The organism is Streptomyces radicis (assembly GCF_003626575.1).
GTDB lineage: Bacteria > Actinomycetota > Actinomycetes > Streptomycetales > Streptomycetaceae > Streptomyces > Streptomyces radicis.
The window spans coordinates 1-225216 of the sequence record NZ_RBDY01000011.1 but is presented as its reverse complement, the minus strand read 5'-3'; the positions used below and the strand labels follow the sequence as shown (position 1 = coordinate 225216).

At 74.1% G+C, this 225216-nt stretch carries 128 protein-coding genes and 7 pseudogenes; 76 read left to right on the top strand and 59 right to left on the bottom strand.

What is annotated here, in order from left to right; all coding sequences use genetic code 11:
• Positions 1 to 127: 127 nt before the first annotated feature.
• Together D7318_RS33990 and D7318_RS17080 are read right to left on the bottom strand one after the other, a co-directional pair.
• Positions 128 to 256: pseudogene (locus D7318_RS33990) on the bottom strand (short-chain dehydrogenase); the annotation flags it as partial.
• Positions 257 to 344: 88 nt separating this feature from the next.
• Positions 345 to 746 carry an ArsR/SmtB family transcription factor gene (locus D7318_RS17080; RefSeq protein ID WP_120697959.1) on the bottom strand — a complete coding sequence of 134 codons (402 nt, stop codon included), beginning with the start codon at positions 744 to 746 and terminating at the stop codon, positions 345 to 347.
• 98 nt (positions 747 to 844) lie between these two features.
• On the opposite strand from D7318_RS17080, the gene D7318_RS17075 reads away from it, so the two are divergent.
• Positions 845 to 2812, top strand: coding sequence for a heavy metal translocating P-type ATPase (locus D7318_RS17075; RefSeq protein WP_120697958.1), 1968 nt, complete (start codon positions 845 to 847; stop codon positions 2810 to 2812).
• Between the two features lie 24 nt (positions 2813 to 2836).
• Here the strand turns inward: D7318_RS17075 and D7318_RS17070 are convergent, their stop codons facing one another.
• Positions 2837 to 3553: an NAD(P)-dependent oxidoreductase gene (locus tag D7318_RS17070; RefSeq protein WP_120697957.1), complete on the bottom strand. Its 717-nt coding sequence runs from the start codon at positions 3551 to 3553 to the stop codon at positions 2837 to 2839.
• An 82-nt stretch (positions 3554 to 3635) separates the two neighbouring features.
• On the opposite strand from D7318_RS17070, the gene D7318_RS17065 reads away from it, so the two are divergent.
• The 14 genes from D7318_RS17065 to D7318_RS17000 all read left to right on the top strand — a co-directional run bounded on the left by D7318_RS17065 (position 3636) and on the right by D7318_RS17000 (position 22374).
• Positions 3636 to 4322 carry a TetR/AcrR family transcriptional regulator gene (locus tag D7318_RS17065; RefSeq protein WP_183091439.1) on the top strand — a complete coding sequence of 229 codons (687 nt, stop codon included), beginning with the start codon at positions 3636 to 3638 and terminating at the stop codon, positions 4320 to 4322.
• Positions 4323 to 5146: 824 nt separating this feature from the next.
• Complete coding sequence (locus D7318_RS17060; protein WP_120697956.1) at positions 5147 to 7354, top strand: choice-of-anchor M domain-containing protein; 2208 nt, start codon at positions 5147 to 5149, stop codon at positions 7352 to 7354.
• A gap of 208 nt (positions 7355 to 7562) precedes the next feature.
• A complete protein-coding gene (locus D7318_RS17055) occupies positions 7563 to 9092 on the top strand; it encodes an anchored repeat ABC transporter, substrate-binding protein (protein ID WP_120697955.1) in 1530 nt (509 codons plus the stop codon).
• Positions 9093 to 9138: 46 nt separating this feature from the next.
• Positions 9139 to 10116: a choice-of-anchor M domain-containing protein gene (locus tag D7318_RS17050; RefSeq protein ID WP_120697954.1), complete on the top strand. Its 978-nt coding sequence runs from the start codon at positions 9139 to 9141 to the stop codon at positions 10114 to 10116.
• The gene (locus D7318_RS17045) at positions 10113 to 10856 is read left to right on the top strand and encodes an anchored repeat-type ABC transporter ATP-binding subunit (protein WP_120697953.1); all 744 of its coding nucleotides are present in this window, start codon (positions 10113 to 10115) and stop codon (positions 10854 to 10856) included. The genes D7318_RS17050 and D7318_RS17045 overlap by 4 nt, the downstream gene beginning before the upstream one ends.
• Positions 10856 to 11731, top strand: coding sequence for an anchored repeat-type ABC transporter permease subunit (locus D7318_RS17040; RefSeq protein ID WP_120697952.1), 876 nt, complete (start codon positions 10856 to 10858; stop codon positions 11729 to 11731). The genes D7318_RS17045 and D7318_RS17040 overlap by 1 nt, the downstream gene beginning before the upstream one ends.
• Before the next feature lie 80 nt (positions 11732 to 11811).
• Positions 11812 to 13140, top strand: a complete 1329-nt coding sequence (locus tag D7318_RS17035; RefSeq protein WP_120697951.1) for a LacI family DNA-binding transcriptional regulator — start codon at positions 11812 to 11814, stop codon at positions 13138 to 13140.
• Positions 13137 to 14738 carry an FAD-dependent oxidoreductase gene (locus D7318_RS17030; protein WP_183091441.1) on the top strand — a complete coding sequence of 534 codons (1602 nt, stop codon included), beginning with the start codon at positions 13137 to 13139 and terminating at the stop codon, positions 14736 to 14738. The genes D7318_RS17035 and D7318_RS17030 overlap by 4 nt, the downstream gene beginning before the upstream one ends.
• 112 nt (positions 14739 to 14850) lie before the next feature.
• The gene (locus D7318_RS17025; protein ID WP_120697950.1) at positions 14851 to 16824 is read left to right on the top strand and encodes an ABC transporter substrate-binding protein; all 1974 of its coding nucleotides are present in this window, start codon (positions 14851 to 14853) and stop codon (positions 16822 to 16824) included.
• A gap of 64 nt (positions 16825 to 16888) precedes the next feature.
• The gene (locus D7318_RS17020) at positions 16889 to 17881 is read left to right on the top strand and encodes an ABC transporter permease (protein ID WP_120697949.1); all 993 of its coding nucleotides are present in this window, start codon (positions 16889 to 16891) and stop codon (positions 17879 to 17881) included.
• Between the two features lie 10 nt (positions 17882 to 17891).
• Positions 17892 to 19043: an ABC transporter permease gene (locus tag D7318_RS17015; RefSeq protein ID WP_120697948.1), complete on the top strand. Its 1152-nt coding sequence runs from the start codon at positions 17892 to 17894 to the stop codon at positions 19041 to 19043.
• 16 nt (positions 19044 to 19059) lie between these two features.
• Positions 19060 to 20124, top strand: coding sequence for an ABC transporter ATP-binding protein (locus D7318_RS17010; protein ID WP_120697947.1), 1065 nt, complete (start codon positions 19060 to 19062; stop codon positions 20122 to 20124).
• Complete coding sequence (locus D7318_RS17005) at positions 20121 to 21185, top strand: ABC transporter ATP-binding protein (protein WP_220729666.1); 1065 nt, start codon at positions 20121 to 20123, stop codon at positions 21183 to 21185. The genes D7318_RS17010 and D7318_RS17005 overlap by 4 nt, the downstream gene beginning before the upstream one ends.
• Positions 21186 to 21306: 121 nt before the next feature.
• Complete coding sequence (locus D7318_RS17000; RefSeq protein WP_183091442.1) at positions 21307 to 22374, top strand: glycoside hydrolase family 5 protein; 1068 nt, start codon at positions 21307 to 21309, stop codon at positions 22372 to 22374.
• Positions 22375 to 22517: 143 nt separating this feature from the next.
• Here D7318_RS17000 and D7318_RS16995 read toward each other — a convergent pair whose 3' ends face one another.
• The 4 genes and pseudogenes from D7318_RS16995 to D7318_RS34965 all read right to left on the bottom strand — a co-directional run.
• On the bottom strand, positions 22518 to 23045 hold the full coding sequence (locus tag D7318_RS16995; RefSeq protein ID WP_120697945.1) for an NUDIX domain-containing protein: 528 nt from the start codon (positions 23043 to 23045) through the stop codon (positions 22518 to 22520).
• A gap of 206 nt (positions 23046 to 23251) precedes the next feature.
• Positions 23252 to 23971, bottom strand: coding sequence for a 5-formyltetrahydrofolate cyclo-ligase (locus D7318_RS16990; RefSeq protein ID WP_120697944.1), 720 nt, complete (start codon positions 23969 to 23971; stop codon positions 23252 to 23254).
• A gap of 55 nt (positions 23972 to 24026) precedes the next feature.
• The gene (locus D7318_RS16985; protein WP_147437736.1) at positions 24027 to 25022 is read right to left on the bottom strand and encodes a transcriptional regulator; all 996 of its coding nucleotides are present in this window, start codon (positions 25020 to 25022) and stop codon (positions 24027 to 24029) included.
• A 123-nt stretch (positions 25023 to 25145) separates the two neighbouring features.
• Positions 25146 to 25292: pseudogene (locus tag D7318_RS34965) on the bottom strand (transcriptional regulator); the annotation flags it as partial.
• A 751-nt stretch (positions 25293 to 26043) separates the two neighbouring features.
• Here D7318_RS34965 and D7318_RS16980 point away from each other — a divergent pair.
• Positions 26044 to 26235: a hypothetical protein gene (locus tag D7318_RS16980; RefSeq protein WP_120697942.1), complete on the top strand. Its 192-nt coding sequence runs from the start codon at positions 26044 to 26046 to the stop codon at positions 26233 to 26235.
• Positions 26236 to 26240: 5 nt separating this feature from the next.
• Positions 26241 to 26939: a hypothetical protein gene (locus tag D7318_RS16975; protein ID WP_230423806.1), complete on the top strand. Its 699-nt coding sequence runs from the start codon at positions 26241 to 26243 to the stop codon at positions 26937 to 26939.
• A 225-nt stretch (positions 26940 to 27164) separates the two neighbouring features.
• Here D7318_RS16975 and D7318_RS16970 read toward each other — a convergent pair whose 3' ends face one another.
• Genes D7318_RS16970 through D7318_RS16960 form a run of 3 tightly spaced genes read right to left on the bottom strand, consistent with a single transcriptional unit; the run spans position 27165 to position 28028 of the window.
• Positions 27165 to 27422 carry a hypothetical protein gene (locus D7318_RS16970; RefSeq protein ID WP_120697941.1) on the bottom strand — a complete coding sequence of 86 codons (258 nt, stop codon included), beginning with the start codon at positions 27420 to 27422 and terminating at the stop codon, positions 27165 to 27167.
• Complete coding sequence (locus tag D7318_RS16965; RefSeq protein ID WP_120697940.1) at positions 27419 to 27694, bottom strand: hypothetical protein; 276 nt, start codon at positions 27692 to 27694, stop codon at positions 27419 to 27421. Before D7318_RS16965 ends, D7318_RS16970 begins: the two co-directional genes overlap by 4 nt.
• A gap of 49 nt (positions 27695 to 27743) precedes the next feature.
• A complete protein-coding gene (locus D7318_RS16960; protein ID WP_120697939.1) occupies positions 27744 to 28028 on the bottom strand; it encodes a hypothetical protein in 285 nt (94 codons plus the stop codon).
• Between the two features lie 135 nt (positions 28029 to 28163).
• Here D7318_RS16960 and D7318_RS16955 point away from each other — a divergent pair, with 135 nt between their 5' ends.
• From D7318_RS16955 to D7318_RS16920, 9 genes are all read left to right on the top strand, one after another.
• Positions 28164 to 29501 carry an ATP-grasp domain-containing protein gene (locus D7318_RS16955; RefSeq protein ID WP_120697938.1) on the top strand — a complete coding sequence of 446 codons (1338 nt, stop codon included), beginning with the start codon at positions 28164 to 28166 and terminating at the stop codon, positions 29499 to 29501.
• Positions 29498 to 31006 carry a pyridoxal phosphate-dependent decarboxylase family protein gene (locus D7318_RS16950; RefSeq protein WP_230423805.1) on the top strand — a complete coding sequence of 503 codons (1509 nt, stop codon included), beginning with the start codon at positions 29498 to 29500 and terminating at the stop codon, positions 31004 to 31006. The genes D7318_RS16955 and D7318_RS16950 overlap by 4 nt, the downstream gene beginning before the upstream one ends.
• Positions 30990 to 32480: a 4-hydroxyphenylacetate 3-hydroxylase family protein gene (locus D7318_RS16945; protein WP_120697937.1), complete on the top strand. Its 1491-nt coding sequence runs from the start codon at positions 30990 to 30992 to the stop codon at positions 32478 to 32480. The genes D7318_RS16950 and D7318_RS16945 overlap by 17 nt, the downstream gene beginning before the upstream one ends.
• 75 nt (positions 32481 to 32555) lie before the next feature.
• Positions 32556 to 32627, top strand: coding sequence for a putative leader peptide (locus D7318_RS34960; RefSeq protein WP_408055499.1), 72 nt, complete (start codon positions 32556 to 32558; stop codon positions 32625 to 32627).
• A gap of 256 nt (positions 32628 to 32883) precedes the next feature.
• The gene (locus D7318_RS16940; protein ID WP_120697936.1) at positions 32884 to 34533 is read left to right on the top strand and encodes an ABC transporter substrate-binding protein; all 1650 of its coding nucleotides are present in this window, start codon (positions 32884 to 32886) and stop codon (positions 34531 to 34533) included.
• Positions 34530 to 35474, top strand: a complete 945-nt coding sequence (locus D7318_RS16935) for an ABC transporter permease (RefSeq protein WP_120697977.1) — start codon at positions 34530 to 34532, stop codon at positions 35472 to 35474. Before D7318_RS16940 ends, D7318_RS16935 begins: the two co-directional genes overlap by 4 nt.
• Before the next feature lie 13 nt (positions 35475 to 35487).
• Complete coding sequence (locus D7318_RS16930) at positions 35488 to 36405, top strand: ABC transporter permease (protein ID WP_120697976.1); 918 nt, start codon at positions 35488 to 35490, stop codon at positions 36403 to 36405.
• Positions 36402 to 38081: a dipeptide ABC transporter ATP-binding protein gene (locus D7318_RS16925; protein WP_120697935.1), complete on the top strand. Its 1680-nt coding sequence runs from the start codon at positions 36402 to 36404 to the stop codon at positions 38079 to 38081. The genes D7318_RS16930 and D7318_RS16925 overlap by 4 nt, the downstream gene beginning before the upstream one ends.
• The gene (locus D7318_RS16920) at positions 38078 to 38899 is read left to right on the top strand and encodes a DUF1684 domain-containing protein (RefSeq protein ID WP_120697934.1); all 822 of its coding nucleotides are present in this window, start codon (positions 38078 to 38080) and stop codon (positions 38897 to 38899) included. The genes D7318_RS16925 and D7318_RS16920 overlap by 4 nt, the downstream gene beginning before the upstream one ends.
• A gap of 64 nt (positions 38900 to 38963) precedes the next feature.
• On the opposite strand, the gene D7318_RS16915 is transcribed toward D7318_RS16920, so the two are convergent.
• Both D7318_RS16915 and D7318_RS34800 read right to left on the bottom strand, forming a co-directional pair.
• Positions 38964 to 39617: an OsmC family protein gene (locus D7318_RS16915; protein WP_120697933.1), complete on the bottom strand. Its 654-nt coding sequence runs from the start codon at positions 39615 to 39617 to the stop codon at positions 38964 to 38966.
• Between the two features lie 150 nt (positions 39618 to 39767).
• The gene (locus tag D7318_RS34800) at positions 39768 to 39875 is read right to left on the bottom strand and encodes a putative leader peptide (protein ID WP_329604581.1); all 108 of its coding nucleotides are present in this window, start codon (positions 39873 to 39875) and stop codon (positions 39768 to 39770) included.
• A 172-nt stretch (positions 39876 to 40047) separates the two neighbouring features.
• Between D7318_RS34800 and D7318_RS16910 the strand changes: the two genes are divergently transcribed.
• The 4 genes from D7318_RS16910 to D7318_RS16895 are packed head-to-tail and all read left to right on the top strand — an operon-like array spanning position 40048 to position 44181.
• Positions 40048 to 41835: an ABC transporter ATP-binding protein gene (locus D7318_RS16910; RefSeq protein ID WP_120697932.1), complete on the top strand. Its 1788-nt coding sequence runs from the start codon at positions 40048 to 40050 to the stop codon at positions 41833 to 41835.
• Between the two features lie 49 nt (positions 41836 to 41884).
• Positions 41885 to 42415 (top strand): MarR family winged helix-turn-helix transcriptional regulator, encoded by a 531-nt coding sequence (locus tag D7318_RS16905; RefSeq protein ID WP_120697931.1) that lies wholly within the window; start codon positions 41885 to 41887, stop codon positions 42413 to 42415.
• On the top strand, positions 42412 to 43269 hold the full coding sequence (locus D7318_RS16900; protein WP_120697930.1) for an SDR family oxidoreductase: 858 nt from the start codon (positions 42412 to 42414) through the stop codon (positions 43267 to 43269). The genes D7318_RS16905 and D7318_RS16900 overlap by 4 nt, the downstream gene beginning before the upstream one ends.
• A 30-nt stretch (positions 43270 to 43299) precedes the next feature.
• The gene (locus D7318_RS16895; protein ID WP_120697929.1) at positions 43300 to 44181 is read left to right on the top strand and encodes a dioxygenase family protein; all 882 of its coding nucleotides are present in this window, start codon (positions 43300 to 43302) and stop codon (positions 44179 to 44181) included.
• Positions 44182 to 44201: 20 nt separating this feature from the next.
• Here D7318_RS16895 and D7318_RS16890 read toward each other — a convergent pair whose 3' ends face one another.
• Positions 44202 to 45386 carry a cytochrome P450 gene (locus tag D7318_RS16890; RefSeq protein WP_120697928.1) on the bottom strand — a complete coding sequence of 395 codons (1185 nt, stop codon included), beginning with the start codon at positions 45384 to 45386 and terminating at the stop codon, positions 44202 to 44204.
• Positions 45387 to 45452: 66 nt separating this feature from the next.
• Here D7318_RS16890 and D7318_RS16885 point away from each other — a divergent pair, with 66 nt between their 5' ends.
• The 6 genes from D7318_RS16885 to D7318_RS16860 all read left to right on the top strand — a co-directional run bounded on the left by D7318_RS16885 (position 45453) and on the right by D7318_RS16860 (position 60532).
• The gene (locus D7318_RS16885; protein WP_120697927.1) at positions 45453 to 46199 is read left to right on the top strand and encodes a (2Fe-2S)-binding protein; all 747 of its coding nucleotides are present in this window, start codon (positions 45453 to 45455) and stop codon (positions 46197 to 46199) included.
• Positions 46200 to 46756: 557 nt separating this feature from the next.
• The gene (locus D7318_RS16880) at positions 46757 to 53671 is read left to right on the top strand and encodes a type I polyketide synthase (RefSeq protein ID WP_230423804.1); all 6915 of its coding nucleotides are present in this window, start codon (positions 46757 to 46759) and stop codon (positions 53669 to 53671) included.
• A gap of 2 nt (positions 53672 to 53673) precedes the next feature.
• Positions 53674 to 58137 carry a type I polyketide synthase gene (locus D7318_RS16875; protein WP_120697926.1) on the top strand — a complete coding sequence of 1488 codons (4464 nt, stop codon included), beginning with the start codon at positions 53674 to 53676 and terminating at the stop codon, positions 58135 to 58137.
• A 77-nt stretch (positions 58138 to 58214) separates the two neighbouring features.
• Positions 58215 to 58481, top strand: coding sequence for an acyl carrier protein (locus D7318_RS16870; protein WP_120697974.1), 267 nt, complete (start codon positions 58215 to 58217; stop codon positions 58479 to 58481).
• A 3-nt stretch (positions 58482 to 58484) separates the two neighbouring features.
• Positions 58485 to 59372, top strand: a complete 888-nt coding sequence (locus tag D7318_RS16865; protein ID WP_120697925.1) for an alpha/beta fold hydrolase — start codon at positions 58485 to 58487, stop codon at positions 59370 to 59372.
• Complete coding sequence (locus tag D7318_RS16860; RefSeq protein WP_120697924.1) at positions 59369 to 60532, top strand: glycosyltransferase; 1164 nt, start codon at positions 59369 to 59371, stop codon at positions 60530 to 60532. The genes D7318_RS16865 and D7318_RS16860 overlap by 4 nt, the downstream gene beginning before the upstream one ends.
• Before the next feature lie 16 nt (positions 60533 to 60548).
• Here D7318_RS16860 and D7318_RS16855 read toward each other — a convergent pair whose 3' ends face one another.
• The 9 genes and pseudogenes from D7318_RS16855 to D7318_RS16735 form a co-directional block, all read right to left on the bottom strand.
• Positions 60549 to 63779 carry a type I polyketide synthase gene (locus D7318_RS16855; protein WP_120697923.1) on the bottom strand — a complete coding sequence of 1077 codons (3231 nt, stop codon included), beginning with the start codon at positions 63777 to 63779 and terminating at the stop codon, positions 60549 to 60551.
• A 57-nt stretch (positions 63780 to 63836) separates the two neighbouring features.
• Positions 63837 to 64760, bottom strand: coding sequence for an SDR family NAD(P)-dependent oxidoreductase (locus D7318_RS16850; protein WP_120697922.1), 924 nt, complete (start codon positions 64758 to 64760; stop codon positions 63837 to 63839).
• A gap of 356 nt (positions 64761 to 65116) precedes the next feature.
• Positions 65117 to 68044, bottom strand: a pseudogene (locus tag D7318_RS32875) (type I polyketide synthase); the annotation flags it as partial.
• 61 nt (positions 68045 to 68105) lie between these two features.
• Positions 68106 to 74732 (bottom strand): SDR family NAD(P)-dependent oxidoreductase, encoded by a 6627-nt coding sequence (locus D7318_RS16840; protein WP_408055498.1) that lies wholly within the window; start codon positions 74730 to 74732, stop codon positions 68106 to 68108.
• A gap of 38 nt (positions 74733 to 74770) precedes the next feature.
• Positions 74771 to 101203 (bottom strand): type I polyketide synthase, encoded by a 26433-nt coding sequence (locus D7318_RS33985; RefSeq protein WP_230423802.1) that lies wholly within the window; start codon positions 101201 to 101203, stop codon positions 74771 to 74773.
• 76 nt (positions 101204 to 101279) lie between these two features.
• Complete coding sequence (locus D7318_RS16750; RefSeq protein ID WP_120697920.1) at positions 101280 to 110672, bottom strand: type I polyketide synthase; 9393 nt, start codon at positions 110670 to 110672, stop codon at positions 101280 to 101282.
• 26 nt (positions 110673 to 110698) lie between these two features.
• Positions 110699 to 121939: a type I polyketide synthase gene (locus D7318_RS34795; protein ID WP_120697919.1), complete on the bottom strand. Its 11241-nt coding sequence runs from the start codon at positions 121937 to 121939 to the stop codon at positions 110699 to 110701.
• Positions 121940 to 122010: 71 nt separating this feature from the next.
• Complete coding sequence (locus D7318_RS16740) at positions 122011 to 131817, bottom strand: type I polyketide synthase (protein WP_120697918.1); 9807 nt, start codon at positions 131815 to 131817, stop codon at positions 122011 to 122013.
• A 153-nt stretch (positions 131818 to 131970) separates the two neighbouring features.
• Positions 131971 to 132186, bottom strand: a complete 216-nt coding sequence (locus D7318_RS16735; RefSeq protein ID WP_120697917.1) for a DUF5988 family protein — start codon at positions 132184 to 132186, stop codon at positions 131971 to 131973.
• 290 nt (positions 132187 to 132476) lie between these two features.
• Between D7318_RS16735 and D7318_RS16730 the strand changes: the two genes are divergently transcribed.
• From D7318_RS16730 to D7318_RS16715, 4 genes are all read left to right on the top strand, one after another.
• Positions 132477 to 133310, top strand: coding sequence for an ABC transporter permease (locus tag D7318_RS16730; protein ID WP_120697916.1), 834 nt, complete (start codon positions 132477 to 132479; stop codon positions 133308 to 133310).
• A gap of 152 nt (positions 133311 to 133462) precedes the next feature.
• Positions 133463 to 135376, top strand: coding sequence for an IucA/IucC family protein (locus tag D7318_RS16725; protein ID WP_120697915.1), 1914 nt, complete (start codon positions 133463 to 133465; stop codon positions 135374 to 135376).
• The gene (locus tag D7318_RS16720) at positions 135373 to 137163 is read left to right on the top strand and encodes an IucA/IucC family protein (protein WP_120697914.1); all 1791 of its coding nucleotides are present in this window, start codon (positions 135373 to 135375) and stop codon (positions 137161 to 137163) included. Before D7318_RS16725 ends, D7318_RS16720 begins: the two co-directional genes overlap by 4 nt.
• Positions 137160 to 137759, top strand: a complete 600-nt coding sequence (locus D7318_RS16715; RefSeq protein WP_120697913.1) for a GNAT family N-acetyltransferase — start codon at positions 137160 to 137162, stop codon at positions 137757 to 137759. The genes D7318_RS16720 and D7318_RS16715 overlap by 4 nt, the downstream gene beginning before the upstream one ends.
• A gap of 373 nt (positions 137760 to 138132) precedes the next feature.
• Here the strand turns inward: D7318_RS16715 and D7318_RS16710 are convergent, their stop codons facing one another.
• The gene (locus tag D7318_RS16710; RefSeq protein ID WP_120697912.1) at positions 138133 to 138876 is read right to left on the bottom strand and encodes an SDR family oxidoreductase; all 744 of its coding nucleotides are present in this window, start codon (positions 138874 to 138876) and stop codon (positions 138133 to 138135) included.
• A gap of 94 nt (positions 138877 to 138970) precedes the next feature.
• On the opposite strand from D7318_RS16710, the gene D7318_RS16705 reads away from it, so the two are divergent.
• Positions 138971 to 139579 (top strand): TetR/AcrR family transcriptional regulator, encoded by a 609-nt coding sequence (locus D7318_RS16705; RefSeq protein ID WP_120697972.1) that lies wholly within the window; start codon positions 138971 to 138973, stop codon positions 139577 to 139579.
• A gap of 146 nt (positions 139580 to 139725) precedes the next feature.
• Here D7318_RS16705 and D7318_RS16700 read toward each other — a convergent pair whose 3' ends face one another.
• Positions 139726 to 140766: a LacI family DNA-binding transcriptional regulator gene (locus D7318_RS16700; RefSeq protein ID WP_183091443.1), complete on the bottom strand. Its 1041-nt coding sequence runs from the start codon at positions 140764 to 140766 to the stop codon at positions 139726 to 139728.
• 348 nt (positions 140767 to 141114) lie between these two features.
• Here D7318_RS16700 and speB point away from each other — a divergent pair, with 348 nt between their 5' ends.
• The 6 genes from speB (at position 141115) to D7318_RS16670 (ending at position 149508) form a co-directional block, all read left to right on the top strand.
• Positions 141115 to 142449, top strand: coding sequence for an agmatinase (gene speB, locus D7318_RS16695; RefSeq protein WP_120697910.1), 1335 nt, complete (start codon positions 141115 to 141117; stop codon positions 142447 to 142449).
• A gap of 38 nt (positions 142450 to 142487) precedes the next feature.
• Positions 142488 to 144086, top strand: coding sequence for an ABC transporter substrate-binding protein (locus D7318_RS16690; RefSeq protein WP_120697909.1), 1599 nt, complete (start codon positions 142488 to 142490; stop codon positions 144084 to 144086).
• A 64-nt stretch (positions 144087 to 144150) separates the two neighbouring features.
• On the top strand, positions 144151 to 145470 hold the full coding sequence (locus D7318_RS16685) for an MDR family MFS transporter (protein ID WP_120697908.1): 1320 nt from the start codon (positions 144151 to 144153) through the stop codon (positions 145468 to 145470).
• 104 nt (positions 145471 to 145574) lie between these two features.
• On the top strand, positions 145575 to 147608 hold the full coding sequence (locus D7318_RS16680; protein WP_220729662.1) for a dipeptide ABC transporter ATP-binding protein: 2034 nt from the start codon (positions 145575 to 145577) through the stop codon (positions 147606 to 147608).
• Positions 147605 to 148492 (top strand): ABC transporter permease, encoded by an 888-nt coding sequence (locus D7318_RS16675; RefSeq protein ID WP_220729660.1) that lies wholly within the window; start codon positions 147605 to 147607, stop codon positions 148490 to 148492. Before D7318_RS16680 ends, D7318_RS16675 begins: the two co-directional genes overlap by 4 nt.
• A gap of 17 nt (positions 148493 to 148509) precedes the next feature.
• The gene (locus D7318_RS16670; RefSeq protein WP_120697906.1) at positions 148510 to 149508 is read left to right on the top strand and encodes an ABC transporter permease; all 999 of its coding nucleotides are present in this window, start codon (positions 148510 to 148512) and stop codon (positions 149506 to 149508) included.
• Positions 149509 to 149545: 37 nt separating this feature from the next.
• Here D7318_RS16670 and D7318_RS16665 read toward each other — a convergent pair whose 3' ends face one another.
• From D7318_RS16665 to D7318_RS33965, 5 genes are all read right to left on the bottom strand, one after another.
• Positions 149546 to 151180, bottom strand: a complete 1635-nt coding sequence (locus tag D7318_RS16665) for a GxGYxYP domain-containing protein (RefSeq protein WP_120697905.1) — start codon at positions 151178 to 151180, stop codon at positions 149546 to 149548.
• A gap of 12 nt (positions 151181 to 151192) precedes the next feature.
• On the bottom strand, positions 151193 to 154756 hold the full coding sequence (locus D7318_RS16660; protein WP_183091444.1) for a glycoside hydrolase family 38 N-terminal domain-containing protein: 3564 nt from the start codon (positions 154754 to 154756) through the stop codon (positions 151193 to 151195).
• Between the two features lie 834 nt (positions 154757 to 155590).
• Positions 155591 to 157189 carry an FAD-dependent oxidoreductase gene (locus tag D7318_RS16655; RefSeq protein ID WP_183091445.1) on the bottom strand — a complete coding sequence of 533 codons (1599 nt, stop codon included), beginning with the start codon at positions 157187 to 157189 and terminating at the stop codon, positions 155591 to 155593.
• 34 nt (positions 157190 to 157223) lie between these two features.
• On the bottom strand, positions 157224 to 158879 hold the full coding sequence (locus D7318_RS16650; RefSeq protein ID WP_230423800.1) for an FAD-dependent oxidoreductase: 1656 nt from the start codon (positions 158877 to 158879) through the stop codon (positions 157224 to 157226).
• On the bottom strand, positions 158869 to 160503 hold the full coding sequence (locus D7318_RS33965) for an extracellular solute-binding protein (RefSeq protein ID WP_120745048.1): 1635 nt from the start codon (positions 160501 to 160503) through the stop codon (positions 158869 to 158871). The genes D7318_RS16650 and D7318_RS33965 overlap by 11 nt, the downstream gene beginning before the upstream one ends.
• A 292-nt stretch (positions 160504 to 160795) precedes the next feature.
• On the opposite strand from D7318_RS33965, the gene D7318_RS16640 reads away from it, so the two are divergent.
• The 3 genes from D7318_RS16640 to D7318_RS16630 are packed head-to-tail and all read left to right on the top strand — an operon-like array spanning position 160796 to position 164481.
• A complete protein-coding gene (locus tag D7318_RS16640; RefSeq protein WP_183091446.1) occupies positions 160796 to 162376 on the top strand; it encodes an FAD-dependent oxidoreductase in 1581 nt (526 codons plus the stop codon).
• A gap of 51 nt (positions 162377 to 162427) precedes the next feature.
• On the top strand, positions 162428 to 163498 hold the full coding sequence (locus D7318_RS16635; protein ID WP_120697899.1) for a LacI family DNA-binding transcriptional regulator: 1071 nt from the start codon (positions 162428 to 162430) through the stop codon (positions 163496 to 163498).
• Positions 163495 to 164481 carry an ABC transporter permease gene (locus D7318_RS16630; RefSeq protein ID WP_220729658.1) on the top strand — a complete coding sequence of 329 codons (987 nt, stop codon included), beginning with the start codon at positions 163495 to 163497 and terminating at the stop codon, positions 164479 to 164481. The genes D7318_RS16635 and D7318_RS16630 overlap by 4 nt, the downstream gene beginning before the upstream one ends.
• A 13-nt stretch (positions 164482 to 164494) precedes the next feature.
• Here the strand turns inward: D7318_RS16630 and D7318_RS16625 are convergent, their stop codons facing one another.
• The gene (locus D7318_RS16625; RefSeq protein ID WP_120697898.1) at positions 164495 to 164917 is read right to left on the bottom strand and encodes a helix-turn-helix domain-containing protein; all 423 of its coding nucleotides are present in this window, start codon (positions 164915 to 164917) and stop codon (positions 164495 to 164497) included.
• A 161-nt stretch (positions 164918 to 165078) separates the two neighbouring features.
• Here D7318_RS16625 and D7318_RS16620 point away from each other — a divergent pair, with 161 nt between their 5' ends.
• The 3 genes from D7318_RS16620 to D7318_RS16610 all read left to right on the top strand — a co-directional run bounded on the left by D7318_RS16620 (position 165079) and on the right by D7318_RS16610 (position 167693).
• Entirely contained in the window at positions 165079 to 165954 is an 876-nt protein-coding gene (locus D7318_RS16620; RefSeq protein ID WP_120697897.1) for a carbohydrate ABC transporter permease, read from the top strand.
• A gap of 110 nt (positions 165955 to 166064) precedes the next feature.
• Positions 166065 to 166505, top strand: coding sequence for a hypothetical protein (locus D7318_RS16615; RefSeq protein ID WP_120697896.1), 441 nt, complete (start codon positions 166065 to 166067; stop codon positions 166503 to 166505).
• A 9-nt stretch (positions 166506 to 166514) separates the two neighbouring features.
• Positions 166515 to 167693, top strand: a complete 1179-nt coding sequence (locus D7318_RS16610) for a sensor histidine kinase (protein WP_220729656.1) — start codon at positions 166515 to 166517, stop codon at positions 167691 to 167693.
• Positions 167694 to 167841: 148 nt separating this feature from the next.
• On the opposite strand, the pseudogene D7318_RS16605 reads toward D7318_RS16610, so the two are convergent.
• The 5 genes and pseudogenes from D7318_RS16605 to D7318_RS16585 all read right to left on the bottom strand — a co-directional run.
• A pseudogene (locus D7318_RS16605) lies at positions 167842 to 167934 on the bottom strand (IS5/IS1182 family transposase); the annotation flags it as partial.
• A gap of 209 nt (positions 167935 to 168143) precedes the next feature.
• Positions 168144 to 168557: a lasso peptide biosynthesis B2 protein gene (locus D7318_RS16600; protein WP_120697895.1), complete on the bottom strand. Its 414-nt coding sequence runs from the start codon at positions 168555 to 168557 to the stop codon at positions 168144 to 168146.
• Positions 168554 to 168814, bottom strand: a complete 261-nt coding sequence (locus D7318_RS16595) for a lasso peptide biosynthesis PqqD family chaperone (protein ID WP_120697894.1) — start codon at positions 168812 to 168814, stop codon at positions 168554 to 168556. The genes D7318_RS16600 and D7318_RS16595 overlap by 4 nt, the downstream gene beginning before the upstream one ends.
• The gene (locus tag D7318_RS16590) at positions 168792 to 170654 is read right to left on the bottom strand and encodes an asparagine synthase-related protein (RefSeq protein ID WP_230423808.1); all 1863 of its coding nucleotides are present in this window, start codon (positions 170652 to 170654) and stop codon (positions 168792 to 168794) included. Before D7318_RS16590 ends, D7318_RS16595 begins: the two co-directional genes overlap by 23 nt.
• Before the next feature lie 128 nt (positions 170655 to 170782).
• Positions 170783 to 170920 (bottom strand): lasso RiPP family leader peptide-containing protein, encoded by a 138-nt coding sequence (locus D7318_RS16585; RefSeq protein ID WP_183091447.1) that lies wholly within the window; start codon positions 170918 to 170920, stop codon positions 170783 to 170785.
• Between the two features lie 316 nt (positions 170921 to 171236).
• On the opposite strand from D7318_RS16585, the pseudogene D7318_RS16580 reads away from it, so the two are divergent.
• Positions 171237 to 171644, top strand: a pseudogene (locus D7318_RS16580) (transposase family protein); the annotation flags it as partial.
• Positions 171645 to 171660: 16 nt separating this feature from the next.
• On the opposite strand, the pseudogene D7318_RS16575 reads toward D7318_RS16580, so the two are convergent.
• Together D7318_RS16575 and D7318_RS16570 are read right to left on the bottom strand one after the other, a co-directional pair.
• Positions 171661 to 171771, bottom strand: a pseudogene (locus tag D7318_RS16575) (IS5/IS1182 family transposase); the annotation flags it as partial.
• Positions 171772 to 171792: 21 nt separating this feature from the next.
• On the bottom strand, positions 171793 to 172581 hold the full coding sequence (locus D7318_RS16570) for an SDR family NAD(P)-dependent oxidoreductase (protein WP_120697892.1): 789 nt from the start codon (positions 172579 to 172581) through the stop codon (positions 171793 to 171795).
• Positions 172582 to 172703: 122 nt separating this feature from the next.
• On the opposite strand from D7318_RS16570, the gene D7318_RS16565 reads away from it, so the two are divergent.
• Positions 172704 to 173342 carry a TetR/AcrR family transcriptional regulator gene (locus tag D7318_RS16565; RefSeq protein WP_120697891.1) on the top strand — a complete coding sequence of 213 codons (639 nt, stop codon included), beginning with the start codon at positions 172704 to 172706 and terminating at the stop codon, positions 173340 to 173342.
• A 530-nt stretch (positions 173343 to 173872) separates the two neighbouring features.
• Here D7318_RS16565 and D7318_RS16560 read toward each other — a convergent pair.
• Positions 173873 to 175981, bottom strand: coding sequence for a glycoside hydrolase family 3 N-terminal domain-containing protein (locus D7318_RS16560; RefSeq protein WP_120697890.1), 2109 nt, complete (start codon positions 175979 to 175981; stop codon positions 173873 to 173875).
• A 157-nt stretch (positions 175982 to 176138) separates the two neighbouring features.
• A complete protein-coding gene (locus D7318_RS16555; RefSeq protein WP_120697889.1) occupies positions 176139 to 177245 on the bottom strand; it encodes a LacI family DNA-binding transcriptional regulator in 1107 nt (368 codons plus the stop codon).
• A 159-nt stretch (positions 177246 to 177404) separates the two neighbouring features.
• Here D7318_RS16555 and D7318_RS16550 point away from each other — a divergent pair, with 159 nt between their 5' ends.
• The 4 genes from D7318_RS16550 to D7318_RS16525 all read left to right on the top strand — a co-directional run bounded on the left by D7318_RS16550 (position 177405) and on the right by D7318_RS16525 (position 182053).
• Positions 177405 to 177977, top strand: coding sequence for an HTTM domain-containing protein (locus tag D7318_RS16550; RefSeq protein WP_120697888.1), 573 nt, complete (start codon positions 177405 to 177407; stop codon positions 177975 to 177977).
• A 157-nt stretch (positions 177978 to 178134) separates the two neighbouring features.
• On the top strand, positions 178135 to 179073 hold the full coding sequence (locus D7318_RS16540; protein ID WP_230423799.1) for a serine hydrolase domain-containing protein: 939 nt from the start codon (positions 178135 to 178137) through the stop codon (positions 179071 to 179073).
• A gap of 757 nt (positions 179074 to 179830) precedes the next feature.
• Positions 179831 to 180472 (top strand): response regulator transcription factor, encoded by a 642-nt coding sequence (locus D7318_RS16530; RefSeq protein ID WP_120697886.1) that lies wholly within the window; start codon positions 179831 to 179833, stop codon positions 180470 to 180472.
• Positions 180473 to 180577: 105 nt separating this feature from the next.
• Entirely contained in the window at positions 180578 to 182053 is a 1476-nt protein-coding gene (locus tag D7318_RS16525; RefSeq protein ID WP_147437734.1) for a DUF6882 domain-containing protein, read from the top strand.
• 90 nt (positions 182054 to 182143) lie between these two features.
• On the opposite strand, the gene D7318_RS16520 is transcribed toward D7318_RS16525, so the two are convergent.
• On the bottom strand, positions 182144 to 183034 hold the full coding sequence (locus D7318_RS16520; protein WP_120697884.1) for an aminoglycoside phosphotransferase family protein: 891 nt from the start codon (positions 183032 to 183034) through the stop codon (positions 182144 to 182146).
• 146 nt (positions 183035 to 183180) lie between these two features.
• The gene (locus tag D7318_RS16515; RefSeq protein ID WP_220729654.1) at positions 183181 to 184011 is read right to left on the bottom strand and encodes a hypothetical protein; all 831 of its coding nucleotides are present in this window, start codon (positions 184009 to 184011) and stop codon (positions 183181 to 183183) included.
• Positions 184012 to 184148: 137 nt separating this feature from the next.
• Here D7318_RS16515 and D7318_RS16510 point away from each other — a divergent pair, with 137 nt between their 5' ends.
• Entirely contained in the window at positions 184149 to 185078 is a 930-nt protein-coding gene (locus tag D7318_RS16510; RefSeq protein WP_230423798.1) for a helix-turn-helix transcriptional regulator, read from the top strand.
• Here the strand turns inward: D7318_RS16510 and D7318_RS16505 are convergent.
• Positions 185053 to 185442 (bottom strand): class I SAM-dependent methyltransferase, encoded by a 390-nt coding sequence (locus tag D7318_RS16505; protein WP_120697883.1) that lies wholly within the window; start codon positions 185440 to 185442, stop codon positions 185053 to 185055. The two genes, D7318_RS16510 and D7318_RS16505, sit on opposite strands and share 26 nt — an antisense overlap.
• Positions 185443 to 185490: 48 nt before the next feature.
• Between D7318_RS16505 and D7318_RS16500 the strand changes: the two are divergent.
• Positions 185491 to 185861, top strand: a pseudogene (locus tag D7318_RS16500) (IS110 family transposase); the annotation flags it as partial.
• On the opposite strand, the gene D7318_RS16495 reads toward D7318_RS16500, so the two are convergent.
• Positions 185847 to 186422 carry a hypothetical protein gene (locus D7318_RS16495; RefSeq protein ID WP_120697882.1) on the bottom strand — a complete coding sequence of 192 codons (576 nt, stop codon included), beginning with the start codon at positions 186420 to 186422 and terminating at the stop codon, positions 185847 to 185849. The pseudogene D7318_RS16500 and the gene D7318_RS16495 overlap by 15 nt on opposite strands.
• Before the next feature lie 79 nt (positions 186423 to 186501).
• On the opposite strand from D7318_RS16495, the gene D7318_RS34955 reads away from it, so the two are divergent.
• On the top strand, positions 186502 to 186660 hold the full coding sequence (locus D7318_RS34955; RefSeq protein ID WP_408055497.1) for a hypothetical protein: 159 nt from the start codon (positions 186502 to 186504) through the stop codon (positions 186658 to 186660).
• Between the two features lie 192 nt (positions 186661 to 186852).
• Here the strand turns inward: D7318_RS34955 and D7318_RS16480 are convergent, their stop codons facing one another.
• The 3 genes from D7318_RS16480 to D7318_RS16470 form a co-directional block, all read right to left on the bottom strand.
• Entirely contained in the window at positions 186853 to 187242 is a 390-nt protein-coding gene (locus tag D7318_RS16480; protein WP_120697881.1) for a VOC family protein, read from the bottom strand.
• Between the two features lie 188 nt (positions 187243 to 187430).
• Positions 187431 to 188132, bottom strand: coding sequence for an SRPBCC family protein (locus tag D7318_RS16475; RefSeq protein WP_120697880.1), 702 nt, complete (start codon positions 188130 to 188132; stop codon positions 187431 to 187433).
• Positions 188133 to 188168: 36 nt separating this feature from the next.
• A complete protein-coding gene (locus D7318_RS16470) occupies positions 188169 to 188861 on the bottom strand; it encodes an ArsR/SmtB family transcription factor (RefSeq protein WP_120697879.1) in 693 nt (230 codons plus the stop codon).
• A 162-nt stretch (positions 188862 to 189023) separates the two neighbouring features.
• Here D7318_RS16470 and D7318_RS16465 point away from each other — a divergent pair, with 162 nt between their 5' ends.
• The 3 genes from D7318_RS16465 to D7318_RS16455 all read left to right on the top strand — a co-directional run bounded on the left by D7318_RS16465 (position 189024) and on the right by D7318_RS16455 (position 193099).
• A complete protein-coding gene (locus D7318_RS16465; protein WP_230423797.1) occupies positions 189024 to 190604 on the top strand; it encodes a peptidoglycan recognition protein family protein in 1581 nt (526 codons plus the stop codon).
• Positions 190605 to 190676: 72 nt separating this feature from the next.
• Positions 190677 to 192014: a family 43 glycosylhydrolase gene (locus tag D7318_RS16460; RefSeq protein ID WP_120697878.1), complete on the top strand. Its 1338-nt coding sequence runs from the start codon at positions 190677 to 190679 to the stop codon at positions 192012 to 192014.
• A 179-nt stretch (positions 192015 to 192193) separates the two neighbouring features.
• The gene (locus D7318_RS16455) at positions 192194 to 193099 is read left to right on the top strand and encodes an NAD-dependent epimerase/dehydratase family protein (RefSeq protein ID WP_230423796.1); all 906 of its coding nucleotides are present in this window, start codon (positions 192194 to 192196) and stop codon (positions 193097 to 193099) included.
• Positions 193100 to 193106: 7 nt separating this feature from the next.
• Here the strand turns inward: D7318_RS16455 and D7318_RS16450 are convergent, their stop codons facing one another.
• The 3 genes from D7318_RS16450 to D7318_RS16440 all read right to left on the bottom strand — a co-directional run bounded on the left by D7318_RS16450 (position 193107) and on the right by D7318_RS16440 (position 198220).
• Complete coding sequence (locus D7318_RS16450) at positions 193107 to 195977, bottom strand: helix-turn-helix transcriptional regulator (protein ID WP_183091448.1); 2871 nt, start codon at positions 195975 to 195977, stop codon at positions 193107 to 193109.
• A 141-nt stretch (positions 195978 to 196118) separates the two neighbouring features.
• Positions 196119 to 196607: a flavin reductase family protein gene (locus D7318_RS16445; protein WP_120697876.1), complete on the bottom strand. Its 489-nt coding sequence runs from the start codon at positions 196605 to 196607 to the stop codon at positions 196119 to 196121.
• A 17-nt stretch (positions 196608 to 196624) separates the two neighbouring features.
• On the bottom strand, positions 196625 to 198220 hold the full coding sequence (locus D7318_RS16440; RefSeq protein ID WP_120697875.1) for a tryptophan halogenase family protein: 1596 nt from the start codon (positions 198218 to 198220) through the stop codon (positions 196625 to 196627).
• Between the two features lie 295 nt (positions 198221 to 198515).
• Here D7318_RS16440 and D7318_RS16435 point away from each other — a divergent pair, with 295 nt between their 5' ends.
• Entirely contained in the window at positions 198516 to 199919 is a 1404-nt protein-coding gene (locus D7318_RS16435) for a flavin monoamine oxidase family protein (RefSeq protein ID WP_183091449.1), read from the top strand.
• Complete coding sequence (locus D7318_RS16430) at positions 199916 to 203251, top strand: ferritin-like domain-containing protein (RefSeq protein WP_120697873.1); 3336 nt, start codon at positions 199916 to 199918, stop codon at positions 203249 to 203251. Before D7318_RS16435 ends, D7318_RS16430 begins: the two co-directional genes overlap by 4 nt.
• Before the next feature lie 108 nt (positions 203252 to 203359).
• Here the strand turns inward: D7318_RS16430 and D7318_RS16425 are convergent, their stop codons facing one another.
• The gene (locus tag D7318_RS16425) at positions 203360 to 204118 is read right to left on the bottom strand and encodes a class I SAM-dependent methyltransferase (RefSeq protein WP_120697872.1); all 759 of its coding nucleotides are present in this window, start codon (positions 204116 to 204118) and stop codon (positions 203360 to 203362) included.
• A gap of 67 nt (positions 204119 to 204185) precedes the next feature.
• Positions 204186 to 205511 carry a cytochrome P450 gene (locus tag D7318_RS16420; protein ID WP_120697871.1) on the bottom strand — a complete coding sequence of 442 codons (1326 nt, stop codon included), beginning with the start codon at positions 205509 to 205511 and terminating at the stop codon, positions 204186 to 204188.
• 211 nt (positions 205512 to 205722) lie between these two features.
• On the opposite strand from D7318_RS16420, the gene D7318_RS16415 reads away from it, so the two are divergent.
• Positions 205723 to 206625 carry an NAD(P)-dependent oxidoreductase gene (locus tag D7318_RS16415; protein ID WP_120697870.1) on the top strand — a complete coding sequence of 301 codons (903 nt, stop codon included), beginning with the start codon at positions 205723 to 205725 and terminating at the stop codon, positions 206623 to 206625.
• A 164-nt stretch (positions 206626 to 206789) separates the two neighbouring features.
• Here D7318_RS16415 and D7318_RS16410 read toward each other — a convergent pair whose 3' ends face one another.
• Complete coding sequence (locus D7318_RS16410; protein ID WP_120697869.1) at positions 206790 to 208409, bottom strand: alkaline phosphatase D family protein; 1620 nt, start codon at positions 208407 to 208409, stop codon at positions 206790 to 206792.
• 133 nt (positions 208410 to 208542) lie between these two features.
• Positions 208543 to 209898 (bottom strand): TerD family protein, encoded by a 1356-nt coding sequence (locus D7318_RS16405; RefSeq protein WP_120697868.1) that lies wholly within the window; start codon positions 209896 to 209898, stop codon positions 208543 to 208545.
• A 151-nt stretch (positions 209899 to 210049) separates the two neighbouring features.
• Here D7318_RS16405 and nhaA point away from each other — a divergent pair, with 151 nt between their 5' ends.
• Both nhaA and D7318_RS16395 read left to right on the top strand, forming a co-directional pair.
• Entirely contained in the window at positions 210050 to 211936 is a 1887-nt protein-coding gene (gene nhaA / locus D7318_RS16400) for a Na+/H+ antiporter NhaA (protein WP_230423794.1), read from the top strand.
• A 54-nt stretch (positions 211937 to 211990) separates the two neighbouring features.
• Positions 211991 to 212842 carry an endo alpha-1,4 polygalactosaminidase gene (locus tag D7318_RS16395; RefSeq protein WP_230423792.1) on the top strand — a complete coding sequence of 284 codons (852 nt, stop codon included), beginning with the start codon at positions 211991 to 211993 and terminating at the stop codon, positions 212840 to 212842.
• 46 nt (positions 212843 to 212888) lie between these two features.
• Here the strand turns inward: D7318_RS16395 and D7318_RS16390 are convergent, their stop codons facing one another.
• Positions 212889 to 213617: a response regulator gene (locus tag D7318_RS16390; protein ID WP_120697866.1), complete on the bottom strand. Its 729-nt coding sequence runs from the start codon at positions 213615 to 213617 to the stop codon at positions 212889 to 212891.
• Positions 213614 to 215254 (bottom strand): sensor histidine kinase, encoded by a 1641-nt coding sequence (locus D7318_RS16385; protein ID WP_120697865.1) that lies wholly within the window; start codon positions 215252 to 215254, stop codon positions 213614 to 213616. Before D7318_RS16385 ends, D7318_RS16390 begins: the two co-directional genes overlap by 4 nt.
• 220 nt (positions 215255 to 215474) lie before the next feature.
• Between D7318_RS16385 and D7318_RS16380 the strand changes: the two genes are divergently transcribed.
• Positions 215475 to 216899 carry a cation:dicarboxylate symporter family transporter gene (locus D7318_RS16380; RefSeq protein WP_120697864.1) on the top strand — a complete coding sequence of 475 codons (1425 nt, stop codon included), beginning with the start codon at positions 215475 to 215477 and terminating at the stop codon, positions 216897 to 216899.
• Between the two features lie 83 nt (positions 216900 to 216982).
• On the opposite strand, the gene D7318_RS16375 is transcribed toward D7318_RS16380, so the two are convergent.
• Positions 216983 to 218452, bottom strand: a complete 1470-nt coding sequence (locus tag D7318_RS16375) for a beta-N-acetylhexosaminidase (protein ID WP_120697863.1) — start codon at positions 218450 to 218452, stop codon at positions 216983 to 216985.
• Positions 218453 to 218456: 4 nt separating this feature from the next.
• Positions 218457 to 219200, bottom strand: a complete 744-nt coding sequence (locus D7318_RS16370; RefSeq protein WP_120697862.1) for an MIP/aquaporin family protein — start codon at positions 219198 to 219200, stop codon at positions 218457 to 218459.
• 354 nt (positions 219201 to 219554) lie between these two features.
• On the opposite strand from D7318_RS16370, the gene D7318_RS32855 reads away from it, so the two are divergent.
• From D7318_RS32855 to D7318_RS16350, 5 genes are all read left to right on the top strand, one after another.
• Entirely contained in the window at positions 219555 to 219725 is a 171-nt protein-coding gene (locus D7318_RS32855; RefSeq protein WP_183091450.1) for a hypothetical protein, read from the top strand.
• 49 nt (positions 219726 to 219774) lie between these two features.
• Positions 219775 to 221994, top strand: coding sequence for an NADP-dependent isocitrate dehydrogenase (locus tag D7318_RS16365; protein WP_120697861.1), 2220 nt, complete (start codon positions 219775 to 219777; stop codon positions 221992 to 221994).
• Positions 221995 to 222450: 456 nt separating this feature from the next.
• Positions 222451 to 223188, top strand: coding sequence for an AfsR/SARP family transcriptional regulator (locus tag D7318_RS16360; protein WP_183091451.1), 738 nt, complete (start codon positions 222451 to 222453; stop codon positions 223186 to 223188).
• Positions 223189 to 223209: 21 nt separating this feature from the next.
• A complete protein-coding gene (locus tag D7318_RS16355) occupies positions 223210 to 223617 on the top strand; it encodes an ArsR/SmtB family transcription factor (protein ID WP_268987344.1) in 408 nt (135 codons plus the stop codon).
• Entirely contained in the window at positions 223614 to 224135 is a 522-nt protein-coding gene (locus D7318_RS16350) for an SRPBCC family protein (RefSeq protein ID WP_120697859.1), read from the top strand. The genes D7318_RS16355 and D7318_RS16350 overlap by 4 nt, the downstream gene beginning before the upstream one ends.
• A 6-nt stretch (positions 224136 to 224141) precedes the next feature.
• Here D7318_RS16350 and D7318_RS16345 read toward each other — a convergent pair whose 3' ends face one another.
• On the bottom strand, positions 224142 to 224567 hold the full coding sequence (locus D7318_RS16345; RefSeq protein WP_120697960.1) for a pyridoxamine 5'-phosphate oxidase family protein: 426 nt from the start codon (positions 224565 to 224567) through the stop codon (positions 224142 to 224144).
• A gap of 10 nt (positions 224568 to 224577) precedes the next feature.
• Positions 224578 to 225093, bottom strand: coding sequence for a nucleoside 2-deoxyribosyltransferase domain-containing protein (locus D7318_RS16340; RefSeq protein WP_183091452.1), 516 nt, complete (start codon positions 225091 to 225093; stop codon positions 224578 to 224580).
• Between the last annotated feature and the right edge of the window lie 123 nt (positions 225094 to 225216).

Genomic DNA, 225216 nt, shown 5'->3' with positions numbered 1-225216 from the left:
GCGGCCGCCCGGAACCAAGAACCGCCGTCCCGCACCCCGCTACGACGTTGGCAAAACCGTCAAACGACCTGAGACCCTCAAGGCCATCGGCAGACCTTGCCGATCTTGGTAGATAAAGAACAAGCTAGGTGACGGCGGCGGACTCGGTGGGGCTGTTGACCGCCCGCTTCATCGCGCCATGGGCGGGCAGCTCAGGGTTGCCCATCAGGCTGCCGACGCTGGAGTTGTTGACGATGGCCCCCGTTCCCACGGTGGCGGTCCCCGGCTCACCGTCCGACGAGGCGCTGTGGCTGCTCTCGGTCCTCGGGACGCAGCGCATGGATGTCCCCAGCTGAGCGCCCAGCTCAACGCGTGGGGCGCGCCTCGGCCCGAACGCTCACCCGCCCTGGGGCGGAGTCGGTCGTGCCGAGCCTCAGGTGCTCGACGTGGTGGACGGCCTGGTCGAGCAGCTCGGCGACGTGGTCGTCGTGGAGGGCGTAGACGACCGAACGGCCCTGGCGCGTCCCTGTGACCAGGCCGAGGTTGCGCAGCAGCCGCAACTGGTGGGAGCAGGCCGACTGTTCCATGCCGACCGCGGCGGCGAGCTCGGTCGCGGCGCAGGGGCCCTCGCGTAGGCGGGCCAGGATGAGCAGCCGCGACGGGGTGGAGAGCGCCTGGAGTGCGGTGGCCACCTGGGAGGCGTTCTCCGCGGTGAGGCGGGTGCGCGGCGCCGCGCCGTCGCGGGGTGTCTGTCCTCTGTGGCCCATGGCGCCATCCTACGGACAATGACACATGAATGGATGTTCAATGATTCCTGTATGGTGGTGCGGTCCGATCGTCCCCCTCGGGAAGGTCTCGCTCCGCCATGTCCTCCACCCTGACCGCGACGGCCACGCCGCCCGCCGCCCCGCCCGCGGCGCGCCGCGGAAGGACGCGCCTGCTCGCGCTGCCCGAGGCCCGCTGGGCGCTGGCCGCGCTCGCGCTCTTCCTGCTGGCGCTCCCGCTCCACCTGTTCGGCGCCCCGTGGTGGCTGTGGGGCCCGCTGTACGCCGCCGTCTATGTGACCGGCGGCTGGGAGCCGGGGTGGGCGGGCCTCATGGCGCTCAGGGAGAAGACCCTGGACGTGGACCTGCTGATGGTGGTGGCCGCGCTCGGCGCCGCCGCCATCGGCCAAGTGCTCGACGGGGCGCTGCTGATCGTCATCTTCGCGACCTCGGGCGCCCTCGAGGCGGTGGCGACCGCCCGCACCGCCGACTCCGTGCGGGGTCTGCTCGACCTGGCCCCCTCCACCGCGACACGGCTGCTGCCCGACGGCGGCGAGGAGACCGTCGCGGCCGAGGCCCTGGCCGTGGGTGACACGATCCTGGTGCGGCCCGGGGAGCGGATCGGCGCCGACGGGCGCGTCGTCGACGGGGCGAGCGACGTCGACCAGGCCACGATCACGGGCGAGCCCCTGCCGGTCGCCAAGGCGCCGGGGGACGAGGTCTTCGCGGGCACGGTCAACGGCACGGGCGCCCTGCGCGTCCACGTCGAACGCGACCCCGCGGACTCGGTGATCGCCCGCATCGTGCGGATGGTCGAGGAGGCGTCGGAGACCAAGGCGCCGACGCAGCTGTTCATCGAGAAGGTCGAGCAGCGGTACTCCCTCGGCATGGTCGTCGCGACCCTCGCCGTCTTCGCCGTCCCGCTGGCGTTCGGGGCGACGTTGCAGTCGGCGCTGCTGCGCGCGATGACGTTCATGATCGTCGCCTCGCCGTGCGCGGTGGTGCTCTCCACGATGCCGCCGCTGCTCTCGGCCATCGCCAACGCGGGACGCCACGGCGTGCTCGCCAAGTCCGCCGTCGTCATGGAACGCCTGGCGCAGGTCGACACCGTCGCGCTCGACAAGACCGGCACGCTCACCGAGGGCACCCCGCGCGTCACCGATGTGCGCCCGCTGACCGAAAGCGGCCTGGACGAAGGGAAGCTGCTGGCGTTGGCGGCCTCGGCCGAGCACCCGAGCGAGCACCCGCTGGCCCGCGCGGTGGTCGACGCCGCCCACGAGCGCGGCCTCGCCCTCGCCACCGCCGAGGACTTCGGCTCGGCGCCCGGCCGCGGCGTGCGCGCAACGGTCGAAGGACACCTGACCGAGGTCGGCTCCCCCGCCCATCTGCTGCCCGCGGAGGACACCCACGCGCACGCGGTGGCACGGGAGCTGGAGAACGCCGGGCGCACCGCGGTCGTCGTGCTGCGCGACGGGGCGACGGTCGGCGTGCTCGGCGTCGCCGACCGGCTGCGCCCCGACGCCGCGGCCACCGTCGCCGCGCTCACCCGACTCACCGGGCGCGCCCCGGCGTTGCTCACCGGCGACAACGAGCGCGCCGCGCGCCACCTGGCCGCAGAGGTCGGCATCACCGACGTCCGCGCGGGGCTCCTTCCCCAGGACAAGGTGGCCGCCGTCCGGGCGTGGGAGCGGGAGGGCCGCAAGGTCCTCGTCGTCGGCGACGGCGTCAACGACGCCCCCGCCCTCGCCGCCGCGCACTGCGGCGTCGCGATGGGCAAGGCGGGCTCCGACCTCGCCCTGGAGACCGCCGACGCCATCGTGGTCCGCGACGAGCTCGCCACCGTCCCCGCCGTCGTCGCCCTCTCCCGCACCGCCAGGCGCCTGGTGATCCAGAACCTCGTCATCGCGGGCACGTTCATCGCCGTCCTGGTCACCTGGGACCTCGCGGGCACCCTCCCCCTCCCCCTGGGCGTCGCGGGCCACGAGGGCTCGACGGTGATCGTCGGCCTCAACGGCCTCCGCCTGCTGCGCGAGTCCGCCTGGACGGGACGGCGACAACGCCCCGCCTGAACGCGCCTCCCGGCCCGCCCGACGTCAGCTCCCCTCGCGTCCCCCGTCGGCGTGGGCCAGCGCGCTGGGCGAGAGGCGCCCGACGATCGCGGGCGCCTCGTGGACGAGCGTGTCGTCGGTGAGCGCCTCGACCATGAACAGCGCGAAGTCCACGCGCCGCGTCAGGTTGCTCGCGAGGACCGGGTCGCCGACATGGCGGCTCCACACGGGCAGCCCCTGGCTCTCGCCCTCCTCCAGGTCGCTCCCCCGCACAACGGTCCACCGCCGGTCGCTGGCGAATATGCGCCGACACGCCTCCACCTGGTCGTCTATTTCGACCGCGCGCACGAGCCGACCCAGCCACGTGGCGACCCTGAGCACCGCCCTGAACCTCCGGGTGTAACGGTCCTGGCCGTCCCTGGTGATGTGCCAGCCGCACGAGAAGACCACGCGCGCGCCGGGGTCGGCGTGATCGAGCACCGCCTGCGCCGTGCCCGACGAGTACTGCCGCACGCCCCACGGCACCAACACGGTCAGCACGCCGTCGCATCCGGCGACGGCCCTTCTGATCACCTCCCGGTCGTTCGTGGGCCCGGGCACGACCGTGATCCGGTCCGCGAACGCGGCGAGCTTCGGAACGCTGCGCTCGCGGCACACGCCGACGACCTCGTAGCCCCGGTCGAGCGCGTGCCGGACCATGTACCGCCCGAGCTTCCCCGAGGCCCCGACGACGCAGACCCTCCCCATCCGTTCCGTGCCCATGCCCACTCCCCACCATCGGACTTACGTTGTAAGTAACGTTAGACTTACGCCGTAAGTCCGTCAAGGGCAGAAGGGAGCGTCCATGGGTGAACGGAGCACCGGACGGCGCACGGGAGCGAGGCGCGCGCCGCTCAGCCGGGAGCGGGTGGTCACCACCGCGATGGCGCTGGCCGACGAGAAGGGCGCGGGCGGGGTCACCATGCGCGCCATCGGCGCGCGGCTCGGCGTCGAGGCGATGTCGCTCTACAACCACGTGGGCGGCAGGGAGGACATCCTCGACGGGATGGTCGACGCGGTGTTCGGCGAGATCGATCTCCCGGCGCCGACCGCCGACTGGCGGGAGGCCATGCGCGACCGCGCCGCCTCGTCCCGCGCGGCGCTCCGCCGCCACCCGTGGGCCGTCGGCCTGATGGACTCCCGCAGCACGCCGGGGCCCGCGACCCTGCGCCACCACGACGCCGTGCTCGGCGCGCTGCGAGCGGGCGGCTTCTCCATCGTGATGGCCGCGCACGCCTTCTCGGTGATCGACAGCTACCTCTACGGGTTCGTGCTCCAGGAGCTGAGCCTGCCGTTCACGGACCGCGCCGAGCTCGACGAGATCGCGGACGACATCCTGCGCGACCTGCCATCCGACACGTTCCCCCATCTCACGGAGCTCATCACCGAGCACGCGCTCCGGCCCGGCTACGACTACGCCGACGAGTTCGAGTTCGGGCTCTCCCTGATCCTTGGCGCGCTGAGCCCTGCGGGCGGCCGCGACGACGGCTGAGGACGGCCCCCTCCCGCTCGCCGTCCGCCGAGTGTCCGGTGTTGTGGGGTGCACGCGTCGCGTCAATGGTGGGGTGGCTACGGCGGGGTGGCTACGGCGGGGTGGCTACGGCGGGGTGGCTACGGCGGGGTGGCTACGGCGGCGGCTACTGGCTGGACGTCCTCCCGTTCGCCGTCGGCCGGTTGGTCGGTTTTGTGGTGGGTGCGGGTCAGTGAGGGCACCTACGGGGGAGGGGGCGTCGGGTGACCGGCCGTCCCGGTAAACGGTAGGTCTCGTCGCTGGCCGGGACCGTTCGCCGAACGGGCGCGGCCGCGACCGTAGTTGGCGGCCGTTTTCCCGGTGGTCTGCTGAGGTGGCGCGCACCCTTCGGGCCTGCCCTGGCCGCCGCTCTCGTCGTTCACCGCGCGCACGTTGAGCTTATGTAGCGGGCCGGTGCTTATCCGCCGCTTACACGAGGTCGGGGTCTCTCCTGAAACAGGGCACGTTCTGTTCAACACAAAGTGTGCGCCGTTTCAAAAGAGCACCCGCCCCGGCATAAGCCGCAGATAAACACCGGCGTGCTACCTGAGCTCAACGGACGCCAGGCTTGAAAACGCTTCCGGCGGCCAGGGCAGGCCCGAAGGGTGCGCGCTACCCCAGCCACCCGCCCAGAAGTCGGCCACCCCCTTGATGAAAATGATTGTCGTTACGTAGGCTCTCCTCGGGGGAGACACCTCCCCGTTCACCCACTCCGCCGCGCCCCTGGGCCAGCACACGGGCGCGCGCGATCCACCCCTCAGCTCGCGGGCGCCGAACGCGCCCGGGAAAAGGAGCAGTTGACCGACATGACCGCATCCATACGCCCACGATGGCGTCCCACCGTCACGGGCCTGCTGGCGGTGACGTTGGCGGCCGGTGCCTTCGGCACCGCGCACGCGGCCGACCCGCTCGTGCTCGACCATGGTCACATCGACACGTTCAACGTCACGGTCGAGGACGGGGAGTTGGTCCTCGACCTGGCCGAGGACGTCACGGGGTCGCACATCAGACACGCCCCCGAGGACGTGCTGCTGCACGTCAAGGAGGACGCCTGGATCGACGGCATCCCCGAGCAGTACCCCGGATCCCCCACGGGCTATGTGCTGCCGCTCACCCAGGACCAGAACCTCATCTGGCCCGGCTGGAACACCGGCGGCGTCGCGGGCAGCGGCCACACCGACGTGGCGATCGAGATCACCGAGGTCAACGGCCCGGGCCCGGTCTACCTGTACACCCTCAGCGGCTTCGGCACGGTGACCTCGCTGCTCGAGGACGGGGGCCATGAACTCCCCGGCATCATCAGGGAGGAGACCCCCGCGCACACCCACGCGCAGTGGACGTTCAGCGAGCCGGGGCAGTACACCCTCACCGCCAGGGCCACCGCCACCGACCCCGACACGGGCCGGTCGCTCACCAGCGACGTCGCGACGTACGCGTTCTCCGTAGGGGACCAGGAGGAGCCGCCGCCCGGTCCGACGAGCCTGGCGATCGAAGGGCTGGCCGACCACTACCACACCGGTGACGCCGTCGAGTTGACGGCGGTGCCCGACGTCGAGACCGACCTTGACCACTACCACTGGTACACCAGGGACTCGCCCTCGGGCGAGTGGGAGGCCGCCGAGGGCGGCGAAGGGGACGCCTACACCGGCACCGCCGAGATCGACGGGCAGCAGATCAGGGCCGAGCTGCTCGACGCCGACCACGCGGTGGTCGCCGAGTCCGAGCCCGTGACCGTGCACATCGACGACCACGAGGGCGAGGATCCCGGCGCCACCACGCTGACCGTGGAGGGCGTGGCCGACCACTACCACCCCGGTGACACCGTCGAGTTGACGGCACGACAGGACCCGGAGACCGATCTCGACCACTACCACTGGTTCACCCGCGCGTCGGCCGAGGCCGGGTGGGCGCTGGCCGGTGACGCCGGAACGGGCGCGAGCTACGCGTTCGAGGCGGCCGATGAGGCCGATGGCCTCCAGGTGCAGGCGCGGCTCTACGACCACGACCACGAGGTCGTCGCCGAGTCCGAGCCGGTCACCATTCGTGTGACCACGCACGACGAGCCCGGCACCGACCCCGACGGCCCCTCGGAAGGGCCGTCCGACGTGCCCGCGGGTGACACCACGGGCGGGGCGAACGGCGGCCTGGCGAACGGCGGTTCCGCGGGCGGCGGGGATGACGCGCCCCAGTGCCTCCCGACCGAGGAGGAGCGCGAGGTCCCCGCGGCCCCGCGGGACGCGCTCGTGCTCGACCACGGCCACATCGACACGTTCAACGTCACGGTCGAGGACGGGGAGTTGGTCCTCGACCTCAGGGAGGACGTGACCGGCAGCCATGTGCGGCACGCCCCCGAGGACGTGATCCTGCACGTCAGGCCCGAGGCGTTCGCCGACGACATCCCCGCCGATTACCCGGGCAGCCCCTCCGGCTACCTGCTGCCGCTCACCCAGGACCCCGACCTGATCTGGCCCGGCTGGGACACGAGCGGCATGGCGGGCAGCGGCCACACCGATGTCTCCATCGACATCTCCGCGGTGGACGGGCCGGGGACGGTCCACATCTACTCCACCAACACGTTCGGCGGCGTCGTCCCGCTGCTCGAGGACGGTGGCCACGACCTCCCCGGCACCGTGCGGGAGGAGAGCCCGGCGCACACCCACGCGCAGTGGACGTTCACCGAGCCGGGGCAGTACACGCTGACCGTGCGGGCCACGGCGACCGACCCCGGCTCGGGTGGGTCGATCACGAGCGACGCGAAGACCTACATCTTCGCCGTCGGGGACGCGCCCGGCGGGCTCGCGCCGCAGGGCGGCACCGCGACCGAGACGGTGACGGTCGGCAGGACGACGGACGGCGAGGACTGTGTGCTGCCGGGCGACCGGCTCGCCGGTGGCAACCTCGCGTCAACCGGGACCGCGCTGCCCCCGCTGCTGCTGGGGATCGGCGCGGCCCTGGTCGCCACCGGGGGCGCCGCGGTCGCCCTGCACCGGCGGCGCCCGACGGCGCGCGCGTGAGCGACACCCAGGCGCCGACCGCGCCGACCGCCTGAGACGCCGTGGGAGGGGACCGACCACCCCCTCCCACGGCCCATCGGGCCCCTGCCGACAACCACCCCAACTCACCCTGCCGGGAAGGCCGATGACCGGGGACAGATCACGCGGGCGCCACAGGATCCGGCGCCACAGGGCCGGGAAGGGCCGCTGCCTCGCAGCCGCACTCGCCATGACCGCGAGCGCCTGCGGCGGGGTGGCCACCCCCGCGGACGACGGAAGAACGCGCGTCGTCACCACGACCGGGATCCTCGCCGACCTGGCCCGCCATGTCGGGGGCGACCTGGTGGACGTCGAGTCCCTGGTGCCCGAGGGCGGCGACCCGCACAGCTACGAGCCGTCGCTGCGCGACATCCGCGACATCGTGTACGCCGACGCGGCGTTCAGCAACTATCTGCTGCTCGAGGAGCAGAGCGTCATCCGCGCCGTCGACGCCAACCTCCCCGACGGCGTGCCGAACGTCTCGCTGGCCGAGCGCGCGGTCACGTACGCCGCCGAGATCATCCCGTTGGTGGAGAACGTCAACCTCGACACCATCTGGCTCGGCCTGCGCGTGCGCGGCACCGGCGAGGCGGCGGGCGCGACGCGTTCGTCCGAAGTGCGGCTGAAGGCCACCGGGTTGGCGGGTCCCGGGGACCTGATCGGCTATCTCACCGAGACGTTCGGGGACCCCACCGTCTTCTTCGACTCCTCCGACGGCTTCGACGCGGGCGGGGGGTACCAGGACGACACCGCGACGCTGCCCCCGGACGCGCACACGCACATGAGCTGGGCGTTCACCGAACCCGGCGTCTACCACCTGGAGTTGGCGGCCGAGCTGATCCCCACGCGGGAGAGCCGCCCGCTCGATCTCGGCACCACGCGGATCACGTTCGCCGTCGGGGTCGACCCCCACTCGGTGCCGGGGATGGCGGGCGCCACCGTGCTGGACGCCGGGCACGCCGATGTCACGGTGGACGTGGACCGCGCCGCCGACGAGCAGGGCGGAAGCATCCACCTGCTGGCCGACCCCCATGGCGGCGGCGGGCACCCGGAGAGCCACCCGGCCGCTGACACCGTGGTCGAGGTGCCCAACAAGGCGCTGACCGAGGTGCCGGGCGACCCGAAGTTCCGCTTCCTCGGCCGCGCGGGCGAGGACATCCACCAGCTGCCACAGGCGGTCCTCGGCCGCCATGTGCACGGGGAGATCGACCCGCACCTGTGGCAGAACGTCCGCAACGCGATGGCCTACGTCAAGATCATCCGTGACACGCTCACCGAGATCGACCCCGAGCACGCCGCCACCTACCGCGCCAACGCCGCCGCCTATCTGCGGGAGTTGGAGGAGCTCGACGCGTATGTGGCCGCCACGATCGCCGAGATACCGCCCTCGCGCCGCCAACTTGTCACCACCCACGACGCGTTCGGCTACCTCGGCGCGGCCTACGACGTCTCCATCGCGGGCTTTGTCACCCCCAACCCCGCCACCGAGCCGAGCCTCGCCGAACGCCGAAGGCTCTCCGAGACCATCGCCAACCTCTCGGTCCCCGCCGTCTTCCTCGAGCCCAACCTCCGCAGCCGCTCCAACACCCTCGTCCAGGTCGCCGAAGAGCACGACATCGAGGTCTGCACCCTCTACGGCGACGCGTTCGACGAAGAGGTCAGCAGCTATGTCGCGATGATGCGCGCCAACGCCGCATCGCTGCGCGACTGCCTGGCCTGAACTCCCTTCTCCCCCAACCCCTTCGACGAAGGATGGCCGCGACACCATGCACGCTCGACTCTCCCCGGCCGCCCCGGCCGCCCGCGCGACCACGGCCCTGCTCGCCGCAGCGCTGCTGACGGGGCTCGGCCCAGGGGCCCGGGCCGCCCATGCCCAGGAGGGTGACGGCGACCTGGGCCAGACCGTCGCGCCCGACGAGGCGAACGCCACCGGCGAGGCGGTGCTCGACGTCGGCCATGTGGACATAGGGCCCCGCTTCACCGACGGCGAGTGGCACCTCCACGGCCGCGACGACGCCCAGTCGCCCCCGGTGTGGCGCCCGTTGACCGACGTGGTCACCCGGGTCGTCGACGCCGCGGTCCAACAGGCGCCCGACGACCCGGACTTCGCCTTCCTCGACGCCGAGCCGGGGAGCGACCTCCATGTGATCCCGCAGACCCAGGCGCCCGAGGTCATCTGGCTCGGCTGGAACACCCAGGACCCCGAGGTGAGGGAACGCGTCAACCGCGGTGTGACCCTCACCATGCACGGCGTCGAAGGGCCGGGACACTTCGCCGTCTTCCTCCAGAACGGCGACCTCGGCGCCCCCGACGTGCTCTGGGACGGCGACGACCCCGGCCCCCAGGAGCTATGGGTCGACCTCAACACGCACACCCACGCCAACTGGGTCTTCACCGAACCCGGCGTCTACGTCGTGGACTTCGAGATATCCGCCGACCTGATCACCGGCGAGCGCGTCTCCGACCGCGCCCCGCTGCGCTTCGCCGTCGGCGAGGAGACCGACGCCCAGGAGGCGTTCGCCGCGGCGGACCCCGCCGACGAGCCCCCGGGGGAACGGGAGTCGGCGCCCCCCGACGCCAACGCTGCCGATACCGCCTCCGAGGGGGACGGCTCCGTGCTCCCCGCCACGCTCGCCGTCGTGGGCGGCGTGCTGCTCGCCCTGCTCGTGGCCGCCGCCGCGCTCACCCTGCGCGGCCGACGGGCGCGCCGCCTCGCCGAGCGCGAGGACGGGGCCGCGTCATGACCGCGCTGTCCGTCAAGAGCCTCACCGTCGCGCTCGGGGGCCGCCCGGTGCTGCGCGACGTCGATCTCACCGTCGAGGCGGGCGACTTCATGGGCCTGATCGGCCCCAACGGCGCGGGCAAGACCACCCTGCTGAGATCCGTGCTCGGCCTGGTCAAGCGCTCGTCCGGCACGGTCGAGGTCGAGGGCGCCCCGATCGCGCGGGCGCGGCAGCGCATCGGCTATGTGCCCCAACGCCACGAGTTCGCCTGGGACTTCCCCATCTCCGTCGAGGACGCCGTGCTGGCCGGGCGGGTGCGGCGCGTCGGCTGGATACGCCGCCCCGGCGTCGACGACCACCGCGCCGTCAACGAGGCCGTGGCCCGCGTCGGCATGACCGCGCTGCGCCGCCGCCCCGTCGGCCAGCTCTCCGGCGGGCAGCGCCAACGTGTCCTCGTGGCACGGGCGTTGGCGCTGCGGCCGAGTGTGCTGCTGCTCGACGAGCCGTTCACCGGGCTCGACGTGCCCACGCAGGAGCTGCTGACCGACCTCTTCGCCGAGCTCAGCCGGGAGGGCCGCGCGGTGCTGATGACCACGCACGACCTGGTCGCCGCCGTGCACACCTGCTCGACGATCTGCCTGGTCAACGGCACGGTCATCGCCACGGGGGCGCCGGAGGCGCTGCGCGACGCGGCGCTGTGGCGGACCGCGTTCGGCATCCGCGACGGCAGCCCGCTGCTCGCCGCGCTGGGGGTGAAGTGATGCTCACGCCACAGGAGTTCGTCGCCGACCTGGTCAACCCCGCGCTGTCCTTCCTGCCCAAGGCCCTGTTCGTCGCGCTGATGTCGTCGGCCGTCTGCGGCGTCATCGGCTGCTACGTGGTGCTGCGCGGCATGGCGTTCATCGGCGACGCCGTCGCCCACGCCGTCTTCCCCGGGCTGGCCATCGCGTTCGTCGTCCAGGGCAACCTCGTCCTCGGCGGCGCGATCGCCGGGGTGCTCACCGCCGTCGCCGTCGCCGTCTTCTCCCAGAACCGCAGGCTGCGCGAGGACAGCGTCATCGGCGTCTTCTTCGTCGGCGCCTTCGCCCTCGGCATCGTCGTCATCAGCCGCTCCCCCGGCTACTCGGGCTCCCTCCAGCAGTTCCTCTTCGGCTCCATCACCGGCATCCCCGACGAGGACATCCAGGTGGTCGGCGTCTCGACGGCGGCGCTGCTCGTCCTGGCGTTCCTGCTGCACAAGGAGTTCGTCGCCGTCACCCTGGACCGCGAGTCGGCCCGCGCGCTCGGCCTGCCCGTCTTCGCCCTCGACCTGGCGCTCTACGTCATGGTCTCCGTCGCCGTCGTGATCTCCGTGCAGACCATCGGCAACATCCTCGTCCTGGCGCTGCTCGTCACCCCCGCCGCCACCGCCAGGCTGCTCACGGACCGCCTCGCCGTCATGATGCTGATCGCCCCGCTGCTCGGCGGGCTCTCCGCCGTCACCGGGCTGTATCTGTCCTGGAGCCTCGACCTGCCGACCGGCGGCACCGTCGTCCTGGTCGCCACCGGCCTCTTCCTGCTGGCCTGGACCCTCGCCCCGCGCCACGGTCTGCTCAACCGCCGGTGGCGGCACCGTCGTTCGGCCCTGGCCGCATGACGCGGCGGTGCCGGTGACGGGAGACACAGCGGGGACCGCCTTCCACCGCTATCGAAAACGATTATCATCTAGACACCGCCATGGGGCCGTATCGGCTCCACGACACCACCCATGGCGGACTGGGCCGTGGCGCGACCGCTGGCATCGCGCCACGGCCCGCCCCGAGGCGGACGGAGCCGGTTCCCGGACCCCCGCGACCCCACCAGGGCGAAGCCCAACTGACGATTCTTGTCCGATCCGTTGACGCCCTCACGGGTCGCTCCTACAGTGCTGCAACGAATCAGCAACTCTCACTCATGTCCATCTCGTGCATTGCTGATACGAAACAGCAAGGGGTTATCTTGGCAGCCAAACGCCGCCTCGGGGCACCGACCCAGGCAGACGTCGCCCGGCGTGCGGGAGTGTCACAGGCAACGGTGTCCGCCGTCGTCAACGGGCGGGCCGCGAGCCATCGGATTCCGCCGGAGACCGAGCGCATGGTGCGCGACGCGGTCCGCGATCTGGGGTACGCCGCCAACCCCGCGGCGCGCAGCCTGAAGGGCAAGCGCAACCGGATCCTCGGGGTCCACACCTTCGAGGCCGTCTTCCCCATAGCGAGCCGCGACTTCTACCACGAGTTCCTGATCGGGGTCGAGGAGCAGGCCGTGGCGGAGGGGTACGATCTGCTGCTCTTCACCTCGACGGAACGCCCCGACGGGCAGCGGCAGTTGTACAGCGACGGCTCCAACCGCCTCAACGTCGCCGACGGCAGCGTCCTGCTCGGCGTGGCCCACGACCACTCGGACCTGGCCCGGCTCAGCCGGGAGGGCTACCCGTTCGTCCACATAGGCCGCCGCGAGGTGCCGGGGGCGGAGATCGCGTGGGTGAGCGCCGACTACGCCGCCGCCACGCGCGACGCGGTGGCGCGCCTCGTGGAGCTGGGCCACCGGCGCGTCGGCTACCTCGGCATCACCCACCGCGTGGAGGCGGTCGCCGACCGGGAGTCGGGCTACCGCGCGGCGTGCGCCGAGCTGGGCATCCCCGCGCTGCCGGTGATGATGAACGCCCACGAGCTGACCGTCGAGTGGTTCGACCACGCCCTCGCGCACGGGATGACCGCGTTCCTCGCCGAGGACGAGTCGTTCGCGGGCCGCCTCCAGGGGTTCGCCACCGAGCGCGGCCTCGCCATCCCCGAGCACCTGTCGGTCGTGGTGCTGCGCGACGCGGCGGGCGGCCCCAGGCCGGGGGTGCCCTGGAGCTGTGTGGGCATCCCCAGGCGCGAGATCGGGCGCGAGGCGGTGCGGCTGCTGGTGGAGACCCTGTCAGGGCCCCCCGCCCACCGCGACGACCAGGTGCTGCTGCCCTGTTCTCCCCCGGAGGCCACCACCGTGGCCGCCGTTCCCGCCGACGCCGACGGAGGCGCCCGATGAGCGAGATCACCGCGGACATCGCCGTCATCGGCGGAGGGCTCGGGGGCGTCGCCGCCGCGCTCGCCGCCGCCCGCAGGGGACTTCGGGTGGTGCTCACCGAGGAGAACGACTGGGTCGGCGGCCAGCTCACCAGCCAGGGCACGCCCCCCGACGAGCACCCGTGGATCGAGCAGTTCGGCTGCACCGCGAGCTACCGCGCGCTGCGCGAGGGGATCCGCGCGCACTACCGCCGCTGGTACCCGCTGACCCCCGCGGCGTCGGCCGACCGGAGGCTCAACCCGGGGAAGGGGCGCGTGAGCGCGCTGTGCGCCGAGCCGAGCGCCGCGCACGCCGTGCTGATGGCGATGCTCGCGCCGCACCGCGCCCTCGGACGCCTCGACCTGCGGCTGCCCTACCACCCCGTGGCGGCCACGACCGAGGGCGACCGCGTCACCGGGGTCACCCTGGCCCACCGGGACAGCGGCGAGCGCGTCACGGTGACCGCGCCCTATGTCCTGGACGCCACGGAGACCGGCGCGTTGCTGCCGTTGACCGGGACCGAGTACGTCACGGGGTTCGAGTCCCACGAGGACACCGGCGAGCCGAGCGCCCCCGATGAACGGCAGCCGCTCAACATGCAGGCGGTGTCGTGGTGTTTCGCCGTCGAGCACCTGGCGGGCGAGGACCACACGGTGGACAAGCCGGAGGACTACGCGTTCTGGCGGGACTACCGCCCCGACTACTGGCCCGACCGGATGTTCGGCCTGCTCGCGCCCAAGCCGCAGACCCTGGCCACCACCGCCAGGGTGCTGCTGCCCAACCCGGGGCCGGACGAGCCCGCGACGCGCGGCCTGGCGGGGGACCTCGACCTGTGGGCGTTCCGCAGGATCCTGTCACGCGACACCTTCGCGCCCGGCGCGCTCGCCAGCGATGTGATCATCGTCAACTGGCCGATGATCGACTATGTCGAGGGCCCGCTCTTCGAGGTGGACGACGAGGAGGCGGCCCGCCACCGGGACGGCGCGCGGCGGATGAGCCGGTCCTTCCTGTACTGGATGCAGACCGAGATGCCACGCCCCGACGGCGGAACGGGCTGGCCCGGGCTGCGGCCGCGCCCCGATGTGGTGGGCACCGCCGACGGGCTGTGTCAGGCCCCCTACATCAGGGAGTCGCGGCGCATCCTGGCCGAGCACACCGTCACGGAGCAGGAGGTCTCGCTCGCCGTGCGGGGCGAGCGCGGCGCCGTGCGCCACCCCGACTCGATCGGCATCGGCTCCTACCGCATCGACCTGCACCCCTCGACCGGGGGCGACAACTACATCGACGTCGCCGCCGCCCCGTTCCAGATCCCGCTGGGCGCGCTGCTGCCCCGGCGCACGCGGAACCTGCTGCCCGCGGCCAAGAACATCGGAACGACCCACATCACCAACGGGTGTTACCGGCTCCACCCCGTCGAGTGGAACGTCGGCGAGGCGGCCGCCCTGCTGGCCGCCCACTGCCTCGCCCATGGCGTCACCCCGCACCAGGTGCGCGCCGACGACCGCCGCCTCGAGGACTTCAGGCGGGAGCTGGCCGCCGAGGGCGTCGAGCTGTCCTGGCCCGAGGTGCGCGGCTGGTGAGCGAACAGGCGGCGTTACCCGGTGCCCGACGAAGAGACAGAACCCGCGGTGACCGCGGGACCCGAAGACCTCGAAGACCTCGAAGACGGTTGTGACGACAAGGGAGTCAACGATGACCAGGCGGATCGGACGGAGAGGCTTTCTCCTGGCCGGGGGTGTCACCGCGGCGGGAGCCCTGGGCGTGCTGGGGCTGCGCGGCTGTGACCTGTCCACCAGCCCGTCGGGCGGGGGCGGTGAGGGGGCCGTGACCGGGAACGGCCAGGCGCCCGAGCTCCAGGCCCTGGTGGACAGCGGCGAACTCCCGCCGCTGAGCGAGCGGTTGCCCGAGCGGCCCCTGGTCGTCCAGCCGGTGGACGGGCCCGGCACCTATGGCGAGACCTGGCGCAGCGCGCTGATCGGCGCGGGTGACTCGTTCCGGCTCAACCACGGGATCGGCTACGAGAACATGGTGACATGGGACGCGGAGTGGCGCGAGGTCGTCCCGTGCGTCGCCGAGTCGTTCGAGATGAGCGAGGACGCGGCGCGGGTGTCGTTCACGCTGCGCGCGGGGCTGCGCTGGTCGGACGGGACGCCGTTCACGGTCGACGACATCGAGTTCGCCTACCGCGACCTGGTCACCGACACGGAGATCGTGCCCGACACCCCGGGCCAGTACCTCGCGGGCGGGCAGGCCGCGACCCTGGAGCGGACCGGGGAGCACTCGTTCGACATCGTCTTCGCGGGTCCCCGCGCCCGCTACCTGGAGGAGATGGCGAGCGAGGCGGGCGACATGCTGACCCGGCTGCCGAAGCACTTCCTCGAACGGTTCCACCCGCGCCTGTCCCCTGACGCCGAGGGGGCCGCCCAGGCGCGGGGCTACACGGGCCCGGTCGAGCTGCTCCAGGACGCGGTCTACGGCGGCATGCTGTGGACGGACCCCGAGCTGCCGCGCCTGCACGCGTGGCTGCCGCAGGACGCCATCGGCGACGGCACGCGGATGCGCTTCACCCGCAACCCCTACTACTGGAAGGTGGACCCCGAGGGGAACCAGCTGCCGTATCTGAACGGCGTCGACTTCACCATGGCGCAGGACGCGGAGGTCGTGCTGCTGCGCGTGCTGGGCGGCGAGGTCGACCTGATGGACCGCCATGTGACCACGACGCAGAACAAGCCGGTGCTCGCCGAGGGCCGCGAGGACGGCGGCTACGGCTTCTACGACCTGGAGACCGACAAGGTCAACACCCTTTCGATCATGCTCAACCTCACGAGCCAGAACGAGGTCAAGCGGGAGATCTTCGGCAACAGGGACTTCAGGATCGGCCTGTCCTACGCGATCGACCGGCAGCGGATCATCAACGCCGTGCACGCCAGGCAGGGCGAGCCGTGGCAGGTGGCGCCGTCCCGCGCCTCCGACTTCTTCGACGAGGAGATGGCCACCCAGTACACGGAGTACGACGTGGCCGCGGCCGAGGAGCACCTGGACCGCGCGGGCTTCACGCGCCGCGGCGGCGACGGGCCGCGGCTTGGCCCCGACGGCGAGCCGATATCGTTCCGCGTCCTGGTCGGCGCGGGCGCCGCCAAGCCCGAGCTGCTCGACGCGCTGGAGATCCTGCTGCCGATGTGGCGCGAGGTCGGCGTCGAGGCCCGGATCCAGAGCGAGGACCTGACGCTGCGCACCCAGCTCATCCAGGCCAACGAGCACGACGCGCTGGTGTGGGACGGCGACGGCGGCCTCAACCCCATGGCGGGGCCCGGGATGTACATGCCGCAGTGGGGCGAGAACAACGCCTTCTGCCCCGAGTGGTTCACCTGGCTCGAGACCGGTGGCGACGAGGGCATGGAGCCGCCAGAGCCCGCCAAGGAGCAGTACCGGATCTACACGGAGGAGCTGACCTCCGAGACCGAGGCCGAGGGCAGGGCGGACGGGATGCGGCGGATCCTCGAGATCGCCAAGGAGCAGTTCTGGACCATCGGGGTCAGCACCGCGCTGCCCGGCTACGGGGTCGTGGGCAACGACCTGCGCAACATGCCGGAGCGCACCTTCTTCGCCGCCACCTACCCGTATCCGGGCGGCGTGCACCCCGAGCAGTTCTTCATCGAGCGCTGACCGCGCGCCGGGCTCATCGAGCCGATCGACACCATCAACCACCAGCCGACGGGACGGACTCGCGGTGCTGAGCTATGTGGCACGCCGGTGCCTCTACATGATTCCCACGCTCTTCGGGATATCGGTGGTCGCCTTCGCGATCATCCAACTCCCGCCGGGCGACTACCTGACGACGCTGGTGTCGCGCCTGGAGAACCAGGGCGAGTCGGTCGACCGGGCCCAACTCGAGTCGCTGCGCGAGCGCTACGGCCTGGGCGACCCGCTGGCCTCCCAGTACGTCACCTGGATGTCCTCCATCCTCTTCCACGGCGACTTCGGGCAGTCCTTCGAGTACAGCCGCCCCGTGGCCGACCTGGTCGCCGACCGGCTGCCGCTCACCGTGGTGCTCGCGGTGACCACGCTGCTGACGACATGGCTGCTGGCGTTCCCCATCGGCCTGTACTCGGCGGTCCGCCAGTACTCCCCCGGCGACTACCTCGCCACCATCGTGGGCTTCCTCGGCCTGGCCATCCCCAACTTCATGATCGCGCTGCTGCTGATGTACCTCGGCCAGACGGTGTTCGGGATGAGCGTCGGCGGGCTCTTCTCACCGGAGTTCGAGGACGCCGCGTGGAACCTCGGCAAGGTCATCGACCTGCTCGGCCACCTGTGGGTGCCGGTGCTCGTGCTGGCCACGGCGGGCACGGCGGGGCTGATCCGGGTGCTGCGGGCCAACCTGCTCGACGAGCTGCACCGCCCGTATGTGGTGGCGGCGCGCGCCAGGGGCATGCCCGAACGCAAGCTGCTCGTGCGCTATCCGCTGCGGGCCGCGCTCAACCCGTTCGTCTCCACCGTCGGCTATGTGCTGCCCGCGCTCGTCTCGGGCGAGGTCGTCGTCGCGCAGGTGCTGTCCCTGCCGACCACGGGGCCGCTGCTGCTCAACGCCCTGCGCAGCCAGGACATGTACCTGGCCAGCTCGGTGATTCTCATCGTCAGCGTGCTGACCGTCATCGGCACCCTGCTGTCGGACGTACTGCTGGCCTGGCTGGACCCGCGGGTCCGGCTGGACCAGGGATAGGAGGGGGGCCATGACCGGCCTCGCGGCGGCGCCCGGCGCCGCCGGAACGACACAGACGCCCGAAGGACCCCCCACGGAGAAGAAGGGCGGGGCGCCGCCCCGGGACTCCGCGTCCCAGTGGCGCCTGGTCTGGCGGAGGTTCCGCCGCCACCGGCTCGCCATGCTGGGCCTTGCCGTGACCGCCGCGCTCTACCTGGTGGCGATCTTCGCGGACTTCCTCGCGCCCTTCGGCACCGAGCACTTCGACGAGGACTACCCCTACGCCCCGCCCCAGACGATCCAGTTCGACGGCGGCCTCCACGTCGACGGCTACACCACGGCCGTCGACAACGAGACCTATGAGCAGACCTTCACCACCGACCCGTCCCAGCGGATCCCCGTGGGCTTCTTCGTGCGGGGCGAGGAGTACCGGCTGCTCGGCCTGATCCCCTGGGACCGGCACCTGTTCGGGCCCACCGAGCCCGGCGCGCCCATGTACCTGCTGGGCGCCGACCGCACGGGCCACGACCTGCTGTCCCAGCTCATCCACGGCACCCGGGTGTCGATGACGATCGGGCTCATCGGCGTCGTCGTGGCGTTCGTGCTCGGCGTCGTCCTCGGCGGGCTCTCCGGCTATCTCGCGGGCCGCGCCGACACCGTGATCCAGCGCGTGGTCGAGTTCTTCATGTCGCTGCCGAGCCTGCCGCTGTGGCTGGGACTCGCCGCCGCGCTGCCACCCGAATGGGGGCCGCTGCAACGGTACTTCGCGATCTCGGTGGTGCTCGCCCTGATCGGCTGGACCCATCTGGCGCGCGAGGTGCGAGGGCGCTTCCTCGCGCTGCGCGAGGAACAGTTCGTGACCGCGGCCCGCCTGGACGGATGCGGGCGGCGAAGAGTGATCCTCGGGCACATGCTGCCCTCGGTCAGCAGCCATCTCATCGCCCAACTCTCCCTGTCGGTACCGGCGATGATCCTGGCCGAGACCGCGCTGAGCTTCCTGGGCCTGGGGCTCCAGGCGCCCGTCGTCAGCTGGGGGGTGCTGCTCCAGGACGCGCAGAACGTCCGCGTGCTCGAGACCGCCCCCTGGCTCATGATCCCGGGGCTCGCCGTGGTCGTCGCGGTGCTCGCCCTCAACTTCGCGGGCGACGGCCTGCGCGACGCCGCCGACCCGTACCGAAGGTAACGAAGGGGACTGTGCCATGCCACCCGACCTCACGACCGCCCCGGCCGCGCCACGGCCCGCGGCGCCCGACCACGCCCCGCTGCTGGAGATCGAGGGCCTCAAGACCCATGTGGACACCCCCGAGGGGATCGTCCGCGCGGTGGACGGCGCCGGGTTCAGCGTTCCCCGCGGCAAGATCGTCTGCCTGGTGGGCGAGTCGGGCTGCGGCAAGAGCATGACCGCCAGGTCCGTGCTCGGCCTGGTCGAGCCGCCCTCCCGGATCGTCGAAGGCGCCATCCGCTGGCACCGCGACGGCGGAGAGAGCGTCGACCTGGCCGCGCTCGACCCCAGGGGCGAGGCGATGCGGGCCGTGCGCGGCCGGGAGATCGCCATGGTCTTCCAGGAGCCCATGGCCGCGCTCTCCGCCCTGCACACCATCGGCGACCAGGTGATCGAGGCCATCAGGCTCCATCTCCCGCTCAGCCGCGAGGAGGCCGAGGAGCGCGCGGTGCGGCTGCTCACCCGCGTCGGCATCCCGCGCGCCGCCGAGCGCCTGCGGTCCTACTCCTTCCAGCTCTCCGGCGGCATGTGCCAGCGCGTGATGATCGCCATCGCGCTGGCCTGCGACCCCGCCCTGCTCATCGCCGACGAGCCGACCACCGCGCTCGACGTCACCACCCAGGCCCGCATCCTCGACCTCCTGGGGGACCTCCAGGCCGACACCGGGATGTCCGTGCTGTTCATCACCCACGACCTGGGCGTGGTCGCCGAGATCGCCGACGAGGTGGTGGTGATGTACCTGGGCACCGTGGTCGAGCACGGCCCCGTGGACGACATCTTCCACCACCCCCAACACCCCTACACCCGCGCCCTGTTGGGCTCGGTGCCCCGCCTGGGCACGGGCCCGCGCCAGCGCCTCGACACCATCCGCGGCACGGTCCCGCACCCCTCGGAACGGCCCGAGGGCTGCCCGTTCCACCCCCGCTGCGACGTGGCGGTGGCGGGCGTGTGCGACCGGGGCGAGGGGCCCGTCGAGGTCGCGCTCGGCGCGAGCCGTGGCGTGCGCTGCGTGCACGCCGGCGCGGAAGGGAGCGCCTCGTGAACGACACCCCCGCCGCGCCCCTCCTCGACGTGCGCGGCCTCAAGGTCCACTTCCCCGTCAGGCGCGGCCCGTTCGGGCGCGTGACCGGGCACGTCCGCGCCGTCGACGGGGTCAGCCTCGCGCTGCGCCCCGGCGAGACGCTCGGCCTGGTCGGCGAGTCGGGCTGCGGCAAGACCACCCTGGGCCGGGCCCTCGCCCGCGCCGTCGAGCCGAGCGCGGGGCGCGTCCTCTACGACCCCGGTGACGGCGGCGACCCGTGGGACGTCGGGGCGCTGTCCCGGCGCGGGCTGCGCGCGTACCAGCGGCAGGTGCGCGTCGTCTTCCAGGACCCGTTCTCCTCCCTCAACCCCAGGATGACGCTGCTGCGCATCGTCGGGGACCCGCTCAAGGCCCACGGCCTGGCCAGCGGCTCGGAGCTCGAGGACCGGGTGGCGGACATGCTCACCCGCGTCGGCCTCTCGTCGCGGTACATGCGCCGCTACCCCCACGCGTTCTCCGGCGGCGAGCGGCAGCGGATCAGCATCGCCCGCGCGCTGATCCTGGGCCCGCGCCTGGTCATCGCGGACGAGCCGGTGTCCGCGCTCGACGTCTCGGTGCGCGCCCAGATCCTCAACCTGCTGCTCGAGCTGCGTGAACAGCTCAATCTGACCTACCTGTTCATCTCCCACGACCTGTCCGTCGTCGAGAGCGTGTGCGACCGGGTGGCGGTGATGTACCTCGGGAAGGTCGTGGAGACGGGCCCGACGAGCCCGCTCTACGCGCAGCCGCGCCACCCCTACACCGAGGCGCTGCTCTCCGCGGTGCCGAGGCCCGACCCGCGGCTGCGCGGCGCGGGCCGCCGCATCCGGCTGGCCGACGACCTGCCCGACCCGGCGAGGCCGCCCGCTGGCTGCTCGTTCCACACCCGCTGCCAGGCCGCCGTCGACGGCGTGTGCGACGTGCCGGGCCGCCCGCCCGAGCTCGCGCCCGCGGGCGAAGGGCGCCTGACCGCGTGCCACCGCGCGACCGACCTGACGCTCACCGGCGTTCCCGCGCTCGGCCCCGCCGTGGAAGGGGCCTGAGCCGAACGCGTTCCCCGTCCGCCCATCCCCCACAGCGTCCCTGTCCCCGAGACGAAGGAGGCCCCGCACCACCCGAGCTCCACCCCCCACACAAGAAACGGAGAGCCGCATGCTCACCTCCATGAGAACGTCCGCGAAGAGGTCCCTGAGAAAGGTCCTCACCACCGTGGCCGCGCTGGCCGCGGTGACCGCCGCCCTCGCGCTGCCGGGGCCCGCGTCGGCCGACGAGGCGCCCGCCTCGGCTCCCGAGGCGTCCGCCGCGGTGCCGTGGCTGGCCACCGAGGGGAACCGCGTCGTCGACTCGTCGGGCAACCCGGTCACCCTCAGGGGCGTCTCGATGATCGGCCCCCGGCACAACTACGAGTGCACCGAGTGCAACCCCCAGCCGATGGCCGACCACATCGCCCGCGCGACCGACCCGGCGCGCGGCTGGCACTCCAACGTCGTCCGGCTGCCCGTCACCGAGTGGGCGCCGAACGACAGCCTGTCCCTCGAGGACAACATCGCGCAGCATGTCGACCCGTATGTACAGCAGGCGGTCGACCTCGGCGTGTACATCATCGTCGACTTCCACCGGGTGCAGGACTACGGCACCGGCGGCGTTCCGCAGGATCTCGTCAGGGAGTTCTGGGAGTATGTCGCGCCGCGCTACGCCGACATCCCCAACGTCCTCTACGAGGTCTACAACGAGCCGATCAACCCCGACTCGTGGGCCCAGTGGAAGAGCTACATCCAGCCCGTCGTCGACCGGGTCCGCGCGCTGGCTCCCGACAACCTGATCCTCATGGGCAGCCCGCAGTGGTCCACCCGGTTGAACGGCGCGGTCAACGACCCCATCGCGGGCGGCAACATCGTGTACGTCTACCACCTCTACCCCAACCAGGGCGCGGCCACGGCGGCGATCCTGGACCCGAAGTTCGGCAACGCGGCCGAGCAGATCCCGGTGTTCCTCTCGGAGTTCGGCTGGAACCCGGCCGGTGAGTGGTCGGACCCGGTGACCGAGGGCACCACGTCGGGGTGGGGCGCCCCGCTGCGCGAATACCTTGACGCCCGTCCGCACATCAACTGGACGGCGTGGGCGTTCGACAACTACTGGAAGCCCCAGATGTACGACCACGACTGGAACCTGCTCGGTGGTGAGTACCAGGGCCAGTTCATCAAGCAGTGGCTCGCCGAGCTGAACGGCTGAGCTGCCTGACCCGCACGACCCGGGGGCCGTTCGTCACCGCGACGGTGACGAACGGCCCCTCCGGCGTGTCGTTCGCCCGAAGGGCGCGCCCCACGGCGTCGGATGAACGGCGGCGTGTGTCGTCGTGGCTGTCACGGTTGCGGTCAGGCAGCTGGTCCCTCAAGGGGATACCCGGACTCCAGATAGCGGGTCTCGCCCTTGGTGAGCGCTTCGAGCGCCTGGGCGACGCGCTCGCCGATGCGTGGGCGGACGGCGGTCACCGCGTCGTCGGGCGGGAAGAACGCGCATGCCGACAACTCGTGATCGCAGGGGTGGACTCCTGCGGCTTCGGCGGAGCTCAACGTTCCGCCGTCGAAGATCACCACGATCTGATCGTCCCAGGGCCCGTGGGGCGGGTCCCAGTCCATCAGCAGCACCCGGCGCAACTCCGGGTGGATTCCCAGCTCTTCGAAAAGCTCGCGACGTGCCGCGTCCCGGGGCGACTCGTTGGCCTCGACCATGCCTCCGGGAAGGTCCCAGCCTTCTTTGTACGTCGGGTTCACGAGCAGAACGCGCCCGCCCTCGTCCCGCAGGATCACGCCTGCGGCTACACGCTTGCGGGCCTGGCGGGCATTCCCTTCGGCAAGGTACGCCTGCCACTCCGCGGTGCCGGGCTGAGGCTGGCCGGTCATGGGGTGCTTCCTTCGTTGTGCGACGGCGTGATGCCTGCCAGCAGCAGACTTCTCTGCCGGTTGATGGTGGTGAGCGAGTCCGGAGTTTCGGCTACCGGTCGGCTGCCGGGGTGGGGTGCCCAGGTCCGTGACCTGAGGCGGCTCGGCGGGTCGGGTGCGGTCGCGGGTGGCGAAGAACGTGAAGGGCGCGGGTTTCCTCCTCGACTCTACGGCCTACGGCTTGCCAGAACGGGAATCGCCTCAATCGCCTCCGGTGTGAGTGATTCCCACATAATGCCTGGTGGACGGCGATAGGGCGAACATTCTATGACTCGATCCTGCGTGATGATCAGGTCTACTCGGAAATCGTGGCCAGCCTCCGGAAGCTCCTCATCCACGACCTGTAGTTCGTGCACCGTGGTCGCGATAAGGGTGCTCGATCCGATGAGGCCCGCTTCATGGAGAAGCGCTACTTCAATATCCGAGTAGCCCGCACCCTTACCGAGTCGCACCCCCCGGTAATTCACGGCTACGCTACCGCAGACCACGAGGTCCACGTGCGGCATCTCGTCGAGATCCACAGGGCGGGCGTATCGTGCTGCTGTGTGACGTTCTGCGGCTTCTCGGGGGGAGATGGCCAGCGTCTCGGGGTCAAGCAGGTAAAAGGGTTTCTGAGCCGCCAACTTCGAGGCGGCCATATAGACACGCTTTCCTTCTTCAAACGCCCTTGCCCTGACCGGCATCTGCGCTCTGTCGGGAACCGCTTTGATCACGTTTGCCGATTGCCAGGAAGGGTGGGCAGCAAGAAGTGCGGCAGCAGCGTCAGCGCCCACGAACGCCGGAATGCGACCTTCCGGATTGGCGTTTACTGCACGCTCTTTTTCGAGCAGCATCCAGATCCGTTCGCGGATGGCCTGCTTGGCCTCTTGAATTTGCTTTCCGTTCACCTGTTCCCTTCTCAGTCACGTGGTGCGATCCCCGCCGGACACCCCGCGTCCCCGCTCACCGGGGACTGATCGCGGCGGCCCTCATGTGCTCGTATGCCTCACGGAGGTGTCGGGCCTCGGGGAGCTTGCGGTGCTCGGCCGCTGCGACGACCTCAAGGGCGCGCCAGTGGTTCGAGGGGACGACGCGGCCTGACAGGACCGCTCTCTGCGCCACGTCGCACGCCTCGTCCAGGCGGTCGTTGATCAGGAGCGCGAGGGCCAGGTCGATGTTCGCCGAGGCGAGGCGGCGTGGCCACCTGCTGAGGTCGTCGGCCGGGCCCAGCCGGGCGACGGCCTCCCGCGCGTGCCGCTCCGCCGCCGCATCCCCCAGCCACGCCAACGTGGTGGCCGTCCAGGCGAGCGACTTCGTCGGGTCGTACTGGTAGTGGTGCTCGGGCGGCAGGTTCAACTCCAGTGACGCGGCCAGCCGTTGAACGCTGTCGATGGCCCGGTGCGTCGCCTGTGCCTCCCCGAGCCTGGCCCGCGCACGGCCCTCCTGCGCTGTCGCCTGGATGGCCACCGAGCTGCCCTCGGGAGCGACGCTCCGTGCCCGCGCCGCCAGCTCGGCGGCGCCCGCGTGGTCGCCAGCGGTGAGAACGCGCCACGCGTCGGTCTCGTAGCACCATGCCTCGATCTCGGCGTGGTCGGCGTGCCGGGCCGCCGCGAGGGCTGTGGCGAGCCTGGCCCGCGCCGCGCCCGGCTGCTCCAGATCGATGTGGAGCGTCGCGCCGAGCAGCGAGAACCAGCCCCCGACCACGATCAGCCGCCTGTGCTCGTCGAGCGTGGCACGGGCGTCGAGCAGGTGGCCGACATAGGCGGTGTGCGTGCGCACGCGTTCAAGCAACTCCCGTGGCGCGGTGACCGGGTAGGCCGTGGCGAGCTCGTCGAAGGCACGCTCCAGCCGCCGCAGGGTCTCACCGCCGACGTCACTCGCCTGCACCCGCCGCGCCAGCTCCAGGGCCTCCACCTCGTCATCGCCGCTCCCCGAGAACCCACCGAGCCACGGCTCCACGCCGGAACGGGAAGCCGCCCTGGGGAGGGTGCCCCTTTCCCAGTCGCGTGGGGGAACGCCGAGCATGTCGCCGGGGATTCCGAATGCGTCGCAGATTCGTTCGATGACTCCTTGTCCGCGCACGCCTCGGGTGCCCCGGATGATGTCGCCGACGCGTGAGCTGCTCATCTTGCCGATGGCAGCGGCGATATCCGCGTAGCTGGAGCCCGTCCGGCGATTCACGAGCCTCAGGATCTCGCCGAAGTTGCGGGTGGCGCACGCCCGTTGCATGGCTTCGCTGTGCAACAACGCGTCGGGAATGGTGAGTGAGTGGCCGGTTCGCCTGGCCGCGCGGTCGTCCATGGCTCCACCCGGGAGGTTCGACGGTGATCTGACCCAAGAGTAGTCGTGCGTACCCGAAGGGTGCCCCAAACGCCTCTCTGGGGTGCCCCGTTCACGGTGTTCCCGCCCGACTGCTCCGGCGAAGCTCGTAGGGCGTACGAATGCCGCACCCCCGCGACCGTGCGACCGGCCCGGGGGCATGGACCACCGACAAGGGCAGGCAGTCATGAACAAGGCTAACCGCGATCGTTGCTCCGCAGAGGGAGCGGCATGATCCGCCGTGACGTTTCGCGATATCCCCGGCCCGGCGACGTGGAAACGCTGGTCGCGGCACGGGACTTGCATGACCGGGAGTGTGACGGCTGCCGGGGTGGGGTGCCCTGTGCGATAGGGGAACGCCTGGCGTCGGCCGTGGACATGGCCACCGCCGACGAGCCCGCCAGTGCCGAATCCCGCACATGCAAGGTCCCGTGCCCGGAATGCGCGGGCGGGACTTCGGGGCCGATCACGGCCTACCGATAAGAGCCCCGGCGAGCGCGCCAACACCCCCGGGGCATGGCCAACAGAACGTGGGACTGCTGACATGCGAAACCCTACCGGCCGCGCCGCCGCGTGGCTCTCGTTACTGATCAGACCGTCCGGCCGACACCGCACCGGGACGCCCCCGCCCCATCGGCCGAACTCGCCGGACCCGCCGACCGTGGAACTGCCTCCGCGGTACGCCCATGTCGAGGAGCTGCGCGGCATGGAGCCAGCGGAGCGCGCCTACTGGCTCAGGGTGCTCGACGACTCCGCCGAGGCCCTGCGCAACGCCCGCCACATCCCGCCCCGTTCCGGCCGCGCGGCCCGCCGCGTACCCGGGGCTCTTCCCTCACACCACCGCAGGAAATAAAACCCATGTCGCACCGCACGAACCACGCCACCATGCAAGAAATCCGCCCCGGCGCGGCCGACCTGGCGTCGAGCGATTCGAGCCCGCCGCTGGGTGTGCTCCCCCGCCCTGATGTGGTGCCCTACATCGCGCAGTGGAGCGAGGAACGGGACCCGCAAACCACGGTGGTCGCCCGGCGCGGAGGCATCGGCTACGCGGACGAGATCGTCCATGACCGTGACGAGGACGGCGTGCTCTGGGCCAGGAGCACCCACCGCCCGGGGAAGGGCCGCCCGGAGTTCGGCAAGGTCCATGGCCTGCGGCAGCGCCGCGCGATGCGGCGACTGCTGTGCCAGGTCTGCGCCGGACCCGCCGACCTCAACGACAACGGCGTGCTCTGGCTCCTCGGCGAAGACCCACACAACCCCGCGTCCTGGCCCGAGGACCTGCTCACCTCCCACCCCCCGCTGTGCCTGCCGTGCGCCGCGACGTCCGTCCGCCTGTGCCCACACCTGAGCAGGCGGTATGTAGCCCTGCGCGTCCGCGAGTTCTACCTCGCCGGTGTATGGGGCACGCTGTACCGCCCCGGCTTCCCGCAGCCCGTCGTGGCCGACGCCGCAGGGATCGCCTACGACGACCGACGCCTGCGCTGGCTGCGCGGCCACCAGCTGATCATGCGCCTGGAAACCTTCACCCCCGTGGACCTCACGTCGGAGACCGGCTGAGACATGCGCCACGACCGCGCGGTCGAACGCCCGGCCGTGCGCCACTGCTGAGCGTCCGGCAGGTCTCGGCGTGGGCGTGGGGGTGCTCTGTTGGCTGGGGTTGCACTCGTGTGACGGGCGGCGGCCACTCGGCCGGGACCGGCCGCAAGGCCGCATGCCCGGCCGAGGGCGGCCGGGCCGCCCGGCGCGCCGGTAGGCGCGCCCTTGAGCCGGTAAAGATACCGCCTACAACAGGGTGAGGGGGAGGGCGTCGATCACGTCGTAGGTCAGGCTGTCGCGCTGGACGATGCGCTGGTCGGCGATCTGGACGGCCTCGCACGCGCCGTCCACGCGGGCGCCGGGCGAGAGCAGCACGACGTTGCACAGCATGATCGGGTCCTGGGTCGTCTGGTTCGTGTCGGCGGCGGCCGGGGTGGCGAGCGCGAGGAGCGCGGCGGCGGCCGAAAGCGCGGCGGCGGCGCCGAGGCGCGGGGCGCGGCTCATCCGACGGTGGCCGGGAGGGCGGCCGACACATAGTCGATCAGACTCGCGTCCCGCGTACCGGACTTGGTGACGCGCTGGGCGGCCACCTGGCGGGCCGCGCACGTCGAGCGCGCGCCCTCGGGGGCCGTGGCGGAGAGCGGGCCGGGGCCGCACAGCAGCGAGGGGCTGTGGACGTTGCGGTTGGTGTCGGCCGCGGCCTGGCCCGCGGTGGCCGTCAGGGCCGCCGCGGCGGCCAAGGCGGCCAGCAGCGTGGCGAGGGGTTTCCTCCGCATGGTCGGGGTCTCCTGTTCTTCGGGGATTCTTCCGGGATCGGGGTCAAGGTCAGCTGAGGGGGGTCACATCGAGGGGGAACACCACGTCGAGGAAGCCGACGAGGTCCGTGGTGGTGGCGTCGGCCTTGGTGATGTCCTGCTCGATGTGCTGCTCGGCGTGGCACACGCGGCCCGTGTCCAGGGACAGCGGGCCGCCGCCGCACGCGAGCGGCGGGTCGGCGATGTTGTCGTTGGTGTCGGCGTGGGCGGGGCCCGCGGCGAGGGCGACCAGGGCGGCCGTCAGCGCGGCCAGGGTGAGGAAACGGAGGCGGAGCGGGGGCGGGAGCGTGGGCATCGTGGCTTCCCTCGGGTCGGCGAAAGCGGCACACACCCAAACGACGGCCCGGTCGTCAAGTCACGTGCGGCTCGTGGGATTTGCCGGAACGGGTGGCCGTGACCTCCCGGGCCCGTGGGCGGTTAGTGGTCCGAGATGACCACCGCGCCAGGGGAGCCGATGTTGAGCGAGCAGGTGCCGACCCGCATCGAGGGGGTGGCGCACGACGAGGGGGCCAAGCTGCTGCGCGAACTCGTCGACGAGATCCACTGGTTCGACCGGTCGCCGTTCCTGAGCGCCTCGGCCGCCGCGCCCGACCTCCCGCCGGTGCTGCCCACGACGCCCGCGCTCTCCGGCGACCCGGTGGGCCGCAGGGGCGGGGCGCGCCGGGTCGGTGTCGCCTTCGCCCCCGAGCACGGAACGGCGGCGCGCGACTGGGCCGCGGGCCGCGGGTTGCCCCTGCTGGCCGCCGACGCCGCGGTGACCGCGCTGGCCGGGGACAAGATCCACGCGACGGGGATCTTCCGCGCGGCGGGCGTGCAAACGCCCGAGACGCTGGTGGTCCCGGCGAAGGGGCGGGCGCCCGCCGCGTCCTACTGGCCCGCGCACTGGCCCGCGGCCGTCGTGCAGCGCCGCGCCAACAACCTGACGGGGCGGGGCACATGGCCCGCGCGCGACCGCGACGAGCTGGCCCGCCGCCTGGCGCGCGTGCCCGACGAGGAGCTGCGGGTCTCGCGCCTGGTCGAGGGCCCCTCGCTCACCGTCAGCGCGTGCGTCGCCGGGGACCGGGTGGCGGTCTCCGCGGTGTCCCGACAGCTTGTCGGCGTACCGGAGTTGACGCCCCACTGGGGCGGGCACTGCGGCAACCAACTGCTGGGCGCGGACGATCTGCCGGGCGCGGCGTACGAGCGGGCGCGGGAGGCGGCCCGCGCGGTCGGCGAGGAGCTGCGCCTTCGGGGCTACCGCGGGGTGTTCGGCCTCGACCTGGTCGTCGATGGAGCGGACCGGGTGCTGGCCGTGGAGATCAACCCCCGCTTCCAGACGGTGGTTTCGCTGGTCCAACGCGCCGAGCGGGCCGCCGGGCTGCTGCCGAGCCTGGCGCTGCACGTGCTCGCGTGTCTGCTGCCCTCCGTGCCCGTGCGCACCGCGGCCGTCGCGATGCCGTCGCTGGCCCAGCTGGTGAGCTGCGCCAGGGACGGCGGCGGCCGGGAGGTGGTCGACTCCCTTCCCGCGCCCGGGCGTTACCGGCTGGCCGACGACGGGTCGGCGCGGGGGCCAGGGCCGGGCGGCGATGGCCTTACCGACCTCGCCCCTGGCGAGGCGCTCGTGTGGTGGCAGGGCCGCCCCGGCGGGCCTGTCGCGCCGGGCGACGAGCTGCTGCTGACGCAGCTCGCCGAGCCGGTGACCCCGCCCGCGGCCACCGCGCGGAGCCGGGCGCTGCTGCCGGGGGCGCGGGCGTGGATGGCGGCGCTTGCGGCGGCGGGCGCCCGATGACCCGGCAAGGACCCGACGGCGGACGGCCTTTGACGCTGCCCGCGGCGGACATGGAACGTGCCGGGCGCCGCGCCGTCGAGCGCGTGCTGGCGCGGCTGGCCGCGCCAGGTGAGGGGCCTGTCCATGTGGCGTGCACGCCCGAGGAGTTGGACAAGGAGTGGCGGGAGCCACCGCCCGAGGAGGGGGCCGATCTGGCGGACCTCGTCGACCGGTTGGCGGACTCGGCGCTCACCGCGGGCATGCGCTCCGACCACCCGCGCTGCTTCGCGTTCGTCCCCTCGGCGGGCACCTTTCCCGCCGTGCTCGCCGACGCGCTCGGCGCCGCTTTCCTGGCCGTCCCCGGCGCCTGGCTGGTCGGCTCGGGGGCGACGCAGCTCGAGCTCGTCACCGTGGAGTGGCTGTGCGCGCTGCTCGAACTCCCCGAGGGCAGTGGGGGTTTGTTCGTCTCCGGGGGCTCGGAGGCCAACCTGGTGGCGCTGACCGTGGCCCGCGACTCCCGGCTCGGCGGCGACCCGCGCGGCGCCCGCGCTTACTGCTCCGACCAGGCGCACCCCTCGGTCGCCCGCGCCCTGCACATCCTGGGGTTCTCGCGCGACCAGCTCGTCGTGCTGCCCGCCGACGCGTCGCTGCGGCTGCCCGTCGACGAGCTGGCCAGGCGGGTCGCGGCCGACCGGGCGGCGGGGCTGCGCCCCTTCGCCGTCGTCGCCACCGCGGGCACCACGTCCACGGGGGCGATCGACCCGCTGCCCGAGCTGGCCGCGGTGTGCCGCGCGGAGGGGCTGTGGCTGCACACGGACGGCGCGCTCGGCGCGGTGGCCCGGATCAGCGATCCCGGCCGGGCCCTGCTCGCCGGGCTCGAGGCGTCGGACTCGGTGACCGTGGACCCGCACAAGTGGCTGTTCCAGCCCTATGACATCGGCTGCCTGCTGCTACGCGAACCCGGGCTGCTGCGCGACAGCTTCGCGCTCACGCGGCACAGCCTCGACGTCGACGCGGGCTATCTGTCCGCCTCGACGCGCCCGGCGCCGGGGGACGCGACCGACCCGGTGAACCTGTCCGACCATGGCGTTCAACTCAGCCGTGGCCCAAGGGCGTTGAAGCTGTGGCTGTCGCTCAAGACTTTTGGCGTGCGGGCGTTCCGCGAGGCCGTCGCCGACGGCATGCGCCGGGCCGCCCACGCGGGTGAGCGGATCGCGGCCCACCCGGGTCTTGAGCTGACCAGCCCGCCGAGCCTGTGCGTGGTCACCTTCCGCCACCGGCCGCCCGGGCTTCCTCCAGGCCCCGAACTCGACGCCGTCCAGGGGCACATCAGCCGCACGGTCGTGGCGAGCGGGGACGCGATGATCCTGCCCACCCGGGTGCGCGGGGAGCAGGTGCTGCGCCTGTGCACCATCAACCCCCGCGCCACGGACGCCGATGTGGACGCCGCGCTCGACCTCGTCGCGGCGATCGGCGACCAACTCAGCTCGGGCACAAGGGACTCGGGCCATGGCCCCCTCGGCTGACCGGCCGCAGAACGGCGCCGAGTACCTGGCCACCCTGCGCGACGGCCGCCGGGTGTGGATCCGCGGGGAACGCGCCGCCGACGTCACCGCGCACCCGGCGTTCCGCGGCCACGCCCACACGGTGGCGGGCCTGTACGACGCGCTGCACGACCCGGCGCGCCGCGACGCGCTGACGGCGCCGACCGACACGGGCTCGCCGGGGCGCACCCACCCGTTCTTCCTGGTGCCGCGCTCGGTGGACGACCTGCGGGCGGCGCGGCGGGCCATCGTGGCGTGGCAGCGCCCGGTGTTCGGCTGGCTCGGGCGCTCGCCCGACTACAAGGCGGCGTTCCTGGCGACGCTGGGCGCCGATCCCGGGCGGTATGGCCCGTTCGCCGACAACGCCCGTGCGTGGTACGCCCGTTCGCAGGAGCGGGTGTTGTTCTTCGCGCACGCGCTGGTGAACCCGCCGGTGGACAAGCACCTGCCGGGCGGGACGCCGCCGCCCGTCGCGCCGCGCGTGGAGCGGGAGACCGACGCGGGGATCGTGGTGACCGGCGCCAAGGTGGTGGCGACGGGCGCGGCGTGCGCGCAGTATGTGTTCGTCGCGCACACGGGCCCGCCGCTGACCGACCCCGCGCTCGCGGTGGCGTTCGTGGCGCCGCTCGACGCCCCAGGGCTCACGGTGCTGTGCCGCCCCTCCCACGAGCTGGCCGCGCGCGCCGTCGGCACCCCGTTCGACCAGCCGCTCAGCAGCCGCCTCGACGAGAACGACGCCGTGCTGGTCTTCGACCGGGTCCTGATCCCGTGGGAGAACGTGCTGGTCCACCGCGACACCCGGCGGGCCAACGCGTTCCTGCACGAGTCGGGCTTCCTGCCGCGCTTCCTGCTGCACGGGGCGACGCGCCTCGGGGTGAAGCTGGACTTCCTGTGCGGGCTGCTGCTGCGCGCCACGCGCATGACCGGCGGCGACGCGCACGCCGCCGTCCGCGCCGCGGTGGGCGAGGCGCTGGCGTGGCGGCACGCGGTGTGGGCGCTCGGCGAGGCGATGGTGGCGGGCGCGCGGCCCGCGCCCGACGGCTCGTGGCTGCCCGACGCGGCGACCGCGCACGCCCACCGCGTGCTGGGCCCCGGCATCTACCGCAGGACGCGGGACCTGATCGAGGACGCCGTCGGCGGCGCGCTATGCCATCTGCCCTCCCACGCCTCGGACTTCGCCGCGCCCGAGCTGCGTCCGCTGCTCGACACCTATCTGCGGGGCTCGCACGGCACGGGCGCGGAGGAGCGCGCCAAGCTGATGAAGCTGCTGTGGGACGCGATCGGCTCGGAGTTCGCGGGGCGGCACGTCCTCTACGAGCGGCAGTACGCGGGCAGTTCGGTCGTGTGCCGCCTCGACGCCTGGGAGCATGCCCAAGACAGCGGCTTGGCCGACGAGTTGGGCGCGCTGGTGGACAACTGCCTGTCCGGGTACGACCTGAGAGGCTGGACGGCCTGACCGCCGCCGGGGGTGGGCCACGTGATGTGAGCCACGCCATTGACGCGCGCCCCCCGCTGGCTCATCCTCATCACCATGCAGCAGCGCCTCACGTCGCGTCGACACGTCGACCTCGGTCGTGTCACCACGGCCTCCTGTTCGGCCTGACGTAGGTCCGCACGCCCCGAGCACCGCTCGGGGGCCGCTGCCTCCCACCTCGCGTCCCCGACGCGCCGCTCCCCGCCGCCCCTGGGCGGCCGAGCCCTGACGCTCCCCCGGATCCGCCCCGTTCACGCCGCCGCGGCGTGCGCGCGGGCCCCTTCCCCGTACCGAGCCGCCCCCTGAACGGCGCCCGCTCACGCCTGCCCGCCCGCGCGGGCCCCCGTGCGCCGGGTGCCGCGCCCCTGAAAGGAACACCCCTGCCGTGCGCTCCTCACGCCTTCCCGGATCCAGAGCCCTGACCGCCCTCACGGCCGCGACGGCGGCCCTCGCCGTCGTCCTCAGCGGCTGCGGCTCCGGAGGCGACGACCCGTCAGGCGACGAAGGGGCCGAGGGCGAGCCGGTCACGGGCGGAACGCTGTCCTACGCGTTCACCGAAGCCCCCGACTGCGTCGACCCCAGGCAGCGCCCCCAGCTCAACTCCCGCACCGTCGGCCGCCAGCTGGCCGACGCGCTCACCGAACAGGACCCGGAGACCGGCGAGTTGCTGCCGTGGCTGGCCACGTCCTGGGAGGTGAACGACGAGGTCACCTCCTTCACGTTCGAGCTGCGCGACGACGTGACGTTCAGCGACGGTGAGCCGTTCAACGCCGAGGCGGTGAAGGCCAACTTCGACGCCATCGTCGAGCTCGGCGCCCTCGCCCCGCAGGCGGGCAGCTTCCTCGCCGGATACCAACAGACCGTCGTCGACGACGAGTCCACCGTCACCGTGGAATTCGACGAGCCCAACGCGCAGTTCCTCCAGGCGACCGCCACCCAGTCGCTCGTCCAGCTCTCCCCCGCCTCCCTCGACGCCGATCCCGCCGACCTGTGCCTGGGCGAGTTCGCGGGCTCGGGGCCCTTCACCCTCGAGTCGTTCACCCCGGAGAGCTCGGTCGAGCTGACCCGCCGCGACGACTACGCGTGGGCGTCGCCGCTCGCCGAGAACCAGGGCGCCGCCCATGTCGACTCGGTGACCCTGGAGCCCATCCCCGAGGGCAGCGTCAGGCAGGGCAGCCTCACCAGCGGCCAGGTGGACCTCATCGAGTCCGTACCGGCAAGCACCCAGGAGCAGTTGGCGGGGACCGAAGGGTTCACCGTGACCAGCACGGTGCTGCCCGCGATCGCCATCCCCTACATCCCGCTGGTGCACAGCGAAAGGCTCCAGGACGCCGACACCCGCCGCGCGCTCGGCCTCGCCATCGACCGGCAGGCCATCGTCGACGCGGTGTTCCACGGCGTCAGCGAGCCCGCCACCGGCGTCCTGTCCACCACCAACCCCGGCCATGTCGACCAGTCGGCCGACCTGCGGTACGACCCCGATGCGGCGGCCGAACTCCTCGAACGCGCGGGCTGGGACACCATCGGCGACGACGGGATCCGCCGCAACGCCGAGGGTGAGCGGCTGAGCCTGACCATCACGTACCAGAGCGGCAGCACCGAGTCCGAGCAGCAGCACCAGCTGGTGCAGCAGCAGTGGGCCGAGGTCGGCATCGAGCTGGTCCTCGACCCGGTCGCGACGTTCCCGGACGTCACCATGGACGAGTACCCGGGCGACATCGCCACCTGGAGCCAGACCCGCGCCGACGTGGATGTGATCCGGCTCGTCTACTCGTCGTTCCACCCCGAGATGAGCATGCTCTACAACCACCCCGACGAGGAGCTCGACGCGCTGCTCACCTCCCTCCAGACCACGGTGGACACCGAGGAGCGCCTGGCGATCGCGGAGCAGGCCCAGCGCAGGATCGTCGAGCAGGGCTACTCGGTGCCCGTGCTCGACCGGGTGTCGGCCTATGGCTACAGCGACGAACTCGGCGGCTTCCTCGCCGACATCGAGGGCAAGCCGCTGCTGAACGAGGTGTGGCTCGCGCCGTGACGCGCTATGTCCTGGTCCGGCTCGTCAACGGTCTCTTCGTGCTGTGGGCGGCGTTGACCGTCTCGTTCCTGGTGCTGCACCTGGTGCCTGGCGACCCCGTGTCGGTCATGCTGCGCGGCGGCGGGGGCGAGGGCGCCGCGATCGACGGCTCACTCGCCGACGAGCTGCGCGCCGACCTCGGCCTCGACCGGCCCGTCCACGAGCAGTACCTCGACTTCGTGTGGCAGGTGGCAAGGCTGGACTTCGGCACGTCGTTCAGCACGGGCGACGAGGTCGGCGCGGTGCTGGCGAGGGCGCTGCCCTCCACGCTCGAACTGGCGGGCGCCTCCCTGCTGTTGGCGCTGGTGCTCGGGGTGGCCGCCGCGGTGGCGGCCACCCTGTTGCCCAACGCCCCGCTGCGCTCGGCGGTGTTGTCCGCCACGGTCGTGGGCAACGCCCTGCCCAGCTTCTGGACGGGCATCATCCTGCTCCAGGTCTTCTCCTTCGGCCTCGGCTGGTTCCCCGCCTATGGCGACGGGGAGTTCGACCAGCTGGTGCTCCCGGCGTTCGCGCTCGCCCTGCCCGGCGTCGGGCTGCTGGCGCAGGTGCTCGGCAGGAGCCTGCGCACCGCGCTCGCCGAGCCGTATGTGCGCACCGCGCGGGCCAAGGGCGCGAGCAGGCTGCGGGCGGTGACCGTGCACGCGCTGCGCAACGCCGCCATCCCCGCGATGACGCTGTTCGGCCTGATGATCGGCGGCATCGTCGCGGGCGCCATCGTCACCGAGACCGTGTTCGCGCGGCAGGGCATCGGCAGGCTGACCGCCGACGCCATCGGCGCGCACGACTTCCCCGTGATCCGCGCGCTGGTCTTCCTCGCCGGGGCGCTCTATGTCCTCGTCAACCTCGCCGTTGACCTGATCTACCCCAAGGTCGATCCCCGCATCGTCCTGCGGTCCGCGTGAGGGGGACATGCCCATGACCGTCACCGACACCGACACCGACACCGACACTGCGGGGACAGCCGAAGCCACCGGGGCGCCGCAGGAGCGCGAGCACGCGGCGCGGGCCAGGATCGGCGCCGCGCTGCGCGGCACCGCCAGGCGGCCCTGGCTGCTGCTCGCCGCGCTCTACCTCGGGCTCGTCCTGGCCTGGACCGTGGCGCCCGGCGTGTTCGCCCACCAGGACCCGCTGCTCACCGACGCCTCGCGCGGCCTCCGACCCCCGGGTGCCGAGCACTGGTTCGGCACCGACAACCTCGGCCGCGACCTCTACTCCCGCGTCGTGCACGGCACCCGCACCTCGCTCGTCGCGGGCCTGCTCGCCGTCGCCCTCGCGCTGGTCGTCGGCTCGGTCCTCGGCGCGCTCGCCGGGTATCTGGGCGGCTGGATCGACCAGGTGCTGATGCGCGTGGTCGAGGTGCTGATCATCATCCCCGGGCTGCTGCTCTCGCTCGCCGTGGTCTCCATCCTCGGCTTCGGCACCACCAACGTCGCCATCGCCGTGGGCATCGCCGGGATCCCCGGGTTCGCCCGCGTCGTACGGGCCGAGGTGCTGCGCATCAAGGGCAGCGCCTATGTCCAGGCCGCCGTCACCAGCGGCCGCCGCACGCCCGCCATCCTGCTGCGGCACATCGTTCCCAACGCCTCGCCGCCCGTGCTCGTGCTCGCCGCGCTCGACATCGGCGGCGCCGTCCTGTCCATCGCGGCGCTCAGCTTCCTCGGCTACGGTGCCGCGCCCCCGGCGCCCGAGCTCGGCGCGATGGTCTCGCAGGGCCGCGACTACATGTCGACCGCCTGGTGGCTGACCACCTTCCCAGGCCTGACCATCGCCCTGGTCGTGCTGTCCACCAGCCGCATCGCCCGCGCGCTCGAACGCTCCGGAGTCTCCTCATGAGCGAAACGCCGCCCCTGCTCACCGTGCGCGACCTGCGGGTCTCCTACCGCACCCGGCGCAGCACGGTGGACGCGGTGCGCGGCGCCTCGCTCACCGTTCCGGCGGGCGAGACGGTCGCCCTGGTCGGCGAGTCGGGCTCGGGCAAGTCCACCGTGGGGCTCGCCGTCCTGGGCCTGCTCCCCGAGGGGGCCGAGCCCGTCACCGGGTCGATCGCGCTGGGCGGGCGCGAGCTCGTCGGCCTGCCCGACCGGGAGCTGCGCGGCGTTCGGGGCCGGGAGATCGGCTTCGTCCCGCAGGACCCCAAGGCGTCCCTCAACCCCGTGCAGCGCGTCGGCGCCCAGGTGGCCGAGGGCCTGCGCATCCACCGCCTGGTGGACAGCCGCGCGGAGGCCGCGCGCCGCGCCGAGGAGCTGCTCGCCGACGCCGGGCTGCCCGAACCCGCCCGCGTGGCCCAGCGTTTCCCGCACGAGCTGTCGGGCGGCATGTGCCAGCGGGTGCTGATCGCCATCGCCCTCGCCGGGCAGCCGAGGCTGCTGGTGGCCGACGAGCCCACGAGCGCCCTCGACGTCACGGTGCAGCGCCGCATCCTCGACCACCTGGCCGAGGTCACCCGCGACGCGGGCACCGGGCTGCTGCTCATCACCCACGACCTGGCGGTGGCGGCCGAACGCGCCGAGCGCATCGCCGTCATGTCGGCGGGCCGCGTCGTGGAGGAGGGGCCGAGCGCCCGCGTCATCGGCGCCCCCGCCCACGCCTACACGCGCGAACTGGTCGCCGCCGCGCCCTCCATGGCGGCACCCGCGGCGCCCGCCGCGGCGGTGCGCGCCGAGGGGCCCGAGACGCTCCTCGCGGTGGAGGACCTGCGGAAGGTCTTCCAGGTGCGGCTGCCCAACGGCGGGCGCGAGCGCGTCGCCGCCGTGGACGGGGTGAGCTTCACGCTGGAGCGCGGCGGCTCGCTCGGCATCGTCGGCGAGTCGGGCTCGGGCAAGTCCACCACGGCCCAGCTCCTGCTGCGCCTCGACCGCCCCGACTCGGGCCGCGTCGTCCTCGACGGGGTGGACCTCGCCACCGTGCGGCCCGCCCGACTCCGCAGGCTGCGCCGGGACATCCAGCCCGTCTTCCAGGACGCCTACGGCTCGCTCGACCCGACGTTCACGGTCGAGGAGGCGATCGCCGAGCCGCTGGCCGCGTTCGGCGTGGGGGGCCGCGCCGAACGCGTCGCCGAGCTGCTCGATCTCGTGCGGCTGCCGTCCACCACGCGCGGGCGCCGCCCCACCGAGCTGTCGGGCGGGCAGCGGCAGCGCGTGTGCATCGCGCGCGCCCTGGCGCTCACGCCCCGGCTGCTCGTCCTCGACGAGCCGGTGTCGGCGCTCGACGTCTCGGTGCAGGCGGGCATCCTGGCGCTGCTGGCCCGGCTGCGGGAAGAGCTGGGCCTGAGCTATGTGTTCATCTCCCATGACCTGGCGGTCGTGCGGCAGGTGTGCGACCGGGTGGTGGTGATGAGGCGCGGCAAGGTCGTGGAGAGCGGCCCGGTGGCGGAGGTCTTCGCCGAGCCTCGGCACCCCTACACCCGGGAGCTGCTCGCCGCGATCCCCGGCGGCCTGCGCGCCCCCGCGCCCGCCGTGACCGCCGGTACCGCCAACGCCGCCATCCCCCAGGAGAAGAGGCTGACATGACCGTTCAGGAAGTCGACAGGAAGCGGTTCGCCGAGGAGTGGGAGGTCTGGCACCGGGAGCGCGACACGGCCCTCGCCGACCCGCACGGGTTTCTCGCGATCACCAGCCTGCGCTGGCTGACGCCCGAGCCGACCCGCTTCGACGACGCCCCCGGCGCCTGGTCGAGCACCCCGGACGGGGTGGTCGTCGATCTCGCGGACGGTGAGTCGTTCACCGTCGAAGGGCGGGAGGTGCGCGGCCGTCACGCGTTCGCGCCGCTCGCCGAGCGCGGCGGAACGCTCGCCACCTGGGGAGACATCGTGCTGGAGATCGCCAGGCGCGGCGGGAACGACATCCTGCGCCCCCGCGACCCCGCCAACCCGTTGCGCACCCACTTCACCCGCACGCCCGCGTACGCCCCCGATCCGCGCTGGGTCGTGACGGGCCGCTATGTGCCGTTCGCCGAGCCGCGCCGGGTGACCGTGGGCGCGGTCGTCGAGGGCCTGGAGCACGTCTACGACGCGCCGGGGCAGGTCGAGTTCGCGCTCGAAGGGGCGACGCACCGGCTGACGGTGTTCAACGGTGGGCGCCCCGGGAGCCTGACGGCGCTGTTCACCGACGCGACATCGGGGCGCACCACGTACGCGGCCAACCGCTCCCTCGCGATCGCGCCGCCCGAAGGCGACGGCCTGGTCACCCTCGACTTCAACCGGGCCGTGAACCTCCCCTGCGCCTACACCGACCTCGCCACATGCCCGCTGCCCCCGGCCGAGAAGCGGCTGCCGGTGGCCGTGGAGGCGGGCGAACGGCTCCCGCTCGAGCGCGCCGCGGCGGCCTGACCCCTTCCGTCGGACTCGTCGGACTCGTCGGACGGGCGGCCCCGCGGCGCTCGACGCGTCCGCGTCACAGCTCCCTGGGGCTGCCCGTCAGCACGACCCGCCCCGAGATGTTCTGCGGGTTGGTGAGCAACTGGTAGATGGGGCAGTTCCGTTCGACCGCCTCGTGCAGCTCGCGGATGCGCTCGTCGCCCGCGGGGGAGGTGACATGCACGGTGTAGGTGATGTGGTGCGGGTGGATCGGGGTGTCCTCGAAGCCCGGCGACCCGGCCCTCGGGTCCTGGTCGGCCTCGACCTCGACCGCCAGGGAGTCCAACGGGATCCGCAGGTCGGCGGCCTGGATGAGGAAGATGTGGGTGAGGCAGCTCGACAGCACGCCCAGCTGGATCTCGGGCGAGGCGGGGCCGAGGTCGTAGCCCGCGAAGTCAAGGGGCGAGTCGCTGAGTATCTGGTGGTGCCTGATCCGGATGCGCCGCACGCCGCTGCGCTCCTCGGCCGTCGTGCGGGCGCGCAGCCGGTGCGGCTGGGTCAGGGGGTTGGCCCGCGCGGCCGCGCGCCTGGCGAGCAACGCCGCCCGCTTGACCTCGAGATACTTCCGCAGCCCCGGCCGCGGATCCTCCGCGGTGGCCAGCAACCCCCCTTCGGGCGCGGCGTTCTCGGGCGTCTCGTGGGCCTCGGGGGTGGCGGGCTTCTTGGCCGACCTCGCGGTGGTCGCGGTCATGCGGAGGGGTTCCTTCCGGTGCGGGGGATCCGTTCTCCCCGGCGTCCCCCGGGCGGGCGTGAGCGCGCGCGGGGGGACGGACCGCGGGAGAAAAGGGGGGTGGTGAAGACGGTGGTGAAGACGGGGGCACGCGCCGGGGCGCGGCGAGGGTCAGGCGCTACAGAGCGTGCTGGCGACCCGCGCCAGATCGATGTGCCGACGCCGCGTGCCGACCAGACCGACGAGCCGGGCGGGGGCGCGGTGCGTGGATGCCTTCATGTCCGCCCCTCCCCGGTCGGGTCTCTCCCGTCGCCCGACGCTAGCGGCGCGCCTTTTGCCACGTCAAGGGGCGTCCTGGCAGGTGATCACCCACTCCCTCCCGATGCGGGTGGCGGCGTCCGGGGCGCGAAACGGGCGCGCCCGAGCCGTTCGGACGGGGCAGGATGCTCGTATGGAGAAAGCGCTTTCGCCTTCCGCGCAGGGCAATCCCCTCGACCATCGCTACCAGGGCGAGCACCCGGTCCGCACCCTTGCCTACCTCCTCCGCCCCGACCGCCGCCGACTGGCCGCCGCCGTCGCGGTGTTCGCCGTCCGGCACAGCCCGCTCTGGCTGCTCCCCCTGATCACCGCCAACATCATCGACATCGTCGTCGAGCACCGCCCCATCGAGCAGCTCTGGTACAACGCCGCCGTCCTGCTGTGCATGTTCGCCGTCAACTACCCCTCGGCCGTGGCCTACGCGCGGCTCATGAGCACCAGCATCCGCCGCATGAGCACGGGGCTGCGGTCCGCGCTGTGCCGCCGCATGCAGCAGCTGTCCATCGGCTACCACTCCAAGGTCAGCGCGGGCGTGCTCCAGGCCAAGGTGGTGCGCGACGTCGACGCCATCGAGGAGAGCCTCAAGCAGACCAGCGAGATCGGGCTCGGCGCGGTGACCACGATGCTCGGCGGGCTGATCGTCATCGGGATCCGCGCGCCCGCGTTCCTGCCGATCTTCCTCGTCGTCGTCCCGGCCGCCGCCCTGCTGATCCGGGCCATGCGCGGCCGGGTGCGCAGCCGCAACGAGGTCTTCCGCCGCGAGGTCGAGCTGCTGTCGTCCCGGGTGACCGAGATGACCAGCCTCATCCACATCACGCGCGCCCACGGCCTCGAACACACCGCGATCGGCCGGGTGGACGGCGCGCTCGACCGGGTGCGCACGGCCGGGTTCCGGCTCGACCTGCTCAACGGGCGCGTCTCCTCGCTCGCCTGGAACGTCCTCAACTCCCTCGGCGTCGCCTGCCTGATCGCCGCCGCGCTGGTCGCGTACTACGGCTGGTTCGCGGTCTCGGCCGGGGACGTCGTCATGCTGAGCACGTTCTTCACGACCCTGACCGCCTCAACGACGGCCCTCATGAACCTGACGCCCGTCATCGCCAGGGGACTCGAGTCGGTCCGCTCCATCGGCGAGGTGCTCCAGGCGCCCGACCTGGAGAGCAACGACGGCAAGCGGGAGGTCGGCGCGGTGACCGGCGCGATCGACTTCCGCGGGGTCGGCTTCGCTTACGAGGGCGCGGACGAGCCGTCCGTCGACGGCCTCGACCTCGCGGTGCGCCCCGGCGAGACCGTCGCGCTCGTCGGTCCCTCGGGCGCGGGGAAGTCCACGGTGCTCAACCTGCTGATCGGCTTCATCCGCCCCACGACGGGCCGGATCCTGGTGGACGGCGTGGACGCGGCCGAGCTCGATCTGCGCAGCTACCGGCGTTTCCTCTCGGTCGTGCCGCAGGAGTCGATCCTGTTCGCCGGCACCGTCAGGGAGAACGTCACCTACGGCCTGCCCGACGCGGGCGACGACGACGCGCTGCGCGCCGCCCTGGAGGCCGCCAACGCCTGGGAGTTCGTGGCCAGGCTGCCGCACGGCCTCGACACCGTGGTCGGGCAGCGCGGCGCGATGCTCTCCGGCGGGCAGCGGCAACGCCTGGCCATCGCGCGGGCGCTCATCCGCGACCCGCGCGTCCTCATCCTCGACGAGGCGACCTCGGCGCTCGACGGCCGCTCGGAGGCGCTCGTGCAGGAGGCGCTCGGGCGGCTCATGCACGGCCGCACGGTGCTGGTCGTGGCGCACCGGCTGTCCACGATCCGCAACGCCGACCGCATCGTCGTGATGGACGGCGGCCGGGTCAGGGAGACGGGCACCCACGACGAGCTGGTGGCGCGCGGCGGGCTCTACAGCGCGTTGCAGCCGGGGCGGTCGGCGTGAGCGCGGGCGCGGTCGCCGTTTACTTGACACTTCAAGTTATGGTGGGGGCATGAGCGCGGACGGGCCCAGGTGGCTGGACGACGAGGAGCGCGAGACCTGGATGGCGCTGGTCGGCACCCTGGTGCGGCTCCCGGCGGCGCTCGACGCCCAGCTCCAACGGGACGCCGGGATCAGCCACTTCGCGTACCAGGTGCTCGCGGGGCTCTCGATGGTGCCGGGGCGCACGCTGCGCATGAGCGAGCTCGCCACGTTCACCGAGGGGTCGCTCTCGCGCCTCTCGCACGTCGTCGCGCGCCTCGAGCGGCGCGGCTGGGTCACCCGCCGCCCCGACCCGGCCGATGGGCGCTGCACCCTGGCGACCCTCACCGAGGCCGGGTGGGAGAAGGTCGTCGCCACCGCGCCTGGCCATGTGGCGGAGGTGCGGCGGCTGGTCTTCGACCCGCTCTCGGGGGAGCAGCAGCGGCTGCTGCGGGAGATCGGCCGCCGGATCAACGCCTCGATCGACGCCTCGGTCGACGCCGCCTCGATCGCCCCCGAAGGCGCGCCCGCGCCGCCCCTCACCCAAGGAGAACGTTCATGATCGTCGTCACCGGGGCCACCGGCCCCCTCGGCCGCCTCGTCATCGCCGAGCTGCGCGAGCGCGGCGTGGCCGCCGACCGGATCGTCGCCGCCGTGCGCTCGCCCGAGAAGGCCGCCGACCTGGCCGCGTCGGGCGTCGCCGTCCGCGAGGCCGACTACGACAGGCCCGCGACGCTCGCCGCCGCGTTCGAGGGCGCGGAGAAGGTGCTGCTGATATCGGGCAACGAGGTGGGGCGGCGCGTTCCGCAGCACCGGGCCGTCATCGACGCGGCCAAGGGCGCGGGGGCCGGGCTGCTGGCGTACACGAGCGTGCTGCGCGCCGACACCACGACCGTCGCGGTCGCGCCCGAGCACAAGGAGACCGAGGAGTACCTGGTGGCCTCGGGGCTGCCGTACAGCCTGCTGCGCAACGGCTGGTACACCGAGAACTACACCCAGGCGGTCGCCCAGGCGCTGGCCACCGGCACGCTGCTCGGCGCGGCGGGCGAGGGCCTTGTCGCCTCGGCGACCCGCGCCGACTACGCGGCGGCCGCCGCGGCCGTCCTCACGGGCGAGGGCCACGCGAACACCGTGTACGAGCTGTCGGGCGACACCGCGTGGACGATGGCCGAGTTCGCGGCCGCCCTCACCGAGGTGTCGGGCACCAAGGTCGAGTACCGCGACCTGCCCGCGGACGAGTACCGCGCGGCCCTGGTCGGCAACGGCCTGCCCGACGAGGTCGCGGCGTTCCTGGCCAGGCTCGAGACCGACATCGCCGACGGCGCCCTCGCCCACACCCCGGGCGACCTCGCGCGCCTCACGGGCCGCCCCACCACCCCGCTGCGCGACACCCTCGCCGCGCTGGCCAGGGCCTGACCGGCCCCCTCACCGACTTCGGAGACCGCTGTGCACGGGCTGTTCCACCCCGAGAGACCCGCCGCCGCCTACGACGCCTTCCTCCCCGACGCCCTGCCACGCGCCCGCGCCCAGCGGGACTGGACGCCCGCCGACGGGGCGCTGCCCGCGCTGTATCTCAGCCATGGCGCGCCCCCGTTGTTCGACGACGGGCCATGGATCCGCGAGCTGTTCGCCTGGGCGCAGGCGCTGCCACGCCCCCGGGCGATCCTGATCGTCTCGGCGCACTGGGAGAACGCCCCGCTCGCCCTGTCCGCGCCCGCCGCGCACACGCCGCTGGTGTACGACTTCGGCGGCTTCCACCCGCGCTACTACCGGATGCGGTACGACACCCCCGACGCCGGGCACCTGGCGCGGCGCGTCGCGGCGATGCTGCCGGAGGGCCGGGCGCCGCACCAGCACCGCGACCGTGGCCTCGACCACGGCGCGTGGGTGCCGTTGATGGCGATGTACCCGCTGGGCGACATCCCGGTGCTCCAGCTGTCCCTGCCCACGCACGACCCTGGGCGCCTGATGGACCTGGGGCGCAGGCTCGCGCCGCTGCGGGAGGAGGGGGTGCTCGTGGTGGGGTCGGGGTTCATGACGCATGGACTGCCGTTCACCACGCGGGAGATGATCACCGAGGGGGTCGTCCCCGGCTGGTCGTCGGACTTCGACGCGTGGGCCGCCGACGCGTTGGAGCGTGGCGATGTGGAGGAGCTGGCGGCGTACGCCCAGCGCGCGCCGGGCATGCCGTACGCCCACCCCACGCCGGACCACTTCCTGCCGATCTTTGTCACCCTGGGCAGCGCGGACGACGCCGAACGCCCCGCCCGCACGGTGATCGACGGCTACATGATGGGTCTTGCCAAGCGCTCGTTCGAGCTGGGCTGAGGCCGCCGCCCCGGGGGGGCTCAGGCGGTGACCGGGAGCGTGCGCAGGCCGCGGATCACGAACTCGGGGCGGCGCTCGGGCGGTCCGGCCGGGCGAAGCCCTGGCAGGCGCGTGGTCAGGGCGTGGAGGGCGGCGGCGATCTCCACGCGGGCCAGGGGCGCGCCGACGCAGTAGTGGATGCCCGCGCCGAAGCCGAGGTGGGGGTTGGGCGAGCGGCCGATGTCGAGCGCGTCGGGGTCGTCGAAGACGGCGGGGTCGCGGGCCGCCGCGCCGAGCAGGGCGGCGATCCGGTCGCCCGGCGCGAGGGCGACGCCCCCGACCGTCGTCGGCGCGGTGGCGGTGCGCTCGAAGAGCTGGAGGGGTGCGTCGTAGCGGATCAGCTCCTCGACCGCGGTCGGCAGCAGCGCGGGGTCGGCCACCAGCCGCTCCCACTGGTCGCGGTGGCGCAGCAGGGCGTTGACGCCGTTGCCGATGACGTTGACGGTGGCCTCGTGGCCCGCCATCAACAACAGGACGGCGGTGCCGACGAGTTCGTCGCCCGTGAGCCGGTCGCCGCCGTCGCGCACCGCGACCAGGTCGCTGATCAGGTCGTCGCGCGGGTCGCGCGCGCGGGCGTCGGCGAGGCCGCGCAGATGGGCCACGAACTCGGCGGCGGCCCGCTCGGCCGCCGCCTCGCCCTCGGGCGGCAGGCCGTACTCGTACATCTTGACGATGGCGTTGGACCACGGCGTGAGCCGGGCGCGGTCGGCCTCGGGGACGCCGAGCAGCTCGGCGATCACCTCGACGGGGAGCGGCGCGGCGAGGTGGGTGAGCAGGTCGGCCGAGCCGTCCCGGGCGATGGCCGCGGCGAGCCGGTCGACCATGGCCCCGGCGACCGAGGCGACCCACGGCTCGAGCCTGCGGATGTGCCCGCGGGCGAACGCCGCCGAGATCAGGCGGCGCAGGCGGGTGTGCCGGGGCGGCTCGGTCTCCAGGAGCGAGTTGCGGTGCAGCAGGTTGAACGCGGGGAACGCCTCAGCGGGCGCGCGGTCGGTCCAGAGGCGGCCCGCGGCGCGGTCGCGCAGCACCTGCGAGCACGCGGCGTGCGAGACGGCGACCGGCAGGCCGAGGCCCTCGTGCCGGTGCACGGGGGCGCGCTCGCGCAGCGCGGCGAACGCGGGGTAGGGGTCGGCGAGAAAGGCCGGGTCGCGGGGGTCGAACACCATGCGGCGACCGTACCGCGCGCCGCGAGCGCGCGGCCCTGGCCTGCGGGGGGCGTGCATGATGGGGCGATGTGCGCTGACGCGACCGCGGGTCCGCCCGCGCCGCCGGACGTCCTGGCCGCGCTCGGCCCCTTCTTCGCCGTGGAGCGCCACCCGGTGGGGGCCGTTCCGGCCACGCCTTGGCGGCCCCTCGCCGAACTGACCGAGGATCCCGGGGCGTTGAGTGCTCGGGTGGCTGAGGTGCGGGCCTCGCTCGCCGCGTCGCACGGCGCCGCCCCCGAACGCGTCGAGCCGCGCGTCGCCGCCTCCGTGGCCCATCTGGGGCTCGTGGCGCGGCTGGTCTCCCCGGCGTTGGCGCTCGCGGTGCTGCGCCGCGCCCCGTTCGCCGCGTCGCTCGGGGCGCTGTGGTGGCGGCCCGTGCTCGGCGGCCCCGTGCCGCTCTCGGTCGCCGTCGAGCACGGCGGGGCCGCCGCGGGGAGAGGGCCCGCCGAGCTGCTGCGCGCCTGTCTCGACCGGGGCCCGGTGGGCGAACTGACGGCCGCCTTCGGAACGTTGTCGCTCTCGCCGCGGATCCTGTGGGGCAATGTGGCCTCCGCCGTGCACGGCGCCGCCGCCCAGCTGGCCAGGGCCCGTCCCGGGGCGGCGGGCGAGGCCGGGGCCGCGCTCGGCGCGCTGCTGCCCGTGACCCCGCTGCGCGGCATGGCCGAGGTGGGTGCGGACGGGCGCTTCCTGCGGCGGAGTTGCTGCCTCATCTACCGTGCGGCGCCGGATCGCCGGGGCCCGGTGTGCGGGGACTGTGTGCTCGCGCGGTCCTGAGCGCCGAGGTCCTGGGCGCCGCGGTCCGGGCGGCGCTGCGCGTCCCGCTCAGCCGATCCGGTGATGTGATGCGCGCCACATCGGGGCGCGCCACGGTGCACGGGGCACGGCCCGAACGCGATCGGCCAAGCCCGCGAACCGGAGCGCCACCAAAAAACGTGAAGGCCGCGAGCGAAATTCGAACGAGATTCGGAATGACGCGTATGTATCACGACCATTACGGGCGCATGACCTCAGGTCCACTTCTCGGATTGCCGTCTCCCCCGAGCGGTTCACCCACACCCATGCCGGGCATCCATAGGGCGTGCGGAAGAAGTTCGGCGACCACCCATCGCCATGAATCACGAAGGTCGCACCCGTCACGACATGGGCATACACGGCCGTCACCCCTTGTGGGTCATATGGTCGGCCACAACTCAGCCCTCACCGCCCGATCACATGTGTGACGAGAATTTGAGCGCTTTGATAATTTGACCCGTCGCATTAGTGGCACGTACTTTCGCGCAGGTCCGCATCCCCCACGCTGTGACGCAGCGCAGACATTGACTCGGAGTGTCGTGACCCCCGTCTCGCAGAATCCCGACATTGTCATCGGCATCACGCCATTCGGCGTTCCCGACGCGCGCCTCGCGGCGGCCGTCTCCCGGGCCGGGGGGCTCGGCATCCTGGATCTCGGGCGGGGGGACGCGGCGGCGCGCGAGGCGCTGGCGCGGCTGCGGCGCTGGGCGCCGGGATCCTTCGGGGTGCGGGTGGGGGCGGAGTGCGCCATGGGGCGCGACGACGTGGCGGGGGTCTCCACCGTGGTGCTCGGCGCGGGCGTGCCATGGACCGACGCGCCCGCGTCGTGCCGCGTGCTGCGCGAGGTGACCGACCTCGACGAGGCGCACGAGGCGAGGGCCGCGGGGGCGCATGGGCTGATCGCCCGCGGGCACGAATGCGGCGGCCGGGTGGGCGCGTTGAGCACGTTCGTGCTGCTCCAGCGGCTGCTCGGCGACGAGGGCCCCGGGCTTCCCGTGTGGGCGTGCGGCGGCATCGGCGAGCACACCGCGGCGGCGGCCGTCGCGGGGGGCGCGGCCGGGGTGGTGCTCGACGCGCAGTTGGCGCTGCTGGAGGAGAGCGCGCTGCCCGAAGGCGCGGCCGCCCCGCTGCGGCGCATGGACGGCACCGAGACCGTGGTCGTCGGCGGCCACCGGGTGCTGCGGCGGCGCGGGCCCGACGCGCCATCGCTCGACGGCGCGGACGAGGACGCGGACGCGGACATCGTCGGGCGGCTCGGCGTGGACGATCCGCGGCGGCAGCTGCTTCCGGTGGGCCAGGACGGCTTTCTCGCCGCCGAGTTCGCCGAGCGCCACGGCACCGTGGCCGAGGCCGTGGGCGCGGTGCGCGCGGCGATCGCCGAGGCGTTCCACGACGACGCGGCGGGCGAGGCGCTGCGCCCAGGATCGCCCGCGGCCCTGGCGCTGGGCACCCGACTCCCCGTCGTCCAGGGACCGATGACCCGGGTGAGCGACCAACCCGGGTTCGCCGCCTCGGTCGCGGCGGCCGGTGGCCTTCCGGTGCTCGCGCTCGCGCTGGCCGACGGGGCGCGGACGGCGGCGCTGCTGGCGAGCACGCGCGCGGCGGTGGGCGACGCGCCATGGGGCGTGGGCCTGCTCGGGTTCGCCCAGGAGAGCGTGCGCGCCGCCCAGTTGGCGGCCGTGCTCGCCGAACGGCCCACGCACGCGGTCATCGCCGGGGGCCGCCCTTCGCAGGCGAAGGCCCTCGAGGAGGCGGGGATCGCGACGTTCCTGCACGTTCCCTCGCCCGGGCTGCTGCGGCAGTTCCTCGCCGCGGGGTCGCGGCGTTTCGTCTTCGAGGGCGCGGAGTGCGGCGGCCATGTGGGCCCGCGCGCCAGCTTTCCGCTGTGGCAGGCGCAGTTGAGTGTGCTGGAGGCGTTCCTCGCCGAAGAGGGCGCGGCGGCCGAAGGGCTCCAGGTGCTGTTCGCGGGCGGCGTCCACGACGCGCGCTCCGCGGCGATGGTGGCCGCGATGGCCGCCCCGCTGACCCGGCGCGGGGTGGCGGTGGGCGTGCTGATGGGCACCGCCTACCTCTTCACCGCTGAGGCGGTGGCGCACGGGGCGATCGGCCCCGAGTTCCAGCGGCGCGTGGTGGCGGCCCGGGCGACGGAGCTGCTCGTCACGGCGCCCGGGCATGCCACGCGGTGTGTCGAGAGCCCGTTCACCGCGGAGTTCAGGGCCGCCGAGGCGGAGCTGCGCGCGGGCGACGTGCCCGAGCGTGAGGCGTGGGAGCGGCTCGAACAGCTGAACCTCGGGCGGCTGCGCATCGCGAGCAAGGGCGTCGAGCGCGTCGGCGAAGACCTGGTCGCGGTGGACGACCAACGGCAGCGCGCGGCCGGGATGTTCATGGCCGGGGACGTCGCGGTGCTGCGCTCGGCCACCACCACGGTCGCCGAGCTGCACCACGCCGTGGGGCCCGCGGCGGCCGACTTCCTCGCCGGGCGCGCCGTCACGCTGCGCGGGCGCCCGCACGCCGCCGACCTGCCCGACCCCGCGCCGCTCGAGATCGCCATCGTGGGCATGGCGGGCATGTTCCCAGGCGCGCGCGACCTCGACGAGTTCTGGGCGAACGTGCTCGACGGCGTCGACGCGGTCTCCGAGGTCCCGGCCGAACGCTGGGACCCCGAGCTGTACTACGCGCCCGAGGGCGGCGAGGGGGCGACCACGGTCTCCAAGTGGGGAGGGTTCCTGCCGCGGATCCCGTTCGACCCGCTGGCCTACGGCATCCCCCCGGCCTCGCTCGCGGGCATCGAGCCCGTCCAGCTGCTGGCGTTGGAGGCCACCAGGCGGGCGCTCGCCGACGCGGGCTACGACCGGCGGCCCTTCCCCCGCGCCCGCACATCCGTCATCTTCGGCGCCGAGGCCGGGAGCGACCTGTCCACGGCCCTGACCCTGCGGACCGTCCTGCCCGGCTTCACCGGGCCGCTCCCCGACGCCCTGGGCGACCAACTGCCCACGCTCACCGAGGACTCGTTCCCCGGGATGCTGGCCAACGTCATCGCGGGCCGCATCGCCAACCGCCTCGACCTCGGGGGCGCCAACTACACCGTGGACGCCGCCTGCGCCTCGTCGCTCGCCGCCCTCGACGCCGCGTGCAAGGACCTGGCCACGGGCGCGGCCGACGTGGCGCTGTGCGGCGGCGCCGACCTGCACAACGGCATCCACGACTACGTCCTCTTCTCCTCCGTGCACGCCCTGTCCCCGACGGGCCGCTCCCGCACGTTCGACGCGGGCGCCGACGGGATCGCGCTGGGCGAGGGCGTCGCGTGCGTGGTCCTCAAGCGGCTCGCCGACGCGCGGCGCGACGGCGACCGCGTCTACGCCGTCGTCCAGGGCGTCGGGGCCGCGAGCGACGGGCGCCACCTCGGACTCACCGCGCCGCGCGCCGAGGGCCAGCGCGCCGCCCTCGAACGCGCCTACCACCAGGCCGGGATCGCGCCCGCCGAGGTGCAGCTGATCGAGGCGCACGGCACCGGCACCGTCGTCGGGGACCGCACCGAACTGACCGTGCTCACCGAGATGTTGACCGACGCGGGGGCCAGGCCCGGCGGGTGCGCGCTCGGCTCGGTCAAGTCCCAGATCGGGCACACCAAGTGCGCCGCGGGGCTCGCCGGGCTCATCAAGACCGCGCTCGCCCTGCACACCGGGATCCTGCCGCCCACCGGCAACCTGGTCAGCCCCAACCCCGCCTGGGACCAGGAGACCAGCCCCTTCGCCTTCCACACGGGGCCCCGCCCCTGGGCGACGCCCGCGGCGGAACGGGTCGCCGGGGTCAGCGCGTTCGGCTTCGGCGGCACCAACTTCCACGCCGTCCTCACCGCCCATCCGGCCGGGCCCCCGCCGACCACGAGCCGCGCCGTGTGGCCCGCCGAGCTCCTCACCTTCCGCACGGCGCGGGCGGCCGAGGAGCTGCTGCGCTCCTTGGAGAGCACGGGGTCGGCGCCAACTCCCCTGCGTGAGCTGGCCCGTTCGGCGGCCGTCGAGGCCGACGCCAGGCCGGGGCGGGTCGCCGTCGCGGTGGTCGCCGAGAGCCTGGACGACCTGCCGGGCCTGCTGCGCCGGGCGATCGCCGGGGAGAACGACCCGGCCGCGGGCGTGTTCGTGGCCGCGCGGGAAGGGGAGGGGGAAGGCGACCCGGCCGATGTGGCGTTCCTCTTCCCCGGGCAGGGCAGCCAACGCCCCGGGATGTTCGCCGAGTTGTTCACCGCCTTCCCCGAGCTGCACCGCTATCTCGAGCTGGGCGCCGCCCCCGTGGACGCCGTCTTCCCGCCCGCGTCGTTCGACGACGCGACCCGTGAACGGCGGCGGGCCGCGGTCACCGACACGCGCGTCGCCCAGCCCGCGCTCGGGCTCACCGCCCTGGCCGCCCACGACCTGCTCACCCGCGCCGGGGTGCGCCCCGCGATGGCGGGCGGCCACTCCTACGGCGAGCTCGCCGCGCTCTGCGCCGCCGGGGCCCTGACGCCCGACGCGCTCCTCGCGCTCAGCGCCGACCGGGCCGAGGCGATCCTGGCCTCCATCGGCGACGACCCCGGCACCATGGCCGCGGTGCCCGCCGACGCGGGGACCGTCGACGAGGTGCTGCGCCTGGGCGGGCTGGACGGGCGCGTCACCGCCGCCAACCACAACTCACCCACCCAGACGGTGATTTCCGGGGCCACCGACGCGATCGACGAGGCCGTGCGGCTGCTCACCGACGCGGGGCACCGGCCCAAGCGGCTCCCGGTGGCCTGCGCGTTCCACAGCCCGCTGCTCGCGGGGGCGGGCGAGCGCTTCGCCGCCGCGCTGGCCCACCACCCGCTGCGCGCACCGGAGTTCCCCGTCTGGGCCAACCGCACCGCCGCCCCCTACCCCGCGGGCCCCGATGCGATCCGCGCCGAGCTCGCCGCCCAACTCGGCGCCGAGGTCCGCTTCGTGGCGCAGATCGAGGCCATGTACGCCGCGGGCGCCCGGGTGTTCGTCGAGGCAGGACCTGGGGCGGCGCTCACCGGCCTCGTCGGGAAGATCCTCGGCGACCGCCCCCACCACGCCGTCGCGTGCGAGCCACGGCCCGGGGCCGGGCTGCGCGGCTTCCTCGACGCGCTCGCCCGCCTCGCCGTCGCGGGCGTGCCCGTGCGCACCGCCTGGCTCCACCACGGCAGGCCCGCCGCCCCCTCCCCCGCACGCCCCGCCGGTTGGACCGTCGACGGCCACCTCGTCCGCACCGCCGCGGGCGATCCGCTGCCCGGCGGCCTGCACCCGGCCCGACGAGTCCCGCTCACCCCCCTGGAGAACAACGCGATGCCCCAGCCGGACCCGGACGCCCTCCTGGTCGAATACCTCCGCACCACACGGGAGTTGGTCGCCGCTCAGCGGGATGTGCTCCTCACCTACCTGGGCGGCGCGCCCGCCCCGGCGGCGCCCGCCGCCCCGGCGCGGCTCCCCGAGCTGCCCGCGCTGCCCGGGCTCGCCGAGCCGCCCGCCGCCGTGGCCGACGCCGGGGTGCGCGCCGCGGCGCACGCCTCGATACCGGCCGCCGGTGGAACGGAAGGCGCCGGGCCCGTGGGCCCCGACGCGGACGCCGCGGCGGCGACCGCCCCCGATGTCACGGGCACCGTGCTGCGCGTCATCAGCGAACGCACCGGCTACCCCGTCGACATGCTCGACCCCGACCTGGACCTGGAGGCCGACCTCAGCATCGACTCCATCAAACGCACCGAGATCGCCGGGGAGTTGGTGACGGCGCTCGGCGGCTCCGCCGCCACGTCCGACGTCGCCGAGGCGGAGCTCGAGGAGCTGTCCAGGTCCCGCACCGTGGCGTCCATCGCCGACTGGCTCTCCGCCAAGCTGACCGGTCCCGGCGAGCCGACGTCCGCCGCACCCGGCGAGGCGCACATCCCCGCCCAGCGCACGAGCGGCCCTGGCGAGCCCGCCGCCGCCGTCGACGGGGCCGAGGGCCTGGCCGGGGTGGCGCCCCGGCGCCTGGTGCTGCGCGAAGTACCGCTCACGGCCGCCGAGTCGGGCCAGGCCGGTGGCTCAGGTGGCGCGATCGCCGGGAAGCGGTTCGCGCTGCTCGGCGGCGACGCGGTGGCCGACGCCCTGGCCGCGGGGCTCGAACGGCACGGGGCGCGGGTCACCCGGCATGGCGCCGCCCACGCCCTGGCCGACGCGGACGGGCCCGTCGACGGCGTGGTCCTGCTCGGCCCGCTCACCGACCGCGGCGAGGCGACGGCGCTGCCCGAGTCGTTCGGCACGCTCAAGGCCGCGCTGGCGCGCTCGCCGCGCTGGCTGCTGTGCGCGCGGCCCGCCGACGCCAGGGCCGGCGGGCTGCACGGCCTGTTCCGCACCGTGGCGCGGGAGTACCCGGGCACGCTGGCCCGGGTCGTGGCCCTCGATCCCGCCCAACCGGCCGCCGCGGCCGAGGCGTTGCTCGACGAGCTGACCGCGCCCGACCGTTCGCCCGTCGTGCTGCGCTCCGGCGCGGCGCGGACCGGCTTCGAGCTGGCCGAGGCGGGGCTCGGCGCCTCGGCGGGGCGGGGCGCGGGCCCCGCGGGGGAGGGGGCGGCGGAGGCCGCGGCCCTGGGCCTCGACCGTGAGTCGGTGGTGGTCCTGGCCGGTGGGGCCCGCGGCATCGCCGCGCACATCGCCACCGCGCTGGCCGCCGCGTGCGGCTGCCGCATCGAACTGCTCGGCAGGACACGGCCGTTCAACGGGCCCGAGGACGCCGACACCGCGGGCTCGGGCGACCGGGCGGCGCTGCGCGCGGCGCTCGCGGCGCGCGGCGGGCTCTCCCCCGCCGAGATCGACCGGCGTGCGGGGCTGATCCTCGCCCAGCGGGAGATCGAGGGAACGCTGGCCGAGCTGCGGCGACTCGGCAGCCCGGCCCACTACCAGGCCGTCGACATGCGCGACCACGAGTCGGTCACGCAGGCGGTCAAGGACATAAGGGCACGGTTCGACCGCGTCGACGGCGTGGTCTACGCCGCGGGGGTGATCGAGGACCGGCTGATCGCGGAGAAGGAAGAGGGCGCGTTCCGCCGGGTGTTCGGCACCAAGGTGGACGGCGCGCGGACGCTGCTCGACGCGGTCGGCGCGGGCTTCGAAGGGCCTTCGTTCGCGGTGCTCTTCGGCAGCATCTCGGCCGTGCTCGGCAACCGAGGCCAGTGCGACTACGCCGCGGCCAACGACGCGTTGGAGGGCGTCGGCGCGGAGTGGGCGGCGCGCACGGAACGGCGCGCGCTGACCGTGCACTGGGGCCCTTGGGCCCCGGCGGGCGCCCATCCCGGCATGGTCACCCCCGAGTTGGGGCGCGACTACGCCAGGCGCGGCATCGAGCTGATCGCCCCGCACGAGGGCGCTCAGGCGCTGCTGCGCGAGCTGGCCTGGGGCGATGTCCCGGCCGGTGGCTCCGTCGTCCTGACCGCGTCGGGCTGGTGACGATGGCACCGCCCACGAGCGTGCCGGTCGCCATCACCGGGATGGCGGTGCTGCTGCCGGGGGCGCGGAACCTGGCGGCGTACTGGGACAACCTGGTGGCCGGAGTGGACGCCATCTCCGAGGTGCCGAAGGGGCGTTGGGACGAGGAGTTCTTCCCCGACCCCGTCTACTGCCGCAGGGGCGGCTTCGTGGACGGGCTCGCGGAGATCGACGCCGCGCGGTTCGGGATCATGCCCGCCTCGGTGGCGGGGACCGAGCCCGACCAGCTGATCGCGCTCTCGGTGGCCGCCGACGCCATCGACGACGCCGGTGGCCAGGGGCGGCTGCCCGACCGCGACCGGGTCGGGGTGGTCCTGGGGCGCGGCGGCTATCTCACGCCCGCGCTCGCCCGCCTGGACCAGCGGCTGCGTTCGGCCCACCAGCTCACCCGCACGCTCGGCGAGGTGCTTCCCGAGCTGACGGGCGACCAACTGGCCCGGGTGCGCGAGGCGTTCGGCGAACGGCTCGGGCCCGAGCGGCCCGAGGCGGCGATCGGCCTGGTGCCCAACCTGGCCGCGTCCCGGCTGGCCAACCGCCTCGATCTGCGCGGCCCCGCCTACACGCTCGACGCCGCGTGCGCCTCGTCGCTCATCGCGGTGGAGCACGCCATCGCCCGCCTGGCCTCGGGCGAGTGCGACGCGATGCTGGCCGGGGGCGTGCACCACGCGCACGACGTCACGCTGTGGAGCGTGTTCGCGCGGCTCGGGGCGCTGTCGCCGAGCGGGCGCAGCCGCCCCTTCCACGCGGGCGCCGACGGCGTGCTGATCGGCGAGGGCACCGGCATCGTGGTGCTCAAGCGGCTGGCCGACGCCGAGCGCGACGGCGACCGCGTCTACGCCGTCATCCGCGGCACCGGGGTGGCGGGCGACGGCCGCGCCGGGAGCCTGGTCTCGCCCGACCCAGGCGGGCAGACGCGGGCGGTGGCCAGGGCGTGGCGGACCGCGGGGCTCGACCCGCGCGCGGACGACGCGTTGGGGCTGCTCGAGGCGCACGGCACCGGCACGCCCGCCGGTGACGCCGCCGAACTCGCCACGCTCACCGAGGTGTTCGGGCCACCCGAAGAGGGCGGCCCCGGGGCGCCCGTGATCGGCTCGGTCAAGTCGATGATCGGGCACGCCATGCCCGCGGCGGGCGCGGCCGGGCTCATCAAGGCGGCCCTGGCGCTGCACCACGGCACGCTGCCGCCCACGCTGCACTGCGACGAGCCGCGCGCCGCGCTCGAACGCACCAGGTTCCGCCCGGCGTCCCACGCGCTGCCGTGGGACGACAGGCCGCCCCGCGCCGCGGTCAACGCGTTCGGCTTCGGCGGCATCAACGCCCATGTGGTGCTCGAACGCGCCCCGTCGGCCCGCGCGTTCGCACCGCCGTTGACGGTGCGCGAGCCCGAGCTCGTGCTGCGGCTGACCGCCGCGGACCCGGGGGCGCTCGCCGAACGCCTCGCGGCCGACGACGCCACCCTGCGCGGGGCCGCGCCCGAGAGCGCGGCGGGCGGCTGCCGCCTCGGCATCGTCGACCCGACCGCCAAGCGCCTCGCGCTGGCCCGCAGGGCCGTGGCCAAGGGCGCGGCCTGGCGGGGCCGCAACGACGTCTGGTTCTCCCCCGCTCCCCTGCTGGCGGAGGGCGGCCACCGGGGCGGGGTCGCGTTCCTCTTCCCCGGCCTCGAGGCCGAGTTCGCCCCCGGCGCCCTCGACGACGTGGCCGCGCGCTTCTCCCTCCCCGCGCCCGGCGCGTCCGCCGTGGCGAACCCCGAAGACCTGGTCACCCACGGCAAGGGCGTGCTCGCCGTGGCGCGGCTGCTCGACGCGGCGCTGCGGCGCATGGGCGTCGCCCCCGACGGCGTGGCCGGGCACAGCGTCGGCGAGTGGGCGGCGATGCGCGCGGGCGGGATGTATCCGCCGGAGGAGGCCGACGCGATACTGGCGTCGTTCGGCCCCGGGTCGCTGCGCGTGCCCGGGGTGGTCTTCGCGACCGTGGGCGCGTCGGCCGAGCGCGTCACCGCCACGCTGGCCGAGCGGGGCGGCGACGACGTGGTGCTCTCGCACGAGAACTCCCCGCGCCAGTCGATGATCTGCGGGCCGAGGGCGGCCGTCGACGAGCTGGTGGCCCTCTTCCGCTCGCGGCGGGTGCTGTGCCAGGTGCTGCCGTTCCAGTCGGGCTTCCACACCCCGATGCTCGCCCCGTATCTCGGCCAACTCACCGAGGGCGCCGGGCGGTTGCCGCTGCGGACGCCCGAGGTGCCGGTGTGGTCCGGCACGACGGCGCGCCCGTTCCCCGCCGAACCCGAAGGCGTGCGCGCGCTGTTCGTGCGGCACCTGCTCGAACCGGTGAGGTTCGGGCCGCTGATCGAGGCCATGTACGCGGCGGGCTTCCGGGTGCTCGTGCAGGCGGGCGTGGGCCACCTCGGCTCGCTCGTGGACGACACGCTCCAGGGCCGCGACCACCTGACCGTCGCCGCCCACTCCCCGCACCACCCGGGCCTGGCCCAGCTACGCAGGGTCGCGACCGCGCTGTGGGCCGAGGGGGCCGCGCTCGACCCCGACACCCTGCGCCCCACCGCCGCGCCCGCGCGCCGGGGCCCCATGGTGGCCCTCGACCTGGGCGCGCCCCTGGTCTCGCTGGGCGAGCCCGCGCGCGAGGAGCTACGCGCCGGCGTGCGGGCCGCGTTGGGCGCCGGTGACACCCTTGTCGCGCCCGCCGGGGGCGCCACGAGCGGGCTCGACGCGCTCGCCGCCGCCCACCCCGTCGCGGCCGAGCTGCGCGCCGCGCTCGCGGAGACCGCCACCACGGCGGCGGCCGTCCTCACCGCGCGCGCCACGGGCCGTGCCGCCCCAAGGACGCCGCGGCCCAGGCGCGGCGAGGAGCCCCCGAGGCCCGCGCCCGACGCCACGGTCAGGCTGCGGGTGTCGACCGAGGCGATGCCCTACCTGCTCGACCACTGCTTCTTCCCCCAGCGCGCGGGCTGGCCCGACGCGGAGGACCTGCGGCCCGTCGTTCCGGCGACGACGATAGTGCGGCACCTGATGGACGCCGCGGAGTGGCGCGCGCCAGGCCGCCTGGCGGTCGCAGTGCACGACGTGCGCCTCGAGCAGTGGGTGGACGCGCTGCCGCCCGTCGACGTGGCGATCACCGGCACCGAACGCGGCCCCGACCACATCGCCCTCGCCTTCGGCCGCCACGCGCGCGCCACGGTCGAGGTGGCCGACGCGTTCCCGGCGCGCCCGCCCGCGCCCTGGCCGGTCGACGCCCCGGCCGAACGCCCCTGCGCGCACACGGCCGTCGAGCTGTACCGGGACCGTTGGATGTTCCACGGGCCCGCGTTCCGGGGCATGGCTGAGCTGACCGCCATCGGCGAGCGGCATGTGCGCGGCGTGCTGACGGTGCCGCCCGCGCCGGGCGCGCTGCTCGACAACGTCGGCCAGCTGCTCGGCTACTGGATCATGGTGAGCCTGGCCGAACGGGTCGTGGTGTTCCCCGTCTCCATGCGCGAGATCCGCTTCTTCGGGCCCCAGCCGCCCACGGGGGCGCGCGTCGGGTGCCACATCAGGGTCGTGTCGGTGAGCGACGCGGCCGTGGAGGCCGAGGCGCAGCTCACGGTGGACGGCGCGGTGTGGGCGGAGATCGGCGGGTGGCGCGACCACAGGTTCGCGGCGCCCGACGCGCGCCGCACGAGCGGCTACCCCGAGCGGCGCGCGCTGTCCGACGAACGGCCCGGCGGCTGGTCGCTGTTGATCGACCGCTGGCCCGACCTGGCGTCGCGTGACCTGGTGATACGGGCCCAGCTCGGCAGCGCGGAACGCCGCGCCTACGACGAACGCCCCCCGCGCGGCCGCCGCCAGTGGCTGCTCGGCCGGATCGCGGCCAAGGACGCGGTGCGCCGCTGGCTGTGGGAGCGCGGCGAGGGCCCCGTGTTCCCCGCCGAGATCCGCGTCCGCAACGACGCGAGCGGGCGGCCCTGGGCCGAGGGCGTGCACGGCCGCGAACTGCCGCCGCTCGACCTGTCGTTGGCACACCGCGGGCGGGTGGCGGTGGCGATCGTGGCGGACCGCGGTCGCGGGGTGGGGATCGACGTCGAGGAGGTCGTCGACCGGCCGGATGGCACGGTCGCCATCGCCCTGGGCCCGCGGGAACGCGACCTGCTCGCCGAGCGCTGCGCGGCCACGGGCGAGCCCATGGCGCTGTGGTTCACGCGCTTCTGGGCGGCCAAGGAGGCGGTGGCCAAGGCCAGGGGCACCGGACTGCGGGGCCGACCGAGGGACTTCGCGGTGGTGGCGGCCGGGCCCGCCACGCTGCGGGTCGCGGTGGGGGACCACGAGCACCGGGTCGCGCACGCCCCGCTGACCGAAGGAAGCAACACCTATGTCGTGGCCTGGACCACGCCCGACCCGGAACGCCTGACCATGAACGATGATGAGGAGAACGGCACGTGAATCCCGTACGACCGGCCCAGGAGGCCGCGCCCGCGGACGCGGCGCCCGCGGCAGCGGTGCTGGCGGAGATCGCCGAGATGATCGAGGCCGTCCTCGAGGACGCCGGGGCCGGTCTCGACCCGGACACGGTGGTCGGGATGGACAGCAGGTTCGCCGACGACCTCGAGCTGGAGAGCATCGACCTGGTGGCGCTCGCCGAGCGCCTGGAGGAGCGGTACGGCGACCGGGTCAACTTCGCGGAGTTCCTCGCGGATCTCGACCTCGACGAGATCATCGCGCTCACCGTGGGCCGCCTGGTCGACCATGTGGCGGGCCGCCTGGCCGCCGCGACCGTGGAGGGCTGAGCCATGGCGAGGGTCAGGGCGAACGGCGTCGACCTCAACGTGCGGCGCCTGCCGCCGCGCGCCGGCGCGGGCGGGCCTGGGCCCGCGCCCGTGGTGGTGTTCCTGCACGGCGCGTTCATCGACAGCCTGGCCAGCTTCTACTTCACCCTCGCCCCGGCGTTCGCCAAGGCGGGCTACGACGTGGTGCTCTACGACCAGCGGGGGCACGGCCGTTCGGAGCGGCCGCCGACGGGCTACCGGGTCGGGGACTTCACGGCCGACCTGGACGCGCTGCTCGACGCGCTCGACATCGACAGGCCCGTCCACCTCGTGGGCAACTCCTTCGGCGGCACCGTGGCGTTGGACTTCGCGGTGCGCCACCCCGAGCGCGCCGCCTCCGCGCTGGTGATCGAGTCGGGGCCGCCGACGCGGGCGTGGGCGGAGATCATGCGGGCGGCGCTCGCGCAGGCCACGTCGTCGGAGCTGTCGCCCGACCGGGCGCTCGTGTGGTTCGTCGAGCAGTACAGGACGATGTCGTCCACGCGGGAGATCGACCGGTACGACGCGCACCTCGCGCGGCTGGGCGCGTCGGCCGGGCGGCTGATGGGCGAGACGACGATAGTGCGCGACATACCGGACAGCGAGGTGCTGAGCGACGAGCGGATCAGGTCGCTGCGCTGCCCGGTGTTCCTGGTGAACGGCGGCGACGGGCTCGTCGCCGAGCAGGCCGCGCACGCGCGGGCGCTGCTGCCCGATGTGCGGGTGGCCGAGGTGCCGGGGCAGAAGCACTCGGTGCTGGTCGAGGCGCCCGACGAGGTGGGGCGCCTCGCGCTGGCCTGGGTCGACGCGCAGGTGTCGCGGGTGTCGGGGGCTCCGCTGGAGCCCGAGCAACGGGTGGGGGTCGCGCCATGAGCCGTTTCCTGTTCACCGTGCCGCCGCTGGCCGGGCACATCAACCCCGCCGCCGCGGTCGCCGCCGAGCTCGGCGGGCGTGGGCACGACGTCGCGTGGGCCGGGCGGCCCGCGCTGATCGACCGGCTGACCGGCGGTGCCTTTCCCGTGCACGCGTGCGCCGGTCCCGATGTGCCCGGTGAACGACCCCCCGGCATAAGGGGGTTGGAGGCGCTGAAGTTCCTGTGGGAGGCGGGCTTCGGGCCGCTTGCCGAGGCGATGGCGTCCGATGTGGAGGCGGCGGTGCGCGCGTTCCGCCCCGATGTGGTGGTGGCGGACCAGCAGACGGTGGCGGGCGCGCTGGTGGCCGAGCGGCTCGGGCTGCCCTACGCCACGTCGTGCACCACGACGGGCGAGCTGCTCGGCGCGGCGGGGCTGCCCAAGGTCGAGGAGTGGATCCTCGAGCTGCTGACGGGGCTGCGCGCGCGGTTCGGCGACCCGGCGGCGCGCCACGATCCGCGGTTCTCGCCGTGGTTGACGCTGGTCTACTCGACGCCCGAGCTGGTCGGCGCGCACCCGGCGCGGGAGAGCCCGCTGTACTTCGTGGGCCCGGCGTTCGGCGACCGACCGGGCGCCGAGGACTTCCCGTGGGAGTGGCTCGCGGGGGACGTTCCCACGGTGCTGGTGAGCCTGGGGACGGTCAACGGCGGCGCGGGGGCGCGTTTTCTGGCCGAGTGCGTCGCCGCGGTGCGGGCCAGGGCGGGCGCGGTGCGCGCGGTGGTGGCCGACCCCGCGGGCGTGCTGGACGGCGAGGCGCCGGGGCCCGATGTGCTGGTGCTGCGGTCCGTGCCGCAGACCCAACTGCTCGGGCGGGTGCGGGCGGTGGTGTGCCACGCGGGGCACAACACCGTGACCGAGGCCCTGTGGCACGGGCTGCCGCTCGTGGTGGCGCCCATCCGCGACGACCAGCCGGTGGTCGCGGGCCAGGTCACCGAGGCGGGCGCCGGGGTGCGGCTGCGCTTCGGGCGCGTGGACCGGGAGCGGATCGGCGCGGCGATCGACGCGGCGCTGGGCGACCCAGGGCTCGCGGCGGGGGCGCGGCGGGTGGCCGCGTCGTTCCGCGCCGCGGGCGGGGCGGGGGCGGCCGCCGACCGGCTTGAGAAGCTGGCCGCGGGCGCGTGAACGGGCCCGGCAGGGGCTACTCCGTGCGCAGCTCCTCCTCGATCAGGGCGAACATCGCGTCGTCCACGAGGGGCCCGGCTCCGTCGCCCGGTGTCCCGTCCCAGGCCACGGGGGATGTCTCCGTCGCCGGCGCCGTTGCCTCGAACTCGCCGAGCAGCGCCCGGAGTCGGGAGGCGACGGCCGCGCGGTCGCCCGGGGCTTCGGGGAGCGCGAGCAGGTCGTCGCGCAGCCGGTCGAGGTCGCGCAGGACGCCCGTCGCCGAGGGGCCCTCGTCCGCCGCGAACAGCTCCCCGTGCAGGTGGCCCGCCAGCTGTCCTGGCGTGGGGTGCTGGTAGATGACGGCGGTGGGCAGGGCGGCGCCGGTCGCGGCGTTGAGGCGGTCGCGCAGCTCGACGGACATGTGCGAGTCGAAGCCCGCGTCCTTGAACGTCGTGTCCGCGGCGACGCGCCCGGCGTCCGCGTGGCCGAGGACGGCGGCGGTGTGGCGGCTCACCAGGTCGAGGACCCGGCGGCGGCGCCGCTCGGGCGTGTGCCGCGCGAGGTCGTCGAGGGCGCGCGGAGCGGCGATCGGGTCGTTCGACGGGGCTTCCGGCGTTGGCCTTCGGGGCGTCTCCTTGGGCACCGCGTCGCCGGGCGGCAGCCAGTGGGCGCCGCGCCGGAACGCGTAGGGCGGCAGCTCCACGCGCCGCGCGCCGAGCCCTTCGAACGCCGCCCGCCACGCCACCTGGACCCCCCAGGCCCACGCCTGCCCCACGCCGGTGAGGAAGCGCCGCGGGCCGCCGTCGTCGCGGCGGAGGCTGCCGGTCGCGGTGGCCTCGACGCCGATGGCGTCGGCGGTCTCGACGACGCTCGAGCACAGCACGGGGTGCGGCCCCACCTCGACGAACGTGGTGTGTCCGCGCTCCACCAGGGCGCGCACGGCGTCGGAGAACCTGACGGTGCGGCGCAGGTTGGCGACCCAGTAGGCGGCGTCGAGCTCGGGCCCTTCGAGGGGCTCGCCCGTCACGGTGGAGTGGAGCGGCACGCGGCCGCGGCGCGGGGTGATGTCGCCGAGCGCCGCGGCGAGTTCGGGCCCGATGACGTCGACCTGGGCGGAGTGGGACGCGTAGTCGACGGGGACGCGGCGCACGCGCGTTCCCTCGGCCTCGAGCTGGGCCGTCAGGGCGTCGAGCGCCCCCGGGTCCCCGGCGACGACGGTCGACGACGGGCTGTTGACGGCGGCCACGGAGAGCCCGCCGCCCCACTCGCCGAGCCGCTTCTCCAGCTCGTCGGCGGGCATCGCCACCGACGCCATGCCGCCGAGGCCCGCGAGCCGCCCGGCGATGAGGCGGCTGCGCAGCGCCACCACCGCGGCGCCGTCGTCGAGGGAGAGCGCCCCCGCGACGACGGCGGCGGCGATCTCGCCCTGGGAGTGGCCCACCACGGCGGCGGGCGTGACGCCGTAGGACTCCCAGAGCCGCGCGAGCGCCACCATGACGGCCCACAGGGCGGGTTGGACGACGTCGACGCGGGCGAGGTCGCCGGACAGCTCGGTCCTGAGGTCCCAGTCGGTCCAACGGCCGAGCGCCCGGGCGCAGTCGTCGAGCGCGGCGGCGAAGACGGGGGCGCGCTCGGCGAGTTCGACGGCCATCCCGGTCCACTGGCCGCCCTGGCCCGGGAAGACGAACACCGGTCCGCGGTCCGCGCGGGCCACGCCCGCCACCAGGTCGGCGGCGGGCTCGTCGTGGGCGAGCGCGGCGAGGGCGTCGAGCAGCCGGTCCCGCCCCGCGCCGACGAGGACGGCGCGGTGGGGGAACGCGGTGCGGGTGGTGGCAAGCGAGAGGCCGATGTCCGCGGGGGTGGCGCCGGGGTGGTCCACGAGGTCGCGGTGGAGGCGTTCGGCCTGCGCGCGCAGCGCCGCGGCGTCGCGCCCCGAGAGCGTCCAGGGCAGAACGGCGTCGGCGGCGGTGTTCGGACGTTCGGCGCCTTCGTCGTCCTCCGCGGGCCCGGGCTCGGCCACCACCACATGGCAGTTGGTGCCGCCGAGGCCGAACGACGAGACGCCGGCGAGCAGTTGGCGTTCCGGGTCGGGCCAGGGGCCGGGGGCGGTGTGAACGCGCAGGCCGAGGGCGTCGAGCGGGATGTCGGGGTGGGGCGCGCGGTGGTGGAGGCTGGGCGGCAGCTCGCGGTGCCGGAGGCTCAGCACCGTCTTGAGCAGGCCGACGATGCCCGCGGCGCCCTCGAGGTGGCCGACGTTGGTCTTGGCCGAGCCGACCCGCAGGGGCGCGTCCGCGGGGTGGGCGGCGCCGACGACCGCGCCGAGGGCCGCCGCCTCGACCGGGTCGCCCGTGGGCGTTCCCGTGCCGTGCAGCTCGACGTACTGGACGTCGGCCGGGTCGGTGCCCGCGGCGCGGTGGGCGCGGCGCAGCACCTCCTCCTGGGTCGCGCGGCGGGGCGCGGCGAGCGAGTCGCCGCCGCCGTCGTTGTTGACGGCGCTGCCCAGGATCACGCCGTGCACCGGGTCGCCGTCGGCCCTGGCCTGGGCGAGCGGCTTGAGCACGAGCACGGCGCCGCCCTCGCCGCGGACATAGCCGTCGGCCTCGGCGTCGAACGTGTGGCAGCGGCCGGTCGGGGACAGCGCGCCCATGCGGGCCGATGTGGCGCTCGACCCCGGCGCCAGCAGGAGGTTGACGCCGCCGACGAGCGCGGTGGTGGCCTCGCCGCGGCGCAGGCTCTCGCACGCGAGGTGGACGGCGACGAGCGAGGAGGACTGCCCGGTGTCCACGGTCAGGCTCGGCCCGGTGAGGCGCAGGGCGTAGGAGACGCGGTTGGCGAGCATGGCGCGGCGGGTGCCCGCGAACGTGTGGTGGGTGAGGGCCGACTCCCCGCGCCGCGCGGTCAGTTCGGCGTAGTCGTCCCAGATGGCCGAGGCGAACACGGCGGTGTCGCTCTCGCGCAGGTCGGCGGGGACGATCCCGGCGTTCTCCAGTGCCTCCCAGGCCAGCTCGAGCATGAGCCGGTGCTGGGGGTCCGTCGCGGCGGCCTCCCGTGGGGAGATGCCGAAGAACTCGGGGTCGAAGGCGTCGACGCGGTCCAGGAGGGCGGCGTGTGTCAGGCCCTCCGCGTGCGGGCGGCGGGCCTCGGGGATCTCCCCGACGGCGTCGACGCCCTCGCGCAGCAGCCGCCAGAACTCCGCGGGGGTGGTGGCCCCCGGGAGGCGGCAGGCCATGCCGACGACCGCGATGGGGGCCTGCTCGTGGTGTGTCATGCGGCGCGCTCCTGGGTCGCTCGGTCGGTTCGCTCGGTCGGTTCGAGAGGGGGTGCGTCAACGGGTGGGCGGTCGCCGGGACGCCGCGAACTTCCGCATCTGCATGGCCGTGTACTGGCCCACGGTCCTGTCGTGCTCGGTCTCCGCGGGCAGCGCGGAGAACAACGCCCGTGACCTGGCGGCCAGTTGGGGGGCGATGGTGCGGTCGGTGATGATGTGCAGCTTCCCGGCCCTGACGCCCTCGACGAGCATGGTCCCGACGGCGTCGGGGGAAAGGCCCGCCAGGCGCAGGAACGACTCCTGCTGCGTCTGCTTCCCGGCCCGCTCCTCCGCCTGCGCGTCGCTGAGCGGGCCCGTGGACAGCGCGCCGCTCGCGGCCTGGCTGTGGGCGACCATGTCGGTGGCCACGGGCCCTGGGCTGAGGACGGAGAGGCCGATGGGAAGTCCCTCGTGCTCCAGCTGCTTGGCCAGCCCCTCGGACAGGCCGATCACGCCCGCCTTGGCGCCCTCGTACATGTAGCCCGTCTCGCCGCCCATGGGGGCGAGCCCGGCCTGGGCGGCGGTGTTGGCGATGTGGGCGGGCGTGCCGCGTTCGACCATGCGGGGCAGAAAGGTCTGGATGCCATGGATGACGCCGCCGAGGTTGACGCCGAAGAAGAGGTCCCACAACGGGTAACTCATCGCCGGGACCGGGTAGTTGCCGCCCACTCCGGCGTTGTTGCAGAGCAGTGTGACCGGGCCGAGCCGGTCCTCGGCCGCGTCGGCGGCGCGGGCGAAGGCGTCGCGGTCGGTGACGTCGAGGACGAAGGTCTCGACCTTGGTCGTCGAGGCCAGCTCGGCCGCGGCCGTGGCCAGCGCGGCCTCGTCGATGTCCGCGAGCGCGAGCCGCATGCCCTCCCTGGCGAGGGCGCGGGCGATGCCCAGGCCGATGCCCTGGGCGCCGCCGGTGACGAACGCGGTTCCTCCGGCGAAATCAAGCACGTTGGGGCCCCTTCTCGGTGTGTGTCGGTCGTTCGTCGTGGCGGTCAGGCATCCGGCGTCAACCCCGCGAGCCACGCGTCGACGGCGCGTGCGGTGCCGATCGCCGTGTGGCCCTCCATCAGCGTCGACGGGTCGCCCGGTACGTCAACGGCGGTGTGCGGGAGGGGCCACTGCGCCCCTGCGCCCCCGGGCTCGGCGGGCCGCACCAGCAGCGTGGGCGCCGCCACCTCGGCGGGGCCGAGGCCGAACGACAGATAGCGGGCGCGGGCCGTCACCCAGCTGTCACCCCTGGCCTCGCCCGCGCGTGGCTCGGGGCCAAGCCCCTCGGCGGCCCCCGGACCGGCGGGGTCGAGCAGCGCGAGCCCGGCTGGTGGCGTTCCCGCGTCCTCGAGGTGCCGGGCGAGGGCGGCGGCGACCGTGGCGCCTCCCGCGTGGCCGAGCAGCGCGAACGGCTCGTCCGCTACGGCCCGTTGGACGGCCAGGGCCAGGGCGGCCACGAGCGCGCCGGGGTCTTCGGGCAGCGGCTCGCCGGGGCGGAAGCCGGGCAGCGCCAGCGCGGAGACGGCGCGCCGGTCGGTGAACTCCGAGGCGAACGCGGCGAAGTGGTGGGCGCCGGGGCGCCAGGAGAGCGGCGGCAGGCAGATCAGGCGGGGGGCGTCGGGGCCTCGCACGAGATCGGTGAGCGCCGGGGGCTCGGGCAGCTCGTCGGGCGAGGAGTACGAGGGCCTGAGCGCGGCGACGGCCTGGAGGGCCGGGGCGACCTGGTCGAGCCTGCCCTCGCGGCGGGCCGTGGCGAACAGCGCGCCGAGCGAGTCGGACGCGGCGTCGTCGCCCGGCCCGGTGGCCTGGCCGCTCTGGAGCCAGTGGCGCCGCCGCTGGAACGCGTAGGTGGGCAGCTCGGCGCGGCGAACGGTGCGCCCGGCGTAGAACGACGACCAGTCGACGGCCGTGCCGGAGACCCACAGGCGGGCGGCCCCGGCGAGGAGTGCGGCGTCGACATCCCCGTCCTGGGTGCCGACCACGGTGACGGGCCTGCCCGTCGCCGCACCTCGGACGGCCCCCTGGATCGCCTGGGTCGCCGCGGGGTGGGAGCCCACCTCGACCAGGCGCGTATGGCCCTGGCCGAGCGCGTCGGTGACGGCGTCGGCGAGGCTCGCGCCGAGGATCAGCGGCACCTCGGAGGGGCGGGTGGCCAGGCCCTCGACGGCCTCGCCGCGCGCCACGGCCCCCGCGGCGTCGTCGAGGGAGAGGGCGCCCGCGACCACGGCGGCGGCGAACTCCCCCTCGCCATGGGCCACCACGGCGGCGGGCGCGACGCCGAGCGCCTCCCACACCGCGGCGAGCGCCAGGGACACCGCCCATCGCGACACCCGTGCGACGTCGGCCCGTTGGGCGGTGGCGTCGTCCTCCCCCGCGAGCACCCGGGACAGCGACCAGTCGGCGTGCGGCGCGAGCGCGGCCTCGCACGCGGCGATCCGCGCGGCGAACGCCGGTGTGGAGGCGAGGAGTTCGCGGCCCACGCGGTGCGCGCCCCCGCCGGGGAGGACGAACGCCACGCCACGGCCGCCGCCCTGGGCCCCGGTCACCAGGTGGGGCGCCGTGCCGCCGGTCGCCAACGCCTTGAGCCCGGCGGCGAGTTCGCCCGTCTCGGTGCCCCACACCACCGCGCGGTGGTCGAGCGCCGCGCGGGACGACAGCAGGGACCAGCCCACGTCGACGGGATCGGCCGCGGCGACGGACGGGGCGGCGGCCAGCCGTTCGGCCTGGGCGGCGAGCGCCTTCGCCGAGCGGGCGGACACCAGCCAGGGCACCGCGCGACGGCCCGGCAGGCCGCCCTCGCCCCCGACCTCGAGGGGCGGCGGCTCCGCGGCCTCGGCTGGCGCCTCCTCGAGGATGACATGCGCGTTGGTGCCGGAGATCCCGAACGACGAGACGGCAGCGCGCCGCGGCCTGTCGGGGGCGGCGGCCCACTCGCGCTGCTCGGTCAGCAGCTCCACGTCGCCCGCCGACCAGTCCACGTGCGGGGCGGGCGCGTCCACGTGCAGGGTCTTGGGCAGCACCCCGTGGCGCATGGCCATGAGCATCTTCATCACGCCCGCGATGCCGCCCGCGGCCTGGGTGTGGCCGAGGTTGGACTTCACCGAGCCGAGCCACAGCGGGCCGCGGTCGCCGCGGTCCTGGCCGTAGATGTCCACGAGCGCCTGGGCCTCGATCGGGTCGCCGAGCGGGGTGCCCGTGCCGTGCGCCTCGACGGCGTCCACGTCGGACGCGGCCAGGCCCGCGCCTGCCAGGGCCTGCCGGATCATCTGCCGCTGCGACGGCCCGTTGAGCGGGGTGAGGCCGTTGGACGCGCCGCCCTGGTTCACGGCGGAGCCGCGGACGACGCCGAGGACGCGGTGGCCGTTGCGGAGGGCGTCGGGCAGCCGCTCGACGACGAGCATCCCCGCGCCCTCGGCGAGGCCGAAGCCCTCGGCCGCCGCGGCGAACGACTTGCACCGGCCGTCGGGGGCCAGGACGCCCTGGCGGCCGAACTCGATCAGGGTCGTCGGCGACGCCATCACCTTCACGCCGCCCACCAGCGCGAGCGAGCACTCGCCGCCGCGCAGCGCCTGCATGGCGAGGTGGAGGGCCACGAGCGACGCCGAGCACGCCGTGTCCACCGTGACCGCGGGGCCTTCGAGGCCCAGGGTGTAGGCGACGCGGCCCGAGATCAGGCTGATCATGTTGCCGACGCCGACGTGGATCTCGTACCCCTCGGGAACGCCGCCTGGCGTCGTGAGGTACTCCGAAGGCGCGGTGCCCGCGAAGACGCCGGTCTGGCTGCCGCGCAGGGACGTCGGGTCGATGCCCGCGCGCTCGACGGCCTCCCACGCGATCTCGAGCAGGAGCCGCTGCTGCGGGTCCATGGCGGCGGCCTCGGGCGCGGGGATGCCGAAGAACTCCGCGTCGAAGTCGCCGACGGAGGTGAGGAATCCGCCGCCCGCGACATGGGTGGCGCCGCCGAGCCCGGTGAGGTCCCAGTCGCGGTCCTCGGGGAGCGGCGAGGTCATGTCAAGGCCCTCGGCGACCGTGTGCCACAGGTCCTCGGGCGTGGTGATGCCGCCCGGGTAGCGGCAGGCCATGCCGACGATCGCGATCGGCGGCCGCTCCTCGAGCTGCTTCACGCGGCGCCTGGCCTGGCGCAGGTCGGTGGTGGCCCGCCTGAGGTAGTCGCGGAGCTTCTGCTCCTGGTCGGTCGGGGCGTTGGTCGGGGCGTTGGTCGAGGGCTTGGTCGGGGGATTCATCGGGCGTCATCCATCCGGGCTCGGCGTGGTTCCGGGCGTGGGGGCGAAGGGGCGCGGCCGGTCACTGGGCGTCCAACTCCCCGTCGAGGAGGTCGAACAGCTCGTCGTCGGTCGCGTGGTCGAGGTCGTCGTCCGCCGCCTCGGCGGTCGCCGCGGTGCCGTCGAGGCCGGCGAGCAGGGCCCGAAGGCGGTCGGTCATGCGGTTGCGGGCGATGTCGTCGGCGGTGGCCGATGAGATGATCGCCTCGAGCCTGTCGAGCTCGCCCGCCAACGAGGGGGCCGCGGCCGCCTCCTCACCCTCGACGGTCACCTCGGCGCGGATGTGCTCGGCGAGGGCCGCGGGCGTGGGCAGGTCGAAGACGAGGGTGGCGGGCAGTCGGAGCCCGGTGGCGGCGTTGAGCCTGTTCCGCAGCTCCACGGCGATCAACGAGTCGAACCCCAGCTCCTTGAACGGCCGTTCGGCGTCGATGGCCTCGGGGTCCGCGTGGCCGAGCACGGCCGCGACATGGCCGCGCACCAGGTCGAGCACGAGCCGTTCCCGCTGCGCCCCGGCGAGCCCGGCGAGCCGCTGGGCCAGCGTGGGGCCTTCGGCGCCGCCGGTGGACTCGGCGACCGCGCGCGCGGGGGCGCGCACGAGGGCGCGCAGCAGCGCGGGCACCCCGCCGGACGCGGCCTGCGCGCGCATGGCCCTGAGGTCGATCGGGCTGGCGAGCAGCATGGCCTCGTCGAGGGGCAGCGCCCGGTCGAAGAGGGCGAGGCCCTGCTTGTTGGAGAGCGAGGGCAGGCCGCGCTGGGTGATCCGGGACTGGCCGCGGTCGCCCAGGTGCCCGGTCATGCCGCTCGCCTCGGCCCACAGGCCCCAGTTGAGCGACAGGGCGGGGAGCCCGGTGGCGCGGCGGTGGTGGGCGAGGGCGTCGAGGAAGACGTTGGTGGCCGCGTAGTTGGCCTGGCCCGGGCTGCCGAAGAGGCCGGAGAGGGACGAGTAGAGGGCGAAGAGGCCGAGGTCGAGGTCCTTGGTCAGCTCATGGAGGTTGACAGCCGCCTCCACCTTCGGCCCCCACACACGGGCCAGTTGCTCCGGTGTCAACGACGTGAGCACGCCATCCGCCAGCACACCGGCCGCGTGCACCACACCCGTCAACGGACGATCCGCAGGAACGGCGTCAAGCACCTCGGCAAGACGCCCCCGATCGGCCGCGTCACACGCCACCACATCCGCCGACGCACCCAACTCCCCCAGCTCACCCACCAGTTCGGCCACACCGGGGGCCCGATCACCCGAACGACTCGTCAGCAGCAGATGCCGCACCCCGTGCTCCACCACCAGATGACGGGCCAACAACGCACCCAACGTCCCCGTACCACCCGTGATCAACACCGTCCCCGCGGGGTCGAGCGCGGGAGGCATCCGGAACACCAGCTTGCCCACATGACGCGCCTGACTCATGAAACGGAACGCCTCCACCGCCCGCCGCACATCCCACACCCGCACCGGCAGAGCACCCAGGGCACCCCGCTCGTGGAGGTCGAGCACGGTGCGCAGGATCTCGCCGGTCCGGTCGAGGCCGCCCTCGTCGGGGGTGTAGGGGTGGTAGGTGACGCCGGGGTGGTCCCGGGCGACGCGCTCGGGGTCGCGGATGTCGGTCTTGCCCATCTCCAGGAACCGGCCGCCGCGCGGCAGGAGTTCGAGGGAGGCGTCCACGAACTCCCGCGCCAGCGAGTTCAACACGACGTCCACGCCACGACCCTCGGTCGTGGCCAGGAACTTCTCCCTGAAGTCGAGATCACGCGAGGAGGCGATGTGCGCGTCGTCCAGGCCCAGTTCACGCAGCGCGTCCCACTTCCCCGGACTGGCCGTCGCGAACACCTCCGCCCCCGCGTTCCGCGCCAACTGCACCGCCGCCATCCCCACACCACCCGCACCGGCATGCACCAGCACCGACTCCCCGGCCTTGAGGCCGCCGAGGTCGAAGAGGCCGAAGAACGCCGTCAGGAACACCACGGGCACCGAGGCGGCGCGTTCGAACGACCACCCCTCGGGAATCCGCGCGAGGACGCGTTCGTCCGAGATCACCAGGGGGCCGAGCCCTCCGGTGACAAAGCCCATCACCCGGTCGCCGACGGCGAGTTGGCCGACACCCTCGCCGACGTCGACGACCACGCCCGCGGCCTCGGTGCCCATCAGCGCGCGGTCGGGGTACATGCCGAGGCTGATGAGCACATCGCGGAAGTTGAGCCCGGCCGCCCTGACGGCGACCCGCACCTGGCCCTCGCCGAGCGGCGCGGCCGCCTCGGGCGCGGGCAGCAGCGCCAGGCCCTCCAACGAGCCCGAGCCCGTGGTGTCGAGGCGCCAGGCGCGCTCGCCCGGCGGCGGCGCCAGGGCCTCGCCATCGGCGGCCCGCAGCAGGCGCGGCACCAGCATCTCCCCGCCGCGCAGCACGATCTGCCACTCGTCGGTCTCGATGGCGGTGGCGATGGCCGCGCCCAGCAGGTCGGCGGTCGCGTCGCCGCCCTCGTCGGCGGGGTCCTCGGCGGGGTCGAGGTCCACCAGCAGGAAACGCCCCGGGTGTTCCAGGTACGCGGACCTGAGCAGGCCCCACGCGGGGGCGGCGGCCAGGTCCGCCACGTCCTCGTCGCCACCGGCGGCGACCGCGCCCCTGGTGACCACCACGAGCCGCGAGTCGGCGAGGCGTTCCTCGCCGAGCCAGCGCTGCACGACGCCGAGCAGCTCTGACGTCAGGTACTTGGCGGCCTCGGCGACGCCGTCGGTGGCGAACGGCACGGCGGGCGCGATGAGCGCGACCTCGGGGGTGGGCACGCCCCACTCCAGGACCGAGCAGACCTCCTCCACGTCGGCGTAGGTGTCGGCCGCGAGGCCCGCGCGCTCGATCGCGGGGGCGAGGCCGAACGGGTCGCCGCCCACCACGGCCCAAGTGGCGTGCCGCACCTCGTCGCGTTCGCAGGGGGCGGGCGTCCAGGTGAGCCGGAAGAGGCTGTCCTGCTCGGCCGCGCCCGCGGCGCTCAACTGCCGTGCGGTGACCGGGCGCATCACCAGCGACTCGACGCGGGCGACGGGCCCGCCGGTCGCGTCGGCCACGTCGACGGCCAGCGCGTCGTCGCCCGAAGCGGCGACGCGCACGCGGAGCCGCTGGGCCCCGGCGGCGTGCAGGGAGACGCCGGTCCACGCGAACGGCAGCTTGAGGGTGTCGGCGCTGCTGCCCGGGAGATAGCCGTTGACGTGCAGGGCCGCGTCGAGCAGCGCGGGGTGCACGCCGTAGGCGCCCGCGTCGGCGCGCGCGCCCTCGGGCAGGACGACCTCGGCGTACACGGCGTCGGCGCCGCGCCAGGCGGCCACGAGGCCCTGGAACGCCGGGCCGTAGCCATAGCCCGCCGCGGCGGCGGCCTCGTAGAAGCCGGACACGTCGACGGCCTCGGCGCCCGGCGGCGGCCAGGCCGTCAGGTCCGCGGCGGGGGCGGGGGCGGGCGCCGGGGTCCCGGCGGCGAGCACGCCCTCGGCGTGCTGGGTCCAGGGCCCGTCGGGCTCGCCGTCGGCCGGGCGGGAGTGGATCGACACATCGCGCTGCCCGTTGCCGTCGGGGGCGCCGACCACGACCTGGAGGTGCGCGGCGCCGTCGGCGGGCAGGACGAGCGGCGCCTGGATGGCCAGCTCGCGCAGGTGCGATGAGCCCGCGTGGTCGCCCGCGTGGATGGCGAGTTCGACGAAGCCGGTGCCGGGGAAGAGGACCGTTCCCGCGACGGCGTGGTCCGCGAGCCAGGGGTGGGTGCGGGGCGAGAGCCTGCCGGTCAGGACGAGCCCGCCGTCGGTCGCCAGGGTCGTCGCGGCGCCAAGCAGCGGATGCTCGACGGCGGCGAGGCCGAGCCCGGTGGCGTCCCCGGCCCTGGCGACGCCGTCGAGCCAGTAGCGCCGCCGCTGGAACGCGTAGCTGGGCAGGTCGGCGCGGACGACGGTGCGCCCGGCGAAGACCGCGGTCCAGTCGATGGGCGCGCCCCCGGTCCACAGCTCGGCGGCGTTGGCGATCAGCCGGGCGTTCTCGTCCTCCTGGCGGCGCAGCGTGCCGACCACCGTCGCCGTCCTGCCCTCGGCCTCGGCGATGTCCTGGACGCCCATGGTGAGCACGGGGTGCGCGCTGACCTCGACGAAGCGCGTGAGGGGCGTCGCCAGCGCGGTGGTGACGGCGTCCGTGAACCGCACGGGCTGCCTGAGGTTGGTGTACCAGTAGTCGGCGTCCATCGTGGAGGTGTCGAGCACGTCGCCGGTGACCGTGGAGATGAGCGGGACGCGGGAGGGCTGGGGCGAGACGTCGGCGAGCGCCTTGAGCAGCCGCTCGCGGATGTCCTCCACGTGCGGGGTGTGGGAGGCGTAGTCCACGGGGACCCTGCGCGCCCGCACCCCCGCGGCCTCGGCGGTGGCGGCGATCTCGTCAAGCGCCGCGGGCTCGCCCGCCACGACGGCGGCGAACGGCCCGTTGTACACCGCGACCCACGCCCGGTCATCGAACGGCGCGAGCCACTCGGCGAGTTGGTCGCCGCCCGCGGCCAGGGACAGCATCCCGCCGCGGCCCGCGAGCTCCTCGCGGATGGCGGCGGAGCGCAGCGCGACGACCCGTGCGCCGTCCTCGAGCGAGAGCGCGCCCGCGACCACGGCGGCGGCGATCTCGCCCTGGGAGTGGCCGATCACCGCGGTGGGGGTGAGCCCGAAGCCCTCCCACACGGCGGCCAGCGACACCATGACCGCCCACAGCACGGGCTGCACGATGTCCACGCGTTCGAGCCACGCGTCGTCGTCGCCCGCGAGGACGTCGGCGAGCGACCAGTCGGCGTACAGCGCGAGCGCGCGGCCGCACTCGGCCATCCGCGCGGCGAACACCGGTGAGGACGCCAGGAGTTCGCGGCCCATCCCGAGCCACTGCGAGCCCTGGCCGGGGAAGACGAACGCCACGCCCCGGCCGCCGCCCGACACCCCGGATACCAGGTTGGGCGCGGTGCCCCCGGTGGCCAACGCGTCGAGCGCGGCGGCGAGTTCGCCCGTCTCGGCGCCCCACACCACCGCGCGGTGGTCGAAGACCGCGCGCGACGACTGAAGGGACCAACCGACGTCGACGGCCTCCGCCTTGACGACGGAGGGGGACGCGGCGAGCCGTCCGGCCTGGGCCGCGAGCGCCTCGGCCGTCCTGGCCGACACCAGCCAGGGCACGACCGCGGACCCCGACAGGGCGCCGTCGCCTGGGACGACCCCCGAGGCGGGCTCGGCGGCCTCGGCGGGTGCCTGCTCCAGGATGACGTGGGCGTTGGTGCCCGAGATGCCGAACGACGACACGGCGGCGCGGCGCGGGCGGCCATCGGCCTCCCACGGGCGGGCCTCGGTCAGCAACTCCACGTTGCCTGCCGACCAGTTGACGTGCGGCGCGGGCTCGTCCACGTGCAGGGTCTTCGGCAGCACCCCGGCGCGCAGCGCCATGGCGGTCTTGATCAGGCTCGCGACACCCGCGCAGGCCCCTGAGTGGCCGATGTTGGACTTCACCGAGCCCAGCCACAGCGGGCGTTCGGGGTCGCGGCCCTGGCCGTAGGTGGCCAGCAGCGCCTGGGCCTCGATCGGGTCGCCGAGCGTCGTGCCGGTGCCGTGCGCCTCGACGGCGTCGATGTCGGCTGCGGTGAGGCGGGCGTTGGCGAGGGCCTGCTCGATGACGCGCCGCTGGGCCAGCTCGTTGGGGGCGCTCAGGCCGTTGCTCGCGCCGTCCTGGTTGGTGGCGGAGCCGCGGATGACCGCGTGGACGGGGTGGCCGTTGCGGCGGGCGTCGGAGAGGCGTTCGAGCAGCAGGACGCCTACGCCCTCGGCCCAGCTCGTGCCGTCGGCCGCGGCGGCGAACGACTTGCAGCGGCCGTCGGGCGCGAGGCCGCGCTGGCGGCTGAAGCCGATGAACCCGGCGGGGGTGGACAGCACGCTCACGCCCCCCGCGAGGGCGTAGTCGCACTCGCCCAGGCGCAGGGCCTGGACGCCGAGGTGGGTGGCCACGAGCGAGGACGAGCAGGCGGTGTCGATCGTGACGGCCGGGCCCTCGAGGCCGAGGACATAGGAGATGCGGCCCGAGACGACGGCGTTCATGGTGCCGGTGACGAGGAAGCCCTCGATCTCCTCGGGCACCGAGTCGAGGCGGCTGACATAGTCGGAGCCGACGGCCCCGGCGAACACGCCGGTGCGCGTGCCGCGCAGGGAGGTCGGCGCGATCCCGGCGCGTTCGACGGCCTCCCACGAGGCTTCGAGCAGCAGCCGCTGCTGCGGGTCCATGGCCAGCGCCTCGCGCGGCGAGATGCCGAAGAACTCGGGGTCGAAGTCGGCGGCGTCGTGCACGAACCCGCCCTCGACGACATAGGTCTTGCCGTGCGCGTCCGGGTCGGGGTCGTAGATGTCGGTGTCCCAGCCGCGGTCATCGGGGAACGGAGTGATGCCGTCGCGCCCCTCGTCGACCAGCCGCCACAGGTCATCGGGCGAGGAGACGTCGCCCGGCAGGCGGCAGGCCATGCCGACGATGGCGATCGGCTCCTGGTCCCTGGCCTCCATCTCGCGCAGGCGGCGGCGCACCTGGGTGAAGTCGGCGGTGACGCGGTTGAGGTATTCGCGGAGCTTGTTCTCGTTGTTCGACATCGGTACTCCTTCGCGGGTCTTCACAAGGGGGCGGGCCCCGGGGCGGGTCGGGCTTCGCGGGGTCAGGGCGCCCCAAGCTCGCGGTCGATCAGGTCGAACACCTCGTCGTCGGTGGCGGAGGCGAGCGCGTCGCCGTCGATGACGCCGTCGGCGGGCCCCTCTCCTTCGGCCGCAGGGGCCGCTCCGCTCCAGCGCCACAGCACGCTCTGGAGCCGTTGGGTCACGCGCGCGTGGGTGTCGCCGCCCGCGTCGGTGCCCAGGGCGGTGAGCGCCGCCTCCAGTCGTTCGATCTCGGCCAGGATCCCGGCGCCCTCGTCCGTCTCCCCCGCGTCATCGGGCGCCAGCTCGGCTAGGAGGTGCGTGGCCAGGGCGAGGGGGGTGGGGTAGGTGAACACGAGGGTGGCGGGCAGCGTGAGCCCGGTCTGCTCGTTGAGCCGGTTGCGCAGCTGGACCGACATCATCGAGTCGAAGCCGAGGTCCTTGAACGCCTTGTCCACGGGCGCCTCTTCGGCGGAGGCGTGGCCGAGGACCGCGGCGGCCTCGGCGCCGACAAGATCGGCGAGGAACCGCTCGCGCTCGCCGACGGGCACGGCGGCGAGGCGACGCGGGAGGTCGGGGCCGCCGAGGGCCGTGCCCGCGGCCGTGGCCCTGCGGGGGCCCACGGCGGCGGCGCGCCGGGGGGCGAGATCGCGCAACTCGGCCGGGAGCGTGCCCTGTTCGACGCGGCGGCGCAGGGTCGCCTGGTCGAGCGGGACGGCGAGCAGCACGGGCTCGTCGGCGTGGTCGAGCGCGGCGGCGAGGGCGGCATGGGCGACCCCGGGCCGCCGCCCGCCCGGCGCGTTCTCCCATGCGGCCGGGGTGAGAACGGTGCCGGGCGCCCCGCTCGCGCGCCGGGCGCGGATCAACGCCTCGAGCGCGGCGGAGGGCCCCGGCGCGCCGACGAGGAACGCGGCGGGCGGCGTTTCCCTCGTCAGCTCGTCCAGGTGCCGCACGACGGCGGGGTCGCCCGTGGTGTCGACGACGGCCGCGAGCGGCGCGTCGGCGGGCGCGGCGGCCAGCAGCCTGGCCAGCCACCCGGGGTCGGCCAGGTCGCCGATGGCGCGTTCGAGGCGGGCGCCGCGCTTCTCCAGGTCCGCCTCGAGGTCGGCGCCGGTCAGCGGGTCGGCGGCGCCTTCGCCCGCGCCGACGGCCAGGATCAGGTGCCGCACGGCCCGTTCGGCGACCAGGTGGCGCGCGGTGGCGGCCGCGAGGTCGTCGCCCGCGGCGCCCGACGTGGTCAGCAGCACCGTGCCGCCCGGCAGCCCGAGGGGCTCGGCCGGGGTGGGCGCGACGGCGCGCGGCACGAGGGCCGTTCCGGCGCGGACGGCCACGCGGGGCTCGTCCCCTTGGAGGACATCGCGCAGGACGTCGGCCAGCGCCCCCGGGGTCTGGGCCCCTGTGGCGTCGGCCGGGTCGAGGTCGACCAGCAGCAGCCGACCCGGGCTCGCCGCCTGGGCGGCGGTGGCCAGGTGCCAGAGGGCGGCCTGCGCGGGGTCGGGCGCGAGCTCGTCGCCCGGGGCGGCGACGGCGCCCGCGGTGGTGACGACGAGGCGCGCGGCGGCGAGCCGCTCCTCGGCGAGCCAGGTGCCGATCAGGTCGCCCGCGCCCTCGGCGGTGGCCGCCGCGCGCGGGAGCAGGACCCATGTGGGCGGGGCGGCGCCCGCGTCGAGTGCGGCGAGCAGCGCGGCCAGGTCAGGGTGCGCGTCGAGGGCCTGTCCCGCGATCCGCACGCCCACGCCCAGGTCGAGCGGGTCGTCCCCGAGGACCGCCCAACCGCCCGTCGCGTCCGGCGCGTTGGTGTCCGTCTCGGTGGTGGGCCGCGGCGTCCAGTCGATCCTGACGGGGCGCTGGGCCGCGTTGCCGCCCGGCAGGGCCAACTGGTCGGCGGGCACGTCGCGTTGGACGAGGGTCGCGATGTCGGCGACGGGTCCGCCCGCCGGGTCGGCGAGCGTCAGGCGCACGCCGTCGGGCCCGGCGGGGGCCAGCCTGACGCGTAGCTCGGTGGCCCCGGCGGCCAGCAGGGACACGCCGTTCCACGCGAACTGCTGGCGCACCCGCCCGCCGTCGCCGCCCGCGGTGAGCGCGCCCGCCTGGAGCGCGGCGTCGAGCAGGGCCGGGTGGAGGCCGTAACGCCCGGCCTCGGCACGGGAGTTCTCCGGCAGGGCGACCTCGGCGAAGATCTCGTCGCCGCGGCGCCATGCGGCGCGCAGGCCCTGGAACGCGGGGCCGTAGCCGTATCCGGCGGCCTCGGCCGACGGGTAGAACCCGCTGACGTCGAGGGGTTCGGCGCCCGAGGGCGGCCAGGCCGTCAGCGCCGCCGAAGGGTCGGCGGCGGGCGCCTCGGCGGTCAGGACGCCCTCGGCGTGGCACGTCCACGGCTCGTCGTCGCCCGCGTCCTCGGCGCGCGCGTGGACGCTGACGGTCCGCTCCCCCGCGGCGGTCGCGGCGCCGACGACCAACTGGAGCTGGACTCCGCCGCGTTCGGGCAGGGCGAGGGGCTGCTGGAGGACCAGCTCCCGCAGGTGGCCGCAGCCCGCCTCGTCGCCCGCGCGGACCGCGAGCTCCACCAGGGCGGAGCCCGGCAGCACGGGGGTGCCGAGGATGCGGTAGTCGGCGAGCCAGGGCTGGGCGCGGGTGGCGAGCCGCCCCGTGAGGAGCAGCCCGTCGCCCGCCGCGAGCCGGACGGCGGCGCCGAGCAGCGGGTGCTCGGTGTCGTCGAGGCCGAGGCTCGACGGGTCACCCGCGGTGGCCGCGCGGGACGCGAGCCAGTACCGCTTGCCCTGGAAGGGGTAGGTGGGCAGCTCGACGGGGCGCACGGTGCGGCCCGCGAAGAGGGCGGCCCAGTCCACGAGGACGCCCGCGGCCCACAGCTCGGCCGCGTGGGCGAGCAGCCGGGCGGGGCCTCCGTCGCCGCGGCGCAGCGTGCCGACGACGGTGACGGGGATCTCGGCCGCCTCGGCGGTCTCCTGCGCGGCGGCGGTGAGCACCGGCTGCGAGCTGACCTCGATCAGGGTGGTGTGCCCGAGGCCGATGGCGGTCTCGATGGCGCCGCGGAACTCCACGGTGCTGCGGAGGTTGGTGTACCAGTAGTCGGCGTCCATGGTCGAGGTGTCCAACACCTCGCCCGTGACCGTCGAGATCAACGGCACCCGCGACGCCCGCGGCGTGACGTCGGCCAACTCCGACACCAACCGCCCACGGATCGCCTCCACATGCGGCGTGTGCGACGCGTAATCCACCGGCACCCGCCGCGCCCGCACCCCCGCCGCCTCAGCGACCGCCGCGATCTCATCCAACGCCGCCGGATCACCCGCCACCACCGTCGCCGAAGGCCCGTTCAACACCGCCACCCACACCCGGTCCCCGAACGGCCCCAGCCAATCGGCCAGTTGATCCACACCCGCGGCCACCGACAGCATCCCCCCACGACCCGCCAGCTCCTCACGGATCGCCGACGCCCGCAACGCCACCACCCGCGCACCGTCCTCCAACGACAGCGCACCCGCCACCACAGCCGCCGCGATCTCCCCCTGAGAATGACCCACCACAGCCGCGGGCACCACACCCAACGACTCCCACACCGCCGCCAACGACACCATCACCGCCCACAACACCGGCTGCACCACATCCACCCGCGCAAGCCACGCATCGTCCTCACCCGCCAACACCCCCGAAAGCGACCACTCCACACAACCCCCAAGCGCCGCCTCACACTCCGCCAACCGCGCCGCGAACACCGGTGACGACACCAGCAGTTCACGCCCCATCCCCAGCCACTGCGACCCCTGACCCGGGAAGATGAACGCCACGCCCCCGGTCGTTCCGACGCGCCCGGTGACGAGGGTGTCGGCGGGCTCGCCCGCGGCCAACGCCCGGGCTCCGGCGAGCAGTTCGGCCGGGTCGGCGCCGTGCACAACGGCCCGGTGGGCCAGGTGGGCGCGCCCGGTCAGCAGGGACCAGCCGATGTCGGCGGGGTCGGTGCCCGTGGCGGCGAGGTCGGCGACCCGGGCGGCCTGCTCGCGCAGGGCGTCGGCGTCGCGCGCGGACAGCAGCCACGGCGGGGTGCCGGTGGTCAGCGCGGGGTCTCCGGCGACCGTGGTCGCGGGGGCGCCGGGGTCGTCGGCGGCCTCCAGGATGATGTGGGCGTTGGTGCCCGAGATGCCGAACGACGAGACGCCCGCCCGGCGCGGACGGCCGGTCTCCGGCCATGGCGTGGGCTCGGTGAGCAGCGCGACATGGCCCGTGGTCCAGTCGACGTGCGGGGTGGGCTCGTCGATGTGGAGGCTGGGCGGCAGGACGTCCTGCCGCATCGCCATGACCATCTTGATGACGCCCGTGACCCCGGCGGCGGCCTGCGTGTGGCCGATGTTGGACTTCACCGAGCCCAGCCACAGCGGCCGTTCGGCCTCCCGGCCCTGGCCATAGGTGGCAAGCAGCGCCTGCGCCTCGATCGGGTCGCCCAACGCGGTGCCGGTGCCGTGCGCCTCCACCGCGTCCACGTCGCCCGGGGCGAGGCGGGCGTCGGCGAGGGCCTGGTTGATCACGCGCTGCTGCGCGGGGCCGTTGGGCGCGGTGAGGCCGTTGGACGCGCCGTCCTGGTTGATCGCCGAGCCGCGCACGACCGCGAGCACGCGGTGCCCGTTGCGGCGCGCGTCGGAGAGCCGTTCAAGCAGGAGCATGCCCACGCCCTCGGCGGGCCCGAAGCCCGCCGCGTCGGCGGAGAACGCGCGGCAGCGGCCGTCGGCGGCCAGGCCGCGCTGGCGGCTGAACTCGATGAAGAGCCCGGGCGATGACAGCACCGTGGCGCCGCCCGCGAGGGCGAGCGAGCACTCGCCGTTGCGCAGGGCGGTGGCGGCCAGGTGGAGGGCGACCAGGGACGAGGAGCAGGCGGTGTCGATGGTGACGGCCTGCCCTTCGAGGCCGAGGGAGTAGGCGATCCGGCCCGAGGCGACGCTGGCGGAGTTGCCGGTGCCGAGGAAGCCTTCGAGGTCTTCCATGCCGGGGCCGTAACCGCTCGCGTAGTCGGGGGAGATGAGGCCGACGAACACCCCGGTGCGGGAGCCGCGCAGCGACAGCGGGTCGATGCCCGCGCGCTCGACGACCTCCCACGACGACTGGAGCAGCAGCCGCTGCTGCGGGTCCATCGCCAGCGCCTCGCGCGGCGAGATCCCGAAGAAGGAGGCGTCGAACGTGTCGGCGCCCCTGATGAAGCCGCCCTCGCGGCCGTAGACGCGGCCCGGCTGGGAGGGGTCGGGGTCGTAGAGGTCGTCGATGTCCCAGCCCCGGTCGTCGGGGTAGCGGGAGATCGCGTCCCGGCCCTCGACGAGCAGCCGGTACAGCTCCTCGGGCGAGGAGACGTCGCCGGGCAGGCGGCAGCCCATGCTGATGATCGCGATGGGGTCGTCGTCGTGCCGGGCGAGGGCCGCGGGGGCGCCCGCGGAGGGCGCGTCGCCGGTGGCCCCTTCGGGCAGCAGCCGCTCCAGGAGGTGCTGGGCCAGCGCCGTCGAGGTCGGGTAGTCGAACACCAGCGTGGCCGGGAGGCTCAGGCCGGTGTGGGTGTCGAGCCTGTTGCGCAGCTCGACGGCGGTGAGCGAGTCGAACCCCAGGTCCTTGAACGGCTTTTCGGGGTCGATGGCCTGGGCCGAGGCGTGGCCGAGCGCCGCCGCGACCTGGCGGCTGACCAGGTCGAGCACGGCGCGTTCGCGCTCGGGCCCCGACAGGCCGGTCAGGCGGCGCACCAGGTCGTCGGCGCCGTCGGCGCCCGGCGCCGCGGTGTCGGCGGGCAGGGCGCGCAGCGCGTGGGCGACCTCGGGGAGGTCGCTGATGAGGGGGCTGGGGCGGTTGGCGATGAACGCGGGGGCGAAACGCGCCCAGTCCACGTCCACCACGGCCACCGTCGCCTCGTCCTGCCCCAACGCCTGCCGCAACGCCGCAACGGCCCGCTCAGGATCGAGCGCCGTGAGCCCGCTGCGGCGCACCGCCGCCTCCACGGTCCCGTCGTTGGCCATGCCCTCACCGGCCCACGGACCCCACGCGATCGACAACCCCGGCAGCCCCTCCGCCCGCCGCCGCTCAGCCAACGCGTCCAACGACGCGTTCGCCGCCGCATAGGCGCCCTGACCGGCCGCGCCCAGGGTGCCCGCGAGGGAGGAGAACAGCACGAACGCGGACAGCTGATGATCGCGGGTGAGCTCATGGAGGTTGAGCGCCGCGGTCACCTTGGACCGCAGCACCCGCTCCAACGACTCCCCCGACAACGACCCCACAAGCCCGTCGTCCAACACCCCCGCCACATGGAACACCGCACCCAACGGCGCATCCTCCGGAATGCCCGCAAGCACCTCGGCAAGACGCTCCCGATCCGCCGCATCACACGCCACCACATCCACCGACGCACCCAACTCCGCGAGCTCCGCCACCAGTTCGGCAGCCCCAGGAGCATCCGGACCACGACGGCTCAACAGCACCAGACGACGCACGCCCTCCGCGGCCAACGACCGCGCCACCCGCGAGCCCAGACCACCCGTGCCGCCCGTCACCACCACCGTCCCCGACAACGGCCACACCGAGGCACCCACTTCCACTGCGGCCGAAGCGGCACGCACCAGACGACGCACCAGCAGACCCGACGAACGAATCGCCACCTGCTCCTCACCCACACCACCCAGCACACCCGCAAGCAGACGCCCCGCACGCTCGTCCAACACCTCAGGCAGATCCACCAACCCACCCCACACCCGAGGCAGTTCAAGAGCCGCCACCCGGCCAAGACCCCACACCCCCGCCTGGCCCACATCCGGCACCCCATCCGCCGAACCCACCGCCACCGCACCCCGCGTCAGACACCACAGGCGTCCGCCGGTGGTGATCTCGCCGCAGGCCCGTGCGACGAGCGCGGTCGCCAGCACGGCCGACGACGGGTCGTTCGGTGCGCCACAGGCCAGCAGCGACACCACGCCGTTGACCTCCTCGCCACCGGCCGCCTCGGCCAGCAGCGCGCCCAACTCCCCACGTTCCACGGCCTCAAGGCCCACCGACACAACCACCGGCACCGCACCCGCGGCCGACAGCGCGCCACCCACCACATCCGTCAACCCACCGACACCCGACTCGGGAGACACCACCAACCACCGCCCCGTGAGCGCGCTCGGCGGGGTGGGCAGGGGCTTCCACGAGACGGCGTAGCGGTAGCCGTCGAGCGTGCCGCGTTCCCGTTGCCGGGTGCGCCAGGTGGAGAGGGCGGGCAGCAGGCCGCGCAGCGCCTCGGCCTCGTCGGCCCCTTCCGCGTCCGCGGCGGGGAGGGCGAGTGCCTCGCTGAGGGCGACGACGTCCTGTGCCTCGACGGCCTCCCAGAAGCGGGCCTCCGCCGGGTCGCGGGGCGCAGGGCCCGAGGCATCGACCGGGGCAGGGGTCAGCCAGTAGGGCTGGTGCCGGAAGGGGTAGGTGGGCAGGTCGACGGGGTGCGGGGCCCGGCCCGTGAGGACCGCGGGCCAGTCCACGGGGACGCCCGCGGTCCACAGCCGCGCGACGGCGGCGGTGAAGGTGGCCACCTCGTCGTGGTCGCGGCGGGTCGCGGCGGCGAACAGCGCGCCTGCGCCGGGGGCGACGCACTCGGCGCCCATGGCGGTGAGCACGGCGTCGGGGCCAAGCTCGAGGAACGCGGACACGCCCGTGGTGGACAGCCAGGTGACACCGTCGGCGAAGCGGACCGCCTCCCTGACATGCCGCACCCAGTAGCCGGGGGTGGTGATGTCCTCGTCGGCCGGGCGGCCTGTGAGGTTGGAGACCACGGGGACGCGGGGCGCCCGGTAGGTGACATCGGCGGCGACGCGTTCGAACCGCGCGAGCATCGGGTCCATCAGCGCGGAGTGGAACGCGTGCGAGACGGTGAGCCGACGGGTCTTGGCGCCCCTCCCGGCGAAGTGCTCGGCCGCCGCGTCGATGGCCTCCCGCGGGCCCGAAATCACCACGGACGCCGGGCCGTTGACGGCCGCGACATCGACGGTGATCCCGGCCTCCGCCAGGGCCGCGCGCACCTCGTCCTCGCCCGCGCGCACCGACAGCATGGCGCCGCCATCGGGCAGCTCCTGCATCAGGCCGCCACGGGCGGCGACCAGGCGGCAGGCGTCATCGAGGTCGAAGACGCCCGCGACATGGGCGGCGACCAGCTCGCCGATGGAGTGCCCGGCGACGAAGTCGGGGCGCACGCCCCAGGATTCGACCAGCCGGTGCAGGGCCACCTCGACGGCGAAGAGACCGGCCTGGGTGAACACCGTCTGGTCGAGCAGGGCGGCCTCGGCGCTGCCCGCATCCGCGGTCAGCACCTCCCGCAGCGGCCTGGGCAGCAGCCCGTCGAACGCCGCGCACACCTCGTCGATGGCGGCGGCGAAGACCGGGAAGGCGGCGGCCAGTTGGGCGCCCATCCGGGCGCGCTGCGCGCCCTGCCCGGTGAACAGGAAGGCGAGCCGTCCCTCCCGCACCGCGCCGGTGACGGCCTCGGGCGTTTCGGCATCGGAGGCCAACGCCCGCAGGCGCGCGGCGAGTTGGGCCGTGTCGTCGCCCCAGACGACGGCGCGGTGCGCCAGTCCCGAGCGGCTGGCGGCCAGGGTCAGGGAGACATCGGCCGCGTCGAGCCCTTCGACGGCGGCGGCCAGCCGCCCTGCGGCCTCGGCCAGGGCCTCGGGGCCCCCCGCGGACAGCGGCCAGGGCAGCACCGGGGACGCGGGGACGCCCGTGGCGGGCGCGGGCTCCGGGTCGGCGGGGGTCGGGGCCTGCTCCAGGATGACATGGGCGTTGGTGCCCGAGACCCCGAAGGAGGACACCCCGGCGCGGCGCGGGCGGCCATCGGCCTCCCACGGGCGGCCCTCGGTCAGCAGGGCGACCTCGCCCGCGGCCCAGTCCACATGGGACGTGGGCCGGTCCACGTGCAGGGTGGGCGGCAGCGTCCCGTTCCGCATCGCCATGACCATCTTGATGACCCCGGCGACGCCAGCGGCGGCCTGGGTGTGCCCGATGTTGGACTTCACCGAGCCCAGCCACAGCGGACGTTCGGCCTCGCGGCCCTGGCCGTAGGTGGCCAGCAGCGCCTGCGCCTCGATCGGGTCGCCCAACGCGGTGCCGGTGCCATGCGCCTCCACGGCGTCCACATCCGAGGGTTCGAGGCGCGCGCTGGCCAACGCCGCCCGGATCACCCGCTGTTGAGAGGGACCGTTGGGCGCGGTCAGGCCGTTGGACGCGCCGTCCTGGTTGATCGCCGAGCCACGCACCACCGCGAGGACGCGGTGGCCCTCGCGCACGGCGGTCGACAGCCGCTCGACGACGAGCACGCCGACGCCCTCGCCCCAGCCGGTCCCGTCCGCCGCCTCGGCGAACGGCTTGCACCGGCCGTCGGAGGCCAGCCCGCGCTGGCGGGAGAACTCCACGAACGCGCCAGGGGTTGACATCACGGTCACACCCGCGGCGAGCGCCAGGTCGCACTCGCCGTTGCGCAGCGACTGGGCGGCCATGTGCAGGGCGACCAGGGCGGAGGAGCAGGCGGTGTCGATCGTGACCGCGGGACCCTCGAGGCCCAGCACATAGGCCACGCGCCCTGAGACGACGGCCGCGGCGTTGCCGGTGGCCTGGTAGCCCTCGACCAGGTCGGGCGCGTGCTGGAGCAGGGCGCCGTAGTCCTGGCCGTTGGAGCCGACGAACATGCCGGTGAGGCTGCCCTTGAGCCCGGTCGGGTCGAGGCCCGCGCGCTCGATGGCCTGCCAGGACGCCTCGAGCAGCAGCCGCTGCTGCGGGTCCATGGCCAGGGCCTCGCGCGGGGAGATCCCGAAGAACTCGGCGTCGAACCCGGCGACGTCGTAGAGGAAGCCGCCCTCGCGGACATAGGAGGAGCCGGTGCGCTCGCCCGCCGGGTCGTGCAGGGACTCGACGTCCCAGCCGCGGTCCCCCGGGAACGCGCCGATGGCGTCAACGCCGTTGTCCACCAGCCGCCACAGGTCCTCGGGCGACTCGACGCCCCCGGGGAAGCGGCAGGACATGCCGACGATGGCGATAGGCTCGTCGCTGGACAGCACCACGGGGGCGGCGGTGCCCGCGCCGGTCGACTCGGCCCCGGCGCCCAGGAGTTCGTCGCGCAGGTGCGCGGCGAGCGCGGCCGGGGTCGGGTAGTCGAAGACCAGCGTGGACGGCAGCCGCAGCCCGGTGGCCGTGCTCAGGCGGTTGCGCAGCTCGAGCGCGGTGAGCGAGTCGAACCCGAGGTCCTTGAACGCCCGGCCCGCGGACGGGCGTTCGCCCCCGGTGTGGCCGAGCACGGTGGCGATCTCCGCGAGGGTCAGCTCGGTGAGGAGCTGCTCGCGCTCGACGGGGGACGCCTGGGCGAGCCTGCGGCTCAGGTCGTTCTCCCGTGGGGTCGTCGCCGACTCGCGCTGCTCGAGGCTCAGTTGGCGGACCTCGGGGAGGTCGCTGATGAGGGGGCTGGGGCGGTTGGCGATGAACGCGGGGGCGAAGCGCGCCCAGTCCACGTCCACCACGGCCACCGTCGCCTCGTCCTGCCCCAACGCCTGCCGCAACGCCGCCACGGCCCGCTCCGGATCCAACGCCGTCAACCCGCTGCGGCGCACCGCCGCCTCCACGGTCCCGTCGTTGGCCATGCCCTCACCGGCCCACGGACCCCACGCGATCGACAACCCCGGCAGACCCTCCGCCCGCCGCCGCTCAGCCAACGCGTCCAACGACGCGTTCGCCGCCGCGTAGGCGCCCTGACCCGGGGATCCGACCGTTCCGGCGAGGGAGGAGAACAGGACAAAGGCCGCGAGGTCATGGTCGCGGGTGAGCTCATGGAGGTTGAGCGCCGCGGTCACCTTGGACCGCAGCACCCGCTCCAACGACTCCCCCGACAACGACCCCACAAGCCCGTCGTCCAACACCCCCGCCACATGGAACACCGCACCCAACGGCGCATCCCCGGGAATGCCCGCAAGCACCTCGGCAAGACGCCCCCGATCCGCCGCATCACACGCCACCACCAGAGCCTCCGCGCCCAACTCCGCGAGCTCCGCCACCAGTTCGGCAGCCCCAGGAGCATTCGGACCACGACGGCTCAACAGCACCAGACGACGCACGCCCTCCGCGGCCAACGACCGCGCCACGCGCGAGCCCAGACCACCCGTGCCGCCCGTCACCACCACCGTCCCCGACAACGGCCACACCGAGGCACCCACCCAGGGCGAGGCGGCACGCACCAGACGACGCACCAGCAGACCCGACGAACGAATCGCCACCTGCTCCTCACCCACACCACCCAGCACACCCGCGAGCAGACGCCCCGCACGCTCGTCCAACACCTCAGGCAGATCCACCAACCCACCCCACACCCGGGGCAGTTCAAGAGCCGCCACCCGGCCAAGACCCCACACCCCCGCCTGGCCCACATCCGGCACCCCATCCGCCGAACCCACCGCCACCGCACCCCGCGTCAGACACCACAGGCGCCCCTCAAGGGTCAGCTCGCCCAGGGCCCGCACCAGGGCAACGGTGGGCTCAAGGGCGGTTCGCACCTCCTCGCCGCCGAGGCAGGCCAGCAGCGACACCACGCCGTTGACCTCCTCGCCACCGGCCGCCTCGGCCAGCAGCGCGCCCAACTCCCCACGTTCCACAGCCTCAAGGCCCACCGACACAACCACCGGCACCGCACCCGCGGCCGACAGCGCGCCACCCACCACATCCGTCAACCCACCGACACCCGACTCGGGAGACACCACCAACCACCGCCCTGACAGGGCGGGTTGGCGGCTGTCGGTGAGGGGCTTCCAGGTGACGCGGTAGCGCCATGAGCCGATGGCGTCGAGCTCGCGCCGACGGCGGTGCCAGGTCGCGAGGTCGGGGAGCACGGCCTGCCAGGGGGCGTGGTCCCCTTCGAGGTCGAGCGTGTGCGCCAGGGCCTCCATGTCCTCGCGCTCGACGACGTCCCAGAAGCGCGCCTCGACCCCGTCGGTCGCCCCGGCCCGGGTCCTGGCGCCGTCGAGGCGGCCCGACTCCAGCCAGTAGCGGCGGCGTTGGAACGCGTAGGTGGGCAGGTCGACACGGCGCACGGAGCGCCCGGCGTAGGGCTGTTCCCAGTCGACGGTGGTGCCGTTGACGTGCAGGGTGGCCAGGCCGCGCAGCAGCGCGACCGGCTCGGGCTGGTCCTTCCGCAGGGCGGGGGCCAGCACGGGGGGCGGCGCGTCGGGGGACCCGTCGGCGAGCGGTTCGAGGCAGTCCTGTGCCATGGCGGTGAGCACGCCGTCGGGGCCAAGCTCCAAGAACGTGGTGACGCCCTGGCCGTGCAGCCAGCGGATGCCGTCGAGGAAGCGGACCGGCCTGCGGACATGGGAGACCCAGTAGTCGGCCGAGCGGATGTCGGCGGCCCGCGCGCCCTCGCCCGTGACGTTGCTGACCAGGGGGATGCGCGGCTCGGCATGGGTCAGGCCCTCGGCCACGGCGCCGAACTCGGCCAGCATGCCGTCCATGTGCGGGGAGTGGAACGCGTGGCTGACCCGCAGGAGCTTGGTCTTGCGGCCCTCGTCGCGCCACCGCTCCGCCAGCTCGGCGACGGCGTCGTGGTCGCCCGCGACGACCACGGACGAGGGACCGTTGACCGCGGCGACGTCGACGCGGCCCTCGTATCCGGCGAGGGCGGGGCGCACGTCGTCCTCGGTGGCGCGCACCGACAGCATGGCACCGCCCTCGGGCAGCGCCTGCATCAGCCGCCCGCGCGCGGCCACCAGGGCGGCGGCGTCGGGGAGCGACAGCACGCCCGCGACATGGGCGGCGGCCAGCTCGCCGATCGAGTGGCCCGTGACGAAGTCGGGTCGCACGCCCCAGGATTCGACCAGCCGGAAGAGGGCCACCTCGAGGGCGAAGAGCGCGGTCTGGGTGTAGGCGGTCCGGTCGAGCAGGTCCGCCTCGGCGGTGCCGGGCTCGGCGAACATGACGTCGCGCAGCGGCAGTTCGAGATGGGGGGCGAGGTGGGGGTCGAGCGCGGCGATGACGGCGTCGAGCGCCTGCGCGAACACCGGGTGGGCGGCGTACAACTCCCGTCCCATGCCGGGGCGTTGGCTGCCCTGGCCGGTGAAGAGGAACGCGACGCCGCCGCCGGGCCTCGCCTCGCCCTCGACCAGCGCGCAGCCGTCGCCCTCGGGGCGGCGGCCCGTGGCGAGGGCCTGGGCACCGGCGCGGAGCGCGGCGTGGTCCTCGCCGATGAGCACGGCGCGGTGGTCGAGCGGGGCGCGCGTGGTGGCGAGCGAGTAGCCGATGTCGACGGCGGACGCCCCCGGGTCGGTGCCCGCGAGCAGCCGCCCCGCCTGGGCGCGCAGCGCGTCGGCGCCGCGCCCCGACAGCGCCCACACGGTCGGCCCGGTGCCCGCGTCGGCGGGCTCGGGCGCCAAGGGCACGGTGTCCGGGGCCTGTTCGATGATGAGGTGGGCGTTGGTGCCCGAGATGCCGAACGACGACACCGCGGCGCGGCGCGGGCGGCCATCGGCCTCCCACGGGCGGGCCTCGGTCAGCAGCTCGACGTCGCCCGCGGCCCAGTCGACGTGCGGCGTGGGCTCGTTGGCGTGCAGGGTCATGGGGAGCATCCCGTGCCGCATCGCCATGACCATCTTGATGACCCCGGCGACGCCAGCGGCGGCCTGGGTGTGCCCGATGTTGGACTTCACCGAGCCCAGCCACAGCGGCCGTTCGGCCTCGCGGCCCTGGCCATAGGTGGCGAGCAACGCCTGCGCCTCGATCGGGTCGCCCAACGCGGTGCCGGTGCCGTGCGCCTCCACCGCGTCCACATCCGAGGGGTCGAGGCGCGCGCTGGCCAACGCCGCCCGGATCACCCGCTGTTGAGAGGGACCATTGGGCGCGGTCAGCCCGTTGGACGCGCCGTCCTGGTTGATCGCCGAGCCACGCACCACCGCGAGCACCGGGTGGCCGTTGCGCATGGCGTCGGAAAGTCGCTCGACCAGGAGCATGCCGACACCCTCGGACGGGCCGAATCCGTCGGCCTCGGCGGAGAACGCCTTGCAGCGGCCGTCGGGCGCGAGGGCGCGCTGGCGGCCGAGCTCGACAAAGCCGACGGGGGTTGACATCGCGGTGACACCGCCCGCGAGGGCGAGGTGGCACTCGCCGTTGCGGAGCGACTGGACGGCCATGTGCAGGGCGACCAGGGACGAGGAGCAGGCCGTGTCGACGGTCACGGCCGGTCCTTCGAGGCCGAGTTGGTAGGCGACGCGCCCCGAGGCGACGCTCGACATGTTGCCGGTGCCGAGGAAGCCCTCGATGCCGTCGGGGACGGCGTTCAGCCGGGAGACATACTCGGAGGCCAGGGCCCCGGTGAACACGCCGGTCTGGCTGCCACGCAGCGAGGACGGCGCGATGCCCGCGCGTTCGACGGCCTCCCACGAGGCTTCGAGCAGCATCCGCTGCTGGGGGTCCATGGCCAGCGCCTCGCGCGGGGAGATCCCGAAGAAGTCCGCGTCGAAGTCGGCCATGTCGACGACGAATCCGCCGCCCCTGACATAGGTCTTGCCCGGCGCGTCGGGGTCCGGGTCGTACAGGTCGTCGGGCCAGTCGCGGTCGAGCGGGAACGGGGTGATCGCGTCCTGGCCCTCGATCACCGCGCGCCACAGCTCGTCGGGCGATGAGATCCCGCCGGGGAAGCGGCAGGCCATGCCCACGATGGCGATCGGCTCGTCCGCGGTGGCGGCGCCCCGGGCCGTGGCGCGCGCCGGGAGCGGCGCGGCGGGGGCGAGGCCGCCGACCTCGGAGTGGATGAAGCGGGCCAGGGCGGCCGGGGTGGGGTGGTCGAAGACAAGGGTGGCGGGCAGTCGGAGCCCGGTGGCGGCGTTGAGCCTGTTCCGCAGCTCGACCGCCGTCAGTGAGTCGAACCCGAGGTCCTTGAAGGGCCGTTCGGCGTCGATGGCGCCGGGGTTGGCGTGTCCGAGGACCGCGGCGACATGGCCGTGCACCAGGTCGAGCAGGAAGCGCTCGCGTTCGGCCTCGGCCAGCCCGGCGAGCCGCTGGGCGAGCGAGGAGTCGGCGCCCGCGCCCTGGGACGGGCCGACGACGCGGCGGGCGGGGGCGCGCACCAGGCCGCGCAGCAGGGGGTGAACGCCCGTGGTGGCGGCGCCCGTTCGGGCGCTGCCGAGGTCGATCGGGCTGGCGAGCAGCACGCCCTCGTCGAGGGTCAGGGCGCGGTCGAAGAGGGCGAGGCCCTCGGCGGCGCTCATCGGGAGGAAGCCGCCCTGGGCGATGCGGGCCTGGTCCTGGCGGCCCATCTGCCCGGTCATCGCGCTGGTTTCGGCCCAGTAGCCCCAGGCCAGGGAGACCCCGGGCAGGCCGCTCGCCCTGCGGTGCTGGGCGAGGGCGTCGAGGAAGACGTTGGTGGCAGCGTAGTTGGCCTGGCCCGGGCTGCCGAGGAGACCGGCGCCCGAGGAGTAGAGGGCGAAGAGGCCGAGGTCGAGGTCCTTGGTCAGCTCATGGAGGTTGACAGCCGCCTCCACCTTCGGCCCCCACACACGGGCCAGTTGCTCCGGTGTCAACGACGTGAGCACGCCATCCGCCAGCACACCGGCCGCGTGCACCACACCCGTCAACGGACGATCCGCAGGAACGGCGTCAAGCACCTCGGCAAGACGCCCCCGATCGGCCGCGTCACACGCCACCACCTCGGCCGACGCGCCCAACTCCCCCAGCTCACCGACCAGTTCGGCCACACCGGGGGCCCGATCACCCGAACGACTGGTCAGCAGCAGATGCCGCACCCCGTGCTCCACCACCAGATGACGGGCAAGCAACGCACCCAACGTCCCCGTACCACCCGTGATCAACACCGTCCCCGCGGGGTCGAGCGCGGGCGGCATCCGGAACACCAGCTTGCCCACATGACGCGCCTGACTCATGAAACGGAACGCCTCCACCGCCCGCCGCACATCCCACACCCGCACCGGAAGCGGACGCACGGCGTCGCGGTCGAAGAGGGCGAGGATCTCGGCGAGCATCGCGCCAATGCGCTCGGTGCCCGCCTCGCCCAGCTCGAAGGCGTGGTAGGCGACGCCGGGGTGGTCATGGGCCAGCTGGTCGGGGTCGCGGACGTCGGTCTTGCCCATCTCGACGAACCGGCCGCCGCGCGGCAGGAGTTCGAGGGAGGCGTCCACGAACTCCCGCGCCAGCGAGTTCAACACCACATCGACGCCACGGCCCTCGGTCGTGGCCAGGAACTTCTCCCTGAAGTCGAGATCACGCGAGGACGCGATGTGCGCGTCATCCAGGCCCAGTTCACGCAACGCGCCCCACTTCCCCGGACTGGCCGTCGCGAACACCTCCGCCCCCGCGTTCCGCGCCAACTGCACCGCCGCCATCCCCACACCACCCGCACCGGCATGCACCAGCACCGACTCCCCCGCCCGCAGACCACCCAGGTCGAACAGGCCGAAGAACGCCGTCAGGAACACCACGGGCACCGAGGCGGCGCGTTCGAACGACCACCCCTCGGGAATCCGCGCGAGGACCGCGGCATCCGCGCTGGCCAGCGGGCCGAAGCTGAACGGGATGACGCCGAACACCCGGTCGCCGGGGGCGAGTTCGGTGACGCCCTCGCCGACGTCGATGACCACGCCCGCGCCCTCGCTGCCGAGGATCGCGTCGCGGGGCAGCATGCCGAGGCCGATGAGCACATCGCGGAAGTTGGCGCCCGCGGCCCTGACGGCGACCCGCACCTGGCCCGCGGCCAGCGGCGCGGCGACCTCGGGGACGGGGGCCAGGGTCAGGCCCTCGAGCGTTCCCGTGTCGCTGACGTCGAGGCGCCAGGGGCCCGGGCCCGCGGGGGGCACCAGGCCGCCGCCCTCGGCGGTGGCCCGCGCCAGCCTCGGCGCGAGGACCGCGTCGCCGCGCACGGCGACCTGCGACTCCTCGTGCTGCCGCGCGGCGGCCACCGCGTCGGCGAGCCGCCCGGCGGCGACCTCGGCGGCGCGGTCGAGGTCCACCAGCAGGAAACGGCCAGGGTTCTCGGACTGGGCGGAGCGGATCAGGCCCCACAGGGGCGCGGCGGCGAGGTCCGCGACATCCTCGTCGGCGCCCGTGGCGACCGCGCCGCGGGTGACCAACACCAGGGGGACATCGGTGAGTTCGTCGTGCGCCAGCCACTCCTGGGCCAGCGCGAGCAGGTCGGCCGTCGCCCGGTGCGACGCGTCGGCGAGGTCGGCCGATGCGTCGACGCGCGGGTGGGCGACCACGGCGTGCGGCGCGGGGGCGCCCGCCGCCAGGGCCGAGGCCAGCGCGGCCGGGTCGGCGTGGAGCTCCACCTCCGCCCCGGCGCCGCCGAGCGCGGCGGCGAGGCCGAGCCCGTCGTCCTCGCCGAGCAGCGCCCAGGGGCCCGGCGCCTCGGCGGGCGGCGCGGCCACGGGGGCCCAGTCGAGCCGGAAAAGACCGTCGCCGTCCATGCCGCCCGCGGTCAACTGCTCGGCGGTGACGGGCCTGACCACGAGGGAGCCCACGCGGGCGACCGGTCGGCCCAGGGCGTCGGCGATGTCGATCGTGACGGCCTCGTCGCCCGCGGCCATGACGCGCACCCGCACGCGGTCGGCGCCGGACGCGAAGAGTGACACCCCGGTCCAGGCGAACGGCAGCCGCAGCCCGCCGTCCGCGCCCGCGAACGAGCCGAGGCCCATGGCCTGGAGCGCGGCGTCGAGCAGCGCGGGGTGCACGCCGAAGCGTGCGGCGTCGCCGCTGAGCGCGTCGGCGAGCCGCGCCTCGGCGAACACGGCGTCGGCGGTGCGCCAGGCGGCGACCAGGCCGCGGAACGCCGGGCCGTAGCCGTAGCCCCGCGCGTCGGCCTCCTCGTAGAAGCCGGACACGTCCAGGGCCTCCGCGCCCGCCGGGGGCCAGGCGACCAGGTCGGGGGCGGGCGCGTCGGGGGCGTGTTCGGCGAGGACGCCCTGGGCGTGCCGCGTCCACGGCCCCTCACCCGCCGCGCTCTCGGGGCGGGAGTGGATCGAGACGTCGCACTGGCCCGCGGCGTCCACCGGGCCCACCACGAGCTGGAGTTGGACCGCGGCGTCGCGGGGGATGATCAGCGGGGCCTCGATGGTGAGTTCGCGCAGGTGGCCGCAGCCGACCTCGTCACCGGCGCGCACCGCGAGCTCGACAAAGCCGGTGCCGGGGAGGAGCACGGTGCCGCTCACGGCGTGGTCGGCGAGCCATGGGTGGGTGCGCAGGGAGATCCGCCCCGTGAGCACGGCGCCCTCGCCGCCCGCGAGGGTCACCGAGGCGCCAAGCAGCGGGTGTTCGGCGGTGGCGAGGCCCGCGCCGCTCACATCGCCGGTGGCGGGGGTGGGTTCGAGCCAGAACGGCTGGGCGTCGAAGGCATAGGTGGGCAGCTCGACGCGGCGGATCGACCGCCCGGCGAACACCGCGGACCAGTCGATGGGCGCGCCCCTGGTCCACAGCTCGGCGGCGTTGGCGATCAGCCGGGCGCTCTCGCCCTCGTCGCGGCGCAGCGTGCCGACCACGGTCGCCGTCCTGCCCTCGGCCTCGGCGATGTCCTGGACGCCCATGGTGAGCACGGGGTGCGCGCTGACCTCGATGAAACGCGTCAGGTCGAGGCCGGTCACCGCGTGCTGGACGGCGTCGGTGAACCGCACGGTGGTGCGGAGGTTGGTGTACCAGTAGTCGGCGTCCATGGTCGAGGTGTCCAACACCTCGCCCGTGACCGTCGAGATCAACGGCACCCGCGACGCCCGCGGCGCGACCCCGGCCAACTCCGACACCAACCGCCCACGGATCGCCTCCACATGCGGCGTGTGCGACGCGTAATCCACCGGCACCCGCCGCGCCCGCACCCCCGCCGCCTCAGCGACCGCCGCGATCTCATCCAACGCCGCCGGATCACCCGCCACCACCGTCGCCGAAGGCCCGTTCAACACCGCCACCCACACCCGGTCCCCGAACGACCCCAGCCACTCCACCAGTTGATCCACACCCGCGGCCACCGACAGCATCCCCCCACGACCCGCCAGCTCCTCACGGATCGCCGACGCCCGCAACGCCACCACCCGCGCACCGTCCTCCAACGACAGCGCACCCGCCACCACAGCCGCCGCGATCTCCCCCTGCGAATGACCCACCACAGCCGCGGGCACCACACCCAACGACTCCCACACCGCCGCCAACGACACCATCACCGCCCAGAGAACGGGCTGCACCACATCCACCCGCGCAAGCCACGCATCGTCCCCACCCGCCAACACCCCCGAAAGCGACCACTCCACACAACCCCCAAGCGCCGCCTCACACTCCGCCAACCGCGCCGCGAACACCGGCGACGACACCAGCAGTTCACGCCCCATCCCCAGCCACTGCGACCCCTGACCCGGGAACACGAAGACGGAGCCGGCGTCGCCGGTGGACACGCCGGAGACCAGCTGGGACGCGGTGCCGCCGTTCGCCAACGCGTCGAGCGCGTCGGCCAGTTCGCGCGTTCCGGCGCCGCCCCACACCACCGCGCGGTGGTCGAGCGCGGCGCGCGATGACAGCAGGGACCAGCCGACGTCCACGGGATCCGCCTCGGCGAGCCCGGCGGCGACCAGCCGCCGCGCCTGGCCGACGAGCGCGTCGGCCGAGCGCGCCGAGAGCACCCAGGGCACCACGGGGGAGCTGGCGAGGCCGCCCTCGCCCGAGACCACCACGGGCCCCGGCTCGGCCGCCTCCGCGGGGGCCTCCTCCAGGATGATGTGGGCGTTGGTGCCCGAGATGCCGAACGACGACACGGCGCCGCGCCGCGCGCGGCCCTCGCGGTCCCAGGCGCGCGGCTCGTCGAGGAGGCGGACCTCGCCCGACTCCCAGTCGATGTGCGGGGACGGCTCATCGACGTGCAGGGTCCGCGGCAGCGTGCCGTGCTGGAGGGCGAGCACCATCTTGAGCACCCCGGCGACGCCCGCGGCGGCCTGGGTGTGCCCGATGTTGGACTTGATCGAGCCCAGCCACAGCGGACGGCCTTCGGGGCGGTCCTGGCCATAGGTGGCGAGCAGCGCCTGCGCCTCGATCGGGTCGCCGAGCGACGTGCCCGTGCCATGCGCCTCGACGACGTCCACATCCGAGGGGTCGAGGCGGGCGCTGGCCAACGCCGCCCGGATCACCCGCTGTTGAGAGGGGCCGTTGGGGGCGGTGAGGCCGTTGGACGCGCCGTCCTGGTTCACGGCCGAGCCACGCACCACCGCGAGCACGCGGTGCCCGTTGCGGCGCGCGTCGGAGAGCCGTTCGAGCAGCAGCACGCCCACGCCCTCGGACGGGCCGAACCCGTCGGCGCCCGCGCCGAACGCCTTGCAGCGGCCGTCCTCGGACAGGCCGCGCTGGCGGCTGAGCTCCATGAACCCGGCGGGCGTCGACATGACGGTGGCGCCCGCGGCCAGCGCCAGGTCGCACTCCCCCTGCCGCAGCGACTGCGTGGCCAGGTGCAGCGCGACGAGCGACGACGAGCACGCCGTGTCGACCGTGACCGCGGGCCCTTCGAGGCCGAAGACATAGGCGAGTCGGCCCGAGACGACGCTGGGCAGGTTGCCCGTCATGACATAGCCCTCGACCGCGGAGGGCGGGGCGCCCCAGCTGGGGGCGTAGTCGGAGGGCGTGACGCCGACGAAGACTCCGGTGGCCGAGCCCTTCAGGGACAGGGGGTTGATGCCCGCGCGCTCGAACGTCTCCCATGAGGACGTCAGCAGCAGCCGCTGCTGCGGGTCCATCGCCAGCGCCTCGCGCGGCGAGATCCCGAAGAGGGTCGCGTCGAAGTCGCGGATGGAGCCGAGGAATCCGCCGCCGCGCACATACGTGGTGCCGGGGTGGTCGGGGTCGGGGTGGTAGATCCGCTCCAGGTCCCAGCCGCGGTCGTCGGGGAACGGGACCACCGCGTCGCGGCCCTGTTCGAGCAGGCTCCACAGCTCCTCGGGCGAGTCGGCGCCGCCCGGCAGGCGGCAGGCCATGGCGACCACGGCGATGGGCTCGGCCGCGTCGGCGCGCGCCCTGCGGGCGGCCTTGCGCCCGTCGCGCCGCTTCCCGCCGCCGTCCTCGGGGGTGAGCGCGCCGAGCAGCAGACGGGCGAGGGCGACGGGGGTGGGGTGGTCGAAGACGAGGGTGGCGGGCAGCCGAAGGCCGGTGACCGTGGTGAGCCGGTTGCGCAGCTCCACGGCCGTCAACGAGTCGAACCCCAGGTCGCGGAAGGCGCGTTCGGGGTCGACCGTGCCCGCCGAGCCATGCCCGAGGACCGTGGCGGCGTGCGCGCGCACCATGTCGACGAGGTGCTGCTCGCGGTCGCCCGCCGGGAGCGCGGCGAGGCGCTCGGCCAGCGCGTCAGGGGTGGCCCCGGCGGCGGAGGAACGCGCCCTGCGCCTGGTGGGCCGCACCAGGGCGCGCAGCAGCGGCGGAACGGCGTCGGGCTCGGCGCGGGCGAACGCGCTCAGGTCGAGGGCGGCGGGCATGACAAGGGGCTCGTCGGTGCGCAGCGCCGCGTCCATCAGGGCCAGGGCGTGGTCGTTGGTCATCGGGACGATGCCGCCGCGCGTCATGCGGGTGCGGTCGGTCTCGTCGAGGTGGCCCGTCATGCCGCTGGCCTCGCCCCAGTAGCCCCAGGCGAGGGAGACCCCGGGGAGTCCCGCGGCGCGGCGGTGGTGGGCGAGGGCGTCGAGGAACGCGTTGGAGGCCGCGTAGTTGCCCTGTCCAGGGCCGCCGAAGAGGCCCGAGGCGGAGGAGAACAGCACGAACCACTTCAGGTCGGCGCCCGCGGTGAGCTCGTGCAGGTGCACGGCCGCGTCGATCTTCGGGCGCATGACGCGCTCGGCCTGCTCGGGGGTGAGGGTGTGGATCATGCCGTCGTCGAGCACGCCCGCGGCGTGGACGACGCCGATCAGCGGGTGGGCGGCGGGCAGCTCGTCCACCAGGGCGGCGAGCTGGGCGCGTTGGGTGGTGTCGCACGCGGCGATGGTCACCTCGGCGCCCGACGCGGCCAGCTCGGCGCGCAGCTCGGCGGCGCCAGGCGCGTCGGGGCCGCTGCGGCTGACCAGCAGGAGGTGGCCGACGCGGTGGCGCTCGGCCAGGTGGCGGGCGACGACCCGGCCGAGGGTGCCGGTGCCGCCGGTGACCAGGACCGTGCCGACCCGCTCCGCGGCCCCGCCCTCGGGCGCCTCGTCGGCCGCCGGGGCCTCGGGCGCCGGTGCCTCGGGGGTGAGCCGCCGCAGCCGTGGCACCAGCACGGTGCCGTCGGCGCCCACGGCGACCTCGGGCTCGGGGCACTCGAGCGCGCGGTCGACGGCGCCGACCCCGGCGCCCTCGGCGCCCACGTCCACCAGGCCGAAGCGGCCGGGGTGTTCGGCCAGCGCCGAGCGCAGCAGGCCGCGCACGGCGGCGCCCGCCCCGTCGGCCACGTCGGCGGCGCCGACGCCGACCGCGCCCCGGGTCACCAGGACGAGCCGCGCCGTTTCCCAGCGCTCGTCGGCGACCCAGTCGCGCAGCACATCGAGGGCCGCGAGCACCGCGTCGCGCGCCAGGCCGGGCTCCGGCACGGCGCCCACGGGCCCCGTGGGCGGGCAGTACAGGACGGTCTCCGGCACCGCGCGGCCGCCTTCGACCGCCCGGGCCAGGGCGGCGACGTCCCGGTACACCTCGCCGCCAGGCACCCCCGGCACGAGTCCCTCGCCCGCCGGGTCGAGCACCACCACGTCGCGTGGCTCGTCGGGCTCGACCGCCGCAGCCTCGGCCCAGGTGACGCGGAACAGCGCGTCGGCGAGCGCCGCGTCGGGCGCGGGCCCTGAGACGGCGGCGGGCCGGGAACGGATCGCCTCGACGGCGGCCACGGGCCTGCCGGTCGCGTCGACGGCGGCCAGCGAGAGCGCGCCGTCGTCGGCGATCGTGGCGCGCACCCGCAGCTCGGTGGCGCCGGTGGCCTCGAGGGTGAACCCGTCCCAGATGAACGGCAGTTGCGGCCCGGAGCCGTCGGCGGTGCCCGCGCCGTCCTCCAGGGCGGCCAGGAGCCCGGCGTGCTGGATCGCGTCGAGCAGCGCGGGGTGGATGCCGAAGCCCGCGGCCCGCTCGTGCTGGTCCTCGGGCAGCGCGACCTCGGCGAACATGTCGCGCCCGCGCCGCCACGCGGCCCGCAGCCCCTGGAACGCGGGGCCGTACTGGTAGCCGACGGCGGCGAGCCGCTCGTAGAAGCCGTCGGTGTCGACGGGCTGGGCGTCGGCGGGCGGCCAGCTCGGCTCGTCGAACGGCTCGGGGTCCGCGTCGCCGCTCTCGGCGAGCACCGCGCTCGCGTGCCGCGTCCACGGCTCGTCGCCGTCGCCGCGCCCACGGGAGTGCACGGTCATCAGGCGGCTGCCCGCGTCGTCGGGGGCGCCGACCCGCACCTGGATCTCCACCTCGGTGCCCTGGTCGAACACCAGCGGCGCCTCCAACGCCAGCTCCCTGACATGGCCGCAGCCGACCTCGTCACCGGCGCGGACGGCGAACTCGGCGTGCACGGCGCCCGGCAGCAGCACCGTGCCGTTCACCGCGTGCTCGGCGAGCCACGGGTGGGCGCGCGGCGACAGGCGGCCGGTCAGCACGACGGTGTCCCCGTCGGCGAGCGTGATGAGGGCGCCGAGCAGCGGGTGCCCCGCGTCGCCGAGGCCAGCCGAGCCGAGGTCGCCGAGCCCAGGGCCCGAGGCGGCCAGCCAGTAGCGCTCGCGCTGGAACGGGTAGACGGGCAGGTCGAGTCCCGCGGGGGCGGCCGGGAGCGTGGGCGTCCAGTCGACGGGCAGGCCGCGGACCTGGGCGCGGGCGAGGGAGAGCAGGAACGGGCCGGGGCCGCCGTTGTTCCGCTGGAGGGTGGGCAGGGCGACGGCGGGCGCGTCGGCCTGCTCGAACGTCTCGGCGAGGCCGATGCCGAGCACGGGGTGCGGGCTGACCTCGATGAACGTGCCGTAGCCCGCGCCCAGCAGGTGGCGGGCCGCGGCCTCGAACTCCACGGGCCTGCGCAGGTTGCGGTACCAGTAGTCGGCGTCGAGACCCGAGGTGTCGACGGGCTCGCCGGTGACGCTTGAGCAGAACAGCGTCCGGGCGGCCGTGGGGGCGATGCCGGTCAGCGCCTCGCGCAGCTCGGCCTCGATCTCCTCGACGAACGACGAGTGGGAGGCGTAGTCCACGGCGATGCGCCGGGCGCGCACGCCCTCGGCGTCGCACGCCGCGATCAGCGCGTCCACGGCCTCGGGCTCGCCCGCGACCACGGTGGAGCGGGGCCCGTTGACGGCGGCGAGCGAAAGGCGTTCGGCCCAGGGGGCGATGCGGGTCGCGACGGCGTCGCGGGACTCGGCGATCGAGGCCATGGCGCCGCGCCCGGCGAGGCGGACGATGGCCTTGCTGCGCAGGATGACGACCTTGGCGGCGTCGTCGAGCGACAGCGCGCCCGCGACATGGGCGGCGGCGATCTCGCCCTGGCTGTGGCCGAGCACGCCGTTGGGCTCGACGCCATGGGCGCGCCACAGCGCGGCGAGGGCGACCATGACGGCGAACGACGCGGGCTGGACGACATCGACCCGGTCGAGGCCAGGGGCGCCAGGGGCGCCGTTCAGGACCTCGGTCAGCGACCAGTCGACGAGGGGCGCGAAGGCGGCCTCGCACGCGGCGATCGTCTCGGCGAACACCGTGGAGGTGGCGAGGAGTTCGCGGGCCATGCCGTCCCACTGGGCGCCCTGCCCAGGGAAGACGAACGCGACGCGGCCCGGCTTGGTCACCGCGCCCTCGACCAGCCGCGGGTCGGGCTCGTCGGCGGCGAGGGCGCGCAGGCCCGCGACCAGCTCGTCGCGGTCGGCGGCCACGACCACGGCGCGCCGGTCGAGCGCGGAGCGGGTGTGGGCCAGGGCGGCGCCCAGGTGGGCGGGGTCGAGGCCAGGGTGGGCCTCGGCGAAGTCGGCGACGCGGGCGGCCTGGGCGCGCAGCGCGGCCCGGCTCTTGCCCGCGACCGGCCAGGGCACCACGGGGGTGCGCCAGCCGGTGGCGGCGCCGCCGCCGGCGTCGCCCCCCTCCGGGGCCTCGGCCGGTGCGGGGGCCTCCTCGATGATGACGTGGGCGTTGGTGCCGCTCACGCCGAACGCCGAGACGCCCGCGCGCCGCGGCTCGTCGCCCGCGGGCCAGTCGCGGGGCTCGGCGAGCAGCCGCACGGCGCCCGCCTCCCAGTTGATGTGCGGCGACGGCGCGTCGACGTGCAGGGTCTTGGGCATGCGTCCGTGCCTGAGGGCGAGGACGGTCTTGATGATGCTCGCCACCCCGGCGGCGGTGGCGGTGTGGCCGATGTTGGACTTCACCGAGCCGAGCCACAGGGGGTTCGCGTCGTCGTGCTCCGCGCCATAGGTCGCCAGAAGGGCGTGGGCCTCGATCGGGTCGCCCAGCGTGGTGCCGGTGCCGTGCGCCTCGACGAGGTCCACCTGCCGCGCGGAGACGCCCGCGTCGGCGAGGGCGGCGCGGATGACGCGGCGCTGCGAGGGGCCGTTGGGGGCGGTGAGGCCGTTGGACGCGCCGTCCTGGTTGACGGCCGAGCCGCGCACCACCGCGAGGACGCGATGGCCCTCGCGGACGGCGTCGGAGAGGCGTTCCACGACCAGGACGCCGAAGCCCTCGGACATGTTGGTGCCGTCGGCCGCGGCGGCGAACGCCTTGACGTGCCCGTCGGCGGCCAGGCCTCGCTGCCTGCTGAAGCTGGTGAAGATCGCGGGCGTGGACAGGACGATGACCCCGGCGACGAGGGCGCGCGTGCACTCGCCGCGGCGCAGGGACTGCGCGGCCAGGTGCAGGGCGACCAACGAGGACGAGCACGCCGTGTCCACCGTCACCGCGGGCCCCTCGAGGCCCAGGGCGTAGGAGATGCGCCCGGAGAGGACGCTGCCCGCGGCGCCGGTGATGGTGTAGCCCTCGAGCTCGGGCGGGACGCTCGCGCCGCTCCCGTACCCGGTCGGGTAGGCGCCGACGAAGACGCCGGTGCGGCTGCCGTGCAGGGAGAGGGGGTCGATCCCCGAGCGTTCCAACGCCTCCCACGAGCCTTCGAGCAGCAGCCGCTGCTGCGGGTCCATCGCCAGCGCCTCGCGCGGGGAGATCCCGAAGAGCTCGGCGTCGAAGTCGCCCGCGGACTCGACGAACCCGGCCCGTTCGACATAGGACGTGCCGGGGTGGTCGGGGTCGGGGTCGAAGAGGCTGTCGAGCGGCCAGCCCCGGTCGTCGGGGAACGGCGTCATCGCGTCGTCGCCGTTGTCCAGCAGCCGCCAGTACTCCTCGGGCGAGGTGACGCCGCCCGGCAGGCGGCAGGCCATGCCCACGATGGCCAGCGGCTGGGCCGCGGCCTCCTCCAGGCGGTGCAGCTGCCTGCGGGTCTGGCGCAGGTCGGCGGTCGCCCGCTTGAGGTACTCCCTGAGCTTGTCTTCGGTGTTCACGCCTTCACCTCGTGGGAAACGTCGCGGTCTGCTGGGGTGGGGGCGCCCACGGGGCGCGCGGCGGGCGGTGCGGCGGTCACGACGTGCCAAGTTCGTCGTCGAGGAGCTCGAACAGCTCGCTGTCGCTCGCGGTGTCGAGGTCGTCGTCCTCGTCGTCCGCCGGGTCGGCGGCGCCCTGCCAGCGCAGCAGGAGGGCGCGCAACCTGGCGGCGATCTCGGCCTGTTCGTCCTCGTCGCCCGCGGGGCGCGCGGTGAGCACGGCTTCGAGCCGGTCGAGCTCGGCGCGCAGCGGCGGCGCCTCGTCGAGGGACCCGGCCAGCTCGGCGCGCAGGTGCTCGGCGAGCGCCTGGGGGTTCGGGTAGTCGAACACCATGGAGGACGGCAGGGCGAGCCCGGTCGCTGACCTGAGGCGGTTGCGCAGGTCGACGGCGGTGAGCGAGTCGAAGCCGAGGTCCTTGAACGCGTCGGCGGGGCTCACCGCGTCGGCGCCCCGGTGGCCGAGGACGGCGGCGATCTCGCGGGTGAGGAGGTCGAGCAGGACGAGGGTCTGCTCGGCGGGGCTCTGCCCGGCGAGCGCGCCGCGCAGCTCGGCCGCGGGGTCGGGGCCCGCGCCCTCGTCGCCGCCGGTGGAGGCGGCGATGGCCCGCCGCGCCTCGTCGATCTCGTCGAGGAACCTGCTGGGCCGCTCGTCGGTGAAGATGAGGGTGAAACGCTCCCAGCGCAGGTCGTTGACGACCCGGTGGGTCTCCTCGTGGTCGAGGGCCTGGCCGAGCGCGGCGAGGGCGAGCTCGGGCGGCATGTCCATCATCCCGTGGGTGCGGGCGCGGTCGCCGACGGCGCCCTCGGCCATGCCGCCGCCCGCCCAGGTACCCCAGCCGATGGAGGTGCCGGGCAGGCCCTGCTCGCGGCGCCACTCGGCGAGGGTGTCCAGGTAGGCGTTGCCGGGGACGTAGTTGCCGAGCCCGGGGAAGCCGAAGGACGCGGCGGTCGAGGAGAACAGCACGAACGCGGTCAGGTCGAGGTCCTTGCTCAGCTCGTGGAGGGTGAGGGCGCCACCGGCCTTGACGCGCAGCACGGTGTCCATCTGCTCGGGCGTCAGGTCGGCCAGCATGGCGTCGTCGAGCACGGCTGCGGTGTGGAAGACGGACCGCAGCGGGTGGGTGGCGCACGCGTCGGCGAGCAGCGCGGCGAGGGCGTCGCGGTCCGACACGTCGCACGAGGCGATGGTGACGCGCCCGGCGCCCCGTGCCAGCAGGTCGCTCTCCAGCTCGGCCGCGCCGGGGGCGTTCGGGCCGCCGCGGCTGATCAGCAGCAGGTGCTCGGCGCCGTGGTCGGCGAGCCAGCGGGCGACATGGGTGCCGATGCCGCCCGTTCCCCCGGTGATCAGGCTGGTGCCGTCGGGGCGCCAGCGGCGGGCGGGCTCGCCGATGAGCGGGGCGCGCACCAGCCGTCGGCCGAACGCGCCCGAGGGCCGCAGCGCGACCTGGTCCTCGCCTTCGCCCGAGGCCAGCACGTGGACGAGCCGCGCGGCGGCGGCCTCGTCGAACGCGGCGGGCAGGTCGACGAGGCCGCCCCAGCCCTCCGGGTACTCGAGGGCGGCGACCCGGCCGAGGCCCCACACCGTGGACTGCGAGGGCGCGAGGCCCGCGTCGTCCGCGCCGGTGTGGACGCCCTCGCGGGTGACGCTCCAGAGCCTGGCGCTCTGCCCGGCATCGGCCCACGCCTGGATGAGCAGCAGGGTGGCGGCGGTGCCGGTGGGCAGCGTCCGGTGGCCAGGGGCGATGGCGTCGGCGAGGGCGAGGAGCGAGAGAACGCCCGTGGCGTCGGCGTGTTCGGCGAGCGCGGCGGTCAGCTTGGCGCGGTCGCCCGCGGGGTCCGATGTGCACTCGACGGTGACGCGGTGGACGCGGGCGCCCGCCTCGGACAGGGCGCGTTCGCACAGGGCGGCGGTCGGGTCGTCGTCGTGGCCGAGGGGCAGCGCGAGCAGCCACGTGCCGGTCAGCTGGTCGGGCCCTGGCGACGGCCTGAGGGCCTGCCAGACGACGCGGTAGCCCCACGCGTCGAGCGCCGCCGTGTCGCGCCGGTCGCGGCGCCACGCGGACAGCGCGGGGAGCACGGCGGCGAGGGAGTCATGGGTGGCGTCGTCAGGGCCGTCGGCGGCCTGGCCGCCGATCGTGGCGGCCAGCGCCTCCAGGTCCTCGCGCTCCACGGCCTCCCAGAACCGCCGCTCGACCTCGTCGGCGGCCTGGGCGCCGACTCCCTTGGCGCCGCCGCCCGTTGCCTCGAGCCAGTAGTGGTCGCGCTGGAAGGCGTAGGTGGGCAGGTCGGGGGCGAGGCCGGCGAGGGCGGGGGGCAGCAGGGGCGTCACATCGGGGTCGAGGCCCTGGACGAACGCCTGCCCGAGCGCGGCGCACAGCTGGCGCGGCCCCGAGGCGTCGCGGCGCAGGGTGCCCCAGGCCCCCGCGTCGGCGCCCGCCTCCTCGAAGATCTCGGTGAGGGCGGGGACGAGCACGGGGTGGGCGCTGACCTCGACGAAGTGCGAGTAGCCCTGGTCGACCAGGCCGCGGGCGGCGGCGGAGAACTCCACGACGTTGCGGAGGTTGTCGACCCAGTAGGCCGCGTCGAGCCGCTCGGTGTCGATCGGCTCGCCGGTGACCGACGAGGCGAGCACGGCGCGGGCGGGGCCGGGCTCGATCCCGGCGAGCGCCCGGCCGATCTCCTCGGCGACCTCTTCGACGAACGGCGAGTGCGACGCGTAGTCCACGGCGATGCGCCGCGCGCGGGCGCCACGCTCCTCGCACAGCCGCAGCGCGGCCTCCACCGCGCCGGGCTCGCCCGAGATCACGGTGGAGCGCGGCCCGTTGACCGCCGCGGGCCACACGCCGCCCGCGTCATCGGGCAGGTCGGCGAGCAGCGCGGCGGTCTCGTCGCGGCTCAGCTGGAGCGAGGCCATGGCGCCGCGCCCCGAGAGCTTCCTGATCGCCTTGCTGCGGGCGATCACCACGCGGGCGCCGTCCCGGAGGGACAGCGCGCCACAGGCGACGGCGGCGGCGATCTCGCCCTGCGAGTGGCCGATGACCGCGCCTGGCACGATCCCGAACGACTCCCAGACCCGGGCCAGGGCGACCATCACGGCGAACGACACGGGCTGGACCACGTCCACCCGGTCGAGCCCGGGGGCGCCCGCCTCCTGGCGCAGCACATCGGTCAACGACCAGTCGACGAGCGGCGCGAACGCCTCCTCACAGTCGGCGACGGCCTGCGCGAAGACCGGCCGGGTCGCCAGGAGGTCGGCGCCCATGCCCGCCCACTGCGCGCCCTGGCCAGGGAAGACGAACGCCACGCCGCCGACGGGGCGGGCGGCGCCGCTCGCCACGTGCTCGGCGGGGCGGCCGTCGGCGAGCGCCGCCAGGCCGTCGGCGAGCTCGGGCCCCTCGTCGGCCACCACGACGGCGCGGCGCTCGAGCGCGGCGCGGCCCCAGGCGAGCGCGGCGGCCACGGCGGGCACCGGCGCGTCGGGCCGCTCACCGGTCCAGGCCGCCAGGTCGGCGGCGACGGCGCGCAGGGCCTGCTCGCCATGGCCCGAGATCAGCACCGGCACGGGCCCGGCCTGGGGTTGGGGGGCCTCGGGCGCCTCGTTCTCCCGGGCCTCCTCGACGATCACATGCGCGTTGGTGCCGCTGACGCCGAACGACGAGACGGCCGCGCGGCGGGGACGGCCGTCGACGCGCTCCCACTCCCTGGCCTCGGCCAGCAGCTCGACGGCGCCCGCCGACCAGTCGACGAACGGCGAGGGCGCGTCCACGTGCAGCGTCGCGGGCAGCACCCCGTGGCGCATGGCCATGACCATCTTGATGATCCCGGCGACACCGGCGGCCGAGGCCGAGTGGCCGATGTTGGACTTGATCGAGCCGAGCCACAGCGGCCGGTCGTCGGGGCGCTCCCTGCCATAGGTGGCGAGCAGCGCCTGGGCCTCGATGGGGTCGCCGAGCGTGGTGCCGGTGCCGTGCGCCTCGACGGCGTCCACCTCGTGGGAGGCGAGGCGGGCGTTGGCCAACGCCTGCCGGATGACGCGCTGTTGGGAGGGCCCGTTGGGGGCGGTGAGGCCGTTGGACGCGCCGTCCTGGTTGATCGCCGTGCCGCGCACCACGCCGAGGACGCGGTGGCCGTTGCGGCGGGCCTCCGAGAGGCGTTCGACGAGGATCAGGCCCACGCCCTCGGCCCAGCTGGTGCCGTCGGCCGCGGCGGCGAACGCCTTGCAGCGGCCGTCGGGGGCAAGGCCCCGCTGGCGGCTGAACTCCACGAAGCCGATCGGCGTGGACATCACCGTCACGCCCCCGGCCACCGCCATCGAGCACTCGCCAAGGCGCAGCGCCTGGATCGCCTGGTGCAGCGCGACGAGCGAGGACGAGCACGCGGTGTCCACCGTGACCGCGGGGCCTTCGAGGCCGAGGGTGTAGGCGACGCGGCCCGAGACGACGCTGGTGAGCAGCCCGGTGAGGGCGTAGCCCTCCACGCCCTCGATGCCGTCGATGCCCGCTCCGGACTGGGCGCCGTAGCTGGAGGACGTGCCGCCGATGAACACGCCGGTGGGGCTGCCCTTGACGGACGACGGGTCGATCCCGGCCCGCTCGAACAGTTCCCACGAGGTCTCGAGGACGAGCCGCTGCTGCGGGTCCATGGCCAGCGCCTCGCGCGGGGAGATCCCGAAGAACGCCGGGTCGAAGTCGCCCACGTCGTGCAGGAATCCGCCGGTGGACACATAGGTGGTGCCGGAGTGGTCCGGGTCGGGGTGGTAGAGCCCGTCGACGTCCCAGCCGCGGTTGGTGGGGAACTCCGTGATGGCGTCGCCCCCTTCGGCCACGAGCCGCCACAGGTCCTCGGGCGAGCGCACGTCGCCCGGGTAGCGGCAGGCCATGCCGACGATCGCGATGGGCTCGTCGTCGGCCACGGCCGAGGCGGTGAACGCGGCGGCCGAGGCGCCCGCGTCGGTGCCGACGACCTGTTCGAGCAGGTGGCCCGCGAGCGCGGTGGGGTTGGGGTGGTCGAAGATGACGGTCGTGGCGAGGCGGACGCCGGAGGCCTCGTTGAGGCGGTTGCGCAGCTCGACGGCGGTCAGCGAGTCGAAGCCGAGCTCCTGGAACGCGCGGGTGGGCGCGACCGCGCCGACGGACGAGTGGCCGAGGACGTCGGCGGCCTGGGCGCGCACGAGGTCGAGCAGCATGCGCTGCTGCTCCTCGGGGCCGCGGTCGGCCAGGCGCCTGGCCAGCTCGGCGCCCGCCTCCTCGTCGGGCGTGGCGGCCTCGATGAGCGCGGCGGTCTCGGGCAGGTCGGCGATCAGCGGCCTGGCCCTGGCGACGGTGTAGGCGGGGACGAACGTGTCCCAGTCCACGTCGACGACGGCCACGTGCGTCTCGCCGTGGTCGAGCGCCTGCCCGAGGGCGCGCAGCGCGAGGTCGGGCGCCATGGCGCTGATGCCGCGCCGCCGCAGGTTCCGCTCGGCGTCGCCGACCGAGGCGATGCCGCTGCCCGACCAGGCGCCCCACGCGAGGGAGGTGGCGGCCAGGCCCTGGGCGCGGCGCCACTCGGCGAACGCGTCGAGGTGGGCGTTGGCGGCGGCGTAGGGGCCCTGGCCCGCGCTGCCCCACAGGCCCGCGTGGGACGAGAACAGCACGAACGCGTCGAGCGGCCCGGGGAGGAGGTCGTGCAGGTTGTGGGTGCCGACCACCTTGGCGGCGAACGCGGCGGCGAAGTCGTCGGCGGTCGTGTCGGCGAGCGGGGCCGCGGGGGCGACGCCCGCGGCGTGCACGACGGCGGTGACGGCGGGTCCTTCGAGCCCTTCGAGCAGCGCGGCGAGCGCTTCGCGGTCGGCGACGTCGCACGCGGCGACGGTGACGCGCACCCCGCGCGCGGTCAGCTCGGCCGTCAACTCCTCGGCGCCTGGCGCCTGTTGGCCGCGGCGGCTGACCAGCACCAGGTGCTCGGCACCGCCGTCGGCGAGCCAGCGGGCGGTGTGGGCGCCGAGCGCGCCCGTGCCGCCGGTGACCAGGACGGTGCCGCGCGGGCGCCATGGTGTGTCGGCCTCGCGGCCGCTGAGCGCGGCGTGGGCCAGGCGGCGGGCCAGCAGCCCTCCGTCGCGCACGGCGAGCTGGTCCTCGTCGTCGATCCCGGCGAGCGCGGCCAGCGCGGCGGACCAGGCGGCGTCGTCGAGCTCGGCGGGGACGTCGAGCAACCCGCCCCAGCGGTCCGGGTGTTCGAGGGAGATGACCCGGCCGAGGCCCCAGATCTGGGCCTGTTGGGGCTCGGTGACGCCGAGCACCGCGCCCCGGGTGACCAGCCACAGCGGGGCGTCGACACCTTCGCGCTCCAACGCCTTGACCAGCTCGACCGTTTCGGGGGCGGAGGCGAGGAGCGACACCACGCCGTCCACCGGCTCGTCGGGCAGGGCGTCGGGCAGCGCCTCCGCGGTCCCGGTGGCGACGCGTACGCCCGCGGCGGTGAGGCGTTCGGCCCAGGCGGCGCGTTCGGCGGTGGCGTCGGCGGTGGCGTCGCCGATCAACAGCCAGGTGCCGGTGAGCGGGCGGGCGGGCCGGTCGGCGAGGGGCTTCCACTCGACGCGGTAGCGCCAGGCGTCCACGGTCGAGCGGTCCCTGCCGCTGTCGCGCCATGCCGTGATGGCGCGCAACGCGTCCTCGTCCAGGGCGAGTTCGCCGCTCTCGACGGCGGTCCAGAACGGGCTGTCGGCCTCGTCGTCCGCGGCGTCGAGCCAGTAGCGCCTGCGCTGGAAGGGATAGGTGGGCAGGTCGAGGGTGCGCCCTTCGACGCCCCAGTCGACGGGCAGCCCCGCGACGAACGCCTCGCCGAGCGACAGCAGGAGCCGGTGGCGGCCGCCCTCGCCGCGGCGCAGGGTGCCGAGCACGGAGGCGTCGGCGCCCGCGGCCTCGACGGTCTCGCGCAGCGGCACGCCGAGGACCGGGTGCGCGGAGGTCTCGACAAAGGCGTTGAGGCCGTCGTCGAGCAGGGCGCGGGTGGCGTCGTCGAAGCGGACGGTGTTGCGCAGGTTCTCGTACCAGTAGGCGGCGTCGAGGCCCTCGGTGTCGAACACGCCGCCGGTGAGCGCCGAGTAGAAGGGGATGACGCCGGGGCGCGGGGTGATCGGGGCCAGGACGTCGAGGAGCTCGTCGCGCAGCGACTCGACGTGCGCCGAGTGCGACGAGTAGTCGACCGCGATCCTGCGGGCGCGCTCGACGGTGGCCAGCACGGTCTCAAGGCCCTCGGGGTCGCCCGAAACGACCACGGAGCGTGGGGAGTTGACCGCGGCGACGGACACGCCTCGCGGCAGCGAGAGCTGGTCGGCGGGCAGCGGCACGGACACCATGCCGCCCCGGCCCGCGAGGGCCGTGATGGCGCGCGAGCGCAGCGCCACCACGCGCGCGCCGTCCTCGAGGGACAGCGCGCCCGCGACGACGGCGGCGGCGATCTCGCCCTGGCTGTGGCCCACCACGGCCTCGGGCTCCACCCCGTGCGCGCGCCACACGGCGGCCAGCGAGATCATCGTGGCCCACAGCACGGGCTGCACGACGTCCACACGGGCCAGCAGCGCCTCGTCGGCGAGCGCCGCCTCGAAGTCCCAGTCCACGAACGGCTTCAGCGCCTCGCCGCACGCGGTCATGGACTCACGGAACGCGGGCGACGAGTCCCAGAGATCGGCCGCCATCCCGGCCCACTGCGAGCCCTGCCCAGGGAAGACGAAGACGGCGCGGGCCTCGTCGCCGACGACCTGGCCCGCCACGACGGAGCCGAGCGGCTCGCCCGACTCCAGGGCCGCGAGGCCCGCGAGCGCCTCGTCCCTGTCGCGGGCCACGATCACGCCGCGGTGGGCGAGCGCGGCGCGGGTCCTGGTCAACGAGGCGGCGACATCGACGAGTTCGGACTCGGGGCGGGCCTCGGTCGCGGCCCAGAGGCGGGCGGCCTGGGTGCGCAGCGCCCTGCGGGACCCGGCGGAGACCACGACGGGCAGGGGCCAGGCGGGCGCCTCGGCCGACGGCGTTCCGGCGTCCGCCTGTTCGGACCCCTCGGCCTCGGGGGCCTCCTCGACGATGAGGTGCGCGTTGGTGCCACTCGCGCCGAACGACGACACCCCGGCGCGGCGCGGGCGGTCGTCGACGCGCCCCCAGGGGCGCGGCTCGGCCAGCAGCTCGACGGCGCCGGCCGACCAGTCGACGTGGGGCGAAGGGGCGTCCACGTGCAGGGTCTTGGGCAGCTGCCCGTGGTGCATCGCCATGACCATCTTGATCACGCCGACCACGCCACCGGCGGCGGCGGAGTGGCCGATGTTGGACTTCACCGAGCCGAGCCACAGAGGGCGTTCCTCGGGGCGGCCCTGGCCATAGGTGGCGATGATGGCCTGCGCCTCGATGGGGTCGCCGAGCGCGGTGCCCGTGCCATGGGCCTCGACGGCGTCCACCTCGTGGGGGGCGAGCCTGGCGTTGGCCAACGCGGCGCGGATGACGCGCTGTTGGGAGGGGCCGTTGGGGGCGGTCAGGCCGTTGGACGCGCCGTCCTGGTTGACGGCCGAGCCACGGACGACGGCCAGCACGCGGTGGCCGTTGCGGCGGGCCTCGGAGAGGCGTTCCACCAGGACGATGCCCACGCCCTCGGACCAGGTGGTGCCGTCGGCGGCGGCGGCGAACGCCTTGCAGCGGCCGTCGGGGGCAAGGCCCCGCTGGCGGCTGAAGTCGATGAAGCCGATCGGGGTCGGCATCACGGTGACGCCACCGGCCAGGGCCATCGAGCACTCGCCAAGGCGCAGCGCCTGCACGGCCTGGTGCAGCGCGACCAGGGACGACGAGCACGCGGTGTCCACCGTGACCGCGGGGCCTTCGAGGCCGAACGTGTAGGCGACGCGCCCCGAGATGACGCTGGTCAGGCCGCCGGTGAGGGCGTAGCCCTCGATCTCGGGGGCGGTGACGCCGAGGGAGCCGCCGTAGCCCGAGGTGCCGCCGCCGATGAACACGCCGGTGGATGAGCCCTGCACGGACAGCGGGTCGATCCCGGCCCGTTCGAAGACCTCCCACGACGCCTCGAGCACGAGCCGCTGCTGCGGGTCCATCGCCAGCGCCTCGCGGGGCGAGATCCCGAAGAGGCCCGCGTCGAAGTCGGCGACGTCGTGCAGGAATCCGCCGTTGCACGAGTACGTCGTCCCCGGGTGGTCGGGGTCGGGGTGGTAGAGGGTGCCGATGTCCCAGCCGCGGTCGGTCGGGAACTCCGTGATCCCGTCGCCGCCTTCGGACACCAGGCGCCACAGGTCCTCGGGCGTGCGGACGTCGCCGGGGTAGCGGCAGGCCATGCCGACGATGGCGATGGGCTCGTGGATCCGGTCCTCGATGTCGGATATCCGCTTGCGCGCCTTGTGGAGGTCCGCCGTGGCCCGCTTGAGGTAATCGCGAAGCTTGTCTTCGTTGCTCATCTTTACGTCACCTAATCCAAGCCACGTCAGGGGGTTTCGAGTTGGTCGTCGAGTAGGTGGAAGAGTTCGTCGTCCGTGGCGGACTGCACGGTGTCGACGATTCCCTCGTCCTCTTCCGCGCCGCTCCCGCCGTTCCGGCCGCTCCCGCCGTCCCACTGCGACAGCAGGGCGCGCAGGCGCAGCGCGACCTCGGCCCCCAGGTCGCCCTCCGCCTCCCCGGCGTCCAGGGAGAGCAGGGACTTCTCCAGCCGCTCAAGCTGGCCGAGCACGGGCGTCGGGCGGCCCTCCTCGTCGCCGAGGAGCTGGCCGAGGATCACGGCGGTGAGCGCGGCGGGGGTGGGGTGGTCGAAGATCGCCGTGGTGGGCAGCGCCGCGCCGGTGGCCTCCTTGAGGCGGTTGCGCAGCTCCACCGCGGCAAGCGAGTCGAACCCCGCGTCCCTGAAGGGCCGTTCGGCGCCGAAGCTGCGCGCCCCGCCGTGGCCGAGTACGGCCGCGGCGTGCTCGCGGACCAGGTCCACGACGACGCGGTGGCGCTCGCCGTCCGACGCCCTGGCCAGCCGCTCGCGCAGGCGCGCGGCCTGGCCGCCCGGCGCGGCGGGCGCGGCGGCCTCGTCGGCGTGGGTCACCAGGCCCGCGACGGCGGGGAGTTCGCTCAGCAGCGGGCTCGGGCGGCGGGCGGCGAAGCCGGTCGCGAAGGGCTCCCAGTCGACGTCGACCACCGTGACGCGCGGCTCGTCCCGCGCGACCGCCCGCGCCAACGCGGCCAGGGCGAGCGGCGGTTCGAGCACCCGCACGCCCTGTCGCGCCAGCAGCTCGCGCAGCCCGTCGTCGGCGGCGTGGCCCGTCTCGGCCCACGGGCCGAACGCGATCGCGGTCGCGGCGAGGCCACGGGCGGCGCGGTGCTCGGCGAGCGCGTCGAGGTGGGCGTTGGCCGAGGCGTAGGCGCCCTGGCCGCCGCTCCCCCACGCGCCGGTGTGCGACGTGAACAGGACGAACGCGTCGAGCGCGCGGTCGCCGAGCAGCGCGTCCAGGTGGGCGGCGCCCGCGACCTTGGCCGCCATCACCCGTGCGCACATGGGGAGATCGGTCTCCGCGAGCCCGCTGAACTGCGCCGTGCCCTCGGCGTGCACCACCGCGCGCAGCGGCGGTCCGCCCGCGTCGAGCTCCTCGATCAGCTCGGCGAGCGCGGCGCGTTCGGCCGTTCCGCACCCGGCGAGCAGCGCCTCGGCGCCCGCGGCGGCCACGTCGTCGCGCAGCGCGGCGGCGCCTGGCGCCGCGAGGCCCCTCGGGTCGGTGAGCGCGACGCGGCGCGCGCCCGCGCGGGCCGCCCAGCGGGCCACCTCCCCCGCGGGCCCGTCAAGGGCGCCGGTGATCAGCACGGTGTCCGTGGGCGCCCAGCCGCCGCCCGCGGGATCGGGCTCGGGCTCGGCGGGGACCACGCGGGCCACGAGCGTTCCGCCGGGGCGGACCGCGACCTGGTCGTCGCCGCCCGCGGCGATGACGTCGGCCACCCGTGACCAGGCGTCCCCGTCCTGGAGTTCGGCGGGGAGGTCGATCAACCCGCCCCACAGCGACGGGAGTTCGAGGGCGACGACCCGGCCGAGGCCCCATACGGCGGCGCGCGCCGGGCTCGTGGGCGCCTCGCCGGGCGCGGCGGCGACCGCGCCCCTGGTGAGCGCCCACAGCCGCCCGGCGAACCCGGCCTCGTCAAGGGCCAGCACGAGCGCCCTGGTGGCGACCCAGCCGCGCGGCAGCGCGGGGTGCTCGTCGTGGCCCTCCTCGTCGGTGCCGAGCAGCGACACCACGCCGTCGGCGGCGGCGATCCGCTCGACCGCGCCGGAGACGTCGGCGCCCTCGACCGTGAGCGTGACGACCTCGGCGGCGCCGCGGGCCCGCAGCGCCTCGGCGAGCTCCGCCGTGTCCTCGCCCGCGGGCGCGAGAACGGCCCAGGTGCCCGAGAGCGGCTCGCCGCCCGGCTCGGTCAGCGGGCGCCAGGCCACGCGGTAGCGCCAGGAGTCGACGGTGGTCCGCTCGCGCGTCCTGCGCCGCCACGTGGCCAGCACGGGGAGCGCGGCCTCGATCGACGTGCGTTCCGCCGCGTCGCCCGACTCGCCGAGGGCGCCGAGGAGTTCGTCGGTGTCCTCGCGCTCGACGGCCTCCCAGAAGCGGGCCTCCTCGGGGTCGGCCGCGGCGCCGCCCGCGGCGCCCCGCGCCTGTTCGAGCCAGTAGCGCTCGCGCTGGAACGGGTAGGTCGGCAGGTCCACGCGGGGGCCTGCGCCGCATGGCGCGGACCAGTCGACGCGGACGCCCGAGGCCCAGGCGCGCCCCAGCCCTTCGAGCAACGCCACAGGCTCGGGCCTGTCCTTGCGGCCCAGGGCCACCACGGCGGAGGCGTCGGGGTCGGCCAGCGCGGCGCCCGCCATGCCCGCGAGGGTCCCGTCGGGGCCGATCTCCACCAGGTGCCGCACGCCGTCGCGTTCCAGGGCGCGCACCGCGTCGGCGAAGCGCACGGGCTCGCGCACATGGCGCACCCAGTAGTCGGCCGACGTCCACGCGCCCTCGTCGAGCGGGCGGCCGGTGAGCGTGGACACCGCGCCGAGCAGCGGCTGTTGGAAGCTCAGCCCGGCGACCACCGCGCGGAACTCCTCCAGCATCGGGTCCATCAGCGGCGAGTGGAACGCGTGACTCACCCGCAGGCGGCGGGTCTTGACGCCGCGCGCCGCGAACTCCTCGGCGATGCCGAGCACCACGGGCTCGTCGCCCGAGAGCACGGTGGCCTCGGGCCCGTTGACCGCGGCGATGCCCGCCACGGCGCCATGCCCGTTCAACGCCTCACGCACCCGCTCCTCGGGCGCGGCCAGGGCGACCATCGCGCCGCCCTCGGGCAGCGCCTCCATCAGCCGCCCGCGCGCCACCACCAGGCGGCAGGCGTCCTCCAACGACAGCACCCCGGCGATGTGCGCGGCGGCGATCTCGCCGACCGAGTGCCCGGCCACGGCGTCGGGCCGCAGCCCCCACGCCTCGACCAGCCGGTACAGCGCGACCTCGAACGCGAACAGCGCGGGCTGGGCCCGGCCGGTCCGTTCGAGCGCCCCCGGGTCCTCGCCCCACACCACGCCGCGCAGGCCCTCGGGCGCGAGGGGGTCGAGCACCGCGCACACCTCGTCCCACGCGGCGGCGAACGCCGGGAACGCCTCGTACAACTCCCGTCCCATGCCCACCCGTTGGGCCCCCTGACCGGCGAAGAGCAGGGCCGTCCGCCCGCCGCCCGGCCTGATCGCGCCGCTCAGCGAGGCCGCGGCGCCCGACTCAAGCGCGGCCAGACCGGCGAGCGCCTCGTCCCGGTCCCGCGCCACGACCACGCCCCGGTGTTCGAGCGCGGCGCGCGCGGTGGCAAGCGAGCGGGCCAGGTCGACGGGCGCGAGCCCGGGCTCCGCCTCGGCGAACGCCCGCAGCCGCCCGGCCTGGGCGGCCAGCGCCTCGGCGGTCCCGCCGGAGAGCGGAAGCGCGATCAGCGGCGGGGCCGCCGACGCCACGGGCGCGGGCTCGGAGGCGCCGGTGTCGGGGGCCTGCTCGATGACGACATGGGCGTTGGTGCCGCTGATGCCGAACGACGACACGGCCGCCCTGCGCGGCGCGCCGGTCTCGGGCCAGGGCCGCTCCTCGGTGAGCAGCCCGAGCGCGCCCGCGTCCCAGTCGATGTGCGGGGACGGCTCGTCGGCGTGCAGGGTCCTGGGCAGCGTGCCATGGCGCAGGGCCATCACCATCTTGATGACCCCGGCGATGCCCGCGGCGGCCTGCGCGTGGCCGATGTTGGACTTGACCGAGCCGAGCCACAGCGGCCCCCGCGCGCCCCGGTCCCTGCCATAGGTGGCGATGAGCGCCTGGGCCTCGATCGGGTCGCCGAGCGACGTGCCGGTGCCGTGCGCCTCCACGGCGTCCACGTCCGAGGGCGCGAGCCCGGCCCCGGCGAGCGCGGCGCGGATGACGCGCTGCTGGGAGGGGCCGTTGGGCGCGGTCAGGCCGCTGGACGCGCCGTCCTGGTTGACGGCCGAGCCGCGTACCACCGCGAGCACGCGGTGGCCGTTGCGCAGCGCGTCGGAGAGCCGCTCCACCAGCACGAGCCCTACGCCCTCGCCGGGGCCGAACCCGTCGGCGGACGCGGAGAACGCCTTGCACCTGCCGTCCGCGGCCAGCCCGCGCTGCTGGCTGAACTCCACGAACAGGCTGGGCTCCGACATCACCGTGGCGCCGCCCGCGAGAGCCAGGTCGCACTCGCCCTGGCGCAGCGACTGCACGGCCATGTGGAGCGCGACGAGCGACGACGAGCACGCCGTGTCCACGGTCACGGCCGGGCCCTCGAAGCCGAACGTGTACGCGACGCGCCCCGAGCCGACGCTCGTGGTGTTCCCGGTGCCGAGGTAGCCGCGCAGCTCGGCGGGGACGTGGCGGACGCGGAACGCGTAGCCCTGGGCGACCAGCCCGGTGAAGACCCCGGTGCGGTCCCCGCGCAGCGACGTCGGGTCGAGGCCCGCGCGCTCGATGACCTCCCACGAGGTCTCGAGCAGGAGCCGCTGCTGCGGGTCCATGGCCAACGCCTCGCGGGGCGAGATCCCGAACAGCTCGGCGTCGAACTCGTCGGCGTCGTGCAGGAATCCGCCGCGGCGCGCGTAGCTGGTGCCCGGGTGGCCCGGGTCGGGGTGGTAGAAGCCCTCCGCGTCCCAGCCGCGCCGGGCGGGGATGTCGGTGATGGCGTCGCCGCCCTCGGTGACAAGTCGCCACAGGTCCTCGGGGGAGCGCACATCGCCGGGGAAGCGGCAGGCCATCCCGACGATGGCGATCGGCTCGTCCGCGCTCGCCGCGCTCCCGGCGCTCCCGGCGCGGGTGGCGGCGCGGGCGGGGGCGGCCTGTGCGGCGCCCGACTCGCCCACGGCGTCGAGGAGTTCGGCCACCAGGTGCCGGGCGAGCGCGGCCGGGTTGGGGTGGTCGAAGACGACCGTGGCGGGGAGCCTGACGCCGGTGGCGGCGTTGAGGCGGTTGCGCAGCTCGACCGCCATCAGGGAGTCGATGCCGAGGTCCTTGAACCCCTTGTCCGCGCCGATGGCTCCGGCGCCCGCGTGCCCGAGCACCACCGAGGTGTGGCCGCGGACCAGGTCGGTCAGCTCCTGCTCGCGCCTGCCTTCGGGCAGCGCCGCGAGGCGCCCGGCGAGCGACGTGCCCTCCGCCGCGGCGTCGGCGGCGGCCGCGCGGCGGGCGGGGGCGCGGACCAGGCCGCGCAGGATCGGGGCGAGCGCGCCGCCCGCCGCCGCGTCGCGCAGCGCGGCCAGGTCGAGGCGCGTCGGGACGAGCAGCGGCTCGTCCCCCGCGAGGGCGGCGTCGAACAGGGCGAGGCCCTGCTCGCTCGAGAACGGGACGACGCCGATCCGCGCCATGCGGGCCCTGTCCTCGCGCCCCAGGTGCCCCGTCATGCCGCTGGCCTCGCCCCACAGGCCCCACGCCAGCGAGACGGCGGGCAGCCCCAGGGAGCGGCGATGGTGCGCGAGCGCGTCGAGATAGGTGTTGGCCGCGGCGTAGTTGGCCTGCCCAGGGCCGCCGAAGACGCCGGCGGAGGAGGAGAAGAGGACGAACGCGGCGAGGTCGGCCCCGCGCGTCAGCTCGTGCAAGTGCCGGGCGGCGTCCGCCTTGGGGCGCAGGACGCGTTCCACCTGGGCGTCGGTGAGGGTGTCGATCAGCCCGTCGTCGAGGACCCCGGCGGTGTGCACGACAGCGGTGAGCGGGTGCGCCGCCGGAACGCCCGCCAGCGCGTCGGCCAGCGCGTCGCGGTCCGCGGTGTCGCACGCGGCGATCCTCACCTCGGCGCCCAGCGCGGCGAGTTCGGACCGCAGCTCGGCCGCGCCAGGCGCCTGCGGCCCCCGGCGGCTGACCAGCAGCAGGTGGCGCGCGCCGTGTTCGGTGACCAGGTGGCGGGCCAGCAGCGCGCCGAGCGTCCCGGTGCCGCCGGTGATCAGCACGGTGCCTTCGGGGTCGGGGCGGCGCGGCATGGTGAGGACGTTCTTGCCGATGTGGCGGCCCTGGCTCATGCGGCGGAACGCGTCGGCGGCGCGCCGCACGTCCCACGCCTCGACGGGCAGCGGGGGCAGCGTTCCTTCGCGGAAGAGGTCGGCGACCGTGTCGAGCAGCTCGCCCAGGCGGTCGGGTCCCGCGTCGATCAGGTCGAACGCCAGGTAGGCCACGCCGGGGTGCTCGTCGGCGACCGCCGCGGGGTCGCGGAGGTCGGTCTTGCCCATCTCGACCAGGCGCCCGCCGGGGGCGAGGAGGCGGAGCGAGGCGTCGAGCAGCTCGCCGGTGAGGGAGTTGAGCACGACGTCCATGGCGCGGCGGCCCTCGGGGGCGCGGAAGGCGCTCTCGAACTCGCCCGTGCGGGAGGACGCGATGTGCTCGTCGTCCAGGCCCATCGCCCTGAGCGTGTCCCACTTGCCCTCGCTCGCGGTGGCGAACACCTCGGCGCCCAGGTGCCGGGCCAGGCGCACGGCGGCCATGCCCACGCCCCCCGCGGCGGCGTGCACCAGCACCCGGTCCCCTGCGCGCAGCCCGCCCAGGTCGACCAGGCCGTACCAGGCGGTGAGGTGAGCGACGGGCAGGGCGGCGGCCTGTTCCCAGGTCAGGGCTTCGGGAACGCGCGTCAGCAGGCGTTGGTCGGCCACCGCGAGCGGCCCGATCCCCGCGGGCAGCAGGCCCATCACCCGGTCCCCCGGCGCCAGCCCGGCCACCCCGGGGCCGGTCTCGACGACCACCCCGGCGCCCTCGGCGCCCATCCGCGCCGGGTCGGGGTACAGGCCGAGGGCGAGCAGCACATCGCGGAAGTTGAGGCCCGCGGCGCGGACCTCGACGCGGACCTCGCCTTCGGCCAGCGGCTCGGCGGCCTCGGGGTGCGGGAGCAGGGCCAGGCCGCCCAGCGTGCCGGGCGCCTCGGTGTCCAGGCGCCACGGGCCCTCGCCCCGCGGCGGCGCCAAGGCGTCGCCCGAGGCGGCGGAGGCGAGCCGGGGAACGCGCAACTCGCCGTTGATCAACGCCAGTTGCGGCTCGTCCCGGGTCACGCCCAGGTCGATGGCGCGCAGCGGCGCGTCGGGGTCGTTGTCCAGGTCCGCGTCCACGTCCACGTCGAGCAGGACGAAGCGGTCGGGGTGCTCGCTCTGCGCGGAGCGCAGCAGCCCCCACAGGGCCGCCGCCTCGGGGTCGGCCCCGGAGACCGCGCCGCGCGTCAGCACCGCGAGGCGGGCGTCGGCGAACCGCTCGTCGCCCAGCCACGCGCGAATCTCGCCGAGCGCCCTGGTGACCAGCCCGTGCACGCCGTCCGCGCCCGGCGCGAGGCCGAGCACCGCGACCGGCGGAACGGGCGTCCCCGCGTCGAGCCGCGCGCGCAGCCCGGCGACGCCGCGGCACGTGCGGCCGAGCGGGAGGCCGCGTTCGCCGATGGCGACCCAGCCCGCCGTGTCGGGCGCGCCCTCGGACGCGGGGGCGGGGACCCAGTCGAGCCGGTGGAGCGCGTCGGCCGACGCGTCCCCGGCGCGGGCGAGTTGGCGCGCCGACACGGGGCGCGTGGTGAGCGACCCGACGGAGACGACGGGGCTGCCGGTGCCGTCGGCCGCGGTGAGGCGCAACGTGTCGGGGCCGCTGGGCGTCAGGCGCACGCGCAGGTCGGTGGCGCCGGTGGCGTGCAGCGTCACATCGCTCCACGCGAACGGCAGGCGCGGCTGCCCGTCGTCGGGCGCCCCTGCCGCGTGGCCGATGGCGTGCAGGGCGGCGTCGAACAGGGCCGGGTGGAGGCCGAACTTCGCTGCCTCGCCCCGGAGTTCGTCCGGCAGGGCCACCTCGGCGCATACGTCGTCGCCCAGGCGCCAGGCGGCGCGCAGGCCGCGGAAGGCGGGGCCGTAGCCATGGCCCACGGCGCCGACGCGCTCGTAGTGGCCCGTGACGTCGAGCGGGGTGGCGCCGGGCGGCGGCCAGGCCGCGTCGTTCGGCGGGGTCGCGGCGTCGCCGTCGGCGAGGGTGCCGTCGGCGTGCCGGGTCCAGCCGCCCTCGGCCGCGTCGGCGGGGCGCGCGTGGATGCCGACCCGGCGGCGGCCGTCGGCGTCGGCCGCGCCGATGGTCACCTGGATCTGGACGGCGCCTTCGGGCGGCAGCACGAGCGGCGCCTGAAGCGTCAGCTCCTCGACGCGCCCGCAGCCGACCTGGTCGCCCGCGCGCACGGCGAGCTCGACGAAGGCGGTGCCGGGCAGCAGCACCGTTCCCGCGACGGCGTGGTCGGCAAGCCACGGGTGGGTGCGCGGCGAGAGGCGCCCCGTGAGGAGGAACGCGTCGCCGCCAGGCCCCCCTTGGGCGTCGGCCAGCGCGACGGCCGCGCCGAGCAGCGGGTGGTCGGCCCCGGCGAGGCCAAGGCCCGCCGCGTCGGCGATGTCGGCCCCGGCGTGGTCGGGCAGCCAGTAGCGCTCGCGCTGGAACGCGTAGGTGGGCAGCTCGGGTCGCGCCTCGTCCCCGGTGGCGGGCAGCAGCGGGGTCCAGTCGACGCCGACGCCGCCCACCCAGGCCTCGGCCAGCGCCGTTCCCCAGCGCGCGGCGCCGCTCTCGCCGCGCCGCAGCGAGCCGGTGACCGAGGCGTTCACCCCGGCGGCCCGCGCGGTGTCCGCCACCGCGACGGTGAGCACCGGGTGCGGGCTGACCTCGATGAACGCGCCGAGGCCCTGCGTCAGCAGCTCGTCGACCGCGTCCTGGAAGCGGACGGTGCCGCGGAGGTTCCGGGCCCAGTAGGCCGCGTCGAGCCCCTCGGTGGCGAGGGGGCCGCCGGTGACCGTGGAGCAGAACGGCACCCGCGCCGGGCCGGGCGCGACGCCGGACAGCGCGTCGAGGAGTTCGTCGGTGACGATGTCGACCTGGGCGGAGTGCGACGCGTAGTCCACGGCGATGCGCCGCACCCACACGCCGTCGCCCTGGGCGCGCTCCACCAGCTCGGCCACCGCGGCGGGGTCGCCCGAGACGACGGTCGACTCGGGCCCGTTGACCGCGGCGACCGACACGCGGCCCGCGTACCCCTCGATCCGCTCCTCGACCGCCGCGACGGGCAGGCCGACGGACGCCATCGCGCCGCGCCCGGCGAGGCGTTCGCGGATGATGCGGGAGCGCACGGCCACGACACGGGCGCCGTCCTCCAACGACAACGCGCCCGCGACCACCGCCGCGGCGATCTCCCCCTGACTGTGCCCCACCACGGCCGCGGGGCTGACACCGAACGACTCCCACAGCCGCGCGAGCGACACCATCACCGCCCACGACACCGGCTGCACCACATCGACCCGGTCCAGCGACCCCGCCAACTCCGCGCGCAGATCCCACTCCGCCCACGGCCGCAACGCCTCCGCACACGCGTCAAGCGCCTCGTCGAACACCGGGAATTCCTCAGCGAGTTCGAGGCCCATGCCCGACCACTGCGAACCCTGCCCGGGAAACACGAAGACGGCCCGGTCGGCGCCCGCCACGACGTCGCCCACGGTGGCGCGGCCCTCGGCGGCGCGCCCCGCGAGGGCGTCGAGGCCCGTCAGCAGGGCGGCGCGGTCCTCGCCGATGACGACGGCGCGGTGGTCGAGGACGGCGCGGCGGGTGACCAGCGAACGGCCGACCGCGGCGGGTTCGGGGGCGTCGTCGGCGGCGGCGAAGGCGCGCAGCCGCTCGGCCTGCGCCCGCAGCGCCTCGGGGCTCCTGGCCGACACGGGCCAGGGGATCAGCGGCGTCCTGGGCGCCCGCGGGTCGGCCTCGGCGGGCTCGGACCCGGCGGCCTCGGTCCCGGGCTCGGTCTCGGGCTCGGTCTCGGGGTCCTCCTCGGCCGGTGGCGCGTCGCCGACGATCACATGCGCGTTGGTGCCGCTGATGCCGAACGACGAGATGCCCGCGCGGCGCGGCCTGTCGTCGCGCCCCGGCCACTCCACCGGCTCGGTGAGCAGCGCCACCGCGCCCGCCGACCAGTCGATGTGCGGCGACGGCTCGGCCACGTGCAGGGTCGCGGGCAGCACGCCCGCGCGCAGCGCCATCACCATCTTGATGACCCCGGCCACGCCCGCCGCGGCGCCCGTGTGCCCGATGGCGGACTTCACCGAGCCGAGGCGCAGCGGGCGTTCGGGCTCGCGGCCCTGGCCATAGGTGGCGATGAGCGCCTGGGCCTCGATCGGGTCGCCCAGGGTGGTCCCCGTGCCATGGGCCTCGACGGCGTCCACGTCCGTCGCCGCGAGCCCGGCACCGGCCAGGGCGGCGCGGATGACGCGCTGCTGCGACTGGCCGTTGGGCGCGGAGAGGCCGTTGCTCGCCCCGTCCTGGTTGACGGCGGAGCCCTGCACGACGGCGAGCACCGGGTGGCCCGCGCGGCGGGCGTCGGACAGCCGCTCCACCAGCAGCATCCCGGCGCCCTCGGCCAGGCCCATGCCGTCGGCCGAGGCGGCGAACGCCTTGCAGCGGCCGTCGCGCGCCAGCCCGTGCTGGGCGCTGAAGCCGACGAGTTGGTGCGGGGACGCGAGCACGGTGACGCCGCCGACCAGGGCGAGCGAGCACTCGTCCCTGCGCAGCGCCGAGACGGCCAGGTGCAGGGCGACCAACGACGAGGAGCACGCGGTGTCGACGGTGACCGCGGGGCCCTGGAGCCCGAAGAGATAGGAGAGCCGCCCGGAGAGCACGGCCGCCGATGTGCCGGTCATGAGGTGGCCCGAGAAGCCCTCGGGGACGCGCGGCATCGACCAGCCGTACTCGACGACGTTGCTGCCGATGAACGCCCCGACCTGGCGGCCCGCGAGCGACGTGGGGTCGATGCCCGCGCGTTCGAACGTCTCCCACGTGGTCTCGAGCAGCAGCCGCTGCTGCGGGTCCATCGCCAGCGCCTCGCGCGGCGAGATCCCGAAGAACGCGGCGTCGAATCCGGCGACGTCGTCGAGGAAGCCGCCCTCCGCGGCATAGGTCGTGCCCTCGCCGTCCGACGCGGGGTCGTAGAGGCGTTCGAGGTCCCAGCCCCGGTCGTCGGGCAGCTGCGTGATGGCGTCGTCGCCCGAGCTGACGAGCCGCCAGAAGTCCTCGGGCGACATGACGCCGCCCGGGTAGCGGCAGGCCATGCCGACGATGGCGATCGGCTCCGAGCCGGCCGCCTCGACCTCTTCCAACCGGCGGCGTGCCTGGGCCAGTTCGGCCGTCGCCCACTTGAGATAGTCGCGCAGCTTGTCTTCGTTCGCCATCACGGGCTCCTGGGAATTGGTCGAAGGACGCGGAGGTGCCGCCGAGTTGTGGAATCCGGCGGGGGGTTGAGTCAGCTCGGCTTTCCCAACTCCTTCAGAAACTCGAACACTTCGTCGTCGGACGCCGATTCGAGCTTTTCGGCGACGGTCTCCGCCGTGTCGGACGGCGCGTCGCCCGCGCCGTTCCAGGCGGCGAGGATCTCCTCGAGGCGGCGGGTGATCCCGGCGCGTTCGGCCTCCCCCGCCACCAGCCGGGACAGGCCGATGTCCAGCTGGTCGAGCTCGGCGTGCAGGCCGGTCACGGTCAGCGTTCCGTCGTCCACGAGATCGGGGCGCAGATGGTCGGCGAGCGCGGCGGGTGTGGGGTGTTCGAAGACGAGCGTGGCGGGCAGCCGCAGCCCGGTCGCCCTGCCGAGGCGGTCCCGCAGCTCGATCGCGGTCATCGACTCGATGCCCAGGTCGCGGAACGTGCGCTGGGGCTCGACCGGGGCGCCCTTGCGGTGGCCGAGCACGGCGGCGGCGTGGCCAGCGACGAGCCTGATCAGCTCGTGGCGCTGCTCGTCGGGCGAGAGGGTGGCGAGGCGTGCGCGCAGGGCGTCCGCGGCCTCGGCCGAGCCGCTGTCGCCCGGCTCCCCGCCCTGGCCGCCCTCGCCTTCGGGGCCCAGGGCCGCGAGGGCCGCCCTGGCCTCGGGCACCGTCCCGATGAACGCGCTCGGCCTGGCGAGGGTGAACCCGGGGGCGAAGCGGCCCCAGTCGATGTCCACGACGGCCGCCGTCGCCACGTCGCGCTCCAGGGCGCGCTCAAGGGCGACCAGGGCCGGCTCGGGCCGCAGGGGCGGCAGTCCGCTGCCATGGGTGGCGCGGTGCAGGTCGCGTTGCGCCTCGGGTCCCATGGCGCCCTCGTCGCCGAAGACGTCCCAGACGCCCCAGGCGAGCGAGGCCGCGTGGCGGCCCGCGGCGCGGCGGCGCTCGGCCAGCGCGTCCAGGTGGGCGTGCACGGCGGCGTGGGCGGCGTGGTGTCCGCCGCCCCAGAAGCCCGCGACCGAGGAGAAGTGGACGACGGCGTCGAGGGCGTCCTGGTCGAGCAGCTCGTCGAGGTGCTGCGCGGGGAGGGCGGACGCCGCGACGGCGCGGGCCAGTTGGGGCACCCCGAGGTCGGCGAGCGCGGCGAGATCGGCGGCCGACGCGGTGTGGACGACGGCCCTGACAGTGTCGCCCTGGCTCTCCAACCGCTTGAGCGCCTGGACGAGTTGGGTGCGGTCGGCCGGGTCGCACGGCGCGAGGGTGACGCGGACGCCACGCTCGGCCAGGTCGCGCGCCAGAACGTCGGCCTCGGGATCCGCGTCGGCCTCGGGGAGGCGCGCGTAGGTGAACACGACGTGCTCGGCGCCGCGTTCGGCGAGCCAACGGGCCACATGGCGCTCGACGGGTCCCGCGCCCCCGGTGATCAGCACGGTGCCCGAGGGGCGCCACGCACGGCCGGTGTCGGTCGCGGCGTCGGTCGCGGGGCCGGTCGCGGGGTCAGTCGCGGCGTCGGTCGCGGGGCCGGTCGTCGCGTCGGGGCCGGTCGGCGCCAGGCGGGTCATGCGGCGGACCCGGGTGCCGCCGGGGCGCAGCGCGAGCTGGTCCTCGCCCGCCCCGTTCGCCAGCGCGGCGGCGAGACGGTCGGGGTCAGGGAGGTCGGGGAGCTGCGGGAGGTCGATCAACCCGCCCCAGAGCAACGGGTGTTCGGCGGCGGCCACCCGGCCGATGCCCCAGATCGCCGCCTGCCGCGGATCGGGCGCCGGGTCGGCTCCCGGCACCGCGACCGCGCCCCTGGTGGCGCACCACAGGCGGGCGCCCGGCGGGAGGGCGGCGAGGTCGGCCGCCGCCTGGATCAGCACCAGGGTGCCCGCCGCCCCCGCGGCAAGGCCGAGGTGCTCGGGGTGCGGGCGCCCGTCGAGGGCGAGCAGCGACAGAACGCCGCGCGGCTCGGGCACCTCGGCCAGGGCCCGGCCCAGCGCGGCGGCGACGGCGGCCCGGTCGTCCACGGCGCCGTCCACGGCGACGCGATGCACGGCGGCCCCCGCGCGCGTCAGCAGGTCCTCGATCGGGTCGGCGACGGCGGGCCCCTCGTCGGGGGGGACCACCATGAGCCAGGTGCCGCTCAGCGCGCCGGGCCCGCCGGCCGCGCCAGGCAGTGGCTCCCAACGCGCCCGGTAGAGCCAGGAGTCGGTGAGGGAGCGCTCGCGGGCGCGGCGGCGCCACTCGGACAGCGCGGGCAGGGCGTCGGTCAGCGGCGCGTCGCCCGGCAGGTCGAGCAGGGTGCCGAGCGAGCCCAGGTCCCCGGCCTCGACGGCGGTCCAGAAGCGGCGTTCGTCCTCGTCGTCGGCGGTGGCGCCGGGCTCCGGGGACGCGGGCGCCCCTGAGTCGAGCTGGTCGAGGACCCAGTAGCGCTGCCGTGTGAACGGGTAGGTGGGCAGGTCGGTCTCGACGGTGGACGCGGTGGGCGGCAGGAGCGGGAGCCAGTCGACGGGGGCGCCGTTGACCCACGCCTGGGCGAGCGAGCGGGCGAAGCGCCCCGCGCCGCCCTCGTCGCGGCGCAGCGTGCCGATGACCGCGGCGTCCGACCCCGCGGCCCGCGCGGTCTCCGCCACCCCGACGGTCAGCACCGGGTGGGCGCTGACCTCGATGAACGTCTCGTGCCCCGCCTCCACCAAGCCCCGGATCGCGTCCTCGAACAGCACCGTCCCGCGGAGGTTGCGCACCCAGTGGTCGGCGTCGAGCTCCGCCGTGTCGAGCGGCTCTCCCGTGACGGTCGAGCGGAACGGCACATCGCCCGAGCGCGGCGCGACGCCCGCCAGCGCGGCGGCCAACTCCTCGCGGACGATGTCCACATGGGCGGAGTGCGACGCGTAGTCCACGGCGATGCGCCGCACCCACGCGCCCTCGTCGCGCAGCTCGGCGGCCCAGCGGTCCGCCGCCTCTGGCTCGCCCGAGACGACCGTGGCCTCGGGGCCGTTGACCGCGGCGACCGAGAGGCGTTCGCCCCACGGCGCGAGCCTGCGGGTCACCTCGGCGACGGGGAGGGCGACGGAGAGCATCGCGCCGCGCCCGGCGAGGCGTTCGCGGATGATGCGGGAGCGCACGGCCACGACACGGGCGCCGTCCTCCAACGACAGCCCGCCCGCGACCACCGCCGCGGCGATCTCCCCCTGACTGTGCCCCACCACGGCCGCGGGGCTGACACCGAACGACTCCCACAGCCGCGCGAGCGACACCATCACCGCCCACGACACCGGCTGCACCACATCGACCCGGTCCAACGGCCCCGCAAGCTCCGCGCGCAGATCCCACGCCACCCACGGCCGCAACGCCTCCGCACACGCGTCAAGCGCCGCCGCGAACACCGGGAACTCCTCGGCGAGTTCGAGGCCCATGCCCGACCACTGCGAACCCTGCCCGGGAAACACGAACACCGCGCCGTTCTCGGGCCGCACCGCGCCGGTGACCGCCTCGCCCTCGTCGCCCGAGGCCAGCGCGGCCAGGCCTCCGGCGATCTCGTCCGCGTCGGTGCCGAGCACCACGGCCCGGTGTTCGAGACGGGCCCTGGTGGTGACCAACGCCCGTGCCACGCCCTCCCGTTGCCGCGGGTCGTCGTCGGGTGCGAGGGCGGAGAGCCGGGCCGCCTGGGCGCGCAGCGCCGCCTCGGACCGCGCGGAAAGCACCCAGGGCAGCAGCGCCCCGGCGGGAGCGTTGCCCAACTCGGCCGGAGACGCGGCGTGTTCGGGGGCGCGCTCCTCGGCCGTCGGCTCGGGGGCCTGTTCGGGGCCCTGTTCGATGATGAGGTGCGCGTTGGTGCCGGACATGCCGAACGACGAGACCCCGGCGCGGCGCGGACGCCCCTCGGGGGTGTCCCACGCCACCGGCTCGGTGAGCAGCGCCACCGCGCCCGTCGACCAGTCGACATGGCTGCTCGGCCGGTCCACGTGCAGCGTCGCGGGCAGCACGCCCTCGCGCAGCGCCATCACCATCTTGATCACGCCGCCCACGCCCGCGGCGGCCTGCGTGTGGCCGATGTTGGACTTGAGGGAGCCGAGCCACAGCGGCCGGTCCGCGGTGTGCCCGCGCCCATAGGTGGCCAGGAGCGCCTGGGCCTCGATCGGGTCGCCGAGCGTCGTTCCCGTGCCATGCGCCTCGACCGCGTCGACATCGGCCGGGGTCAGGCGCGCGTCGGCGAGCGCGCGGGTGATCACCCGTTGCTGGGAAGGGCCGTTGGGGGCGGTCAGGCCGTTGGACGCGCCGTCCTGGTTGACGGCGGAGCCACGGATCACGGCCAGCACGCGGTGCCCCTCGCGCAGCGCGTCGGACAGCCGCGCGACGACGAGCGCGCCGATGCCCTCGGCCCAGCCCGTTCCGTCGGCGGCCTCGGCGAACGCCTTGCACCGGCTGTCGGCGGACATCGCGCGCTGCCGGGAGAACTCCACATAGGTGCTCGGCGTGGACATCAACGTCACCCCCGCGGCCAGCGCCAGGTCACACTCCCCGCGCCGCAGCGACTGCACGGCCAGGTGCAGGGCCACCAGGGACGACGAGCAGGCGGTGTCGACGGTGACCGCGGGGCCTTCGAGGCCCAGCGCGTAGGCGACGCGGCCCGAGACGACGGACGCGGCGCTGCCGGTGGCCTGGTAGCCCTCGACCAGGTGCGGCGCGCGGCCGAGCAGGGCGCCGTAGTCCTGGCCGTTGGACCCGGCGAACACGCCGGTGCGCCCGCCGCGCAGCCCGTCGGGCGCGAGCCCGGCGCGTTCGAACGCCTCCCACGCGGTTTCGAGGAGCAGCCGCTGCTGGGGGTCCATGACGAGCGCCTCGCGGGGGGAGATCCCGAAGAACTCGGCGTCGAACTCGGCCATGTCGTACAGGAATCCGCCCTCGCGGGCATAGGACGTGCCGGGCCGCTCGCCCGTCGGGTCGTACAGGGCCTCGACGTCCCAGCCGCGGTCGGCGGGGAACGCGCCCACCGCGTCCACGCCCTCGCGCACCAGGCGCCACAGGTCCTCGGGCGACCGCACGCCGCCGGGGTAGCGGCAGGCCATGCCGACGATGGCGATCGGCTCGTCGGCCGCGGTCCCGGGGGCGACGGCGGCCTCGGCGGCGGCCCCTGTCGCGAACCGGTCGTCGCCGCCGAGGAGTTCGTCGCGCAGATGGCTCGCCAGCGCCTCGGGGGTGGGGTGGTCGAAGACCAGGGTGGAGGGCAGCCGCAGCCCGGTCTCGGCGCCGAGGCGGCTCCGCAGCTCCACGGCGGTCAGCGAGTCGAGGCCGAGGTCCTTGAACGTCCGCCCCGCGGGGAGGCGTTCGGCGCCGGTGTGGCCGAGGACGGCCGCGACCCCGGCGAGTACGGTCCCGATCAGGATCCGCTCCCGCTCCTCCGGGGCGGCCTCGGCCAGGCGGCGGGCCAGCGCGGTGCCGCCCGCGGCGCGCGCCTCGTCCCCGTCCTCCGGCCCGGCCAGCTGCCGGGCGACGTCCGGGAGTTCGGAGAGCAGCGGGCTCGGCCGCGCCGCGGTGAACGCGGGGGCGAAGCGCTCCCAGTCGATGTCCGCGACGGTGACCGCGGTCTCGTCCAGGTCGAGGGCGCGCTGGAGCGCGGCGACGGCCGACGCCGGGTCCATGGTGCGCACGCCGCGGCGGCGCAGCTGCTCGGCCGTGTCGCCCTCGGCCGCCATGCCGCCCCCGGCCCAGGCGCCCCATGCCACGGCGGTCGCGGTCAGGCCGCGGGCGCGCCGGTCGTGGGCGAGCGCGTCGAGGTGGGCGTTGGCCGCGGCATAGCCGCCCTGGCCGCCGCTGCCCCAGACCCCGGCGATGGACGAGAACAGCACGAACGCGTCCAACTCCCGGTCGCCGAGCAGCTCGTCGAGGTGGGCGCCGCCCAACGCCTTGGCGGCCACGACGTCGTTGAGCTCTTCCTCGGTCAACTCGGCGATGGGCGTGGAGTGGAGGGCGCCCGCGGCGTGCACGACGGTGCGGGGCTGCCGGTCGGCGGGCAGCTCGTCAAGCAGCCGGGCCACCGCGTCGCGGTCGGTGACGTCGCACGCGACCAGCTGAACGGTGGGGCCCAACGCGGCCAGCTCCTCGGCCAGTTCGGCCGCGCCGGGGGCGTCGGGGCCACGGCGCCCGGTGAGCACGAGGTGGTCGGCGCCCGCGCGGGCGAGCCAGCGCGCCACATGGGCGCCGAGGCCGCCCGTGCCGCCGGTGATCAACGCGGTGCCGCCGGTCACCCAGGCGCGGGGGGTCTCGGCGGGCGCGGTGGGGCGGACCAGCCGCCGCACGAAGACGCCCGTGTCGCGCACGGCGCACTGGTCCTCGCCGTCGCCGTTGGCCAGCACGTCGGCGAGCCGGTCGCACAGCCTGGCGTCCGGCTCAGCGTCGGCGGGCAGGTCGACCGATCCGCCGAGGCGCGTGGGGTGTTCGAGGCCGAGGACGCGGGCGAGGCCCAAGACCGCGGCCGACTCGGGCGCGGGGACGCGCTCCCCCGGGGTGACGGCCACCGCGCCCCGGGTGACCAGCCACAGCGGGGCGTCGAGCGGCCCGGTGAGCAGCGCCCGCGCGAGCGCCAGCGTGGCGGGCAGGGCGCGCTCGGCCGCTCCGCGGGGCCCGCCGCCGGGCCCGCCGCCGGTGTCGTGGGGGAAGGCGAGGAACGACAGCACGCCGCGTGCGGTGGCCGCGTCAGGGGCGGCGGCGAGCAGGTCGGCGATCCCGGCCGGGTCCGCGGTGGCCGGGTCCACGACCACCTCGACGACCTCGGCCCCGCGCCCGCGCAGCGCGCGCAGCGCCGCGGCCAGGGGCCCCTCGTCGCCGGGCGCCGCGGGCAGCACGGCGAGCCAGGTGCCGTCGAGCGGGTCGGCGGCGGGCCGACCTACGGGCCGCCACGTGGTGCGGTAGCGCCAGGCGTCCACCGTGGCGCGCTCGCGCAGGCGTCGCCGCCAGGCGGCCAGCGTGGGCAGCAGGGCGCCGAACCCTGGCTCGGGGTCGCCGTCGAGTTCGAGCGCGTCGGCGAGGGCGGCGGCGTCGCCCCTCTCCACGGCGTCCCAGAAGCGCGCCTCGCCCGGGTCGTTGTCCCCGGCGTCCGCGAACCGCCCGCCGATCTCGGGGAGTTCGAGCCAGAAGCGCTCGCGCTGGAACGCGTAGGTCGGCAGCTCGACCTCGCGCCCGCCGGGGCAGAGCGCGGCCCAGTCGACGTCGGCGCCCGTGACCCAGCCGCGGGCCAGGCCCTCGATCAGGGCCATGGGCTCGGGCCTGTCCTTGCGGCCCAGGGGGCAGCGCACCGTCGCGTCGGGGCGGGCCAGGGCCTCGGCGGCCAGGCCGCTGAGCGTTCCGTCGGGGCCGATCTCCAGCAGGTGGGTGACGCCCTCGGCCTCGAGGGCGGCCACGGCGTCGGCGAAGCGCACGCCCTCGCGGACGTGCCGCACCCAGTAGTCGGGCGAGGCCAGGTCCCCCTCGGCCGCCCATCGCCCCGTCAGGGTGGAGACGGCGGGAGCCTGGGGCGCGCGATACTCCAACCGCTCCACCACGGTGCGGAATTCATGGAGCATGGGGTCCATCAGCGGCGAGTGGAACGCGTGACTCACCCGCAGCCGACGGGTCTTGACGCCGCGCGCCGCGAACGCGTCGGCGACGCGCAGCACCACGGGCTCGGCGCCCGAGACGACCACGGCGCTGGGCCCGTTGACGGCGGCGATCCCCGCCTCGTCCTCGTGCCCGGCCAGCGCGGCGATGACGTCGCCCTCGGGGGCGGCGACGGCCACCATGGCGCCGCCCTCGGGGAGTTGCTGCATCAGACGGCCGCGGGCGACGGCCAGGGTGCAGGCGTCCTCGAGGGAGAGGATGCCGGTGGTGTGCGCGACGGCGATCTCGCCGACCGAGTGGCCCGCCACCAGATCGGGCCTGACCCCGAGGGAGGCGATCAGCCGGGAGAGGGCCACCTCGTAGGCGAACAGCACCGGTTGGGCCCACTCCGTGCGGCGCAGGGTCTCCTCGTCACCGTCGAACGCGACGGCGTTCAACGGCCCGGGCAGCAGGTCGTCGAGGACCGCGCGCACCTCGTCCCACGCGGCGGCGAACGCCGGGAACGCCCGGTACAACTCCCGGCCCATGCCCGGGCGTTGGGCACCCTGTCCGGCGAAGAGCAGGCCCACGCCCGCGCCGTTGCCGCGGGGGGTGCCGGTGATGAGACCCGGGCGTTCCGCGCCCTGGGCGAGGGCGTCGAGCCCGGCTCTCAACGCGTCGGGGTCGCCGCCCAGGACGACGGCCCTGTGGTCGAGGGCGGTGCGGGTGCGGGCGAGGGACCAGCCCACGTCCACGGCGGACACATCGGCGCCGTCAACGCCGTCAACGCCGTCGGCGAACTCCCTCAGCCGGGCGGCCTGTCCGCGCAGGGCGTCGGCGCCGCGGGCCGAGACGACCCAGGGCACGACCGCGGGGTCGGCGGCGGGAGCGGCGGCGGGGGTGGCGGCGGGCTCGGCCTCCTCCAGGATCAGATGCGCGTTGGTGCCGCTGATGCCGAACGACGAGACGGCCGCCCGCCGCGGCCTGCCGGTCTCCGGCCACTCCGCGGGCTCGGTCAGCAGCCGGAGGACCCCGGCGTCCCAGTCGATGTGGGGCGAGGGCTCGTCCGCGTGCAGGGTGCGGGGCAGCACGCCCGAGCGCAGGGCGAGGACCATCTTCATGACTCCGGCCACACCCGCCGCCGCCTGGGTGTGGCCGATGTTGGACTTGACGGAGCCGAGCAGCAGCGGCCGGTCGGCCGAACGCCCTTCGCCGTAGGAGGAGATGAGCGCCTGGGCCTCGATCGGGTCGCCGAGGCGCGTCCCCGTGCCATGGGCCTCGACGGCGTCCACATCGGCCGGGCCGAGGCGGGCGTCGGCCAGGGCTCTTCCGACAACCTCGCGCTGTGCCTCGCCGTTGGGGGCGGTCAGGCCGTTGGACGCGCCGTCCTGGTTGACAGCAGAGCCACGGATCACGGCGAGCACCCGGTGCCCGTGGCGTCTGGCGTCCGAGAGCCGCTCGAGCAGGATCATGCCGACGCCCTCGGCGGGGCCGAACCCGTCGGCCGCCGCCGAGAACGCCTTCGAGCGGCCGTCGGGCGCCAGGCCCTGCTGACGGCTCAGCTCCACCAGCCAGTTGGGCGCGGACATCACGGTGACGCCCCCGGCGAGCGCCAGCGCGCACTCGCCGCGCCGCAGCGCCTGCACCGCGACATGCAGGGCGACGAGCGAGGACGAGCAGGCGGTGTCCACGGTGAGCGCGGGCCCTCGCAGCCCGAACGTGTAGGCGATGCGGCCCGACATCACGCTCGTGGTGTTGCCGATCGCGAGATAGCCCTCCAGGTCGCGCGCCGCGGGGTGGCCGTGGCGGGGCGCGTAGTCCTGGGGCATGGCGCCGACGAAGACGCCGACGGACCCGCCGCGCAGCTCGGCGGCGGGCAGCCCGGCGCGTTCGAAGGCCTCCCATGAGACCTGGAGCAGTAGGCGTTGCTGGGGGTCCATCGCCAGCGCCTCGCGCGGCGGTATCCCGAAGAGGTCGGCGTCGAACTCGCTTGCGTCGTGCAGGAATCCGCCGCCGCGCACATAGCTCTTGCCCGCGCTCAGCGGGTCGGGGTCGTAGAGCCCTTCCAGGTCCCAGCCGCGGTCGGCGGGCAGCGGCGAGACGGCCTCGGCGCCCTCGTCGAGCAGGCGGGCCAGGGCCTCGGGCGAGTCGACGCCTCCGGGGTAGCGGCAGGCCATCGCGACCACGGCGACGGGCTCGTGGCGTCGCGTCTCCGCCTCCCCGAGGCGCTGCCGGGTCTGGCGGAGATCGGCGGTGACCAGCCTGAGATAGTCACGCAGCTTCTTTTCGTTCTCAGACACCGGAGGAACTCCCCACAGGCAAGCGGAAGGGTGGGTGGGCGCACGGGAGGGGACGGCGCGTGGTGCGGGTTTCGGGGACGGAAGGGGTGGGGCGGTGGGGACAGCCGGTGCCCAGGGGGAGGGGCTCCGGCTACCGCCCCGGTCGGGGTGCGGTCACTCGGCGACGTAGGTGCGGCGGGTCCACTCGAAGACCCGCAGCTCGCTCCCGTCGTGCAGGACCGTCTCCGGAGTGGGCCTGAAGTGCTCGTAGGCGTTGCCGACCGGGATCTTGAGCGTCATCTCGATGTCGAGGACATGCCTAAGGCGCTGCGGATCGGCCCCTCGGAGGGGCCCACCGCGCAGGATCACATTCGGTTCGGGAAGGCTCATCTGGGTTCACTCCATCGGTGACGAGACAGGCGTCGGGTGCGGGCGAAAGACCGTGCTCCGCGCGTGCCGTGTGGGTCTCCACGAGTCTTCTCACCAGGTCATGGAGGGGATTCTTCTGCGCGGCCGCCTTCCGGCGGACCCGGGGCCGCCCCTGGCCGACACCCCAGCCCGGGCGCCCCACCCGGCGGCCCATGACCCCGGTATACACGTAGGCGAACGTTTGCTATCGGCTCGGACGGCGGCCTTCGCCGCCCCTGTGCGCCGTCGCGCGCCGCTTCTACAGTGGGCGGGTGACGAACGGCGCGCCCTCCCTGGTCTCGGTGAGCCCCACCCTGGGGGTCGTGCTGTGCCTCCTGCTGATCGCCGCCGCGACGGTTGCGGCGCTGTGGCGGCTCACCCCGGGGGCCGGAACGGGCCGGGGCGCGGGCGGGGGCGCGCACGGCGGCGTGGACGACGCGCCGGGCGCCTGGCGCGCGATGCTGATCGCCGGCGCGCGCGCCGCGTTGCAACTGTCCCTCGTCTCCCTGGTGATCACCTGGGCGGTGACATCGGCGGCGGGCGTGCTGGCGTTCGTGGCGGTGATGTTCGCGGTCGCGGTGCGCACGGCGGGCAGGCGGCTGACCGCGAACCGTACGGGGTGGCTGACGGCGGCCCCGATAGCGGGCTCGGTGGCGCCGGTCGTGGCGGTGTTCCTGCTCACCGGGCTCGTCCCGCCCGAGGGGCTCAGCCTCATCCCGGTGACCGGCATCCTCATCGGCGGCGCCCTCACCGCGACGGTGCTGGCCGGGCGGCGCGCCCTGGACGAGCTGGCGGCGCGGCGCGGCGAGGTGGAGGCCGCGCTGGCCCTGGGGTTCCTGGTGCGGGACGCCAGGTGGGAGGTGGCGCGCCCGGCCGCGTCCGAGGCGCTGGTGCCGGGGCTCGACCAGACGCGCACGGTGGGCCTTGTCACCCTGCCGGGCGCGTTCGTCGGCATGCTGCTCGCCGGGGCGAGCCCGTTGATGGCGGGGGCCGCTCAACTGTTCGTGCTGATCGCCCTGATGGCCGTCCAGACGGTCGCCGTGGCCGTCACGACGGAGCTGATCACCCGCCGTCTCCTCCATCGCGAGGGACCCTCGGGAACGTAGCCTCCCACCGAGAGGCAACGCCGGGCCATGAAAGGGCCGTTGAGTGGGCGTCAGGGGCGCCGTTGCCCCTAAGGCAAGGCTAACCTAATCTTGTGCGGGTCTCGGGCGCGGAGCCCGTTCGCCCCAGCCCCACCCTCCCCCGGAGCCGCTCGATGCCCCAGCGCCACCCCACCGCCGACGACCGGACGGCCGAGGAGCCGACATCGCCGGGGCACCCCGTCCCCAAGCTGCCCGAGGTCCCCAAGCTGCCCGAGGTGCCCGAGCTGCCCGAGGTCACCCCCGCGGCCTGGCGCGAGTCGGGCCGTCGGCTGCTCGCCAAGGCCCTGGGCGAGTGGTGCTTCGAGGACATGCTCAAGGCGGTCGAGACGGAGCCCGGCCGCTACCGGGTCGACCTCGACAGCGGGACGACCTATGTGTTCTCCGCCGCGCCCGGCGCGTTCGGCTGGCTGCGCGTGGACCCCGGCTCGATCACCCGCACCGCCACCGGCATGCTGGGGAACTCCATCGCCGAGCCCGCCTGGGACGTCCAGCGGTTCCTGCTGGACGCGGCCTCCACGCTGGGCACCGACGCCTCCACCATCGCCACCTACTTCACCGAGCTGGCCGCCACCCAGGCCGTCGACGCCGCGCGCGCCACCCGCGGCGGGGAGCGCGCGACCGAGCTACTGGCCCTGGGGCACGCCGAGTTGGAGTGCCGCATGACCGGGCACAACCTGCTGGTGGCCAACAAGGGGCGCATCGGCTTCTCGGCCTCCCAGGTGCGCGCCTACGCGCCCGAGTCCGCGCGGCCCGTCCAGCTGCGCTGGCTGGCCGTCCACCGGGGCCTCGCGGAGTTCCGCGCCACCCCCGAGCTGTCCGAACGCGACGTGCTCTCCCGGGAGTTGGACGAGGGGACGCGCGCCGACTTCACCGCCGTGCTCGAACGCGCCGGGCTCGCGCCCGAGAGCTTCGTGTGGATGCCCGTGCACCCCTGGCAGTGGGACCACGCCGTGCAGATCCTGCACGCCGCCGACATCGCCCAGCGCCGCATCGTGCCGCTCGGCGAGAGCCCCGACGCCTATCTGCCGGGCCAGTCCATCCGCACCATGGCCAACGTCAGCAACCCAGGCCGCTATGACGTCAAGCTGCCGCTGAAGATCCTCAACACCCTGGTGTGGCGCGGGATTCCGCCGCACTGCACCTCGGGGGCGCCCGCCGTCACCCAGTGGCTCCGCGGCCTGCTCGACCGCGACCCGCTGCTCGCCGATGAGACCAGGACGGTGTTCCTCGGCGAGGTCGCCTCGGTCACGGTGCGCCACCCCTACCTCGACACGTTCCCCGATGTGCCCTACCAGCACCTGGAGACGCTGGGCTGCATATGGCGTGAGTCGGTCTCCTCGCGTGCCGAACCCGCCGAGCGGGTACGGACGTTCGCCTCGCTGCTGCACGTGGACAGCGCGGGTGACGCGTTCGTCGCCGCGCTGGTGCGCGCCTCGGGGCTGCCGCCCGAGCAGTGGCTACGGCACCTGTTCGGCACCCTGCTCGACCCGCTGCTGCACGTGCTCTACCGCTACGGGGTGACGTTCAACCCCCATGGCCAGAACACCCTGTTGGGCTACGACGAACGCGACGTCCCGCGCCGCCTGTTCCTCAAGGACTTCGTCGACGACGTCTGCGTGTCCTTCGACGACGTGCCCGAGCGCGGCCCCGAGCCCGACAGCCACGGCCACATCCTGCCGCGCAAGCACCCCTCGATCATCCGCCAGCATGTGATGGACCAGGTCTTCGTGGGCCACTTCCGCTATCTGGCCCCGCTGTGCGCCGATCAACTCGGCGTTCCCGAGGGGAAGTTCTGGGCGATGGTCCGCGAGACCATCCTCGCCTTCCAGGCCCGCTTCCCCGAGCTCGCCGACCGCTTCGCCGCCTACGACCTGCTGATCCCGCGCATCCCGCGCTACGGCCTCAACCGCGACCGGCTCGTCGTCACCCGCTACACCGACCGGGCGCTGCGCCACGCGCTGTACCCCAACGGCACCCACCCCAACCCGCTCGCCGCCGCTCGGCCCCCTCAGGAGAGTGCCCGATGAGCCCCTCGCCCACGACCACGACCGCGGCCCAGGGCGCCGACCTGCTCGACGCGGCCGACCCGCGCGCCGCCGCCGAACACGCCCATCTGGAGGCCGTGTTGCGCTGCTGGCTCCAGGAGAACGCGCCCGCGCGGCCCTCGGGTCCCGTCCGCGTCGCGCTGCCCACCTCGGGCCTGACCCTGGAAGCCGAGCTGACGCACTGGTCGGCGACCGGCTGGCACCGTTTCGGCCCCGTCACCCTGCGAGGCCCCGGCGGGCCGCTCGGCGGCAGCGCCGACCCCGTCACCGCGGTGGCGCTGCTGGCCGCCGAGGCCACGGTGGAGGGCGGGCGGCGCGCGGGCGGCGTTCCCCGGGGGGAGGCGGCCGACCTCGTCGAGCGCACCGCCGAGTCCGTCCGCCGCGTCACCGCCTTCGTCGCCGCGCGCCGCGCCGCCCCGGCGCCGCCGCCCGAGGTCGACGGCTTCCTCGACGCCGAACAGGCCCTGCTGCTCGGCCACTTGCTCCACCCGGCGCCCAAGAGCCGGGACGGCGTCTCCGACCGCGACGCGGCGCGGTACTCGCCCGAGCTGCGGGGCTCCTTCCGGCTGCACTGGTTCGCCGCCGACCCCTCGGTCGTCTCGCACGACGCCGTGGTGGGCGCGCCCTCGCTGGGCGGGCGCGACACCGTCCAGCTCATGGCCGACCTGGCCGAACACCCGGCCCCCGACGGGCGGTTGCTGATCCCCGCCCACCCGTGGCAGGCCCACGACCTGCCGCACAGGCCGAGGATCGCCGCCCTCGTCGCGTCGGGCGCGTTGGAGCCGCTGGGCGAGCTGGGCCCCCACTGGTGGCCGACGTCAAGCCTGCGCACCGTCTACCGGCCCGGCGCGCCCGTGATGCTCAAGCTCTCGCTGGGCCTGCGGCTGACCAACTCCCGCCGGGAGTCCACGCGTACGGAGCTGACCCGGGGCCTCGAGATCAACCGGCTGCTCGACGCGGGCCACGGCGCGGCGACGTTCGCGGCGCACCCCGGCTTCGCCATCACCCGCGACCCCGCCTGGATCGCGGTGGACGAGCCTGGCCGCCCCGGGGGCCCCGACGTCACGGGCCTCGATGTCGCGGTGCGCGAGGTGCCGCCAGGCGTGGGCCAACTCCGGTGCCTCGCGGGCCTGGTGGCCCCGCGCCCAGGGCTCGGGCGCAGCGCGCTCGGCACGCTGGTGTCCGCGCTCGGCCCCGGCGCGGCGGAGTGCTGGGTGGCCGACTACACCGACCGGGTCCTCGTGCCCATGCTGCGCCTCTACGCCGAGACCGGCATCGGCCTCGAGGGCCACCAGCAGAACACCCTGGTCCGCCTGGACGCCGAAGGCCGCGTGACCGGGGGCGCGTTCCGCGACAACCAGGGCTACTACCTGGCGCGTTCCCACCTCCCCGGGCTGCTGGCCACGTCCGGCGCCGCCTCATCGACGCTCGCCGTCGTGGACGACGCGCTCGCCGACGACCGCCTGTCCTACTACCTGCTGCGCAACCAGGCGCTCGCGCCCGTGGGTTGCCTGGCCGCCGAGGGCCTCGCCCGCGAGGCCGACCTGATCGACGCGCTGCGCGTGCGCCTCGCCGCCGCGCTGCCCGCCCTCGCCGAGGCCGGGCCCGGCGGCGACCGGCTGGCGCGGCGCTGGCTCACGGCGCCGACGCTGCCGTGCAAGAGCAACCTGTTCACGCGCCTCCACGGCATCGACGAGGTCCTGGCCCCGCTCGACGCCCAGTCCGTCTACTTCGACGCCCCCAACCCCCTGATGGCGGAGGCCAGGTGACCGCACCGCGGACGGACGCCGCGCGCGAGAACGACGAGATCCCGGGGCCGCCACTGCCCCGCCTCGGCAACCCCTGGTCGGCCCGGGTGGCCGCGGCGCGGGGGGCGGACCTGGACCTGGTGCACCGCTGGATGGCGCGGCCGCACGTGGCCGCGTTCTGGCACCAGGCGTGGACCCGCGCCGCCTGGGCGGACGAGCTGGCCGCCCAACGCGCCGGATCCCACTCGCTCCCCTGCCTGATCGACCGGGACGGCACGCCGCTCGCCTATGTCGAGATCTACCGGGTGGCGCGCGACCGCCTGGCGGCCCACTACCCGTACGCCCCCCACGACCTGGGCGTGCACATCGCGATCGGCGACCGCGACCACCTCGGCCGCGGCCTGGGCCGCGCGCTCCTGGCCGCGCTGGCCCACGGCCTCTTCGAGGCCGACCCCGACTGCGCGAGGGTGGTGGCCGAGCCGGACGAGCGCAACATCCCCTCCACCCGGGCCTTCACCGCCGCCGGCTACCGCCACAGCGGCACGATCCACCTCCCGGAGAAGACGGCCCGCCTGCTGATCCACCCACGCGACACCGGGGCCGCGCCCGAACGTTGAGGCAACGGCCGCTCCGCCGCGCGCGTCTCGCCGCACATCCAGTAGCCCCAACCACGCCGTTCGCCCCGGTGGATCCGCGTCGGCGCGGCGAGCGGCGCCCGCTGCCCCGCGGCGGGAAGGGCGGCGGGCGGGCCGTGCCCGAGCGGGCCGACAGCTCCGATGCGCATGTGCCTCTCGCGCGGAAGGGGAGACCGCACACCCGCCGGTCCCCGCCTCCCGGTGTGGTACCCGGGGTGTGGGGCGGTCGATGACGCCCTGACCTCCCCCCATCGTGCGCGACACCACGCGGCCGAGGGAGGGGCCCACGAGACCCCTTGCTCATGGGGCCCCGCCCCACTACGGCCCGGAGGGCCCGGGGGCCCGCCGCAGCGCGTCAGAGCCGCATCTCGCCGCCGTCGACGTAGATGGTGGCGCCGACGACGAAGCTGCTCTCGTCCGACGCGAGGAAGGCCACGGCGGCGGCGACCTCCTCCGGGGTTCCCATCCGGCCGATCGGAACCCTCGCCGCGAAGCCCGCCTTGACCGCCTCGGCGTTCTCCTCGCCGACCATCCCGGCCACCGCGGGGGTGTCGATGGCGCCGGGCGAGACCGCGTTGACCCGGATCCCCCGACCCTTGAGCTCGTTGGCCCAGGTTCGGCTGAAGGAGAGCAGGGCGGCCTTGGAGGCCGCGTACGCGCCGAACTCCTCGACGCCGTCGTCGGCGCGCACTGAGGAGTTCAGGATCACCGAGGAGCCCTCGTTGAGCAGCGGAAGCGCCTTCTGCACCGTGAACAGCGTGCCCCGGACGTTCACCCCGAAGATGCGGTCGACGTGCTCCTCGGTGGTCTGGTCCAACGTCGCGAACGCCGCCGTTCCCGCGTTGGCGAACAGCGTGTCCAGGCCCTTGCCGCGCGCGCGGACCGCGTCGTAGAGCCGGTCCAGGTCGGCCGGGTCCGCGATGTCACCCGGCACCGCCGTGGCCGACCCGATGGCCTCGGCCGCCGCCTCCAGCTCGTCCTCGCGCCTACCGGTGATGAAGACGTGCGCGCCATCGGCCGCGAGCCGCGCGGCGGCGGCCAGGCCGATCCCGCTGCTCCCACCGGTCACGACCGCCGTCCTGCCTTCGAACTGCCCCATGCTGACGACCTCCCCAAATTTCGGTACCGATCGGTACCGAATGAGACCGTAGCACATCTGGACCGACCGGTACGGAAGAGATAGGGTGGAGCGTGTGGAGACACGGCGGAAGGCGGCGATCGGCCGTCCGCGAGGATTCGACGCGGACGAGGCACTCGAACGCGCCATGCGGGTCTTCTGGGAGCACGGCTACGAGGGCGCCAGCCTCACCGACCTGACCGCCGCCATGGGCATCACCCGCACGAGCATGTACGCCGCCTTCGGCAACAAGGAGGAGCTGTTCAGGAAGGCGCTGGCGCGCTACTCCGCGGGACCGGCCGCCTACGCGGCACGCGCGCTCGACGAGCCGACCGCCCGGCGGGTCGCCACCGCCTTCCTGCACGGCGCGGTCGAGACCGTCACCACCCCCGACCGGCCACCCGGCTGCCTCGGGGTCCAGGCATGCCTGGCCGCGGCCCCCGCGGAGCGGACGATCCGCGACCTGCTGGCCGACTGGCGCGACGACGCCTGCTCCCGCCTCACGGCAAGGCTCCAACGCGCCAGGGACGAGGGGGACCTGCCACCGACCTCCGACCCCGGGCTCCTCGCCCGCCTCCTCATGACCCTGTCGAACGGCATCGCCGTCCAAGCCGCGGGCGGCGCCGATCGCGACGAGCTGCGCGGCGTCGCCGACGCCGCCCTGCGGAGCTGGCCCCCCGCCTGACGGAGGGCCACCTCGCCCCCCCCCGGGCCACGGCGGGCACGCTCAGTGCGCGTACGGCCAGCCCGAGGAGTCCCAGCCGAGCCAGTTGACGCCCAGCGGGCCCCGAGGGCCGTCAACCCCTTGCGGCGCCAGGGGCGTTGGGCGTCCTACGCCGCCGGGTGGGGGTCGTGGGCGCGGGTCGCGGCGCGGGATGTGGAGGGGCGCCAGTGGATTCCGGCGGGGAGCAGTGAGGGCTCGGCCGGGGGCTCGACCTCGTTCTCGATCATCCGGATCAGCAGCTCGGCGCAGGCGCGGCCGAGCGCGCGGGGGTGCATGTCGACGGCCGTGATGCCCGGGGTGGTGACCGAAAGCATGGGGCTGTCGCCACAGCAGGCGAGCAGGATGTCGGCGCGCGGGGCGCGGCCGCGCTCGCGCAGCGCGGCGAGGGCGCCGAGCGCGATGGGCTCCGATGACATCACCAGGAGGTCGGTCGCGGGCTCGGCATCGAGCAACTTCCCCACCTGCGCCTCGTGTTCGGCGGTGTCGGCGTTGCCGAACCGGCTCTCGCGGGTGACGGCGGGCAGCCCGTTCTCGCGGCACCAGTCGAGGAACGTGGTGCGCAGCAGGACGCCCCAGCCGCTGTTCGCGTCGGGACCGATGAAAGCGGGGTGGCCGATGCCCTGGGTCAGGGCGTGGTCCAGGATCCGGCGCAGCGCGTCCGCGTGGTCGGCGGCGACGACGGGGCACGCGGGCAGCCCGGGCGGCAGGTGCTCGCCCGCGACGACGGGGAGCCCCGAGGCGAGGAGCTCGGCCGCGCGCAGGTCGTCGCCGATGGGGTCGGCGATGATGACGCCGTCGACGCGCGGGGTGCGGTTGCGCGGGACCTGGGGGTTGCTCGACAGCAGCGTGAGGTCGTAGTCGGCGGCCTGGCTGCCCTCGAGGGCGCCGGTCACGAACTCCCTGAAGTAGTGGGACGCGAACCGGTCGCCCGCGTGCAGATGGTGCAGCCCTATGGCCTGCACCAGGCCCGTACGCAGGCCGCGCGCAACGGAGTTGGGGCGGTAGTCGAGCGCCGCCGCCGCGTCGAGAACGGCGCGGCGCGTGGTCTCCGTCATGCGGCCCGTGCCGGACAGCGCTTCGGAGGCGGTGCTCAAGGACACCTGTGCGGCACGGGCGACGTCCTTCAGCGTGACTGTCTGGCGCCTCATGCGGCACATCATACGAGCGCGCGGCGCGGGGCCCCGGGGCGGACGCCGCCGCCCGCCGGGCGTTGCCCGTCGCGCGTGTCCTTCGCGCATGTTACGGCGCCGCGTCCTTCAGAAGTCGGCGGGCGCCCCGGGCCCTTTCTGATGGCGCCGCTGTGTAAAACCGTGGCCCGATGAGGGCTCCAGCCATTGACGAATCGATTCGGCAGTTCTTACCTTCTCGTGCGTGCCGAGGGATGGCGACGGGCTCGTCGCTCCGGAGGACAACGACGTTCGTTCGGGGCGACGCTCGCCGTTCCGCCGCCCCCGATGTCCCCCGACTTCCCTTCGCCGTCGCTGATTCGAGGGTCGATGTCCCGATACGAGAACCCCCCCGCCCCTGAACCCGCCGACCACCACGAGCCCTCCGAGCCCTCCGAGCCCCATGGCGCCCACGACCCCCAGGGCCACCAGCCGCACCACCACCACGACTTCGGCGAGGGCTTCTTCCAGCAACCCCCCAGGCTCGGCAGGGGACTCGAGGGCCATGGCGCGGTCGACGACTTCAACGTCGGGCGCACGCCGGGGCCGATCTTCGTCAACCGCAAGGGCGAGGGCGGGTTCGCCGGGATCCAGACGTTCGCCAAGCTGCCGGTGTGCCTCACGCCCGAAGACCTGGTGGCAGGGGAGATCGACGTGGCGATCTGCGGCGTGCCGTGGGACGCGACCGCGTCGGGGCGCAGCGGCACCAACCACGGCCCGCTCGCCATCCGTTCGTGCGACTACAAGGGCGGCTACGGGCGCCCGCACTTCTCGCTCGACGTGCGCGTGGACGCCTTGGAGGTACTGAACGTCTGCGACTACGGCGACGCGCCCATCAAGGTCGGCAACACATGGACGACGTTCGAGGGCATCCGCAAGTTCGTCGGAACGATCGTGGACTCCGGGGCGATCCCCATCATCCTGGGCGGTGACCACGCCACCACCTGGCCATCGGCCACCGCGCTCGCCGACCACTACGGCCACGGCAAGGTCGGCATCGTCCACTTCGACGCGCACGCCGACACGGGCCCCGACACCCCGGGCAGCCTGGCGAGCCATGGCACGCCCATGCGCAAGCTGATCGAGAGCGGCGCCGTGCCGGGCCAGAACTTCGTCCAGGTCGGGCTGCGCGGCTACTGGCCCGACCAGGAGATCATCGACTGGATGTCCGAGCGCCGGATGCGCACGCACTTCATGGCGGAGATCCACCGCGACGGCTTCGCCAAGGTGCTCGAACGCGCCGTGGACGAGGCCCTCGACCAGGCCGACCACCTCTACATCTCCCTCGACATCGACGTCGCCGACCCGGCCTACGCGCCCGGCACGGGCACCCCCGAGCCCGGCGGCCTGACCAGCGTCGACATCCTCACCGCCGTGCGCAGGCTGTGCGCGGAGGTCGGCATCGTCGGGATGGACGTCGTCGAGGTGAGCCCGCCCTACGACGATCGCGGGGAGATCACCGCCCTCCTGGCGAACCGCGCGGTGCGCGAGGCCCTGACCGGGATCGCCATGCGCCGCAAGGGGCTGACCGAGCCCGACTATCTGCACCCCGACGCCGTGGGACCCGGGCGTTCCATGGCCCTGCGCCACACCGCCGACGCGGACACCGCCGGGGGCGCGAGTGACACCACCCCGGGCGCGAGTGACGCCACCCCTCCTTCCTGAGCACCAGTCATGCCTGAGGAAAATCAATGACCCAATTCATGAACAGAGCGCTCCCCTCCCGCGCCGCCCTGGCCCCCGCGCTCGCCGCGGGCGCCGCGCTCGCGCTCGCCGCCTGCGGCGGCTCCACGGGTGGCACCGCGGGCTCCGCGGCGCCCGACGACGGCGTGCTGACCATGGGCCTGCTCAACGACATCGGCCAACCCCCCGACCCCGACGTCTACTACGCGGGCAACGGCCTCGCGCTGACCACCAACATGTATGAGGGACTTGTCCGTTACGAGCCGGGCGCCGAAGAGCCCACCATCGGGCCGAGCCTGGCCACCGCGTGGGAAGTCTCCGATGACTTCACGACGTTCACCTTCACGCTGCGCGAGGGCGTGACGTTCCACGACGGAACGGCCTTCACCTCGGCGGCAGTCGGCGCCTCGTTCGACCGCCGCGCCGCCGTGGACGCGGGCCCCGCGTACATGGTCGCGGGCGTCGAGGGCGTCGAGACGCCCGATGACCTCACCGCCGTGATCACGCTCTCCGAGCCCAACTCCGCGTTCCTGGACTATCTGGCCTCCCCCTACGGGCCCAAGATGATCAGCCCGACGGCGCTGGCCGAGAACGCGGGCGACGACCACGCGCAGACCTATCTCAGCACCCACTCCGCGGGCACCGGGCCCTACCGGCTCACGGCCGCGCGGGTCGGGGAGCGCTACGAGATGGAGGCGTTCGAGGACCACTGGGGCGGCGAACCCGCGTTCACCACCGTCGAGTTGCCCGTCTACACCGACACCTCGGCCATGCAACTCGCCCTCACAAGCGGCGACTTGGGCCTGATTGTCGGCGCGGTGCCCTCCGCGTCCCAGGAGCGGCTGATCGACGAGGGCACCCTTCAGGCGCTCAGCCTGCCCACGTTCCAGGTCGGCGTCCTCTACATGAATCCGAACCGGGAATTCATGGCGACGGCCGAGGCGCGCACCGCGATGTTCCAGGCGGTCGACTGGGAGAGCGTCATCGACCAGGTCGTCACCCACAAGGCGGACCTGGCGACCGGTGCCTACGCCCGTGGCTCGGTGCCAGGCGGCGCGGACTCCAGGGAGATCGTCCACGATCCTGGGCCCCTCGATGACTATGTGGCCGGGCTGCCCGCCTCCGCGCGCACCGTCGTGATCGGGCACAACGCGGGCAGCGCGGACGACGCGCAGATCGCCAACCTGATCGCGGCCCAGCTCCAGGCGCTCGGCCTGGACGCCACCATCACCGCGTACCAGACGTCGCAGGTCTTCGGCACGTTCGCGAGCGACCCGGCGAACGCCCCCGACCTGCACATTTCGTCCGGCACGTGGCCCGACTCGGGGAGCCCCTACCTCTATGGGCACGTGTTCTGGGACCAGGACGGCGGGCTCAACCACCTCCAGTGCTCCGACGAGGAGACCACCGAGCTGCTGGCCGAGGCGCTGCGCACCGGGGACACCGACACCTATGTCGCGGCGGGCGAGGCCATCACCGCGGCGGCCTGCACCCCGGCCTGGGCCTATGTCCACGACTTCGTGGCCGCGCAGCCCTGGCTCGGCGGGATCGAGGAGTCCCACAGCGTGGCCGAGCCCTACACGCTCGACTTCAACACCCTGACCGTCGCCGAATCCTGAGCACGGACCTGAGCACGCAGCCCCGAGCACGCAGCCCTGAGCAGCCGCCCCAGGAAGGGAATCCATGGCACGCCCCCAGCGGACCGGCGGGCACACCCGCGCCCGCGATCTGCCCCTGAGCTTCTGGTGGCTCTGGCTCGCCGTGCTGGTCACCTGGACCGGGCGGTTTGTCGTCCCGTTCATGACGCTGTTCCTGACCGGCGACGCGGGCCTTTCGGTGTCGGCGGCCGGGCTGATCGTCTCCGGGTACGGCGGCGGCGTGGTCGTCTCGACGCTCGGCGGCGGCGTCCTGTCCGACACGGTCGGCCGCAAGCGCACGCTGGTGGGCAGCCTGCTGCTGTCCGCGGGAACGGTGGTGATCATCCCGCTGTTCGGCCACCCGGCGGCGGTGGCGCTGCTGCTGTTCGCGTTCGGCCTGGTCAACGGGGCGACGCAGCCCGCCATCACGGCGCTGATCGCGGACATGGTGCCCCCGGCCCACCGGAGGACCGCGTTCGCCTACAAGTACTGGGCGGTCAACCTGGGTTACGCGATCGGCCCGGTGATCGCCGGGTTCGTCGCCGACCGCGCTTTCGACCTGCTCTTCTACGGGCAGGCGTGCGTGCTGCTCGTGTCCGCGGCGATCGTGCTGCTGCTGGTCCACGAGACACATGTCCCCGAGCGGGCCGGGCGGGCCGAACACGCCGACGGCGGGGGCGGGTTGCTCGACGTGCTGCGGGACCGGGTCTTCATGACCTTTGTCGCCGCGATGTTCGTCTACTCGGTGGTATACGTCCAGTCGACGGTCTCGCTGCCCGTGGCGATGGCCGACGAGGGGTACACCACGCAGCAGTACGGGCTGCTGCTGACGCTCAACGGCCTGCTGCTGTGCGCGTTGCAGATCCCCAGCGCCCGCTTCATGGCGCGCTGGCACCGGGAGGCCGTGCTCGCGGGCGCGCTGTGCGTGACCGCGGTCGGCGTCGGGCTCCAGGGCGTCGCGTCGTCGTGGGCGGTCTACGCCGTGGCGGTCACCATCTGGACGCTGGGCGAGATGGGCGGCCACCCCGCGGCCCAGTCGATCGCCGCCGACATGTCGACCCGGCGGGCCCGTGGGCGCTATCTCGGCGCCTACGCCCTGGCGTTCAGCACCGCGACCATGGTCGGCCCGCTCGTCGGCGGCGCGGTGAGCGAGCATCTGGGCACCGCGGCGCTGTGGTTCGGCTGCGGAGCGGCGTGCCTGCTGCTCGCCGTCTTCCTCTCGCTCACGGCGCCCGCCCGCCAGGAGCGGCTGGCCGCCGAGGCCCGCGAGGCCTCGGCCATCGGCGCCCCCGAGGACGCCGACCGACCGCCGGGGGAAGGGGGGTTCGACCCACGCCCGGCGCCCGTCGACCGCCCCTGGCAGTAGCCCCGCACCGGCCCCCGCACCCCCCACTCCGCTCAACTCGGCACCCGCGCCCCGCCGTTGTCCCGTTCCATCCAGTCCCTGTGAGGTCAGGAATGCTCCACACGATGGACGACACCACCACCGCCGACCCGCCCGTGACGCCCGTGGCGTCGCTGCGCGGGCTGCGGGTCAGCATGGCGCGCAACGGCGTGCGCTCCACCGTCATCAAGGGCGTCGACCTGGACATCAGGCGCGGCGAGATCCTCGGCCTGGTCGGGGAGTCGGGCTCGGGCAAGAGCGTCCTGAGCCTGGCGCTCCTCGGCCTGCTGCCGCGCGCGTCGGCGCCCGTGGTCTCCGGCACGCTCACCGTGAGCGGCGTCGACATGGCCGCGGGGCCCGAGGAGGAGCGGCGCCTGGCCAGGGGGCGGGACCTGGGCGTCGTGTTCCAGGACCCCATGACGTCGCTCAACCCGACGATGCGGATCGGCGACCAGGTCGCCGAGGCGGCCGGGTCGGGCGCGGAGGCCGTCCGGCTGATGCGCGCGGTCGGCGTTCCGCAGCCCGAACGCCGCATGCGCGCCTATCCGCACGAGCTGTCGGGCGGGCTCAGGCAGCGCGTCATGATCGCCATGGCGATCGCGGGCGGCCCCAAGCTCGTCGTCGCGGACGAGCCGACCACGGCGCTCGATGTCACCGTGCAGGCCCAGGTGTTGCGGGTACTGCGCGGACTGACCGACGACCTCGGGTGCAGCGTGCTGATGATCACGCACGACCTGGGCGTGGCCGGGCAGATCACCGACCGCGTCGCGGTGATGTACGCGGGCCGCATCGCCGAAGTGGGGCCCACCGCCCAGGTGTTGGAACGCCCCCGGCACCCCTACACCCTGGGCCTGCTCGCCTCGCGGCTCGGCCTCACCACCGAACGCGGCGCGCCGCTGCGGACGTTGGCCGATGACGCGGCCCCTGACGCCGCCCCCGCCGAGGGCGACACCGGCTGCGCCTACCGCACCCGGTGCCCGCTCGCCATGCCGCGCTGCGCCGACGAGCTGCCCCCGCTGGGCGAGGCGGCGACCGCCGCGCCCACGGCGTTTCCCCACCGGTCGGCGTGCCTGCTTGCCGACGAGGCGCGCCAACGGCTGCTCGGCGACGCCCCCGCGGCCGAGGCGGCGCCGGAGCCGGTGACCGAGGACGTCAAGGGCGAACGGGCCGAACGGGCCCAACCCATCGTCTCGACCACCGAGTTGCGCTGCGACTTCACCGTGCGGGACCGGCGAGGGCGCAAGGCCACCCTGGCGGCGCTGCGCGGCGTCACCCTTGATGTCGCGGCCGGGGAGTCGATCGCCCTGGTCGGCGAGTCGGGCTCGGGCAAGTCGACGCTGCTGCGGGTGATCGCGGGCCTTGAGACATCGTTCACCGGGGCGGTCGAGCGGCCGGGGAGGCGCCTCACGCAGATGGTGTTCCAGGACGCGGGCGCGTCGTTGACGCCCTGGCTGACCGTGCGGGAGCTGCTGACCGAGCGGCTCACCGGCCTGCGCCTCGACCGGCGCGCCAGGCGGGGGCGGGCGGCCGAGGCCCTGCGCTCGGTCGGCCTGCCCGAGGAGGCGCTCGACGCCAGGCCCGCCGAGCTCTCCGGCGGCCAGCGGCAGCGCGTCGCGCTGGCCCGCGCGACCATCGTGCCGCCCGCGGTGCTGCTGTGCGACGAGCCGACGAGCGCCCTCGACGTCTCGCTCGCCGCGAGCGTGCTCAACCTCATCAACACGCTCCGCCGCGACCTCGGCATGACGGTGATCTTCGTGACCCACGACCTGTCCGTGGCCAGGATCGTCGGCGACCGGATCGCGGTGATGTACCTGGGGCGGCTGGTGGAGACCGGCGCGGCCGACGAGGTGATCGCCGACCCCAAGCACCCGTACACCAGGGCGCTGATCTCGGCCGTGCCAGGGCTCGGCGTGACGCTGCCCGACATCGTCGGGGAGCCGCCGAGCCCCATCGACCCGCCGGGCGGGTGCGCCTACCACCCGCGCTGCGCGGTGGCACGCGAGGAGTGCGCGACCACGCTCACCGGGATCCAGCTGGTGCCCATCGGCCCACGGCCGCCCCGGGGTTCGGGGGAACAGCGGCGCGGCGTGGCGTGTGTGCACCGGGGTGAGCTCCGGTGACCGCGACCGTGACTCCCGGCGCGGTCACCGCCGTTGACGGGCCGCCGGGCCGTGGCAGGCTCCCGGGACCTCGGCTGCGCGGGGGGCCGCTCCTGAGCTGGGTGACGCTGGGCCTGGCCGGCCTGGTGACCGTGGTGGCGCTGCTCGCGCCATGGCTCGCGCCGCACGATCCGGTGCAGTCCGCCGGGGAGTTGTACGCGCCCGTCGGCTCGGGCGGCCACCTGCTCGGCACGGACGGCATCGGCCGCGATCTGCTGTCGCGCACGCTGCTCGGCCTGCGCACCAGCTGGCTGATGGCCCTCGCCATCGTGGCGCTCGGGCTGCTCGCGGGCGGGGTGATCGGCCTGGTGGCCGGGGCGTTCGGTGGCTGGGTGGACGCGGTGCTGATGCGGATCACCGACCTCTTCCTCGCCCTGCCGGGCACGCTGGTGGCCATCGCGGTGGCGGCGGCGCTGGGTTCGGGACTCGGGAACACGTTCCTGGCGATCTCGGTGGTGTGGTGGCCGTTCTACGCCCGCATCGTGCGCGGCGAGGTGCGGGCGCTTGCGGCCAGGCCGCATGTGGAGGCGGCCAGGATGGCGGGGGTCGGGCGCACGCGGCTGATCGTGCGGCACCTGCTGCCGGGCGTGGTGCCGTCGGCCGTGATCACCGCGAGCCTCGACGTGGGCAGCGTGGTGCTCGTGCTGGCCAGCCTGTCGTTCCTCGGCCTCGGACAGTCCGCCCCCGCACCGGAGTTGGGCGCCGACACGTCGAGGGCGCTGCCCGAGCTGCTGGCCCACTGGTGGATCCCCGCGATCCCGGGCCTGGCCGTCATGGCGCTGAGTCTGGTGGCGAACCTCGCCGGGGACGCGGTGCGCGACCTGCTGGCCCGCGACGGCCGTTGACACGAAGGGCTTCCCCGATGACTCCACGCTTCCTCGCCGCACGGGCCGCTTCGCTGCTCGGCCTGCTGCTCGTGCTGTCCCTGGTGCTCTTCGTGCTCCAGGAGATCTCCCACACCGACGCGGTGGCCGCCACGCTGGGCGCCAACGCCTCGCCCGAGGCCATCGCGGCGGAACGCGCCAGGCTCGGCCTCGACGACCCGGCCATCGACCGCTACCTCGACTACCTGGGCGGCCTGGTGACCGGCGACCTCGGCACGTCGTTCCGCACCAAGCACGCGGTGACCGAGGACATCGGCACCTACTTCCCCGCCACGCTCGAACTCGTCCTGTTCTCCTTCGCGTCGGCCCTCGCGCTCGCCGTGGTGTTCGCGCTCACCAGCGTGCTGCGCCGACGGGGCGCCGGGGTGTTCCGCGGGCTGCTGTTCCTGGCGTCCACCGCGCCGACGTTCCTGCTCGGCATCTTCAGCCTGGTCGTGTTCTACCTCCAGCTCGGCTGGCTCCCCGGCAGCGGGCGGCTCAGCGGCGCCCACGAGGCGGACGGGCCGACGGGGCTGCTGGTCGTCGACGGGCTGCTCACCGGCGATCCCGCCCTGAGCGTCGACGCGTTGGAGCATCTGCTGCTGCCAGGCATCGCCCTGGCCGTGGGCCCCGCGCTGGCCATCGGGCGCGTCTTCCGCTCCAGCCTGCTCGGCACGCTGGACGCGGAGTATGTCCGCACGGCGCGCTCCAAGGGGCTGACCGAGCGGCGGATCGTGCTGCGCCATGTGGTGCGCAACTCCCTCAACGCCGCGCTGTCCATGAGCGGTTTGCAGATCGGCTTCATGTTCGCGGGCGTGCTCGTGGTCGAGTCCGTCTTCAGCTGGCCGGGGCTCGGCAGCTATCTGGGGGCGAGCATCCCGGTCTCCGACTTCCCCGCCGTCGCGGGCGTGACGCTGGTGCTCGGCGCGATCTACATCGTGGCCAACACGGCGGCCGACGTCCTCCAGGGCATGGCCGACCCCCGGGTGGCGCGGTGAGCGCGGCCCGGGGGCGGGGGTCGAAGGGGCGGCGGCCTCAGGCGGCGGCCTGCCTGACCAGCCGGAAGAAGTGGTCGCCGCGCACCGCCATGAACCGGTCGTCGAGCCCGGCGATCACCGGGGCGGCCAGGGTCGGCGTCATGTCCCACGCGGCGAGGAAGATGGTGGCGAACACCGGGCGTTGGCCCCCCGCCGCGTCGAACTCGGCGGCGGCCACGTCGAGTCCGGCGCTCAGCTCGCCCTGGGTGAGCGCCATGCGCGAGCGGCCGATGGGCACCCCGGCGACGATCGGCTGCTCGGTCGTCCAGCCCGACCAGTTCTGGAAGAGGCCGACGGGGTCCATGCCGTCCGCGAAGGAACGCACTGACGCCTCGGTCAACGGCTCGTAGACGCTGTCGAGGCGGTTGATGATCGCGGTGGAGTCGATGCCGAGGGCGGCGCAGTAGCGGGCCGTGCGCTGCACGAATCCGTCGAACGTCGCGGTCGGGTAGGCGCTGGGGAAGACATAGCCGAGGCCCGAAGGGCCGCTCAGCAGATAGTCGTTGGGGTTCGCGGTCGACTGGTACCAGGAGTACAGCGCGGGCGCGGCGTCCAGGATCTCGGGCGGCACGGGCCAGTTGATCGGGATCTCGCCCCTGGCCGGGTCGTCCCACAGCTGCCGCATCTTGTGCTGCGCGTACTGGAGGTTGTCGCCGTCGCTGTAGACGAGGGTGACATAGATCTTGTTCTCGAGGGCCGGAGTGGGCGGCCGGGGCGGGGAGTTGTCCACGGGGGGCCGCACCCCGCCCCACACGGTGAGGTTCTGCGCGGTGTCGGCGGCCAGCACGTGCACGCTGCGCCGGGACAGCAGCTCGACCATGGGGCTCTCGTAGGGGGCGCCCGCGGTGTCGCCGCGCAGCCAGCCGATGTACGGGGCGTGCGTGGGGAGTTCGTCGGCGAGCCGCGCGACGAGGGAGCGCTGCGCCGGGTCGTGGTAGTCGAGCCACACCATCAACGCCCGGTTGGCGATGGAGTAGTCGCGCAGATAGGCGGTGAGCGAGGTGTTCATGCTGCACACCATCCGGCGCTCGGTGCGCGGCCACAGGTTGTCGATCTGCCAGGTGGACGCCTCGAGTTCGTCGGCGAACCGGCCGCGCAGGTCCTCGACCACCGGCAGGCCGAGGTTGGCCGCGGTCGTCGCGCTGGCGATCACCGCGTCCTCGAGGCCCGCGAGGGTGGTGGCAACGCTGATGGTCTGCGGCAGCTCGGGGTCGGGGATGATCGCCCCCGTGATCTCGCCGCGGAACCGCTCGACCAGCTCGCGCAGCGGCAGCGGGTCACCGTACGGGACGCCGGTCTCGGGCAGCCAGGTGGTCTTGCCCTCGCCCACGTCGGCCAGCAGGTAGACGCGGGGGGTGGTGCGGTTGACGATGCCCTGGAGGCTGATCAGCGTGAGCTGTTCGGAGGGGGTGCGCCCCGAGAGGTCGGCGGTGACGAGGCTCGTGGGGGCGGCGAAGCGCGGCAGGGCCTGGGGCCCCGGCCAGCTGATGCCAGCGGCGGCCACGCCGCCCGCCGCCGCCGTGGGGGTGGGCGCGGTGGGGGGCGCGGCGTGGGCGGTGGCCGTGCCGAGCAGCGGGATCGCCGCTCCGGCCGCGGCGGCGGTGCCGAGGAAGGTCCTTCGGTCGAGGTGCATGGGGTGCGGCTCCTATCGCAGCTTGACGGTGGCGACCTGCCAGGCCGTCAGGTCGAGGGTGAAGTGCTCGCCGTTCAGGGGGAGTTCGTTCAGCTCGTGCTCGTCGGCGCGGCACAGGACGGCCGCGTCGCCGGTGTGGCGCAGCCTGAGGGTGCGCGGCCCAGGGGTGAGGTTCTGGACGCGGAGCAGCAGCCCGCGCCGGTCGCGGGGCTCGGCCACGGTGGCGTGGCAGTCGCCGGGGAGCCCGAGGTCGAGCAACGTGCCGCCGGGGGCGGGGAGTCGGCGGGGCTCGGAGTCGTGCTTGTCGAGGCGCGTGACCTCGGAGACCATCGGGGCGGCGCGCGTTTCGAGGCCGAAGCGGGAGGCGGCGGCCGGGTCGAACGCGCCCAGCGGGGTGAACGCGTACCGCAGCGTCAGCGAACCCTCCTGCTCCGGTGGGGTGTTGGTGGGCCAGTAGTTGTTCATGACCCAGGACATGACCGTGCCGTTGGTCGCCTCGAACGTCTCGGCCCAGGTGCCGCGCACCACGTCGCCGACCGTGAACAGCGGGGCGTCGACCGAGCACCACGCGATGTCGTCGACGGCGACGCCGTGGTGGGTGGTGAACCACTCGTTGCACGCGCCGGGGGCGTGGTCGGTCGCCGGGTCGATCCAGCCCTGCTGGCGGTCGTAACGGACGCGGGGCCGGGTCCCGTGCGCGGTCGCCTGGAGGAAGGGGAAGGGGACGTAGACGGACTCCTTGGCCAGGACGCGCTCCTTCTCCAGGCGCACGGTCAGCTCCACGCGGTCGTCGTCGTCGCGCAGCAGCAGGTCCGTCTGGACGAACGGCAGGCTCGGCCCGGTGCCGACGGCCCGCAGCCGCCAGCCGTCATGGGTGCGAGCCAGCCCGACCGGGGTCAACGCGGCGGTGGCGACGGTGAGTTCGGGGGGCGCGGTGGACGGGCGGCGGGCCAGCAGGGAGCTGCGGGGCGCGCGGGCGTGGCGGTGCGGGACGCCGGTGTGGGCCGGGCGGTCGCCCCGCGTGAGGGAGTCGGGCCCGTTGAGCACATGGAGCACCTGGCCGAGCCGGTAGGGCGACGCGGGGTCGAGGAGGCGGCGCCCGGTGGCGCGGTGGACGAGGCCGACGACCGCGCCGGTGGCGGGGTCGAGCTCCACCTCCCAGCGCGCGGTGGTGAGTTGGTCGGGCACGGGCCGCCACTCGGGCGGCGCGAAGGCCGTGGCGGGGGCGGCGGGGCGGGCCGCGTCGGCGGTGGGGTCGCCCTCGTCGCCGTTGGGGTTCACCTTGTGGGCCGCGCCGAGCGGCAGGGCGCGATAGCCGAAGCCCGGCACATCGGGCACGGTGAGGCGCACGCGGTGCAGCCCGTCGCAGTCCTCGAGCACCTCGTAGGGGAGCGCGGGATCCCCGATCGGGGTGCCCGCCGGCACCTCGGCCTCGACGGTGACGGCGCGCGTCCAGCCGAGGGGGTTGTGCACCAGCAGGGTGGGCCCCTCGGTGCTGACCAGCTCGCCCAGCTGACTGAGCGCGCGCCGCCCCTCGTCGAGGGCCGCCCGGTGGGCGGTGTGCACACGGTGCCGCTTCCAGTCGAGCTGGTCGCCGACCTGGTCCCCGTGCGGGTGCCCGACGCTGTGCGACCACGTCCACGTGTGCTCGCACCCGTAGAGCGCGCCCTCCCAACCCCGGTCGAGCTCCGCCCTGTTGGGCCGGTAGCCGGGGTCGGCCCGGGCCACCAGGGCGGCGAGCCCCTCGGCGGCGGGCAGCGCGGACTGGGCCGCGCGGTGCTCGGCGACCACGGCGGCGCCCGTTCCCACGCCGTCCTCCCAGTAGCTGCCGCCGTCGCCGCGCCACAGCGGCAGCCGGTCGGTCAGGGGGCGCACGGCGGCCAGGTAGTCGGCGAGGGTGGACACCCGAAGCCTGGGGTGGGCGTAGACGGCGTTCCAGCGGGCGGCGAAGCCCGCGTCGCCGTCGGCCAGGTCCTCGTTGTCGGCGTGGGTGCCGATCAGCGCGAGGTCGTGGGGCAGGTGGTCGGGGCGTTCATAACGGGCCAGATAGCGGGGCAACGACTGGGCCCCGCCCGTGACGGTCTGCGGGTCGGCGACCATGAACCGGAGCTGGGAATACGCGTCGGCGAAGTGCGTCAGCACGGTGCTGCCGTCCACGCCCTGCCAGCGCACGGGGCTGGCGAGGTGCTGGGCGTCGCTGTCCGCGTTGGCGCCCCTGCTGTGGTTCTCGATGCCGACGAACGCGGTGATGCCGAGCGCCGTGAGGATCGCGGGCAGGGCGGAGCTGTAGGAGGGGACATCGGTGAGGTTGGCGTAATCGACGGGGACGCCGTGCTCCTCGCGCAGCCGGGCGGCGGCGTACGCGGCCCGGTAGGTCTCCTCGAGGCTGGCGACGCCGGACAGGAAAAGGCTGTGGAACGCGTTGACAGCCAGGCGGCGTTCGCGCAGCGCGGCGAGCACGCGCTCGGCGCGCCCGGGGGCGCGGGTGGCCAGGTACTCGTCGAGGATGAGCGAGCCGTCGAGCGAGAAGCGGAAGCCGTCGTCGCGTTCGAGGGCGGCGAGGGCGCGGTCGAGGTTGCGGCTGTGCAGCTCGAGGACCTTGCCCTGGGTGTCGGTGTAGCCGACGTCGAGGTGGACGTGCGGGATGAGGTGCAGGGTCCACTTGCGGGCCGGGTGGAGCGTGCACGCGAACGGCTCGCCGCCTGACCCCGCCAGCCGGACGGTGGCCTCGGTGGGCCCTTCGAGCTCCGGCACCGGGAAGCGGACCCTGACATCGCCGAAGTCCCGTCCCGGCCTGCGGAGTTCGAGGTGGTGGACCCGACCCGCCAGGTGGACGTCGGCGGCGGACGGCCAGGGCGCACCGGCGGGCACGCGCACGGTGAGGTCGATCAACGCGTCGAGCCCGGTGGCGCGTTGGACATACAGGGGGGTGGGGGCGAGGGCCACATCGGCGGTCGGCGGGGCGGGCGCGGCGGCGGGCAGCAGGTCGAGGCCGCGCCAGGTGATGCCCGCGCCGAACCAGTTGCCGTACTGCTCGCGGTGGCACGGGAGTTCGCGGTCGAGGGCGTCCAGCGCGGGCCCGTCGAGCCCGGTGGCGGCGGCCCGGTCCACGGTGGTGGACAGCGAGAGGAGATGGGCGCCGGGCGCGAGCCAGGCGGCGGGCAGGTGGATGTCGAGGGCGCACTCCCCCGCGATGGGCCCCTGCCGGTCGACCTCGGCACGGTCGTCGCGCACGACGTGGGGGTGGAAGAGGCCACGGTGCGCGCCGTCGAGGTCCACGGCGAGGTCGGGACAGGGCCCGTGCGACCCGGCGAACCGCAGCCGCAGGACACACCCGTCGCCCGGCACCTGCCCCCGCGCGACGTCGAAGGCGATCTCGAGCCGGTGCTCGCGCCACCCGGTGCTCGCGTTGAGAGGGCTGGGATGGAAGAGGGGCCAGTCCCGCTCGGGCGACACCCCGACGCGATACCGCAGCACGGGATCCTCGCCCGAGGGCCACTCCCCGCCGAACACCGAGGCCCGACTGGCACTTTCGGGCACCCCGATGCGCCAGAGGGGCACGGACTGAACAGACACAGACGACCTCCGGTCAGGTAAACGTTGGCTCCGCGATGTGAGCTCCGCTCGGTTCGCCGAGCGGACGGGCGGCGGAACGGTGGGAGGTGGCCCACCGGGCCCCGCGCCCTGGTACGACAAGTCCGGACGAGACCCACACCAGGCCACGGGCCGGAACCACGAGACCGGACCGAGGCGAGCCATCGGCCAGCACCGGCCCGGGCCCGACCCGGCACGACCAAGCGGCCACCCGGCGCCGCCCGGATCCGCCAAGGCCGGGACCACCAAGCCAGACGGCCAGACCAAGCCACGGGCCCGGACCGAGGCGAGGGTTCGGCCCGGCCGAACGGGACCGCCGAGCCGGACGGAGGCACCGCCCCCCGGCCACGCCCAGCACCGACCCGGCACGGCCTCGCCGAGCGGACACCGGGACACCGGGGCACCGGCCGGACGCGTTCCGGGAAGTCCCGGACCACCGGCCCTGACGCCATCGGTTCGGGATGAAGCCGTGACCCACCGGCCGGACCGAGCGAAGCCCGGGCCGCCCCAGCCGAGGTCCCGGGGACCGTCCGGCCCGGACAGGTACAGGACCTCGGGCCACCCGCCCCCGCCCCGGTCGGAGAAGGCACGGGCCGCAAGGCCAGCACCCGCCCCCGCCCGGGGGCGAACCGGACGGAACGACCCTTCGGCCGGTCCCGGCACAGCCAGCCCGGCCAAGCCGAGCCAGCCCCGCAGGCCGCCAGGCCACAGGCCGCCAGGGCGGCGGCCTTCGTCGCGCTCTGCGCGACGGGGCCCGCCGCCCCTGGCGGCCCACCCGCACCCCCCACCACCCGCACCCGACAACGGCTCAGCGCGCTACGTCGCGAGCACGCTACCGAACTCCTCCAACGACGCCGCCAGATCCGCGTAGCGGTACGACTGCACCGGCTGGTTCCTGGCGATCGACTGGGCCGCGAGCTCGCCCGCGGCCTCGCCGAGCATGCCGTAGTTGGGCTCCATCCGCGGGGACAGATAGGCGACATGGCTCGCCGAGAAGCAGATCGGCACGGTGAGGTTGTCGATGGAGCCAGACGAGGGGAAGAGTGACTCGGCGGGGATCTGGTAGAGGTCCACCAGCACGTTGCCCTCCTCGCCCGTGAGCGAGCCCTCGCCGATGAGGTAGCGGGTCCCGTCGGGATACAGCTGCACGGTGTGGCAGTCGAGGCCGTACTGCCAGCAGGCGACGGATGTGGACTTGGTGTTGTTCGGCGCGAACAGGTCGTGCTGCGTGAGGACATGGGCGCCCTTCATGCGCCGCCCCTCGCGGATGTAGAGCTGGTGGGGGAAGCCCGCGCCGTGCGGGCTGTCAGTGAACTCGTCGGCGGGCAGGCCCCAGGTGGCGGTGTCCGCGCGGAACGACTCGGGCAGGGAAGGGTCGTTGGCCAGCCAGTACTGCATGCCCTGGTGCCAGCGCGCCTGTTGGGCGATGATCTCCTCGCGCCTGGCCCAACTGCCGTCCGGGTATTCCCAGCTGGCGCCCGGCAGGTCGTAGCCGATGAACAGGCCCTGGTTCGTCTGGTGCTTGCCGCCGGGGATGGCCGCTGTGGTGCCGACCATCTGGGTCATGCCGGTGATGCCGCGGTACTCGAGCAGCGACCGCAGGTGGGTGTAGTCGGCGGGGTCGTAGCCCTCGGGGCGCGGGAACGGCAGCCGGTCGGCGGCCTGGGTGAGCACGCCGCGGAAGTTGTACGCCTGCACCTTCTCGTCCGCGTCGCCCTCGGCCCCGGTGGGCACGGGGCCCACGGGGTAGCCCGTGTTGGGGTTGAAAAGACCGCGGCGCAGCACGGAGTTGGGGCGGAAGCCCGCGTAGGACTCGTCGTAGGTGGCCGAGGACTCCCGGCCCACGTGGTAGGGGACGCCCGCGGCGGCCATCAGGTCGCCCTCGTAGGAGGCGTCGATGAAGAAGCGGGCCGTGACCCATCCGGCGGATGACCGCACGGACTCGATGCGCCGCCCGTTCAGGGTCAGGTCGGCGGGGCCGTTGATCCGCTGGTTCTTGCGGATGACGGCGCCCGCCTCGTCGAGCAGGCGGCGCGCGATGAGCCTGGCCACCTTGGGCTCGAAGCGGTACTGGGCCGGGGAGCCGACGCCGTAGTGGGCGCCGATGGCGTCGAAGAAGGACGTGCGGGTGAGCCCGGCGAGGGCACCGATGGTGTTGGGGATGTCCGTCTTGACCAGGCCGCCGCTGACAACCCCCCCGATGTGGTTGGTGGGTTCGAGGACGCATGTGGTGTAGCCGCGCCTGCTCAGGCGCAGGGCGGCCATGATCCCGGCCAGGGTGGCGCCGTACACGACGGCGTCGTAGCTCTCGGCGCGCGGGACCGCGGTGGTCCCGGCTCTCGCGGCGGGGGCCGCGGCCAGGGCTCCTGCGGTGGCGGCGGTGGCCGCCGCGGTCAGGAAGCGTCGTCGCTCCATGGGTGGGGTCATGGGTGGGGTACTGCCTTCCTGGTCAGGCCCGCCGCTGGGGGCGGGCGTAGAGCGGGGTGGCGTTCCGGCGGGCCTGGGAAGGCCGGGTGGTGCGGATCGTCGCGGGCCAGGTGACCGGCGCGCCGAGGGTGCCGGTGAGCAGCCGTTGCAGGTCCTCGGTGGCGCGCGGGGAGTCGGCGACGGCGTGCGGCTCGGTGCGTTCGGCGGCGCAGTGGGCGGCGAGGGCGCCGACCGCCTCGCCGATGGACCACTCCACGGGGTGCAGGCGGTAGCAGCCGTTGGTGAGGTGGGTGGTGCCGATGTTCTTGGCGGCGGGCAGGAGGTTGCGCAGCCGCACGGGGATGAGGGCGCTCAGCGGGATCTGGAACGGGTAGCACTCCAGGTTGACGTAGGAGACACCGGATGAGCTCGGGTGCAGGTCGATGTTGTAGTGGCCGACGCCGACGCTGTCAGGGAACGTGGCGGCGCCCGCGCCCTCGGGCCTGTCCACGACGGCGACATGCTGTTCGAGAACGGTGAACCTCGCCCGGATGCGCCGGGCTTCGCGGATGTAGACGGACTTGGCGAGGCCGTCGTCGGTGTCCACCAGGTCGGGGCGAAGGCGCAGCCCTGGGAGGTCCTGCTCGGTCTGCATCCAGTGCAGATAGCTCAGGGAGAGCTCGCGGCAGCGGGTCAGGGCGCGGGCGCGGTCGGCCGCGGTGACGCCGGGGCCGATCAACGGGGCTTCCCAGTAGTCGGTGTTGGGCCAGTTGACGAGGGTGATCTCGGAGTCGAACGCGCCTGGCTCGAACGGGGCGAGGGCCCTGATGCGGCGGAAGTGCCACAGGTCGCGCGAGGTGGGGGCGTCGATGGGGTCCTCGAAGACGCGGTTCTCGCGGGCGCCCATGGTGTGGATGTCGATCTTGTCCCAGGAGAGTTGGGGCCCTGGCCAGAACGGGTCGGTGTGGGTGCGCCAGTGGTCGTAGGAGGGCGGGCGTTCGACGATGTGGCTCTCGCCCGGCCGGTATTCGAGCGGGAAGCACCATGTGATGGCCTGCTGGTCGAGCGGGTCGGCGACGGGGGCGCCATGGGGTTCGCCGGTGTCGTCGCGGGACTCGGCGCCGATGACGTGCTCGGCGTCGGCGAGTTCGAGGAGGTCGCCGAGCTCGGTGGCGTCGACGACGAGCGGCGCCTCGAACGTGACGCGTCGGCCGTCGCGCGCGTTCTCGAACGTCACCGCCGTCACCCGGTCGCCCTCGGTGTGGGCGGCGACGGGCGTGTGGTGGTGGAGCACGGTGACGCGGCCCGACGAGCGGTGGGGGGCCAGGAGTTCGTCGATGACAGCGACGGCGGCGCGGGGCTCGTGGCAGAGGCGACTGACCATGCCGAGCCCTGGGTTGAGGGTGGGGTCGGCCGAAGCCTCGGCGGTGAGGGGGTAGTTGCGGCGGTAGTGGTCGCGGATGCGGGAGCGGAGCGTGGCGTAGCTGGTGGCGATGTGCTCGGTCTCGATCCAGGGGTGCTCGTCGGACGGCACGGCCTGGGCGGTGAGTTGGCCGCCGAGCCAGTCGGTCTCCTCGGTGATGACCACGGTGAGGCCCAGGCGCGCGGCGGTGAGGGCGGCGGCGACCCCGCCGAGGCCGCCGCCCGCGACCAGCAGGTCGGGGCGGCCGACGGCGGTGCGTGCGACGTCAGTTGGCACGGGCGAACTCCGCCTCGTACTCGGAGCGGATGGCGTCGCCGCCCTGGTTGCGCCAGTCGCGCACGGCGTCGTCCCAGTCGGAGACGGGCTTGTTGCCCTGCATGATCTGGTTGAGTGTGTCCTGCATGAGCCGCTGGATGACGCCCTTCTTGGTGGTGTCGGTGTCGGAGTAGAGGCCGGATCCCGCGCTGCGCACGAGCCCGGGCACGACGCGTTCCTGGTAGGCGTGTTGGGCGCGGACGCGCGTCTCGTCGCCGGGGCCGAGGAACGGCGGCCCGTCGGTGAGGTATTCGAGCGGGAGCCTGGTCTGGGTCTCGCCCGCGCCGGTGAGGGTGGGGACGCCGTTCTCGAAAGTGAAGTGCTCGCCCTCGACGCCATAGGTGCGGAAGAGGTGTTCCTCCGTGCCGAACGGCGCGGCGAGCCAGTTGGCGAGGGAGAGCAGCTGCTCGACGCGCCGGGCGTCGTCGGTCTTCTTGAGCGCGGTGAGCGCGAACGTGGCGCCACCGGCGAAGTGCGCGGCGTCGCCGCCGCCTTCGTAGGCCGGGGCGACCACGGCGCCCACGGAGATGTCGTAGGTGTGGGTGAGCAGGTCCCAGGCGGCGGCGCCGTCGCGGTTCAACGCGGTCTTGCCGATGCCGAACCAGATGCGCGGGTCGGACGTGGCGGCGAACGAGTCGGGGTGGAAGACGCCTTCGCGCACCAGGCGGGCGAGGTCGTCGGCGGCCTGCTTGGCCTCCTCCGTCTCGAACCACGACGTGAACTCCCCGCCCTGCTCGCCCCATTCGTTGGGCGCGCCCAGCATCTGCATGAGGAACGCCCAGGTGGACAGGGGACCCGCGGAGCCGAAGCCGAGCGCCCAGTGGCCCGCGCGCTCGTCGGTGAGGCCCGCGCACAGCTCGGCGAACTCGGCGAAGTCGGCGGGCTCGGGGTTGAGTCCGCGCTCCTCGACGAGGTCGGCGCGGCACAGCATGATGTTGCCGACCGAGGGGCGTGGCGTGGGGAGGGCGTAGATGCCGCCGTTGTAGACGCACGTGCGCCAGGACTCGGTGGGGATGTTCGCGAGGAACGGGTAGGCGCGCACGGCGTCGCCCGACAGGTGCTCGGTCAGGTCGGTGAACTGGGCCTTCAGGAGCTGGGCGCGCTGCGGCTGGTCGAGGCGGATCTCCACCAGGTCGGGCAGGTCGCCGCCGGCCAGCACGGCCGAGAGGCGCTGCATGTAGCTGGAGTCGGGCACCATGTTGAGGCTCAGCTCGGTGCCGAGGCGCTCGTTGAGTGCCTGCCAGAACGGATTGTCCCCGGCGGCGGGCGGCACGGGGTCGAAGATGTTGACGAGCGCGGTGATCCCCTCGCCGCCGCTGCCCGGGTCGCCCTCGATGCCGCGCACGGGCGTCGGATAGGCGAAGTACCCGGCGAGCACGCCGTCCTGGGAGGCCGGGAGGTCGGGCGTGACGCCGGTGAAGGGGACATGGTCGGGGAGCGTGACCGCGCGGTTGGCGGCGCCCTGGGCCGAGGAGTCGGCCCCGCCGTTGCCGCAGCCCGTCAGCAGGGGGAAGGACGCGGTGGCGAGTGCCGCCCCCGTGGCACTCGCGAGGAAACGGCGGCGGCTCATGGGTCCGATGGTCACGGCGGAACCCCTTCCAGCGATTGCTAATATCGGTAATAGGGGCGCGACTTGATCTGGTGCACATCTGGCGCCGGTTGCCGATGAAGCTAGCCGACGGCCACGGTGATGCGTCAAGATGCGTGCACCGCCTGATTTTCCAGGGGGTTACGCGCAGGTGTCGGTCCATCAAGAATTAGCAATATCACTGGTGGACTTGGGTGATACGCCGATGCTATGAATGTCCCCCGGCCCATCAGCCGTCCGTGCCCATCAGCCATGCATGCCCATCAGTCATCAACGTGGAGGGACATCGATGCCCGCAGGGGAAGCGCTCGCAGGACTCCGCCACTGGCACCCGCCCGGGGCCAGGGGCGCACAACCCCCGCTCGTCGAGGCCGATCTCGTCGTCTACGGCGGCACATCGGGCGGGGTCACCGCCGCCGTACGCGCCGCCCGCGCGGGCCTGTCCGTGGTGCTCGCCGTCTTCGGCGACCACGTCGGCGGCATGACCACGGGCGGCCTCGGCCTCACCGACACGGGCCACCCCGACTCCGTCGGCGGCCTCGCCCGCGCCTTCTACGACCAGGTGGCCGGGCACTACGGATCACCCGCGCCCCGCTGGGACTTCGAGCCGCACGTGGCCGAGGGCATCCACGAGCGCTGGCTCGCCGACGCGGGCGTCGAGGTCCGCCGCCGCCAGCACCTGGAGTCCATCACCCTGGCGGAAGGCCGGATCGAGGAGCTGCGCACCGACGACGGCACGCGCTACCGCGCGCCCTGGTTCGTCGACGCGTCCTACGAGGGCGACCTGATGGCCGCCGCGGGCGTCACGTACACCACCGGAAGGGAGCCCGCCACGGCCTACGGCGAGTCCCTGGCCGGCGTCCGGCCGAGCACCAACCACCAGTTCCGCTTCCCCGTCGACCCCTATGTGACGCCGGGCGACCCGGCCAGCGGCCTGCTGCCCGGCATCTCGCCCGACCCGCACGGCGAGCCCGGCGAGGGCGACCACCGCGTCCAGGCGTACACGTTCCGCCTGTGCGTCACCACCGCGGACGACCGGCTGCCGTTCCCGCGGCCCGACGGCTACGACCCCGGCCGCTACGAGCTGCTGCGCCGCCATGTCGCCGCGGGCGGCTACGAGTTGTACGGGCGCACATGCCTGGTCCACTCGGGGCCGCACGGCGACGTGTTCGACATGAACAACCACGGCGCGTTCTCCTCCGACCACATCGGTGCCAACTACGACTGGCCCGACGCCGGGCACGCCCGCCGCGAGGAGATCTTCCAGGACCATGTCCGCTACCAGGCAGGGCTGTTGTACTTCCTGGCCAACGACCCCGGGCTGCCAGCGGCCGTTCACGAGGAGACGCGCCGATTCGGCCTGTCCCCACGGGAGTTCACCGACACCGCGCACTGGCCCCCGCAGCTCTACATCCGCGAGGCCCGCAGGATGGTGGCCGGTTACGTCGTCACCCAGGCCGACGGCACGGCCCGCGCCTCCGCGTCCGACCCGGTGGCGCTCGCCTCCTACGTCATGGACTCGCACAACGCCAAGCGCGTCGTCGTGGACGGCGCCCCGCGCAACGAGGGCAACGTCCAGCAGAGCGTGACCCGCCCGTTCGGCCTGTCCTACCGCGCGCTCGTGCCACGCCCGGGCGAGTGCGAGAACCTCCTGGTCGCGGCGGCCGTCTCGGCCTCCCACGTGGCCTACGCGTCCGTCCGCATGGAGCCCGTCTTCATGATGCTCGGCGAGGCCGCGGGCGCCGCCGCCGCGCTGGCCCACGCCGAGGGCTGCCCGGTCCAGAAGGTGCCCTACGAGGCGCTGCGCCACGAGCTGCTCGCGGGCGGTGCGATCCTCGACTGGCCACCGCCCGCGGCCGAACGCCCGTAGCCGCCACGGCGGTTCAGCAGTCCCCGACGACGACCGAAGGATCTGTCCACCGTGTCATCTCTCCAGGCCAGGGGCCCACGCCAGTCCGATGTCGCGCGCGAGGCCGGGGTCTCCCAGTCCACCGTGTCGATGGTGCTCGGCGGCGCGGCCGAGCGGCAGCGCATCTCCCCCGAGACCAGGCGCCGCGTCCTGGAGGCGGCGCGCAAGCTGCGCTACTCCCCCACGGGCGCGGGCCGTTCGGCCGCGGCGCCCCGTGCCACCCGCGGCCTGCTGCTCGGTGTGCACACGTTCGAGCCCGTCTTCCCGACCAGCACGGGCGACTACTACTTCGAGTTCATGCGGGGCATCGAGGAGCAGGCCGTCGCCGAGGCGTGCAACCTCGTGCTGTTCACGGCCACCCAGACCGAGGACGGCATCCGCCGCATCTACGACGCCGAAGGGGTCAACGCGCTGCGCCACGCCGTCGGCAGCGTCCTGCTCGGCCACCACGCCGGGCACGGGGAGCTGGCCCGGCTCGCGCGCGACGGCTACCCGTTCGTCTTCATCGGGCGCCGCGAGGTGCCCGACGCCGACATCGCCTACGTGGGCGGCGACTACCGCGCCGCCACGGGCCGCATCGTCGACCAGCTGGTCGCCCAGGGCCACCGCAGGATCGCCTACCTCGGCGAGGAGAAGCGCGACGAGCCGCAGACCGACCGCTGGGAGGGGTTCAGGGCGGCGCTGACCCGTTTCGGACTCGACGTCCCCGAGCCCGCGTTCACCGCGCCCGACGCGCTCACCACCCAGTGGCTCGACACCGCGCTCGCGGCCGGGACGACCGCCGTGCTCGTCGAGTCCGTCAACCTGGTGCGGGTCCTCGCCGTCATGACCGGCGTCCGCGGCGTCACCATCCCCCGCGACCTCTCCGTCGTCCTGCTCGTCGACGACCCCGGCGGCCCGGCCGAGCCGCACCCCTGGGCCTGCCTTCGGGTGCCGCGCAACGCCATGGGCCGCCGCGCCGTGCGCCTGCTGGTCCAGCTCCTCGGCGACCCCTCGGGCGACCACGACCGCCAGGTGCTGCTCCCCTGCGAGCACACCCTCACCGGCACGGTCGCCCCTCCACCCCCAGGGAGCACCCCATGAGCCTCACCCTCAAGAACCGACCGCCGGGCCCGCCCACCGCGGGCCCCGGCCCGACCGAGCGCGCAGGGCGCCCCGCGGGCCGCCTGGCCCGCATGCGCCGCGACCGGCTGCTGCTGCTCCTGGCCGCGCCCGGCATGGTCGTCATCCTCCTCTTCCACTACATACCGCTGCTCGGCAACGTCACCGCGTTCCAGGACTACCAGCCGTTCCTCGGCATCTCGGGATCCGCCTGGAACGGCTTCGAGAACTTCGAGGTGATCGTCAACGGCGACCCCGCGTTCCTCAACGCGCTGCGCAACACGCTGCTCATCTCGTTCATCCAGATCGTCCTCGTCTTCCCCATCCCCGTCGCGCTGGCCCTGCTCCTCAACTCCCTGCTCTCCGAACGGATCAAGCGCCTGGTCCAATCGGTGCTGTATCTCCCGCACTTCATGTCCTGGGTGATCGTGGTGGCGCTCTTCCAGAACATGCTCGGCGCGGGCGGGCTCCTCAACACCTGGCTGCGCGACCAGGGTCACGGCACGTTCGACATCATCGGCAACCCCGACCTGTTCGCCATGCTGATCACCTCCCAGGTCGTGTGGAAGGACGCGGGCTGGGCGATGATCCTCTTCCTCGCCGCGCTCTCCCGCATCGACGCCCAGCTCTACGAGGCGGCGTCCGTCGACGGCGCGGGGCGCATGCGGCAGACCTGGCACGTGACGCTGCCCGGCATCAAGGGCGTCATCGTCCTGCTGCTCATTCTGCGGCTGAGCGACGCGCTGACCGTGGGGTTCGAGCAGATCATCCTCCAGCAGCAGGCCGTGGGCCTCGAGGGCTCCGAGGTGCTCGACACGTATGTCTACAACCACGGCGTGCTCGGCGGCGAGTGGGGCGTGGCCGCCGCCGTCGGCCTGGTCAAGGGGCTGGTCGCCGTCGTCCTCGTCCTCGGCGCCAACAAGATCGCGCACATCTTCGGAGAGAGGGGCGTCTACCAGTCTTGACTTCCTCCCCCGCCTAAAGGCGGGGGGTTCCAGCGGTCGCCCGCTGGGGTTCCTGCTTCGTCGACGACCGCCCTGTCCGGGAGGACTCCCGTTGAGGTCTTACACCGTCTCCACAGGCTGCTGCCGCCAGCCCGGCGGCCAGAACGTTGCGTGCCGCGTTCACATCACGGTCATGCACCGCGCCGCACTCACACGTCCACGTCCGGACGTTCAACGGCAGTTTCCCGCGGACCGCGCCGCAGGCCCCGCACAGCCTCGAGCTGGGGAACCACCGGTCGATCACCACGAGTTCACGCCCGTACCAGGCGCACGTGCGTTCCTCCAGCGCCTTGTTGTACACGAGACGGACGCAGCCGAACGTCCGCGACAGCTCCGCCGCCTGCCCGTCCGTGGGGTAGAAGCGGTACCTGAACGCCCGCCTGACCCGCCGCGACACACATCACAACCTATCAACTCCCGTGTGAGTGACAGGCGTCGGCCGGTGAGCGGCGGACGCCGCTCCACCCCGACGGCGAACCGGCCTTTCCTGCCCCGCTCCACAGGAGCCTCGTCCCCTCCCCGGCCCGAAGGCCGGGGCATCCACGAAGGAGAGCCCTCATGAGCGCCATCGCCACCCCCCACCCGGCGGCCCGCGGCCTCAAGGGCATCGTGCTCCTCATCGCGTGCGCGCTCGTCGTGCTGCCCTTCCTCTCCGTCGTCTCCACGAGCCTCGCCGACCCCGAACAGGTCGCCCAGGCGGGCGGGTTCGTGCTGTGGCCCGAGCACCCGACGCTCGAGGCGTACCGCGCGGTCTTCGCGGGCGACGCCGTCACCCAGGCGCTGCTGGTGTCCACCGGGATCACCGTCGTGGGCACCGTGCTGTCACTCACCTGCACGGCGATGCTGGCCTACGCGCTCTCCAGGCCCGGCTCGTTCGGCGCCAAGCCCATGCTGCTCACCGTGCTGTTCACGCTGCTGTTCAGCCCCGGGATGATCCCCAGCTACCTCATGGTCAAGCAGCTCGGCCTGCTCGACTCGTACTGGTCGCTGATCCTCCCGGTGCTGATCAACGGCTTCAACGTCATCGTGATGCGCGCCTTCTTCATGGACCTGCCGGGCGAGCTCATGGACTCCGCCCGCATCGACGGCGCGAGCGAGCTGACGATCCTGCTGCGGATCGTTCTCCCGCTGTCCAAGGCCGTCCTCGCGGTCATCGGCCTCTTCTACGCCGTGGCCTACTGGAACAGCTTCTTCACCGCCCTCCTCTACATGAACGACACCACCAAGTGGCCGCTCCAACTCGTGCTGCGCACCTATGTGGTCAACGGCGCCAACCTCGGCGGCGACCAGGCGGGCGCCACCGAGGTGCTGCCCCCGCAGCAGTCGCTCCAGATGGCGATCCTGGTGATCAGCATCGTGCCGATCCTGCTCGTCTACCCGTTCCTGCAACGGCACTTCGCCAAGGGCGTGCTCGTCGGCGCGGTCAAGGGCTGAGCCGCGCGGGAGAGTTGTGTGGAACGCCTGGGTCACCCATGCGTTCCACACCCCCGACCGGTGACACGGCGAGGGTGGGGCCCGTCGCGCGGCGGCGGCACGCTGACGGCATGACCCACACCACAACGCGCCACAGTCCCAAGGCACTTGTCGCCCTCCACCGGCGCTGGCCCGTCATGCTCGCCATCGGCGTCGTCGTCCTCGGCTACCGCGATCTGCCCCCGTGGACGCCCTCGGGGTTCGAGACCTACCTCCTGCCGTCGATCGCGCTCGCCTACCTCGTCATCGGCGCCCTGCGCCACGAGTTGGACGGCCCCCGCGTCGTGGCCGTGGAGACCGCGGGCGTCGTGCTGTTCGGCGGCATCACCGCCCTCGCCCTGGCCGTCGACCCCGCGGTCGGGCAGTACCTCGTGGCGGCCGGACTGGCCGGGCACGCCCTGTGGGACCTCGCCCACCTGCGCACAGGCCGGGTGGTGCCGCACGCGTTCGCGGAGTTCTGCGTGGTCTTCGACCTGCTGGTGGCCGCCGCCCTGATCGCCGCGGCCGTCTAGCATGGCACGGTGGTGAGTGGCACCTCGGCGAACGGGTCCGATCCGCGGCTGCGCCGGGCCAGGCTCGGCACGCTCGCCTCGCTCGCCACCGCCGTGCTGACCAGCCTGACGCTGCCCGGCATCGGGCCGTTCCTCGAGAGCGACGCCCTGTGGGCCGCCCTGGGCGCGGCGGGCATCCTGGCGTTCGCCGCGGCCCAGGCGGGCGCGCTCTACGCCGCGGTCACCCCGTGGCTGTCCGCCGCGGTGCGCCGCCGCCTGATGGCCGCGTTCGTCGCCGCGTCGCTGCTGTCCGTCCCGCTGGTGGGGCCCGTGGGCGACGGGCGGTGGGCGACCTGGGCATGGCTGGGCGGCTGCCTGGCAGGAACGGTACCGCTGCTGGCCAGGGGCCCAACCGGCCGCTGGATCACGGCACTTGCCGCGCTCGCCACCCTGGCGGTCGCGGCGGCCCTGGGCGCGCTGACGGGGGACGGCGCGCTCGTGCCCGTGCTGATCGCCGCGAGCCTCGCGCTGACGGTGGCCGGGATGAGCGGACTTCCGCTGTGGCTGTGGGGGCTGCTGGTGGACGCCAGGGCAGGACGCGAGGCGCAGGCCAGGCTCGCCGCCACCGAGGAGCGGCTGCGTTTCGCCCGCGACGTGCACGACCTGCTCGGGCACAGCCTGTCGGTGATCGCGCTCAAGGCCGAGCTGGCCGCGCGCCTCTCGTCCCTCGACGCCGAACGCGCGGGCCGCGAGGCCAGCGACGTGCAACGCCTGGCCGCCTCGGCGCTCGCCGAGATGCGGGAGGTCGTACACGGCTACCGCGCGGTGGACCTCGCCGACCAACTGGCCGCGATCCAACGGGTGTTCCACTCCTCCGGCATCCGCTGCACGGTCTTGGGTCCCACCACCGACCTGCCGCCATCGGCCTCGGCCCAGCTGGTCCCCGTGCTGCGCGAGGCCAGCACCAACGTCCTCCGACACAGCGCCGCGCGGTGGTGCGCCATCGAGATCGCCCGCCGGGGGGACGGGGTGCGGATGACCATGGCCAACGACGGCGCGGCCCCCGCCGCGCCCGACCGCCACAGCTCGGGGCTGGCGGGGCTGCGGGAGCGGCTGGCCGACGCGGGCGGGACGTTGCGGGTGGGGAGCGAGGGCGGCGTGTTCACGCTGGAGGCGACGGTGGGACCCGGCGCGATGACGCCTCGGTGAGCGTGGGCCGTGGGCTGTGGGCGACGGGCTGGACGTCCTCCCGTTCGCCGTCCGCCGGTTGGTCGCCTTCGTGGTGGGTGTGGGTCAGGGCTTGCGCCTACGGGGGACGGGCCATGTCAGCTCTGCGCGGATTGCTCGTCGGGACCGTCTATCCGGCGGAGGCGAGGTTGTGTGGGCGGGCGATGCCGAGCATGGCGTGGTGGACGCCGTCGCCCTTGAGGCGACAGTCGCGCAGGATCCTTCCGTGAGATCCGGGGCCTGGAAAGGGCTCACTCTGATGATCACAGGGACCGTTCCCGCACTCGTTCCCGCCCCACCCCTGCGACATGCCGCTGAGCAGGGCAACGTCAGCCTTCACACGCGACTCGCGACAACGACGGAGCTCTGCGGCGGTGTCGTGGGCGGTGAACATGACGCCGACCTCGCCGAATCGCCTGGACAGGTCTGAATTCAGACCGGAGGAATGGCTATGAGCGTCCGGTAATGTTTGCCGAGATATAGCTCTCCGACGGGTTCGCCGTCGACTTCGATCCACGCGTGTGCCGCGAATGGATGCGTACGGACACCGGTACACCAGGTGGGCCAGACATTGCGGGCTCGGCATACCAGGGCGGCGGCGATGGACCGTTGCAGACAGCCCTGACCCGCGCAGCGAAGACTGACCGAGACGACCGCGCTACGTGCCGCGAGTGCCTGGTCGACGGTGGCGGCTCGGGCGCCGCGACGGATGAAGAGCAGTACGGCTCGTAGCCTGCGCGGTGACAGTCGGCTGAGCAGGCGCGCGGCACCGACCGCGAGCAGCGGCACCAGCCGCCTGTGAACCGGAAGCCGGGGCTGGTGTTCGAGTGCGACGGGAACGGTCATGAGGTCACCAGCAGCTTCGCCGCACAAAGACGATCGATGATCGCCGTCACGTCGGACCGTGCCCGCTTGGGTTCGAGGTCGTGCCGCTCGGCGAGGTCCGCCACGATCTGCTCCTGGCTCTGACCGGCCAACAGCGCATGCAGAATGCCGCTGCCGGTGTTGTTGAGCTGCCAGTAACGTCCGGTGCGCTCATCGAGCAGCACTGTGCCGTGTTCGGTGCTGGTGGTGGCGATGTCAGTTCGTAGTCGCGGACTCATCGACCCTCCCTTGGTCGGCTTTCGACGTCCAGCTTTCCGCCGGGGTCTTCTTGACGGCGCGCAGCCAGGTCTCACAGCCGAGCAGCTCTTCCAACGCCATGGTGGTGGCGTTGTCGACCTGCGGTGCCAGCAGCCGGGTACGCAGCACGTCAGGATTGATCAGCCCGTGCTCGGCCAACGCCGAATCGGCGAACAGCTCGAGCAGGGCAGGCATGTTGCGCCGCAACCCGATGCGCACGTCCTCGCCTGCCTCACCCTTGGTGGACCGGCCCGCGACGGCGGCGGGCAGGATGCCGTGCATCGCCTCGGACAACAGCGGCTTATAGCGCCACGGCGTTCGACGCTCGGCGAATCGAACGGATAGCGCTGCCTCGATCACCCGATCATCGAGGTACGGCAGCTCCAACCGCACACCGGCCCGCGCGAACGGCCTGGCGAGCTGGCGGTAGCCGGGCCCCGCGATTCGCAGCGCCATGAGCGTCGCGTGCTGCGCTCGTTGCGCAGCCAACGGTCGCGCCTGCTCGGCGATGCTGTGCAGCAGCCCGCGCGTCACCTCGATCGCGGACGGCGTGACCCACTCCTGTGCTCGCAGCGGCGCGGAACCCCACCCGAGATCGGGCGTACGGCGAGCGCGAGGCGGACCGGTGAGGTGGTCGGCCTGGTGCCGCCACCACCCGCCGAGGTCGCGACGATCAGTGAGCGCGGCGATGGTGGCGCCCAACGGCCAACGAGACATCGCCCGGTGACCACGCAGGTGAGTGAGTGCGGTCAGCGGATGGCGGTACAGCAGGTCCCGCAGGTAGTAGGGCAACTCATGGAACAACTCGTCAGAACCGTGCCCGGCCAGGTGTATCCGCGACCCGCACTCGGCCAGGGTCTGGGCGGTTTGTCTGGTCCGCTCGGCGGTACGTGTGAAGGGATACGGCGCCTCGGTATCGGTGATGCGTCCGGGGTCGGCGAAGATCGATGGCATGGCTTCTTGCGCCAGTTCCCGATGTTCGGCACCGGGCAATTCCCTGGCCGCCTGCGCCGCGAACCCCGCATCGGCGTTCGCCTCGTCGGCCTCGCTCCAGCGGAAAGTCAGCAGGTCGGGGGCCCCGACTTCGGCTGACAGAAAGCACAACGAGGTGGAGTCCATCCCACCGGACAGATCCGCACTGACCCGGCCCGCCGAGGAAAAACGCGCGGACACCGCTGTCCGCAGCGCGTCACGGACCCGTTCCGCGCCCTCTGCCAGCGACCTCTCCGGCGCGGGTGGCTCCCACCAGCGCACCGTGGTCGTCGTTGTCCCTCGGCCGTCGACCCGCAGGTAGGAGCCCGGCGGCACCAGATTCACGCCCTGCCACATCGAGCGCTCAGCCAACGGCGCGGGCGCCCGGATCCCGCATGCCACGCGGGCTGCCAGGGTCTGCTCGTCGATCTCCGCTCCGATCAGCGTGGCCAGGACATCGGCTCGGTCACCTGCGAGCGCCACGCCGTCCCGGCTGGTGTGGAACACACGGCGAACGCCCGCCAGGCTGCCCTGCACCCGCAACACGCCCGCGACCGACGCCACCAAGTAGAAACTGCCCGGCAATGCGCGGGTCACCATGTCCAGGTCTTCGACCCGGCGCACCCGGGAGATCAGCTCGGTCAATCGATCGGCGGTGAGCGGACAGGTGCCGATCACCGCTGCCTGTATCCGGCCTGCCTCGGCGACGATCAGTTCACCGGGAGCCCATCGCCCCAGCAACCATGGCCGGCCGGAGGAGTAGGGCACTGCCCCGAGCCGGATCACCGGATCGAGGAACGCGCGATTGAACGGGGCATCCGGCAGCACCAGGAAACCGTCGGACAGCACCGTCAACCAACTCCTATCTTGTCTACTGACCGTGGAGGATGGCCATCTTATTTATTGTGGGAATTCACGTTCGCGTCAGCGGAATGGGGTGGTGATCGGACTTGGCCCGATCACCACCTGGTCATACGTCAGTAATCGTACTGGGGGTTGAAGGGCTCCCACCAGATGCCATTGTTACCGAGGGTGTCTACGCTGAACTCGCCCAACTCCACGAGCTCAGGCGGCTCGTACGGCGTCATCATCGACTTCTCGACCAGTTCGCTCATCATGTTTCCTCTCTCGTCATACGAGTCAGGACAACGAAAGTTGGTCACGCTGACCAGCGGGCGGGAAGACGCGACAGCCCAGGCCACGCGACCACTCGCAGAATGGTAAGGCTGACCGTTCGGGAGGGGTCCCCGGCACCCTCCCGCATGATGGGCAATTCTCGTGCGCCCAGGAGGATAGGGGGTGACACCGTGACGTAGCGGTGTTCTTGCTGTTCGGAAGCTCGTCGTCGCCTGCTGGAGGAAGTCCGGTCCGGACGAGTTCACGGCCAAGATCACTCGCTGCACCAGGAGCTTCGTCGTGCTTGTCCACCCATCCGGGATCGATCACCGTCACGGCATGAACGTGCAGGTCATCGCTGATCCCCTGGGCCGACTGCCATGGGCCTCACCCGCACTGCCCGGCGTGGTCCACGACATCGAAGCCGCCCGCACCCACGGCATCATCGACGCCCTGACCACCGAGGACATCCCATGCTGGGCGGACAAGGCATATCAGGGCGCCGGCGGGAGCATCCGCGTCCCCTACCGAGGTCGGTGGGAGACGCTTTCCACCGGCCAGCAAACCCACAACCGCTCCGACGCACGGATACGAGCACTCGGCGAACAGGCCGTCGCCACCCCGGAGTCCTGGCGGCTGCCGCGGAAGCCGCGGTGCAGCACCACCCGCATCACCGACCTGGCCAAAGCCATCCTCACCCGCCACCTGGCAGCCTCAAGCTGAGATTGGAAAAGGCTCACGTCAAGTTCGTGCGCCAGTGCGTTGTCACGAGCAGTACGCGGTCTTCCAGCGGCAGACTCCACGGACGGCCCCGCCGCACCGCATCCGCGCCCTCCCGTCGCAACTGCATGCTCCGTACTGCAAGGCCAGCTCACGCTGCGATGTCGGCTTCGGGTTGGAGTGCGGGGCCGAGCAACAGGCCCCCGTCCAGGACGAATTCCGAGCCCGTGGCGAAAGATGCGTCCTGGGAGGTGATGAAGAGCAACAGGCGGGTGATCTCAGAGGGTTCGGCGAGGCGGGGGATGGCGAACGGATCGGGCGAGTAGAAGTCGGCGATGGCTGGCTGACCCGCGACGGTGGGTTCGTTGATCAGTGGTGTGGAGACGACGCCGGGGTGGAGGGAGTTGACCCGGATGTTGTCCCGCCCCAGCTCCAGCGCGGCCGTCTTGGTCAGCCCGCGCACGGCCCACTTGCTGGCGGTGTAGGGGGCGTAGAAGGCCGTGCCGACGTGGGCCATGGTCGAGGCGACGTTGACGATGGTTCCGCCACCGCCCCTGCGCATCGACGGAGCCACGGCCCTGATGCCGAGGAACTGGCCGGTGACGTTGACGCTGAAGATGTGTTCCCAGGTGCGGAGTTCGGTGTGCTCGACAGGGGCCGCCGGGTTCTGGACGCCCGCGTTGTTCACCAGGATGGTGATCGGCCCGAAGTGGCCTTCGACTTCGCGCACCACCGCCGCCCAGTCGTCCTCGCTGGCGACATCCAGGTGAACGGACAGAGCCCGATGACCGAGCTGAGCAGCGAGATCGCGGCTGGCGTCGTCGTCGCGGCCAGCGATGACGACGTTCGCCCCCTCGGCGTGGTAGCCCCGCACATGACTGCTGCCCATGCCCCCGCTGCCGCCCGTGACGATGACGGTCTGGCCCTCAAAGCGTCCCATGCTGCTTCCTTCCAGGCCTACGCTAATGGTGAGCCGAGTGACTCACCTCCTCTCTCAAGGTAAGGGGAGAGCTAGAGGTGAGTCAAGTGACTCACCTCGTAGCGAGAGGCATACTGAAGGGCATGACGGCACAGCCTTCGGGATACCACCGGCGCGTGGCAGCGCAGAAGCGGACGTCCATCATCGAGGCAGCGACAAGGCTGTTCCTCGACTCCGGCTACGACGGCACCTCGCTGGCCCGCATCGCCGAGGCGGCCGGAGTGTCGAGGGCGACTCTGTTCAAGCAGTTCACCACCAAAGCGGCCCTGTTCGAGGCGATCGTCACCGAATACTGGAAGGTCGACGAGGAGGAGGCGCCCCTCCCCGAGCCAGGGAACCTCCGCGCAGGGCTTGAGACCATCGGACGCCGATACGTGGCGCTTCTCACCCAGCCCGGCATGGCCGCCCTCTTCCGCATCGTCATCGCCGAGGTACCGCGCTTCCCGGAGCTCGGCGAGACCCAGTTCAAGCTCGGCAAGATGCCCTACTTCGAATCGGTCCGCCGCTACCTGGCAGCGGAGAACGCCGCCGGTACAGCCCTGCTCGACGATGCGGAGATGGCGGCGACGCAATTCCTCGGGATGATCTCCAACTACGTGTTCTGGCCGCGGATGCTGCTCGCACGCTGGGAGCCCGACGACACCGCCATCACCAACGCGGTCGACCAAGCGGTGCTGACCATGCTCGCCCGATACGGCGCGCCGGGGACCCACGGCACCTGAGACACCAGGTGCCCCACCGCTCTGCGTAACCACCTGATACCTCCCGCACAGGCAGGCCCTCGACCCAGCCGATCGAAGCCAAAGGCCGATTGCGGGACAGCCCTTACAGGAGGTCGGGGTCTTTTCTGAAACGGGGCACGTTCTGTTCAACCCAAAGTGTGCGCCGTTTCAAAAGAGCATCCGCCCCGGCATAAGCCGCGGATAAGCACCGGCCTGCTTCATAAGCTCAACGTGCGCGCGGTGAACGACGAGAGCGGCGGCCAGGGCAGGCCCGAAGGGTGCGCGCCACCGTAAGCGACCACCGGGAAAACGGCCGCCAACGAGGGACGCGGCCGCGCCCGTTCGGCGAACGGTCCCAGGCACCCAAACGGAGACCGTTTACCGAGACGGCCGCACACCCGACGCCCCCTCCCCCGTAGGTGCCATCACTGACCCGCACCCACCACAACACCAGACACCCGGCGGACGGCGAACGGGAGGACGTCCAGCCCGTAGCCGCCCCCGCCGCCCGCGCCCGCGCAGCGCCCCCCTCAACGGGTCAACGCGACACTCACCCGCCCCGAGGCCACCACGCTGGAGCCCGCGTACACATCCACCCGCCCGGGCTCCAGGCGGAACTCCCCGCGCGAGTCGTTGGTCCAGAACCCGAAGTCCTCGGCGCCCAGCGTGAATCGAAGCTCGGTCGACTCGCCGGGGGCGAGGGTGACCCGTTGGAAGCCGCGCAGGCGGCGGACCGGCTGGACGATGGAGGCCGCCCGGTCGTGCAGATAGAGCTGGACGACCTCGTCGCCCGCGCGCGTGCCGGTGTTGGTGACGCGGACGGTGACATGCACCGCCGCGCCCGCGTGGAGGTCGGCGGTGGAGACGGTGTCCACGTCGAGCACCGGGGCGCCCGTCTCGAACGTCGTGTAGCTCAGGCCGTGCCCGAACGGGAACAGCGGCCCCGTCGGCAGGTCGAGGTAGCGGGAGACGAACGCGTCGGGGGCGCTGTCGGGCGGCGCGGGGCGGCCTGTGTTCTCGTGCGCGTAGGTGAGGGGGACCTGGCCGACCGAGCGGGGGAAGGTCGCGGGGAGCTTGCCGCCGGGGTTGACCGCGCCGAACAGGACGTCGGCGATCGCCCGGCCGCCCTCGATGCCGGGGTGCCAGGCGACGACCACGGCGGGCGCCGCGTCGATCCAGTCGCTCACGTCCAACGGCCGCCCGTTCAGCAGCACGACGGCGAACGGCTTCCCCGTCGCCGCCACCGCGTGGATCAACTCCGGCTGCCCCGAAGGGAGTCGGATGTCGGAACGGGACGACGCCTCGCCGCTGATCGCGGAGGGCTCCCCGACCACCACGACCGCCACGTCGGCGTCGCGCACCGCGGCGAGCGCGGCCTCGCCTTCCGCCGCGTGGGCGATCCTGGCCTCGGGCGCCGCGGCCCGCAGCCCCTCGAGCACGGTGGTCGCGGGGAAGCGTGAGGCGCCCGGGCCCGCCCATGTGCCGTGCAGGTCGTCCGAGTCGGCGAACGGCCCGACGACGGCGATCGATCCGGCCGAGGGGCTCAGCGGCAGGACGGGCCCCTCGTTCTTCAGCAACACCAAGGAGCGGCTCGCGACTTCGCGCGCGGCCTGCCTCGACTCGGGGGTGGGCGCGGTGAGTTCGGCGCGTTCGTCGGTGTAGGGCCGCTCGAACAGGCCGAGTCGGAGCTTCAGGCGCAGGATCCGCGCGACGGCGTCGTCGAGGCGTTCGGTCGCGATGGCGCCGCTCGCCAGCAACTCCTCGCCATGGTCGGCCAGATGAGGGCTGACCATCTCCATGTCGACACCGGCGGACAGGGCGGCGCGGGCCGCGTCGGCGGCGTCCTCGGCGAAGCCGTGCGACACGAGCTCGGCGACACCGTTCCAGTCGCTGACGACCGTTCCCTCGAAGCCCCACTCCTCCTTGAGGATCTCGGTCAGCAGGTGCGCGTAGGCGTGCGCGGGGACGCCGCTCACGGTGTTGAACGCGGCCATGACCGTGGCGACTCCGGCGTCCACGGCGGCCTTGAAGGGCGGCAGGTAGACGTTGCGCAGCCGCTGCTCCGAGACGTCCACGGTGTTGTAGTCGCGGCCACCCTCCGCCCCGCCGTAGGCGGCGAGGTGCTTGGCGCACGCCGCGACGCGGTGCGGAAGGGCCAGCTCGGCCGGGTCGGTGCCCTGGTGCCCGCGCACCTTGGCGGCGGCGAACGCGGCGGTGAGATACGGGTCTTCGCCGTTGCTCTCGGCGATCCGGCCCCAACGGGGGTCGCGCGAGACATCCATCATCGGCGCGAACGTCCAGTGCATGCCGAGCGAACGCGCCTCGCGGGCCGCCACCTCGCCGTCCCGTTCAGCGACCGCGGGGTCGAAGCTGGCCGCCTGCCCCAGCGGGATGGGGAAGGTGGTCAAGCAGCCGTGGATCACGTCGAAGCCGAACAGCAGCGGGATGCCCAGCCGGGTCTCCTCCACGGCGACGCGCTGAAGGGCGTTGGTGTGCCCGGCCCCGTACAGGTTGAGCACGGAGCCCAACGTGCCCGCGCGGGCGGCGGACTCCACCAGGTGGTTCTGGCCACCGCCGGGGCCCGTGTCGCCGGTCCACGCCAGCTGTTGGAGCTGGCCCAGCTTCTCGGCGACCGTCATGCGGGCCAGCAGGTCGTCGATCCGTCGGTCATGGGCCCGTTCATCCGGTGCCGTGCGCGCGCCTGAAGTCACAGGAGGCGACGATAATGCGCTTTATTGTCGGGCACAAGACCCTCAAATGACCGCCGGGGCCCCGGTCCCGCCGCCGCGCCACGCGTCAGTCGACGTCGCGCGGCGGCCCCAGGCTCGGGCCCTCGCGCAGCGAGCAGTCGAGGGTGACGCGCGGCGGCGCCGCGCCGGGATCGGCCAGCAGCCCCACCAGCGCGCGCACCGCCTCCTGGCCCATCTCCCGGCGCGGGATGCTGATTTCGGCGAGATCGGCGACACCGGGGCGCTCCGGCGCCCCACTCAGGCCGACGAGCGCCAGGTCGCCCGGGACCGAGCGGCCCGCGCGCTCGGCGGCGTCCCTGATGTGGACGGCGTGCGTGGAGTCCTCGACCACCAGGGCCGTCGCGCCCCGCCCGGCCGCCCACGCAGCGGCGGCGGTCGCGTCGGCGAGCGTGCCGTCGGAGTCGACGCCGAGCGGTGGCTCGCCCAGGGTGAGCACGGGGGCGTCGGCCGCGCTCAGGCCCAGCTCGGCGCGGGCGCGGCGGAAGCCCGCGCGGCGCCCGGGGATGCCCTCGTGGCCGTGCGCGCTCTGCACCATGGCGATGCGGCGGTGGCCGCGCGCGGCGAGCTCGTGGACGATGGCCGCGGTGCCGCCGAGGTAGTCGGCGGCCACATAGGACAGCTCGACGCCGGGGATCTCGCGCTGCCCGACGAAGACGAACGGGTAGGAGTCGGCGGCGAGCCTGGCGATCTCCTCGCTTGACTCGTCGGTGCCGACCAGGACCGAACCGTCCGCGAGCTGGAGGCTGTTGATGCCCTCCGCGTAGATCGACCGCTGGCGCCCGGCGTTCTGGGACCCGGTGAACAGCAGCAGGTGGTACCCCGCGCGCTCGGCCTCCTCCTCGATGCCGACCAGGAACTCGTGGTAGAAGTCCCGGCTCTCCAGCGGGAAGAGCGGCTGGTAGGTGAAGACGCCGATCAGGCGGTTGCTGCCGCGGGCCAGGTTGCGGGCGGCGATGTTGGGGACGTAGCCGAGCTCCTTGACCGACCTCCACACCCGGTCCCTGGTGGCCTGGCTGACCCTGATCGAGCCGTAGTCCCGCTCGTTGATCACCGAGGAGACGATCCCGGTCGACACGCCCGCGTGCGCGGCGACATCGGCCTGCGTGACCCGCCGGGCGCCGCCCGCGCCGGTGCGGCGCCTCGTTCTTCCCATGGACTTCCCTGCCGTTGGCTGTCGCTGGCCGCCCGCCCGCGCGTCCCGCCTGTGGTCTGGTGCACGGAGGTTGACGCCCCAGCGTAGCCGGTTCTGCGGGGCGAGCGCATTGCCCAATACGCTTTATCGCTGAAGGGTGTCCACTGGCCGCCCCGCAGCATGGCAACCAAGCTGTCCGAGCGTGTCCCTTCCATGGCGAGGGCGGTGGCGGTACCGCTGCACAACCTGGGAGTCGCTGCTGTCGCTGTACAGATCTGCCTGGTCTATATGGTCAGCGGTCTCTACAAGGTGCAAGGTCAGGTGTGGCAGGACGGCACCGCGCTTTTCTACATCCTCCGGGTGGACGAATTCGAGCTGCCCGGTGTGTCCAGCATCATCTACGAGAACGACCTGCTGGTCTACCTGGGCACCTACGCGACGGTCATATTCCTGATCTATTTCCCTCTCGGGGTCCTCGTTCCGCGTATCCGTCCATGGGCCGCTGCGGCGTCTATCGGATTTCACCTGTCGATCGCCGTGATCATGGGATTGACGAGCTTCGCGCTGACAATGGTGGCCTGTGACCTGGTGTTCCTGTCGGGCGCCATTGACAGAGCGCTGGACTGGGCACGAGACTCGGTCAAACGCCTCGGCGGAAGCCGAGTCTCCCAGGCAACGGAAGCGATCGAAGCGGTCGACAACAGTGACCGGCCCAGCGGCGTCTCCACAATGGAATCCAAGGAAACAGCTTAGTGTCACTCTTGTTCGAGTTTCTCAGCTTATTTCTTCCTGACAGGGTAAGGACACGGAGGGACTACCTTGTCCACGGGATCACAGTGGCTGCAATGACGTTCCCTGCTGTGCTCGGTCTGGGCAGTGTGCTCGGGCACTCTCTCGGTTCTATCGCTCCATGGGCACTCCAGTTCAGTGCCTGTGTAGGCGCCGGATACCTCATTGTGTACCCGTTCGTCAGGCGGAGGCTGAACACAGGGGGTGCCGAGTGATCTTCTCGGCACCCACCTGTGTGCTGGGCAGCAGTAACCTGTGGCCCAAAGTCACCCCCGGACACGACCCCGAGAAACATGTCGAGATCGGATCGCTGACGAAGGTCATCACTGGCACCGCACTGATGCGAATGTCTGCGGCTGGCATGGTGTCGCCAGCCGATCCGGTCGAGAAATGGCTGCCCGCTGCCCCGGGCACAGGGATAACTCTGCAACATCTGGCCTCTCACACCGCGGGTCTGCCGCGCGTCCCCCCAGGGCTTCGTAGCGGTTTCAACGACCCGTGGCGGGACTTCACCGATCAGGCCCTGCGGGACCTTCTCGCACGGCTCGACCAACTCATCACCGGCCCTCCGGGGGAACATGGGAAGTACTCCAATCTCGGCTACGCGATTCTGGGTGCAGCGCTGAGCTCCGCGGCAGGAGCGGGATTTGAGGAACTCGCACATGAACATGTACTCGCTCCCCTCGGTGTGCCCCCGGGAGCGATGACGGCCCGCCCCTCCGGGGAGACTCGTCTCCTCTCTCGGAGCAGGTTCAGGTACCGGTCGAAGCCCTGGACCCTGGACGGGGCGGTTCTGCCGGCCGCCGGTATGTGGGCATCGTGCACAACGGTAGGACGGCTGATCACCGGGGTGCTGATCGACCGGACTCTGGGTGCCCCGGCTCCTACATGGCACGCCGCGGGGCCTCTGCTCTGGCACAACGGTGCCACCCGGAGATCCTCCATCTTCACCGGAGCATTCGCGGATGGAGAGTGGATAGTGATGCACCGTCTGAGCGGGGCACCGCAAAGAACGGACCGGATGGCGCTGGCCGAACTCCGAGCTGCACGAGCTGTATGAGTCGGTGGCCGCCGAAGCAGAGCGTCGTTCCTGCCACTGCCTGGCCGACGTGGCGGCCGCGGTCGAGCAGGCCACGGACGACGCGCGCCCCCGCGCCGTCGAGTACCTGCTGGCCCCCGCACCGTTGAGCGCGCTGTCGCCCAGGCCCGCCGTGCCGTCGAAGAACGAGCCAGCGCCGCTTCGCCCGGTGCCCCGGCCGGGATGTGCGGCGGGTGCGGTACTGGGTGCCTGCGAGCGGCCCGACGTCGCAGTCCGCCCCGGGACCGGCCGAGCGCCTGACCGGCCTGCGCGCGTTCCGGATCTTCTACGGTGCAAGCGAGACAAGCTTCGACGGCCTCACCCCGTCGCGGTGCATGGAAGGCGTTCCAGCGCGGTATGGCCGCAGCGAGCGAGGCCGGACTTCCGGTGCGGCTGAATATCGTGGTCACGGAAGACAGTTCCGGGGAGATTGATGCCATGGTCGCCATGGCCGAAGACCGGGGCTTGACGCACCACGTCCACACGAACATGACGCCGACCATCTACGGCGACCCCGAATCCCTGCTGGCACAGTCAAGCAAGCACCTACGTGAACGGACCCCCTTCCAGGGCTGCGACGCGGGCCCCACGTTCTTCCACGCCGACCCGCACGCCAAGGTCAGTATCTGCAAAGTCGGTCGTTCGGTACGCCGAGCGGCGATCCGATCAGCGCTGCGGAGACACCTCCCCGTTCCACATCCCAGGGCTCACCGGAACCGGTCGCGCCTACCCTGGTGCCATGACCGCGCAGCGCCCGACGGGCCCAGGGGGGAGACCCGTTCGCGTCCTCCTGGCCGACGACGAGGACCTCATCAGGGTGGCGCTGGCCGCGCTGCTCGATCTGGAGGCGGACATCGAGGTCGTCGCGCAGGCCGCGGACGGGCGGGGCGCGGTGGAGACCGCGTTGGCGCACACGCCCGACGTGGCGGTGGTGGACCTCCAGATGCCCGGCCTCGACGGCCTCGAGGTGACGTCGGAGCTCGCCGCGGCGCTGCCGTCGTGCGGGGTCGTGATCCTCACGGGCCATGGCCGCCCGCCCCATCTCCAGCGCGCGTTGGCCTCGGGCGCCAAGGGGTTCCTGCCCAAGGGGTCGCCAGGAGGGGCGCTCGCCGATGTGATCCGCCGCGTCCACGCGGGGGGCCGTTACGTCGATCCCGCGCTCGCCGCCGACGCGCTGACCGCGCCCGCGTGCCCGCTGACGCCACGGGAGTTGGAGGTGCTGCGGCTCGCTGAGTACGACACACCCGTGGCGCTGATCGCCCGCCGCACCCGGCTGTCCAACGGCACGGTGCGCAACCACCTGGCCGCGGCGGTCGGCAAGCTGGGCGTCGCGTCGCGCGCCGAGGCGTTCCGCATGGCCCACGAGCGCGGCTGGCTGTAGCGGCTGGTCGCGGCGGGCGCGGGTGTGCGCGGCGCCGGGGGCGCGGCGGGGTGCGGTGGGGCACGGCGGGGAACCGTTCGGGCGTCGTCGGAGTCGTTGATGATCATGAGCACCTTCAGCGACGCACTTCTCGCTCTCGCCCGGCCCCGTCTCGCCTGGGTCTCCGAGCAGCTCGACCTCTTCGACACGCTCGTCCCGCACGGCGCCACCCGCTTCGACCTCGACGCCCCCTCGCTGTGGCGGGGCGGGGTCACGCTCCGCGGCCATGTCCTCGGCACCTACGCGCTCGACGGCGCCTGGCTGTGGGCGTGGGGGAACGACTCGCTCGCCGGGACGCGGGGCGCCCAACTCTCCGCGTCGCTACGGGAGATCGGCGAGTGGGACGACGTGCCCGAGCTGGCGGGGCGCACGCTCGACCTCACCGGCTTCCCCGACCCTCGGCTCGCCGCCCACCACCTGCTGCTGATCTGCATGGGCCTGCTCGACGCCAGGGGCGCGGCGGTGTGCGCGCTGAACGAGCGGGGCCTGGCCCTCCTCGTCACCGACGACCCGGCCGTGCCGCGGGCCGAGCCGCGTCCGCGGCGGCTGGTCGACGCGCTGCTGGCGGGCCCGGCGCTGCTGCCGGGCCGCGACGCGTCGGTGGCGGTCAAGGGGTGGTTCGCCCGGCACGGGGTGAAGCCTTCGGCGACCGGGGAGGGGTTCGCCGGGCGGCTGCCCGAGGGCGACACGGTGACGGTGACGCTCGGCGGGGGCGCGGTGCGGGAGGTGTCCCTGACGGGCGCGGACGGCGGGCCCGCAGCTCTGGCGGCCGCCGACGAACAGGAGTTGATCGATCCACGTCGGGACGAGATCGACGCCGACCGTTGTTTTCCGGCCCCGTTGCTGATGGCGACCGCGCGGTCCATCGCCTACTCGCTGCGGGAGACGGCGGCGATGGTCGACTACGCGGGCGAGCACCTGGGGTTCGAGGGGCGGCCGCCGGTGTGGGACGCGGCGGCGGGCGAGCTGCGCTTCCCCGGCGGGGCGCTGGCGGCGCGCGCCCTGGGGAGCTACGACCTGGGCGAGGGCTGGTTCGCGTGGGCGCCTGGCACCGAGGACATCAGGGCCGCTTACCGCGCGGCCGCGGGCCTGCCCGAGGATGTGGACATCCCCGAACTGGCGGATGGCCGCCTTGAGTTGGCGCCCTATCTGACGCCCGAGGCGCTTGCCGTCGGCCTGACGCGGGCCGCGGCGACCTGCGCGGGCCTGGTGTTCACGTCGCTGGGCGGCCAGTTCCTCGCGGTCACCGACGCGCGCGTGACCGGGCGCGACCTGGGCCCCTCGACGTTCCCCGACGCGGCGGCGGCCGAGGCGAAGGCCGGGGCGAGCTGGCTGCACGGCCAGACGCCCGCGGATGAACGCCCCCGAGTCATGCGGGCGGTCGCCGAGGCGTACTTCACGCGCCTCGGGCGGCCCGTGCACGGCCATGGCCTGCCCGACTTCCTCAGCGGGGAGTTCGGCCTGTACGAGGTGCGGGTCCACTTCGCCCCCGACGGCACACTCGGCGACGCGACGACCGGGATGATGTGGACGCCACACTGAGCGACTCGCGGCGCCCGGGGTCGCGGGCCAGGGCCGGGGCCACAGCACCGGATCGCCGGGCGTGCGGGCGGCGTTTCGGCGCGAGGCGTTTCAGCGAGACGCAAGCACGCGTTCGATCGCCGCTCGGCCCGCGGGGCCCCACGTGGGCTTGCCGCCGGGGAGGCCGCGTTCCCCGGCCCTGCCGATGGCGAGAAGACCGAGGGCGGCCCGCACCGCCCACCCGCGGGCGCGCCGGATCGCCGCGTCGTCCACGTCCCCGTAGGCGTCGAAGAAGCGCGTGTGCGCGCCCGACGGCAGGAGCAGCCACGCGGCGGCCAGATCGACCGCCGGGTCCCCCGCGCACAGCTCGCCGAAGTCGATGACGCCGGCGAGCGTGCCGTCCGCGACGACGACGTTCGCGGGGTGGAGGTCGGCGTGCAGCCACACGGGCGGCCCCTTCGCCTCGGGCGCCGAGACGGCCTCGTCCCACACGTCCCGCACCTCCCGCGCCCCGCCGGGGAGGCCGTGGTCGGCGGCGGCGCGCAGCCCCTCGTCGAACCCGTCGGTGAGCCGCGCGAGCGGCACGCCGCGCTCGGGGTTGACCGGCGCGTCGGCGGGCGCGTCGCGGTGCAACGCCCGCAGAAAGCCCGCCAGTCGATCGGCCGCGCCGCGCCCTTCGGCGAGCGGGACGCGGTCGGCGGGCTCGCCCGGCACCCAGGCCGCGACGGTCCAGGGCATGGGGAAACGGGCGGACGGCTCGCCGAACCTGACGGGCGTCGGCACCGGGAGCGGCAGGCGCGCGGCCAGGCCGGGGAGCCAACGGTGCTCCTTGCGCAGCAGATCGGGGGCGCGCGGTGTGCGCGGCAGGCGCACGGCGAGCGCGTCGCCCAGGCGCCACAGCTCGTTGTCCCACCCCCGCGTGGGCGCCCGAAGGTCGAGCGCGGCGAGATCCGGATGCTGCTCGCGCAGGATGGACCGCACCAGGGCCTCGTCGATCTCCATGCGGCCTCACGTTAGTCGTACGACTCGGAGGCCGTACCAACCCGGAGGCTGCACGACTCGGAGGCCGTACGACTCCGGGCCGTGGGACGCCGCCCCGCCTGCCCGCGGCCCGAGGGTGGGTCAGGGACGGCGCCGTTTCCCGGGGGTCAGGACCGTGGACGGAGGCGGGCGAGGGTCTCGGTGAGGCCGATCTGCCCGGTGACGAACTCGGCCCACTGCCCGAAGCGGAGCGCGGCCGCGGGGTGCCCACCGGCGCGGCCTGTCGTCTCGGCGAAGCTGACCGCGCGCCCGCGCACCTGGCGCGTCGCCCCGAAGTCGATCTCGAACCGCACGGTGCCGAGGCGCTCTTCGGGCGGCGTGTCGCTGGGCGGCAGGATCTCGTCGAGCGCCCAGCGGTAGCCGCGTTCGCGGTAGGCGCGGGTGACGGGCTCCCAGGTCAGCTCGAGCAGGGAGCCGATCTCGGGGATCGCGACCAACGCGCCGCGCAGGCCGTTGTCGTGGCGGGCGTTGAGGACGTACACGTCAACGGTGGTGGCCTCGGGGTCCTGGGCGTCGTCGGGGTGGAGGTGACCGGTGCCGCCGCCGATGACGGAGTCAGGCGGGCAGGCGGCGACGCCGCGCTCCTCGACGGTCGCGCGGTCGCACGTGGGGAACGCCTCGGGCCGGAAGCGGAGCGCCTCGTCGAAGAGGAAGACGAAACGACGCGCCGCGGGCGGCGGCCCCGCGGGCTCGCTGGTGCTCACCCGGTCGAACGCGACCCGTACGCCGTTGCGCGTGCCACCGTCCGGAGTGACCTCGACCGTCAGCTCGTCGATGGCGACCGGACCGTCGACGTCCGGTTCGTAGGGGCGTTGCGGCCCGCCGGGGGCCGGGTCGGGCGGCGGCCTGTGGCCGGTGGCGACGGCCGGGGCCGCCAGGGTCGCGAGCAGGGCCGCGACCGCGGTGACCTGCGCACATCGTCGTTGTTTGCTCCGCATGGGAAACCTCTCCTGTGCTGGGCGGGCCGCTGCCCGCCGCGACCACCGTGCCCCGTCACGGCGCCGGGAGCGGTGGCCGCGTTCCACCGGGGGTCTGCCAGACCCACCCACCGGGACGGGCCTGGGACAATGGCCCGGTGCCCCGTCTGAGCGAACGCAACGAGCTGGGGGCGTTCCTGCGCTCGCGGCGCGCCCGCATCCGGCCCGAGGACGCCGGGTTCGCCTCGGGCGCGGGGCGGCGCCGGGTCCCGGGCCTGCGCCGCGAGGAGCTGGCCCATCTGGCGGGGGTCAGCGTCGACTACTACGTGCGGCTCGAACAGGGCCGCAACCAGGGCGTCTCGGACGCGGTGCTCGACGCCGTGGCCACGGCGCTGCGGCTGGACGCGACGGAACGGACCCACCTGTACCGCCTGGCCCGCCCCGCCGCGGGGGACGGTGGCGGTGACCGTGGTGGGGCGGGCGGGGCGGGGGGCGCGGGCGGCGGTCCTGAAGGGCGCCCGGGCGTACGGCAGTTGCTCGACGCGATCACCGCGCCCGCGATGCTGGTGGGGCACCGGCTCGACGTGCTGGCCTGGAACCGGGCGGCCCGCGGCCTGATCACCGACTTCGAACGGCTGCCAGCGCCCGCACGGAACCTGGCGCGGCTGCACCTCCTCGACCCGGACATCGCGGCGCGCTACCCGGACCGCGACGCGATGGTCCGCTACGCGGTCGGCCAACTGCGCGTCGCGGCCGGAAGCTTCCCCGAGGACACGGAGCTGTGGCGGCTGGTGGACGAGCTGTCGGCCGCCGACGCGGACTTCCGCCGCCACTGGGCCGAACACACGGTGCACGTCAAGTCGCACGGCACCAAACGCATCAACCACCCCCGGCTGGGCGCGCTCACCCTCTCCTACGAGTCCACCCACTTCGACGCCAGCCCGCCCCGCCGCCTCCTGGTCTTCACCGCCGCCCCCGGCACGCCCGAGGCCGCCGCCCTGCGCCGCCTCGCGGACGACGCAGCGGACGACGCCGCGGGCCCCGTTGAAGGACAGGACGGCCTCACGCCACCGTCGCACGCCCGATGAGGGGCCCGATCCACCCGGCCCCCGGACCGTCGACCACCGTCACCTCCGCCCCTTCGAACCCGGCGGCCCTGAGCAGCCTCTCCCAGGTCAGGGGCGGATAGGCATAGCGATAGGCGTACCTGGCACACCCCGCGAACCCGCCCTTGTACATGCCCTGCGGCCCATGGGCGCCGGGGATCGCGGGCGGCTGGGAGAAGACGAACTCGGCGCCGGTGGCGCCCCACCGCTCGGTGACGTTCTTCACCATGACAGGGGAGAGGTCGACGCCCGTGGCGACGACCCCTTGGCGAGCGAGATGGGCAACGGCCCACCCGGTCCCACACCCGATCTCGAGAGCGCTCCTGGGATCGCCGAGAAGCTCCATCCCAGGTCCGTGGTCGTCGTACTGGGTCCAGCGGAAGAGGGACTCGGACTCGGCTCATGCAACGCTCAGCGCCGGGCTCTGGAAGCCCAGATCAACGTCCTGCCGGAGGCTCACCCTCTTCCCCCGGTCCTGACGCCGATACCCGGCGTCGGCGACGGTGACCAGCCTCCCCGGCGCCGCCCAGCTCGCCTCCTACGCTGGCCTCGCCCCGGCCAAGAGGTCGTCGGGACCTCCGTCCACGGCGAACACGCGCCCCGAGGCTGCAACCGGCAGCTCATACAAACCCACACCCAGGCCTCCTCCGCCTCGCCCGCCAACGCATCAGCGGCCTGTTCGCCATGCTCCGAGCACCCCCCGGGCTGAGCGGGGGGGGAGGGAGGGAGGACGTACGAACTCCGGCTCCCTCAGAGTTTGCCTTCCATGAGAACCGTGCGATGCCCACCGAGCGCGCGGGAGAGACCTTCGATGAACCCGGGGCTGAAGTCGGGCCAGTCCCAGAACTCGAAACCGAGATACCCGAAGGCGAAGTAGTCATCCGACCAGGTCCACGCAGTCAGGTCACCAGGGCGCCGACAATGCGGGCAGGCGACTGCCGCGCTGCCCGTGTCGCTCCAGGCGCTGATGGCCTCACCGAAGGGTTCCCACGCACCCTCGATCTCCTCCAGCCGGGCGGTGTAGAAATCCGCCCGCCCGGCACAATGGGGGCACACCGCGAACCTGGGCTCGCCCTGACCGCAGTCGAATACGGTGCGGCTGGTCTCGATCCTGAGTCCGTCGCTGGGCTCCCAGTCCTCCTGACCGACCGCCTTGGCCCAGGAGGGACCGGGCGGATGCCCCGACGGCGCCCCGAGAACACAGTCGGTGAGCTCGGCCCGAACGATCCCCTCCCTGACCAGCCAGTCGAGTCCGCTGTCTGCCAGGGTGCGGGCGTCCGCATGCATGGCGTCGAGGTCGACGACGGTCTGAAAATAGTTCCCCATGAGGCAACAGTAGAAGCAGCCACCGACAGCACGTCACTGATCCCCTTGCCAACCTCAGCTCGAGGCTGCCAGGTGGCGGGTGAGGACGGCTTTGACCAGGTCGGTGATGCGGGTGGTGCTGCACCGCGGCTTCCGCGGCAGCCGCCAGGGCGGCCAGGACCTGAACGGCTTCGACGACGTAGCGGTGGACGGTGGCGGTACCAACCCCGGAACCCGCCGAGAGCTGTCGCAGGGCTGAGCCGGACAGATCGATCCCGGACGGGTGGACAAGCACGACGAAGCTCCTGGTGCAGCGAGTCCGGCTGCGGCTCACCGTTGCGGAAGGCACGGTCGAGGTGGTGCTCATGGACCTTCTGGGCGTCGGGGTTGATCGTCGCGAGAGCCACCATGCTCACGAGGATCACGTCGCATGGCTCCTTCCCCACAGTGGTCAACGACCGTCGCTCGATGGGCCCTTGAGGAGGCAGAAGGGGTGGCCCGCCGGGTCAGCGAGGATGGTCCAGCCGCGTGGGTCGGTGTGGAGCGGCGTGGCGCCGAGGGCGAGGACCTGCTCCTGGGCCCGGTCGATGTCGGGGACCTCGAGGTCCAGATGGAACTGCTGCGGGTACGCGCTGTCCGGCCACCGGGGCGGGCGGTGGTCCCTCACGCGCTGGAACCCGAGGATCGGGCCCGAGGCCGGGTGAAGGGTCGAGAAGTCGTCGTCGACGGCCCATCGGGGATCGGGCTGGTTGACGGTGCCGCCGAGAAGCGACCGGTAGAACCGGGCAAGCTCGTGCACATCCGGGCAGTCGAGCACTATGCATTGCAACGTGGCGATCAACGGAGGGCTCCAACCGTGCGTTGTGTGGGGTGGTCGGGTGGGGCGGCTTGGACGCCTGGCCTACGTGGCCCGCGCTCTGCCGGATGATTCGAGGGCCCCTCGGACGGCCGTGTCTTCCCGGTGGTCGCCACCCTGGACGACGAGACACGCCACCGGACCGTCCGTAGCCGCCCCGTTCAAGCCCCCGCTCACGCCCAGGTCGCGTCCAGCCACTCACGCCAAGCCCTCTCGGCAGAGCCCGCGTTCGGCGCGAAATCGTGGACGCTGACGCCGACGACGTGCCCGAAGTGGTTCCGGCCGAACAGGCGGTAGAGCGCGGAGTCCGTGCGGAGGCCGATGAAGTGCGGGTCGCGGTAGTCGAGCACCGCGTCCGTCTCGCCCACGCCGGGCAGGGTGACCAGGACCGTGCCGCCCACGGGCGCGTCGTCGGGGAGGGAGAGGGCGCGGGCCGCCGTTTCCAGGGCGTCGGGGGCACCCGCGGCGGCGGGGCCGTCCACGGTGGTGAACGCGGCCTGCCGCCCGGCGAAGTGCTCCAGGTACTGCCGCAGGGTGTGCAGGTAGAAGGTGGTGTGCTTCTGGGCGCCGTCGTACTGGTTGTCCCAGTCGGCGACGAAGATCCCGCTGTGCACGTACCGCACGAAGGAGCCGCCCTCGCGCGCGTCGATGACGTGGTCGAGCTGGTTGAGCGTCTGGCCGAACGACGGATCCGTGATCTCCTCGCGCACCGTCAGCCGGTGGGGCGGGTCCCACGTGGTGATCGACTCGTCCTCCCCCGGCTTGTACTCCGACGGCCACAGCCAGCCGCCCGTGCCGGTCGTGATCGCGTCCCAGACCTCCTGGGGCTTCGCGGCGACCTCGAACTCGCGAACGATCTCAAACTCTCCGGACATGGTCAGCTCCTTATAGGTGGGAGAGGGGTAGGTGACTCAAACTCCGTCAGATGTGGTCGAGGGCCGGTCAAGCGCGGGCGCCTCCCCGCCCGACGCGGGCGCGTCCGAGCCCGCCCCAGCCCCGTCCGAGCCGGGGGACGCGCCCTCCGGCCGCACCGTCGGATGCAGCGCGAAGACGATCCGGTGGGCGCGCCCGCCCTCGCCGTGCTCGTCGTGGTACCGGGCGATCAACGCGCCGACGCCCCGCGTCAACTCCTCGACGAACGCCGCGCGGTCCGCCGCCGAGGCGAAGCGGATCTCGCCGTCAAGCGCATAGGTGGCCAGCCGCTTGCGGGCCCGCGCCGCGCCGGTGATCAGCGATCCGACGTCGCGCACCAGCCGGGCGGCGACGGCGAGCATCCAGCGCGCGGAGAGGTGGTCGCGGAAGCGGTCGGGGTCCGGCTGCACCTGCGCGAGCGCGAGCGGCGAGATCACATACGAGGCGGCGGAGGCGCGCATCAGGCGCTCGGTGACGTTCCCCTTGCGCCGCTCGCCCGCCAACTCGACCAGGCCGTGCCGCTCCAGGGTCTTCAGGTGGTAGTTCACCTTCTGGCGCGGCAGGCCCACCCGCCCCGCGAGCATCGTCGCCGACGCCGGGCCCACCGCGAGCTCGGCCAGCAGCCTGGCCCGCACGGGGTCGAGCGTCGCGGCCGCCGCCGACGCGTCCTCGATCACGGTCACTTCCAGCATGCCCTCACCCTTCCACCGACAATTTTTCCTGTCAAGGCAATTCGACTTGTCGGCGACTTCGGGCCCTGGGTCGTTGACATGGCCATGTCCCGGACCTGAGGGTGGATCAGGCGCGCGCCCGACCCCACGGGGCGCCGCGTACCGATCTGCGAACGGAGAAGCGTGTTCAGACGATCTGCCCCCACCGGGCGCCTGGCCGCGACGGCCCTGGCGGGCGTGGCCCTGACGGCCCTGCTCGCCTCGGCCCAGCCCGCGACGGCCACAGGCGCCACCGACTCGCCCCGCGTCCCCTCGGGCGTCAACGCCGCGTTCGACGAGGCCGCGGCCGCCTATGACGTCCCCCGCGACCTGCTGGTCGCGGTCGGCTACGGCGAGACCAGGCTCAACGGCCACGACGGGCTCCCCAGCCAGGCCCGCGGCTACGGCGTGATGCACCTGGTCGACAACCCCACCCACCGAACGCTCGACCTGGCGGCCGACGAGACCGGCCTCCCCGTCGACGAGCTGCGCGAGAGCACCCCGGCCAACATCCTTGGCGCCGCGGCAGTTCTACGCGCGTATGCCGACGACCTCGGCGTGGACATCGAAGGCCAGGACGACGACGTCGACGCCTGGTACGACATCGTCGTCGAGTACGGCGGCGCCTCGTCGGACGCGGCCGCGCGGCTGTACGCCGACGCCGTCTACGACCTGTTGGAGAAGGGCGTCGAGGCGGCCGTCGACGGCGGTGAGACGGTGGTGGTCACGCCGCGCCCCGTCTTCCCCGACCGCGGCTCCCTCGACGCCGCCGACGTGGGCGCGCTCAGCGCGGACTACCCACCGGCCCTGTGGGTCCCCGCGCACACCGCGAACTACGCGGCGGGCCGCTCCTCGGCCATCGACACCGTGGTCATCCATGTCACCCAGGGCTCCTACGCGGGCTCGATCAGCTGGTTCCAGAACCCCGCCTCGCAGGTCAGCGCCCACTACGTCATCCGCTCGTCGGACGGCGAGGTCACGCAGACCGTGCGCGACGGGGACACCGCGTGGCACGCGCGCTCGGCCAACGCGAACAGCATCGGCATCGAGCACGAGGGCTGGGTGGACGAGCCGGAGTGGTTCACGGACTCGATGTACCGCTCGTCCGCCTCGCTGACCGCCCACCTCGCGGCCGAGCACGGCATCCCGCTCGACCGGCAGCACATCGTCGGCCACGCCGAGGTGCCGGGCAACGACCACACCGACCCCGGTCCCAACTGGGACTGGAACTACTACATGGAGCTGGTCGGCGGCGACCCGGGCGACCCGGGCGAGCCGGGCACGCCCGAGCTGGACTTCCCGTCCTACTCGACCCTGAGGTCAGGCTCGTCGGGCGCCCAGGTGAACGCGCTCCAGTACCTGCTCAACCAGAACGGGCAGGACGCGGGCACGGTGGACGGCCAGTTCGGGCCCGCCACCGAGGCGGCGGTCCGCGCGTTCCAGACCGCCAAGGGCCTGGGCTCCGACGGCATCGTCGGGCGGCAGACGTGGACCGCGCTGCTCTCCGCGGGCGCGCAGACCTCGTTGGGCCAGGGCAGCACGGGTGAGGCGGTCTCCAGGCTCCAGCGGGCGCTGACCGCCGCGTTGGGCAGGACCATCTCGGTGGACGGGCAGTTCGGCCCGCTCACCGGGCAGGCCGTGACCGACTACCAGTCCTCCCGAGGGCTCGATGCGGACGGTCTCGTCGGTCCGCAGACCTGGACAGCCCTCCAGGCGGGCAGGTAGACCGACATGAAGGGGCGCGCGTGACGCGTGTCACGCGCGCCCCTTCATGTCCCCCCGTGGAAAGGGCCGTTCATGCGCAGAACGACAGGCGCCCTGCTGGGCGCCGTGGCGGTGCTGCTCACGCTGCTGCCGCTGTCCCCCGCGTCCGCGAGCGCGCCGGGCGAGCGCGCCGATGACCCGGCGGCGCTCTCCGTCCCCCCGAACCTGGTGATCAACGACGACTTCCCCGACCCCGAGATCTTCGTCGACGGCGGCACCTACCACGCGTACTCGACGAGCTCGCGGCACGGCCGCGTGCCGCACGCCACCGCCCCGTCCGCCGACGGGCCCTGGACCGTCCAGGGCGATGTGATGCCCGACAGGCCCGCGTGGACCGGGAGCGGCGGCTTCTGGGCGCCCGACGTCTCGCGGCGCGCCGACGGGCGTTACCTCATGTACTTCACGGGCCCCGACACCGCGTCGGGCCGCATGTGCCTGGGCGCGGCGCTCGCCGACAGCCCGGCGGGACCGTTCCTCGCGACGTCCGACCAGCCGCTGGTGTGCAACGCGGGCGAGGGCGGCGACATCGACCCGTCGAGCTTCGTCGACACCGACGGCACGCGCTATCTGCTCTACAAGAACGACGGCAACGCCGTGGGCCAGCCCGCGATCCTGTGGCTCCAGCGGACGGAGGCCGACGGGATCACGTTCGTGGGCGGCAGGACCGAGCTGCTGCGCAACGACCTGCCGTCCGAGGACGGCGTGATCGAGGCGCCGGTGCTCATCAAGCGCGCCTCGCACTATGTGCTGTTCTACTCCGCGGGCGTGTACACGACGTCCAACTACCAGACGAGCTACGCCGTCTCGACGTCGCTGACCGGCCCGTACACGCGTGCCTACCGGCCACTGATGACGACGGCGACCCTGGACAACGCGGTCGACGGCCCCGGTGGCGCCGACATCGTGGACGGCCGCATCCTCTTCCACGGCTGGCGCCCCGAGGGCGGGCGCGGCATGTACGTGGCCCAGCTGGGCTGGGACAACGACTACCCCGTGGTGCGCGGCAGCCGCGTGCGGCACGAGGCGGAGCGGGGCTCGCTCAGCAACGCGTCGGTGCGCCAGACCGGCAGCGCCTCGCAGGGCGCGGTGGCCGCGGGAATCGACCACGCGGACAGCTGGGTCGACATCACGGTGTTCGCCGCGGGGTCGGGGGCCCATACGCTGCACATCGGGTACGCGGCGGGGTACGGCGAGGCGCGGCACACGCTCTCGATCAACGGCGCGCCCGCGGGCACGGTGACCTATCAGGACCGCGGCTGGGAGAACTGGACCGAGGTGTCGGTGCCGGTCGAGCTGGTCGAGGGGCGGAACACCGTCAGGCTCCAGTTCCAGAGCAGATGGGCCGAGCTCGACTATGTGGAGGTGGCCTGAGGGGACGGCCTGAGCCGCGGCCGAACCGGGGCCTGAGCCGGGAGAGTTGATCCAGCGGCTCGACGGGTGGCGCGCGTGCGCGAGCATCGCGGCTTCGCGTGCGCGCGCTTCCACGGGCTGTTCCACGACGACATGACGGGGTCGGCCGTCAAACTCTGCCGGTCGTCCTTCTCTCGGGGGTGAACGAGCTCGTGGACAGGGATCAGCGGCGCGTCATCGGCCCCGGCGACGTGGTCGCCGTGACGGGCGCCGCGGGGGGCATCGGGCGCACGACGGCGCGGGCGCTGGTCGCGGCGGGCCTGCGGGTCGTCGCCGTGGACCGGCGGGCCGCCGATGGCGTCGGCGCCGAGCGGTCGCTCGTCGGCGACCTCCGCGACCCGGAGTTCGTCGCCTCCGCGCTGACCGGGCCCGATGGACCGGTGGACGCCGTGGTGCACCTGGCGGCGATCCCGGCCCCCGGCTTCGTGCCCGATGACCAGACGCTGATCCAGAACGTCCACACCGCGTTCCTGGTCCTCGACGGGGCCGGGCGCGCGGGCGCGCGCACGGCGGTGGCCGCGTCCAGCGTGTCGCGTTACGGCTACGCGTGGGCCGGGCGCGAGCTGTCGCCGCCCTATGTCCCGGTGGACGAGGCGCAGCCGACCGTGGCCGTCGACTCCTACGGGCTGTCCAAGGTGCTCGGCGAGGAGGTGGGCGCGTTCGCGTGGCGGCGCTGGGGCATGCCCTGCACGCTGCTGCGCTTCCCCTTCGTCGGGGAGGGGGAGCGGCTCGCGGCGCACCTGGAGCGGGTGCGGCGCGACCCCGGGGTGAACCGCCGCGAGCTGTGGGCCTGGCTCGACACCAGGGACGCGGCCGGGGCGGTGCTGGCCGCGCTGCGCTCGGGCCTGACCGGGTATCACGCGCTCAACGTGGCCGCGCCCGACTCGGCGTCGGATGTGCCCAACGCCGAGCTGTTCGCGCGCTACCACCCCGCGACCGAGCTCAGGGCGGGGCTCGGGGCGTTCGGCTCGGCGCTCGACTCGTCGGCGGCCCGCGAGCTGATCGGCTTCAGGGCCGAGCACGGCTGGCGGGCCGCGTCGGCGTGACCCCGGGTCAGGCCGCGCCCCTCGGGCCCTCGACCGCGTCGGCGTGCAGGCGCACCAGCTCGATGCGGGACTGGATGCCCAACTTCCGGAATATTTGCCGCAGATGGAAGCCCACGGTGTGCGGGGAGAGGAACAGCTGCGCGGCGGCCTGCCGGTTGGTCATGCCCTGGGCGACCAGGTCGGCCACGCGCCGCTCGGTCGCCGTCAGGCTGGCCCACCCCGATGTGGGCCGGTGGGCGTGCTTCCAGTGCCGCCGCCGCACCCCGAGGCGCCGCAGCCTGCGGCGCACCCGGGCCTCGTCACGCTCGGCGCCGAGCCTGGCGTACCCGGACATGGCACGGTCGAGGGCGTCGACGGCCGCCTCCCTGTCGCCGCCCGGCAGGCAGCCGAGGTCCTCGGCGGCCGAGGCGCGCGCCCAGGGGTCCTGATGCTCCTCCCCCGCGCGCCGCAGTGCCCAGCGGTCCCGCTCGTACAGGCCCGAGGCGTGCATCGCGGCGGCGGCGAGCGAGGGCACCTCGGCGTTGTCGGAGGCGAGGCCCTGGGCCAGCCCCGCGGTGGCCCCGGCCGTCTCGCGATCCCCCGCGTCGAGGGCGGCGCGCACCAGCCAGGCCGCGGCGGCGGGCTCGGCGACCAGGAGGCGGCGCAGGGCGCGCCGGTCCCCATGGACGGTCCGTAACGCCGTGGCCAGGGCGGTGAGATCGCCGCGGGCGGCGGCCAGCCTGGCGGCGAGCCAGCCGCAGAGCGCGGTGAGCGCGCGTGCCTCGTCGCTCTCGGCCCGCTGCTCGGCCACGCGCCCCGCGAGGCGTTCGACGTGTCCGTCGGCGGCGGCCAGGTCGCCGCGCCTGAGCGCTACTTCGGCCAGCACGCGCCCGCCGAGCGAGGACAGCAGCGCCATGCCCGTCTCCTCGGCGGCGGCGAGGCCCTCGGTGGCCTCGGTGGCCGCGGCGTCGGGGGCGCCCCTTGCCAGGGCGAGGCAGGCGTTGAGGATCATGGGCGCGCCGCGCAGCACGGGTGTGCCGTCGGCCTCGATCTCGGCGGCGAGCAGCTCGACCGTGGCCGTGGCCTCGGCGGTCTGCCGCAGCTGGGTGAGCATCGACGCCAGGAGCAGCCGGGGCGGCACGGGGCTCGTGCCGGGGCCAGGGGCCTCGTCCTCGGCGCGGGCCACGGCGGCGCGGGCGACGCGCAGCGCCTCGCCGACGCGGCCCGCGCACCAGTGGGTGGTGGCCAGCACGCCGAGCAGCCCCGACGAGGCGGCGGCGCGCCGCTCGGTCTCCTCGCGGGCCCGCCGCGCGGCCGCGGACACGTCGAGCGCGGCGAGCCCGTGCAGGTCGGCGACCAGCGCCTCCTCGGGGAGGTCGGCCGGGGGCGGGTCCTGTGGCGCGGTCTCGGCGGCGCGACCGGCGAGGAGCAGCGCGCGCGAGAGGCCGTGGCGCAGCGCGGTCGCCTGGTCGGCGGGGAGCGGCCCCGCGAGCGCCTCGCGGGCCAGCGCGACCGCGCGGGGCAGCGGGCCCACGCGGGTCAACGCCTCGACCGCGACGCGGAACAGCCGCGGCCGCGCGGCGTCCTCGGGGCGGCTGATCTCCAGGGCGCGCAGGGCGAGCTCGGCCGCGGCGCGCGGCTCGGCGGCCGCGACGGCGGACGCGGCGGCGCGCAGCACCTCGACCGCCTGCCCGTCGCCGCGGCGCGCGCCGTGCACGAGGTGGGCCGCGGCGCGCTGCACGCCTCCGTCGCGGCCCAGGATCATGTCGGCGGCCTGGCGGTGCAGGGCGCCGCGCAAAGGACCGGGGATCGTGGCGAGCAGCGCGTGCCGCACCAGCTCGTGGCGGAAGGCGATCGCGTCCTCCTCGCACACCACCATCCGGGAGGCCAGCGCCTCGCGCAGCGCGGGCAGGACCGCGGCCGGGGTCTCGCCCAGCATGCGCGCCATGTCGTCGGGCGTGGAGGCCCGCCCGAGCACCGCGGCCACGTCGAGCAGCAGCCTGGTGGTCGGGTGGAACGGCTCCATGCGGCGGCGCACCAGCGCGCCGAACCCGTGCGGCGGGAGGCCGCCCGACGGGCAACGCGCGAGCCGCGCCCGCCCGTCGACGATCTGGACGCGCCGCTCCTCGGCGAGGCCGTCGAGCAGGGCGACCAGGGCGGCGGGGTTGCCGTCGGCGCCCTCGACATAGGCGAGCAGCTCGGCGGCGGGCTCGGCCCCGAGCCGCTGGGCCGTCAACTCGGCCACGGCGCGCGGGGCGAGCGGGGTGAGCGGGAGCAGCTCGGCGCCCTCGGACTCGCGCAGCACGGTGAACAGCCGCTCGACCGTGGAGCCGCCCTCGCCCGTGCACCGGGCGAGCAGCCACACGACGGGCTGGGCGGCGAAGCGGGTCACCAGGGCGCGCACCGCGGCGAGGGTGACGGCGTCGGCCCAGTGGAGGTCGTCGAGCACGACGGCCACCGGGCCGCTGCGCAGCAACTCGTCGACGCGGGCGCTCAGTCGCTCGATCAGCGCGGCGTTCCCCGGGGGGCCGCCGCCCTGGGGGGCCGAGGGCCCGGCGCCCGTGCTCTGGGGGCCGCCCCCGGGCCCTTGGCCCAACGCGGCGGCGAGCGGCGCGAGGGGCATCGCCCTGCGCAGCTCGTCCGCCGCGGCGTGCGCCGCCGAGAATCCGCCGCGCGCCGCCAGGGCCGCCGCGTCGTTCAGCAGCCTGCTCCTGCCGGTCCCGGGCAGGCCCTCCACCAGGAGCACGCCGCCGCGGCGCGGCGCGGATCTGGCCGCGTCGAGGAGCCGTTGCACCAGCTGCCACTGCCGGTCCCTGCCGAGGAGCGGCGGGGCGGCGCGGGCTTCGGGGCGCGTGGGGAGGGACGGGGGAACGGGCGAGGCGAGATGGCGCGATGGCATGCGATTCCTGGGCGAATATGTATTGTTCCGACTCATCTCATAATCAAGCTGTTACCCCTGTTACAGCAATGACGCCTGGAATCGCACCTTTTCACGAGGGTGGGCGGGTGGACGAGAGCGCGCGCCCGCGCGCGGAGAACATCAAGCGCCCTCCTCGGGAATCCATCGCGAGAACTGCCGCAGCCCGTAGAGCAACGGGACCGCGGGTGAGGAGTGGGTGCCCGCCACACGGCCCAGGACGATCGTGTGGCTGCCCACCGCCGAGAGGCCCGCGACGCGGCAGTCGGCGACCGCGAAGGCGTCACGTATGAGCCAGGGCACCCCGCCCTGGCCCAACTGCTTCCAGGGGACCTGCCCGAACCGGTCGTCGACCGGCGTGGCGAAGATCTCCGCGGTGCGCCTGGCGCGGGCGTGCAGGAGGTTGACGCCGAACCTGCCGCTGTCCCGGATCGCGGCCAGGGTGCTGCTGCGCGTGGTCAGGCACACCAGCAGGGTGGGCGGGGTCAGCGTCACGCTGCACAGCGAGGAGCAGGTGGCGCCCCTGGGCTCGGCGTTCTCGTCGATGCTGGTCACCACCGCGACGCCCGTGGGGAACGCGCTCATCAGCGCCCGGTAGTCGTCGATGTCCATCGCCGGCGCTCCCCGCGTCATTTGCCGTGCAGGCGGCGCAGATGGGCGTGGTTGGAGGGAAGGGACGCCACGAGCTCCCGCTGCTCCTCCTTGACCCGCTCGAACAGGTACTGGGCGCCCTCGACGGAGTCCTGGCGGTGCGTGAGGGTGGGCAGGGGGTGGTCGGGCACCAGGCCGAGGCCCGCGAAGATGGAGTAGTAGCTGCCGTTGGTCCAGAAGTTGCGGAATTCGACGTCGAAATTGCCGTAGTACTCGCCCTCGGTGCTGAAGGGGCGGTTGATCGGGAGGCCCGCGCGGTACATCGCGATTTTCTCCCTGATCTGGTCGGGCAGGCGCAGCTCCTTGTTGGCCCGCCAGAACGGCGTGTCGTCGCGTGGCGCGAGCGCGAAATGGGCCTGGATGAAGTCCCGGGTGTCGTCAAACATCCACTCGATCTCGGCGTTGAACCGGTCGGTGAATACCTGGTCGAAATTCTTGTCGGGGAAGTGCTTCACCAGGTTGTACAGAGCGGCGTAGATGAAGTAGATGCCACTGGATTCGAGCGGCTCGAGGAAACAGGACGCGAGGCCGATGCCGACCACGTTGTTCACCCAGGCGCGGCGGTTGCGGCCGACGCGGAAACGCACATGGTTGAGCTTGTCGGCGTAGGCGTCGGGGTCGAGGCCCCACAGGCGGCAGAAGTCCTCGGTGGCCCGGTCCCTGGTGGAGAACGCGTCCGAGTAGACATAGCCCGTGCCGAAGCGGCCCAGCATCGGGATCTTCCACGTCCAGCCCGCCCGCATGGCGATCGCCGAGGTGTAGGGCTCGACGCCGTGGGCCTCGTCGTCGTGGGGCAGGGCGTACGCCACCGCGCTGTTGCACAGCAGGTGGTCGTTCATGTCGATGAACGGCTCGCGCAGCGCCTTGTTGATCAGCAGGCCGCGGAAGCCCGAGCAGTCGATGAACAGGTCGGCGTCCAGGAGCGCGCCGCTCTTGGTCGCGAGCGCCGTGACGAACCCGCGGGCGTCGAGGCGCGGCTCCGTCATCTCGTCCTCGACATGGACGACGCCGAGCTTGGACGTGGCGTGGCGGCGCAGGAAGTCGGCGACCAGATGGGCGTCGAAGTGCCACGCGTACCACGTGACGGGCCTGCCCTCCCGGTCCCTCGGCGCCTTGAGCGCGTCCATGAGCGCCACCCCGGGGAAGCAGGCGTAGTCGAACGGCTCGTCGGTGACGCCGCTGTGGCGGTTGTGGACCCAGTAGTGGGAGAGCGGCACCCCGTCGTGCTCGGGGAGGAGGCCGAAGGGGTGGTAGAAGTGGTCGGGCCACCCGTCGATCGTGCGCGCGGCGGCCTGCCCCTCGCCCGGCGTGCGCCAGTTGACGAACTTGACGGCCACCTTGTACGCGGCGTTGCACTCGGGCATCCACTCCTCCTCGGAGAGCCCGAGATGGTCGAAGAACACCCGTTGGAGATTGGGAATCGTGGCCTCGCCGACGCCGATCCTCGGAATCGAAGGAGCCTCGAGAACGGTGATCCGCACCGTGTCGCCCAGAGCCCTCGCCATATAGGCCGCGGACATCCACCCCGCGGTCCCGCCACCCAGAATCACGATCTTTTTGATGCGCTGATCCATGGCCGAATTCCTCCCTGGTTCGCCCCGTCTGCCGGATCAGGGCCCATGGTAGGAGCGGCCGAGCGACGTTCGCGGGAAACGGCGGAGCAACCTACGCGATCGCGTGGGATGGCCGTCGACAGAACCGGAAGGGAACGGCGGAGAAACGCGGCGCGCCCCACTTCCCGCTGATCGACCGGGGGATGTGGCGCGGCCCCCTGATCCCGGAGAGTCGTCTCCCATGTGGGCAACAACGCGGACGGCGTCCGCAGTCACGGGGGACGGCCATCAGAAGGGCGGCGGGGGAAGCGTCGCCGTGCTCGGGGCGGGGATCGCGGGCCTGGTGGCGGCGCACGAGCTGGAGTCGCTCGGGCACCGGGTGACGGTGCTCGAGGGCAGCGAGCGGATCGGGGGCCGGATCTGGACCCACCGCTTCGGGCCGGAAGAGGACGCCCCCTACGCCGAGTTGGGGGCCATGCGGATCCCCGCCGGGCACGGCCTGACCCTGCGGTACGTGGAGAAGCTGGGGCTCTCGCACGCGCTGCGCCCGTTCCGCACGATCCTGAGCGACGACCACAACTACCTGAGCGCCGGGGACGGTTGGGTCAAGGTGAAGGACGCGGCCCGGCCGCTCGTGGACGACCTGCGGCGCACCGTGCCGACGGAGGGGTACGGGCGGGCGACCGTGGTGTTCGGGGCCTGGCTCGCGGCGGTCGTGCGCGCGATCGGCCCGGCCGAGCTGCGGGACCACCTGGCCGTCGACCTGACCGCCCTCCTCGGGCTTGCCGACGACCTCGACCTCACGCCCTATCTGCACGGCCCCGCCGCCGACCGGATCGACCTGCCCGCGGTGTTCGGCGACCACCCCGGGCTGCGCATGGGGTGCGGCCCCCGGCTCTACGGGTTCCTCGACGACCTGCTGCTGGAGTCCGGCGGCGGGCTGCTGTATCTCAGCGGCGGAATGGGCCAGCTGGCGGACCGCCTCGCCGAACGCCTCGCCCGGCCCGTCCTGTTGGGCCGGGAGGTCACCGGGGTGCATGTCGCGCCCGACCTGGTCCGCCTCGCGCTGCGCCACCGCCGCCGCGCGATCGGCCGCGAACACCCGCTCGCGCTCTGCACGTTGCCGTTCTCCGTGGTGCGCGATCTCGCCCTCACCGGGGTGGACGACGACAAGCGCGACGTCATCGACAGCGTCGACTACGGCGCGGCCACCAAGATAGCGCTGCACTGCCGCGAGGCGTTCTGGGAGCGCGACGGCATCACCGGCGGCGCGTCGGCGACCGGCGGCCGCACCCGGCAGACGTACTACCCCCCGCGCGAGGGCGATCCGGCCAAGGGCGTGACCCTGCTCGGTTCCTACGCCATCGCCGAGGACGCGGAGCTGCTCGGCCAGCACTCCCCGGACGCGCGGCACGCGGCCGTCGTGGACGAGCTGGCGCCGCTCCATCCCGCGCTGGCCGAGCCGGGGTTCGTGCTCGGCGCGGCCAGCGTCGCCTGGGCGGGCCACCGTTGGAGCAAGGGCTGCACGTCGCGCCGCTGGCGGTGGGGCAAGGACGCCGCCGCGCACGCCGAGGAGATGCGGCGCGCCGCCCGCCCGCAGGGGCGGCTGTTCTTCGCCGGGGAGCACTGCTCGGCCACCCCCGCCTGGATCAACGGCGCCATCGAGTCGGCGCTCGGCGCCGTCGCCGCGATCGACTCCGCGCTCAGGGAGGCCCGTTGAGCGTCTTCGACCTGCCGCGCCTGCACTTCGCAGGCACCGCCGTCACCCGGCTGCCCACCGGGCCGCGCTCCGGGCTCTACGACCTGGCCGGGAACAGCGCGCTGACCGGCGAAGGGCGCCCGTTCCCGCCCGAGGGGCCCGCCTCGGAGTACCACGCCCACCTCGACGCGCTCGGCACGCGGTTCGACCCTGACGGCACGACCACGCCCGAAGGCCGGTTCTCCACGGTCAAAGGGTGGAACTTCGGGGGCAACGGGCACTTCTGGGTCGACGCGCGCATCACCGGCTGGGAGCGCTCCCCGGGCCGGGCCGGGGCCGACGACCCCGTGGTGGGCCGCCATGTGGACCTGTGGGGCCACTACAACGACTACCTGGGCACCACGTTCAACCGCGCACGGGTCCTCGACATCGACCCCGCGTCGAGCTGGACCACCACCGTCATGGTCGGCCAGCTCGGCTTCGGCAGGCGCGGCCGCTCGCACGACACCGGATACATGGCGACCGGGCCCGTCACCGGGCTCCAGCCGCCGCGCTGGCAGGGCTCACGACACGTGCTCGACGCCGGGGACCACCCGCTGGCCGCGCACTTCAGGCGCTCGGTGGTCCACCAGTTCGTGGTGGCGGCCGACCCCGAGGAGGGCGCGGGCGAGGGCCAGGGGGCCGGGCTGCTGTGGCTCGCGGAGGCCGAGGCGTCGGGGGCGGCGCGGCTGCTGCGGGAGCGCGTCGGGGACGCGGTGTTCGGCGGCCTGGTGGTGCGGTTCGCGCTCACCGACATGGCCGCGCCACGCGCCAACGACACCCCCGACTTCTGGCGGGTGCGCGGCACCATCGCGCCCTGGCGGCGCGGCGAGGCGCGGACATGCCCCGCGGGACGGCTGCTGACCGCGCGCCGGGTGCCCGGGTCCCCGCTGGGCAACGCCGCGGTCGAGGTGACGGCCGAGCACGCCACGTTCGACCTGATCACCGCGGTGCCCGCCGTCTCGAGGGCCGCCGAGCCGGGCCCTGGGCCGCTGCACAGGACCGGGCCGCGCCTCGACGTGGGCGACCTCGAGCTGCGCACGCGCGACTCGGGGCGGCTGGTCGCCCGGGTCCCCGCGGCGGCCTACCTCGGCGACACCGACGCGACCGGCGGCCTCGTCACCGTGCCCACCCTGCCCACGGCGCTCATGGGGTCGGGCGAACGGGCGTCGCCCGCCGAGCCGTTGGTGCTGCTCGGCACGGCCGGTGGGCGTGAGCCGACCGTGCTGCTCACCGAGGAGGAGACGGTCGTGCGGATCGACGACTCCGCGCTCTTCCTCGAGGAGCCCGACCCGGTGGCGGGCGGGGACGGCACCGCCGAGGTCGCCGTCCAGGTCCACCGGCTCGGCCGCCCCGCGGCGGTGTCGGGTCTTCGGGTGCTCCAGTTCTTCAACCCCCGCGCGCTGCCGGGCGACGCCCGCGCGACCGCGCCCGACGCGCGCTGCGGCGACATCCGCGTGGTGGACGTGCGCGCCGCGGGGGGCCGTTGGGAGGCGGGCTGCGCGCTGTCCACCGGGCCCGATGGGCGCGCCACGCTGGCCGTCAGGCGCGCGCGGGCGGGCACCACCAGGCTGCTGTTCCTTCCCGAGGGCGAGGAGCCGCCGTGCGACCTCGACGCCCCTGGCTCCGCCGCCCGCGCGTACGACAACGACGACGCCCTCGGGTACTGGCCCGCCATGGCCACCGTCGACGTGCGCGCCCTGCACGACAGCGCGCACCTGGACGCGATCCCCCGCGACCAGGTCACGCTCGACGTGCTCTACCGCGAGGTGTTCGCGCCGTACGAGCTGCTGTACTCGTTCATGAAGGACGAGATCTTCAGCCTCGCCGACCGGTCGCGCGTCGCCACGCACGCGCGGCTGATCTGGCTGATGTGCGACCCGGCGCACCGGGACAGGACGTTCTACATGCCCCCCACCCGCGACATGACAGGGCCTCAGGCGCGGCTGCTGCTCGCCTATCTGCGGGCGGACGAGGCCGGTCGGCGGCCGCCGCCGCTGCTGGTGCCCAGGCGCGCGCGGGACGGCAGGATCACCACGCGCGCCCAGCTCTATGCCGGGCTGCGGGAGGCCGCGCGGCTCGAGCTCGCCGTGATGCTCCAGTACCTGTACGCCGCCTGGTCGATCCCGCTGCTCGGCGCGGGCCGCGAGCTGGTGCGGCGCGGCGCGTGGACCGATGAGCAGCTGCGGGTGGCGTGCGGCGACGGCGGCGAGACGCTGTCCAACGGGATGCGCGGCAGCCTGCTGAACGTCGCGCGCGAGGAGATGATGCACTTCCTCGTCATCAACAACATCATCACCGCGATGGGCCAGCCGTTCCACCTCCCGGCGATCGACTTCGGCACGGTCAACGGCGAGTTGCGGGTGCCGCTCGATCTGAGCCTCGAGGGCTTCGGCCTCGGCAGCGTGCAGCGTTTCATCGCGATCGAGCAGCCGCACGGGGCGACGCCCGAGCTGGCCGATGACGCGAAGGGTCATGCGCACGGCGCGGGCCCCTATCCGTACCAGTCGTTGAGCGACCTCTACGACGCGATCCGCGAGGGCATCCGCACGGTGCCCGACCTCTTCCTCGTGGACCGGGGGCGCGGGGGCGGCGAGCACCACCTGTTCATGCGGGAGTCGGTCAACACCGCACATCCCGACTACCAGTTGGAGGTGGACGACGTCTCCAGCGCGCTGTTCGCCATCGACTTCGTGACCGAGCACGGCGAGGGCGGCGTCCTCACCGCGGTGGAGCACGACGAGGAGTCGCACTACGAGACGTTCCTGCGGATCTCGGACCTGCTGATGGCGGAGAGCCGCGCGGCGGCGCGCAAGGAGCCGGGGCGGCGGCGCCCACCGTGGACGCCCGCCTACCCGGTGCTGCGCAACCCCTCGCTGCACGGCGGGAATCCGGCGCGCGAGCAGGTGACGGATCCGGCGGCGCGGGCGGCGATGGTGGTGTTCAACCGGTCGTACTTCCTCATGAACCAGCTGATGATCCAGCACTTCGGGTTCGCGGCGGACGGGAGCCTGCGCCGTTCCCAGCTGATGAACGCCGCGATCGACGTGATGACCGGGATGATGCGGCCGCTGGCCGAGCACCTGGTGACGCTGCCGTCGGGGCGCCCTGGACGAACGGCGGGGCCCTCGTTCGAGCTGGAGGAGGAGCCCGGCTTCCTGGCCAGGCCCGATGTGGCGATGCGGTCGATCGTGCTGCGCTTCACGCATCTGGCGGCGATGGCCGCGGAGTTGCCCGGGGTGCCCGAGCGGGTGCCCGAGCTGATGCGCTTCTACGCCGACTACTTCAAGGGGTTCGACCCGCGCGGCGGGTGACGGCGTGGTGGCTGACGGAGCGCGGCGGGTGACGGAGCGCGGCGGCCCCGGGATGGATGCCCCGGGCCGCCGCGTCCTCACGGTCCGCTCCCCCGCCCTCGGTCGCCCTCAGTCGGCCGGGGCCTCCCAGACGGCGACGGCCATGCCGGGCACCACGTCATGGGCCAGCTCGGCCCCCGGCAGCCAGGTGGAGAAGACCTCGCCGAACTCCTCGCGGCTCGGCAGCGCGCTGCCCTCGCACAGCTTCTGCCAGCTGGGGTGGAAGAACAGCCGCAGCGCGTCGATGGCCGCCGCCACGTCGCCCGTCATCCGGTACGCCAGCTGGGCGCTCTGGAACGCCACGTCGACCAGCCAGTCCTCGTCCTTGCCCTTGCGGTCGTGCAGCGGGGTCCGCTCGGGCTCGAAGATCACCATGCGCCCGCCGGGTGCCACGAGCGAGATCAGGTGCGGCAGGATCGCCTCGTAGGGGCGCATGTGGAAGACCGCGCTGTAGGAGAAGACGAGGTCGAACCGCCCGTCCCGCTCCGGGGTGACGTCGTAGGCGCTGCGCCGCTCGTACCGGATGCCGGGCCCGGCGTTGGTCCTGCGGCCGATGTCGAGGAGCGCCCCCGCGGGGTCGACGCCGATCACCTCCTCGTACCGTTCGGCGAGCCTGGGGCAGAACCGGCCGGTGCCGCAGCCGACGTCGATCGCGCGGGCGCCGCCCGGCAGCCGGGCGTCGAGCCACTCGCGAAGCCCGGGGGCCTCGCTCATCCAGTCGCCGAGCCGGGTGAACGCCTCGGCGACGTCGTCGAAGAGGGCGCCGACGGTCTGCGACCGCTCGGCCAGGGCATCCCTGGGGACGGGCGTGGTGCCGTGTGCCGTCATGCTCCAGCGGTTTCCTTTCTCGGGGGTCCGCCGCGCGATGGGCGCGCGGCGGGACGGTGGTGGGGGCTCAGCGGGCGACGGCGCGCATGCGCGTGCCGTGCGGCGCGAGCAGCACCTTGGCGACGGGCCGAGGCGGCCCGCCGTCGACCGGGCGCAGCCTCCAGCGGGCGGTGATGGCGGCCAGCGTCAGCACGGCGGTGGAGAGGGCGAAGCGGCTGCCGATGCACTTGCGGGCCCCGCCGCCGAAAGGGAAGTACGCCTCATGCCCGACGTCGGCGTCCAACCACCGGTCGGGGTCGAAGCGTTCGGGGTCCTTGTACAGCTGAGGCAGGCGGTGGATGACATAGGGGCTCCAGCCGATCATGGTCCCGGCGGGCAGCCTGAAGCCGCCGAGGTCGGTGTCCTCGGTGACCACGCGGCTGCCGAACCACGTGGGCGTGTAGAGCCGCAGCGCCTCGGTCATGACGCGCTCGGCGAGCTGGAGCCTGGGCAGGTGCTCCCACGAGGGCGGGCCGCCGTCGAGCACCTCGTCCACCTCGTCGGCCAGCCGCCGCTCGATGTCGGGGTGGGCGGCGACCAGGCACAGCGCCCAGGCCATGGCGGGCCCGGTGGCGTCGGCGCCCGTGAAGAAGTTGATGACCTGGTTGGTCACCTCGTCGTCGGTCAGCGCGCGTCGCTCACCTTCGCTGTCCGGGTCCTGGGCGGCGAGCAGCGACGACAGCAGGTCGCCGCGGTCGGTCCCCGCGGCGCGGTGGGCCTCGACCATGCCCGCGACGGTGCGGCGCAGCCGGGCGTGCGCGCGGCGGTAGCGGCGGTTCCCCGGGGTGGGCAGCCCCCGGAACCGCGGCGGCATGACGATGCGCCAGAAGACCGGGCCCGAGATGGCCTTGAAGTCGTCCGCGATGGACCGGGTGAGGTCGGGGGACGCCGAGGAGAACATGGTGGTGGCCACGATCCGCAGGATCAGCGCGCCCATCTCGTCGGTGATGTCGATCTCCTGCCCGTCGCGCCACGAGGCGGCGACCTCGGCGCACGAGGCGGCCATCACGCTCCCGTAGGCGGGCATGCGGCTGCGGTGGAACGCGGGCTGGCACAGGCGCCGTTGCCTTCGGTGCCGCTCGCGCGGGCAGGTGCCGACGCCGTCGGCGAGCTCCCTGGCGCGGTCCATGATGGGCCCGCCCATGTCGAACGTCCGGTCGTCCCGCAGGACATGGCGGGTGAGCACGGGGTCGCAGACCATGACCATGGAGAGCGGCCCGAGGCGCAGCCTGACGAGGTCCCCGTGGTCGGGCAGGGACGACAGGAAGGCCAGCGGGTCGCGCAGCAGCGGCAGGGCGTGGCCCAGGATCGGGACCGCGTCACCCGCCAGTGGAATCGTCGCGGCAGTCGTCATCCCCACTCCTCGTGAGTTCGGCTCCGGACGGACCGTCCCAGTGTGGTGCGCCGCCCCGGCCGCCACATCGCGCGCCGGCGGCCCGTGAGCGGGGGGTTGAGGAGCGCGAACGCCCCCGCAGGACCGCCCCGCGCCGCCCCCATCCCACGCGGATGGGTGGTATTCGCCTCGGGTGGCGCCGCCGGGCGCCAGGGAAGGGCAGCCTGGCCGGATGAACGACACCCCTCACTCCTCGTCCGCCGCCGTGGCCGTCCTCGGCACCGGGCGCATGGGCGGCGCGATCGCCAGGGCGCTGCTGTCCGCGGGGCACGCGACCGCCGCGTGGAACCGCTCGCCAGGGCGCGTCGACCCGCTCGTCTCAGCGGGCGCGCTCCGCGCGGAGACGGCGGCGGCGGCGGTCGCGGCCGCGCCGCTCGTCGTCCTGTGCGTGACGGACGACGCGGCGGCCCGCCGGGTCCTCGCCGACGTGGGCGACGCGGTGGCGGGCCGCACGCTGGTCAACGTGACGTCGCACTCCCCCGACGAGGCGCGCCGCGCCGCCGCGTACGCGGCCGAGCGGGGCGCCGACTACCTGGCCGCGCCCGCCATGGCGGACCACAGGATGATCGGCAGCCCGGAGACGCAGTTCCTCTACGCGGGCCCGCGCGCGGCGTACGAGCAGCACGAGGCCACGCTCCTGGCGCTCGGCAAGGCGTCCCGCTACGTCGGCGCGGACCCGGGGGTCGCGCCGCTCTTCGAAGCGGCGATGAACAGCCTGTACTTCGAGTTCTGGGTGGGCTATCTGCACGCCCTGGCCCTGGTCCGCGCCGAGGGCGTCCCGGCGTCCGACTTCGCCCCCGTGGTGTCCCGCACGATGGGCCAGATCCCGCCGTTGATGCCGCTGATCGCCCAGCAGGCCGACACGGCCCACTACGACCCCGCGGCCTATGGCTCGGTCACCGAGCTGGCCGCGATGACCCGCCCGTTGATCGCCCTGCGCCGCTCCCGCGGCATCGACACGAGCCGCCTCGACCACCTGCTGTCCCTGCTGGACCGGCGCACCGAGGAGGGCCACGGCGCCCAGGGCCCCACCAGCCTGCTGGAAACGATCGAGTCCGACCGCTCCTCCCGCTGAGCGGCCGCCCCACGCCGGGCAGCCGCCACGCGAGGGTCGGCGCGAGGGTCAGCGCACCTCGAGCTCCATGATCCGGGAGTGGTCGGCGTCGTTCGAGGCGTGGATCAGAAGCTGGACCGCCTCGGCCTCGGTCGCCGGGAACGCCGATCCTGTGGGGCTCGGGGTCAGGCGTGCTGGATGCCAGGGCGGCCGTTCTCGACGACCAGCCTGGCGCGCGTGGACATCCGCCCGCCGGGCGTGGTGACCCGGTCGGCGACGCGGTAGTCGGAGGTCCACTCGTCCGGGGTGATGCGGCAACTGACGTAGCCGCGTTGGACGTTGTGGTATCCGATGTGGGGGTTCTCGGCGAGCAGGGTCAGCCCGTCCTCGTCGTGGTCCATGCCGTCCATGCCCGAGCTGATGGACGTGCCGACGAACTCGGTGCCGACGGTGGCCGATCCCGGGTCGTCGAAGTTCAGCTTGAGGTCGGAGGCGACGCTGCGGTGGAGGTCGCCGCCGAGGGAGATCAGGTTGCGCACGCCGCGCTCGTGGGCGCCGCCGAGGACGCGGTCGCGCGAGGCGGCGTAGCCGTCCCATGTGTCCATCGGCACGCCCCGCTCGGGCCCTGGGACCATCTCGAGGCGCGCCATCGCGTTCTGCTGCCCCAGGACGTTCCACCGGGTGCGGGAGGCGGCCAGGCCGTCGAGCAGCCAGCGCTCCTGCTCGTCGCCCGTCAGGGTGCGGGCGGGGTCGAGCGAGCCGGGGTTGGGCGGCTTGATGCCGTCGCCCATGGCCTGGTCGGAGCGGTACTGGCGGGTGTCGAGGATGCTGAGCTCCACGAGCGTCCCGTAGCGCAGCCGCCGGTGGAGCCGCATGTCAGGGCCGGTGGGCCGCTGGGCGAGGCGCAGCGGCATGTGCTCCCAGTAGGCGCGGAAGCCGTTGGCGCGGCGGACCAGGAACTGGTCGGCGGGGCCGCCGGGGTGCGGGATCTCGTCGGCCCAGTTGTCGACGACCTCGTGGTCGTCCATGGTGACGATCCAGGGCGCGCAGGCGTGGGCGGCCTGGAGGTCGGGGTCGAGCTTGTAGAGGGCGTAACGCTCCCGGTACTCGTCGAGCGTCACCGTCTGGCGCGTCGCGTGGAGGTCGCCCGAGCCCGGCCTGATGCCCTTGTCCGCGCCGAACTCGTAGATGTAGTCGCCGAGGAAGAGGACGACGTCGTGGTCGCGGCGCGCGAGGTCGGCGTGGGCGGTGTAGAAGCCCTCGAACCACGCCTGGCACGAGGCGAACGCCAGCGTCATGGACGTCAGCCGGTCCTCGGGCGCGGGGGCGGTGCGGGTGCGGCCGACGGGGCTGAGCTGGCCGCCGACGCGGAAGCGGTAGAAGTAGTGCCGCCAGGGCCGCAGTCCGCGGACGTCGACGTGGACGGTGTGCGCGTACTCGGGGCGGGCCGTCGCGGTGCCGCGGCGCACGATCCGGCCGAACGACTCGGTCTCTGAGACCTCCCAGCGCACCTCGACGGGGCCACGGTCCATGCCGCCGAAGGGCGCGAGGGGCTCGGGCGCGAGGCGGGTCCAGATGACGACGGTGTCGGGCAGCGGGTCGCCCGAGGCGACGCCCAGCGTGAAGAGCGGCCTGCGGTCGACGCGGGCCGCGGCCGCGGCGGCCGCCGCAGCCGTGGCGTCGTCGCCGCTGGTCAGGGCGCCGGTCAGGGCGAGGGCCGCGGCGGCTCCCGTGACGGTCACGAAGCTGCGTCGGGTCGAGGCGGCGGCCGCGAGACCGGGAGTTTTTTCGCGCACGGCTCGCATGACACCGCGCCGCGCTGAACCCGTCCCGGAGAACAGGGGAACCGCGCGTGAACACCCGCCGCGCCCCCGCACCCGGCCCTTGACCCGCGCGATCGTGGCCCGCGGGCTCCTTCGCCCGCGGCGTCAGCTCAGGTCAGGTCCTGTGCTTGAACTCCACGGGCCCGGCGTTCATCGCGATCGTGCCGTCGCGGTGGAGCAGGGGGCGCTTCTCGGTCATCCGCGCGCTGTAGGCCTCGATCTGCCTGATGGCCACGCCCTCAGGGACGGTGAAGTCGGCCAGCGCGATGGCGACCCAGTAGCGGGTCCTGGTCTTCTCGAAGAGCGGCACCGTGACCTCGGAGCCATGGCCGTCGCTCACGACGACGTGGGCGCCGAAACTGAGGAACGAGCCCGCGCCGTTGCTCAGGGCCGAGTAGGCGCAGAAGAGCACATAGCCCTGCTCGGCCGGGCGCGTGATCTTGATCGTCTCCTTGCCCGGCGTGCGGGCGTCGCCGTCGAGGGAGATGAACGGGGCCTCCTTGAGCGAGCCCAGATTCTTGTAGTAGACGGCGTCCTTGCTGCCCTCGTCGCTCGGGCGGCGGTAGCGGCCGCGCTTCTTGATCGCCTCGGCGGGCGGGGGCGCGCCCTGGGGGACATGGTCCTTGCGGACGAGCGCGCCGGGCTCGAGGGGGCCGGGGAGCACGTCGGACGCGGGGACGAAGAGGGCGTAGAAGTCGAGGTCGGCGCCCCGGACGACGCGTTGGGCGCTGCCGCCGTCCCACTGGAGGCGCGCGGTGACGACGAGGTCGGCGTCGCCCTTGTCAAGGCCGATGGCGACGCGCCCGCCCTTGTCGAGGCTGACCGCGCCCAGCGGGGCGGGCGCGGGCACGGGCGGCGCGAGGGGCGGCGGCGGCGCGGCAACGGGCTCGGCGACCGGCGGGGCGGCCACGGGGGCGGGCACGGGCGGCGTGGGCGCGGGCGTGGGCTCCTCGTCCACCGAGATGCCGAAGTCCGTGGCCACCCCGGCGAGTCCCGAGGCGTACCCCTGCCCGACGGCGCGGATCTTCCACCCCCCGCCCCTGCGGTACAGCTCGACCAGCACGGCGGCCCGCTCCCCCGCCGTCAGCGGCGGGACGGCGAACTCGACGCTCTCGCCCGCCCCGTGCGCGGCCCGCAGCGTGAGCGCCCCGACCTCGGCGAACGTGCGGCTCTCGTCCTCGGGGTCGCAGCTGCCGACGAGCACCACGCGGTCGACGTCGGCGGGCAGCGCGGCGGTCTCGACGACGACGCGCTCGGGCAGCGCCGCGCCGCCCTTCGGGGTGTGCCGCACGGCGCCTTCCTCGGCCTCGGGCTGGTTGAAGAAGACCATGTCGGCGTCCGACCTGACCTTGCCCGCGGCGTCGAGCAACAGCGCGCTCAGGTCAACGGGCGCCCCCGAGCAGTGCAGTTCGGCGACGACCGGCGCGCCGTCGGTCAGTGGGGCGTTGGCGCCCTTGGCGAGCTGGCTCATGGCGTCTCCCGTGCGGCGGCGGTCCCTGCGGTGTCGCGCTCGCAGTGTAATCACCGCGCGCCGACCGCCGGCGGGGCCGCCGGGACGCCGACCGGGAGGGCCCCGCCGCGTCCGCCCCGGAGAACGCGCCGGGCGCGGGCAGAATTGCCGGGTGACCGAACCCGGGACATCCCCGCCCTATTCGGGCCAGACGACGGACGAGCAGGAGACGCGGACCCCGCTGCGCCTCTTCCTGAGGACGGAGACGGGCGGCGCGGTCGTGCTGCTCGCCGCCGCCGTGGCCGCGCTCGTCTGGATCAACGCGGCGCCCTCGTCGTACGCCACCGTCTGGCACACCGAGCTGTCGATCCGGCTCGGCGCCTGGGACGTGGCGCTGGACCTGCGGGAGTGGGTGAACAGCGGCCTGATGACGCTGTTCTTCTTCGTCGTCGGCCTGGAGACGCGCCGCGAGTTCGACATGGGCGAGCTGCGCGAGCGGCGGCGCGTGGTGCCGCTGCTCGCGGCGGGCCTGAGCGGGATGCTGCTGCCGGTCGCCGTCTTCCTGGTGATCAACGCGGGCGGCGACTCGGCCGGTGGCTGGGGGGCGGCGATGTCCACGGACACGGCGTTCGCCCTGGGGATCCTGGCGCTGTTCCGCTCGCGCTTCCCCGAGGGGCTGCGCACGTTCCTGCTGACGGTGACGGTCGTGGACGACTTCGCGGCGCTCGGCGTGATCGCGTTCGTCTACAGCGAGGACTTCGACCTGCTGGCGCTGCTGATCGGGTTCGGCGTCTTCGCGCTGATCCTGGCGCTGCGCGCCGCGGGCCTGCGCAGGGGCGCGGCCTACGCGGTGCTGGGGATCGCGGCGTGGGTGGCGTTCCTCGAGTCGGGCGTCGACCCGATCGTGGTGGGCCTGGTGATGGGGCTGCTCACGTTCGCCTATCCGGCGGCGCGTGGGGATCTGGAGCGCGCCACCGACCTGTTCCGGCTGTTCCGCGAGCAGCCGACGGCCGAGTACGAGCGGTCGGTGCGCTCGGGTCTGGCGTCGGCGCTCTCGCCCAACGACCGGCTCCAGCGGCTGTTCCACCCGTGGTCGAGCTATGTGATCGTGCCGCTGTTCGCGCTGGCCAACACGGGTGTGGAGCTGGGCGGCGACCGGCTGGGCGAGGCGTTCACCTCGCCCGTCACCCTGGGGATCCTGCTGGGCTTCGTCATCGGCAAGCCGCTCGGCATCGCGGGCGCGTCGTGGCTGACCGCCAGGCTGAGCGGGGGGCGGCTGCGCCCGCCCGTGGGCTGGGGCTCGACGCTGGCCTCGGGCACGATGGCCGCGGCGGGCTTCACCGTGTCGCTGCTGATCGCGACGAAGGCGCTGAGCGGCACTCGCCTCGAGGAGGCGAAGATCGGGATCCTCTCCTCGGTGGTGGGCGCGGCGGCGCTCGCCTGGCTGGTGTCCAGGGGGCTGCGGCTGCTGCCGCGCCGGGCCAGGGTCGAGGCGCTGCTGGGCCGGGCCGAGCTCATCACGGACCTCGCGCCCGGGGTGGACGCCGGGCGCGACCATGTGCGCGGGCCGGCCGAGGCGCTGGTGACGCTCGTGGAGTACGGGGACTTCGAGTGCCCGTACTGCGGCCAGGCCGAGCCGGTCGTGCGGCGGCTGCTCGCCGAGGTCGGCGAGCTGCGGTACGTGTGGCGGCATCTGCCGCTGCACGACGTGCACCCCAACGCGCGGCTGGCCGCCGAGGCGGCCGAGGCGGCGGCGGAGCAGGACGCGTTCTGGCGCATGCACGACCTGCTGCTCGACCACCAGGGGGCGCTGCGCATGCCCGATCTCATCGGCTACGCCGAGGAGATCGGCCTCGACGTCGACCGCTTCCGCGACCATCTCCAGCGGCGGCGGGGCTCGACGCGCGTGGCGGAGGACATCGAGTCGGCCGACCTCAGCGGCGTCTCCGGCACCCCGACGTTCTTCGTCAACGGCCGCCGCCACCACGGCTCCTACGACATCGACAGCCTGACCGAGGCGGTGCGCGCGGCCAAGGCGCGGGCGGGGTTGGCCCGTTGACGCGGGGTCGCCGCCCGACTTGCGGCGTCCCCGCGGGCCGATGTGTACTGCGCTGTGCCCGCTCGACTGCTCCCTTCCCGTGCTGCGAAGATCCGGCTCGTCCGGCGCGTCGCCCTGCTGTGCGCCCTGGTCTCCCTGACGGCGACGGCCTGTTCGGGCGGCGGCCCCGCCGACGAGCCGTCGGCCGGGGCCCCCGCGGGGACGCCGGAGCCATGGCGCCCCGAGCCGGGCCTCGACTGGCAGTGGCAGCTCAACGGCACGCTCGACCCCGACGTCGACGTGCCGGTCTACGACATCGACGGCTTCGACCACGGCGCCGACGTGGTGGAGGCGCTGCACGGGCGCGGGGTCAGGGTGATCTGCTACATCAACGTCGGCGCGTGGGAGGACTGGCGGCCCGACGCCGCCGACTTCCCCGAGGAGCTGCGCGGCCGCGGCAACGGCTGGGAGGGCGAGCGCTGGCTCGACATCAGGGAGCGTGACGTGCTGCGCCCGCTGCTCGCCGAGCGGTTCGACATGTGCGCGGAGAAGGGCTTCGACGCGGTGGAGCCCGACCTGGTCGACGGCTACCTCAACGACACCGGCTTCCCGCTCACCGCCGATGACCAGCTCGCCTACAACCGCATGGTCGCCGAGCTGGCCAGGGAGCGCGGCCTCTCGGTGGGCCTCAAGAACGACCTGGACCAGATCCCCGAGCTGCTCGACGACTTCGACTTCGCGGTGAACGAGGAGTGCGCGGCGTTCGGCGAGTGCGCGCGGCTGCGGCCGTTCATCGAGGCGGGCAAGGCGGTCTTCCACGTCGAGTACGAGCTGGCCGCCGAGGAGTTCTGCGCGGAGACCACCGCGCTGGGCCTCAGCTCCCTGGTCAAGCGGTGGGACCTGGACGCCTGGCGCGAGGCCTGCTGAGCGGGCGGCGCCGAGGGCGGGCCCGCGAACAGGGCCCGCCCGCCTCCTACGACGGCCTCTCGCGCCAGCGGTAGTGCAGCTCGGGGCGGCCCACCTGGCCGTAGCGGGGGGCGCGTTCGGCGAGCCCTGAGGCGACCAGGTGCTCCAGGTAACGGCGGGCGGTGATGCGGGAGATGCCCGCGAGGGCCGCCGCCTCCGCCGCCGTGGCGGTGCCCTCACGCTCGCGCAGCGCCCGGGTCACGGCCTCGAGCGTCGGGCCGCTCATGCCCTTGGGCAGCGCGGCGGGGCGGGGGGCGCGCAGCGCGGCGAGGGCGCGGTCCACCTCCTCCTGGCCGCTGGCCTCGCCGACCGAGCCGCGGAACTCCGCGTAGCGCACGAGCCGGTCGCGCAGGGTCGCGAACGTGAACGGCTTGAGCACGTACTGGACCACGCCGAGCGAGACGCCCTCCCTGACCACGGCCAGGTCGCGCGCGGACGTCACCGCGATGACGTCGAGGCCGTGGCCCGCCGCGCGCAGCGAGCGGACCAGGCGCAGGCCGTGGCCGTCGGGCAGGTAGAGGTCGAGGAGCAGCAGGTCCACCTGGACGCGCTGGAGGGCGCGGCGGGCCGCGGTGGCGGAGTGGGCGGTGCCGCGGACGGTGAAGCCGGGGACGCGCTCGACGTACTGGCGGTGGGCGTCGGCGGCGAGCGGGTCGTCCTCGACGACCAGGACGCGGATGGCCGGGTCGACCGCGAGGGGGGCGACGCGTTCGCCGCCGGGACCTGTGCGGGTCATGCGGGCACCTCCGTGCGCAGGGGCAGCCGAACGGTGAACTCGGCGCCGCCCTCGGGTGGTCGGGCGGTGGCGACGGTGCCGCCGTTGCGCCGGACGGCCTGGCCGACCAGGGCGAGGCCGAGGCCGTGGCCTGGCCCTTCGCCCTCGGCGGGCTTGGTCGTCCAGCCCCGGCGGAACGCGGCGTCCACGGCCTCGGGGGACAGCCCCGGGCCCGTGTCGCGCACCGCGAGCAGCAGCTCGCCGTCCTCGGCGCGCGCCGTCACGGTGACGCGCGCGCCCGTGGGACCCATGGCGACGTCGGCCGCGGCCCCGACGACGGCGTCAACCGCGTTGTCGACCAGGTTGCCGAGGATGGTCACCAGGTCGCGGGCGGGCAGGGTGGGCGGGAGCAGCCCGTCGTCGATGCGGCTCTCGGGCGCCAGGACCAGCTCGACGCCGCGCTCGTTCGCCTCGGCGGCCTTGCCGAGCAGCAGCGCGGCCAGCACCGGCTCGCCGACCGCGCCCACCACCTGGTCGGTCAGCGCCTGCGCCAGCTCGAGCTCGGCGGTGGCGAACTCCACGGCCTCGTCGGCGCGGCCGAGCTCGATCAGCGAGACGACGGCGTGCAGGCGGTTGGCGGCCTCGTGCGCCTGGGAGCGCAGCGCCTCGGCGAAGCCGCGCACCGAGTCGAGCTCACCGGCCAGCGCCTGGAGCTCGGTGTGGTCGCGCAGGGTGACCACGGTGCCGTGGCGCTCGCCGCCCGAGACGGGCGAGGTGTTGAGCGCGACGATCCGGTCCTCGGTGACATGCACCTCGTCGACGCGGGGCCCCGGGGAGAGCAGCGCGTCGGTCAACGGGTCCGGCAGGCCCAGGTCCCTGACGTGCCGGCCCGCCGGGTCGCCCGTGAGGCCGAGGAGGTCGCGGCCCGCGTCGTTGATCAGCCCGACCCTGCCCGATGAGTCGACGAGCAGCAGCCCCTCGCGGACGGCGCGCAGGGTCGCCTGGTGGTAGTCGTGCATGCGGCCGAGCTCGGCGGCGTTCATCCCGTGGGTGTGGCGGCGCAGCCGGGCGCTGAGGCCATAGGTGACGGCCCCGCCGAGCGCGAGCGCCGAGGCGGCGACCACGAGCAGCGCGGTGACCTGCCCGGCCAGCCGGTCGCCGATGGCCTCGACGGTGAGCCCCGCGCTGACCAGGGCGATCACCTCGCCGCCGCCCTCGGGCCCCGAGCGCACGGGGGTGACCACGCGGACGGAGCGGCCCAGGGTGCCGGTGTAGGTCTCGGTGAACGTGGCGCCTTCGATGGCCTGCCGCGTGTGGCCGACGAAGTGCTCGCCGATGCGCTCGGGGTTGGGGTGGGTCCACCGGACGCCCTCGGTGTCCATGATCGTGACAAAGGTGATGTCGGTGTCGCGGCGTACGCCCTCCGCGTACGGCTGGAGCGCGGGCGAGGGGTCGGGCGAGAGGGCGGCCTCGCGGACGTAGGGCGAGCTGGCGATGGCGCGCGCGGCGGCGGTCACCTGGTCGAGGGCGGCGTCCTCGGCCTGCTCCCGGTCGGTGACATAGGCGAACACGACGCACCCGGCGACCAGCACGGCGACCAGCGCCGCCTGGAGGGCGAAGAGCTGGCCGGCGAGGCTCCGGGGACGAGGCAGTCGCATGTCGACAGTGTGCACGGACGGTCAACGTGGGGGGAACCCACGTTTCGGTGGCCGGCGAACGATATGAACGCAACCGTGACGGGGGTCACAGGCGGGTGGAGAGTCACCGGGACGCCGGGCGCGAGGCACGCCCCGGCTTCCGCCGTGGCCCCGGGCACTCCGAGCGCCACGCGAGCCGCTCGCACTTCACCCACCGCTCCACGACGACGAGGAGACCACCGTGGCCCCCACCACGACGACGGAACCGGACGGAAAACCGGACGGGAAGGGCGCCCGTCGGCGCGACCGGACCCACTATCTGTACATCGCCGTCATCCTGGCGGTGGCCGCGGGCATCGTGGTGGGCCTGGCCTTCCCCGACGCCGGCGTGGAGCTGAAGCCCCTGGGTACCGGCTTTGTGAATCTGATCAAGATGATGATCTCCCCGATCATCTTCTGCACGATCGTGCTGGGCATCGGATCGGTCCGCAAGGCCGCCAAGGTGGGCGCCGTCGGCGGCCTCGCGCTCGGCTACTTCGTGGTGATGTCCACGCTGGCGCTGGCGGTCGGCCTGCTCGTCGGCAACTTCCTCGAGCCCGGCTCAGGGCTGCACATCACCGAGGCCACCGCCGACGCGGGCGCCGCCCAGGCGGAGGGCGCGAGCGAGTCCACGGTGGACTTCCTGCTCGGCATCATCCCGACCACGCTGGTCTCGGCGTTCACCGAGGGCGAGGTGCTCCAGACGCTGCTGATCGCGCTGCTCGCGGGCTTCGCGCTCCAGGCCATGGGCTCGGCGGGCGCGCCGGTGCTGCGCGGCGTGGAGCACATCCAGCGGCTGGTGTTCAGGATCCTCGCGATGATCATGTGGCTGGCCCCGGTGGGCGCGTTCGGCGCGATCGCCGCCGTGGTCGGCGAGACCGGGGTGGACGCGCTGAGGTCGCTCGCGATCATCATGATCGGCTTCTACGCGACGTGTCTGATCTTCGTGATCGGCATCCTCGGCCTGCTGCTCCGCCTGGTGGCGGGCGTCAACCTGTTCTCCCTGCTGCGCTACCTCGGCAGGGAGTTCCTGCTGATCCTGTCGACGTCCTCGTCGGAGTCGGCGCTGCCGCGGCTCATCGCCAAGATGGAGCACGTCGGCGTGAGCAGGCCGGTCGTCGGCATCACCGTGCCGACCGGCTACTCGTTCAACCTGGACGGCACGGCGATCTACCTCACCATGGCGTCGCTGTTCATCGCCGAGGTGATGGGCGACCCGCTGACGCTGGGCGAGCAGATCTCGCTGCTGGTCTTCATGATCATCGCCTCCAAGGGCGCGGCCGGGGTCACGGGCGCGGGCCTGGCCACCCTGGCGGGCGGCCTCCAGTCGCACCGGCCCGAGCTGCTCGACGGCGTCGGGCTGATCGTCGGCATCGACCGCTTCATGAGCGAGGCCCGCGCGCTGACCAACTTCGCGGGCAACGCCGTGGCCACGGTCGTCATCGGCGTGTGGACCAAGGAGGTCGACAAGGAACGGATGCGGGAGGTGCTCGCGGGGCGCGTGCCGTTCGACGAGGCGACGCTCGTCGACCACGGACACGGGGCGCCGCCCGGGCCCGAGGCGCCCGACGACGCGCCGACCCCTGGGCGGGTCACGACCGAGAAGCCCGACCCGGTCGGGGTCTGACCCCCTCGTAGGCCGCGGCGGCCCGGGCGGCCCTCACCGCCCGGGCCTTCCGCTTGTCAGGCCTTCCGCTTGTCAGGCCGCCGTCAGCCCTGTCCCAGGGGCGCGACCGGGTGGTGGCGCACGCCGAGCGCGTCGAGCAGCGGGAGGTGGCCGGTCAGCCGGGCGTGGAAGTCGGCGAAGTCGGGGAAGTCCCGCTCCCCCGCGCACCAGCCCACCTCGGCGAGTGCGGCGAGCCTGGGGTAGGCGCGCCACTCCACCAGGTCGGTGGTGGGCAGGTACTCGCTCCACAGCTGGCCCTGGACGCCGAGCACGGAAGGAAGCGGGCGGAAGCCGTGCACCTTGTCGAGCGGCAGGCCGTGCCGGATGGCCAGCGGCTCGTCGGGCCCGTCCGCCTCGGCCCAGTCGAGATAGGTGAACTCCTCGGGCGCGGCGACCACGTCGATGCCCGAACGCGTCGCCAGCTCCACGCGGTCCACGCCCCGCCACGCGAAGACCGCGGCGCCCTCGGGCACGCCCTGCTCGATCAGCTCGTCCCAGACCGCGGCCCTCCTGCCGAGCTTGCCGAGGTGGGCGGCCAGCTGCCCGGCCCACCAGCCCAGCAGGCGCTCGGGCCCGTCGAGGCCCTCGGCGGCGATCCGCCGCCCGGCGTCGACGCTCACGGCCCACTCGTCGGGCGGCACCTCGTCGCCGCCGATGTGGACATACTCGAAAGGGAAGACGTCGGTCAGCTCGTCGAGCACCTGCCGCACGAACTCCACGGTGCCCTCGGCGGTGTTGAGGACATGCTTGGAGATGCCCCAGCGGACGCGCACCGGCAGCTGCCGGTCGGGGTCGTTGCCCAGCCAGGGGTAGGCCGCGATCGCCGCCTGCATGTGCCCGGGCGCGTCGATCTCCGGCATGATCCGCACCCCGCGGCGGGCGGCGTAGGTGACGAGGTCGCGCAGCTCGTCCTGGGTGTAGAAGCCGCCATGGGGAACGTCGTTCTCGCGCCCCTCGCGGTTGTGGCCCACCACGGAACCGGTCCTGAAGCCACCGAACTCGGTCAGCCTCGGATAGCGCTTCACCTCGAAACGCCAGCCCTGGTCATCGGTGAGGTGCAGATGCAGGGTGTTCAGCTTGTGGAGGGCCAGCAGGTCGACGTACTTGTACAGGAACGGCAGCGGGTGGCACCAGCGCGCCACGTCCAGCAGGGAGCCGCGCCAGGCGAACCGGGGGCGGTCGGTGATCTCCACCCGGGGCAGACGCCCCTCGCGGGCCAGCTGGCGCAGCGTCTGCACCGCCCAGCGGAGCCCGGCGGGGGCGGCGGCCTCGGCGCGGACGCCGTCCCCGGTGATCGCCAGGCGGTAGCCCTCGGCGCCGAGGGCGGGGTCGTCGGTGAGGGTCAGCTCGATCTCGGAGCCCGAGCCGTGCGCGCCGAGCAGCTCGCGGGCCAGCTCGGCGATGTCATCGGGTCCGCGCACACCGGTGTCGGGGCCGATGGCGAAGTGGCCGTCGAGGACGCGGAGGGACTCGGGACGCGGTATCAGCGGCGGCGTTGTGTTCACGGAGTCCATCAACTCATGCCGAGGGGTAGGCCAGGAAGAGGAGGGCCGCCAGCGCGCCGCCCACGATGGGGCCAGCCACCGGCACCCAGGCGTAGCCCCACTGCGCGTCGCCCTTGCCCTTGATGGGCAGCAGGAACGCGTAGGCCAGGCGCGGGCCGAGGTCGCGGGCGGGGTTGATGGCGTAGCCCGTGGGGCCGCCGAGCGATGTGCCGATCACGATCACCACGAAGGCGACACCGGCGTAACCGAGCGCGGCGTTGCCGAAGTTGGGGACCCCGCCCGCGTCGGTGAAGACCGGCGAGAACAGCACGAAGGCCACCAGGACGAAGGTCCCGATGGCCTCGGAGACGAAGTTCCAGACGCGGTGGGGTATCTGGGGCGCGGTGGCGAATATGCCGAGCGTGCCGCCGGGTTCCGGATGGTCGTCGAACTGGAGCTTGTAGGTGGCCCAGCAGAGCACCGCGCCCAGGACGCCACCGACCATCTGACCCAGCAGATACATCGGGACGTCCGACCACTCGGCCTTGTCGGCGATGGCGAGGCTGAGCGTGATGGCGGGGTTGAGGTGGGCGCCGGTGGGTGCCGCGAGGCTCGCGCCGGTGAACACCGCGAATCCCCAGCCGATGTTGATGAAGAGGGGGCCTCCGCCGTTGCCGTTGGTGCGGCGCAGCACGTTGTTCGCGACGACGCCGGTGCCCAGCAGGATCAGCACGGAGGTGCCGAGCAGCTCCCAGAGGAAGATCGAACCTTGGCTCATCAACTACCTCCACAGCATGGTGGCTTCGCACGTCGGTGGTGCCGACGAACGCCCGCGAACCCTACTTGACCTCGGCGGCGCGCTGAAGGCCGCGCGCACAGAAACCTGTGCGGAAGGGAAGAGTGCGCGAAGGGGCGTGGCGTGGGGGATCCGGGGGGGAGTTCGATGAGCGCGAACGTGGCGCCCCACGGGTCGGTGAGCACGGCGAGGCCGCGCCCCGTCGCGTCGGCGCCCTCGTGCGGCACGGCGCCCCCGCGCGGTCGCGGTGGCGGCGGCTGTTCCGCTTGCCGTGCGCTGGCCTCGGCGCGTCCGTCCACCGGTCGTGGCAGCGGGCGCTCGCGCCCGAGGTCCGAGGTGGTCCCGGTCCAGCCGCCGGGCCGCGAGGGCCGCGCGACCGAGCCGCCGCACACCGCCATGGCCGGGCTGATGGCCACGCTGCTGCCCGGGCTGCGCGTGCGGCTGGCTCAGACACCGTGCCGCTGGCGCGGGCACCGTGCGGCGCGGCGCGGGCACCAGATATCTTGATGTCAAGCAATGTCAAGCAAGGTTGCAGAGACGTGAGCGGAGCAACGCGGTGACTGACTCGACCATCATCTACACGCACACGGACGAGGCCCCGGCCCTGGCGACGTATTCGTTCCTGCCGGTGGTCGAGGCGTACGCCTCGACCGCGGGTGTCGGCGTGGAGAGCCGTGACATCTCCCTGGCCGGGCGGATCATCGCCAGCTTCCCCGAGCGCTTGGCGGAGAGCCAGCGCATCGACGACGCCCTCGCCGAGCTGGGCGCGCTGGCCCGCACCCCCGAGGCCAACATCATCAAGCTGCCCAACATCTCGGCCTCGATCCCGCAGCTCAAGGCGGCCATCGCCGAGCTGCGCGAGCAGGGTTACGCGCTGCCCGACTACCCCGACGACCCGAAGACGGACGAGGAGCGCGACATCCGCGCCCGTTACGACCGGGTCAAGGGCAGCGCGGTCAACCCCGTGCTGCGCGAGGGCAACTCCGACCGCCGCGCGCCCGCATCGGTGAAGAACTACGCCAAGGCGCACCCGCACCGCATGGGCGCCTGGTCGGCCGACTCCAAGACCAACGTCGCGCACATGGAAGGCGACGACTTCCGTTCCACGGAGAAGTCGGCGATCGTCGCCGAGGCGGGCTCGCTCCGCATCGAGCTGGCCGGGGACGACGGCAGCACGACGGTGCTGCGCGAGTCGGTACCGGTGCTCGCGGGCGAGATCGTGGACGCGGCGGTGCTGCGGGTGGCGGCGCTGCGGGAGTTCCTGACGGCGCAGGTGGCGCGGGCGAAGGCCGAGGGCGTGCTGTTCTCGGTGCACCTCAAGGCCACCATGATGAAGGTGTCGGACCCGATCATCTTCGGTCATGCGGTGCGCGCGTTCTTCCCCAGGACGTTCGCCGCGCACGGCGCGACGCTCGCCGCGGCGGGCCTCACCCCCAACGACGGTCTCGGCGGCATCATCAAGGGCCTCGACGCGCTGCCCGAGGGCGAGGAGATCAAGGCGTCGTTCGAGGCGGAGCTGGCCGATGGCCCTGAGCTCGCCATGGTCGACTCCGACCGGGGCATCACCAACCTGCACGTCCCGAGCGATGTCATCGTGGATGCCTCGATGCCCGCGATGATTCGCACGTCCGGTCACATGTGGGGCCCCGACGGTCAGGAAGCGGACACGCTGGCGGTCATTCCCGATAGCAGCTACGCCGGTATCTACCAGGCCGCGATCGACGACTGCCGCGCGAACGGCGCCTTCGACCCGGCCACCATGGGCTCGGTGCCCAACGTGGGCCTGATGGCGCAGAAGGCCGAGGAGTACGGCAGCCACGACAAGACGTTCGAGATCCCCGCCACGGGCACGGTCCGTGTCGTCGACGGCAACGGCACGGCGCTGCTCGAGCACGCGGTGAGCGCGGGCGACATCTGGCGCATGTGCCAGACCAAGGACATCCCGGTCCAGGACTGGATCAAGCTGGCGGTCGGCCGCGCCCGCGCCACGGGCGACCCGGCCGTCTTCTGGCTCGACGAGGGCCGCGCGCACGACGCCAGCCTGATCGAGAAGATCAACACGTACCTGCCCGAGCACGACACCGAGGGCCTGACGATCGAGATCAAGTCGCCGGTGGACGCGATCACGTTCTCCCTTGAGCGCATTCGCAGGGGCGAGAACACCATCTCCGTCACCGGCAACGTCCTGCGTGACTACCTGACGGACCTCTTCCCGATCCTGGAGCTCGGCACCAGCGCCAAGATGCTGTCGGTGGTCCCGCTGATCAACGGCGGCGGGCTGTTCGAGACGGGCGCGGGCGGCTCGGCGCCCAAGCACGTGCAGCAGCTGGTCAAGGAGAACTACCTGCGCTGGGACAGCCTGGGCGAGTTCCTGGCGCTCGCGGTCAGCTTCGAGCACCTGGCGCAGACCACGGGCAACGCGCGCGCCCAGATCCTCGCCGACACGCTGGACCGCGCCACCGCGACGTTCCTCGACGAGAACAAGTCGCCGAGCCGCCGCGTCGGTGGCCTCGACAACCGTGGCAGCCACTTCTACCTCGCGCTGTACTGGGCGAGTGAGCTGGCGGGCCAGTCCGAGGACGCGCGGCTCGCCGAGGCGTTCGGGCCGCTGGCCAGGACGCTGGCCGAGCAGGAGCAGACCATCCTGGACGAGCTGGTCGCGGTGCAGGGCTCGCCCGCCGACATCGGCGGCTACTACCACCCGGACCCGGCCAGGACGACGGCCGTGATGCGCCCGTCGGCCACGTTCAACAAGGCGCTCACGCTGCTCGGCTGAGCGGCCTTGGCCCCGGCGGGACACGGTGTCCCGCCGGGGGTTGACCGTTCCCGGACGGCTACGGAGGGTCCGGTGGTGCGCGTTGTCCGCCGCGCTGTCTTGTCCCGTCGGGTCGCCGGACGGGCGCAGCGGATACCGCTTTGCGGGTGGCCGATTTCCGCGTGGTCGGCCGGGGTAGCGCGCACCCTTCGGGCCAGACCGGTGACCGAGACGGCCGCACACCCGACGCCCCCCGTAGGTGCCCATCGTTGACCCGCACCGCAACGAGAGCGACCAACCGGCCGACGAGGCGCACCACCGGACCCTCCGTAGCCGCCCCCGTCCATGGACAGCAGTCACCCCCCGGGCGCCGTAACAGAACACCTCTAGGGTGTCGGTCATGAGTGAGAGTGACAGAGGTGGGCGGCTCGGGGAGGTCACGCTCGCGTTCTACGCCCTGGACCTCGACAAGTCCTGGTGAGCGGGGGCGCCTTGAGGCTCGGCGTGCTGGGTGAGATCGCCGCCTGGCGGGGCGCCGAGCCGTTGGACATCGGGCACGCGCGGCAGCGGCACGTGCTGGGCGCGCTGCTGCTCGAGCCGGGAACGGCCGTTCCGGGCGAGGAGTTGGCGCGCCGTGTGTGGGGCGCGCGCCCGCCGCGCGGCACGTCGGCGCTGCACGGCTATGTGTCGCGGCTGCGGCGGGCGTTGGCCGGGGGCGGCGCGGACATCGTGCGCGATCGGGCGGGTTACCGGCTCGAGGCGGAGGCGGGCCCCGCGGCGGTGGACGTGTGCCGTTTCCGCGCGCTGGCGGTCAGGGCCGGGGCGGCGGAGCGCGACGAGGAGGCCGCCGCGCTGTGGGACGAGGCGCTGGGGCAGTGGCGGGGCGAGGCGTTCGCCGGGGCGGACGCCCCCTGGTTCCGCGCCCAGCGCGAACGGCTCGCCGCGGAGCGCCTCGCGGCCCGCCTCGACGCGGCCGACGTGGCGCTGCGCCTGGGCCGACAGGGCCCGTTGCTCGACGAGCTGGCGGCCAGGGCCGTGGACCACCCGCTCGACGAGCGCATGGCGGGGCAGCTGATCCTCGCCCTGCACCGCGAGGGGCGGCACGCGGAGGCGCGGGCGTCGTTCGAACGCGTACGGCTGCGGCTGGCCGAGGAGTTGGGCCTCGACCCGGGCCCGGCGCTGCGGCGGCTGGGCGAACGCCTCGCCAACGCGTAACCCATAGGTTACGCTTCAGGTGTGGCCGATGAGGAGCTGAGCGACGAGTTGAGCGGCGTGGCGGGCGCGATCGCCGACCCCGTGCGCCGCGAGATCCTGGTCATGCTGCGCCACACCCGGCTCTCCGCCGGTGAGATCGCCGAGCGGTTCTCCGTCAGCAGGCCCGCCGTCAGCCGCCATCTGCGCGTGCTGCGGGAGAGCGGGCTGGTCACCGACGAGGCGGACGGGCGGCGGCGCCTCTATGCGCTCGATCCGTCCCGGCTTGCCCAACTGACGGCGTGGCTGGCCCAGTTCGAGCAGCCGTCGCCCTGGGCCCAGCGGTTCGACGCGCTGGGGACCGAGGTGGCGCGCGCCCGCAGGGACCGGCGGCACCGCGAACGGGCCGATGAGGGCCGCCCCGGCGGCACGACAAGGAGGGACAGCGCATGACATCCACCGAACCACCCGTGCCCACCGGGCAGTTGCTCCCCACGGACACGGGCTACGACCTGATCCTCACCCGCACCTACCGCGGCTCGATCGACGACGTCTGGGCCAGTGTGACCGAACCCGAGCGCACCGCACGGTGGTTCGGCCCGTGGCGGGGCGAGGCCGCGCCCGGGAGAACGATCGAGGTGCGGATGGCGTTCGAGGCGGAGGCGCCCTGGTGCGCGGTGCGCATCGACGCCTGTGAGCCGCCGCGCCGCCTGGCCGTCTCGATGGACGACGAGGCGGGCTCGTGGCCCATGGAGCTGCTGCTCGACGAGAACGGGGACGGCGGAACGACGCTGCGGCTGGTCCACCACCGCCCCTCCGCCGAGGGGATCGGCGAGATCGGCCCCGGCTGGGAGTACTACCTGGGCCTGCTGACCGCGTCCCGCGAGGGCGGGGCGGTGGCGGCGCCGGACTTCGACGCCTACTACCCGGCGCAGAAGGCGTATTACGAGGGGCTGGCGCCCACGCCGTAGCGCGGGCTAGAGCGCGCCGAGGTCCGAGCTGTACCAGTGCTCGGGCCGCATGCGGAAGACGATCTGCTCGCCGTGGTCGGCGAGCGCGTACGCGACGTAGCCGTCCACCTTCTCGGCGGGCAGGTAGCGCGCGGCCAGCCCGTGCAGGACCTCGCGCGTGCCCTCGGCGGTCCCGACGACCGATCCCTCGACGCTGACATAGCGGATGGTGGGCTCGACGCGCTCGACCATGAGGCTGAACCGGCCCGCGGCCTTGATGAGGTGCGCCTTGCGCGAGTCGGCGCCGGTCAGGACGGTCACCTCGCCGCCGGGCTCGTACGCGTACCAGATCGGAAGGGTGAGCGGCCCCCGCCCCTCCCCCGCGTCCACGGCCAACGCGGCGATATGGGGCTCGGCGAGGAACTGCTCTCGCTCAACTCGGCTCAGCGGCATGGTCGCCACCCTAACGCGACCGCACGACAACCAGTGCGGCGGCGACCGTCGCGCCCAACGTCTCGCACACGGGCACGCCATGGCGGCGGGCCACATGGATGAGATAGCGATTCCGCTCGGGATTCGGACAGTCCGGCGGGCAGCCGAGAACGGCACGTCCCGTCCCCACGTCGAGGCCGAACTCCACGTTCGTGGTGAAGCCGGGGAGCGTGGCCAGGTCCCGGGGAATCCAGAACAGGATGGCGTCGGCCGCCGCGCGGGCGTCGGTCTCCCAGTCCACCTGATCGTCGTAGTGCGCGGCCCGGTGGCCGTCGCGGGACTCGGGCGTGAGAACGGTCAGGAGCTCAGGACCGCGCCACTGTGCGGCGAGGTGGGTGAGCGCGGCGGGGCGCCACGAGGGGACGTCGGGGTGGCGGGGTGTGGGCCCCGCGAGGAAGACGCTGGGGGTGGGATCCGGAGGGAAGGGCTCGCGGGCCCACGCCGTGGTGAGGCGGGGGGCGAGCCCTTCCGGGGTGGGTGGGGTCACTGTCCTGTGGTGTGCCAGATGGTTTTGGTTTCGAGGTGGGTGGTGAGGCGGGTGGTGGTGGGGGTGGTGGTGAAGTCTTCGTGGGGGTGGGGGTGGTGGATGCGTTTGAGGGTGTCGGCGGCG

What these genes read in the sequence shown, in the direction of transcription:
- D7318_RS17080 (WP_120697959.1), bottom strand. Translation starts at nt 746, where the DNA reads ATGGGCCACAGAGGACAGACACCCCGCGACGGCGCGGCGCCGCGCACC.
- D7318_RS17075 (WP_120697958.1), top strand. Translation starts at nt 845, where the DNA reads ATGTCCTCCACCCTGACCGCGACGGCCACGCCGCCCGCCGCCCCGCCC.
- D7318_RS17070 (WP_120697957.1), bottom strand. Translation starts at nt 3,553, where the DNA reads ATGGGCACGGAACGGATGGGGAGGGTCTGCGTCGTCGGGGCCTCGGGG.
- D7318_RS17065 (WP_183091439.1), top strand. Translation starts at nt 3,636, where the DNA reads ATGGGTGAACGGAGCACCGGACGGCGCACGGGAGCGAGGCGCGCGCCG.
- D7318_RS17060 (WP_120697956.1), top strand. Translation starts at nt 5,147, where the DNA reads ATGACCGCATCCATACGCCCACGATGGCGTCCCACCGTCACGGGCCTG.
- D7318_RS17055 (WP_120697955.1), top strand. Translation starts at nt 7,563, where the DNA reads ATGACCGCGAGCGCCTGCGGCGGGGTGGCCACCCCCGCGGACGACGGA.
- D7318_RS17050 (WP_120697954.1), top strand. Translation starts at nt 9,139, where the DNA reads ATGCACGCTCGACTCTCCCCGGCCGCCCCGGCCGCCCGCGCGACCACG.
- D7318_RS17045 (WP_120697953.1), top strand. Translation starts at nt 10,113, where the DNA reads ATGACCGCGCTGTCCGTCAAGAGCCTCACCGTCGCGCTCGGGGGCCGC.
- D7318_RS17040 (WP_120697952.1), top strand. Translation starts at nt 10,856, where the DNA reads ATGCTCACGCCACAGGAGTTCGTCGCCGACCTGGTCAACCCCGCGCTG.
- D7318_RS17035 (WP_120697951.1), top strand. Translation starts at nt 11,812, where the DNA reads ATGGGGCCGTATCGGCTCCACGACACCACCCATGGCGGACTGGGCCGT.
- D7318_RS17030 (WP_183091441.1), top strand. Translation starts at nt 13,137, where the DNA reads ATGAGCGAGATCACCGCGGACATCGCCGTCATCGGCGGAGGGCTCGGG.
- D7318_RS17025 (WP_120697950.1), top strand. Translation starts at nt 14,851, where the DNA reads ATGACCAGGCGGATCGGACGGAGAGGCTTTCTCCTGGCCGGGGGTGTC.
- D7318_RS17015 (WP_120697948.1), top strand. Translation starts at nt 17,892, where the DNA reads ATGACCGGCCTCGCGGCGGCGCCCGGCGCCGCCGGAACGACACAGACG.
- D7318_RS17010 (WP_120697947.1), top strand. Translation starts at nt 19,060, where the DNA reads ATGCCACCCGACCTCACGACCGCCCCGGCCGCGCCACGGCCCGCGGCG.
- D7318_RS17000 (WP_183091442.1), top strand. Translation starts at nt 21,307, where the DNA reads ATGAGAACGTCCGCGAAGAGGTCCCTGAGAAAGGTCCTCACCACCGTG.
- D7318_RS16995 (WP_120697945.1), bottom strand. Translation starts at nt 23,045, where the DNA reads ATGACCGGCCAGCCTCAGCCCGGCACCGCGGAGTGGCAGGCGTACCTT.
- D7318_RS16975 (WP_230423806.1), top strand. Translation starts at nt 26,241, where the DNA reads ATGTCGCACCGCACGAACCACGCCACCATGCAAGAAATCCGCCCCGGC.
- D7318_RS16970 (WP_120697941.1), bottom strand. Translation starts at nt 27,422, where the DNA reads ATGAGCCGCGCCCCGCGCCTCGGCGCCGCCGCCGCGCTTTCGGCCGCC.
- D7318_RS16965 (WP_120697940.1), bottom strand. Translation starts at nt 27,694, where the DNA reads ATGCGGAGGAAACCCCTCGCCACGCTGCTGGCCGCCTTGGCCGCCGCG.
- D7318_RS16960 (WP_120697939.1), bottom strand. Translation starts at nt 28,028, where the DNA reads ATGCCCACGCTCCCGCCCCCGCTCCGCCTCCGTTTCCTCACCCTGGCC.
- D7318_RS16955 (WP_120697938.1), top strand. Translation starts at nt 28,164, where the DNA reads ATGACCACCGCGCCAGGGGAGCCGATGTTGAGCGAGCAGGTGCCGACC.
- D7318_RS16950 (WP_230423805.1), top strand. Translation starts at nt 29,498, where the DNA reads ATGACCCGGCAAGGACCCGACGGCGGACGGCCTTTGACGCTGCCCGCG.
- D7318_RS16945 (WP_120697937.1), top strand. Translation starts at nt 30,990, where the DNA reads ATGGCCCCCTCGGCTGACCGGCCGCAGAACGGCGCCGAGTACCTGGCC.
- D7318_RS16930 (WP_120697976.1), top strand. Translation starts at nt 35,488, where the DNA reads ATGACCGTCACCGACACCGACACCGACACCGACACTGCGGGGACAGCC.
- D7318_RS16925 (WP_120697935.1), top strand. Translation starts at nt 36,402, where the DNA reads ATGAGCGAAACGCCGCCCCTGCTCACCGTGCGCGACCTGCGGGTCTCC.
- D7318_RS16920 (WP_120697934.1), top strand. Translation starts at nt 38,078, where the DNA reads ATGACCGTTCAGGAAGTCGACAGGAAGCGGTTCGCCGAGGAGTGGGAG.
- D7318_RS16915 (WP_120697933.1), bottom strand. Translation starts at nt 39,617, where the DNA reads ATGACCGCGACCACCGCGAGGTCGGCCAAGAAGCCCGCCACCCCCGAG.
- D7318_RS34800 (WP_329604581.1), bottom strand. Translation starts at nt 39,875, where the DNA reads ATGAAGGCATCCACGCACCGCGCCCCCGCCCGGCTCGTCGGTCTGGTC.
- D7318_RS16910 (WP_120697932.1), top strand. Translation starts at nt 40,048, where the DNA reads ATGGAGAAAGCGCTTTCGCCTTCCGCGCAGGGCAATCCCCTCGACCAT.
- D7318_RS16905 (WP_120697931.1), top strand. Translation starts at nt 41,885, where the DNA reads ATGAGCGCGGACGGGCCCAGGTGGCTGGACGACGAGGAGCGCGAGACC.
- D7318_RS16900 (WP_120697930.1), top strand. Translation starts at nt 42,412, where the DNA reads ATGATCGTCGTCACCGGGGCCACCGGCCCCCTCGGCCGCCTCGTCATC.
- D7318_RS16890 (WP_120697928.1), bottom strand. Translation starts at nt 45,386, where the DNA reads ATGGTGTTCGACCCCCGCGACCCGGCCTTTCTCGCCGACCCCTACCCC.
- D7318_RS16885 (WP_120697927.1), top strand. Translation starts at nt 45,453, where the DNA reads ATGTGCGCTGACGCGACCGCGGGTCCGCCCGCGCCGCCGGACGTCCTG.
- D7318_RS16875 (WP_120697926.1), top strand. Translation starts at nt 53,674, where the DNA reads ATGGCACCGCCCACGAGCGTGCCGGTCGCCATCACCGGGATGGCGGTG.
- D7318_RS16870 (WP_120697974.1), top strand. Translation starts at nt 58,215, where the DNA reads ATGATCGAGGCCGTCCTCGAGGACGCCGGGGCCGGTCTCGACCCGGAC.
- D7318_RS16865 (WP_120697925.1), top strand. Translation starts at nt 58,485, where the DNA reads ATGGCGAGGGTCAGGGCGAACGGCGTCGACCTCAACGTGCGGCGCCTG.
- D7318_RS16860 (WP_120697924.1), top strand. Translation starts at nt 59,369, where the DNA reads ATGAGCCGTTTCCTGTTCACCGTGCCGCCGCTGGCCGGGCACATCAAC.
- D7318_RS16855 (WP_120697923.1), bottom strand. Translation starts at nt 63,779, where the DNA reads ATGACACACCACGAGCAGGCCCCCATCGCGGTCGTCGGCATGGCCTGC.
- D7318_RS16750 (WP_120697920.1), bottom strand. Translation starts at nt 110,672, where the DNA reads ATGAGCAACGAAGACAAGCTTCGCGATTACCTCAAGCGGGCCACGGCG.
- D7318_RS34795 (WP_120697919.1), bottom strand. Translation starts at nt 121,939, where the DNA reads ATGGCGAACGAAGACAAGCTGCGCGACTATCTCAAGTGGGCGACGGCC.
- D7318_RS16735 (WP_120697917.1), bottom strand. Translation starts at nt 132,186, where the DNA reads ATGAGCCTTCCCGAACCGAATGTGATCCTGCGCGGTGGGCCCCTCCGA.
- D7318_RS16725 (WP_120697915.1), top strand. Translation starts at nt 133,463, where the DNA reads ATGCCCCAGCGCCACCCCACCGCCGACGACCGGACGGCCGAGGAGCCG.
- D7318_RS16720 (WP_120697914.1), top strand. Translation starts at nt 135,373, where the DNA reads ATGAGCCCCTCGCCCACGACCACGACCGCGGCCCAGGGCGCCGACCTG.
- D7318_RS16710 (WP_120697912.1), bottom strand. Translation starts at nt 138,876, where the DNA reads ATGGGGCAGTTCGAAGGCAGGACGGCGGTCGTGACCGGTGGGAGCAGC.
- D7318_RS16700 (WP_183091443.1), bottom strand. Translation starts at nt 140,766, where the DNA reads ATGAGGCGCCAGACAGTCACGCTGAAGGACGTCGCCCGTGCCGCACAG.
- speB (WP_120697910.1), top strand. Translation starts at nt 141,115, where the DNA reads ATGTCCCGATACGAGAACCCCCCCGCCCCTGAACCCGCCGACCACCAC.
- D7318_RS16690 (WP_120697909.1), top strand. Translation starts at nt 142,488, where the DNA reads ATGAACAGAGCGCTCCCCTCCCGCGCCGCCCTGGCCCCCGCGCTCGCC.
- D7318_RS16685 (WP_120697908.1), top strand. Translation starts at nt 144,151, where the DNA reads ATGGCACGCCCCCAGCGGACCGGCGGGCACACCCGCGCCCGCGATCTG.
- D7318_RS16680 (WP_220729662.1), top strand. Translation starts at nt 145,575, where the DNA reads ATGGACGACACCACCACCGCCGACCCGCCCGTGACGCCCGTGGCGTCG.
- D7318_RS16670 (WP_120697906.1), top strand. Translation starts at nt 148,510, where the DNA reads ATGACTCCACGCTTCCTCGCCGCACGGGCCGCTTCGCTGCTCGGCCTG.
- D7318_RS16665 (WP_120697905.1), bottom strand. Translation starts at nt 151,180, where the DNA reads ATGCACCTCGACCGAAGGACCTTCCTCGGCACCGCCGCCGCGGCCGGA.
- D7318_RS16655 (WP_183091445.1), bottom strand. Translation starts at nt 157,189, where the DNA reads ATGGAGCGACGACGCTTCCTGACCGCGGCGGCCACCGCCGCCACCGCA.
- D7318_RS16640 (WP_183091446.1), top strand. Translation starts at nt 160,796, where the DNA reads ATGCCCGCAGGGGAAGCGCTCGCAGGACTCCGCCACTGGCACCCGCCC.
- D7318_RS16630 (WP_220729658.1), top strand. Translation starts at nt 163,495, where the DNA reads ATGAGCCTCACCCTCAAGAACCGACCGCCGGGCCCGCCCACCGCGGGC.
- D7318_RS16620 (WP_120697897.1), top strand. Translation starts at nt 165,079, where the DNA reads ATGAGCGCCATCGCCACCCCCCACCCGGCGGCCCGCGGCCTCAAGGGC.
- D7318_RS16615 (WP_120697896.1), top strand. Translation starts at nt 166,065, where the DNA reads ATGACCCACACCACAACGCGCCACAGTCCCAAGGCACTTGTCGCCCTC.
- D7318_RS16600 (WP_120697895.1), bottom strand. Translation starts at nt 168,557, where the DNA reads ATGACCGTTCCCGTCGCACTCGAACACCAGCCCCGGCTTCCGGTTCAC.
- D7318_RS16595 (WP_120697894.1), bottom strand. Translation starts at nt 168,814, where the DNA reads ATGAGTCCGCGACTACGAACTGACATCGCCACCACCAGCACCGAACAC.
- D7318_RS16585 (WP_183091447.1), bottom strand. Translation starts at nt 170,920, where the DNA reads ATGAGCGAACTGGTCGAGAAGTCGATGATGACGCCGTACGAGCCGCCT.
- D7318_RS16570 (WP_120697892.1), bottom strand. Translation starts at nt 172,581, where the DNA reads ATGGGACGCTTTGAGGGCCAGACCGTCATCGTCACGGGCGGCAGCGGG.
- D7318_RS16565 (WP_120697891.1), top strand. Translation starts at nt 172,704, where the DNA reads ATGACGGCACAGCCTTCGGGATACCACCGGCGCGTGGCAGCGCAGAAG.
- D7318_RS16560 (WP_120697890.1), bottom strand. Translation starts at nt 175,981, where the DNA reads ATGACGGTCGCCGAGAAGCTGGGCCAGCTCCAACAGCTGGCGTGGACC.
- D7318_RS16555 (WP_120697889.1), bottom strand. Translation starts at nt 177,245, where the DNA reads ATGGGAAGAACGAGGCGCCGCACCGGCGCGGGCGGCGCCCGGCGGGTC.
- D7318_RS16550 (WP_120697888.1), top strand. Translation starts at nt 177,405, where the DNA reads ATGGCAACCAAGCTGTCCGAGCGTGTCCCTTCCATGGCGAGGGCGGTG.
- D7318_RS16540 (WP_230423799.1), top strand. Translation starts at nt 178,135, where the DNA reads ATGGGCACTCCAGTTCAGTGCCTGTGTAGGCGCCGGATACCTCATTGT.
- D7318_RS16530 (WP_120697886.1), top strand. Translation starts at nt 179,831, where the DNA reads ATGACCGCGCAGCGCCCGACGGGCCCAGGGGGGAGACCCGTTCGCGTC.
- D7318_RS16525 (WP_147437734.1), top strand. Translation starts at nt 180,578, where the DNA reads ATGAGCACCTTCAGCGACGCACTTCTCGCTCTCGCCCGGCCCCGTCTC.
- D7318_RS16520 (WP_120697884.1), bottom strand. Translation starts at nt 183,034, where the DNA reads ATGGAGATCGACGAGGCCCTGGTGCGGTCCATCCTGCGCGAGCAGCAT.
- D7318_RS16515 (WP_220729654.1), bottom strand. Translation starts at nt 184,011, where the DNA reads ATGCGGAGCAAACAACGACGATGTGCGCAGGTCACCGCGGTCGCGGCC.
- D7318_RS16505 (WP_120697883.1), bottom strand. Translation starts at nt 185,442, where the DNA reads ATGGAGCTTCTCGGCGATCCCAGGAGCGCTCTCGAGATCGGGTGTGGG.
- D7318_RS16495 (WP_120697882.1), bottom strand. Translation starts at nt 186,422, where the DNA reads ATGGGGAACTATTTTCAGACCGTCGTCGACCTCGACGCCATGCATGCG.
- D7318_RS16475 (WP_120697880.1), bottom strand. Translation starts at nt 188,132, where the DNA reads ATGTCCGGAGAGTTTGAGATCGTTCGCGAGTTCGAGGTCGCCGCGAAG.
- D7318_RS16470 (WP_120697879.1), bottom strand. Translation starts at nt 188,861, where the DNA reads ATGCTGGAAGTGACCGTGATCGAGGACGCGTCGGCGGCGGCCGCGACG.
- D7318_RS16460 (WP_120697878.1), top strand. Translation starts at nt 190,677, where the DNA reads ATGCGCAGAACGACAGGCGCCCTGCTGGGCGCCGTGGCGGTGCTGCTC.
- D7318_RS16450 (WP_183091448.1), bottom strand. Translation starts at nt 195,977, where the DNA reads ATGCCATCGCGCCATCTCGCCTCGCCCGTTCCCCCGTCCCTCCCCACG.
- D7318_RS16445 (WP_120697876.1), bottom strand. Translation starts at nt 196,607, where the DNA reads ATGGACATCGACGACTACCGGGCGCTGATGAGCGCGTTCCCCACGGGC.
- D7318_RS16440 (WP_120697875.1), bottom strand. Translation starts at nt 198,220, where the DNA reads ATGGATCAGCGCATCAAAAAGATCGTGATTCTGGGTGGCGGGACCGCG.
- D7318_RS16425 (WP_120697872.1), bottom strand. Translation starts at nt 204,118, where the DNA reads ATGACGGCACACGGCACCACGCCCGTCCCCAGGGATGCCCTGGCCGAG.
- D7318_RS16420 (WP_120697871.1), bottom strand. Translation starts at nt 205,511, where the DNA reads ATGACGACTGCCGCGACGATTCCACTGGCGGGTGACGCGGTCCCGATC.
- D7318_RS16415 (WP_120697870.1), top strand. Translation starts at nt 205,723, where the DNA reads ATGAACGACACCCCTCACTCCTCGTCCGCCGCCGTGGCCGTCCTCGGC.
- D7318_RS16410 (WP_120697869.1), bottom strand. Translation starts at nt 208,409, where the DNA reads ATGCGAGCCGTGCGCGAAAAAACTCCCGGTCTCGCGGCCGCCGCCTCG.
- D7318_RS16405 (WP_120697868.1), bottom strand. Translation starts at nt 209,898, where the DNA reads ATGAGCCAGCTCGCCAAGGGCGCCAACGCCCCACTGACCGACGGCGCG.
- D7318_RS16390 (WP_120697866.1), bottom strand. Translation starts at nt 213,617, where the DNA reads ATGACCCGCACAGGTCCCGGCGGCGAACGCGTCGCCCCCCTCGCGGTC.
- D7318_RS16385 (WP_120697865.1), bottom strand. Translation starts at nt 215,254, where the DNA reads ATGCGACTGCCTCGTCCCCGGAGCCTCGCCGGCCAGCTCTTCGCCCTC.
- D7318_RS16375 (WP_120697863.1), bottom strand. Translation starts at nt 218,452, where the DNA reads ATGGACTCCGTGAACACAACGCCGCCGCTGATACCGCGTCCCGAGTCC.
- D7318_RS16370 (WP_120697862.1), bottom strand. Translation starts at nt 219,200, where the DNA reads ATGAGCCAAGGTTCGATCTTCCTCTGGGAGCTGCTCGGCACCTCCGTG.
- D7318_RS16350 (WP_120697859.1), top strand. Translation starts at nt 223,614, where the DNA reads ATGACATCCACCGAACCACCCGTGCCCACCGGGCAGTTGCTCCCCACG.
- D7318_RS16345 (WP_120697960.1), bottom strand. Translation starts at nt 224,567, where the DNA reads ATGCCGCTGAGCCGAGTTGAGCGAGAGCAGTTCCTCGCCGAGCCCCAT.